Source organism: Brevundimonas sp. GW821-FHT10A07, assembly GCF_059415785.1.
The window spans coordinates 53,965-281,979 of the sequence record NZ_JBWKNX010000001.1 but is presented as its reverse complement, the minus strand read 5'-3'; the positions used below and the strand labels follow the sequence as shown (position 1 = coordinate 281,979).

The following is a 228,015-nucleotide window of genomic DNA, read 5'->3' as shown; positions in this document are numbered from 1 at the left end:
GCCTTCGAGACCAAGGTCGCCGAGAAACACTGGACCACGGTCGAGCGTCGCCAGATCGACAAGCTCTACAACCCGTCCAAGGTCGCCGATCTGGCGACCCTGGCCCCCGGCTTCGACTGGACCGCCTTCCTCGACGGCGCCCAGGTCGGCAACCTCGACACCCTGGTACTGATGGAGAACACGGCCTTCCCGGGCATCGCCCAGGTCTTCGCCGAAACCCCGATCGAGACCCTGAAGGCGTGGGAGGCGACCCAGATCGTCGATCAGGCCAGCCCCTATCTGTCCAAGGCCTTCGTCGACGCCCGCTTCGACTTCCGCGGCAAGACCCTGCGCGGCCAGCCCGAGAACCGTCCCCGCTGGAACCGCGGCGTGGCCCTGGTCGACGGCCAGTTGGGCGAAGTCCTGGCCCAGGAATATGTCCGCCTGCACTTCCCCGCCTCGTCCAAGGCCCAGATGGAGACCCTGGTCGACAATATCCGCGCGGCCATGACCGAACGGCTCAAGACCCTGGACTGGATGAGCGAGGCGACCCGCGAACAGGCCCTCTACAAGATGTCCAAGTTCGGGGTGAAGATCGGCTATCCGGACAAGTGGCGGTCGTATGACGGTCTCGAACTGACCGCCGGCGACCTGTACGGCAATGTCGAACGCTCCAGCGCCTTCGAGTGGGCCTATCAGCGCGGCAAGATCGGCAAGCCCGTCGATCCGCTGGAATGGGGCATGACGCCCCAGACGGTGAACGCCTATTACAACCCGCCGCGCAATGAGATCGTCTTCCCGGCGGCCATCCTGCAGGCGCCCTTCTTCGATCCGAACGCGGACCCGGCCGTCAACTACGGCGGCATCGGCGCCGTCATCGGCCACGAGATCACCCACGGCTTCGACGACCAGGGCCGCAAGTCCGACGGCGACGGCGTGCTGCGCGACTGGTGGACGCCGGAAGACGCCGCCCGGTTCGAGGCGCGCGCCAAGGTTCTGGGCGACATCTACAATAGCCTGGAGCCCCTGCCCGGCGTCCACGTCAACGGCGATCTGACCATGGGCGAGAACATCGCCGACCTGGGCGGCCTGCTGCTGGCGCTCGACGCCTACCACAAGTCGCTGAACGGCCAGCCGGCCCCGGTGATCGACGGCCTGTCGGGCGACCAACGCGTCTTCCTGGGCTGGGCCCAGGTCTGGCGCGAGAAGTCGCGCGAGGCGGCGCTGAAGGAGCAACTGACCACGGATCCGCACTCGCCGGGTTCGGTCCGCGCCGCCACCTCGCCGCGCAACATCGACGCCTGGTACGCGGCCTTCGGCGTCTCGCCGGACCAGAAGGCCTACATCGCCCCCGAGGCCCGCGCTCGCATCTGGTAAGCGGTCGCACAGCCTGAACGGAAAAGGCCCGGAGCATCGCTCCGGGCCTTTCTTTTCAGCCGTTGGGCTTTTTCAGCACAAGGCTGAAGGTCTTACTTCGGCGTGGTCGCTGCACCGGCGACAGCGCCGATCGCGGCGCCCGCCACGGTCGAACCGGTGTTGCCGCCAACGACCTGGCCAGCGACAGCGCCACCCAGGGCGCCGGTGGCGGCGCGTTGTTCCATGGTCTGGCCGCAGGCGGCCAGCAAGGCCACGGCGCCGATGACGGGGGTCAGTTTCAGGATGGTCTTCATGGGTCTGCTCCGGGAGGGGGACGATACGGGACTGACCCAACGAAAAGGCCCGCGTCCGGTTCCGGACGCGGGCCTTTATACTGGGACTACGCTCGGGACGCGGTCCCTCGCGGCTTAAGCGCCTTAGCCGACGATCTGGTCGTTGGTGAAGAACTGGGCGATCTCGATCTTGGCGTTGTCCTGGCTGTCCGAACCGTGGACCGAATTCTCGCCGATCGACAGGGCGAACAGCTTGCGAATCGTGCCTTCGGCGGCCTGTTCGGGGTTGGTGGCGCCCATGATTTCACGATAGGCGGCCACGGCGTTCTCGCCTTCCAGCACCTGGACGACCACCGGCTCGGCGGTCATCTGCTCGACCAGCTCGCCGTAAAACGGACGCTCGGCGTGGACTTCGTAGAACTTCTTGGCCTGGTCGGTCGACAGCTTGACGCGACGCTGGGCCACGATGCGCAGGCCGGCGCCTTCGATCACGGCGTTGATCGCGCCGGTCAGATTGCGGCGGGTCGCGTCGGGCTTGATGATCGAGAAGGTGCGTTCGGTCATGGGAATTGACTTCTTGTTAGGGAGACTAAGGGTCGCGGGCTTATAGCGACGCCCCGCCCCCGCGCCAAGCCCGTCTTATCAGCAGGCGATGGCGCGGACGTGACCGGCGGCGGCGTAGTCCAGAATGGCGCGGTCGCGGGTGATCAAAGTCAAGTCATGAGCCCGCGCTGTGGCGATCAACATCCGATCGGCGGGATCTCGATGAAGAGGCGGCGGAAGATGCGCGACATCCAAGAGAATGTCCGGCGCCAGGTCTTTGATGCGCGCATGAGCCGTATTGACGGCTTCCCAGAACCAGGCGCGGACATCGCGTCGTAAAATCTGGACCAACTCTGGCTTGCTGGCCAGATAGCCCATTTCCCAAGCCGACGCGGCCGAGACAAACAATTCGCCCTGCACAGCCGCCGCACTGATCATTTCGACAGCCGCCGGCCGAAGTGCGACCCCCTCGACGATCCAGATCAGGGCGTGGGTGTCCAGCAATACCCCGTCACTCACGCCTCGTGACTTTCAAGGCCGAGATCAATCTCATCCAACCCCATGTCGGCTTCAACCGTTGTGCCGAAAACCTGTTGGTAGATCGGTTTGTCCAGGTCGATGCTAGGATCGATGACAATGGATCCCTTCATCGCGCCGAACATGCTCATGGGGTTCCAGGACGCCTCGCCGTCGCCTGTCGGGGAGGCCAGCACCGCCACCTCCTTGCCGCGCTTGGTCACCCGAACCCTGCGGATCTCGCCCGAGTTCACGCGATCCAGCAGGTCCAGGCACTTGGCCTTGAACTCCGTGGCCGTTATGACGACCTCGCCGCTTACAAGATCATACGTCATGACTGGTCATATAGAGATGACCGGTCAGAAAGTCCATTGCGCCTCCCATGCTCCAGATCACCGACCTGACCTTCAACGCCTGGGGCCGCAAATTCCTCGTGGACGCCTCCGTCAGCCTGCCGCCGGGCGCCAAGGTCGGCCTGGTGGGCCGCAACGGCATCGGCAAGTCCACCCTGTTCAAGCTGATCCTGGGCGAGTTGAACGCCAACGGCGACGAGATCAGCCTGCCGAAGACCGCCCGCATCGGCTCGGTCGACCAGGAGCACCCAGCCACCCCCGTCAGCGTCATCGACACCATTCTTGAGGCCGACGTCGAACGCCACACCCTGCTGGGCCGGCTGGAGACGGCGCCCCCCGAAGAGATGGGCGAGATCTGGGCCCGCCTGATCGAGATCGACGCCGACGCCGCCCCGGCGCGCGCCGCCGAAATCCTGGTCGGCCTGGGCTTCGACCAGGAGAACCAGGCCCGGCCCATGTCCGAGTTCTCGGGCGGCTGGCGGATGCGCGTCGCCCTGGCCGCCGCCCTGTTCGCCGAGCCGGACATGCTGCTGCTCGACGAACCGACCAACTACCTCGACCTGGAAGGCGCCCTGTGGCTTGAGGCGCGGCTGAAGAAATACCCGCACACGGCCCTGATCATCTCCCACGACCGCGAGATGCTGAACGAGGTCTGCACCCATATCCTGCACCTCGCGAACCACACCCTGACCCTCTACACCGGGAACTACGACGCCTTCGAAAAGGCTCGCGCCGAAAAGGCCCGGCTGCAGCTGTCGGCCAAGGCCAAGCAGGACGCCGAACGCGCCCACCTCCAGGCCTTCGTCGACCGGTTCAAGGCCAAGGCCTCCAAGGCCGCCCAGGCCCAGTCGCGGATGAAGCGGCTGGAGAAGATGCAGCCCGTGGCCACCACCATCGAGGAGCGCGTCGCCCCCTTCACCCTGCCCTCGCCGCCGCGCCCCCTGGCCCCGCCGCTGATCCGGCTGGAGCGGGCCAATGTCGGCTATGACGTCGGCAAGCCGATCCTGCGCAATCTGAACCTGCGGATGGACCTGGACGACCGTATCGGCCTGCTGGGCGTCAACGGCGCGGGCAAGTCCACCTTCGCCAAGATGATCGCCGGCGCCCTGGACGTGTCCGAGGGCGAACTGCACCGCGACCGCAAGATGCGCGTGGGCTGGTTCCACCAGCACCAGATCGAGGCGATGGACCCCACCGACACGCCGCTGGAGATCATCCGCCGCGCCATGCCGGACGCCCCCGAAAGCGCCCGCCGCTCCAAACTGGCCCAGTTCGGCCTGGGCTATGAGAAGCAGGAAACCACGGTCGACAGCCTGTCGGGCGGCGAACGCGCCCGCCTGCTGCTGAACATGGTGGCCATGGATGCGCCCCACGTCCTGATCCTTGACGAACCGACCAACCACCTGGACATCGACAGCCGCCGCGCCCTGCTCGACGCCCTGAACGACTATTCCGGCGCCGTCATCCTGATCACCCACGATCGCTCGCTGATGGAGATGGTGGCCGACCGGCTGTGGCTGGCGGCCGACGGCACGGTCAAGCCGTTCGACGGCGACATGGACGACTACGCCAGGTTCGTTCTGGACCGCGCCAAACAGGCCATCGCCAAGCCCAGCCAGATCAAGAAGGAAGAGGCCGCCGCCGCGCCGGCCGCCCAGAACAACAAGGGCAAGAAGAACGACCGCAAATCCGGCCCCTCCCCCTCGACCCTGCGTCACGCGGTCAAGAAGGCCGAGGAGACCATGGCCCGCCTGACCGCCGAGATCGCCCGCATCGACGACGACATGGCCAACGCCGCCGTCAACAACCCCAAGGCCCTGGAAGGCCTGACCCGCGCCCGCGCGAAGACCCAGGCCGACCTGGACGCCGCCGAGGTCGCCTGGGTCGCGGCGGAAGAGGCGCTCGCCGAGGTGGCGTGATGAAGCCGATCAAGTTCAGTCGGGAGGAAACCGCCGCGATAGCGGCGAAGCTGCGACCCTATTTTCGGGACGAACTGGACGTCGAACTGCGCGACCTTCAGGCCCAGATGCTGATCGACTTTCTCAGCTCCGAGATCGGGCCCTTCTTCTACAACCGCGCCCTCTACGACGCTCAGGCGGTGCTGAAGAAAAAGGCCGACGACATCTCTGAGGCTATCGCCGGGCTGGAACGCAGCGAGTGATCGCGTCCCCTCTCGGTTTAGGACGGGAAAGACACCCTGGCCTTCGTCGCCGATGCGGGGTGAGGCGGCGGGTCGCCGTCGTTCGGAAATATCGGTTCTCGCAGAAGAGTTTACCTCATCCCTCCTAATCACCGGCTTCAGACGAAAGCTTGGCTATTGCTGGTCGCATCAGCCCATTGCCACGGGTCGAGCGACTATCTACGGTCATGCGCCCTTCGGAAGCAGATTTGGTCATGAATAAATCTATCGGTGTGACCAGCGAGCGCCTCGGACGCATCGTCGAAGAAGCTGCGAGCGAGGTCTATATATTCGGCGAGCCCGACTTCTACTTTCGACTCGTCAACAGGGGCGCCCGCGACAATCTCGGCTATAATTCCGAAGAACTCTCACGGCTGACACCTTGGGATCTGAAGCCGAATATCAGTCGTGCCGATTTCCTGAGACTGATCAAACCCCTCCAATCTGGCGAGGTCGACAGACTTGACTTCGACACCCTCCACCAACGCAAGGACGGCAGCACATACAATGTGTCCGTCAAGCTTCAACTCTTTGACGACGGCGATGACGCGGTCTTCTATGCCGCCATCAAGGATACGACGGATTATCGACGTGTTGAGGCCGCGCTGCGAGAAACAGCCACCCGACTTGATGTCATATTGAGCAACACGACCATGGCCGTCTTCCTCATGGATGAACGACAGCACTGTGTATTCATGAACAGGGCGGCGGAGAAACTCACGGGCTATGCTTTCGCGGAAACGACCGGACGCCCCCTCCACGACGTGATTCATCACACCCATCCGGACGGCTCGCCCTTTCCCCTGTCGGAGTGCGCCATCGACCGCGCCTTCCCGGAACGGGCCGGGACGCAGGGCGAGGAGGTTTTTGTCCATAAGGACGGCTCCTTCTACCCTGTCGCCTTCACGGCCAGCCCGATCCACGACAGCGAGGCGAAGGTCATCGGCACCGTCATCGAAGCGCGCGACATCAGTGAGGAGAAACGCAGCGAGGAGGCCCGCCAGCTGCTGATGAACGAGGTCGATCACAGGGCGCGCAATGTTCTCTCGATCGTCCAGTCACTCACGCGGCTGACCCGCGCCGACGACGTCGAAAGCTACAAGGATGCCCTCGCCGGGCGGATCGGCGCCCTCGCGCGCGCGCAGACCTCACTGGCCAGTCGGCGTTGGGAAGGCGGGCGGCTGGAGGATGTGGTCAGGGAAGAGCTGGAAGCCCTTTGCCCCAGGGACACCGTGGACACCCACGGCCCCGAGATCGGTCTTTCGCCCACCAGGTCCAGCCCCTCAGCATGCTGCTCCACGAACTGGCGACCAACGCCAACAAATACGGGGCCTGCAGCAATGGCGGCGGCCGTGTCTCGGTGACCTGGACGCTGAAGGAGGGTCAGGTGACGCTCCAGTGGCGCGAAACCGGCGGTCCCACGGTTGTTCCGCCGACCCGAGAAGGCTTCGGATCCTCCCTGAAGGCCAGAGTGGTGCGTCAGCTGGGCGGCGCCCTGACCCGCCAGTGGGCGACCGACGGGCTGATCGTCGAAGTCGCCTTCCCGCTCGACCCGCTGCAGAAGCCGGCCTGAACACGAGCCTTCTGGTCGGAGAGCGGAGGCGGTCCGACAGCCCCCTCGACGAATACAGGCCTGTGGAACCCTGTCCGCTTTCCGGACCACACCCCGGGTCACCGTTCGACCGAGGCTGTGCGAAAACGCGACGGATCAGCTAGACTCCTGACGCGCAGCGGGAGGTGAGCATGAGCCGCTTCCGGCTTGCTGCGTGCCGGTAGCTTGATAGGTTGACGGCGCAGAGCGCGAGACGGAACGATGAGGCGCAGGTTGGTGATCGTGTCTGGAGCGCCAGGCGCCGGTAAAACGACCCTTGCGGTCCCGCTTGCGGCTTATCTCCACTATCCGCTGTTCTCCAAGGATTTTATCAAGGAGACCTTGGTGGATGTTCTGGGCGACGACGCCGGATCGTTGGACGCTTCCAGGCGATTGGGCGGCGCGGCCATGGAGCTTTTATGGTCGCTGGCGACGAGGACGCCGTTCGCAGTTTTGGAGGCGAATTTCCGTCCTCATAGCGACTATGAATTGGGAAAACTTCGGTCCCTTAAAGCCGACATTGTGGAAATCCATTGTGATTGCGGGCCGGCTGAAACGGCCAGGAGGTTTGCTGCACGGGCTGCGACTTCCACCCATCACGCTGGCGCTCACCCCCTACGCGCTCTGCCGCCGGCTATGTTGGCCGAATATGACCGGCCCATGGGTGTGGGGGCCACCATAGCCGTGGACACAACCAAACCGATCGATATTCCCGCCCTCGCTTTGGACGTATGCGACCGCTGGGCTTTGTAAAGACCGCTTTCCACCCTGAGCGGAAGCTTAACGCTTCCGCTCAGGGAGTTCACAGCCGCTCACCCCGGACAGCGCGTCTCCGTCTGGCTGGCGTCCAGCCGGATCTCCGACACTGACACCGTCATCTTGCCCGACGTCGCCATGTGGAACGGCACCTCGACCTTCGACAGATCCCCGCCGTCGGTGCGGAAACAGGTCAGGGGGATGCGGGCCTCGCGCCACTGGCCCACAGAGGCCGAACGCAGCAGGCCGGTCAGGTCGATGGCTCCGCCGCCCAGCTTGAAGGCCACAGGCGCGCTCGGCGCAGCGTCCACCCGGTAGCGGAAGCCCAGGGCCACGGCCCCATTGGCCTGACGCGTCAGATCGACGGGCGTGCCCCAGATCTCGACGCTGGCCGCTCCCGTTCCCGCAAAGGCGAACTGCTGGCCGCTTTCCTGGGCCAGGTCGTCGACCGGGCGCGAGGCGACGCCGGCGCGCGGGCTGGACGCAGTCTTGGCCGTGCCGGGCCGGGTCTGTCCCCCGGCGTCGTTCAGCAGCAGGCTCCACGGCGAGACGAACCGACCGTCGACGAAATAGCGGTCCAGATTGGTCGCCTGGGCCGAGACCCCGCTCTCCTCCGACAGCATCCCCACCGTCGTCGGCGCGGCGTAGCTGAGGCCATAGCCATAGGCGAACTGGGGATCATAGCCCGGCTGGCCGTGGTTCAGCGGTGTCCCCGTCGCATCCTTGGGCCAGCTGAACGACAGCTTGCCGTGGAAGTCGTTGCGCGGCTTGCCGTCGGCGCCGCCCACCAGAATGTCGGCGACCCCGCCGCCCTCGGTCCCCGGCAGCCAGGCGGCCACGAAGGCGTCCGAGGCGTTGATCTCGGGATTGGTCCACATCGGACGGCCGGACAGGAAGACCGACACGGTCGGAATCCCAGCGGCCTTGAGGCGCTTCAGCGTCTCCAGCGGCGCGCTGGGCACGTAATCCAGATTGTCCACGTCGCCCTGGAACTCGGCATAGGGGGTCTCGCCGAAGACGACGATGGCGACATCAGGCTTGTCGGTGAAGCTGCCGTCCGCGCTCAGGGTCGCGCTCCCGCCCCCGGCCTTGACGGCCTCCTCGATCCCGCCCCAGATCGACTGGCCCTGGGGGAAGTCGGCGTTGGAATTGCCCGTCCCCTGCCAGCTCAGCGTCCAGCCGCCCGAGGCCTGGCCGATATCGTCGGCCGCCGTCCCCGCGACCAGGACCCGCGCATTGGCCTGGACCGGCAGGACGCCGTCGTTCTTCAGCAGGACCAGCGACTTGCGCACCGCCTCGCGCGCCAGGGCCCGGTGCGCCGGCGAGGCCAGTTCCTCGAACCGGCCCTCGACCGGCCGCGTCGGTTCGAACAGGCCGGTCTTGACCTTGGCGACCAGGATGCGGCGCACCGCTTCGTCCACCCGCGCCGCGGGGATCTCGCCCGACTTGGCCTGAGCCAGGGTCGAGGCGTACAGCGGCTTCCAGCTGTCGGGCGCCATCAGCATGTCGATGCCGGCGTTGACGGCCAGGGCGCAGCTCTCATTGGTGCAGCCCGGCAGTTGCCCGTGGGCGTTCCAGTCGGACACCACAAAGCCCTTGAACCCCAGCGGCCCGCGCAGCACGTCGGTCAGCAGGGTCGGATTGCCCGAGTGCTTGTAGCTATTCCAGCCCGAGAAGCTGGCCATGATCGACAGCACGCCCGCGTCGATCGCCTGGACATAGCCGCCCAGGTGGACGTCGATCAGCTCCTGCTCCGTGCCCCGGAAGTCGCCCTGGTCCTCGCCCTCGAAGGTGCCGCCGTCGGCCAGGAAGTGTTTCGCCGATCCTGCGATATGGCCGGGCGCCAGCGGCCGCCCCGGCTGCAGCTCGCCCTGAAGCCCCAGGGTCATCGGCCCCGCGTAGGACCGCTGGACCTCCGGATCCTCGGCGTATCCCTCATAGGACCGGCCCCAGCGGTCGTCGCGCGGCACGGCCAGGGTCGGGCCGAAGGTCCACTCCGCCCCCGTCACCGCAACCTCCAGCGCCGTCGCCGCCCCGATCCGCCGGATCAGGTCCGGATCACGCGCGGCGCCCAGGCCGATATTGTGCGGGAAGATGGTCGCGCCGGGGACGTTGTTATGCCCGTGCACCGCGTCGATGCCGTAGATCAGCGGGATGGTCGTGCCGCCGCGCGCCTCGTTGGCGGCGCGGAAGGCGCGGGCCAAGTCCAGCCACTTCTGCGCCGTCGCCTTGTCGTCGCCCCACGGACCGGAGCTGCCGCCGGCCAGGATCGAGCCCAGCGGATAGGTCTTCAGGTCATCCGGCGTGATCGAGCCGATATCGGCCTGGATCAGTTGCCCGACCTTCTCCTCCAGCGTCATCTTCGCCATCAGCTCGGTGACGAAGGCCTCGGTGCGCGCATCGCTGATCGCGGCCGGGGTCGCGGCCTGGGGCCAGAGGGCGGGATGGGCCCGCGCCGCCTCGGGAACCGCGGCCGTCTGGGCCAGGGCGGGGGCGCCGCCGCTCATGGCCAGGGCCAGAACCATCAGGGACACAGTCGTGCGCATCGGATTTCCTCGCAGGATGAACCAGGAGGCGTGCGTCTGACAGATCGGAAGACAGGCGGACAGGCGCGGCGGAATGGCGACATTCCGACCCTTTATCCTGTACGTCTGCTCCCGAGCGATCGATCCGCCGCCCTTCGACGCGGATTAGGGACGGGACGCCACGAACCGTCAAGCCATTTTTGAGAACGTTCTCAGGATCACCCCGCGCAAGTTGACGCAGGGCGACCGCGGACCGGATTTCACCGCCTGGGCGTCGCCAGCAGACGCCCGTCGCCATAGGCGCCGTCCAACCGCCCCGTCCGCGCCCAATCCAGCACGGCCTGATAATAGCCGGGCGCATAGCCGATGGAGGCGCGCCGCCCGTCCGCCGCCGTCTCGAACCTGACGATGCCGTGGTCGGTGTCGGGGTATTCCAGCAGGGTGATCGGCCGCCCTTGGGCCGCCAGGTCGATCAGCCGCCGCCGCGTAGCCTCAGGCGGGGCGCCGGTATCGTCTTCCGCCTGAATCCACAGCATGGGGGCGTCCAGACGGCTCAGCACCGGCAGCGGGTCATAGTCCCAGGAGGTTCCGACATCGAGCACCGGGGCCATGGCGACGATCTGGTCGTTCGGCGTGTTCAGCAACAGGCCGGTGAACTCGCCCTTGATATCGGCGAACCAGGGCTGGGCCCGATACTTGACTCGAACCGCCTCCAGACCGTCGAAGCCGACCGCCCCGCGCGAGGCGATGAAGGCGCCGGTCACATCGGTGATCTCGCGCGCCTGTTCCAGTACATCGGCGCCCCACCCCTTGGCCTTCAGGTCCAGCATCACCTGGTCGCTGTCCTCCGCCAGCGCGCCATAGGCCAGGCCGAAGCCGACGGTGACGAAGTCCACCCGCGTCAGGCTGGCGGCCAGCGGCGCGATCCAGCCGCCCTGGCTTGCGCCATGCAGGCCGACCCGGCCCGCCCGATCTCCGGCCAGCCGACGGGCCTCGACCACGGCGGCGGCGGCGTCCGCGGCCAGAACATGAAAGTCCTGAGTATAGCGCCCCTCCGATCCGCCAGAGCCGCGCTTGGCGTAGACGAAGACCCCGACGCCCGAGGCCGGGGCGAACCGTTGGAAGGCGTTGAAGTCCAGCGCATTGGCGCCTTCCGATCCGTGAACCTCGACCATGATGGGGACCGGCCCGTCGCCTGGCGGCAGGATCAGCCGCCCCCTCAGCCGCGTGCCACCCTGGCCGACGAAGGTCGTCTCGCGCACGTCCTGCACCTGGCGTCGTCCGGTCCGCCCCTCGAAGACGATCCGTCCCTCTTCGCAGGGTCCGAGCTGCGGCTGCGGGCCTTCGACGCGGGCGGTAAATCCCAGAGTGCTGACCCAATGACCCTGGGCGTCCAGCATCATCCTGGCCGTGGACCCGTCCAGCCGACGCCACCGCAGCCCCTCGTCCGCCAGCGGCGCGACGTCCACCCAACTGCCGTCGTCCAGCCGATAGACCCCAACATGACAGGCCACGGCCGGATCAGGCCGCGCATCGACGTCGGCTCCCGGCGCCTGGGCCAGAGCGGGAACGGCGACGGCGGAAACGATGAGGGTCAGGGCGGCGATGAGCCAGGATTGCGACATGGGCGTTCCGATCAGGGGGTGGGTTCTCGCCCAACGCCATTGCCGCGCGGCCGCCGGCTCGCTAGGCCCGACTTCGCGAACGGCGCCGTAGGTGCGCGAACGGGACGGCATGGGCCACAGGGCGAAGACCATCATCGGAGCGAAGTCCGCACGACGCTGGGCCGTCGATGCCCTCTTGCTCGCCGCTATGGGCCTGTTGCTCGGTTTCCTCGGCCCATTCGACTCGGACAATGCCCCCATCGCGTCCCGCTATGCCTATTGGATGACCTGTATGCTGGGCGGCGGCCTGATCGCCGTCGCCGTGGACGAGCGCCTGGGCCGGCGCTTGCCCGTCCTATGGCGACGGGTTGTCGTCACCTCGGCGCTCGCCACCCCGCTGGTGACCCTGTTCGTCGTCGTGACCCAGCACCTGATGTTCGCAGAGCAGCGCTGGTCGATCTATCTGCCGCTGCTCTGGCAGGTCTGGCCCATCATGCTGGCGGCCATGGCGGTCCGCGCCCTCGTCTGGCGTCGGCTTCCCACGCGGGTCGAGACCCGCACCCTCGTCGTCCCGCCCCTGCCCGAGGCCGAGGCGGTCTTCCGCCGCAGACTGTCGGCCAAACGCCGCAGCGCCCGACTGATCGCCATCGAGGCGCACGACCATTATCTGCGGGTCCATACCGATGCGGGGGCGGAGTTGATCACCCTACGGTTCGCCGATGCGCTGGATGAACTGTCACGCGCGCACGGATGGCGCGTTCACCGCTCATGGTGGGTGGCGGCCGATGCGGTGCAAGAGGTGCGCTGGCGGCGCGGTGTCGGCGAAATCCGCCTCGTCGGCGACCTGACGGCCCCGGTCAGCCGGACCCATGGCCCCGTGCTGAAAGCGGCGGGCTGGCTCTAGCGGCGCCGCCCGCCGGTCGTGCGTGATCGCCCGGTCTGGGCCGGACGATCACGACGTAGAACGAAAACTATTCAGGCAGGTCTTCCGCCAGGATCGCCATTTCGAACATGAACGAGCCTTCCTCGTCCTCGTCCTCGAAGACGATGCCGATGAACTCGTCGCCGACATAGACTTCGGCCGAGTCGTTCTGCTTGGGACGGGCCTTCACGATGATGCCGCCGGTGTTGAAGGTGCGCTTGAGGTGGGCCTCGATGCGCTTCAGGTCGGTGTCTTTCACGGGGGGCCTCATGGTCTTGGGTTGGCGGCGGACCCTAGAGAAGTCGGGCGTTGAGGGAAACCCGTCAGATCACGAAGTCGTACACCACGTCGGCCAACGTATGGTCCATGGTCCGCGCCGGCTCGGCCCCGGTGGGGCAGTTGACCAGCCGCGCCGGCACCCCGGCCACGGTGCAGCCCGACGGCACATCCTTCAGCACCACCGAGCCCGAGGCCACCTTGGCGTAGTCGCCGACGTGGATATTGCCCAGCACCTTGGCCCCGGCGCCCAGCAGCACCCCCTTGCCGATCTTGGGATGGCGGTCGCCGCGCTCGGCGCCCGTGCCGCCCAGGGTGACATTGTGCAGCATCGACACGTCGTCGCCGACCACCGCCGTCTCGCCGATGACGATGCCGGTGCCGTGGTCCAGGAACAGCCCCTTGCCCAGCCGCGCCGCCGGATGGATGTCCAGCTGGAACAGTTCCGAGATCCGGCTCTGGAAGTGGAAGGCCAGGGTCTCGCGTCCCTGTCCCCACAGCCAATGGGCCACGCGCCAGCCCTGCAGCGCCTGGAAGCCTTTGAAATACAGGAAGGGCTGCAACAGGTTGCGGATCGCCGGGTCGCGCTCGGCCACCGCCTGCAGATCGGCTTCCGCCGCCGCGACCATGGCCGGATCGGCGACGAAGGCCGACAGGCAGACCTCGCGCACCGACATGGCGCTCATTTCCGGATCGGCCAGTTTGCGCGCGATCTGGAAGCTGAGGGCGCCGGCCAGGTCGTCGTGCGACAGGATGACCGCGTTCATCTGCGAGCCCAGCTGGGGCTCCTCGCGCGAGGCGGCCTCGGCCGAGGCGCGCAGCTGGCGCCACACGCTGTCGGTTTCCGCAACGACTTCAAGCTTGGCCATGCCGGGCTCCTTCGGCGACATCATACCCGCCCTAGCATGGCCTGCGCCAGCGCCGGAGGCAGGGCTCCATTCTGCGCCATATGATAGGCCTTGTACGCCGTCGCCACCGTCAGACTGTCGCGCACCGTCCCGCGCCCGATCTCGTCGAGCAGATCCAGGAAGGGCACGCGCACGACGGCGATGATCTCCGTCGGGTCCGGCGCGACCGGCGCAGGGCTCAGGCCCCAGGCGATCCAGGTCTTGCCGATCTCGTCGGTGATGGAGTTGGACATCTCGACCGTCAGGGCCGGCGCCCAGTGCGCGGCCTCCAGCCCCGCCTCCTCGGCCAGTTCGCGCCGGACCCCGTCGAACGGATCCTCGTCCAGGGGCGCCCCGCCCTCGGGCATTTCCCAGGAATAGTTGGCCAGGGCGAACCGCTGCTGGCCCACCAGCACCACCGTCCCGTCGTCATGCACCGGCAGCACGCCGGTCCCGAGGTTCTTGAACCGCACGACGGCGTAGTCGGCCGCATGCCCCGTCGGCGCCGTCGCCGGATGCCGGGTCAGGCTCAGCCACGGGCTGTCGAACAGAACCTCGGTTCCGTCGCTGCGCCACGCCGGCGGCTTGACCAGTCCCTCGGCCCATTTCGGTTCGTCGGAATTGCTCATGGCTCACCTATGGCGAAGGCGGGGACGAAAGCCTAGCTAGACCGCATGACCGAGCTGCCCCTGATCCCCCTGAACGCTCCCCTGCCCGCCCCGGTCCCCTCGCAGGACCTGCGCGACCGGCTGGCCACGCGCCGCTCCGCCCCGGCCCAGGCCCTGACCGCTCCCGGCCCGACCGAGGCCGAGCTGGACCAGATCGTGACCCTGGGCGCCCGCACCCCCGATCACGGCAAGCTCTTCCCCTGGCGGTTCGTGGTCCTGGGCCCGCTCAGCCGCGCCCGGATCGCCGAACAACTGGCCGTCCTGGCCGAGACCCGCGACAAGCCGGCCAAGGACCAGGCGGTCCTGGCCAAGCTGACCGCCGCCCCCCTCACCATCCTGGTCGTCTCGACGCCCGTCCCCGCCGCCAAGCCGGTCTGGGAGCAACAGCTGTCGGCCGGCGCCGTCTGCATGAACCTGGAACACGCGGCCGGCGCCTTCGGCTATTCGTCAAGCTGGATCACCGACTGGTACAGCTACGACCCCCAGGCTGTGGCCCTGTTCGGCCTGACCGAGGGCGAAACCGTCGCCGGCTTCATCCACATCGGAACCCTGACCGAACCCGCCCTGGAACGCCCCCGCCCGGACATGGCCGCCAGGGTCACGCGCCTGCCCTAGGCGGAGCAGTGGGGATCTTTAATCCCTTGCGTCTAACATCGGCCGCCTAACTTGGAGACGAGCCGGCTGATGTCCTGTGCGGGTTGCAAAGACGGAACGGGTTTCGACCTGCCGATCACCATGGCGTTCCAGCCGATCGTCGATGTCTCGACCCAGACCGTCTTCGCCTATGAGGCCCTGGTGCGGGGCAAGGACGGCGCCGGCGCCGGCCAGGTCCTGGCCCAGATCTCGGCCGCCAACCGCTACGCCTTCGACCAGTTGTGCCGCACCACCGCCATCGAACTGGCGGCGGAGATCGACATGGCCGCCGAGGGCGCCAATCTGTCGATCAATTTCCTGCCCAATGCGGTCTATGAGCCGCGCGCCTGTATCCGCACCACGCTTGCGGCGGCGATGCGCACCGGCTTCCCGGTGAACCGGATCATCTTCGAGTTCACCGAGAGCGAGGCGATGGACGCCGATCACATCCTGAACATCCTGCGCTCCTATCGCGCCATGGGGTTCAAGACCGCCATCGACGACTTCGGCGCGGGCTATGCGGGCCTGGGCCTGCTGGCCCTGTTCCAGCCGGACATCGTCAAGCTGGACATGGCCCTGATCCGCAACATCGACACCGACCCGGTCAAGCGCACCATCGTGCGCAACACCCTGAACATGCTGCGGGACCTGGGCGTCGAGCCGGTCTGCGAAGGGGTCGAGACCCTGGCCGAACACGACGTCCTGCGCGACCTGGGCGTCAGCCTGATGCAGGGCTATCTGCTGGCCAAGCCGGCGGTCGAGACCCTGACGCCGGTCGCCTGGCCCCGCGCGACCCAGCCCTTCGGGCAAACCGCCTAACCCTCTCCTTTCGTCATCCTCCGGCAAGCCGCGCCTTCGCGGCGCAGACCGGGGGACCCAGCGGCGCGCGAGAGCGCGAACCTGTCGCGGGCACGGCTTCAACCACCTTGCGTCGGACGCATCGCCTTCGGCGCCGCTGGGTCCCCCGGTCTCGCTACACTCGCCGGAGGATGACGAAAGCATGGAAGCGCTTACGCCCCCTCCACTTCCGGCCGGTGCACCAACGACACCAGCACCACGGAAATGATCATCAGCAGGAACCAGGCCCCCAGCTTGCCCAGGGACACCATCTCCCACCCCGCCTCCTGCCCCGGATAGGACCAGGCCCGCGCGAAGGTGCCCAGGTTCTCGGCGAACCAGATGAACAGGGCCACCAGCCCGTATCCCAGCAGCAGCGGCATGGACCGCCTGCGCCGGTCCGCCGTGAAATAGAACCAGCCCCGCCCGAACAGCAGCACGGTCGCCGCGAACAGCGCGATCCGCACGTCCGGCAGCCAGTGATGGGCGAAGAAGTTGACGTAGATCGCCGCCGCCAACACCCAGGTCGCCCACAGCGGCGGATAGGCCCGCACCCGGATATGGAAAATCCGCTGCACCCGCGCGATATAGCTGCCGACCGCCGCATACATGAAGCCCGAGAACAGCGGCACGGCGCCGATGCGCAGCAGACTGTCCTCCGGATAGACCCACGACCCGTGCGCGGTCTTGAACAGCTCCATGATCGTGCCCGCCACATGGAACAGGAAGATCACCCGCGCTTCCTCCCAGCTCTCCAGCCGGAAGGCCAGCATGGCCGCCTGGATCACCACCGCCCCGACGGCCAGAAAATCATATCGCGAGATCGGCGCCGTATCCGGCCACCACAGGAAGGTGCCGACGATCAGCCCCAGCATCAGCCCCCCGAACAGACACGCCCACCCCTGTTTCAGCCCGAACCAGAGGAACTCATAGGCGTAACGGCGCGAGCGGGACGCGTCGGCCCAGGTCTCGGCCCGCGTGAGAAGACGTCGGCCCCAGGCTTCGAGGGGGAGGCGATGGTCCAAGATCTACTTCGCTTGAGCCAGCGAAAGAAACCTAAAGATGCGTCGAGCCTCGTGAGTGTCGCTATCCATATCAATCAAAGGGACTTTCCACCGGAACACTGCATATTCCTCGGCTTTCATCCCGGCCTCAATACGAGCCCAGAAATCCGGACCTGCTATGGAGAAGATTTCGCCAACCAGCTCTACTTGAACGGCACTATCGGAAGCAAAATCCTTCGAGGAAAGGTGAGTCTGATCAGACTGCATACTCGCTACGCGGGCAGAGAATTCATTCATGGAAGATGTCCTCACCCCCGCCCGCGATACGTCGGCACGCCCTGGTCCGGCAGCCACAGCCCCTCGGGCGCCACGCCCGTCTGCCAGAAGACGTCGATCGGAATCCCCCCGCGCGGATACCAATACCCCCCGATCCTCAGCCACTTCGGCGCCAGCAGGTCCGCCAGGCGCCGGCCGATGGCGACGGTGCAGTCCTCGTGGAAGGCGCCGTGGTTGCGGAAACTGGTCAGGTACAGTTTCAGGCTCTTGGACTCGACCAGCCAGTCGCCCGGCGCATAGTCGATGACGATATGGGCGAAGTCCGGTTGGCCCGTCACCGGGCACAGGCTGGTGAACTCGGGCGCCGTGAACCGGGCCAGATACAGTGTATCTGCATGCGGGTTCGGCACCCGCTCAAGCACGGCCGTCTCGGGGCTGGTCGGGGCGGCGGTCTGGGCGCCGAGCTGGCTGAGGTTGTCGGTGTAGTGGGTCATGCCGCGCATTTAGGCGTTTGCGGCGCGTAAGAAAATCCTCCCGGGCGAACCGCCCCATTCCAGACCCCATCCGCGTCCGGCCCCCTCCAGCGCGAAGACGCGGTCCCCCTCCCCCAAACGGGGAAAGACTACGAAGCCGACGACCGAAATCCTCCCCCATTGGGGGAGGGGGACCGCCGCGCCTCTTCGCGCGGTGGTGGAGGGGGCGCGCCGCGCACGAGGCTTGTGGCGTTCAACGCCCCTAGTTCCGCAGATTTTTTCTCAGCCTTTCAACGCCCTGACGTCAAAAAGCCCTGCTCAACCCGCCATGCCTTGAAATCCGGCTATAATCACCCCCATCGGATGGGAGGGCCGAAATTGGACTCATTAGACTCATTGGACTGTGTTTTCACCGTCCAGCTTCGCCGCCGATTTCAGACGATTCATACGATTCAGACTCTGTTTTTTCGTCGGCGAGTCTGAAATCCCGTCGCCCGAATTCTCCTCGATTGCCTTCCCCCGCGACAGCCCGCTAAGCGTAGCGAAACGAAACCCAGGAGACGCCCGTGGCCATTCCCGCTTCGCTTCAAAAAGGCCTGACCCTGCCGATCATCTCGGCGCCCATGTTCCTGGTCTCCGGCCCGGATCTGGTGGTCGAGGCCTGCAACGCCGGGATCATCGGCACCTTCCCGTCGCTGAACCAGCGCACGGCCGAGGGCTATCGCGACTGGATTCACGAGATCAAGGGCCGGCTGAAGCCCGGGGCCGCCGCCTTCGGCGTCAACCACATCGTCCACCCGACCAACCCCCGGCTGATGGCCGACATGACGGTGTCGGTCGAGGAGAAGGTGCCGCTGATCATCACCTCGCTGGGCGCCGTGCGCGACGTGGTGGATGCGGTCCACGGCTACGGCGGCGTGGTCTTCCACGACATCGCCAACATCCGCCATGCGCGCAAGGCGGCCGAGGCGGGCGTCGACGGTCTGATCCTGGTCGCCAACGGCGCCGGCGGCCACGCCGGGATCATCAACCCCTTCGCCCTGGTCAACGAGGTGCGCAGCTTCTTCGACGGAACCATCATCCTGTCCGGCGCGATTTCGACCGGTCAGGACGTGGCGGCGGCCCTGATGCTGGGCGCCGACTTCGCCTATATGGGCACCCGGTTCATCAACACGACCGAGGCCATGGCGGCCGACGCCTACAAGCAGATGATCATCGACAGCGGCTCGACCGACATCGTCCACACCCCGGCCGTCTCGGGCATCCCGGCCAACTTCATGTCCAAGTCGCTGATCGAGAACGGGATCGACCCCAAACACCTGCCCGAGCACAAGCTGGACATGGGCGACGAGGCCAAGGCCTGGAAGACGGTCTGGTCCGCAGGCCAGGGCGCGGGCGCCATCCACGACGTCCTGCCGACCGCCGAACTGGTCGGCCGCCTGCGACAAGAGTTCGCTCAGGCCACGGAACAGTTTTCAGCCAGGACCGCAAACCTGTAAGGCTCCTTCGCGCATCCCGCGCGTTGGAGCCCGCATGATCCGAATCCCCTCGCTCGTTCCCTCCGCCCTGCTGGGTTCCCTGCTGGTCCTGACCGCCGTCGTTCCCGCCCAGGCCCAGACGTCTCCCGGCCGCGGCGTCTGGGGCTTCGAGGTCGAGGCGGGGACGGACAACCGCTCCAAGGCCGCCTCCAAGTCGGGCAACGACGCCTATGTCTCCGCCTACGCCGCCTGGGAAAGCGACGACGGCCGGATCTATGTCTCCCCCGGCTTCCAGACCATCCAGGCGGGCGGCTCGAACATCGAGACCGACTGGATCGTCGGCTACCGGCCCGAGGCCTTCGGCTACGCCTTCGACCTCAACCTCGCCTACAAGCGCCGCCTGGATGTCGATCCCGGCTATGACACCGACGGCCTGGAGCTGAGCGCCGAGGTCAGCCGCGCCGTCGGTCCCGCCCAGGCGGCCCTGCTGGTCCAGTACGCCCCCGACGCCCCCGGCCTGACCCGTTCCTACGTCTGGGTCGAGGCCGAACTGGGCTGGTCCTTCTCGCCCCGCCTCGACGGCTCGGCCGCCATCGGCCGACGCGAACAGGACGGCGGCCCCGACTACACCGGCTGGAACGCGGGCATGACCTACGCCCTGACCGACGCCCTCGCCCTCGACCTGCGCTACTACGACACCGACGCCGCCGCGTTGGACGAGCAGTACGAGGACGCCGTCGTCGCCCGGCTCGCCTACGCCTTCTGACGCCCTGCCCTTGCGCCCCGGGCCAAGGCCGCCCATATGGGGAGGGTCGATCTCTCTGCGTAACGCCGCTGCTCCCTTTGCATCACGCACCGAGGTCCAAACGCCGATCCCATTCAGACCCGACAGGCCGACCAGGGATCCCTCCCTGCGGTCAACGCCAGACGGAGGTCTCCAAATGGCTACCGGCACTGTTAAATGGTACAACCCCACCAAAGGCTACGGCTTTATCGCTCCCGATGACGGCGGCAAGGACGTCTTCGTCCACGCCTCGGCCGTCGAAACCTCGAGCGTCGGCTCGCTGAACGAAGGCCAGAAAATCTCCTACGAGATCGAGCGCGACTCGCGCTCCGGCAAGGAATCCGCTGGTCGCCTTACGGCGGCTGAGTAGGACACGCTTCGGAACACCATCGCCTTCGACGGCGAGGTGACCAAGCTCCTGCCTCTGGGCGGCCGCAAGGTCCGCCTGGACAACGGCCACGTCGTTACGGTCCTGCCCACGCTCGGTTCGCCTCAGGGCGTCTCCGGGCTGGGCGATCCGGTCGTGGTCGAGATCGCCTTCAATCAGCTGAAGGGCTGGCGCCTCGCGCGCCGGCCCTGACGCCTATTCCGTACAGGACGCCCGCATGACCCCGCTCGCCGACATGATCCCCTCGATGACCGACGCCGATCTGGTGACTCTGCGCGCCAACGCCGCCCGTCTGGTCGAACACGGCGCCTCGACCCAGGTCATGGCCGCCAGCGACATCCTGCCGGTCATCGACGCCGAAGTCGCGCGCCGCGCCGCCCTGCCCAAGGCCGCCAAGGCCCCGGTCAAGCGCGCCGCCCCCAAGAAGAAGCTGCCCCCCGTCACCGGCCACCAGACGGCTCTGCCGTCCAGCTGAGGCTGACGATGACACCAGGCTGGCTGGGCGTGCTGCAAGGTTGCTAAAAGGCGTCCATGACGCCTGACGCCCTCCAGTCCTATCTCCACGACCACATCCCGCTCTCCCGCGCGATGCAGGTCAGTGTCGAGGCCATCACACCGAACACCCTGACGCTTCAGGCGCCTCTCGCGCCCAATATCAATCACCGCGACACGGTGTTTGGTGGAAGCGCCTCAGCCCTGGCCATTCTCTCCGCCTGGTCGCTCGTGCACACCCGGCTGACAGCCGAAGGGCTGAAGGCGCGACTGGTGATCCAGTCCAACACCGTCCACTATGACCGAGCCATCGCGGGGACATTCCAGTCCACCGCCACATTGTCCGATCCCGCCGGCTGGCCGCGCTTCGTCGCCCTGTTCAATCGGCGCGGCAAGGCGCGTGTCACAGTCGTTGCGACCTTGACCGAGGATGGTCAGGCCGCAGGACGGTTCGAAGGCAGCTTCGTCGCCCTGAGCATGAGCGACGCCCAGGATCACCCCAGGGCCTGATCCAGATCCGCGATCAGGTCCTCGACGTTCTCGACCCCGACCGACAGCCGGATCAGGCTGTCGGTGACGCCGCCCTTCTCGCGGATATCCTTGGGCACGCTGGCGTGGGTCATGATGGCCGGGTGGTTCACCAGGCTCTCGACCCCGCCCAGCGACTCCGCCAGCGTAAAGACCTGGACCCGTTCCAGCACCCGCTTGGTCCGCTCCAGGTCGCCTTCCAGCACCACCGTCACCATGCCGCCGAATCCCCCGTGCATCTGGCGCGCGGCCAGTTCGTGCTGCGGATGGGCGATCAGGCCGGGATAGATGACCTTGGCCACGCCCGCGCGCGTCTCCAGCCACCGCGCCACGGTCAGGGCGTTCTCGCAGTGCGCCTTCATCCGCAGCGCCAGGGTCTTCAGCCCCCGGTTGGCCAGGAAGGCGTCGAATGGCCCCATGATCCCGCCGACCGAGTTCTGCAGGAACTTGATCCGCGTCGCTAGGTCGGGATCCGCCGTCACCAGCACCCCGCCGATGATGTCCGAATGGCCGTTCAGATATTTGGTCGCCGAGTGCATCACCACATCCGCCCCCAGGCTCAGCGGCTGCTGGCAGAAGGGGGTGGCGAAGGTATTGTCCACGATCAGCAGCAGGCCGTGCGCCTTGGCCACCTTCGACAGGGCGGCGATGTCGGCCAGTTTCATCAGCGGGTTGGTCGGGGTCTCGACCCACAGCATCCTGGTCTTGGGCGTGATGGCCGCCTCGACCGCGGCGATGTCGCTCAGGTCCACATAGGCGAAGTCCAGCCCCATGGTCCGCCGACGCACCCGCTCGAACAGCCGCCACGAGCCGCCGTACAGGTCGTCGCCAGTGACCACGTGGTCGCCCGCGTCCAGCAGCTCCAGCGCCGTCGAGGTCGCCGCCATGCCGGAGCCGAAGCCGAACCCATGCGTCCCGCCCTCCAGGTCCGCGATACAGGCCTCGAACGCCTCCCGCGTCGGATTCTTGCCCCGCGCATACTCGTAACCCTTGTTCACGCCCGGGCTTTCCTGGGCATAGGTCGAGGTGGCGTAGATCGGCGTCATCACCGCCCCGGTCGTCGGGTCGGGATGCTGCCCGGCATGGATGGCGCGGGTCGAGAAACCCTGGCTGTTCTTCGTATCGGCCATGGGATTACCGGTTCAGGCTGAGGTGGTTGATCAGGTCGGTGCGGGTGATCAGACCCACGAAACGCTCGCCGTCCAGCACGATGGCCACCCGGTCGCGGTCGAAGACGGGGATCAGGGCGTCCAGCGGCTCCTTGACCTGAAGCGTGTCCAAGTCGCGCGTCATGGCCGAGGCCACCGGCTTGGCGAACCGCTCCTTGCGGGTGATCTCGTCGGTGTTCATCACGTGGATCAGGTCGCTCTCGTCCAGGATGCCGACCAGGCGGCCGTCCTCAATGATCGGCAATTGAGACACGTCGGCGCCCTTCATCCGCTTGAAGGCCGTGTCCAGGGTGTCGCCCGGGCCGGCGACGACCACGTCGCCCTTCTCGTATTTGCGGTTGATCAGGTCCGACAGGTCGCCGTGCAGCTCGCGCTCGCCCAGACCCTGATCCGCCAGCCAGGCGTCGTTGTAGACCTTGGACAGATACTTGGCCCCGGTGTCGCAGACGAAGGTGACGCAGGTCTTGGCTTCGGTCTGCTCGCGGCACCAGCGCAGGGCCGTGGCGATCAGCGTCCCCGAGGACGACCCCGCCAGAATGCCTTCCTTCAGCAGAAGCTCGCGCGCCGTGGCGATCGCCTCCGCGTCCGGGATCGAATAGGCCTTGTCGATCAGGCTCATGTCCGCTGTATCGGGCACGAAGTTCTGACCGATTCCCTCGACGGTATAGCTGCCGTCCGGCCCCGGCACGCCCTCATTGACGATGCCGGCCAGGGTCGATCCGACCGGATCGGCCAGGACGATCTGGGCCCTGGAGCCCACGCTCTTCAGATAGCGCGCCACGCCGGTGATCGTCCCGCCCGAGCCGATGCCGGCGACGAAGGCGTCCATGTCGCCGCCCGTCTGCTCCCAGATCTCCGGCCCCGTCGTCTTCACATGGGCGTCGGCGTTCGACTGGTTGGCGAACTGGTTGACGTAATAGGCGCCGGGAATGGCCTGGGACAGGCGCTCGGCCATGTCGGTGTAATACTCCGGGTGCCCGTGCGGAACGTCCGACCGCGTCAGGCGAACATCGGCGCCCATGGCCCGCAGATGCTGGATCTTTTCCTTCGACATCTTGTCCGGGATGACCAGCAGCACCTTATAACCCCGCGCCCGGCCGACCAGAGTCAGGGCCAGGCCCGTATTGCCCGCCGTCGCCTCGACGATCGTGCCCCCTTCCTTCAACCAGCCTTCCTTCTCAGCCGCATCCAGCATCTCGACTGCAATCCGATCCTTGATCGAACCGCCGGGGTTCTGGGACTCCAGTTTCAGCAGCAGCCGGCACTTGCCGGTGTCCATCTTCGTCACCTCCACCATCGGCGTCTTGCCGATCAGATCCAGCGGCGACTTCACGGTCGCGCTCAGGGCGGGGGCGGAAAGGGACATCGAAGACTCCGGTTCAGGACGCAGCGAGGCTGAGGCCTCACATTCACATGGTCAACTCACGCAAGATTTGACCCAAGGGCGCGGTTCCGCGCTACGAAAGACGCAATGACCAATTCATCCAAGAGGCCGCCCGCCGGCCTTCCCGACAAAGACACCCTCCTCGCCTTCCTGCGCGAGGCCGGATCGGCCGAGAAAACCGATATCGCGCGCCACTTCGGCCTGAAGGGCGGCGACCGCCGCGCCCTGCGCGAAATGATCCGCGAACTCGAAGAAGAAGGAAAACTGGGCAAGCGCGGCCGCAAGGGCTTTTCCGAAGCCGGCGCCCTGCCCCCCGTCGGCGTCGCCGATGTGATCGAGCGCGACGGCGACGGCGAACTGTATGTCCGCCTGGTCGAGGCCAGCGCCGACGCGCCCCGCGCCATACTGATGCCCGACAAGGGCAAGCCCGGCCCCGCGCCTGGCCTGGGCGACCGCCTGCTGGTCAAGTTCCAGCGCGGCGACGACGGCTGGGAGGCCCGGCTGATCAAGAAGCTGGACGTGGGGACCAACCGCGTCCTGGGCGTCATCCGCAAGTCGGCGCGCGAGACCCGCGTCGAGCCGGTCGACCGCCGCTCCAAGGACGTGCTGCTGGTGCCCCAGGCCCAGTCCGGCGATTTGCGCGACGGCGACCTGGTCCTGGCCGCCATCGAAAAGGGCGAGCAGCGCTTCGGTCCCAAGCGCGGCAAGATCCTGGAACATATCGGCAAGGAGGACGACCCCCGCGCCGCCTCCCTGATCGCCATCTACGCCCATGGCGTCCCAACCGGCTTCTCCGAGGCCGTCGAGCGTGAGGCCGAGGATCAGGCCCTGCCGACGCTGAAGGGCCGCGAGGACCTGCGCGAGGTCCCCTTCATCACCATCGACCCCGCCGATGCGCGTGACCACGACGACGCCGTCTACGCCGCCCGCGACGAGGATCCCAAGAACCCGAACGGCTGGATCGTCTGGGTCGCTATCGCCGACGTCGCCGCCTATGTCCGTCCCGGAACCCATCTGGACCGCGAGGCGCGGGACAAAGGCAACTCGACCTACTTCCCCGACCGCGTCGAGCCGATGCTGCCCGAGGTGCTGTCGAACGGCCTGTGCAGCCTGAAGGAAGGCGAAAACCGCGCCTGCCTGGCGGTACGGATGGTGTTCGACAAGGACGGCCGAAAGACCGGCCACAAGTTCGTGCGCGGCCTGATGCGGTCGCACGCCAAGCTCAGCTACGAACAGGCTCAGTCCGCCATAGACGGCCAGACCGACGACGCCACCGGCCCGATCATGGAGGCCATCCTCTATCCACTGTGGAACGCCTATCACGCCATGCTGAAGGGCCGGCTGAAGCGCAGCCCGCTGCAGATCGAATCGGCCGAACGCCGCATCCGCATGGCGCCCGACGGCGGCATCGCCTCCATCGAGAAGCGCGCGTCGCTGGAGGCGCACCGGCTGATCGAGGAGATGATGATCCAGGCCAACGTCTGCGCCGCCGAGACCCTGGAGCAGAAGAAGACGCCTCTGATCTATCGCGTCCACGACGCGCCCAGCCAAGAGAAGATCTTTAACCTGGCCGACTTCCTCTCGACCATCGGCAAGCCGTGGAACAAGGGCGAGCCGGGCACGACCAAACGGTTCAACAAGCTGTTGGACGAGACGCGCGACGGCGAATACGCCGATGTCGTCAACGAAGTGGTTCTGCGCACCCAGATGCAGGCCATCTATTCGCCGGACAATGTCGGCCACTTCGGCCTGAACCTGGATCGCTACGCCCACTTCACCTCGCCGATCCGGCGCTATTCCGACCTGATCGTCCACCGCGGCCTGATCCGGGCGCTGGGTTTCGGCAAGGACGGGCTGACGGATCGCGAGATCGCCGAACTGCCCGCCATCGCCGAGGGCGTGACCATGACCGAGCGCCGGTCCATGGCGGCCGAGCGCGACGCCATGGATCGCTATATCGCGGCCTTCCTGGAGGACCGCGTCGGGGCCACCTTCACCGGTCGGATCACCGGCGTCACCCGCTTCGGCCTGTTCATCCGGCTGGACGAGACGGGCGCCGACGGCCTGGTCCCCGTCTCGACCCTGGGCAGCGAATATTTCGCCCACGACGACCGCGCCCACGCCCTGGTCGGCGAACGCACCGGCAAGCGGTTCACCCTGGGCCGCAAGGTCGAGGTCAAGCTGATGGAGGCCACCCCCGTCACCGGCGGCCTGGTGTTCGAAATGCTCAGCGAGCCCGAGGCCCGCGATCCCAACGCCCCGGCCCCGCGCTATGGCGTCCGGGGACGCGGCGGCGACGGCCCGCCGATGCGCGGAAAGGGCCGGCCGGGCGGTCCCAAACCTCGCAACGGCTCCAAGCCGGCGGGCGGACTGAAGGGCGTCAGGAAGGGCAAGCGGAGGTGACCCCCTTCGACGCCGCACAGGACCTGACCGACGCCCCGCGCATCGGCGGCGCCCAGCGGCCCAAGGACGCGGCGACCCTGATCCTGACGCGGGGCGGGTCGCGGCCCGAGGTGCTGATGGGAAGACGGGCGCCAGGGCATGTCTTCATGGCGTCGAAGTGGGTGTTTCCCGGCGGACGGATCGACCGGGCGGATTTCACCGCCGCCTCAACGAGTGATCTGACTTCCGATGTCGCGCGGCGGCTGGAGGCCGAGGTTCCCGCCCGCCGCGCTCGCGCCCTGGCGCTGACGGCCGTGCGGGAGACGTTCGAGGAGACCGGCTTGATCCTGGGCCGCCCCGCGCCGCCCGCCAACACAGCCGGGCCTTGGCGCGAGTATCGACAGGCGGGCGCCCTGCCCGACCTGTCGGTCCTGTCCTACATCGCCCGCGCCGTCACGCCGCCCGGCCGCACACGCCGGTTCGACGCCCGTTTCTTCATGGCGCCGTCCGAGGCGCTTATGACGCCGGAACCCACCGCCGGATCGGGCGAACTGGACGAGATCGCCTGGCTGCCGCTGGAAGACGCCCGCGCCCTGGACCTGCCCGCCATCACCCGCTTCGTGCTGGGCGAACTGGCCGAGCGCCTGGCCCAGGACCGCGCCAATCCTGACCGCCCCCTGCCCTTCGTCCGCATGGTGCGTGGCCGCCACGTCGTCGATCACAGGGACTGACCATGCCCAACGCCATCACCCTGCGCCTGACCACAGCCGACCCGGTCCCAGGCGTCGCCTACGGCCTGCAGGACAAGGCCAATGCGCCGGTCGATGCCCGTATCGCTGACGATGGTCCGATCAGTTTCGACGTCCCCGTCACCCTGTCCGACGACGGGCGGCTGACCGGCCCCTTCGTGCGACGCGAAGGACCGTCGCGACGTTTCGTCTATATCGCCATCGGCACGTCGGCCGGACAGCACAGCGAATGGAGCCGGCGCGCCAAGATCGACGTCCACGACATTCCCGCCGACCTTCTGGCCCTGGCGCGCGACGGGCGCGTGCTGGAAGCCATTCTGCCCGGCCGCGCCCGCGACGGCGGCCCGGCTTGCGCCACCGTGCGGCCGCTCCAGCCCTGGCGCGCCGTCTGACCTATTCGGCGACCGGCTTCGTCAGGTCGAACTCGACGCGGAAGTGCCGGTTCGGCCGGCGCAGCTCGTAGGCGAACATCCGGTCGGGATGGACCTCCATCGCCCAGACATTGGTGGTCGAGACCGCCGCATCATTGGCGTTGAACAGGGCGATCGATTCGGCGTCGACCGGGAATTCCTGCCGCTCGGCCGTGCCGAGGTTCGCCGTATCGCCGCCGTACCAGTGCAGCACGTCAGTCGTGCCGTCCTCGTGCCGGTGATCATGCTTCAACCGCAGACCGGCGGCCGTCTTCGTCACCACCCATGTCCGCGACCGATCCTCGCCCACGGCGAAGGGAATACGGACCTCGTCCGCCGAACAGTCGCGGACATGCATGATCAACCGTTGGCTGGCGAAGGCGGCGTCGGCCGCGTCGGTCGTGACGACCCGTCCTTCGAATCTCTGGCCGCAGAGGGCGGTGAGCCGCGCCAGGAAGGCGTCCTGCTCCGGCGTGGAAAAGGCGTTCGCAGCGCCTGCGAAAGGCGCGGAAACAACGGCCAGGGCGGCGATGAAGGATGCGATTTTCATGCGACGACATTATATGTGCGCCGCGCCGCATCAACGTGGCATCGCGCCCGTTGACTTTGGGGCGCGGCTGAGTATGTTCCGCGCCTCTTATTTTAAGCGGCTTTCGCCGTCGCAGAGGTAATTCCGATGGCCAAACCGGCTTCCATCAAGATCCGCCTGAACTCCACGGCCGACACCGGCTTCTTCTACGTCACCAAGAAGAACGCCCGCACCATGACCGAAAAAATGGTCGTCAAGAAGTACGACCCGGTCGTGCGCAAGCACGTCGACTTCAAGGAAGGCAAGATCAAGTAAGGGCTTAAGGCCCGGCGACCCTCCCACGCTCCGAGGGCGCCTTGATCTGAGACTGAAAATGAAACGCCCGGCGGATCATCCGCCGGGCGTTTTCAGTTGCTTGTGGTTCTTCTCGACATCGTCTGACAACGGAGACAAGCGACGTCAGGCCGCCTTGGCGATGACCTTGTTCCGGCCGCCCGCCTTGGCCTCGTACACGCCTTCGTCGGCGCGTTTCAGCAGGGCTTCGGGCGTATCGCCGGCGCCGGTCGTGGCGGCGACCCCGATCGAGATGGTGATGGTCAGCAGTTCCTTGCCGCCCATGACCCGGAAGGGCGCGGAGGCGATGTCCCGGCGAATCCGTTCCGCAACGATCCGCGCGTCTTCCAGACTGGCGCCCGGCATGACCACCACGAATTCTTCGCCGCCCATCCGGCACGGCACGTCCACCGCGCGGACATTGGTGGCCAGTCGCACGGCGAACTCGGCCAGAACCTCGTCGCCGGCGTCATGACCGAAGCCGTCGTTGACGGATTTGAAGTGGTCGATGTCCAGCACCAGCACCGCCACCGTCGCGCCCCCATGCGCGGCCCGCCCGACCAGGGCCTGCAACTGCCCGGTCATGTAGCGACGGTTATGCAGACCGGTCAGGGCGTCGGTGACGGCCATCTCCAGGCTGCTGTCCAGTTTCTGACGCAGGAAATCGGTGTAGCGTTTGCGGCGAATCTGGGTTCGCGCACGCGCCGAAAGCTCCTCGGGATCGATCGGGCGCGGCAGGATGTCGGTGGCGCCCAGTTCCAGCGCCTTGACCATGCGCGGCCGTTCCTTCGGCTCGACAATGGCCAGGATCGGAGCGCGACGCGCATCGCCCGACTTGGCCAGGGCCACGACCCGCAGCCCGTCGAAGCTTTCGGCGGAGACATTGACGATGATCAGGTCCAGCGGCCCCTTGGCGGTCGCCAGGGCGGCCTCCGGATCGGACTCTATGGAGACGCGGTGCTCGCGTCCCAGTTCGGCGGCGATCGTCTGGGCCTGGCTCGCATCGTCGTCGATGATCAGGACCCGGCCGCCCTCGCTGCGCAACCGCGCGGCCCCCTCGCCGTCCACGCCCATGCGCCGGCTGCTTTCCTCGCGCTCGCGCAGTTCGTCCATCACCTGTTTCAGGCGCGTCAGCGACTTGACGCGCGCGAACAGGACCACGTCGTCGATCGGCTTGGTCAGGAAGTCGTCGGCCCCCGCCTCAAGCCCTCGGATTCGATCCTCGCGTCCGTCCAGCGCCGTCACCAGCACCACCGGTATGTGCCGCGTCTCCGCCCGCGCCTTCAGCCGCCGACAGGTCTCGAACCCGTCCATGCCGGGCATCATCACATCCAGCAGGATCATGTCCGGCTGATGCTCCGTCGCCAGATCCAGCGCGGTCGCCCCGTCGTTGCAGGTCAGGACGTCGTAATATTCGATGGTGAGCTTGGCCTCGAGCAGACGGACGTTCACGTCCACGTCGTCGACCACCAGAATCCGCGCGCTCATCCCAGATGCTGCCGGATGGTTTCGAGGAAATGCATGACGGAGATCGGCTTGGAGATATAGGCCTCGCACCCGCCCTGGCGGATGCGTTCCTCGTCGCCCTTCATCGCGAAGGCCGTAACGGCGATCACCGGGATATGGTTCAGCTCCTCGTCGTCCTTCAGCCATTTGGTGACTTCGAGACCGGAGATTTCAGGCAGCTGAATATCCATCAGGATCAGGTCCGGATGATGCGCGCGCGCGAGAGCCAGAGCCTGCAGTCCCTCACGGGTCTGCAGGGTCTCGTAGCCCTGGGAATCGAGCAGATCATGAAAAAGCTTCATGTTCAGCTCGTTATCCTCGACGATGAGGACTTTCTTGGACATCATCACCTGACCTGCGGGGCCCCTCACAACGGGGCGCCTCGTGCGGTGGAATAGTGGGCGCCCAGTCTTAAGTTGGGGTGAAGCCAAGGTTACGGAGACCTTAAGCGTGGCCATGAAGGCCGTCTGCCGCGACTGCCTGTGGACCGGCGCCGACCCCGCCGGACCGCCGGACCGACGCTGCCCGTCGTGCGGCTCCCGTCGCCTCGTCGCCGATCCGGAACTGGACCAGTTGTCCATCGCCCACATGGACTGCGACGCCTTCTACGCCTCGGTGGAGAAGCGCGATCGGCCCGAACTGCGCGACAAGCCGGTCATCGTCGGCGGGGGCAAGCGCGGCGTTGTCTCCACCGCCTGCTATGTCGCGCGCCAGTACGGCGTCGGCAGTGCCATGCCCATGTTCAAGGCGCTGAAGGCCTGTCCAGAGGCCGTGGTGATCAAGCCGAACTTCGCAAAATATGTCTTTGAGTCGGAACGCATCCTCGGCGCCCTGGGCCGGCTGACGCCCCTGATCCAGCCGCTGTCGCTGGACGAGGCCTGGGTGGACCTTTCGGGGACCGAGCGGCTGAACGGCGGCCCGCCCGCCTTCCAGCTGATTCGCTTCCAGAAACAGATCGAGGAAGAAACCGGCCTGACGGTCTCCATCGGCCTGGCCCCCAACCGCTTCCTGGCGAAGATGGCGTCGGAGATGGACAAGCCGCGGGGCTTTTCCGTCGTCGGCGCCGCCAACGCCCAGGCTCTTCTGGCGCCGCGCCCCGTCACCGCCCTGCCCGGCGTCGGCCCGGTGTTCGGCAAGGCGCTGCGCAGCGACGGCTACGCCACCATCGGCGACCTGGCGAAGGCGGACCTCCGTGACCTGGTCAAGCGCTACGGCGAATCGGGCCTGCGCCTGCATGACCTGGCCCACGCCCGCGACGCCAGAGCGGTGAACCCCGAGCGCGACCGCAAGGGCATGAGCGCCGAAACGACCTTCAACGAAGACCTGAGCTCTCAGGAGGCGCTGGAGGCCGAGCTCTGGCCCCTGTGCGAGAAACTGGCGTCCAAGGCCCGGCGCGACGGCGTCGCCAGCCGCGTTCTGGTGCTGAAACTGCGGCGCAGCGATTTCAAGATCATCACCCGCCGCGTCAGCCTGGCCGACCCGATCCAGACCGCCCGCGCCCTGTTCGCCGCCGGCCGCGACCTGCTGAAGCCGGAACTGGGTCCGCCCTACCGGCTGATCGGCATCGGCATGGCCGACATCCAGGACGCCGACGACGCCCCCGCCGGCCTGTTCCAGACCCCCGAGACCCGCGCCCTGAAAACCGAACGCGCCATCGACGCCCTGCGCGAAAAATTCGGCAAGGACGCCGTGGTGGCGGGGCGGGCGCTGAAGCCCTAGGAAGCGGCATGGATCTCGCCAAACGCGCCTACGACCACGGCTTCCGCCTGGACCCCATCGTCCGCAGCCTGCTGGACACCGACTTCTACAAGCTGCTGATGCTGCAGATGATCTGGCGCGAGCATCGCGACACGCCGGTCGTCTTCCAGGTCATAAACCGCACCCGGTCCGTCCGCCTGGCCGACGAGATCGACATCGGCGCCCTGCGCGAACAGCTGGACCACGCCCGCACCCTGGGCTTCACCAACAAGGAACTGGTCTGGCTGGCGGGCAACAGCTTCTATGGCGTGAAGCAGATCTTCTCGCCCGACTTCATCGGCTGGCTGACCGACTATCGCCTGCCCGACTACGACCTGTCGGTTCAGGACGGCCAGTATGTCCTGACCTTCGCGGGCGCCTGGGCCGAGGTGACGCTGTGGGAGATTCCGGCCCTGGCGATCCTGAACGAACTGCGCTGCCGCGTTGGTCTGCGGCGGCTGGGCCGGTTCGAGATGGACGTCCTCTACTCCCGCGCCAAGACCCGGCTCTGGTCGAAGGTCGAACGGTTGCGGGCCTTGCCCGATCTGGCTTTGTCCGACTTCGGCACCCGCCGTCGCCACGGTTTCCTGTGGCAGCGCTGGTGCATCCAGGCGCTCAAGGAAGGGCTGGGCCAGGCCTTCATCGGCACCTCCAATGTGCTTCACGCCATGGAGAACGATCTTGAGGCCATCGGCACGAACGGCCACGAACTGCCGATGGTCCTGGCCGCCCTGGCGCCCGACGACGCGGCCCTGGCCCGGACCCCCTATGCGGTGCTGGACGAGTGGCGGCGCCACTACGGCGGCAATCTGCTGGTCGTCCTGCCCGATGCCTTCGGCACCGAGGCCTTTCTGGACCAGGCGCCCGACTGGGTCGCCGACTGGACTGGCTTCCGTCCCGATTCAGCCCCGCCCATCGCCGCGGGCGAACGGCTGATCGACTGGTGGCGCGCCCACGGCCGCGACCCGAAGGAGAAGCTGCTGATCTTCTCGGACGGCATGGACATCGACGGCATCGAAACCGCCCACGCCCATTTCCACGGCCGCGCCCGCCTCAGCTTCGGCTGGGGCACCAATCTGACCAACGACTTCCGCGACTGTTCGCCGGCGCCCGCCCCGGAGCTGGAGCCCATCTCCCTGGTCTGCAAGGTCGTCGAGGCCGGGGGACGTCCCGCCGTCAAACTGTCGGACAACCCGGAGAAGGCCGTCGGCAATCCGGCCGAGATCGAACGCTATCGCCGCGTCTTCGGCGTGCGCGGCCTGACGGCCCAGCCCGTGGTCGTCTGAAACCCGGCCTTAAGCCCCTTTCGGCCATAAGGGCGGGATGAACGCCTTCATCGACAAGATGCGCCGCCGCGCCGGCCGTTACCTCGACGTCCGTGCCGAGATGATCCAGCCCGCGCGCGGCGTCCTCAGCCTGTCGTTCGACGACATCCCCGCCTCGGCCTGGCTCGAGGCCGGGCCGATCCTGGCCGAGCATGGCGTCAAGGCCACCTATTATGTCTGCGGCGGCCTGTCGGGCGGTCGCAATCTGGACCTGCCGCAGTTCGAGACCGAACACCTCCAGGCCCTGCACGAGGCCGGGCACGAGGTCGGCTGCCATACCTATGAACACGTCTCGACCCTGACCCTATCGCCCGCCGAACTGGACGCCAGCCTGGCCCGCAACGCCGCCTGGGTGTCGGAACGTCTGGACGACTATCAGATGCTCAGCTTCGCCTATCCGTTCGGCGACTGCGCCCTCGGGGCCAAGCCGGTGATCGACCGCCGCTTCCTGTGCGGGCGCGGCGTGCGCGACGGGATCAACGCCGGCCGCGTGGACCGCAATCTGTTGCAGGCTGTCGGGCTGGAGAGCCGCCGCCTGCCCGGCTATGATCTGGAACAGATGGTCGCAGACACGGCGGCGTCTAGGGGCTGGCTGATCGCCTACGGCCATGACGTCAGCGACGCTCCCACCCCCTACGGCTGCCGCCCCGAAGACATCGACCGCCTGATCCGTTTGGCCAAGGCCGCAGATCTGGACATACAGCCGGTCGCGGCGGCGTGGGCGATGGCGGCTACGGGCTAATCGCGACACGGCGGTTAGGACTTCTAGTGCTTGTCGGACGTTACGGCGACTTGCCTGAGGACCAGAACGAAGAAACCGCAAACGGCGATGACGCAAAGCGTTATGAAAGCCACTTGCCCGTCGGGCATCTCCAGAAATCTTGTCAGCGCCGAATGCTCATTCTGCGTTTCCACATTGAACATCCACTGCCGGTCTCTCCCCTGCGGGCCGACGAAAACCTTTTGCCCGTCCAACCTCGCAGCCAGTATCGGTCGCGCAACAGCGTTCAGCACGCCGCCTACGATCACAGGAATGATAAACCAGAGCCATCCTACGAAGCTTCGGAGCGTGGGCGTCTTCATGTCAGCCGCTTAAGCCGTATTGATCAACCAACATTTCCGAACTCTGCCTTCCGCCGATCCGCCCAGGCGATCAGCTCCTTCCTCGGCCAGACCATCAGCCATGACCGCGCGGTGTATTCACCGCTGTCGATCAAGGCCTTGCGCGACGCCGAGGCCGTTCCCGCCCGCTCCGTATGGATCTCGCCCGGCCCCTGGTGAACCATGAAGGCGCCGCCCTTCAGCGGGTTGAGCCGCAGGTGCGCCAGGCGCGGGCTGATCTCGGTCAGGGGCGGATCATAGAACCAGCTGGAGCCGATCATCCCCGCCAGCTCCGGCCGCGTCCGGCAGATTTCCGCCGCCGTGGCCCAGGCTTCGTTCCAGCCGTCCTCGTTGAAGCCGCGCAGCCAGCGGCTCTCGGTATGGACCTCCAGCCAGGGCTCGCGTTTCGCCCCCGCCGCCAGATAGCGGAACAGCGGGCCGAAGCCCCAGCCCTCGCGGACATGTTTGATGATCTGTCCCGGACCGACCGGTGAACTGAGGTCGATCACCTGACTCTTGGCGCCGGGCACGCTGAGCGCCAGGGAAAAGCGCACGTCCTTGGACCAGTGATCGAAGTCGTAATCCCCCTCGGCCTTGCTCAGAAAGGCGGCGAGCTGGTCGATCCAGTAGGGGTAGAGCGTCAGGACCTCGGCCGGCAGGGCCATGGCCTTCACCCGGTCCGGCAGACCCAGGGCCCAGGCCGCGACCAGGCCGCGTCGCACGTCGTCCGACACGCCCGGCCCCAGCAGGCCGTCCACCGCCTTGGCCGGCATTTCGAAATCCCAGTGGGGCGCAGCCTCGGCGGCTCTGACCGCCGCCGGCTCCAGAGCCGCGTCCACGCGCGCCCGGTCCTCGGGCGACAGCCGCGCCAGAACGGCCTGGAAGGCGGAGACGTCGGGAGTCAGGTGCAGATCCATGGGCCACACCATGACACGGCCCGGTTGGCGAAGCTTTAAAGCCACGCGACCGGTGACGCCGCCCTTGCGCCGCGCTAAACCGCCAACCAGATCAAGGAGCCCCCATGAGCATCGAAGCCCGCATCGCCGAACTCGGCATCACCCTGCCGGAACCCGCCAAGGCGGTGGCCAACTATGTGCCCTTTGTCCAGACGGGCGCCGTGGTCCATGTGTCGGGCCAACTGTCGAACGACGCCTCGGGCGGGATCAAGGGCACGGTCGGCGTGGACGTGACGCCGGAACAGGCCAACGCCGCCGCCCGCCTGTGCGGCGTCAACCTGCTGGCTCAGATCAAGGCCGCCTGCGACGGCGACCTGAACCGGGTGGTGCGGATCGTGAAGCTGGGCGGCTTCGTCCAGGCCGGTCCGGATTTCGAGGCCATTCCCGCCGTCATCAACGGCTGCTCGGACCTGATGGTCGAGGTGTTCGGCGACGCCGGCCGCCACGCCCGCTCGGCCGTGGGCGTCTACAAGTTGCCTCTCGGATTCGCCGTCGAGGTCGACGCCATCGTGGAGATCCGTTGACCTTCACCCTCACGGTCCACGAGGGGATCGCCGACATCGGCCGCGAGGCCTGGGACGCCTGCGCGCGTCCCACCGGCGATCCCTTCGTCTCCTACGACTTTCTGCACGCCTGCGAGGCCTCCGACAGCGCGGCCCCGCAGGAAGGCTGGGCGGCGCGCCACCTGGCCCTGCGTGACGAGGACAACGCCGTCCTCGGCGTCATGCCCCTCTATCTGAAGGGCCACAGCCAGGGCGAATACGTCTTCGACCACAGCTGGGCCGACGCCTATGAGCGCGCCGGCGGCCGCTATTATCCCAAGCTTCTGGGGGCCGTGCCTTTCACCCCGGCGACCGGGCCGCGCTTCCTCAATCACCCAGACACTGACGCCGCCACCGTGCGCCAGGCCCTGCTCCAGGGCGCCCTGACCCTGGTCGAGCGGACGGGGGTGTCGTCCCTGCACGTCAACTTCCCGACCGAGGTCGAGTGGACGGACATGGCTCAGTCGGGCCTGCTACCGCGCCAGGACATCCAGTTCATCTGGCGCAACGATGCCTATCGGACCTTCGACGATTTCCTGGCCGCCCTGTCGGCCAACCGGCGCAAGACCATCCGCCGCGAACGCCGCGACGCCCAGGCCGATCTGGACATCCGCGTCCTGACCGGCGCCGAGATCACCGAGGCCCACTGGGACGCCTTCTTCGCCTTCTACCTGGACACGGGCGATCGCAAATGGGGCCGGCCCTATCTGACGCGGGACTTCTTCACCCGGGTCGGTGAGACGATGGCGGACCGCATCGCCCTCGTCATGGCCTTCCGCGATGGAACGCCTATCGCCGGCGCCCTGAACTTCATCGGCCGCGACGCCCTGTACGGCCGCCAGTGGGGCACGCTGGAAGACGTGCCCTTCCTGCATTTCGAGCTCTGCTATTATCAGGCCATCGAGTTCGCCATTGCGCGCGGCCTGTCCCGCGTCGAGGCCGGCGCACAGGGTGAGCACAAGATCGCGCGCGGCTATCTGCCCTCACCGGTCTATTCCGCCCACTTCATCGCCGACCCCGCGCTGCGCGGCCCGGTGGCCGACTATCTTCGGCGCGAAGGTCCAGCCGTTGAGGCGCAAAGGCTGGAGATGACCGAGGAACTGTCGCCCTTCAAAAAGGACGGCTGACGTCCGCCTCTAAGCCGGCTTCTGCGCCCAAAAGTGGTACATGCCGGCGAACAGCTCGGGCCGCCGCGCTTCCAGCCGGTCCCATAGGCCGAGATCCAGCGTATCGGCCGAGCCGAACGCCGCTGCAAACGCCGCCCTCGCCTCCGGCGACGCCTCGAACCCGACCAGTCGAAGCCCGGCTCCCTCGATCAACTCGCCGAGCTGGGGCGGCGTGTAGCGATGCTCCTGCACATGGAAGACCAGGTCGCGACAGCCGCTGAGGCTGTAGAAGTCCGCACTCTCCTTCAGCGCGGCCAAAGGCTCCCCATCCGGCAGAGCCAGAACATGAGCGCGAAACGCCCGGATATCCGCCTCGACCGGCGTCCAGCCCCGCGCCCGGATCAGCTGATGCGCCGCCCTCACCACCGCCCGCGCCCGCTCGCTGTAGAGCCCCAGCCGCACCACGCCACCGGGCCGCAAGACGCCCGCCAGCCGCGCCAGCCCGTCCTCGGGCCGCGCCATATGGTGGAGTACGCCCGTGCTGGTGACGACGTCGAACCGCGCTCGCACCTTGTCCAACGCCAGGATGTCGCCCTGGACGAACTGAACCCGCGTCAGCCCGAGGTCTTCCGCCACCCGCAATCCGTGGGCCAGGCTGGCGCGGCTCAGGTCCATGGCGGTGATCGCTAGCGAAGGGTCCATCCGCGCCATGTCGATGGGCTCGAACCCTGTGCCGCACCCCGCGACCAGCACTGTCTCCGCACGACCGGCGAAGGCCTTGCCATCAAGATTCGGCAGGGCTGCGATCGCGTCGGACAGTCTTCGCGGCGTGGGCGCGGGGGGCGCAGACCAGCGCGGATAGGGGTTCGCCTCGTACTGATCCTTGACCGCTTCGGACACGGCGTCGGCGCCGTCGGGCGTCAAGGCTGGCACGGACTGGGCCAGAGTACGCTCCCGCGCGGGCTCGTCGATGGCGCGGCGGATCAGCTGCGCCTTGAGTTCGCCCTCCCCCAAGGCCGTCGCTTCTGACAGGGTGGGCGACCGGGACAGCATGGCGACCGCGCCATCAGTTGCCTGTACCTGTGCAACATATTCGGATGCGAAGCCGCTGATCCCCAAGGCGGCGACCAGATCTCCAACAGGAGATTCAAATGCGCCAGCCGCCTCGACCACCGCCGTCCGCACGGCGTCGAGACGCATCTCCATGGCGGCGCTGACGTTCACGCACCGCGACAGGAAGGCCAGCCACAAGGGGTCGCGCCCCATGGCCGCCAGCATCGCCGACGTTCCGTCGAACCGCCCCTGTTTCAACAGCAGGGTCTCCGCCGTGACGCGCGCCAGGGTCTGCGGATCTACGGTGGGCGAGCTCAGACAAACGAGCAGATCGCGGTCCAGCGCCGGATCCCAGGCGCTGGGCTTTAGCCCTTCCAGCAGGCGCGCGAACGCCGGCGCGACCCGCACCCGGACCGCCGCACCCCCCTCCGCCATCGCCTGGCTCAGAAGTTGGGCCGCCGTTCCCGGATCGCCGTGCTCAGCCAGGAACAGACCCATGCCCGCAAGTCCGGGCGCAAAATCGGGCGCCGCCTTCAGGCACGCCTTGTAGGCCGCGAAGGCGCCGTGCAGATCCCCATCCGCCAGCCGCCGCTCCGCCTGAACGAGCAATGCCGCCGCCTGATCAACCTGTTCCGTCTGCCCCATCGGTCCAGTATGCCGCCCCAGAACGCCACGCGCATGAAAAAAGGCCCGGGCGTCTCCACCCGGGCCTTCAGTTCATTCTGGATCAGGCCCGATCAGGCCGTCTCTTCTTCCTCCGACTTCGCAGGAACGCCGCCGGCGCTCTTGATGTCGAAGTCGATCTTGCCGTCCTTCAGCTGGACCTTGACGTGCCCGCCGCGCGTCAGACGCCCGAACAGGATGTCGTCGGCCAGCGGCTTCTTGATCGAGTCCTGGATGACCCGCGCCAGCGGACGCGCGCCGTACAGTTCGTCGAAGCCGTTCTTGGCCAGCCAGTCGGCCGCCTCGTCGGTCAGTTCGATGGTGATGTTGCGGTCCGCCAGCTGGGCTTCCAGCTGAAGGATGAACTTGGTCACCACCGAGCGGATCGTGTCGGCCTGCAGCGGCTTGAATGCCACGATGGCGTCCAGACGGTTCCTGAACTCCGGCGCGAACAGGCGCTGGATGGCCTTGTCGTCCTCGCCCTCGACCTTGCCCCGGCCGAAGCCGATGGAGGCGCGGGCGTTGTCGGCGGCCCCGGCGTTGGTGGTCATGATCAGGATGACGTTCCTGAAGTCGACCTTCTTGCCGACCGCATCGGTCAGCATGCCGTTGTCCATCACCTGCAGCAGGATGTTGTAGACATCCGGGTGCGCCTTCTCGATCTCGTCCAGCAGCACCACCGAATGCGGATGCTGATCGACGGCGTCGGTCAGGAGCCCGCCCTGGTCATGGCCGACATAGCCGGGAGGCGCCCCGATCAGGCGACTGACGGTGTGGCGTTCCATATATTCCGACATGTCGAAGCGCTGCATCTCGATGCCGAGGGTCGACGCCAGCTGTTTGGCCACCTCGGTCTTGCCGACGCCGGTCGGACCGCTGAACAGGAAGCTGCCGATCGGCTTGTTCGGGTCCCGCAGACCCGCCCGCGCCAGCTTCATCGCCGCCGAAACCTGTTCGATGGCCTGTTCCTGACCGAAGACGGCCCGCTTCAGATCGACCTCCAGTTCGCGCAGGCTTTCGGTGTCGGATTTGGACACCGACTTGGCCGGGATCCGGGCCATCTTGGCGATGACGGCCTCGATCTCCTTTTGACCGATGACCTTCTTGCGCTTGGATTCGACCACCAGCATCTGCGACGCCCCGGCCTCATCGATCACGTCGATCGCTTTGTCCGGCAGCTTGCGGTCGGTCATGTAGCGGGCCGACAAATCCACCGCGGTGCGGATGGCGCTGTCGGTGTAGCGGACCTTGTGGTGCTGCTCGTAATAGGTCTTCAGACCCTTCAGGATCTTCACCGTGTCCTCGACCGTCGGTTCGTTGACGTCGATCTTCTGGAAGCGACGCACCAGGGCGCGGTCCTTCTCGAAGTGCTGGCGATATTCCTTGTAGGTCGTCGAACCCATGCACCGCAGCGAACCCGAGGCCAGAGCCGGCTTCAGCAGGTTGGAGGCGTCCATGGCCCCGCCCGACGTCGCGCCGGCGCCGATCACCGTGTGGATCTCGTCGATGAAGAGCACGGCGTTGTCGTGGCTTTCCAGCTCCTTGACCACCTGCTTCAGCCGCTCTTCGAAGTCGCCGCGATAGCGAGTGCCGGCCAGCAGGGCGCCCATGTCCAGCGAATAGATGGTGGCGTCCTTCAGGACGTCGGGCACCTCGCCGTTGACGATCTTGCGGGCCAGACCTTCGGCGATGGCGGTCTTGCCGACGCCGGGGTCGCCGACCAGCAACGGGTTGTTCTTGGTGCGGCGGCACAGGATCTGGATCGAGCGTTCGACCTCGGCCTGGCGCCCGATCAACGGATCGACCTTGCCCTGGCGCGACTTCTCGTTGAGGTCGACGCAATAGGCCTGCAGCGCCTCGCCGCCGGATTTGACGGCCGACTGGTCCTCCGCCTCTTCGGGTGAAGAGCCCTTGGCCGGGCGGGTCTCGCTGGCGCCCGCCTTCTTGGCGATGCCGTGAGCGATGAAGTTGACCGCGTCATACCGCGTCATGTCCTGCTCCTGCAGGAAATAGGCGGCGTGGCTCTCGCGCTCGGAGAAGATGGCGACCAGCACGTTTGCGCCGGACACTTCCTCGCGGCCGGACGACTGGACGTGAATCACAGCGCGCTGGATCACGCGCTGGAAACCGGCGGTCGGCTTGGCTTCCTCCCCGTCGGACGTGGCGAGGGCGGCGAGATCATTATCGACATAGAGCGTCAGCGCGGCCTTGAGCGCGGTCAGATCGACATTGCAGGCGCTCATGACCGCGGTCGCGTCGGGATCGTCTATCAGCGCGAGCAGCAGGTGCTCGAGCGTCGCATACTCGTGCCTGCGCGCATTGGCGTAGCCGACTGCGCGATGCAGGGTTTCTTCGAGAGGACGGGAAAATGAAGGCATAGGGAGGCTCCTCTCAGTCCTTTTCCATCGTGCATTGCAGAGGGTGCTGGTGGCGGCGCGCGGTCTCGATGACCTGCGCGACCTTGGTCTCGGCGACCTCGTAGGTGAAGACGCCGCAAACGCCCACGCCATGCTGATGCACATGCAGCATGATGCGGGTGGCTTCTTCCCGGCTCTTTTGGAAGAACCGCTCCAGCACATAGACGACGAATTCCATCGGCGAATAATCGTCGTTCAGGATCAGCACCCGATAGAGCGAGGGCTTCTGAAGCTTCGGCTTTGTTTCGGTGACGGTGGCGGCGCCTGCGCCTCCCCCGTTTTCACCGGGCCTTTGTATGGGCATTCGTGTTCCGTAATCGGGGAGTCGTCTTCTCTATCAGATAGGGAATGATGGCCTGAATTGAAGCGGCGTCCAGTCACAGGTTTCGTGAAGCGCAAACCACGGTCCCAGAACGAAAAAAACCCCGGGGCGAACCCCGGGGCCTTTCGAATCCGTCAGGATCGCCGCGAAATCAGCGGGCGGCCTGGAAGGTCTCGACCGAGGCGGTGACGCGCTCGTTGATCGGCTTGAGGCTGTCCTTGACCGTTGCGGTGACGATCTCGTTCGTCCGGGTCATTTCAGACATGTAGCGTTCCATGGACTTCTTGGCCCAGTTGGTCTGAAGCTCGAAGAACTCCTGCACCGAACGAGCGGTCGACAGTTCCTTGCTGGCGGCGACGCCGTCTTCCCAGGCGGACTTGGCGAAGCCGAGCGCCTGTTGCGACAGGGCTTCGGCGCCCTTCTGGGCGACCGTGGCCGACTCGACCATGGCGTCGAGGTTCTTCTTGCTGTGAGCGTTCAGTTCGCCCAGCGAAGCCACCGACTTCTCGATGCCTTCACGGAAGGCGTTGGCGCCGGCGGCCTGGAACTCGGCGGCCTGGGCCTTCGCCTTGGCGGCGGTTTGTTCGACGGTCTTCTTCACGGTTTCGGCGCTGTCAGCCATGATCGTGTCTCCAGAGGAAGGAAGAGGGGGAAATAGGCACGGCGAAATCGGGGCGTCGGATGAACTGGCCCGCGACCGTTATGCTGCAAGTGCGAAGACGATTCAAGATTTTTGTGCGACGCAACATATGAACGGCGATAACCTGGTTCGACACTTCAAATTCGCGTTGACGGCCGGTTAACCACCATGAAACCCCCAGTTCCTATGCTAGTCCTTTAATCGCGTCGGCCGGGGGGCCTGTCGCACCCTGCTCACCGAGGGTCGTAACCGCCCATGATCGCCTTTCTCCGTCGTGGCCTTTTCGCCGTTCTCGCGCTTTCGCTCGTCCTTGGGGCGAACGTCAGGCCTATCGAGGCCCAGTCGCAGGAAAACAGTCGCTACGCCGCCATCGTCATCGACGCCGCGTCGGGCGAAGTGCTGTTCTCGCGCCACGCCGACAGCCGCCGATATCCGGCGTCCCTGACCAAGATGATGACGCTGTACCTGACGTTCGAAGCCCTGTCTCAGGGCAAGGTCCATGCCGACGACGTCCTCACGGTCTCGCCGCAAGCGGCGGCGCAACCCCCGTCGAAACTCGGGCTGGGCGCAGGCCAGACCATCACCCTGGACGACGCCATGCGGGCCACTGCGGTGCGTTCGGCCAACGACATGGCGGTGGCCATCGCCGAGCACATCGGCGGCTCGGAATCGCGTTTCGCCACCCTGATGACCGCGAAGGCGCAACAGCTGGGCATGACCCAGACGCGCTATTTCACCGCCAACGGCCTGCCCGACGCGCGCCAGACGACCTCGGCCCGCGACCAGGCGATCCTGGCTCGCGCCATCATGCGCGATTTCCCGCAGTATTATAAATACTTCGGGCTGCACGACTGGGCCTACAACGGTCGCAGCTATCGCAACACCAACGGCCTGCTGCCGACCGGAAACGGTTATGACGGCATGAAGACCGGCTACACCAACGCCTCGGGCTATAATCTGGCCGCCTCGGCGGTGCGCGACGGCCGCCGGCTGATCACCGTCGTCCTGGGCGGCCGCTCCAGCGCCAGCCGCAACGCCCACGTCGCCGAACTGATGGACACCGGCTTTGAGGTCGAGCGTCGTCGCAGCCAGGGCGAAAACATCCAGATCGCCCAGGCCTTCTTCGAACAGCGCGGCTTCGGCGTCGGCGGCGAGTCCCTGTCGCCCAGCGCGCCCGTCGCCTATGCCTCCATCGGCAATGACGAAGACGGCATCGGGGCCGAGTCGAGCGCCGTCGCCTACACGGCGGCTCCGGCGCCCGCCGTTCTGCCGACGCGGATCACGCCCTCGCCATCGGAACGCAGCGCCGCCGCCAGTCAGCGCGCCGTAGCCCAGGCCCAGGCTCAAGCCCAGCCGACCGTCCCGACCCGTCGCGCGCCCGCCAATGTCACCGCCGCGCTGAACGGCGCGCCGTCCGGGGCCGCCGTCGCGCCCTCGACCACGCCGCGCCGCGCCGCGCCGCCGCCCGCCCGCGAACCGGCTCGCGCCGCCGCTCGCCCGTCCGGCCGCTGGGCGGTGCAGGTCGGCGCCTTCCGCGACGAGAAGGTCGCGACCGACTGGCTGGCCGAGGTCAATCGCCGTTTCCGCGCCCAGTTCGCCAGCGCCGAGCGTAATGTTCAGACGGCCGGCGACTGGTACCGTTCACGCTTCACAGGCCTGACCGAAGACACGGCCAAGGCCGCGTGCGACGCCCTGTCGGAACGGCGCGTCACCTGCATGGTCATCCGTCCCGACTGAAATGCGACGGGATCGCCGTCTGCGCTGGTCTTTCCGGCGAGGTTCAAATACCCTGAACTGTCTTAGAACGACGTTCATTCTTCTTATCTGAGCGAATCTCGCGGGTCATACCTCCGCGCACGACCCCGTTCAGTTTCCGACCATCGAGGACATGGCCGACACGACCAACAAGCTGGGGCACAAGATCGGCGCGCGTGGCGGGCGCACGCGCCAGGCGATCCTCGACGCGACCCGCGCCCTGCTGAACGAGCGGCACTATGGCGAAATCCGCGTGGCGGACCTCGCCTCGGCCGCCGGGGTGTCCCCGTCCAACTTCTACACCTATTTCAAGACGGTCGAAGAGCCGGTCCTGGCCCTGTGCGAGGCGGCGGCGACGGATTTCCAGGGCCTGGCCGCCCATTTCCAGGCGGATTGGCCGGGCGACAAGGCCTTCGCCATCGGCCGGGCCTTCATACTGGACGTCATGGCCATCTGGCGCGATCACGGTCAGGTGCTGCGGGTCGAACACATGCTGGCCGACAACGGCGAGGCCGCCTTCGTCGAGAGCCGGGTGCGCCGCCTGCGCCGCCTGCACCTGGCGATCGAACGCCGCGTCGCCCAGGCCCATGCCGCAGGCTTGCACCCGAAGGACTACAGCCCGCGCCTGGCCTCGTACCAGATTGCCTCCATCGCCGAATCGACCGCCGCCAGCTTCGACCTGCTGCGCCGCGCCGATACGCCTGAAGCCATTCTCGACACGGCGGCCATCATCATCGTCAAGCTGACGACCGGGCGCTAGAACCCGAGCGGCCCGTACAGCCAGGTCAGCCAGATTCCGACGGCCAGGAAGACGCCGAACGGCAGTTTCTGCGTTGCGCTGACCGAACGGCGCACCACCAGCATGCCGAACACCAGGCTGAGACCGACGGCCGAGGCCCACAGCAGAACACTGGGCAGACCCAACCAGCCGACCCAGGCGCCTGCGCCCGCAAACAGGAAGGGATCGCCTCCGCCCAGGCCGTCGCGCTTGCGGACCGCCTTGTACAGCCAGCCGACCAGCCAAAGACCGCCAAACCCGACCGCCGCCCCGATCAGGTGCGTCAGGACCGAATCCCGGTCGATCAGGGCCGCGGCGATCAGGCCTGTGGCCGCCAACGGCCAGGTCAGGACATCGGGCAACCAGAAATTCTCGGCGTCGATAATGGCGATCAGCAGCAGTTGCCAGCCCAGGACGGCGGTCGCGGCGACCATCAGCCAGGACGCCCCGCTGAAGCCCGCCCAGACGCCGATCCCGGCGGCCCCCAGTTCGATCAGCGGATAGCGCGGCGAGATGGCCGCGTCGCACCGCGCGCACCGGGCGCGCAGCACCAGCCAGCTGAACAGGGGAACCAGTTCCCACGGCCGCAGGGTCTGGTCACAGCCCATGCAGCGCGACCGGGCGACCACGATGTCCTCGTCGCGCGGAAGGCGCACGCTGACCGCCGCCAGGAAGCTGCCGATGATCAGGCCCAGCAGGCCCAGGACGACGGCGGCGACGGCAGGGCTCATCTCAAGGTCCGGTCGGTGGAGAACCGGCCCCGCTTAGCCGCCTCCGAGCGCAACCGCCACATGATAGGTCACGAAGGACGCCAGATAGGCCAGACCGAACATGTAGCCGATCATGATCCAGGTCCATTTCAGCGAATTGGTCTCGCGCTTCACCACGCCCAGGGTCGCCACGCACTGAGGCGCGAAGATGTACCAGGCCAGGAAGGACAGGGCCGTCGCCAACGACCATTGCGACGACAGGGTCGAGGCCAGAAGGCCGGTCGCATTCTCGGCGTCGGCGATGGCGTAGGTCGTGCCCAGGGCCGCCACCGCCACCTCGCGCGCCGCCATGCCGGGAATCAGGGCCACGACCATCTGCCAGTTGAAGCCGATGGGCGCGAAGATCGGCTCCAGCGCACGCCCGATCATGCCGGCGAACGAATAGTCGATGTCCGGCATGGTCGCGTTCTCGGGCGGATAGGGGAAGGTCGCCAGAACCCACAGGATGATCACCAGCGGCAGGATGATCCGGCCGGCGCGGTTGACGAATATCTTGGCGCGAATCCAAAGGTTGAAGACGACGCTCTTGAAATCCGGAACCTTGTAGGTGGGCAGCTCCATCATGAAGGGCTCGACCGCCCCGCGCCAGAAGACCTTGCGGATCACCAGCGACACCAGCAGGGCGCTGACGATGCCCGCAGCGTAGAGGCCGAACATCACCAGGCCTTGCAGATTGACGAAGCCCCAGACGGTCTCGTTGGGAATGAAGGCCGCGATGATCAGCGTATAGACCGGAATCCGCGCCGAACAGGTCATCAGCGGCGCGACCAGTATGGTGGTCAGGCGATCGCGCTTCGAATCGATCACCCGCGCCGCCATGATGCCGGGAATGGCGCAGGCGAAGCTGGACAACAGCGGGATGAAGGCCCGGCCGTGCAGCCCCGCCCCGCCCATGATCTTGTCCATCAGGAAGGCGGCGCGCGCCATATAGCCGAAGTCTTCCAGGGCGATGATGAACAGGAACAGGATCAGGATCTGCGGCAGGAAGACCAGCACGCTGCCGACGCCCGAGATGATCCCGTCGACAATCAGACTTTGCAGCAGGCCGTCGGGAATGAGCGCGGCCACGCCGGCGCCCAGCCATCCGACGATCCCCTCGATCCCGTCCATCAGGGGCGCGGCCCAGCTGAACACGGCCTGGAACATGGCGAACAGGATAATCATCAGTATGACCATGCCGCCCAGCGGATGCAGTAGGACGCTGTCGATACGCCCCGTCAGAGTGTCCGGCCGCTCGGGCGGGCGCACGCAGGCCTTCATGATCCGTTCCGCCTCGCGGGCGGCGGTGCGCAGCTCGGTCGCGTCGGGACTGCGCCACTGGTTCTCGCTGGCGGCGGCGACATCGACCTGGATCTCGACGGCGGCGATCAGATCGTCGATGCCGCGCTTGCGCGTCGCGACCGTGGTGATGATCGGCACGCCCAGTTCGGCGCCCAGTTTTTCCAGATCGATCCGCAGCCCCTGACGCTGGGCGATGTCGTACATGTTCAAGGCCAGGACCATGGGCCGGCCGACGGCCTTCAGCTCCAGGACCAGGCGCAGGATCAGGCGCAGATTGGTGGCGTCGGCCACGCAGACCAGCACATCGGGCGGGACTTCGCCGGCCAGACGGCCCAGGACCGCGTCGCGGGTGACTTCCTCGTCCGGACTGCGGGCGCGCAGCGAATAGGTGCCGGGCAGGTCCAGCACCGACATGGTCCGACCGGAAGCCGCGCGGATCAGCCCCTCCTTCCGCTCCACCGTGACCCCGGCGTAGTTGGCGACCTTCTGGTGGGCGCCGGTCAGGGCGTTGAACAGGGCCGTCTTGCCGCTGTTGGGATTGCCGACCAGGGCGACGCGGGCGGTCTTCAGGGCCATGTCCATCAGGCGGCGTCCAGCCTGATCGTCAGACTGGCGGCCTCGTGGCGGCGCAGGGCCACGCGCATGTCATCCACCTTGATCGCGATGGGATCGCGACCGAACAGGCCTTCGTGCAGCAGTTCGACGTGCGCGCCCTCGACGAAGCCCAGTTCAAGCAGGCGGCGTTCCAGTTCAACCGCCTCGCCCTGGTGGTGACAATGGGCGCCCACCTGGGTGATCACGCCTTGATCGCCGCGGCGGGCCTGGCTCAGCTTTATGGTATCGGTCAAATCTAGACTCGCACGGGCGGACGCCGCCCCCCGGCGACTCCGCGTTTCTTTGACACTGATTATCAGGTGCGCGCCCCATCCGTCCAGCAGGACAGCTTGACCAATTGCCGCGTCCGGAGTTTTCCCTATGTCGCGCGAAAACTGGAGCCCTTGATGAGCCGTCTCACCCCCCTCGCCGTTCCCTTGATTCTGGCGCTTGCCGCCTGCGGCCCGGGCGATCGGCCCAGCAAGACGGGCGACGAGGGCCGACCGGCCGCCAAGCCGGCGCGCGTCGCCACGGATGCCGAAAAGGCCAGTCTTCTGGCCGCCCTGCCCGCACCGTATAACGCCGGAGACTTGGCCAATGGTCGTCGCGTCTTCGCCCGCTGCCGCTCGTGCCACACCATCGGGCAGGACGGGCCGGATCTGGCGGGACCGAACCTGCACGGCGTGTTCGGGCGCAAGGCGGGGGATCGCCCGCGTTTCAACTATTCCAACGTCATGCGCACGGCGGAATTCACCTGGGACGCCGAAAAGCTGGACCACTGGCTGCAGAATCCGAAGACCTTCCTGCCGGGCAACAAGATGAACTATCCCGGTCTGCCCGATGCAACGGACCGCCGCGACGTCATCGCCTTCCTGAAGGTGGAGACGGGCTATAAGCCCCAGAGCCCGGCGGCGCCCGCCTCCTGATCCTTCAGCCCTCTTCGATGGGTTTGGGTCCGCCCTCGCGCATTTCCTGGGCCTCCCACTCCGCGATCTTGCGGGCGGTCCATTCCGGCGACTTGGTGAAGCGCGCCAGCACGCCATAGATCACCGGCACGACGAACAGGGTCAGGACGGTGGCGAAGATGGCGCCGGTGAAGATCACCACGCCGATGGTCTGACGGCTGCCGGCGCCCGCGCCCTGCCACAGCACCAGCGGCAGGGCGCCGAAGGCGGTGGCGATGGAGGTCATGATGATCGGCCGCAGGCGAAGCGACGCCGACTCGATGATCGCCTCGCGGATCGACCGGCCCTGGTCGCGCAGCTGGTTGGCGAATTCGACGATCAGGATGCCGTTCTTGGCCGCCACCCCGATCAGGATGATCAGGCCGATCTGGCTGTAGATGTTCAGGCTGGACCCCGCCATCAGCAGGCCGAACAGGCCGCCCGCCGCCGCCAGCGGCACCGTCAGCATGATGACCGCCGGGGTGATCCAGCTCTCGAACTGGGCCGCCAGCACCAGGAAGACCAGCAACAGCGCCAGGCCGAAGGCCGCCAGCACAGCGCCGCCCGCCTCCTGCTGATCGCGTGCGGCGCCGCCCCACTGGGTGATCACCCCGCCCGTCGGCTGTTTGGCCGCCTCGGCGCTGAGGAACTGGATCGCATCGTCGATGGTCATGCCGGGATTCAGATCGGCCTGAAGCGAGATGGCCCGCTGGCGATCCAGACGACGGCGATCCGGCGTGTCGCCCGAGGTCTTGGTCGTCACCACCGCCGACAGAGGCACCAGCTGGCCCGCGCCGGTCGCGACATAGAGCGCTTCCAGATCCGCCACTTCGCGACGGTTATCGCGGTCGGTCTGCAGGATGACGTCATACTCCTGACCGCCCTTGATATAGGTGGTGGCGGTGCGCGACCCGAACATGGTCTCCAGCGTCCGCCCGATGGACTGGGACGAGACGCCCAGCGCCGCGGCCTTCTGCGGATCGACATCAACCAGCAGACGCGGCGAATTGGGTTCGTAATTCAGGCGCGGACGCGAGAAACCGGGGTTGGCCTGGGCCGCCGCCAGCAGGGGCTGAAGCCAGTTGTAGATCTGCTGATAATCGGTCCCGGTGGCGATCAGTTCGACCGAGTTGGAGTTGCCGCCCCCCCGCTGGAAGGCGCCGGGGGTCGAGGCGTTGACCTGGGCGTCTGTCTGGCCGCGCAGCTTGCCGTTCAGTTCCTGGGCGATCTCGGCGGCGGTGCGGTCGCGCTTGGACCAGTCGGACAGGACCAGGACGCCATTGCCCGTGTTGAAACTGCCGCCGCCGAAGCCGGGCGCCGACACCAGATAGGAATCCGCCTCGCCACTGTTCTTGTATTCGGCCAGCAGGGGTTCCAGCCCCATCATGATCTTGCGGGTATAGTCGAAGCCTGCGCCCTCCGGTCCGGCGACACGCACCGAGACCCGGCCTCGATCTTCATCCGGCACCAGCTCATTGGGCAGGACCAGGAAGATGCCCCCGGCTCCGGCCGCCACCAGGACGATCAGGGCGCCGACGCCGACGACGGCGATCCGCTTGCCCAGCAGCATGTCCAGCGACCGGCCATAGGAGGTCTTCAGTCGGTCCATGCCCCAATCGACCCGGCGCGCGACCCAGCCGCCGCCATGCGCCGGCTTCAGGATCTTGGACGCCAGCATCGGCGACAGGCTCAGCGCCAGGAAGGCCGAGAAGGCCACCGCCGCCGCGATGGCGGCTGCAAGCTCGACGAACAGCCGTCCGACATAGCCCGGCAGGAACAGCAGGGGCGCGAACACCGACAACAGGACGATGGTCGTGGCCACGACGGCGAAGAAGACCTGGCGCGCCCCCCGTTCGGCGGCCACCAGCGGCGGCTCGCCATGGTCCAGACGACGCTGGATGTTCTCGACCACCACGATGGCGTCATCGACGACCAGACCGATGGCCAGAACCAGGGCCAGCAGGGTCAGCAGGTTCAGCGAGAAGCCCAGAGGCGCGAGGACGATGAAGGTCGCCAGCAGACAGATGGGCGCCACGATGGACGGGATCAGGGCGGCGCGCAGGCTGCCCAGGAAGATGAAGTTGACCAGGGCCACCAGGGCCATGGAGATGCCGATGGTGATCCAGACCTCGTCGATGGCGTGTGAGGTGAAGACGGAGTTGTCCGACCCGATCTCCAGCGTCACGCCCGGCGGCAGGCTGGGCCGGATCTCGTCGATCATCTTGTGGACGCCGTCCGAGATGGCCAGGTCGTTCGACTGGGCCTGGCGGGTCACCGCCAGACCGATCTGGTCCATGCTGTTGCCGCGGAAGAGACGACGCGGCTCCTCGGGCGCCTCCTCGACCCGGGCGATGTCGCCCAGGCGGGTCACATAGGTCGGCTGACCCTGGATGATGGCGGAAGAGCCGCTGCCCGCGCCGGTCGCCACGGCGGCCGAGGCGGAGGCGGACCCCCGCGTGCCGATGGGCAGTTGGCGGAAATCGTCAGGCCGGGCGTAGGTGCGGGCCACCCGGACGGTGTAGTCCTTGTCGGTCGATTCCAGCGAGCCGGCGGGCAGTTCGACGTTCTGGCTGGTCAGGGCCGTCTCGACGTCGTTGACCGTCAGACCGCGCGCGGCCATGGCGGCGGAATCCAGCCAGATGCGCATCGAATAGCGTTGCTCGCCATAGATGTTGACCTGGGCCACGCCCGGCACCGTCGCCATCCGATCCACCAGATAGCGATCGGCGTAGTCGGTCAGCTGCAGCCGGTTCATCGTCGTCGAGCGCAGGAAGACGATGATGATGGGCTGGCTGTCGGAATCCGCCTTGGCCACTTCCGGCGGGTCGGCCTGATCCGGCAGGCGGCCCACGACGCGGCTGACCCGGTCGCGCACGTCATTGGCGGCGTCGTCGATATTGCGGTCCAGCGAGAACTCGATGTTCACGTTCGACCGGCCGTCTCGGCTGGTCGAGTTGATGCGTTCGACGCCCTGGATGCCGGCGATCTGCTGCTCGATCGGCTCGGTGATCCGGCTTTCGATCACCTCGGCCGAGGCGCCGGCGTAGCTGGTGTTGACCGAGACGATGGGCGGATCGACGTCCGGCAGTTCGCGCACGGGCAGGAAGAAGAAGGCGGCGGCCCCGATCACGCACAGGACGATGGCGGCGACCGCCGCGAAGACCGGACGCCGGACCGAGACATCGGAAAGCATCATCGGGCGGCGGCCCGCTGGCCTTGGGCGCGGGGAACGCTGACGGGCGCCCCCGGCTGGATCCGGTTCAGGCCCGAACCGACGATCCGGTCCCCGACGTCCACGCCCGAAAGGATCTCGACGAAGCCGTTCTCGACGGCGCCGGCCACGATCTCGACCCGCTGAGCGGTCGAGCCCTCGGCCCCGGCGGCGATGCGATAGACGAAGGCGCCCGCCCCTTCGTACTGGACGGCGGATTCGGGCGCGGCCGGCGCCTGGCGCTGCCCCTGCTGGACCACGACGCGCAGCAGCATGCCGGGTCGGATACGACCGCCGGGATTGGGAAACTCGGCGCGGGCCGTGGCGGCGCGGGTGGTCTCGTTCACGCGCGTGTCGATCAGGGCGATCCGCCCCTGGAACGGCGTTTCGCCATAGGCGTCGGCCGTCGCCGTGATCGGCGCTCCGGCTTTCAGCACATCCAGATACCGCTCAGGCAGAGGGAAGTCGACGCGGATGGTCGATGTGTCGTCCAGGGTCGCGATGACGGCGCCCGGATTGATCAGCGTGCCCGGCGTCACCGTGGTCAGGCCCAGGGTCCCGGCGAAGGGCGCGCGAATGACCCGGTCGCCGCGACGCGCCTGCGCCGCCTGCAACGAGGCGCGCGCCGTCTCCAGCGCCGTCTCAGCCTGTTCAAGCAGCACCTGAGGGGCGACCCCCCGATCCGCCAGGGCCTTGTAGCGGTCATACTCGCGTTGGGCCTGGGCGACGTTGGCGCGGGCCTCGATGATGTCCGCATCCTCTTCACGGGCCTGCAGTTCGACCAGGGGCGCGCCCGCCGACACCGTCTGACCGTCGGTGAACAGGACGCGGGTGATCAGCTCCGTGGTGGACGAGGTGATGTTGACCGATCTCTGTCCCCGCGCCACGCCCAGGACGCGGATCTGATCCGAGAACGACCGCTGGGACACCGTGGCTTCGGACACCTGCTGGCCTCCGCGCCGTCCCCCGCCTGGCGGGCCGCCCGCATCATCATCTGCGAAAGCGACTTTCAGCACAGCGGCAAGCACCATCAGCCCCAGCAGAACCGCTGCGGCGATCAGGAAGAAGTGGCGTTTTATCACGCAACGGTCTTTCAATTCAGAGGACGCGCACGCTTAGCGGCTTCTCTCCGCCATGCGCAACATTACCTATTGGTAACGTCGCCTACGCTGAATTCCGTCGCCGGGATTACGTTCAAAACCTGCGCCAGATCGCCACAACCGGTCCATGGGCGATGGCCGTCTCCCGACCCGCGACCGTCTGGCGCCAACCGGCCTGGACGCTCCAGCCGCCCATGTCGCGCACCACGGACGCCTCGAGCGACAACCAACGTGCGCCGCCGTCCGCCGCGCCGCCGAAAGCCTGGCCCATCACCAGCCACTGGCCCCCGATACGCCCGCCCAGCGTAGCGTCCACACGGGTTTCATCAGGCAGACCGTCGCGCAGCCGGCGGGCGACCTGCAGTTCGACGAAGGACTGATCCATGCCCCACCGGGCTCCGGCCCCGCCGAACGATCGACCCGCTGAAGCCCGCGCCTCCCAGTCGTATTCGCCGACGCCCGGCGAGGCGTAGCCTGCGTTGCGCCCCTCGCCGGCTTGAGCGTATCCGCCATAGAGACTGACGGCGTTGTGATCGTCGCGCCAGACCTGCCAAGTCGCCCCGATCTCGACCGGTCCTCGCCCTTCATAGTCGACGAAGGCGTCTTCCCCCTGCTGCCAATCGGCCTTCAGTTGAAGGGTCAGACGATCTGTCAGCCCGTATTCGGCGAACAGACCCAGCGTCGTGTCGGTGCGGTCGGCCCCCAGCGGCTGCTCTTCGCCTGAGGGATCGAAGCCCGTTTCGGCGCGCATGTCCTCGTATTTGACGATCGCCTGTCCCCGGCCCCTGGGCTGGGTCCAGGCCCCGGCGAAGGCCTCCTCGGCCAGAAGACCTCCGCACAGGCCGACGACGGCCGCCAGGGCGCCGAACGCCCCGCCGGACTTCAGGCGTCGTAGCCGGGCGACTTCCGATCCAGCTGACGCAGGGCGCCCGGCCAGGCCAGGGACGAAACGAAGCTGATGCCCCGCCCCTGTTCCCTGGTTTCGGACTGGGCTTGATCCGGCGCGATCAGCACGTGTTCGCGGCCGCCCGACAGGGCGGCCACCTGCTGTGCGCAGGCCCTCTCGAGGAAGAATATCCCGATCCATGCCTGCGCCGCCGTTTCCCCGACCGCCAAAGTGCCGTGATTTCTCAGCAGCATCAGTGACTTGCCCCCCAGGTCGGCCACCAGACGTTCGCGTTCGTCAAGATTCAGGGCCAGTCCCTCATACCCATGATACGCAACCTGATGCTGCAGTAAACACGCGTTCTGACTGATAGGCAGCAATCCATGCTGCTGGGCGGCCACTCCGACCCCGTTGACCGTATGCAGGTGGATGACGAATTTCGCATCCTCGCGCGCCGCATGGACCGCCGAATGGATGGTGAAGCCGGCCGGATTGATGAAGTCGGTCGTCTCCTGAACGACGTTCCCCTCCAGATCGACCTTCACCAGCGAGGAGGCGGTGATCTCGTCGAAATAATAGCCGTAGGGATTGATCAGGAAATGATGCTCGGGGCCGGGCACGCGGGCCGAGATGTGGGTGAAGATCATGTCGTCCCACCCGTTCAGCGCCACGAGGCGATAAAGGGCGGCCAGATTCACACGCACCTGCCATTCGGCCTCGGACACGCGGGATTTCAATGCGGGATGGGCTCCGTCGGCCATGGTTTCCTCCTGTATGGCAGGGCCTCTGCTGGGCTTTGCTTCAGCGTCTCCCTCCGTCGTCGATCCGTCAAGCGGCTGCAGGCCCAGTCCGCAGGGGGTTAACCGTCACGTTTCAGATTCCGTTAACCGCGTCTTCACGCCGCAGCCCCATGATGATCGCGAGAGTTTGCTGCGTCCGGGAGTCGCCGTGTCCGCTGTCGTCCAACTGAGGACCTCGTCCAGAACGGCCAGAGATCCGTCGCCGCAGGACCTTGTCGATCTAGCCCGCAGCAAGGCTCCAGACGATCGTCACCGCCTGTTGATGGGCGTCATCGCCCTGTGTGAAAGCGCCGCGCCGGCCACGCCCCTGCCGACCGCGCTCGGCGAGATCTTCCTGACCCTGGCCGCCCAGGCCGAGCACGAGATCCGCAGGCAGCTGTCCGAACGCCTGGCTCACGCCGACTGGGCCCCGCCGGCGCTGATCGACATGCTGGCGCTGGACGAAATCGACATCGCCGCCCCGGTCATCGCCGCCAGCCCCCTGCTGAAGGACGCCGCCCTGATCCGCGTCCTGGTCGAGACCACGCTGGAGCACCAGATCGCCGTGGCCCGCCGCCCCAATCTGTCGGGCGGCGTCGTGGACGCCATTCTGGACCGCGCGGATCCCGTCACCATGACCGCCCTGGCCTCCAACCGCAGCGCCGAGATCGGCGAGGCCGCCATGCACCGCCTGGTCGAACACTCCCGCCGTATCGCCGGACTGCGCGCGCCCCTGGCGCGCCATCCCAGGCTCAGCGAGTCCCTGGCGCAGGAACTGTACCAATGGGTCGGCCAGGCCCTGCGCCAGTCGATCGGCGAACGTTTCCAGATCGACGACCGGCTGTTGAACGCCGCCGTGCGGGAAGCGTCCGCAAAGGCGTCACGAATCCCGGTCTGGCGCCCCCTGCCCAACGGCCGCAACGCCGAGGATCGCGAACGCCAGGAAATGGAACGTCGCCTGGTCGACAAGCTGCAGGCGGCCGGCCAACTGCGTCCCGGCATCCTCATCCGCGCCCTGCGCGAGCAGCGATACGGCTTGTTCGAACGAGCTCTGGGCCACCTGGGCGGGTTCAGCCCCGCCCAGGTCCGGGCCGCGATTCACTCATCGACAGCAGAACCCCTTTATCTGGCGTGCACCGCCGTGGGCCTGGACAAGGCGGTTTTCGCCTCCGTCCTGGCCGAACTGCGCAAGCTGACCGACGGCCTGCCCGGCGACGGCGGCTGGTCCGCCACGCCGATGAACAGTCATTCCGCAGCCCGCGCCTTCCGCCAGATGATGGAAAGATTCGCGACAGTTTGACTTCGGCGCCAAGCTGAGGCTCACGTTCGCGCGTGAACCCGACTCCGCCCGTCCCCGCCCTGGCCTTCACCGCCAGCGACCGCCCTGAGGCCCAGGCGGCGCGCCAGGGTCTGATCGCGCGCTACGGCGCCGTTCCGGAAGAAGAGGCCGACGTCATCGTCGCCCTGGGCGGCGACGGGCAGATGCTGGAGACCCTGCACGCCAACCTGCGTCGTCGCACCCCGGTGTACGGCATGAACCGCGGTTCGGTCGGGTTTCTGATGAACGACTATGACGAGGACGATCTGATCGCCCGCGTGGTCGCCGCTGAACGCACTGTGATCCATCCGCTGCAGATGGACGCCTGGACCGAGAGCGGCGAGGTCCACACCGGCCTGGCCATCAACGAGGTCTCCCTGCTTCGCCAGACCCGCCAGAGCGCCAAGCTGAAGATCACGGTCGACGACCGGGTGCGGCTGGAAGAGCTGTCGTGCGACGGCTGCCTGGTGGCGACCCCGGCCGGATCCACCGCCTATAATCTGTCGGCCCACGGCCCGATCATTCCTCTGGACGCCCGTATTCTGGCCCTGACCCCGATCAGCGCCTTCCGTCCCCGTCGCTGGCGCGGCGCCCTGCTGTCCCACGGCGCCAAGGTGCGGTTCGACGTGCTGGAGCCGGACAAGCGGCCGGTCTCCGCCACGGCCGACAATTTCGAAGTTCGGCGCGTGGCGCGGGTTGAGGTGCGTGAACGCCGCGACGTCGCCCTGACCATGCTGTTTGACGCAGGCCGGTCGTTCGACGAGCGGGTGATGGCCGAGCAGTTCGCCAACTGACGATAGCCCCTACACCCCTTCTTAAGGGCGCGCGGATAAGCTTCGCCGAAATTTCTATGGAGTCTCCCATGAGCGACCCGGCGCACGTCATTCGCCCCACGCCCCCCCTTCGCACGAAGGTCGGCGGCGGTTTCGGCATCAACGCCGACGCCATCGCACGGGCGGAGGAAGCGCTGAAGGCCATGTCCGCCCAGTTCGGACAGTGGCTGAACGACGAGATCGTCAAGCTGGACAAGGCCCAGGCCGACGTCCGTGAACAGGGCTTGAACGCAGAGACCGCCGAGGCCCTGTACTTCCGCGCCCATGACCTGAAGGGGCTGGGAACGACGTATGAATACCCGCTGGTGACCCGTATCGCCGGTTCGCTTTGCCGCCTGCTGGACGACGCCGGCGCCCGCCAGAACGCGCCCCTGATCATCATCGACGCCCATATCGACGCCATCCGCGCCGTGGTTCGCGACCAGGTGAAGACCGACGAAAACCCGACCGGCCGCATCCTGGCCGAATCCCTGGAAGCCAAGGTCGCCGAACACAAGGCGCGCTGAGCTTCAGCCCCCTCCAAAATGAAAAGGCCCGCCGTCAGGCGGGCCTTTTCTTTGCTGTACCCCAGGACTCAAGCGGCGGTGGCGGCGATCCTTGCGGGGCGGACGGGCGCCTGGTCCAGCCGCTCCATCAGATAGGCTAGGTCGTCGCGGAGGACGTTCGGCCGCTGGGTCAGGAACCGTTCCAACATGCGCTGGCGGAAGACCTCGCTCGCCGTATCAACCCCCTCGGCCGACAGGGCGCGCCAGGTGTCGACCCCCGCGCGGAAGGCCTGGAACAGCCGTGGCGGCAGGCCGGCCCGGTCATAGATCGCCTTTAGCCCGAGAGGTCCTGCATCATGGATCATCAGCCAGGCCCGGTGATGCGGCGTGTTGGCCAACTCGGCCAGACCATGCTCGAACATCGCCATCTGTCCCCGCGCCAGGCCGCGCAGCAACAGCGAGGCGTTCAAGGCCTTGCGCAGATTCAACTGCGCCATGAAGGCGCCCAGGTCCGCGCTGCTCGCGGCCTGATCCACCAGATCGACCGTGGCGCGCTCGCGTGCGTACTGAGCCAGGCGAATGGCGGTCTCGGGCGCCATCGCATGCCGCGAGACCAGATGTTCGCGCACCGTCTCGCTGGCCAGCTCGATCAGACGCTCGGTGATATGCAGCGGCAGCACCTGGCGATAGGCGACGGATGTCACCACCTCGGCCGAGTCCGGGAAACGATCGACGATCGCCCCCAGGGCGCGTTCCGACAGGTCTGCGTTGTCATTGGCCGCAAGGGCTCTGACCGCCTGTTCACAGCCTTCGTCCGCCAGCGCCTGAGCCACGTCGCGCGACACGCGCGGTCGACCGGCGACGGCGACCTGACGCAAGGCCGCGCCCCCGCGCACGATCTCGATCAGGTCTTCGTCGCTGAAGGCCGGCGAAGCGCCGATGATCGGCAGGGCGATGCTGTCCACGTCCGCCGCCAGCCGGCGGGCAATGTCATTGGGGATCAGGTCTGAAGCCTTCAGCGTCACGGCCATAGCCCGACGCACCAGTTCGGCCGCGTCATTGGCCAGCAGCCGCACGATCTTCTGCGCCGCCTGCCGGTCCCGGTCGTCCAGATCGGCGCGATCCATATTGCGGCACAGCTTGTGCGCCGCCTCCGCGCGTTCATCGTCATCGGCCGCCTTCACCAGGCGCTGGATGTCCATTTCGGTCAGTCGGGCGCGGTGGGCGGTCATGGACGGCTCGTCAGGGAATCGGGCGTGTCCGATATCATGAGACTGCCATGCTTAACGGTCGGTTTACTATGGAGAGACCGGACGGCGGTCAGGTCGATTCCCCGCCGTTCGGCGAAAAGGCGCCGCCGAAGCCGCTTCCGCCCGATCCGTCCTGGCCCAGAAGCAGGGCCAGGATGCCCTGATCCTGCTTCAGCCGATCCATCCGCGCCGCCAGAACCTGATCCCGATCGCTCAATTCCGGCATTGGGAACCGCGTATCCCCCGCCCCGGCCGCCGGCGCGCCGTCGCCCGCCGAGCGTTGCAGATTGGCATGGACCTCGGAAACCGTGGCCGCCCGCCCGTTCTTGTAGAAGATGCTGCGGTTGGCCCGGGCCGCATCAGGGAACAGGGCGACGGCGCTGGCGCCCGGGTTGCGGTCCAGGGCGTTCATCAGACTGGCCGCGCCCGCCGGCCCAAGGAAATGGGCGGCGTACAGATCGCCGGCGCCGGGCTCCTTGCCGGTGCGCCCGCGCAGATAGGCGGCGTTGGACGCCGTCAACTCCGCCGCCATCACCGAGGCGGCGTGCGGATCGAATCTCAGGTCCAGCACCACATTTCGCGCCGATCCCTCCACGCGCCAGCGTCCGTCGGTCCCCCGGTGGATCAGATCGGCGTACTGGCCGTAGCCGTGCTGGGCGCCATGCTGTTTGACCGTCCCCAGCCAGGTCTGTTCAATGAACTGGAACAGGCCTGCCGCCGATGAGGTGGGCGCCTTGGCCGACGGGTTCATGGCGCTCTCGCGCCGCGCCGTCTTGACCAGGAAGTCGTAATCGACTCCCACGGCGGTCGAGGCGCGCTGGATGGCCGCCTCTACCCCGCCGGAAGATGGAATCGCTCTGATGCCCATGACAAGCGGAGGGTCGTCGAACGTGGTTAATCAACCGTTAATCGTTAACGACAGCGTTAACAGCCGAGCCATGATCGACGTTTGTCGAACCGCGTATCTTCGCCGCAAAGCCGCCACAACCTGAGCGCTCACTTTCTGTTACGGGCGCTGCGGGGGCGGTGAACGAGGGAGTGCAGTCATGATGATCCGTGCCGCCGGGGGTCCCGGCGCCGTCAGCCCCATCGACTTCGGGGAACGCAAGAAACCACTGCCGCGCTGGATGTGGGCGGCCATCGGCCTGTCGGTCCTGGCCCATGTCGGCGCCGGCGTGGTGCTCTATAACCAGCGGTTCCAGTTGAAGGCGCCCGACGTCGCTCCGCCGGCGCCGCCGCCGACCATCGTCACCCTGGACCTGCCGCGTCCGAAACCCCTGCCGAAGGTCGAGGCTAAGGCGCCGCCCGCGCCGCAAAATCCGACCCACAAGCCGCCGGTGGTCTTCCCGACGACGGAGCCCTCGCCCTTCGCCGCGCCGGACGTCCCTGTCGTCGACGCGACCCCGGGTCTGGTCGTCAGCACGGCCCCGACCGGCGTCCAAGGCGGCACGGCGACGACGGAAACGCCGATCCGCGCCGTCTCGGTCATCAACAACCCGACCTGGGCCAGCCGTCCGTCGGCGGCGCAGATGGCGCGGGCCTATCCGACGCGCGCGGCCGAGAATGGCCTGTCAGGCTCCGCGAGCCTCTCTTGCGTCGTGCGCATCGACGGCGGCCTGACCGCCTGCCGCGTCGCTGGCGAAACCCCGAACGGCCAGGGCTTCGGTCGGGCGGCCATGAGCCTGACGCGGGACTTCCGCATGAACCCCCGCACGGTCGACGGCCGCGCGGTGGACGGGGCGACGGTCAACTTCACCGTCCGTTTCGCGATGGCGGACTAGAACCGTCGAGGATCGAGGGCGCGGGCCGCAGGCGACGGCGCCCGCCCCTCGATCGCATCGGCCACGACGGCCCCGACCATCGGCGCCAGCAGCCAGCCGTTGCGACGCGGCGCCAGGGCCAGAAACAGACCTGCTCCGTCCGGCGCCGGGCCCGCCATCGGCAACCCGTCCGGCGAGGCCCCGCGCACCCCGGCGCGCCATTCGATGTCCAGCGGTTCGGGCGAGCGCCCCAGCACCCGCCAGGCCGCCTCAAGCAGGCGTTCGCCCACGGCCGGGTCGGGTACGGTGTCGCGGCGTCCCGGCTCCATCGTCGCGCCTATGACCGCTCCGCCGGTCATAGGCGCCACATAGGCCCCCGGCCCGCGCAAGGCGTGGGACGCCAGATCCGCCTTGGCCACCCCGATCTGCCCCCGGATCGGCTGGACGTTCTCGACCAAGGTGCGCGTCGCCTCCGGCGAACCCGGAATCGCGTCGCCGGCTCCTGTCGCCAGCACGACGGCCGAGGCCGCCAGCGTCCGATCGTCCAGTTCGATGGTCCAGCCGTCGGACTGGGCGGTCAGCCGGACCACGCGCCCCTGGATGATCCCGTCGCCGAGCGCGGCGTGCAGGGCCGCCATCGCCTGTTCCGGTTGGATCTGACCGTCCTCGTCCGTGATCACCCGATCACCGTCGCGGCGGGCTTCGAAACCCAGGGCCTTCAGCCGCGCCGCCATGGCGTCCACGTCTCCGCCGCGCCATTCGGCCGGACGCCGCGCGAAGGCCACGCCGGACGCCTGGGCGAAGGCGGGCCACAGATCGCGTCCCGCACGCAGAAGCGCCGCCCGGTCCGGCGAGACATCGTCGATCGCCGCCTCCATGGCCGGCGCCACCATGCCCGCCGCCACCCGCGAGGCGTTGGGTCCGCCGGGGTCGACCACAGTCACCCTATGGCCGCGTCGCGTCAGCTCGAAGGCCGTACTCAGGCCCAGCACGCCGGCGCCGATGATCACTATGGCAGGGGAAGACATCACCACGTCCAGATCGACCCGCGAGGCCCGGAATGCAAGCGGCCCCGCCCGGACCTTTCGTCCTAGCTGCGGCGCTTCGCCCGCATTGGTTCAGACTGCGCCCAGCACGCGGTTCACATGGGCCATCTTGCGGCCGGGACGGGCCTCGGCCTTGCCGTACAGGTGCAGGCGTTCGTCCGACTTGCCGGCCAGGGCGCGCCACTGCTCGACCTCGTCGCCCAGCAGGTTCTTCATCTCGACGCGGGCGTGAGCCGACGTCGGCCCCAGAGGCCATCCGGCCACCGCGCGGATATGTTGTTCGAACTGGTCGCAGACGCAGCCGTCCTGGGTCCAGTGGCCGGTGTTGTGGACGCGCGGCGCGATCTCGTTGACCAGCAGGACGTCGTCGCCGCCCGGAACCGGAATATCGAAAAGCTCGACCCCCAGGACCCCGACATAGTCCAGCCCGTCCAGGATGGCTTCGGCGATGGCGCGGGCGCGGACCTGGGTCTTCTCGTCCACCGTGGCCGGCGCCAGTGTGGTGCGCAGCACCCCGCCCTCGTGCCGGTTCTCGCCCAGCGGATAGACCGCCATATGGCCGTCCCAGTCGCGCGCGGCGATCACCGACAGTTCGCGAACGAAGCTCGCCCTGGCCTCCAGAATGGCCGGGCGGCCGCCCAGGCTTTCCAGCGCGGCGGGGGCCTCCTCCAGAGTGCGGATCCAGACCTGGCCCTTGCCGTCATAGCCTTCGCGGCGAGTCTTCAGCAGGGCGGGCAGACCCAGGGTCGTCAGGCCGAGGACCAGATCGTCCAGCGTGTCGACCACGGCGAACTCGACCGTCGAGGCGCCGACGGCGTTCAGGAAGGTCTTTTCCTCCACCCGGTCCTGCGACACGCGCAGGGCGGTCGGTCCGGGCGCGACCAGGGCGCCGGCCTCGGCCAGCCGTTCGATGGAGGCGGCGGGCACGTTCTCGAACTCGAAGGTCACGACGTCGGCGGCCCGGCCCAGGGCCGTCAGGGCCTCGGGGTCGTCATAGGCGGCGACGATCTGGGCGGTGGAGACCCGACCGGCCGGGCTGTCGGGCTCCGGGTCCAGGATGACGACGTCAAAGCCCAGGCGTGCAGCCGCCTGGCTCAGCATCCGGCCCAGTTGGCCGCCGCCGAGAATGCCGAGGGTCGAACCGGGGGGGAGCGGAAGCGTGGGCACTCAGTCCTCGACGGTTTCGGCGACGGAATCCGTCAGGGCGGCGCGGAAGGCGGCCAGCCGTGCGGCCAGAGCCTCGTTCGACAAGGCCAGGATCTGGGCGGCCAGTATGCCGGCGTTGGCGGCGCCCGCCTCGCCGATGGCCAGGGTCGCGACCGGAACCCCGGCCGGCATCTGCACGATGGACAACAGACTATCCATGCCCTTCAGGGCCTTGGACTGGACCGGCACGCCCAGCACCGGCAGTTCGGTCATCGAGGCGGCCATGCCCGGCAGGTGGGCGGCGCCCCCGGCCCCGGCGATGATGACCTTGAAACCGGCCGCCTTGGCGCCGGTCGAAAACTCGACCAGCCGCTGGGGGGTGCGGTGCGCGCTGACGACCTTGGCCGTCCAGGCGACGCCCAACTGATCCAGTTTGTCGGCGGCCAGCTTCATCGTCGGCCAGTCGGACCGACTGCCCATGATGATCGCCACCGGCGTTGCGGAAGTCGCCATATCTTCAAGGCCCCTCGCGGAAAGGCCGCCCGTTACAGCACGCGGCGGACGCCCGCAACCGATACAGGCCGTGTTTACGGCGGGTTTCGCTACGGCCCCGCCTTCAATCTCGGCCGTTCAGCCTCTAACATCCGCTTATCGCGCGTCCGGTTGAGTCGCGCCGCCGGAGCCAGCCTGCGCCGTGACCGACGTGGCCGAACACGACCTGACCGCCGAGATCGCGCGCCTGCGCGCCGAGCTGGACGCCTGGAAACAGCGCGCCGCTGCGGCCGAGGCGGCGGCCGACCACGACGTCCTGACCCCGGCCCTGAACCGCCGCGGCTTCGTCGCCGCCCTGCAGCGGACCATGGCCTATTGCCAGCGCCACGGCGTGCCGGCGGTGCTGCTTTATCTGGATATGGACGGATTCAAGGGGGTCAACGACCGGCTGGGCCACGCCGCGGGCGACGCCGCCCTGGTGGCGGTGGCGCGGATGCTGCTGGGCCATCTGCGCGAATCGGACGCCGTTGGCCGCCTGGGCGGCGACGAATTCGCTTTGCTGATGCTGAACGCCGGCGTCGATGAAGGCCAGGCCAAGGCGCGCCAGCTGGGCGAGGCGCTGAAGACCGAGGGCTTCGTCTGGAACGGCCAGCAGACCGCGCTGGGCGGCTCGTTCGGCGTCCGCGCCTGGGACGGCCACACCGACCCCGAAATCTGGCTGACCGAGGCGGACGCCGCCATGTGGGTGCGCAAGAAGGGGCGCTGAGGCCCCTTCCCCGCCTTCCCTCTTACAGCGGCAGCCGCAACTGAACGCCGCCCATATGGCTGTCGGCGTGTTCGCCGTACCGGCCGCGATAGGCGATCGTCACCTTGACGGGCCCCAGCGACCCTTCGACCCCGGCCGAGGCCAGGAACTGGCCGCCGAACGGATCCTCGACCTCCCGCTCCAGCACCTGCGCCGGGTTGTTGTAGAGGCCGACGCGCACCGGGTCGGAACTGTCGTCCAGGGCGTCGCGATAACCGCCCTCGGCGAACAGGCCGAACCCGCCCATCTCCGCCTCGGCCCGCAGCGCCACCTCGCCGCTGATCGCCTTCATCTCGCGATCCTCATATTCGTACTGGGCGGCGACGCCCTGCTCCCAATAGCCGTCGACGTCGCTGGTGGCCCAGGTCACGGCGGCGCGGGGCGACAGGGCCACACCCCCCATGTCGAACCACATCCCGCCCTGCAGCCGCGCGCCCGTGCTGAAGGCGCGGGTCTCGGCCGTGTGGACGATGGGCGCCAGGCTGGTGGTGCGCTCGATGTCGTCGATATTGTCGCGCGCCACCCCGACCGCCGCATTGACGAACAGGTCGCCCGAGCGCCAGCCGCCATACAGATCCAGGCCGAAGCTCTCGACGTTGAAGGTCAGGGCCTGGCTTTCGACATCGGTCTTGCGCGCCGTGCCGGCCATGCCGAAGCGCCAGTTCGCCGACGGTCCCGCCTCAAGCGCGATCCGACCGCCCCAGCCGTCGCTGGACGACTCGGTGACCGAATGGCGCGCGTCCGTGTCCACGCTGTCGACCATGGCCGAGGCGGTGACCGCCACGCCGGCCTCCCAGGCTTCACGACCCGACAGGGCCTCGCTGGCTGCATCCAGGGCGTCCTCGCGGTGCCGGAATGTGGTCTCGCCCTGCAGGGCCGCCTGGGACCCGATGTCGCCATAGTAGAGGTAGTCGGTCGCCAGACGGGCGATGATCTGATGCCCGGCTGCGGTGGGATGGACCCCGTCGAAGTAGAAATAGCTGCTTGGGTTCGAACAGACCGTCACCCCGTTGAAACAGGCCTGGGTCACGTTGGTGATGCCGAACTGGCCCGGATCGGCGGCCAGGGTGTCGCCGATCTTGAACAGGTCCATCAGGATGATGTTGCTGCCGGGCCGCGCGGCGGCCGTGGTGTTCAAGCCCGTCAGCAGGGCCGTATTGAAGGTCGTCACCGCATAGTCGGCGAGGGGCGCGGCCGTCGTGCCCCGGAACTGCGGCGTCAGGCTGAGCTTGGGCAGGTTGGTGACCAGTATGGTCCCCGCCCCCGCGCCGGCGACGCTGTTGACCAGGCTGTTGATGTTGGCGGCGGCCGACGTCGCGACCGGAGTGATGGCGCCGACCGGGCTTGCCGATGCGCCGGCGGCGGGCAGTCCCTGGAAGATGTCGTTGGCGCCGCCCAGGACGCTGACCAGGTCATTGGACCCGAAGGTCCCGCCCCGGCTGGTGTAGGCGGCCAGCTGGGTCAACATGCCCGGCGGAGGGCCGGCCGAGGCGTCGGTGCGAGCGCCGCCGAAGGCGTAGTTGATGCTGCCGCTGACGGAGCCGGTGAAATTGACCGCGTTGAAGCCCAGCAGTTCGGTGAAGACCGGACCGGTGGAGAATCGTCCCTGGTAGTAGGGCGGGCTGGGCGGCTGCGTCCCGCCCGACGCCAGATACAGGTTGCCGTTGTCGCTCAGGCTGTCGCCGAACACGACCAGGCGGTTGTAGGTCTGGGCCGAGGCCGAGCCCGCAAAGGCGCAGGCGGCGACGACCAGGGCGGCGACGGCGCCGCCGGTGAGATAGCGTGACATTTATTTCCTCCCACAGCCGTCGTGTATCGCGGCCGTTACTCGGGAGGATGCGCCACTCTGCGGCGAGCGCAAGATGCCGTTACGTCAGCCTTCGGAAGATAACGGGTCGTTCCGTCAATGCAGGGTGCGGAACTTCAGCGTTCCCGGCACCGTCTTCAGCGTTCGGAGGGCCTCGGGATCATAGTCCCGGTCCACGTCGGTGATGACATAGCCGGTGCGCTCATCGGTCTTCAGATGCTGACCCAGGATGTTCAGCCCCGCCGCAGCCAGGGCACGGTTCAACTCGGCCAGGACGCCGGGCTGGTTCTTGTGGATGTGCAGGATCCGGTGCGCGCCCGACACCTCGGCCAGTTGCACGTTCGGCAGGTTGACGCTGAAGGTCGTGTCGCCACGGTTCAGATAGCCCAGCAGACGCTCGGCCGCGAACTCGGCGATGGCTTCCTGCGCCTCCTCGGTCGATCCGCCGATGTGCGGGGTCAGGATCATGTTCTTCATCCCCTGCAGCGGGCTTTCGAACGGGTCCGAATTGGTGCGCGGCTCCTCGGGGAAGACGTCCACGGCGGCGCCGGCGACGCGGCCCGAGCCCATGGCCTGCGACAGGGCGCCGACGTCGACCACATGGCCGCGCGACAGGTTCAGGAACAGTGCGCCTTCCTTCATCCGGGCGAACTGGGCTGCGCCGAAGATGTTGGAATTCTCGCGACGCCCGTCGACGTGCAGGGTCACGACATCGCTCTCGGCCAGCAGGGCGTCCAGCGACCGCATGCGTCGCGCATTGCCCAGGGCCAGCCGCTCCGACAGGTCATAGAACAGCACCCGCATCCCCAGATTCTCGGCCAGGACCGACAACTGGCTGCCGATGGCGCCATAGCCGACGATGCCCAGGGTCTTGCCGCGCAGTTCCTTGGATCCGGTCGCCGACTTGTTCCACTGGCCGACATGCATGGCGGCGGACTTGTCCACCACGTCGCGCATCAGGACGATCATCAGACCGATGGCCAGTTCCACGACCGAGCGGGTGTTCGAATAGGGGGCGTTGAACACCGCCACGCCGTGATCGGAGGCGGCGTCCAGATCGATCTGGTTGGTGCCGATGCAGAAGGCGGCGACGGCCATCAGCCGATCAGCCTCTTCCAGCACCCGACGGCTGACCGTGGTCTTGGAGCGGATGCCCAGCACATGCACGCCCTTGATGGCGGCGATCAGGTCGTCCTCGTCCAGGGCGCCCTTGACCGTCTCCACCGAATAGCCGGCCTCCTCCAGCCGTTCGACGGCGGCGGGGTGGATGTTCTCGAGCAACAGCATCTTCATCCGGCTGCGCGGGAAGGACCAGCGGCCCACCAGGCCTTCGGCGTGCAGCACCTCGTCCAGCGATGCGGCCTCGGCGTCGGCGACCTCCACCACCGGCGCGCGGCGCGCGACCTCGGTGAAGGCGTAGAAGACGTCGGCGGCCCCGGCCAGCTTGACCTCGGCGTCGTTCCAGCCGTCGCCGACCATGACGACCCGACCCGACAGCTTCTGGGCGTGGATGACGGCCGGCTTGCCGTCGGCCTGGGACAGGGGATTCGCGTCATCGACACCCGTCACCCGGTCGTCGGCGTCATAGACGAGGTCGTTACACAGCACCCGGTCCAGCGACACGCCCAGCATCTCGGCCACCGGCGCGATCACCTCGCGGAAGCCGCCGGACAGGATGACCACCTTGCCCTTGTGCTGCTGGAAGAAGTTCAGGTTGCGCCGCACCGAGGCGGTCAGGTGATCCGGCGCCGTCTCGGCCAGGGTCGCGATATGGGCGCGGGTCAGGGGCAGCAGGGCCAGACGGCGGCGCAGCGCCTCGCCGAATGCGATTTCACCGGACATGGCTTTGTCTGTCAGATCTGCGATCTGAGCCCGGACCTGATCCGCCTCGGGCGATCCCGCCAGGGCGATATCGGCCAGGGCTTCCAGGGTCTCGAACCCGACCAGGGTCGAATCGAAGTCGAAGATCAGTGTGGGGCGCGCGCTCATGGGCGGGGTCTTAGCCGCCTTCGCCCTCGCAGCAAAGCCGAGCCTTGCTGATGAACAGGCTCAGTTTCGCTTAAACCTTGCCGTCCGCCGCGAAATTCGTCGCGGCGGACGGCAAGAAATATCAGAAGCGCGCGATACGACGCACGTGGCTGTCGGGGCGACGGCTTTCCAGCACGGCCGCGCCCACAGCGGCGGCGATGGTGGCCACCGCCAGCAAGGCCCCGCCCTCGCGGGCGTGATCGCGGGCATAGGCGCCGGCGTCGTCAGCATAACGGCGAGCCGCCTTGCCGTGTTTCTTCAGCGCCTTCCTGGAGCCTTTACGGGTGGAGCGGAACCATTCGTCCGCCCGCCCCCGCGCATCATGGGCCGCGTCAGCTGCGCGATGGCGCGCCTCGCGGGAGAAGTCTCCGGCCCGCTCGCCCGCGTCTTCGGCCCGATGACGGAAGGCGTCGACGGCGTCATGGAACCGGTCGCGCAGGTCTTCGGTGTCCACCCATCCGCGCGGATCGATACGGGTCTTGAGGCGCTGATAGCGCGTCGGTCCGCTGCGCTGGGTCAGATACAGGACCACGGCGGCGCCTGCCGCAAGGGCGACGAGGCTGCCGGCGGTGACGCCCGGATGTTTGCGGACTTCGGCCAGGGCGCTGAAATTACGGACCATAGGATAGTGAACCTCTTCATCGAGGCCGTCCTCGGTCGGGTCATAGAGCCCGTCGTCATACGGCCGATAGGCGGAACGGCGGTCCCGCATCAAAGATGGAGCGAACCGCGCCAGAAGAGGTTCCGCAATCCCCGGCAAAGCTGAGTAGAAAGACGCGATGACGCGCCCTCCCCCGCCGACCGTGATCTCGCGGATCGGATGGGTGGCGCAATACAGGATGGTGTCGGCGACCACATGGGTCGCATAGACCGGCTGGGGATTATGGACCGCCTGGCCGGTCAGGTTGCGGGCGTGACGGCTGTAGGGGGTATCGATCGCGCCGGGCTTGACCAGGCTGACGGTTACGGGCGCGTGCTCGCGCAACAGTTCGATCCGCAGGGCGTTGGTGAACCCCTTCACCGCATGTTTGGACGCCGCATAGACGCCCTGCACCGGCAGCGGCCGGTCCGACAGGATCGAGCCGACATTGATGATCGCCCCGCCGCCCGGCCGCGTCCGCAGATGCTCCGCCGCCGCCAGAGACCCATTGACCACGCCCCAATAGTTGGTCTCGAACAGGCGGCGCTGATCCTCCAGCCTCGTCTCGCGGATCGACCCGAACATCCCGACCCCGGCGTTGTTGACCCAGGTGTCGAAGCCGCCGAACAGCCGCACGCATTTCTCGACCGCCGCCTTCAACGCCTCGGGATCGGCCACGTCGGCAACGGCCCAGGCCACACGCGCCCCTTGGGCCTGCAACTCCTCGCAGAGGGCCCGCAAGTCCCGTTCGCCCCGCGCGATCAGAAACACCCGGGCGCCGGCCCGCGCCGCCCGCCGCACCGTCGCCAGCCCCACGCCCGAGGTCGCGCCGGTGACGACGATGGACTGCTCGCCCAGGGGCTTCAGCGCAGGTTTCGCGCTCATCGACCGTTCCTCGCTTCCAGACCTCGACAATTTCTCGAGGTTTTTCCGGATTTGTCGAGGCGGATTCTACAGGTGTTTCGAGGCCTGCGCGCGGGTTTGCGGGCCGCCGCGCCGGCGCGCAAATTCGTCCCCGATCATCGTCCCCCTTATCAAGGCGGCTCAGGGCGCCTAAATAGCCGCGATCCCGAAATGACGCCGTTCAAGGACCTTGCCGTGACCGATCACGCGCCTCAATCCGCCGTTTCCGACGATCTGGCCGCCGCCTTCCAGATCGAGGGCTGGCCTGTGCGCGGCCGCCTGGTCCGGCTGGGCGCGACCATCGACAAGATCCTGGCCGCCCACGCCTATCCCGAGCCGGTCGCCGCCTTGCTGGGCGAGGCCTGCGCGCTTGCGGCCCTGATCGGCTCCAGCCTGAAATTCGAGGGCCGGCTGATGGTCCAGGCCCAGGGCGACGGCCCGGTGCGGTATGTCGTCGCCGACTATGGCACCGACGGCACGCTGCGCGGCTACTGCCGCTATGACGAGGCCGAGGTGGCCGAGGCGTCCCAGGGCTTCGCTCGTCCCGGCGCCCAGACCCTGCTGGGCCAGGGCGTCTTCGTCATGACCCTGGATCGCGGCCCCGATTTCGAACGCACCCAGGGGATCACGCCCATAGAGGGCGAAAGCCTGTCGCTGTGCGCCGAACACTATTTCCAGCAGTCCGAACAGGTTCCGACCAAGGTGCGCCTGGCCGTCGGCGAGGTCCTGACCGAGGCGGGCTCGCAGTGGCGCGCCGGCGGGGCGATGATCCAGATCATCGCCGGCGACGAGGCGCGAGGCTCCACCGAAGAGATCTGGGACCGCACCCGCGCCCTGTTCGGCACCCTGGGCGACGACGAGCTGATCGACCCGACCATCTCGCCTGAGACCCTGCTGTTCCGCCTGTTTCACGAAGACGGCGTGCGGCTGGAAGGCGCACGGGCGCTGACGGCCGTCTGTCGTTGCTCCAGGGAGCGCATCGCCTCGGTCCTGGCCTCTTTCGACCCCGCCGAACGCGCCGACATGGTCGAGGACGACGGCAAGATCCGCGTCACCTGCGAATATTGCGCCACCGTCTACGCCCTGGAGCCGGACGAGGTCGTCGCCGAACAGATCTGAATGGAAAAGGGGCGGCCGATCCGGCCGCCCCTTTTATCTAGCCTTCCAGATCCAGCGAATAGCCCGCCGAGCGCACGGTGCGGATCGGGTTCGCGCTGTCATCGCCGATGGACAGGGCCTTGCGCAGCCGGCCGACATGGACGTCCACCGTGCGGGCCTCGACATAGACGTCGGAGCCCCAGACGGCGTCCAGCAGTTGCTCACGGCTGAACACCCGGCCCGGGTGCTGCATGAAATGATCCAGCAGTCGGAATTCGGTCGGGCCCAGATGCACTTCCTGGCCCGAGCGCTTCACCCGGTGCGAGACGCGGTCGATGATGATGTCGCCGTGGTTCAGACGATCGTCGGCCAGGCCCGGCCGGATGCGGCGCAGCACGGCGCGGATGCGGGCGATCAGTTCGACCATCGAGAAGGGTTTGGTCAGATAGTCGTCGGCCCCGGTGTCCAGGCCGCGAACCCGATCGCTTTCCTCGCCCCGCGCCGTCAGCATGATGACCGGCAGGTTGCGCGTCTCGGCCTTGCCCCGAATACGGCGGCAGACCTCGATGCCGGACAGCTTGGGCAGCATCCAGTCCAGCAGGACCAGATCGGGCTGACGCTCATCGATCTGCAGCATGCCCTCTTCACCGTCGGAAGCGACGGCGACGTCGTAACCTTCCTTCTCGAGATTGTACTGAAGCAGGGTCGCCAGCGCGTCCTCGTCTTCCATCACAAGGATATAGGGCTGCACTTCGGGTCTCCGGTCTCGGCTTAGTGCGAGTTGGTCGTCAGGTTGGGGGTCGAGGTCTCGTCTTCCGCTCCCGGCAGGGCGCGCGGTCGCTCGCCCACCATGTCGTCGCCGGTGATCTCGTAGTGAACGGTCTCGGCGATATTGGTCGCGTGGTCGCCGATCCGTTCCAGATTCTTGGCCATGAACAATAGATGGGTGCAGGCGCCGATCGTGCGCGGGTCGCCCATCATGTAGGTCAGCAGTTCGCGGAACAGGGCGTTGTAATGCTCGTCCACCTCGTCGTCCGTCTGCCAGACGGCCACGGCGCGATCGAGCTCGGAAGCGGTGTAGGCGTCCAGAACGTCGCGCAGACGGGTCGAAACCAGGCGGCCCATCCGCTCGATCGAACGCGTCAGGGGCTGCATCGGCTCGGCTTCCGCCAGGATCAGCGCCCGCTTGGCGATGTTCTTGGCCAGGTCGCCGGTGCGTTCCAGGTCTGACGCCATCTTCATGGCGCCCAGGGTCCGACGCAGGTCGCTGGCGACCGGCTGGCGCAGGGCGATCAGACGGATGGCCTTCCGCTCGATATCCCGTTGCAGGGCGTCGAGCTTCAGGTCGCGATCCACGACGGCGCGCGCCAAGGCCACGTCCCGCCGGGCGACGGAATCGATGGCGTCCGAGACCTGGGCCTCGGCCAGGCCGCCCATGCGGGCGACCTCGGCCGTGATCTGGTTCAGCTCGTCGCCGTAAGCCTTGACCGTGTGCTGGTTCATCAGCCGAAGCGTCCTGTAATGTAGTCCAGGGTGCGCCGCTCACGCGGATTCTGGAAGATGTCTTCCGTGTCGCCGGTCTCGACCAGACGACCCATGTGGAAGAAGGCGGTGCGCTGTGAAACCCGTGCAGCCTGGGCCATCGAGTGGGTGACGATGACGATGCAGAACCGCTCACGCAGTTCGTCGATCAGTTCCTCGATCCGCGCGGTGGCGATGGGGTCCAGGGCCGAGCAGGGTTCGTCCATCAGGATGACTTCGGGGTTGACCGCGATGGCGCGGGCGATGACCAGACGCTGCTGCTGACCACCCGACAGCCCCATGGCCGACGACTGCAGGCGGTCGGCGACCTCTTCCCACAGGCCGGCGCGCTTCAGGGCGCTTTCGACCACGCCGTCCATCTCGGACTTGGCGCTGACCAGCCCATGGATCTTGGGGCCGTAGGCGACGTTTTCGTAGATGGATTTCGGGAAGGGGTTCGGGCGCTGGAACACCATGCCGACACGGGCGCGCAACAGGACCGGGTCGATGGACCGATCGTTGATGTCCTCGTCGTCCATCGCGATGCGGCCGGTGACCTTGCAGCCCGCAATCGTGTCGTTCATGCGGTTCATGGTCCGCAGGAAGGTCGACTTGCCGCAGCCCGAAGGGCCGATCAGGGCCGTGACCGTCTTGTCCGGAATATCCAGCGAGACGTCGTAAAGCGCCTGCTTGCCGTCATAGAAGACGGAGACGTCACGCGCCGCGATCTTGATCGGACCGGTCGGCGGAGTGGCGACCACGGTCGGGCCGCTCACAGGCGTGGCGTCTTCAAGGCGGGCTTCCACGGCGGAGGCGGCTTTGGAGGACGTGGCTTCGGGCAAGACTTGGCCGCCCATGCGAACGGACTCGGTCGGATCGGCGGCGCCGGCGCCGGTCTGGTCTTCAGCAGAACGGAAGATACGGAATTTCATTCTCTTACCACCGACGCTCGAAGCGCCGCCTCAGGATGATGGCCGCCGTGTTCATGATGATCATGAAGACCAGAAGAACGATGATCGCAGCAGCGGTGCGTTCGTGGAACGCCCGCTCGGAGGCGTTCTCCCAGATGTAGATCAGCGAAGGCAGGGCGCCGACCGGCTGGTCGATCGCATGCGGCACGCCGGGAACGAAGCTGACCATGCCGATCAGGAGCAGCGGCGCGGTCTCGCCCAAAGCGTGCGCCATGGAGATGATTGCGCCGGTCATCACGCCGGGCATCGCCAGAGGCAGGACGTGGCTGAACACCGTCTGGGTCTTGGAGGCGCCCATGGCCAGGGCGGCCTCGCGAATGGACGGAGGGACGGCCTTCAGCGCCGAGCGGGTGGCGATCACCAGGGTCGGCAGGGCCATCAGGGCCAGGACCAGGCCACCGACGATCGGACTGGCGCGCGGCAGATGCATCCAGTTGATGAACAGGGCCAGACCCAGCAGGCCGTAGACGATCGACGGCACGGCGGCGAGGTTGTTGATATTGACCTCGATGATGTCGGTCAGCTTGTTCTTCGGCGCGAACTCTTCCAGCCAGACGGCGGCGCCGACGCCCAACGGAATGGCGATCAGGGCCGTGACCATCAGCATCAGCGCGGAACCGACCACGGCGCCCAGCACGCCCGCCAGTTCCGGCTGGGTCGAGTCGCCGTTGGTGAACAGGGCGGTGTTGAAGTGCGAACCGACGACGCCTTCGGCCTGCATCCGGTCCAGCCAGGCGAGCTGCTGGTCGGTCAGACGGCGCTGGTCTTCCGGCGTCTCCTTCGAGATTTCACCCTTCAGATACAGGTCCGCCTCGTCCGACAGAGGCACGGCCAAGGGCACGGTCTCGCCGATGACGTCCGACCGCTTGGCGACCAGATCCGCAGCGACGAACTTCAGCTCGGAAGAAAACAGGGCCTTCATCTGGCGAGCGGCGTCGCCCGCCGCATCGTCCTGAATGCCCCAGCGCTTCAGCTGCTGTTCGGCCGCCATCTGTTCGAAGTTCGAGCCTTGCGGATAGGCCCGGTCCACACGCGCAGGGTCCATATAGACCGGCACGGTCACGGTGTGGGTGTAGAAGGCGGTGTGGCCCTGGGCGACGATACGCACCATCAGGATCGCCAGGAAGATCATGGCGGCCGCGATGGCCAGACGGCCGTACCACTTGAACCGAGTCTCTTTCGCGTGACGGCGCTTGAGGCCGGCGCGCAGACGATCCAGCCGCCCTTTTGCGGCCGCGCCGTCGATCTGATCGGGGGTCGCGTCAGTCATATTGTTCCCGATAGGTCTGGACGATCCGGTGAGCGATGATGTTCAGCACCAGAGTGACCATGAACAGGGTCAGGCCCAGACCGAAGGCCGACAGGGTCTTGGCGCTGTTGAACTCCTGGTCGCCGGTCAGCAGGGTCACGATCTGCACCGTGACGGTGGTCACCGTATCCAGCGGATTGAAGGTCAGGTTGGCGGCGAGGCCGGCGGCCATGGTGACGATCATGGTCTCGCCGATGGCGCGCGACACGGCCAGCAACAGGGCGCCGGCGATGCCCGGCAGGGCGGCGGGCAACAGAACCCGCTTGACCGTCTCGGACTTGGTCGCCCCCATGGCGAACGAGCCGTCGCGCAGGGACTGCGGCACCGCGTTCAGAATGTCGTCGGACAGGGACGAGACGAAGGGGATCAACATGATGCCCATCACCGCGCCGGCCGTCAGGGCCATCTGGTTCTGAACCAGAGCGAGATACTGGCCCAGTCCGTCCAGCGGTCCGCCCATCAGGAACAGGCCGATCTCATTGAAGAAGACCCGCAGGATGGGTCCCACCGTCAGGGCGGCGAAGAAGCCGTAGACCACGGTCGGCACGCCGGCGAGAATCTCGAGCAGCGGCTTGATGACGGCCCGTGTGGTTCGGCTGGCGTATTCCGAAAGATAGATGGCGGACAGCAGACCGATCGGCGCCGCCACACACATGGCGATCGACATGATCAACATGGTGCCGACGAACAGGGGCACGGCCCCGAAGGCGCCGGTGGATCCCACCTGGTCGGCCCGGATGGCGATCTGCGGGCTCCATTGGGTGCCGAACAGGAAGTCGAAGACCGGCACCTTCTGGAAGAAGCGGAAGGAGTCGAAGGCCAGCGAGGCGATGATGCCCAGGGTCGTCAGCACGGCGATGGCGGAACAGATGAACAGGGCGCCGTAAATCCAGCCTTCGACCCGGTTGCGCGCGCGGGTCTGGGGCTTGATCTGGGTCAGGGCGAACAGGCCGCCGAGAATAGCGGCCAGGATAGCGGCGACCCCGCCGCCCCATTGCAGGGTGCGTTCGATCCGCACCATGCGGCGAGCTTCGACCGGAAGCTGTTCGGCCAGCGGCCGTTCCCAGATCTGAAGGGCCGGCTCGCCCCGACCGACCCGGTGGGCGTCGGCGAAGAAGGCGTCGCGGCGGAAATGCTCAAGCTCAGCCACCACATCGGGCGTGCCGGCGGCGGTCAACTGACGCTCCAGCGGCGCCGCGAAGACGCTGAGAAGGATAAGAACCAGCAGAGCGGGCGCAGCGACCCAGATCAGCGCGTAGGCGCCGTGCTGCCCCGGACGCGAGTGGGGATGCGCGCCAACGGCGCGACGGCGCGCCAGCTCGCGTCCGCCCAAAAAGGCGGCGGCGCTGAGCGCGGTGAGGATCAGCAAATAAATCCAGATCATTCCGGGTCCGAAGCGGGCAGGCGCGAATCGAATGGCGACCGGGAATCCGGCTTCGACGCGGCGCGACTACTGCCTGCGAATGGTCAGCGGAATAAGACACGTTGATGACAGTTCGGTAACAGCGGCGGCCTCCAGCGCCATCAGGCGGCCGTCCGGACGTCACGACGCTCGACCACCATGGGGAACCAGGCCGTGAACGCAGCCCCGAGCCCGGGGGCGCTCTCCACCACCAGCCCGCCCTGGTGGCGGTTTATGATATGCTTGACGATGGCCAGGCCCAGTCCCGTCCCCTGACGTTCGCCGCTCTTCTGGCCCTCGACCCGATAGAAGCGTTCCGTCAGCCGCGGCAGATGTTCCCGGGCCATGCCCGGTCCGTGATCGCGAACCGTGACAGCCGCATAGAGGACGCCGACCGCCCGATCGGGCGTCACCAGGGGCAGTCGCGTCGCACCGGGCATCCGCGAAGCCCAGGCCTCGTCGAACGACAGATCGGACCGCACCGAAATTTCCACCGTTCCGCCCTTGGCCGAATATTTGACGGCGTTGTCGAGCAGGTTCTGCACCACCTGCAATATCTCGTCCCTGTCGCCGCTGATCGAGGCCCTCGCCTCGCCCTGATCGACCACGACATTGATCTGCTTCTCTTGCGTCAACACGCTGACGGCGTCGACGACGTCGGACGCCGCGCGATCCAGATCGACTCGCCCGGACGGCGGAATATGCTCATTCAGCTCGATCCGGCTGAGCGACAACAGGTCCGCAACCAGCCGTCCCATCCGATCCGCCTGGGCCGACATGATGTCCAGGAAGCGATCGCGGGCCGCGACATCGTCGCGCGCATGTCCCTTGAGCGTCTCGATGAAGCCGCTCAGGGACGCCAGCGGCGTGCGCAGTTCATGGCTGGCGTTGGCCAGAAAATCGACGCGCATCATCTCGGTGCGCCGCGCGTCGGTTTCGTCACGAAGAATGACCAGGGCGAGAGAGCCCTGCCCTTTTCCTTCTCCGTCGCCCAAGGGGCGTGTCCAGGCGCGCCAGCGCCGGTCGCGCTGCCCTCCGGTGGCGTAGTCCGTGGTTCGAGAGACGCCGCCGAACAGGGCCTCGTCCACGGCTTCCAGCACGCCGGGCTCCCGGATCACCTGAACCAGCAAGGCGCCCTGACTCTGGATGCGGAGCAGGTCTCGCGCCGCCTTGTTGGCCATGACGACCCGGCGGCCCGCGATGTCGTCGGGCTCGCCCCCGCTGATGATCAGCACAGGGTCGTCCAGGGCTTCGAACACCCGGTCCAGCAACTCCGCCGTCTTTGGATCCGCCGACCGTTCGATCGGGGCGCCCGATGTTTCAGGCAAGGTCGCGACCGAAGGCGGCTGCACGTTCAGAATCCAGGCCGAAGCCGCGACGACCACCGCTCCACCGATCAGCCAATTCGCGATCTCGGGATGGATGAAGGCGAGCCCCACCATCACAACCAGGGCGATTGCGATGCTGATGCCCACCGTCCAGAAACGGGAGGTCGAGATCGGCGCCACCGGCGAAGGCGAGGATTCATAAGGCATATGCGGCGCCAGACTCGTGTGAGCAGCCTAAGGAATCCAATCCTTGCACGGATTCTGTGACGGCGCGCCGACAGACGACATTGATTTTTCCAAGCGTGGCCGCACCGTTTGTTTAGGAGTTTGGTCCAGCATGGCGCTGAAGGGGACGCCGTGGACCGGATACTTTATTGCATCGTACGTGATCACGACTGGCGGGTGAGCCTGCTGGCAGTCATCGTCTGCCTCGTCGGCATGGGTTCAGCCTCCCGCTTCATGGAGCGCGCCCGCATCACCGATGGAGCACGCCGCCGCCGCCTCGCAATCTCGGCGGGATTGATCGGCTCGATCACGATCTGGACCACCCATTTCATCGCCATGCAGGGCTATGTCGGCGTGGGCGCCCTAACCTACGATGTGGCGATGACCCTGGCCTCCACGCTGGTGATCCTGGCCGCGATAGGCGTGGCCATCTTCACCATCTTGAGCGGCGAAGACCGCTGGCGCCGCGTCATGGGCGCCCTCGTCGCCGTCTCGGGCTTGGCCGCCATGCATTATCTGGGGATGGCGGCGCTTCAGGCGCCCGTGCATCTCAGTTGGCGGCCCGAACTCGTGATCGTGTCCATCATCGGCGGCATGGTGATCGGTGGAACCACCGCCTTCTTCTACAAGCGTGGAGGACTGATGCGATTGGCGACGACGGTCCTCGGCGCCTCTGTGTGCATCCTGTTCCTGCATTTCGTCGGCATGGCCGCCATAACCGTGACGCCGGCCCCAACCTTGAGTTCGCAGTCCGGCCTTTCGCCCGACGCCATGCGAACCCTGGTGTTCCTCATCGCCCTGTCCATCCTCAGTATCGGCAGCGCCCTGGTTTTCATGGCCTATATGGCGCGGGCCAACGCGCTGGGTCATATCCGCGAAGCGGTCGAGGCCATGTCGGACGGACTGGGCTTCTACGACGCCGATGACCGCCTGCTGCTGTGGAATGCGCGCTACGCTGAGGTGAATCCGGAACTTGCGCCCTTCCTCAAGGTCGGAATTACTTTTCGTGAAGTCCTTCAGATCGGCATCAATGAAGGCCGATATGACGAAGCCATTGGCCGCGAGGACGAATGGATCACCGAACGCATCCGTGTGCGCCGCCAGGGCGAATCGACAATAGAGCAGCGGGTGGCCGGCGACCGATGGCTGCAAATTCAGGATCGACGCACCGCCGAGGGCGGTACGGTCACAGTCTGCAACGACATCACGGCCCTGAAGCGCGACGCCCAAGCCCTGAGAGAGGCGAGAGACGCGGCCGAGGCGGCCAATGTCGCCAAGAGCCAGTTCCTTGCGAACATGAGCCACGAGATCCGCACGCCTTTGAATGGCGTGATCGGTCTGTCGCAGGCCCTGTCCAAGACCGACCTCACGGCGGAGCAGCATGAGATGCTGGACCTGATGCAGGCCTCGGGACGCACGCTTCAGACCTTGCTCAGCGACATCCTGGATCTGGCGCGGGTCGAATCAGGCAAGCTTGAACTGACCAACGACGCCTTCGAACTGGAAAGAGCTGTGCGCGAAGCCGCGCAACTCTATGCCGAAAACGCGCGTGAGAAACACCTGGGCTTCCACATTGATATCGACGTGGACGCGGGTCTCTGGATCCGCGGCGACGTGGTGCGGCTGAAGCAGATCCTGACCAATCTGATCTCGAACTCGGTCAAGTTCACCAGCCAGGGCTTCGTCGGCCTGACCGTCCAGCGTGGCCCGGAGAAGGAGGGCGCGCCCACCCTGCGCTTCATGGTCGAGGACACGGGAATTGGCTTCGACGCCGCCACCCGCGAGCGCCTCTTCAGCCGTTTCGAACAGGCCGACGGCGGCATCACCCGCCAATTCGGCGGCTCCGGACTGGGCCTGTCGATCTGCCGTCAGCTGGCCGAAATGATGGGGGGCGACCTGGATTGCGAAAGCGAACCGGGTGGCGGATCCGCCTTCATCCTGACCCTCCCCCTGATCACCTGCGAAGCGCCGGTCCAGTTGGAGGCGAAGGCTTCGCCCGCCATAGATGGCGATCGGCGTCCCGTCCGGGTGCTGGTGGCCGACGACCACCCGACAAACCGTCGCGTCCTGGAACTGATACTGAGCCAGATCTCCTCGGTGATCTCCATGGCGGAGAACGGGGCGGAGGCGCTGGAGGCGTTCCGCGCCGGCGACTTCGATCTGGTGCTGATGGACATGCAGATGCCGGTCATGGACGGGCTGACGGCGACTCAGGAGATTCGCCTGCACGAAGCGACTGCAGGCGGCCGCCGAACCCCCATCGTCATGCTGACAGCCAACGCCATGCCCGAACACGTCGCCGCCGGACGGGCCGCCGGGGCCGATCACCATCTGGCCAAGCCCTTCAACACGACAGAACTGCTTGCAATCGTCGCCGATCCGGACGCTCTGCTCAAAGACGCCGCAAAGGCGGCCTGATCGAAAGCGCCGCCAAGACCGTCCTGCCGTTCCATTTACCGTCAGGGCGGTTGCACATCCGTCATGATGCGTGTAATAGCCCGCGCTCTTGAATTCGAGGGTTCATGACCCCCGCCGCGCGGGCCCAGGGTTGGCGCGGTGTTTCCGTTGTTGTTGAGGCGAGCCAGATGGCCGAGATCATTCTGAACGTGGACGTCCGCGATGGCGTCGGCACCGGCAGCGCACGCGCTGCCCGTCGCGCCGGTTTCGTGCCGGGCGTCCTGTACGGCGGCGACAAGGCCCCCGTCGCCGTGGCGGTGAACGAGAAGGACTTCCGCAAGTCGCTCTACACCGGCAAGCTGCTGGGCCACCTGGTCACGCTGAAGTACGGCGAAGAGACCCAGCCGGTCATCGCCAAGGACATCCAGTTCGACCCGGTGTCGGACCGCCCGATGCACTTCGACCTCATGCGCGTCGATCAGCACGCCCCGATCAAGATCGAGGTTCCGGTTTACTTCAAGAACGCCGATGACGCGCCGTTCGTCCGTCAGGGCGGCTCGCTGGAAGTCGTCCGCCACGCGGTCGAAATCATGGTCAAGGCCGACAGCATTCCGGAAGAACTGGTCGTCGACCTCATCAAGTCGCAGATGGGCGACACCATCCGCTTCTCGGACATCGAACTGCCCAAGGGCGTCGAGCCGACCATCACCGACCGCGATTTCGTGATCGCCACCATCAAGGTCTCATCCGCCGCCATGTCGGCCGCCGCCGATGAAGCCGCCGAGGCCGAAGCCGCTCCGACCGAGAAGACCGAAGGTTAAGCCTTCGTCGCATCGACAAGATCAGGCCCCGCCCGGTTCGCCGCGGCGGGGCTTTTCTTTGGGCGACGCACGCGGCATGAGGACGCCATGATCATCATCGCCGGGCTCGGCAATCCGGGCGCCAAATACGAGAAGAACCGCCACAACATCGGCTTCATGGCCGCCGATGAGATCGCGCGGCGCTGGCGCTTCGGGCCCGAGCGGGCCAAGTTTCAGTCGATCGTCAGCGAGGGCCTGGTCGATACGGCGGACGGACCGGTCAAGGTCCTGCTGATGAAGCCCCAGACCTATATGAACGAGAGCGGGCGGGCCGTCGGCGAGGCCGCACGCTTCTACAAGATCAAGCCGTCCGAAATCATCGTCTTCCACGACGAGATCGACCTGGCCCCCGGCCGGTTCCGCATGAAGACCGGCGGAGGCGCGGCGGGCCAGAACGGCGTCCGCTCGCTGATCAGCCATCTGGGCGCCGACTTCCGCCGTGCGCGCATGGGCATAGGCCATCCCGGCGAGAAGGAGATGGTCATGCCCCATGTCCTGGGCGACTTCCACAAGGCCGAACAGCCCTGGCTGGACGCCCTACTCCAGGCCTGCGCCGACGCCCTTCCCTTCGCCGCCGCCGGCGACGACGAGCGCTATCAGGGCGAGGTCATGCGCCTGGCTCCTGCGCCCAAGTTCAGCCCCCGCCAGGCGGCGCGCGGCGAACTGTAGCCTGTACGTCCTGGCGGAAACGCCGTAGAGGCGAGGCGTGAACCGTTCCGACGCCGATCATTGGTCGACATCGAAGTCGCTCGCCTTCCTGGCGGCGGTGTTCGCCCTCATGCTCGGCGCCCTGCTGCCCTTCGGGGCCCTGGCGGCGGTGCAACACGGACAGCCTCTGGTCATCTGTTCCGCAGAAGGGCCCCAGACCATCCAGTCCGGCGGGATGGACGGCCCGGTCAACAAGCATCTGGGTGCCAAGTGCGCCGCCTGCGTCGTGCCTCTCGCGGCCGCCTTGCCCGCCCCGCCGGCGCCCGAACCTGCGCCGGTCATCCGCACGGTCGAGACGGTCGTCTATTCGCCCGCCCGCGTCAGCCCGCCGCCCCCGGCGCGCGCGCCGCCGCGTCCGCCGTCCACCGCACCACCCCACGCCTGAACCAGACCCAAAGCCCGCGCCGGCCCTTCGCCCGCGCGCCCTTCTCGTTCTGACTTCAGGATCACCATGTCTCTCAAGACCACTGCGGCGCCCTGCGCCCTGCTGCTCGCCGCCCTGGCCGGCCCAGCCTTCGCTCAGCAGCCCGCCACGCCGCCTTCAGAGCCGACCGTGCTGGACAGCGTCATCGTCACCGCCCGCCGCAACGTCGAAGACCCCGCCGTTGTCGCCGAGGCGCGGGCACGCCTGTCGCGCACGCCCGGCGCGGTCGCCGTCGTCTCGGCCGAATCCTACGCTGATCGCTACGCGCCCAATCTGGCCGACGTTCTGCGCGACGCGCCGGGCGTCTATGCCCAGAAGAAGTGGGGCGGCGACATCCGTCTGTCGATCCGCGGCTCGGGCATAGGCAATTCCAGCCACAATCGCGGAACCCTGCTGGCCCAGGACGGCGTCCCCTTCAACGAGGCGGACGGCTTCGGCGACTTCCAACTGATCGACCCGCTGATCGCCCGCTATACCGAGGTCTACAAGGGCGGCAACGCCCTGCGCTTCGGCGGCGCCCTGCTGGGCGGGGCGATCAATCTGGTCACGCCGACCGGACGGACGGCGGCCTCTAACCTGAGCCTGCGTCTGGACGGCGGCTCCTATGGCACGGTGCGCGCTCATGCCGAGGTGGCGGGCGTTCGCGGCGACTGGGACGGCTTCGCCGCCGTCACCGGCCAGAGCGTGGACGGCTGGCGTCAGCAGAGCGAGGGCAAGTCGCTGCACCTGTCCGCCAATATCGGCCGCAGCTTCGGCCAGGACCGCGAGGTGCGCCTGATGGTCTCGGGCGGCGACATCCATCAGGAAATCCCCGGCAGCGTCAGCCTGAACGACGCCCTGACCCAGCCGGAGAAGGCCAACCTGGGCAATGTCAGCCTGAATTATCAGCGCAATATGCAGTCGATCCGCACGACGGTGCAGACGCACTGGCGGCTGGACCAATCCACCGTGTTCGAGGGCGCCTTCTATGGAACCTGGAAGGATCTGGACCACCCGATCTTCCAGGTCATCGACCAGGAAAGCCGCAACTACGGCGCCTTCGGCCGGTTCGACTGGCAGGGCCAGGTCCTTGGCCTGCGCACCGACGCCTTCTACGGCGCCTGGTATCGCCAGGGCGACCTGGACGCCAAACAGTGGGCCAACCTGGCCGGACAGCAGAACGGTCTGCGCGCCCGCAGCTTCCAGAACGGCAAGGGGCTGGACGTCTTCGGCGAGGGGCGGCTGTTCGTCACCGACCGCCTGGCCCTGGTCGCCGGGGGCACCTGGGGCCGCGCAGAACGCGACTATCAAAGCTATGTGGTCCCCGGCGTCGCCGGCACGATCGACCTGAGCGTCGACAAGAGCTTCGACTGGTTCGCGCCCCGCGCCGGCCTGTTGTGGGAAAGCGAGGAAGGCGATCAGGCCTTCGCCAATGTCACCCGCTCGGTCGAACCGCCCAACTTCTCGGCCCTGTCGCCGACCGCCGGCGGCTATCAGCCCCTGGTCCCGCAGGAGGCCGTGACCTGGGAAGTCGGCACGCGCGGTCGCCGCGGCCCGGTGACCTGGGACGTCACCGCCTACCGCGCCGACCTGGACCACGAACTGCTGAACTTCGTGATCGACAACGCGCTGGGCATTCCGGCCTCCACCTTCAACGCCGGGCCCACGGTTCACCAGGGGATCGAAGCGGGGCTGGACTGGCGGATCGCGCCGCAGTGGCGCCTGCGCCAGACCTACGCCTTCTCGGACTTCTACTTCGACGGGGACAAGGTCTATGGAGACAACGACCTGCCGGTCGTGCCGCCGCACCTTTACCGGGCCGAGTTGCGGTATGATCACCCAGCGGGCTGGTTCGTGGCGCCCAGCGTGGAATGGTCGATGGCCGATTTCTGGGTCGACTACGCCAACACCCTGAAGTCACCTGCCTATACGGTGGCCAACCTGAACATGGGCTGGACGGTGCGCCGACGCCTGACCGTCTTCGCCGACGTCCGCAACCTGTTCGACGAAGCCTATGTCTCGAACTTCAGCGCCGTCACCGATGCCCAGCGTCCCGGCGTCTCCACCGCCGTCTTCTTCCCCGGCGAGGGCCGCTCGGCCTATGTCGGCGTAAGGATGAGCTACTGATGGCCGGGAAGGCCGCAACCCAGGCGCCGGACGATCTGTCCGGCGCCTATCGCGCCGTCTGGCGCTGGCATTTCTACGCCGGCGTCTTCGTCATGCCGGTCCTGATGCTGCTGGCCCTGACGGGCGGCCTGTATCTGTTCAAGGACGAGATCGACGCCGCCCTCTATCGCGACATGATCCGCGTGCCGGCGGTGCAGTCCCAGGCGGCCCCGGAAACCTGGCTGGCGTCGGCGTCTCAGGCCGCCGACGGCGGTCGGGTCGCCAATCTGGTCATGCCCGCCCGGCCGGACCAGGCCGTCCGCCTGCGGGTGGATCGCCCCAACGGGGTGCAGAAGACGGTCTTCGTCGATCCGCACACCGGCCGCGCCACCGGCGTGATTCCCGCCGGCGGTTTCATGGAGCTGGTCAAGAAGACCCACAGCCTGACCCTGCTGGGTCGGCCGTTCAACATCCTGGTGGAGATCGTGGCGGGCTGGACCATCATCCTGTTCGCCACGGGCCTCTATCTGTGGTGGCCGCGCGGACGGGCCGTTGCGACCTTCTCGCCCCAGACGAACGACACACGACGACGCCCCTTCTGGCGCGACCTGCACGCCCTGACTGGCGCCTATGTCGGCGGGGTCGTGCTGTTCCTGGCGGTCACCGGCATGCCCTGGTCGGCTTTCTGGGGCGATACGGTCATGGACGTCGTCAAGTCCAGCGGCCTGGGTCGCCCCCCGGCGCCCGTCGCAGGGGCCTGGCAAAGGGCGGAGCATCATGACCAGCCGCTCGGCGCCGGATGGGCCCTGGAGGGCATGGTCATGGCCCACGATCATGCGGGCCATGGCGCCCTGAGCCGGGTGCTGAAGACAGCCGACGAAGCGGGTCTGGCCCGCCCCTACGCCGTCTCCATTCCCGCAACCTCGGGCACGGCCTATACGATCACCACCCAGGCCCGGCGGGTTCAGGACAGCCGCTCTCTGTACATCGACGCCGCCTCGGGCCATGTGCTGGCCGACCTCGGCTACGACCGGTTCGGCGCCGGCGCCAAGGCCATCGAATGGGGCGTCTACACCCACCAGGGCACCCAGTACGGGCAACTGAACCGGATCGTCATGCTGCTGGGCTGTATCGGCGTCTGGCTGCTGGCGATCAGCGGCCTGGTCATGTGGTGGAAGCGCCGTCCGCCGAACCTGTCGCGCCTTCGCCTGGGCGGCCCGCCCGCCCCGCCGGGACCGCGCGTCCGCGCCGCCGTGCTGGGCATCGTCCTGCCCCTCGCCATCCTCTATCCCCTGACGGGCCTGAGCCTGATCTTCGCCGTATTGCTCGATCGAGCCGTGCGGCCGATGATCCGGCGCCGTCCCGCCGTTTCCTGAAAGAACGACGCCATGAAGACCCATCTATCCCTCGCCGCCATCGCCCTCGCACTGGCGGCCTGCAACCCGCCGCAAGAGGCCAAGACGGCGCCGGAGTCGCCCACAGCCACGGCGGCCGTGACCGCCGCCGACGCCTGGTGCCGGCCTTCGCCGAACGGGGCCAAGGCCGGCGGCTGCTACGTCACCCTGACCGCGACCACCGACGACCGACTGACCGGCGGCTCCAGCCCGCGCGCCGGCGAGCTTCAGGTCCACGAGATGAAGACCGAGAACGGCATGATGAAGATGGCGCAGTTGACCGAAGGCCTGCCGCTACCGGCCGGTCAGACGGTCGGCCTGGCGCCCGGCGGCAATCACCTGATGCTGATCGGTCTGACCGCCCCCCTGGTCGCCGGCGAGACCGTGCCCCTGACCCTGAAGTTCGCCTCGGCGCCCGAGGTGACGGTGCAGGCGGTGGTGCGCCAACCCGCAATGGCAGCCATGGCGGGCATGGATCACGGCGCGCACTGACGCCTTTTGAAGCGCGAGCCTGACAAACCGGTTTGAACCGGCTAAAGGCTCGCGCCTCACGAGGAATCCCATGGCCCTTAAAGTCGCGATCGTCGGCCTGCCCAATGTCGGCAAGTCCACCCTGTTCAACGCCCTGACCAAGACGGCGGCGGCCCAGGCGGCCAATTATCCGTTCTGCACCATCGAGCCGAACACCGGCGACGTGGCCGTGCCAGAGCCGCGCCTGAACGCCCTGGCCGAGGTCGCCGGGTCCAAGGAAATCATCCCCGCCCGCATCACCTTCGTCGATGTCGCCGGCCTGGTGCGCGGCGCGTCCAAGGGCGAGGGCCTGGGCAACCAGTTCCTGGCCAATATCCGCGACTGCGACGCCGTGGCCTTCGTGGCCCGTTGCTTCGTCGATGACGACATCACCCATGTCGAGAACCGCATCGATCCGATCGCCGATCTGGAGATCATCGAGACCGAGCTGATGCTGGCCGACATGGAAAGCCTGGAGCGCCGCCGGCCCCAGTTGGAGAAGCGCGCCAAGGGCGGCGACAAGGACTCCGGCCTGACGCTGAAACTGGTCGATCTGGCCCTGACCCAGCTGAACGCCGGCAAGCCCGCCCGCACCGCCGAAGTGTCCAAGGAGGACGCCAAGGCCTGGCACATGCTGCAACTGCTGACCGCCCTGCCCGCCCTCTATGTCTCGAATGTCGAGGAAGGCTCGGCCGACAAGGGCAATGAGCTGTCGGACAAGGTCGCCGCCCGCGCCGCCACGGACAACGCCAATTCGGTCGTCATCTCGGCCCAGATCGAATCCGAGATCGCCGTGCTGGACGACGAGGAGCAGAAGGAGTTCCTCGAGACCCTGGGTCTGGAAGAACCCGGCCTGAACCGCCTGATCCGCGAGGCCTACAAGCTGCTGGGACTTCAGACCTATTTCACGGTCGGCCCCAAGGAAGCCCGCGCCTGGACGATCAACGTCGGCGACACCGCGCCCCAGGCGGCCGGCGTCATCCACACCGACTTCGAGAAGGGCTTCATCCGCGCCGAAACCATCGCCTTCGACGACTTCGTCGCCCTGCGCGGCGAAGCCAAGGCGCGCGAAGCCGGCAAGCTGCGTGCGGAAGGCAAGACCTATGTCGTCAAGGACGGCGACGTGATGAACTTCCTGTTCAACTAGGTTTCGAAGCGGGGGCCTCAGGCCCCTTCTTCATCATGCTTTCCAACGGATTGGCGGGATCCGGCGCGCGCGGCGAGCCGGGGCAGCGCGCCAGTTTCACCGTTTTCATGTCCCTGTCGACGTAGGTCAGGTTCATCACGTCGCCGGTGGCGGCCATATGAACCCGCTCGCGCTTGGCCTGCCCCTGAGCGGCGCAGGCCAGGGTGGCCACATAGCCCGCACCGGTCTCTTCAATCCGAGCGATGTCACAGGCGACGCCAGGGGCTTCGAACCGCATCGGCGTCAGTGTGATGGGCGCCCGCTCGCCCTGCGGATGGGCGCACCAGACGGGGTTGGCGGCCCAGATTCCCACAAAGCTGCGCGGGCCGCGGCCGGCCAGAGAGGACGGGCCCGGCGGCTCCACCTGTTGCATCGCCTCAGGCGTCCTGAGCGGACGCGCCGGCTCGTCCGGAGGATTGACCCCGTTGTCGCCACAGGCGGTCAGCAGGGCGATGGCCGCAACCATCGGGAAGAACGCGTATTTCATCCGCCTACAACACCACGGCCAAGGCTGGGGTTCAAACCCAAGCCTTCATTGCGGTTGATTCTGATAATCGTTCGCAGTAACACCCCTGCCTGTCATCAAGCGGGGCCATTATGCGCAACCTACTCCTCCTCTCCACCGCCGCAGCCGCCTTCGGTTCGGTCCTGATCGCCCAGCCCGCGTGGGCCGAAGCGGCCGACGCGCCGGCGACCGAGGTCGATCCGGTCATCGTGATCGGCACGCGGTCGGAGCGTCTGGCGTCACGCACGCCCGCCACGGTCAGCGTCATCAGCGCCGACCAGATCGAGACCATGCTGGCCACCGACATCAAGGATCTGATTCGGTTCGAACCGGGCGTCAGCGTGCCGACCGCCCCCGCCCGCTTCAACCTGGCGCTGTCAGGCGGCGGTCGCGATAGCAATTCGGGCTTCACCATTCGCGGCATGGGCGGCGACCGCGTGCTGATCATCAACGACGGGGTGCGCCTGCCCAGCGGCTTCAGCTTCGGCGCCCAGGCGGTCGGTCGCGGCGACTATAACGACCTGGACATGGTCAAGTCGGTCGAGATCCTGCGCGGCCCCGCATCGGCCCTGTATGGTTCGGACGGCGTCGCCGGCGCCGTCGCCTTCACCACCAAGGACCCGTCCGATTTCCTGAAGGTCAGCCAGGATTTCGGCGCACGGGCACGGGCGGCCTATAGTTCGGCCGATGAAGGCTGGACCGAGAGTCTTGCCGTCGCCGGCCGCACGGGGTCGGTTTCGGGCCTGCTGGCCTACACCCGCCGCGATCACCAGGAGACGGAGAACCAGGGCGAGGTCGGGGGCGTCGGTTCAGCCCGAACCCAACCCAATCCGCAGGACTTCACCTCCAACGCCATCCTGGCCAAGCTGGTCTGGGACGTGGCGCCCGGCCATGCGCTGCGCCTGACCTATGACCATCTCGATTCCGAAATGGACGGCGACGCCCTGACCGCCCGATCGGCGACGGTCCTGGCCGTCACGGGTCACGACGAAACCCAGCGCGACAGCCTGAAGGGCGAGTGGCGCTTCCAGGACTTCGCCGGCTTCGAGAGCGGTTCGGTCAGCGCCTACTGGCAGGATGCGACCACCCGCCAGTATACCTATGAAGATCGAAGCCCCGCTGTGGACCGGGTCCGCAACACCACCTTCGACAACACCGTCTACGGCCTGGCCGCCCAGGGCGCGCGCGTCTTCGGCGCGGGCGAGGCGGTGGAACACCGTGTCACCGTCGGCGGCGACTGGTCGATGACCACGCAGGAAGGCGTCCGCGACGGAGTCACCCCGCCCGTCGGCGAAACCTTCCCGACCCGCGCCTTCCCCAAGACCGACTACCAGTTGGCAGGTCTGTTCGTTCAGGACGAGATCGAGATGCTGGGCGGTGCGCTCAGCATCATCCCCGCCGTACGCTACGACTGGTACGACCTGTCGCCGGAGGTCGACGCCCTGTTCCCGGCGTCCGCCACGGGCCAGTCGGAAGACCACATCTCGCCCAAGCTGGGCGTCGTCTGGTGGGCCGACCGTCGCTTCGGCCTGTTCGCCAACTACGCCGAGGGCTTCCGCGCCCCGTCGCCGATGCAGGTGAACAACTATTTCGAAAATCCCGTCTACGGCTACACCTCGATCCCCAACCCGGACCTCAAGCCCGAAACCAGCGACAGTATCGAAGGCGGCCTGCGGTTCCGCGACATCGCGGCCTTCGGGGGCGAACTGCGGCTCCAGACCACGGCCTTCAGCACCCATTATGACAACTTCATCGAGCAGGTGGTGGCGTCGGGCACGGGCGTGCCGGGCGTCGATCCGCTGATCTATCAGTACGTCAACCTGACCAATGTCGACATCTGGGGGCTGGAAGCCAGAGGCGACGTCGCCTGGAGCAATGGCCTCAGCCTGATCGTCTCCGCCGCCTTTGCGGACGGCGAGCAGGAAACGGACGGTGAGAAGACCCAGCTGAGCAGCGTCGATCCGATCAAACTGGTCGGCGGCCTGAACTATGCCGCGCCTTCGGGCGTCTGGGGCGGTTCGGCCGTCGTGACCTGGTCGGGCAGGAAGGACGCCGCCACCTATGAACTGTCATGCGGATCGGCCTGCTACACCGGCGACAGCTTCACCCTTCTCGACGTGACCGCCTATTGGAACGTCACCGAGCGCGCCACACTGCGGGCCGGCGCCTTCAACCTTCTCGACGAGAAATACGGCTGGTGGAGCGACGTGCGCGGCCTGTCCGCCGCCTCAACCGTCAAGGACGCCTACACCCAGCCGGGCCGCAACTTCGGCCTGTCCCTGACCCTGCGTCTGTAAGCGACCATGCACATCCCCCACATCAAGAGCCCCCGTCCCATGCGCGCCATCCTGATCGCCGCCGCCCTGCTGACCGCCGCTGCGCCCGCCGCCCAGGCGCTGGAAACCGGAGCCGTCGCTCCGGCTGCGGCTTCCACCCCCGCCAGCGCCTTCGAACGGGATCGCCAGTCGATCCTGGCCCAGGCCGGCCAGTACCGCGTCCATTTCGACATGCGCGAGAACGTCAGCTTCCAGGCCGACTACGACCCGCTGGAGGAGCAGCTGTCGGGCGGCAGCGAGATCGTCCGCGTCGTCTATGACCAGGGCGACCGGATCAGTCTGCAACACATCCTGGTCATGGAGCATGAGGGCCAGGTCATCGTCATCAAGCACTGGCGTCAGGACTGGGTCTATCAGCCTCAAACGGTGCTGACCTACGCCGGGCCGAACCAGTGGGTGCTGACGCCCGTCCCGGCCGATCAGCGCCAGGGCGCCTGGTCCCAGACCGTGTGGCAGACCGACGACTCGCCCCGTTACGGCGGCGTCGGTCGCTGGACCTATGACAACGGCCTGTCGGCCTGGACGTCCAACCCGACCTGGCGGCCGCTGGCGCGGCGCGATGCGGTGCGGAACCCCGTCTATGACCGCTATCTGGCGAGCAACCGCCACATCCTGACGCCGAACGGCTGGGTCCATATCCAGGACAATGTGAAAATGTCGGGCAAGGCGGGCGGCGCGCCGGTCGCCGTGGTCCAGGAGGACGTGATCAACACCTATGACCGGTCGACCGGCTATTCCCCTGCGGCCGGCGACGCCTATTGGGCCAGGACCCAGGGCTTCTGGGCCGCCGTGCGCCAGGCCTGGGATGACGCCATCGTCGCCGGAAACGGCGTCCATCTGCAGCAGGAGGCCCAGACCGGCTCCGTCACCGGCGCGCCGCTGATGGACCTGGCCCAGTCCCTGGCCGACGGCGAAACCATAGAGGCGGACGCGATCGCCCAGGCGCGCGTCCTGATCGCCGAGGCGACATCCGCCCGCTGACCGCTAAGGCCAGCGACGGATGATCGACGGCGGCCCGGGCTCCCCTCCGGGCCGCCGTTTTCGTATTTAGCGCCGCTGATCGGCGCTGGCGTCGCGGATGGCGTTGAATTCCGCGCTGGGTTTCCAGGCCGGCCAGGTCTCGCTGTCGGCCACCGTCAGCCCCAGCCGGTACAGCAGATCCAGGTTCTGGACGGCCGCGGTGAAGTCGTAGTCGGCCCGCCAGTCGTCGGTCAGCTTGTGATAATAGCGCGCCATCTGGGCCTCGTAGTACGGCGTGCCCGCCTCCAGCCCGCCCTCTACGAAGTCACGACCGCTCCACGGCATCAGGGCCGGCACCCCGCCTGCGGCGAAGTTGAAATGGTCGGAGCGGTAGTAGAAACCTTCCTGCGGATAGCCGTCGCCGGTCACCGTGCGGCCCTGCACGGCGGCGAACCGGCCCAGGATGTCTTCCAGCTCCGACTTGCCGACGCCGAACACCGCCACGTCGCGCGTCGCCGGGGTGAAGGGCAGCATGTCGATATTGATGTCCGCCGCCGTCTTCGCCAGCGGATAGACCGGATCGGCGGCATAGGCTTCCGAGCCCAGCAGTCCCTGTTCCTCGGCCGTGACGTGCAGGAAGACCACCGTCCGTTCCGGCGCCGGCCCGGCCTTGAAGGCGCGCGCCATCTCGATCAGGCCCGCCGTGCCCGAGGCGTTGTCCCAGGCGCCGTTGAAGATGGCGTCGCCCTCGGCGTTCGGCTCCTTGGCCTTGCCGACATGGTCCCAGTGCGCGGAATAGACGACATATTCATCGGGCCGCGTCGTCCCGGGGATCCTGGCCAGCAGATTGTTCGAGTGAATGACCTCGGTCGTTTCAGCGATATCGACATCCAGCCGCACGCCCAGGTCCACCACCCCGCCCAGGCCGCCCGTCTTGGCGCGCGCCAGGCCCTCCGTCAGAAGATCTCCGCCAAGGGCGGTCCCCGTCGCCGGGCTGATGGATCCGGTGAATCGCGCATCCTTTGCGCCCTTGACCGTCATCTGCGGCCGGGTCGCGCCGCCGACGGCGCGACGCCAGCGACCGTCATTCTCCTGGAGACTGATTACACCGACGGCGCCGCGCTTCAGCGCCTCCTGAGTCTTGTGCGTGCCCGAGCCGTAGAAGTTCGGATCGACGCCCAGGGCGTCGGGCTGGGCGCGCAGGATCACCACCACCTTGCCCGTCAGGTCGGCGTCGCCATAGTCGTCCCAACCCCGCTCCGGAGCCACGATGCCATAGCCGGCGAAGACCAGCGGCGCACCGTCGATCTTGACGATCGGATCGGCCGGTCCCGCGCGCAGGGTGATGTCCGTTCCCGAAACCAGGGCGTGACGGACGCCGTCGGTGCCGGTCCAGGCGGCCGTCGGCGCACGCTCCGGCGTGAACCGCACCAGATCGACCGGTTGCAGCCAGGACCCGTCCCGTCCGCCCGGCTCCAGCCCCATGGCCTCATACTGGCGCTGGAGATAGGCCAGAGTCAGTTGCTCGCCGATCAGGCCGGGGAAGCGGCCCTCCAACTCGTCGGAGGCCAGGTACTTGATGTGGCCGGACAGACGCTGGGCGCTGAACTGCGGCGTCGCCGCCGAGGCCGTGGCGAAGGCGTCCAGCCGGGCGGGCGGCGGCCTGACGGACGCGCCTGCGCAGGCGGTCAGGACCAGCGCCGCCAGGGCGATGAAGGGGGAACGACGAAGGATCATGCGGGCGGCTCGAACAGACGAATAGACAGGGGGCCAGGATCGCGTCCCGGCCCCCGGTTTTCACAGATATCAGCGACGCTCGGACGCCGTCGTGGCCCGCACGGGGCCGAACTCGGACCCGGTCTTCCATTCTGGCCAGTCCCGGCCGTTCGCCAGGGCGCGACCGACATCATAGAAGACCGTCAGATCCTCGATCATGCCGCTGTAGTCCCAGTCCGGCGACCATTCGTCCGCCGCCTGGTGATAGCGTTTGGCGCCGTATTCAGCGCGCGCAGCCTGGCGTTCGGCGATCGGTTCATCGCGGAAGTCGCCCCGGCTGCCGGCGTAGGCCATGGGCACGCCGCGCTTGGCCAGGGGGAAGTGGTCCGAGCGATAATAGGTGCCGGCCGCGTTCTCGTAGTCCGGGACCAGACTGCGGCCTTGTGACTGGATCGCGACGGCCAACCGCTCATCGAAATCGGACTGGCCGTATCCGGTGACGCCCAGCCCCGTGACACGGCCATAGACGTTCATCGAATCCATGTTGAACCCGCCCACCGTCCTGGGCAGCGGATAGACCGGGTTCACGGCGTAGTATTCCGAACCCAGCAGACCGCTTTCCTCGCCGGTGAAGCTGATCATAACGACAGAGCGTTCGGTGCGAGGGGCGCGTCCGTACATCCGCGCCAGTTCCAGCAGGCCGGCGGTGCCCGAGGCGTTGTCGACGGCGCCGTTGAAGATCCGGTCGCCCGTCGCGTCCGGCTCGCCCATGCCGATATGGTCCCAGTGTGCGGTGTACAGCACCGTCTCGTCCGGATGGGTCGTGCCCGGCAGGCGGGCGATGACATTGTGGCTGGTGACCTGGTTGGTCGCCACGTCGAACTCGGTCGAGAAGGACGCGCCGGTCAGGGCCACGGGCTGGAAGTCGCGGCTGCGTGCCTGGACCTTCAGCGCATCGAAATCCAGCCCCGCGCGGCGGAACAGGTCCACCGCCACATCGCGCTGAATCCAGCCCTCCATCGGCACCCGCTCGGCCGCCGCATTGGGACGCAGGATGTCGAACTGCGGCACGCCCCAGGAGTTGGCGACCGTCGCCCAGCCGTAAGAGGCCGGCGCCGTCTCGTGCACGATCAGCACGCCCGCCGCCCCGTGCTTGGCGGCCTCCTCGTACTTGTAGGTCCAGCGGCCGTAATAGGTCATGGCCTTGCCGCCGAAGGTGTTCAGCGCCGGCTCCTCGAAATCGGCGTCATTGACCAGGACGACCAGGATCTTGCCGCGCAAGTCCTGGTCCTTGAAGTCGTTCCAGTTCCGCTCGGGCGCGGTGATGCCATAGCCGACGAAGACCAGGGGCGCGTCCTTCAGGCTGACATGCTCGGCCGGACGGCGGGTGGAAATGGCCACCTCGCGGCCCTGGGGCATCGGCAGGCTCCAGTCCCCCAGCTTCAGCGAGGCATGGACGTTGGACTGGACGAAACGGTTCAGGATGACGTCCTGGGTCCACTGGCCGTTGGGACCGCCCGGCTCGAAACCGGCGGCCGCATATTGAGCGCTCAGGTACTGGACGACCTTCTCTTCAGCTGGGGTGGCGATGCCGCGTCCCTCATAGGCGTCGCTCGACAGGACGCGGATATCCTCCGAAATCCGCGCGGCGTCGAAGGACGGCGCGGCCTGATCCGCTCCGGCGGTGGCGCAGGCGGAAAGGGTGACGCCGGCCATCAGCACGGCGGCGAAAGAAGAGACGATACGCATGAACACGAGGCCCCACAGCCGGAAATGAAGTCGCCGACCCTAGGGGGCGAAATCCATCATGTCGATTCCGTGTCACGCGCCATTTGTCGCAAACAAAAGCCCGCCGAAGCGGACTTCGGCGGGCTGATGATCAGGTCATTTGAACCTGCGCCTAGTGGGCGACGCCCTTCCAGACGCGGCGATAGCTGGCGTAGGTGAGGCCGGCGAAGATCAGCAGGAAAATGATCACACCGAAACCGGCCTGTTTGCGCTCGACCATCTTCGGTTCGGACGTCCAGGCGATGAAGGCGGCCACATCCTTGGCGTACTGGTCCACCGTCTGGGGCGACCCGTCGTCATAGGTCACCTGGCCGTTCCGAAGCGGCGGCGGCATGGCGATGAAGCCCCCCTCCGGCACATGGTGCTTGTCCCCCGTCCAGAAGGGCGTCAGGTCGCCGGCCATATAGGGGTTGTAATGCTGCCCCTCTCGGATGGTCAGGCCCGCCGGCGCCGCGCGATAGCCCGACAGCAGCGAGTAGATATAGTTGGCGCCGTCGTGGCGGGCCTTGGCCATCACCGACAGATCAGGCGGCGCCGCTCCGCCGTTGCCTGCGGCGGCGGCCGTGGCGTTCGGATATGGGCTGCGGAACTTGTCGGCCGGAGTGGCGTCGCGCTGGATCGGTTCACCGGTCTCGCTGTCGATGTCCGGGACCTGGACCTCCTTGGCCAGGGCCTTGACCACCGGATTGTCGTTCGGGTTCGGATATTTCGGATTCCAGAACGGCCCGTGGCGATCACCCAGATTGCGATAGTGCATCAGGTTCATGCTGTGGCAGGCGGCGCAAACCTCCTGATAGACCTTGTAGCCGCGCTGAAGCTGGCCCTGGTCATAGACGCCGAACGGTCCTTCGAAGCTGAACCCGCCCGAGCGCGGATGAGCGGCCCCGCCAGCAGCCAGGGCCGGGGCCGCGGCCAGCAGGCCGAAAGCTACAGCCGCCGAGGCGATGAGCCTGGACATCGAGGCGTTGGTTTTCACGGTCATCATGGCCCTCACCCCTTCTTCTCGGGCGAGGCCGGCGCAGCGGCCGGCATCGCGTGGGCGCCGGTCAGGACCGGTTCGGAGATGGTCGCCGGGATCGGCAGAGGCGTCTCCTTCAACCCCACGAACGGTAGGATCACCAGGAAGAAGAGGAAGTAATAGGCCGTCAACAGCCGCGTCAGCCACAGATAGGAGTTGATGTTGCCGTCTCCCAAATTGAAGCCCGCGACGGCCGAAAAGACCGGCGCGTCTGGCAGCTGACCACCGCACCAGCCCAGGCCCACGCCGACCGCCAAGAAGATGAAGAAGAAGGCGCGCATGGTCGGGCGATACCGCATCGACCGCACCCTGGACGTGTCCAGCCAGGGCAGGACGAACAGCACGCCGATGGCGCTGAACATGGCCACCACGCCGCCGAACTTGTCCGGGATGGCGCGCAGGATGGCGTAGAAGGGCAGCATGTACCACTCGGGCACGATGTGCGCCGGCGTCTGCAGCGGATTGGCCGGGATATAGTTGTCGGCGTGGCCCAGGGCGTTCGGCTGATAGAAGACGAAGATCGCGAACAGCAGCAGGAACAGGATGATCGCGAACCCGTCCTTCAGCGTGAAATAGGGGTGGAAGGGCAGCATGTCCTTCTTCGTCCGATCCTTGGGGATCAGGATGCCGACCGGATTGTTCTGACCCGCCGAGTGCAGCGCCCACAGGTGCAGGACGACGCAGCCCAATATGGCGAAGGGCAGCAGATAGTGCAGCGAGAAGAAGCGGTTCAGCGTCGCATTGTCGATCGCCGGTCCGCCGCGCAGCCAGATCAGGATCGGCTCGCCGATCACCGGGATGGCCCCGATCAGATTGGTGATCACCTCGGCGCCCCAGAAGGACATCTGGCCCCAGGGCAGGACGTAGCCCAGGAAGGCGGTGGCGATCATCAGGAAGAAGATCACGCAGCCGATGATCCAGATCATCTCGCGCGGCGCCTTGTACGAGCCGTAGTACAGCCCCCGCAGCATGTGCAGATAGACGGCGATGAAGAACATCGACGCGCCGTTGGCGTGCACATAGCGGATCAGCCAGCCGCCGTTGACGTCGCGCATGATCCGCTCGACCGAGGCGAAGGCCAGGTCGACGTGCGGCGTATAGTGCATGGCCAGAACAATGCCGGTGACGATCTGCGTCATCAGGCACAAGGCCAGGATGCCGCCGAAGGTCCACCAGTAGTTCAGGTTTCTGGGTGTCGGCAGCGACATGTAGTCTGCGCCGAAGCGGATGATCGGCAGCCGGGTGTCCAGCCACTTCTCGACGCCCGTCTTAGGGACGTAGGTGGATTCGTGTTCGCTCATTTCCTCCCCCTGGCCCTCACCCGATCTTGACGCGAGTGTCGGACGCAAATTCATAGTCGGGCACCACCAGGTTCAGAGGCGCGGGCCCCTTCCTGATCCGCCCGGACGCATCATAGTGCGAACCGTGGCAGGGGCAGAACCAGCCGCCGTAGTCGCCGGCGCCAAAGGTCGGCACGCAGCCCAGGTGGGTGCAGGATCCGACCACGACCAGATATTTCTCGTGGCCTGGCTTGGTGCGCTCGGCGTCCGTCTGGGGCTGTTTCAGGTCCGATGCGTGATCGTCGGCGATGACGCGCTGCAGTTCGGCCGGAGTGCGATAGCGCACGAAGACCGGCTTGCCCTGCCATTTGATCACGACCTGCTGGCCTTCCTGCACCTTGGTCAGATCGAACTCGATCGAAGCCAGGGCCAGGGTGTCGGCGGCGGGGTTCATCTGGTTGATCAGCGGCCAGGCGATCATCGCCCCGGCGCCGACCGCAGCGGCGCCCGCTGCGATATGGATGAAGTCGCGGCGATTCGGATCGCCCTCGCCTTCCGGAATCACACCCGTCTCGGCCACGTTTCACCTCTCGAAAACCGCCGGGACCGCCTGTATTGGCGCTCCTCTTTTGCGGCACGAACCCTAAAAGCGAGACCCAGTATTCCCCTCGGTCTGTATTTGCGGCCTAAGGCCGCAAGTCGCTGACGTTTCTTGCGAAACGTTCGCAGACAGACCGCGACAAACCCCCAGGCCGCGTATATCTAGGGATTAGAATGCGTCTCGCTCTTTTTCAACCGGACATTCCTCAGAACGTCGGCGCCTGCATCCGGCTGTCGGCCTGTTTCGGGGTGGAACTGCACGTCGTGGAGCCTACGGGCTTTCGTTTCGACGACCGCGCCATGAAGCGAGCGGCGCTCGACTATGGTCCTTTGTCGCACATGACCCGGCACGCCGACTGGGATGCGTTTCAGCGCGACCGCCCCGCCGGCCGGCTGATTCTGTTCACCACCCGCGGCGCGACGCCCCTGTCCGATTTCGTCTTTCACCCCGACGACACGCTTCTGTTTGGCAAGGAAACATCCGGCGCGCCGGACTATGTCCACGCCGCCGTCGACGCCCGCGTGCTGATTCCGCTGCGTCCTGAAGCGCGTTCGCTGAACCTGTCGGTCACCGCAGGCATCGCCCTGTGGGAGGGGCTGCGCCAGACGGGCGGGATCGGCTAGAGTGCTATCGTCCGCTCGATCCCAATGGCGTCCAGAAAGTCGGCGTCATGACTGACCACGATCAGGGCGCCGTCGTAGGCCCGCAGCGCGACTTCCACGGCGGCGACGGAATCGAGGTCCAGGTGATTGGTCGGCTCGTCCAGAATCAGCAGTTGCGGCGGCTTGGCCCCTGTCATGACGCAGGCCAGGGCCGCCCGTAGCCGCTCGCCGCCCGACAGCGCGCCGACTTCGCGATGCGCCGCTACATTCCGGAACAGGAACCGCGCCAGCGCCGCCTGGGCGTCGTTGACCGAGCCCTCAGGATTGAGCCGTCGCCAGGCCTCGACCAAGGTTTCATCCGGTTTCAGGATCGTAGCCTCCTGATCCAGCAGCACCGCCCGACACGGCCGCTCCACTCGCCCGGTCGTCGGTTCCAGCGCCCCATGGATCAGTCGCAGCAGGGTCGTCTTGCCGGCCCCGTTCGGCCCTGTGATCGCGACCCGTTCCGGCCCCGTCAGCCGCAGGCTGACCGGCCCCACCACAGTGCGCCCCTGCGGCGTCTCCCAGGTCGCATCGTCCAGAACCAGCAAGGTCCGCCCTGAAGCCAGCCCGCTCGATGGCATGGGGATCGACAGGGCGCGGGTGCGCTCAACCCGCTCGCGCGCCGACGCCAGGGCCGCCTCCGCCTCCGCGGCTTGCCGCGCCGCCAGCTGCCGGTCGCCGGCGCCGCTGTTCTCGGCCCGCTCCGCCCTCGCGCCGATCAGGATCTTCGGCATGTCGCCCTTGGCGCCCTTGCGCCGTCCGGCTGCGTCGCGCCGCGCCTTCATCTCCGCACGGCGCTGGGCGTCCGCCCCCACCCTGGCGGCCGTCCGTTCGGCGCCCGCCAGATCGCGTTCCGCAGCCGCCCGCTCGGTCGCCTTGCGCTCGGCGAAGAGGTCGTAGTTCCCGCCGTATACGGTCACGCCCAGACCGGAGACCTCGACGATCCGGTCCATGCGCCGCAGCAGATCGCGGTCATGGCTCACCACCACCGCCCCGCCGTCCCAGCGGCCCAGCACCTCGGCGATCAGTCGCCGCGCCCCGACATCCAGATGATTGGTCGGCTCGTCCAGCAGGATCAGGTCCGGCCGCGCCAGCAGCAGGCCGGCGAGCCGCAGCCGGGTCTGTTCGCCGCCGCTCAGACTGATCGTCGCCCGGTCCATGGCCAGGTCCGCCAGCCCGACCTCGGCCAGAATCTCGGCGATCCGCAGTTCTAGCGTCCAGTCCGCGTTCGCGAGATCTTCCGCGTCGCCCTCGCCGGCCAACGCCCGTTCGATCACCGCCAGGGCTTCGCCGACGCCCAGCGTTTGGGCGACCGTCTCGCCCGGCGCAGGATCATGGCGCTGATCCAGCACGCCGATCGTCCCGACGCGCGTCACCGCGCCCTCGGCCGGCGACAGATCGCCCGAGATCAAGCGCAACAGGGTGCTCTTGCCCGCGCCGTTGCGACCGACGACGCCGGTGCGCTCAGGCCCGAACGTCAGGCTCAGATTGTCGAAAAGCGTGACGCCGGCGGGCGTTCTAGCGGCGACCTTGTCGAGGGTCGCGAGCGCGGACGGGAACGCGCTTCGGCTTGGGCTGGTTGGCATGGAGGATCACGAGCAGCATGGCGGACAGGGCGGAACCGGTTGCCAGTGCGATGATCATGATCTTCGAGCCTCCTGCTCAAAACTCGTCAGAGACAAGAGGATGGGTCGTATTTGTGCGATGTGCAAGTCCGCGTCGCCCCTGAAGCGAACACGGCCGCGTGAACCCTCCCTTCCAGGGTGGACCGTCGGTCCAGTGGCGATCTGCTCGCCAGACCGCTAGGACGGCTCCATGGAAAGCCGTTTCCGCATCGAAGACCCCGCCGGCGCCGCCGCCCGCCGCGAAGCCGCCGTCCAGCGTTTGCGCGACGAGACCGGCATAGACGAGGCGATGATCGACGCCCTGGTCGAGACCTTCTACGCCCGCGTCCGTGACGACCGCCTGATCGGCCCGATCTTCGCCGACCGCATCACCGACTGGGCGCCGCACCTGGCGCAGATGAAACTATTCTGGTCGTCCGTCGCCCTGTCGACTGGGGTCTATCAGGGGCGACCTATGCCGAAGCACCTGCCCCTGCCCATCGACGCCCGCCATTTCGATCGCTGGCTGGAGGTTTTCGCCGAGACGGCCCGCGACCTTTGCCCCCCCGTCGCCGCCGACCACTTCACCGAACGCGCCCGCCGCATCGCCGAAAGCCTGGAGCTTGGGATCGCCACCGCCAACGGGGTGATGCTGGCCAAGGGCGAACGGTTCGTCCGGCCGACGCAGGCTTGGGCGCCGGAGTAGGATCAGCGGCGGTCTTCCCGCGTATGGAAGATGCGCATCACGACGACATTCGCCCGCTCGACGCGATAACGAACAATATAGCCTGCCTGTCCAAATGGAACGACCAGTTCCCTCGTCCCAAAACCAGTTTTGGCCGCACGTTGCGGAAACAGCTCCAGGGTCCTCAGAGCCTCATCAAGAGCGTCGGCGGCCCTTAAGGCGGCGTTCGGCGCCACATCCGCGAGGAAGTTGGAAACGCGGATCAGATCGCTGCGCGCAGGCGGCAACAAGCGAACCCGATACTTCACCGCTTCTCGGCCAACCGTCGGGCTAGATTTTCGTGAAAATCGCGAAGAGCGTCCTCGAGCGGCACTGTCACGCCGGTCCGCTCATATTCCGCCCACCTTTCCTCATCTTCCGCGACCCATGCGGCGGGGTGCTCGCTGACCCCCGCGATGCTGATTTCCCCGATCACGCCGTCCATCAGTTGCAAAGCATAGGCCGTCGGTTCCACGCCCGCCGCCTCGGCCGCCGCCTTCAGCCGCCGCGCCTGATCTTCGTTCAGGTGGATGTCGAAACCCTCGGCCATGGCGCGACGATAACTCACCGCGCCCAGCGCCGCAATGTTCCCACATTGTTCTTGCTTCAATCCTGCGATTCATCCCCATATAGCGATGTCGCGCCGGACCCGCCCGGCCCTTCCCGCGTTCCCGGACAGCATGACCGAAAAGCACAACTTCATCCGCGTTCGCGGCGCCCGCGAGCATAATCTCAAGGGCGTGGACCTCGACATCCCCCGCGAACAGCTGGTGGTGATGACCGGCCTGTCAGGCTCGGGCAAGTCGTCCCTGGCGTTCGACACCATCTACGCCGAAGGCCAGCGCCGCTATGTCGAGAGCCTGTCGGCCTATGCGCGCCAGTTCCTGGAGCTGATGGGCAAGCCGGACGTGGATTTGATCGAGGGCCTGTCGCCGGCCATCTCCATCGAGCAGAAGACCACGTCGAAGAACCCGCGCTCGACCGTCGGCACGGTCACCGAGATCCACGACTATATGCGCCTGCTATGGGCGCGGGTCGGCGTCCCCTATTCCCCGGCCACCGGCCTGCCGATCGAGAGCCAGACCATCAGCCAGATGGTCGACAAGCTGACGGCCCTGCCGGACGGCGAACGCATACTGCTGCTGGCCCCCGTCGTTCGGGGCCGCAAGGGCGAGTACAAGAAGGAAATCGCCGAGTGGCAGCGCCAGGGCTTCCAGCGGCTGAAGATCGACGGCCAATTCTATCCGATCGACGAAGCCCCCACCCTGGACAAGAAGTTCAAGCACGACATCGACATCGTCGTGGACCGGATCGTCACCAAGCCTGACCAGGAAGCCCGCTACGCCGACAGTCTCCAGACCGCCCTGGGTCTGGCCGACGGCATCGCCAACGCGGAATGGGCGAGTACGGCCGAGGGCGAGACCGCGCCGCGCAGCCTGCTGTTCTCCGAACGGTTCGCCTGCCCCGTGTCCGGATTCACCATCTCCGAGATCGAGCCGCGGCTGTTCTCGTTCAACAATCCCTTCGGCGCCTGCCCGGTCTGCGACGGCCTGGGCGTCAAGCTGGCCTTCGACGCCGATCTGGTGATCCCGGATCGCGACAAGAGCCTGCACAAGGGCGCCGTCGCCCCATGGGCGCGCGGCCCCTCGCCCCTCTACACCCAGACGCTGCAGTCGCTCAGCCGCCACTACGGCTTCTCGATGGACGTGGCCTGGCGCGAGCTTCCGGCCCAGGCGCACAAGGCGATCCTTTATGGAACCGGCGCCGAGAAGATCAAATTCACCTACGACGACAACGCCCGCAAATACGAGGTGTTCAAGCCGTTCGAGGGCGTGCTGCCGAACCTGGAGCGTCGCTGGCGCGAGACCGACAGCGCCTGGGTGCGCGAGGAACTGGCCCGCTACCAGTCCGAGACCCCGTGCGACGCCTGCCACGGCAAGCGGCTGAAGCCCGAGGCCCTGGCGGTCAAGGTCGGGGGCGAGGATATCGCCGACATCTCCACCCTGTCCATCAAGAAGGCCTACGACTGGGTCCAGGCCCTGCCCGAGGCGCTCAGCGACAAGCAGATGGAGATCGGCCGGCGCATCCTGAAGGAGATCGGCGACCGGCTGCGATTCCTCAACAACGTCGGCCTCGACTATCTGTCGCTGTCTCGATCCTCCGGCACCCTGTCGGGCGGAGAGAGCCAGCGCATCCGTCTGGCGTCGCAGATCGGTTCGGGCCTGACCGGCGTCCTCTATGTGCTGGACGAGCCCTCCATCGGCCTGCACCAGCGCGACAACACCCGCCTGCTGGAAAGCCTGAAGGGGCTGCGCGACCTCGGCAACTCGGTCCTGGTGGTCGAGCATGACGAGGAAGCCATCCTGACCGCCGACTATGTCATCGACATGGGCCCCGCCGCCGGCGTCCACGGCGGCACGGTCTGCGCCGAGGGCACGCCCGCCGAGGTCATGGCCAATCCCAACTCCCTGACCGGTAAATACCTGACCGGCGAGCGCGAGATCGAGATCCCCGTCGACGGCCGCCGTCCCATCGACCGCAAGCGGATGCTGAAGATCAGCGGCGCCAGCGGCAACAATCTGAAGAGCGTGACCGGCGAAATCCCCGTCGGCGTCTTCACCTGCATCACGGGCGTGTCCGGCGGCGGCAAGTCCACCTTCACCATCGAGACCCTGTACAAGGCCGCCGCGCGTCGCCTGAACAATGCGTCGGACGCCCCGGCCCCCTTCGACCGGATCGAGGGGCTGGAGCATTTCGACAAGGTCATCGACATCGATCAGTCACCGATCGGCCGCACCCCGCGCTCGAACCCGGCGACCTACACCGGGGCCTTCGGCCCCATCCGCGACTGGTACGCCGGTCTGCCGGAGTCCAAGGCGCGCGGCTATGGCCCCGGCCGGTTCAGCTTCAACGTCAAGGGCGGCCGCTGCGAGGCCTGCCAGGGCGACGGCGTCATCAAGATCGAGATGCACTTCCTGCCCGACGTCTATGTCACCTGCGACGTCTGCAAGGGCAAACGCTACAACCGCGAGACCCTGGAGATCGTGTTCAAGGGCAAGTCCATCTCGGACGTGCTGGACATGACGGTCGAGGAGGCGGCGACCTTCTTCAAGGCCGTGCCGCCGATCCGCGACAAGATGCTGACGCTGGAGCGCGTGGGCCTGGGCTATGTCAAGGTCGGCCAGCCGGCGACCACCCTGTCCGGCGGCGAGGCCCAGCGGGTCAAGCTGTCCAAGGAACTGTCAAAGCGCGCCACCGGCCGCACCCTCTACATCCTCGACGAGCCGACCACCGGCCTGCATTTCGAGGACACCCGCAAACTGCTGGAAGTGCTTCAGGAACTGGTCGAGGCCGGCAACACCATCGTGGTGATCGAGCACAATCTGGATGTCATCAAGGTCGCCGACTACCTGCTCGACTTCGGCCCCGAAGGCGGCGACGGCGGCGGCGAGATCGTCGCGGTCGGCACGCCGGAACAGGTGGCGGACAACGCCGCCAGCTGGACCGGCAAATACCTCAAGGAGGTGCTGGACCGGCACGAGACCCGCCGCAAGGCGCGGGTCGCGGCGCTTGGGGGGTCGGTGGGTGAACCTGTGAAGAAGAAGCGGGTGAAGGCGTCGGCCTGACGCCTTCACCGCCGGTTTGCGGGTCGGTTCAGCGGTCCCGCAGACCCTGCCACGCCGCCGAGAAGGGCGCATAGAGCACCGCCAGCTGCAGGGCGGACATCAGGGCGTTGACCACGGACCAGACCAGGATGGCGGGCCAGGCGCGGGCCAGGACATCCAGGGTGGACAGGCCTTCCATGCCCGCCAGAACAGAGATGCCGCCGGTCGCCAGATCCGTGCCCGCGCTGATGATCGTGCCAAGAATGCTGACGATCAGGCTCATGATCACGGCGATGATCGTCATGCCCAGCAGGGGCCAGAACTGGCCGTTGGTGGCCTTGAACGACTCGAACAGGGTGAACTTGCGCCGGTCGATCGTCATCGGCACGGCCAGGCAGAGCTTGATCGAAAGCCAGATCACGAGAGCCGCTGCGGCCAAGCCCAGGATCAAGGCGAGCAGATACATGACCGCCTGACCCGAGGCGACCCCGAGGCCGAACACGGTCACGACGATGGCGGAAAGCACCCCGCACAAAAGCCCGACGATCACCCCGATCGCCAGCGTGACCGCGAACACCCGAACCTCGTCCATGCCCAACCGCAGATAGCCCCAGGCGTTCTCGGCGGGCCGCAGCACCGACCGCGCCACGGCGGCGCTGAGCACAGCCCCGATCACCAGGCCCAGGGGCGCCAACCAGACGAGCAGGCCCATATAGGCCTGCCCCAGGGCCATCATCTCCTCAGGCGACGGATTGGACGACTGTTCCAGCGTCTGGGCCGAGGCCATGATCGCGGCCCATTGGCCGGCGCCCAGACCGAAAGTCGCCACATACAGGACCAGATAGGCCAGACCCCAGATCAGGGCTGTCACCGGATGGCGACGCACCACCCGAAATCCTTCGAACGCCGCGTCGGTGGCGGAAAAGCTCATGCTGCACTCCAGATCAGATTGGCGCGATCCTAGACCATCGTGTCGGCCGCGTCGCCCGCCGAGGTGGCGGCGGGCGACGTCGCTGCGGCGAATACGGCGCCGGACGGCCCATCCAGAAGCTGACGGCAGGCGGAGGCGAAGGGCGCGCTGAGCAGGGTCATGACCGCCCCGTAGACAAAGCCGCCGGGCACAAGCATCAGCCCGGCCACCGTCGCCAACACCGGCGGCGATGGAAACAGCTCGCCCAGGGTGGCGGGAGGCGACTGGGCCGTGATGTCCGCGAGAACACCGCTGGCGAACAGGGCGACGATCACGACGAAGGCCAGGACGAAATAGACGACCAGATAGACCAGCCAGGTGCAGACCAGCAGGCCCAGCAACGGCAGGGTGCGCCCGCGGCCCAGGGCCCAGCCCTCGACGAAGGCGAACCGTTTCAGGATCAGGGTGGCGGGCGCGATGAGGGACAGCCGCGCCATGGCGACGACGACCAGCGCGATCAGACCCAGCACCAGAACGAAGCCGCCGATCATCGCCGCCGCCTCATTGGCCTGCCACAGGGTGGCGACCAGGGCCGCGCCCAGCAGCACCAGAATGATCACGGCGATATAGGCCCCGACAAACAGCGCCAGCCCCACGACCACCAGCCGCAGTTCGTCCATCCCGGCGCGCAGGAAGAAGGTTCGGTCGGGCCGGCCGATCATCAACGTCGCCCGCATGGTCGCCGCCCAGATCACAACCGCCAACACGGCCTGTCCGACGTTCAGCAGCATGGACAGGCCCTGAACCGCCATCAGTTTCCCGAACATTTCCGGCGGCGGTTCGGCGCCGTCCGTCAGGGGCAGGTCCGCCAGGGTTCCGAACATCAGAGCCACAGCCAACAGGCTGAAGCCCATCATCAGAAATCCCCAGACGAAGACCGCCATGGGATGGCGCCGGATCACGCGTCCCGGCGTCGCCATGGCCTCGCCGATGGAAAATGTCTCAGTCATGGGGAGCTCCTTGCGGTGTCCAGTACTCGAGTCTGCGATAGGCCGCACCCAGGAAAGCCAGAGCCAGGGGCGCCTCGAACGCGGAGATCACCACCGCCCACACGATCCACGTCGCCACGCCGGATGGCAGGCCCGCCCCCGTCAGAATCAGCGGTCCCAGGATCGGCAGGCCCACGACCACGACCAGTCCGCCCAGCAGAGGCCGGAAACTGCCCTGGGCGATCCCCATGCTGTTCAGGGACACCATGTGTCCGCGCCCCAGGGTGGCCGGGGCGAACAGCGACAGGCGCACGACCATCACCAGCACGCCGTAGAAGGCCAGCAGGGTCACGACCGCCAGCAGGACCAGTTTCCAGATCGGACCCACCGCCGCCCAGTCCCGCAGGCGGATCGCCTCGGCGTTCAGCTCGGCCATGCCGAACACGGCCAGCAGCACCAGGGCCACGACCGACAGTATCATGGCCATGAAGACCGAACACAGCAGGGCGGCGCCCAGCAGGCGCAGTTCAGGCAAACCCAGTTGCAGACCCGCCGCCCCCAGGCCCAGCCGCCGCGCGTCGTTTCGGTCGTCGCTGATCGCCGTGCGCGCCAGGGCGCCGATCAGGATGAGGCCGGCGACCAACGCCGCCGCCGCCCAAACCCAGCCCAGGACGCCGACCATGAAGGGTCGCGCGGCCCACACAAGGGCGCAGACCGCCATGGCGGCCCAGGCCCAACGCCACGCCCTGACCAGGCCGACGACCGACGCCTTCAGCGCCTCGCCCAGCCGCAATCGCCTGTCGTTCGTCACGATCATCGCCCCATATCCCCGCCTCAGACATAGCAGGGGATCATGACATCACGCCAGACGACCGCTAGAAGGCCGCGATGACTGCTTCCCCCTCTCCTTCCCCTATTCACGTCATCGGCGGCGGCCTCGCCGGCTCGGAGGCCGCCTGGCAGATCGCCCAGGCCGGCGTGTCCGTGATCCTGCACGAGATGCGCGGCGTCCCAGGCGTAAAGACCGACGCTCACCAGACCGACGGCCTGGCCGAACTGGTCTGCTCCAACTCCTTCCGGTCGGACGATTGGGAATACAACGCCGTCGGCCTGCTGCACGCCGAGATGCGGGCGCTGGACTCGATCATCATGGCCTGCGGCGACGTCAACCAGGTGCCGGCAGGCGGCGCCCTGGCCGTGGACCGTGACGCCTTCTCCGCCGCCGTGACGGCGAAACTGGCGGCCCACCCGCTGATCACCATCGTCCGCGAGGAGATCGGCGGCCTGCCGCCTGAGGATTGGGACAATGTGATTGTCGCCACCGGCCCTCTGACCTCGCCCGCCCTGGCCGAGGCCATCCTGAAGGCCACGGGCGAGGAAAGCCTCAGCTTCTTCGACGCCATCGCCCCCATCGTCCACGCCGACAGCATCGATTTCGACATCGCCTGGCGTCAGTCGCGCTATGACAAGGAAGGCCCGGGCGGAGACGCCGCCGCCTACGTCAACTGCCCGATGGACAAGCCCCAGTATGAGGCCTTCATCGACGCCCTGCTGAACGGCCCCAAGGCCGAGTTCAAGGACTGGGAGCACGTGCCCTATTTCGACGGCTGCCTGCCGATCGAGGTCATGGCCGAACGCGGCCGCGAGACCCTGCGCCACGGCCCGATGAAGCCCGTAGGCCTGACCAACCCGCGCGACCCGCTGGTCAAGGCCTACGCCATCGTCCAGCTGCGCCAGGACAACGCCCTGGGCACCCTGTTCAACATGGTGGGCTTCCAGACCAAGCTGAAGCACGGCGTCCAGGCCGAGGTCTTCCGCATGATCCCTGGCCTGCAGAACGCCCAGTTCGCGCGTCTGGGCGGCCTGCACCGCAACACCTATCTGAACAGTCCCCAGTTGCTGGACAAGCAGCTGCGGCTGAAGGCCATGCCCCGTCTGCGCTTCGCCGGCCAGGTCACGGGGGTCGAGGGCTATGTCGAGAGCGCGGCCATGGGCCTGCTGACCGGCCGCCTCGCCGCCGCACAAGCGCTGGGCCTCGACCTGTCGGCGCCCCCGCCCGAGACCGCCATGGGCGCCCTGGTCGAACACATCACCGGCGGACACCTGGAAGGCTCGAAATTCCAGCCGATGAACATCAACTACGGCCTGCTGCCGCCGCTTGAGGCGCCCAAGGTCGATGAAGACGGCAAACGCATCCACCCGAAGGAACGCGGCCGGGCCAAGAAGCGGCTGCAGAGCATCCGGGCGATGGAAAGCCTGAAGGCCTGGCGGGACGCGGGCTAAACCCGTCCGCGCACCGTCGCCCAGATCAGTCGCAGGCGCTTGACCGGTTCCGGCTCGTCGGGCGTCGTCAGGGCGGCCGAGGCCACGGCCGGGAACCCCTCGGCCGGCAAGCCCTTCAAGGCGGCGTTGGCCTTGGGCCGCGCGGCCTTCGCCTCGTTGATCCGCCCGACCTGCCCCAGCCCCCGCACCCGCCCGGCCTCGACCACCTTGTCGGCATGACCCGGACCGGCCAGCACCTGGACCGCCGCCTGCATCGGACCGACGTAGAAGGCGTCCAGGTCGTGGGGCTCGCCGTGGACGCGGCCGATATGGGCCTCGATCAGGGCGTCGAGGGGGGCGCGGTCCAGGGCGTGGCGGACGACCAGGTCGGTCAGGGCCTCCAGCACCGGATGGCCCTTGCGGGGGATCCCGGCGAAGACCCCGTCCAGCTGTTCCGCCCACCAAGTGTAGCGCATCTCGGCCAGCAAGGGCTGGGTCACGCGCGCGGGGATCGACATCAGCTCGGCCTCGAAGGCGTAGAGCGTGATCAGATCGGCGCGGGCGCGCGCGTCGGCGACCAGGCGGCTGGACAGCCAGCGGTCCAGATCGGCGGCGCGAACCTGGGCGTCCAGGGTTCCCGCCACCGCCGCCGGATCGGGTTCAGGCGGCACGCGAAACGGCGAAATCGGCCAGGTCTTCCAGGGCCGCGCGCCAGTCCGACGCCGGCAGGGCCGACAGGGCGGCCTTGGCCTGATCGGCATAGTCGCCGGCCAGATCCAGGGTCGCGCCGATGGCGCCGGAACCGACCACCAGTTCGCGGGCGCGGGCGAAGTCCTCGGGCGTGCGTTCGCCCTTGGTCACGGTCCGCTCCCAGAAATCGTCCTCGCGGCCCCGGGTGCGGGCCACGGCCAGCAGCAGCGGCAGGGTGGCCTTGCCCTCGTTGAAGTCGTCGCCGGCGTTCTTGCCCAGGGCCTCGGCGGTCGCGCCATAGTCCAGGGCGTCGTCTGCCAGCTGGAAGGCGATGCCCAGGGCCATGCCGTAGTCGCGCAGAGCCTGGGTCGCGGCCGGATCGGCGCCGGCGCCCACCGCCCCCGCCTCGGCGGCGGCGGCGAACAGTTCGGCGGTCTTGGCCGAGATGATCTGCAGATAGGTGGCCTGATCCAGGTTCAGATCATGGGCGCGGGTCAATTGCAGAACCTCGCCCTCGGAGATCACCCGCGACGCCTGGGCCAGGATCCCCAGGGCCCGCATCGAATCGGTCTCGACCATCAGTTCGAAGGCGCGGGCGAACAGGAAGTCGCCGACCAGAACACTGGTGGGCGCGCCCCAGATCAGGTGGGCCGCGACCTTGCCGCGCCGTAGTTCGGAGGCGTCGACGATGTCGTCGTGCAACAGGGTGGCGGTGTGAATGAACTCGACCGCGGCGGCCAGCTTCTTCGGCGACAGGATGTCGCCCTCGGCGCCAGAGGCGCGGGCGGCGGCGACGGTCAGCAGGGGCCGCAGGCGCTTGCCCCCGGCCGAAACCAGGTGTTCGGCCAGTTTGGGGATGATCGGCACATCCGACTGCATCCGATCGATGATCAATGCATCCACCTCGGCCATGTCGGTTCCGGCCAGCCGGACGAGGGCGTTCACATCCCCCTTCGGACGGGGAGAGGCGGCGAGGACTGCGTCCAAGGGATATTCTTTCACACGTCGCGCGACCTGGGCCGCGTCAGGCAATTCCGACCGCGTCCGCTTGCCGGATCGCGATGCGGCGCACAATGGTGATAGGCCCACGGAGGGTCAAGGAGATTGAGGCTTGGACATGGCTCCCGCCGCCCCGGATGTCGTCGAGAACGCTCTTCTGGACGGGCGTGTCCGCCTGCGTCAGCCCGCACGCGGCTATCGGGCGGGCATGGATGCAGCCTTGTTGGCCGCCGCCGTCGCTCCCCGTTCTGGCGACCGCCTGTTCGAGGCGGGCTGCGGCGCCGGGGCCGTGCTGATGCAGATTGCGGCCCGTCATGCCGGAGTTTCGCTGACCGGGCTGGAGCGCGATTCGGTCGCCGCTGGCCTCGCGCGCGAGAACGCCGACCTGAATCATTCTACTGATCGAATCAGGATTCTCGACGGCGACGTGGCCGACGGGTTCCGTCCCTTGGACCTGCCCCCGTTCGACTGGGCCGTGTCGAACCCGCCCTTCTTCGACGACCCCGGCGCCCTGCGCGCCCCGGCGCCCGGCAAACAGGGCGCCTGGATGGCCGACGACGGCCTGTCCGCCTGGACCGGCCTGCTGCTGAAAGCGGTGCGCGAGGGCGGCCGGATCGTGATCATCCACCGGGCCGACCGTCTGGCGGACCTGCTGACCCTGCTGGGCGAAAAGGCCGGCTCCTTCGCCATCCGCCCGGTCCAGCCCTTCGCCGACGAGCCGGCCAAACGCGTGCTGGTCCAGGCGATCAAGACCGGCAAGGCCCCCCTGCGCCTGCTGCCGCCCCTGGTGCTGCATGATCGCTCGGGGGCCAAACACACGCCCGAGGCCGAGGCGATCCTGAGGGGCGAGGCGGCGCTGGATTGGTAGGGTCTGGCGCCCGCGATTTTCCCCCGCTTGCGGGGGAAGTGTCAGGTCGTGGCGCGTAGCGACACGCCTGACGATGGGGGAAGTCATCTTCTGGACGAGACTTCCCTCTCCGTCGCTGGATCGGCTTCGCCGATCGACGCGACACCTCTCCCGCAAGCGGGAGAGGGTCTATGAAGTTCCCTAAATCAAACCCGCCAGCGGCGACGACGGATCCGCATACATCCGCTTCGGCATCCGCCCCGCCAGATAGGCGTCGCGCCCCGCGATCACGGCATGCTTCATCGCCCGCGCCATGAGGATCGGATCCTTGGCCCCGGCGATGGCGGTGTTCATCAGCACGGCGTCGCAGCCCAGCTCCATCGCCCGGGTCGCGTCAGAGGCCGTGCCCACGCCGGCGTCTACCAGAACCGGCACCTTGGCCTGTTCGACGATCAGCCGCACATTGACCTCGTTCTGGATGCCCAGGCCCGAGCCGATGGGCGCGGCGGCCGGCATGATGGCGGCGGCGCCGGCGTCTTCCAGACGCTTGGCCATGACCACGTCGTCTGTGCAATAGACCATGACGTCGAAGCCGTCCTTGATCAGAAGGTCCAGCGCCCGCAGCGTCTCGATCATGTCGGGATACAGGTGGGCGGTGTTGGACAGCACCTCCAGCTTGACCAGGCTCCAGCCCCCCGCCTCGCGCGCCAGGCGCAGGGTGCGCACCGCGTCCTCGCCGGTGAAACAGCCGGCGGTGTTGGGCAGGAAGGTGAACCGGTCGGGCTTCACATAGTCGACCAGCATCGGCTGGTTCGGATCGGTCAGGTTCACCCGGCGCACGGCCACGGTCACGATCTCGGCCCCCGCCGCCTCGGCGGCGGCGGCGTTCTGGGCGTAGTCGGCGTATTTGCCGGTGCCCACGATCAGGCGCGAGTTGAAGGTGCGGCCGGCGACGGACCAGGTTTCGGGGGCTGTATCGGTCATGGGTGGTGACCTAGTCCTGTCGCGCCCGATGCGAAAGGGCGGATCGTTGTCGTACCCCGCCCGATAAACTAAAGTGATCGGATTACGAGCCGCCGGAGCGACGTGATGAAGTCCGTCGATATCGAAGAGGCCAAAATCCACCTGCTCCGCCTCGTCGAGGAGGCAGCCAAGGGGGAATCCTTCATTATCACTGAAGCCGGAAAGCCGTTGGTAAGGCTGGAGGGGTTGAACGCCAAGCCGGTCGATACCTCACGCCGCCTAGGATTCATGAAGGGCGAAATCCTAGTGCCGGATGACTTCGACACCATGGGACAGGCCGAGATCGAGGCCATGTTCTATGGAGACGCCGTCGATGAAGACGGCGTGAGCCGATGAGCTGCTTATAGCCAAGCACGCCTGACCCGACGCCACTTGCGGTCTGATCACCCGCCGCCGACGAACTGGACCAGCTCGATCCGGTCCCCCTCGGCCAGGGCGGTGACGGCGTGCAGCGACCGGGGCACGATCTCCAGATTGCGCTCGACCGCCACCTTGCGGGGGTCCAGCGCCAGTTCCTGGACCAGCTCCGTCACGGTCGTCGCATAGACCTCGCGTGGATCGCCGTTGACTTGAATACGCAAACCGTCTGCCTCGATGCCTAAATGCGCGGGGTGGAAAAGCTGGGCTTTCACTCCGGCGGTTCTGCACCTGACATAACGCGTTTCGGCACGGAGGGCATCCTTCCATGCTTTTTACGAAGGCCGCTCTGGAACCTACTGCTTCGCGGAAGGTGGGCTCGCGACGGAGGTATGCTTGGCTTTCCAGTTATTCGCGAGCACTTCACCGATCGATGCGGACTTCTCATACCCCATCCATTTCGACACGAAGGCTGTCTCCTTCATATTGTCGGCATAGACGTGTGCCTGCGCTCTTACGGTGACGAGCTTCCGTGCCATATCAACCAGGTGATCGGCAGGCTCGGCCTGAATCTCAGCCTCAAAATTCTTATCGTGAAATGCACAGAACAAGTGACGGGGACCAAGGGGGAGCAACAACTGACCGTTCCGCTTTTTGATGCCGTTGCTGCTGAAGAGCGCACGGTCGCTTGTAAGCAGCGGCGGCAAGCCCGTATCCAAGCTCATTACAGACCAAGACATCGTGCGGATATGTCCGGCGACGGCCATGTTCATAGTCAGGCTATTCAGAAGCTTAACGCCTAAGAGGTGGCCGCCTTCGCCGTCGTCCTGAGAGGCCCATTCTTCGAACGTGGCTGGGTCGTTATCCGTTTTCAGGTTGAGATAGTCTGCCTGTATCTTGGCGTTTGGTGCATCCCACATTTCCAGAGCAACAGCTTTGAGGCTCTTCACACTCTCTGGTGTCCTCATGATCATGCTCAGCAGGAAGTGGCTCCACCAAATCATTTCTGGCTCGGTGAGCTCATGGCCTCCGCTCTCGATCAGGCTGGCAACGATCTTGCCCGCACGGTCATCGAGAGGGCTCATCAGTTTGGTTTCGATAATGGTAGCGTCGGGGCCTAACTCTTCAAAAGTGTAGAGGTCATCCTCATAACCCACGCTCTTAGCGGCTACGCGGTCCCGCACCACCTTGCCGTTATGGACCTTTCGGTACAACACGAGCCGTCCCTGAACATCGCACCAGTTTTTGAGCAAAAACTTCGGCACAAAGTGGTGTCGCTTGGGTGGATTCTGAGGCTTAGATGTAGTCATTCGCCAATCTATTCGTGACTTAAAATCCTACGTGATGAATTATAGGTCTGCTTTAAAATCTCAGCCAACATTTCCGACGACAATTATAGGTGAAGCGAGATTGAAGCCCGCTTCGCATCCCATTTTCAAAAACGAACCCCCGCCTTTTCAAACCCCTGACGCCCACACTCAACAATCGACCTACCACGCCTCAAAACCGTGCCATCATGGCCGGGTCTTTGAAAACTGAATCCTCCTCGCCAGACCCGCCCTCGCTCCAGGCAGGCGCTCCCTGTCGCCCCACCCCGAAGATTGTACGAAAATAGACTCCATTTTTTGCAGTGGGTTGAGTCTATTCTCGCCCCACCGCCGCCCCGACTGCGGCCCTCCAAACCGTCCGCCCTCCCCCTTTTCCCCGCTCTTCACGCCCCCTGCGACGGGAAATCCGTTGACGCCCGCGCGCATGACGTTAGGTCAACCCGTTTCCACGCTGCGCTTTGACCCGCGCCGCGCCTAAGCTACAAGGCCGCCCCTGAACCGTCAGAGGTCGCCCGATTCCGGAGCCTCGATTCGAGAACCGATGTCCGACACGTCCGTCATCTATGTGCTGAACGGCCCCAATCTCAACCTTCTCGGGGTGAGGGAGCCGGAAATCTATGGTCGCGACACACTCGCGGACATCGAACAGCGCTGCATGAAGGCCGCGGGCGACGCCCGGATCGTGTTCCGTCAGACCAACCACGAAGGCGTCCTGGTCGACTGGATCCAGGAGGCGCGTGAGAGCGCGCAGGCCCTGATCATCAACCCGGCGGCCTATGGCCACACGTCGGTCGCCCTGCACGACGCATTGAAGACGTTGTCGATCCCGGTGATCGAGCTTCATCTGTCCAATCCGGCGGCGCGCGAGGCGTTCCGTCATCACTCCTATGTGTCGTCCGCGGCGACCGGCGTCATCGCCGGTTTCGGCGCGGTCGGCTATGAACTGGCCGTCCAGGCGGCTCTCACCAAGGTTCGGGAACGCGCCTGAGGGCCGACCCGTTCGCATTCCAAGACGAAAGACAAAGGCGCACCGCAATGGCCGATGACAAGAAACACGCCGAGATCGACGCCGCCCTGGTTCGCCAGCTGGCCGAGATCCTGAACGAAACCGACCTGACCGAGGTCGAGGTCGAGCGCGGCGAGCTGCGCATCCGCGTGGCGCGCGAGATCACCATGCACGCCGCCCCGGTCCAGTACGCCGCCGCCCCGGCTCCGGCCGCTGCGCCCGCAGCCGCCGCTGCTCCGGTCTCCATGCCGTCGGACCCGGCCACCATCGTCGCCCGCGCCGGCGAAGAGGTGAAGTCGCCGATGGTCGGCACCGCCTATCTGCAGGCCTCGCCGGAAGCCCCGGCCTTCGTCCAGCCCGGCGACAAGGTCAAGAAGGGTCAGACCCTGCTGATCGTCGAAGCCATGAAGACCATGAACCCGATCCAGGCCCCGCGCGACGGCGTCGTGGCCGAGATCCTGGTCGGCGACGCCCAGCCGGTCGAGTTCGGCGAGCCCCTCGTCCTGCTGGAAGCCTAAGGCGCCCTGATGTTCACCAAAGTCCTGATCGCCAACCGCGGCGAGATCGCGCTGCGCATCCACCGGGCGTGCAAGGAGATGGGCATCTCCACCGTCGCCGTGCACTCGGAAGCCGACCGCGGCGCCATGTGGGTGCGGCTGGCCGACGAGAGCGTCTGCATCGGCCCCGCCTCGGCGGCCAAGTCGTATCTGAACATCCCGTCGATCATCGCGGCGGCCGAAATCACCGGCGCCCAGGCGATCCACCCCGGTTACGGCTTCCTGTCCGAGAACGCCCGCTTCGCCGAGATCGTCGAAGCCCACGGCATGACCTTCATCGGCCCCAAGCCCGAACATATCCGGGTCATGGGCGACAAGATCAGCGCCAAACAGACGGTCATGGACGCCGGCATCCCCGTGGTCCCCGGCTCCAAGGGCGAGGTCGAGACCGTCGAGGCGGCGATCGAGGCCTCCAAGTCCATCGGCTTCCCCCTGATCGTCAAGGCGGCGGCGGGCGGCGGCGGACGCGGCATGAAGGTGGCCCTGACGGCGGATGATCTGGTCGAGGCGGTGCAGACCGCCCAGTCGGAAGCCAAGGCCGCCTTCGGCAACGGCGCCGTCTATATGGAGCGCTATCTCCAGAAGCCGCGCCACATCGAGATCCAGGTCATCGCCGACAGCCACGGCAATGTCGTGCACCTGGGCGAACGCGACTGCTCGCTGCAACGTCGTCACCAGAAGGTGCTGGAAGAGGCCCCCTCGCCCGCCCTGTCGGCCGAGGGTCGCAAGCAGATCGGCGAGACGGTCAACAAGGCCATCGCCGCCATCGGCTATCTGGGCGTCGGCACCATCGAATTCCTGTGGGAGGACGGCGAGTTCTTCTTCATCGAGATGAACACCCGCCTGCAAGTCGAGCATCCGGTGACGGAAATGATCACCGGCGTGGACCTGGTCCGCGAACAGGTCCGTATCGCCGCCGGCCTGCCGCTGTCCTTCACCCAGGAGGACATCGAGTTCAAAGGCCACGCCATCGAGGTGCGGATCAACGCCGAGAACCCCGAGACCTTCACCCCGTCGCCGGGCAAGATCACCGACTTCCACGCCCCCGGCGGCCTGGGCGTGCGTCTGGATAGCGCCATCTACGCCGGCTATTCGATCCCGCCCTATTACGACAGCCTGATCGGCAAGCTGATCGTCCACGGCCGCGACCGCGAGGAGGCCATCGCCCGCCTGAAACGCTCGCTGAACGAGATCGTCATCGGCGGCGTCGACACCACCATCCCCCTGTTCCAGAAGCTGTTGCAGGAGCCCGACATCCTGTCCGGCGACTATGACATCCACTGGCTGGAGAAGTGGGCCGCCCGTCAGAAGGGCGACGCCTGACGCCCGCTCGATCAGAGGAACCGGCCCATGCGTATCGCGGTGTTTGCGACCAAGGCCTATGACCGCCGGTTCCTCGACCTGGCCAATGCCGACTTCGGCCACGACCTGAACTGGTTCGAGGCGCGGCTGGACGACACCACCGCCCCGCTGGCCGACGGTTTCGACGCCGTCTGCGTCTTCGTCAACGACCGGCTGGACGCCCCTGCCCTGACCCGCCTGGCGCAAGGCGGGGTGCGCGCCGTGGCCCTGCGCTGCGCCGGCTACAACAATGTCGATCTGCGCGCCGCCGAAAGCCTGGGCCTGACCGTGATCCGCGTGCCGGCCTATTCGCCCGAGGCGGTCGCCGAGTTCACCCTGGGCCTGCTGCTGGCGATGAACCGCAATATCCCCCGCGCCTCGGCCCGGGTGCGCGAGAACAACTTCGCCCTGGACGGCCTGATCGGCCGCAACCTGTCGGGACGGACGGCCGGGGTGGTCGGCACGGGCCGGATCGGCGCCCTGGTCGCCCGGGCGTTGAAGCTGGGCTTCGGCTGCGAGGTGCTGGCCCATGATGTGGTCGAGGACCCGGCCCTGACCCAGATCGGCGTCCGCTACGTCGATCGCGAGACCCTGCTGCGCCAATCCGACATCATCAGCCTGCACTGCCCGCTGACGCCCGATACGCGCCACCTGATCGACGGCCCGACCCTGGCGGCGGCGCGGCCGCGCGTGATGATCGTCAACACCAGCCGGGGCGCCCTGATCGACACCCAGGCCCTGATCGACGCGCTGAAGAACCATCGTGTCGGCGGCGTCGCCCTGGACGTCTATGAGCAGGAAGGCGATCTGTTCTTCGAGGACCTGTCGAACGAGATCATTCAGGACGACGTGTTCCAGCGCCTGCTGACCTTCCCCAATGTCCTGGTCACCGGCCACCAGGCCTTCCTGACCGAAGAAGCGCTGACAGCCATCGCCGTGACCACCCTGTCGGGCCTGGCCGAGATCGAGGCCGGACGCGTCCCCGCCAATCGCGTCACCGCCGACCAGGTCCGCCCCGCCCCATGACCGAGCCGGACTTCAGCGCCCGCGGGCCTTCCGACGGCTTCGGCCCCGAGGCGCTGCTGGCCTGTTATGCCCGTGGCGTGTTTCCGATGGCCGAGGCGCGCGACGACCCGCGCGTCTTCATCATCGAGCCGGACCAGCGCGGCGTCATACCCCTGGACGCCTTCCACATCCCCACCCGCCTGCGCCGCACCGTGCGCGGCGAACCGTTCGAGGTGCGGATCGACACCGCCTTCGAGGCGGTGCTGGACGGCTGTGCGGCGGCCCAGGGGCCCGAGCGCGAGGACACCTGGATCAACGCCCCGATCCGGCGCCTGTACGCCGCCCTGTTCGCTCAGGGCTTTGTCCATTCGGTCGAATGCTGGAAGGACGAGCGGCTGGTCGGCGGCCTGTACGGCGTCTCCCTGGGCGGCGCCTTCTTCGGCGAGAGCATGTTCAGCCGCGAACGCGACGCCTCCAAGGTGGCCCTGGTCCATCTGGTCGCGCGGTTGCGACGGGGCGGCTGGACGCTGCTGGACGCCCAGTTCCTGACCGACCACCTCAGCCAGTTCGGCGCGGTGGAGACGCCCCAGGCGGCCTATCTGCGACGGCTGAAACCCGCGTTGAAGGGGACGGTGGACGAGACCGCCCTGATCGCGCCGATGACGGGGGCCGAGGCGGTGGACTGGGCGCTCCATCGCGCTTGATCCCTGTCCGGACACGATTACAGCCTGTCCGGACAAGCCTGAGCTGGCGTCGCCCCGCAGGCTCGCGGCCTAACAGGGCATGACCCAAGACACCACCGCACCCGCCCCGTCCTCCGCCGCCGTCTGGCGCGAAGTCAAAGAGATCGGCGTCACCCTCGTCGCCGCCCTGATCCTGGCGATGGTGATCCGCATCCTGCTGTTCCAGCCCTTCACCATTCCCTCCTCGTCGATGGAGCCGGGGCTCGTGACCGGCGACTATATCGTCGTGTCCAAATACGCCTATGGCTGGAGCCGGGCGTCCCTGCCGTTCAATCCGCCGCTGCCCGACGGCCGGGTGCTGGGACGCCAGCCGAAGCGGGGCGACGTCGTGGTCTTCCGGCGCCCGCACGACCCGGATCAGGTCTGGATCAAGCGCGTCATCGGCCTGCCCGGCGACACCGTTCAGGTCCGCAAGGGTCAGGTCTTCGTCAACGGGCGCCTGATCGGCCAGACGCCGCTCCAGATGGTCAGCGACCACGACGCCCCCCAGCGGCGTGTACTCGAGGTGCGCGAGGCGCTGGCGAGCGGCAAGACCTATGTCACCTACGACGGCGGCCCGGACCAGCCGGGCGACGACACCCCGGTCTATCACGTGCCTGAGGGTCAGTATTTCATGATGGGCGACAATCGCGACAACTCGCTGGACAGCCGCTGGCCCGCTGATCTGGGCGTCGGCCTGCTGCCGGCCGAAAACATCGTCGGCCGGGCCGAGATCGTCGCGGCCTCATGGAAACCCGGCGCCGGGCTGTTCAAGCCGTGGACCTGGCTGGACCTGCAATGGCGCCGTTTCCTGAAGCCTATCCGCTAGCGGGCGCGGAATTCCTCAAAGCTGACCATCCCGTCATGGTCGCGATCCAGACGCTCGAACGCCGCCCGATCCGGGGTCACGGACTGAGCCAGCGAAGGCGCGGCTACGGCGCCCAGGGCCAATCCGGCGACAGCGGCCGCCAGCAACTGACGCCAGCCCATGCGGATCGACGACCGGGCGGTCGTCGACCGGTCCAGTTCGCTGTCGATGAAGCGGCGAATGGCCTCGCTGGCCGTGCGGCCCTCAATGCGGCACTTGTCCATGAAGGCGGTCTTCGTCGCGTGCGGCAGCCGGATCTCGACCGTCTCGCTCTTCTTGAGGGGTCTTTGGCGGTTCATTCCGGCCTCCTCGCGCTCAGTTCTTACAGCCCACCACCCAGGCGTCGTAATTGGGGTTCTGAAGCCCGCTGACGGCCGGGGACGAGGCGAACATCCAGCCGCGGTAGATCTGGCGCGGTTCGGCCGGCTGGTTGGCGCCCCGCGATTGCAGCGAGACATCGACATAGGCGATGGCGTCTTCGGTCAGTTCGTCAGGCGTCGAGACTTCGCAGGCGCGGACGCTGAAGATCAGGTTGCGGTTGAAGCGGACCGGACGGCCGCCGACTTCGACCTCGAACTTCATGGTCTCGGCTGTGGTCTTGTCGATAGCCTGGATGACGGCGAACTTGCGCCGCTGGCGGCGAGCGGGCGTGGCCGGCTGTTCGATGGCCTTTTCGACCACCGGCTTTTCGGAGGCGGCTTCTTCCTCGGCCTTTTCCGCGACGGCCTCATCCTCGGCGAGGACGACGGAGGGCGGCGGCGTCACCGCCACCGGCGTCCGGGGCGCGGGTGCGGCGGCCGGGGCGGTCTCGGTCGGCGCATTGGCCGGTTGGGCCGGCGTGGTGCGCAGGATGTCGCCGATGGGATCCTGGACCGGACGGGCCTCGCGCGGCGAGTCCTGAAGGACGCTGGCGGTCACCGCCCCGGCGCTGAGCGCCGCGACGACGGCCGCCCCGCCCAGCAGGAGCCGATTCGGTCTCACTCGGGCGTCCAGGCCTGATAGTCGCCGGTCGCGGCGGGGCGTTTGGCCTCGGCGGCCAAAGAGCCTTGCGGACGCCAGGCCATCGGGGTGCCGGTGAAATTCGGCAGGTGATCCTTCTCCCACGCGCGGCGCGGGAGGGGCGCCTCGGTGGGCGGCAGGTCGAAGGTGTAGCGCAGCCAGCCGTGCCAATCGGCCGGCACCTTGGACGCGTCGGCATAGCCTTCGTACACGACCCAGCGGCGCTTGCGGCCGTCGTAGCTCGAGTTGTCCTTGGCCTCGTAATATTTGTTGCCGATCTCGTCGGTCCCGACGAAACGGCCGCGCTTGGCGATCGTGAAGAGGGTGCCGATCGTGGCCCCGTTCCACCAGGCGAAAATCTTGTTCAGCACGTCGTCAAAACCTACGCGAAATTCCCGCAGAAAAAGAGCCTGCGGCCGGAGCGGATCATAGGAACACTCGCCCCCTTCGTCCAGCAGACACGTTCGCAGAAGCGGGAAAAGCAGTTGGCATGAACCGTCTTGCAGAACTCGGGCTTCGCGATCTGACGCGCCGCCCGCCGAAACGCCTCCACGACCACCTTCGTCGGAGCCCTGTCGCCCCCTAACCCAAAGCTGATCCGATCAGGCTCTTCAGGCGATAGGCGGCGACGATCCGGGCGGTCCTGGCCTGGGTGGCGGCAGCGGCGGCGGCCGTGGCTTCGCGCTCGGCGTTCAGCAGGTCGATCTGGGGTTTCAGTCCAACGCGGACTTCATGTCGAACGCTGGCCAGGGCCTGGACCGCGGCCGCGCTTTGTTCGTCGGACGCCTGGGCCACCAGTTCGGCGGTGTGAATGTCCTGCCAGGCGGCGAGAACCTGTTCCTCCAGGCCCATGCGGGCGGCGCGCAGCCGGGCGGAGGCGGCGCGGACATCGGCGCTGGTCTCGGCGATCTTGCCGGACGTCAGGCCGCCGCTGAACAGGGTCCAGCGGCCGCGGATTCCCACGGTCGCGCTGTCGGCGCGATAGTCCGGAAAGAACTGGTCACGAACCGAACCCGCCTCGACGAAGGCGCTGACGGTCGGCAGGCGTTCGCCGCGCGCGGCGCGGGCGGCGGCTTCGGCCGCCTCGAGATCGGCCCGCGCCTGACGCAGGGCGGGGCTGCCGCCCATGGCGATCGCCATCGCATCGTCGAGTGAGCCGGGCAGAGGCGGATTGGGTGGAATCGGTTGCAGATCAACCGGCTCCAGGCCGGTCAGATTGCGGTAACGGGCGCGGGCGGAAACCTGCATTCCCTCCGCGCGGGCCAGGTCGGCGCGGGCCTCGGCGGCGCGCGACGCGGCCTGGGCGACGTCGGTGCTGGGGGTTTCGCCGGTCCGGAAGCGCTCGCGCGCCTGTCGCTCGATTTCCACCGTCTGGCCCGCCAGCTCGCGATACAGCCTCAACACTTCGCTGGCGGCGAGCATATCGCCATAGGCCTGAACCACCGCCAGGACGACCTGCCCCTGAACGGCGTCGCCGCCGGCCTCGGCTGCAGCCATGCCGGCGCGCGCTTGCGCGATCCCCGCCGCCGCGCGTCCCCCGGTGAACAGGGGCTGTTCGAGCGTCAACTGGGCCGCCCGAGGCGTGACGTCCGCCGCGCCCAGACCGAAGAACGCCTTCGGATCAAGCCGGCCCTGACCGACCGTCCCGCTGAGACTCAGCGAAGGCGCTCGCGCTGAGCGCGCCTGCTGCAACCGGCCTTTCGCGGCGCCGGCGCCGGCGTCGGCCTCGGCGATTTCGGGCGCATGGGCGATAGCGGCGGCGATGGCCTCCTCCAGCGTCGTCGCCTGCGCCAGACCGGGTGCGGCCAGGAACAGGACCAAGGCCCAGGGCGCAGCGTGGCGCAGGCTCATCGGAAGGCGTTCCCCGGACGCAGACCCAACGCCTTGAACACCATGGCCGCCGGGCAGAAGCCGGTGAAACCGGACTGGATCATGTTCAGCCCTGCGAAGACGGTCAGGGCGATCCACCAGGGATGGACGGCGTAGGACAAGGCCACGCCCGCCAGCACGACGCATCCGGCGAAGATCACGACAGCACGATCAAGGTTCATCGGTAGGCTCCAGATTTAGAGGGAGGGGGTCACATGCGAAGCTTGCGGATGCCCATGATGTGCATCGCCAGCCGCTCGTAGGAGGGTTCGCTTTCGCCCCTGCGCACCTTGCGCAGGAAATATTTCTCGAAGCCGACCTTGGCCAGGTGGACCCATTTGCCGCTCGCGGCCCAGTTGACGTTGCGCGGCGGGATCTGCGGCTGGGCCACGAAGGCGACGCCGCCGTCCCCGAAGTCCGCCAGACAGACGGCGTTCCAGGTCGCCTCGGCCTCGGGCGTCTCGCCAGCGATCAGGGCGGCCAGATTGGCGGCGACGGCGGTGACCATGCTTTCGATCATGAAACCGGTCTTGGGCACCCCAACGGGAACAGGCGTCGGGCCGGTCGGGGCGATGGCGACACAGACGCCCAGAGCGAAAATCTCCGGGAAGGCGGGATTGCGCTGATGCTTGTCGATCAGGATGAAGCCGCGCGGATTGGTCAGGCCCGGGATGTCGCGGATCGCGGGCACGCCTCGGAACGCCGGCAGCATCATCGAATAGCCGAAGGGCAGCTGATGGGTCTTGGCGACGGCGCCGTCCTCGGCGATCTCCTCGACGTGCATCAGGCCCGGCTCGACCTTGGCGACGCGCGCATTGGTGATCCACTTGATGTGCCGCTCGCGCAGCTTGCTTTCCATCAGGGACTTGGTGTCCCCGACGCCGTCGAGGCCGAGGTGGCCGATATAGGGCTCGGCGGTGACGAAGGTCATCGGCGCCCGATCCCGGATCTTGCGCCGTCGCAGCTCGGTATCCAGGATCAGCGCGAACTCATAGGCCGGGCCGTAGCAGGACGCGCCCTGAACCGCGCCGACGACGATGGGGCCGGGGTTCTCCACATAGGCGTCGAACATGTTGGCGGCGTGCGAGGCGTGCGACGTCTGGCAGACTGACACCGTGTAGCCATCCGGCCCCAGCCCTTCGATTTCATCGAAGGCCAGATCGGGGCCTGTCGCAATTACGAGATAATCGTAATCGACACTGTCGCCGTTGTTTAACTCGACCCGTTTTTCTGCAGCGTGAAGCCGTTTCGCCCCCACCGCCGTGAAGCCGATCTTCTTGCGGGCGAAAATCGGCGGCAGATGAACCTGAATCTCCTCCGGCTCCCGCCAGCGAACAGCGACCCAAGGGTTTGATGGAACGAAAGAATAAGTCTCCGACTCGGCAATCATCATCACCTCGGCGCGCCCCTTGACGGCCGCTCTTATCTCATAGGCGGCGATTGTGCCGCCCAGTCCGGCGCCGATGATCACAATTTTGGGCTTGGCCATGTTTCCCTCCAGAAGGCGTTTCCATCGCCCTTATGTGCTTGACCGAATATAATGATTACATGATATACACAATAATAAAAGTATGACACCGCGTTCGGCGGGTCCATGGAGGTCGAAAATGTTCGGATTTGGAAAGCCCAAGGCCCATCGGGAGATCGGCCCGGCCGATCTGAAAACCATGCTCGCCCAGGATCAGGTTCTGCTGGTCGATGTGCGGGAAGCGGGCGAGTTCGCCGCCGAGCATATCGCGGGCGCCGTGAACCTGCCGCTCTCGTCCTTCGACCCCGCCCGGCTTCCCCAGGCGGACGGAAAGACGGTCGTCCTGCAATGCGCGGGCGGAAAGCGGTCGGGCATGGCGCTGGAGCGCTGCGCCAAGGCCCAGGCTGCGATCGATACGCACCTGGCGGGCGGACTCGGGGCCTGGAAGTCGGCGGGCCTTCCGGTCGAGCGCGGCTGACGTGCGATTGATCGGCGGGGATGGTGGAAGGACGACGGCGATGAAGATGTGGACCCTGATGGCTGCGGCCGCGCTGACGCTGTCGGCGTGCGGCGGCGCGGACGAAAAGCGCGAACCGACCGCCAAGGCGGCGCCCGCCGGCGAACAGCTCGTCCTGGCCTCGAACCTTGTCGCCGACACCAAGACCGTGGGGGGCGAGATCACCACCCGCGACCAGTCGCAAGCCCGGGCGCGCATTTCCGGCGTCCTGGTCGTCCTGTCGGTGCGCGAGGGCGATATGGTGAGCCGCGGTCAGCAGATCGGACGGGTCGTCGACGACCGGATCGGTTTCGAGACCAGGGCCTATGGCGCCCAGGTCGCCGCCGCCGAGGCGGAGGCGACGCGCGCCCGCGCCGACCTGGGACGGATCCAGGACCTTTATGACCACAATGTCTATGCCAAGGCGCGCCTGGATCAGGCCGTCGCGGCGTCCCGCGCCGCAGACGCCCAGGCGGCCGCCGCCCGCGCCGAACGCGGCGCCAGCGCCAGCATGGCCGGCCAGGGGGCGATCCTGGCGCCGGCCGCCGGCCGCGTGTTGAAGGTCGAGGTTACGGCCGGATCCGTGGTCAGCCCCGGAATGTCGGTCGCGACGATCACCGCAGGCCCCCCCGTGCTTCGTCTCGAACTCCCCGAATCCCTCGCCGGCCGGGTCAAGCCCGGCGCCCGCGTCCTGCTGACGGCGGACGATCTGCCGGTCGAAGCGCGCCAGGGACAGGTGACGCAGGTCTATCCCGCCATCGTCGGCGGGCGGATTCAGATTGATGCGGCCGTACCGGGCCTGACCACCGAACTGGTCGGCCGCAGGGTCGCGGCCTCGATCGAGATCGGCCAACGACAGGCCCTGACCGCGCCCCGGCGTTTCATCACGACGCGCTACGGCCTGGACTATGTGGAGGTCATGTCGCCTGACCGGAAATCCAGCGCCGTCCCGGTTCAGACGGCGCCGACGAACGACCCTGAAACGGTCGAAATCCTGAGCGGCGTCAAGGCCGGCGACAGGCTGGTCGCGACGAGGACGCAAGGATGAAACTGGGCCTTTCCGGGCGCCTGACGCGCTTCACCATCACCTCTCCGCTGACGCCGCTGTTCCTGCTGGCGGCCATCGCCGTCGGCCTGCTGGCCCTGTTCTCGATCCCGCGCGAGGAAGAGCCGCAGATCAGCGTGCCCATGGTCGACATCCAGGTGGCGGCGCCCGGCCTGGCGGCCCCCGATGCGGTCGAACTGATCGGGATTCCCCTCGAGACCATCGTCAAGAGCGTGAACGGGGTCGAGCACGTCTACACCCAGGCCGAAGACAACGGGGTGCTGGTGACGGCGCGCTTCCTGGTGGGATCAAACCCCGAGGACGCCGCCATACGGATCGAAGAAAAGCTGCGCGCCAACCGGGACCGGATTCCGGTGGGGGTCCCCGATCCCAAGGTGACGGTGCGCGGCATCGACGACGTGCCGGCCATCGTCCTGACCCTGACCCCGAAACAGGGCGCGGCGGGCCAGTGGACCGATCAGGCCCTCTATGATCTGGCGCACAAGCTGCGCACCGAAATCGCCAAGGTCGATAATGTGGGCCTGACGTTCGTCACCGGCGGTCGGCCCGACGAGATCCGCATCGCTCCTGATCCCGCAAAGCTGAATCAGTATGGCGTGCCGCTGGGCCGTGTGATCGAGGCGGCCTCTCAGGCCAATCGCAGCTTCCCGGTCGGCAATGTCCGTGAAGACGGGCAGTCCGTGGCCGTCACCTCCGGCCGCACCCTGTCCTCGGCCCAGGAGATCGGCCTGCTGACGGTCCGCTCCGTCACCGGCGCGCCGGTCTATCTGCGCGATGTCGCGGACGTGGCCCAGGGGCCGCGAGAAGACCAGGCCCGGGTGTGGCGCTGGGCCCGGCATGACGGTCAGTGGGCCAGCACGCCCGCCGTCAGCATCGCCATCGCCAAGCGCGCCGGCGCCAATGCGGTGGTGGTGTCCGAAGCCGTGCGTCAGCGCGTCGAAAACCTGGAAGGCAAGCTGATCCCCGAGGGCGTCGAGGTCGCCGTCAGCCGCGACTATGGCGAGACGGCGAACGAAAAGGCCAACGAGCTGCTGTTCCACCTGGCCCTGGCCACGGTGTCGATCGTCGTGCTGATCGGCTTCGCCATCGGCTGGCGCGAGGCCGCCGTCACCGCCGTGGTCATTCCCACCACCATCCTGCTGACCCTCTTCGCCTCCTATGTGATGGGCTATACGATCAATCGCGTCAGCCTGTTCGCCCTCATCTTCTCCATCGGCATCCTGGTCGACGACGCCATCGTCATGATCGAGAACATCGCCCGTCACTGGGCGATGCGCGACGGGCGCAGCCGAACCGAGGCGGCCGTCGAGGCGGTGGCCGAGGTCGGCAATCCCACCGTCGTGGCGACCCTGACCGTCGTGGCGGCCCTGCTGCCCATGCTGTTCGTGTCAGGTCTGATGGGTCCCTATATGGCGCCCATCCCGGTCAACGCCTCGGCGGCGATGATCTTCTCCTTCTTCGTCGCGGTGGTGATCGCGCCGTGGCTGATGATCCGGTTTGCGCGAAAGACCCTGGCCCACGGCCAGCACGATCAGGCCCATGAAGAGGGCGGCGGCAAGCTGGGACGGCTGTACGCCCGCGTGGCGCATCGCGTGATCGACAAGCGGTCCTCGGCCCGCAACTTCCTGATCGGCGTCGGCCTCGCCACCCTGGTCGCCTGTTCGATGTTCTACTTCAAGGCGGTCACGGTGAAACTGCTGCCCTTCGACAACAAGTCGGAGATCCAGGTGGTGGTCGACATGCCCGAAGGGACCAGCCTGGAAGCCACCTCCCGCACCCTGGACGAGGCGGCGGCTCAGATTCGCACCCTGCCCGAGGCGGACGCCATGGAAGCCTATGCCGGGGCCTCGGCGCCGTTCAACTTCAACGGTCTGGTGCGGCACTATTTCCTGCGCGACCGGCCAGAGATGGGCGATCTGATGATCTCCCTTCTGCCCAAGGACGAGCGCAGCCGCTCCAGCCACGCCGTCGCGCTGGACCTGCGCGACAAGCTGAAGGCCCTGGCCCTGCCCGCGGGAGCCTCGATCAAGGTGGTCGAGACGCCGCCCGGCCCGCCCGTCCTGGCCACCCTGCTGGCGGAGATTTACGGCCCCGACGCTGAAACCCGGCGCAAGACCGCGCTGGAAGTCGAAAAACTGTTCCGCTCCGTCCCCTATATCGTCGATGTCGACAACAGTTTCGGCCAGGAACGGCCGCGACTGCGGCTGGTCCCCGTTCGGGATCGCCTGGACTATTACGGCCTGTCCGAACGCGAGCTTCAGGATTCCATCGGCGCGATTCTGGCCGGGTCCACGGTCGGCTATGCGCCGCGCGGCGACGGCCGCTCGCCCCTGCCGATCACCGTCGCCCTGCCGCAATCGGCGCGCAGCTGGAGCCGCACCCTGGCCACGACGCCGGTGGCGGTGACGACCGGGCCGACGGGACCGCGCCTGATCGAACTGGGCGAGGTCGTTGACGGTCGCCGCGAAGCGGGCAGTCACGCCGTCTTCCGTCGCGACGGCCGACCGCTCGACATGGTGACCGCCGAACTGGCCGGCGAATACGAGGCCCCCATCTACGGCATGCTGGCGGTCAATCGCGCCATCGAGGCCCATGACTGGGACGCGCTGGGCCTGCAAAAGCCGGCCGTCCGCCTCAATGGCCAGCCGGAGGATGAATCCGTTCCCACCCTGCTGTGGGACGGCGAGTGGGAAATCACCTGGGTCACCTTCCGCGACATGGGCGCCGCCTTCATGGTCGCCCTTCTGGGGATCTATGTGCTGGTCGTGGCCCAGTTCCACAGCTTCAAACTGCCCCTGGTCATCCTGACCCCCATCCCCCTGACCCTGATCGGCATCGTCATCGGCCACATGCTGTTCGGCGCGCCCTTCACCGCGACCTCGATGATCGGCTTCATCGCCCTGGCCGGCATCATCGTGCGCAACTCGATCCTGCTTGTGGACTTCATCCGGCACACGGCCTCGCCCGACAAACCCTTGCGCGACGTCCTGATCGAGGCGGGCGCCATCCGGTTCAAGCCGATCCTGCTGACCGCCCTGGCGGCCATGATCGGGGCGGCGGTGATCCTGACCGATCCGATCTTCCAGGGTCTGGCGATCTCGCTGTTGTTCGGCTTGGCCTCCTCGACCCTGCTGACCGTCCTGGTCATTCCGGCCATCTATGTTGTGCTGCGGGATGACGGAAAACCCGCGACCCGATGACGCCGCACCAAGCCCCCATGGCGGATCTGGCCAGACACGCCCATGCGGCCGCTGCGGAGTTGAAGCTGCTGGCGAATGAGCATCGCCTGTTGCTGCTCTGCCGGCTGACGCAGGAGGAACTGTCGGTGGGGCAGCTTGTGGGGCTGTGCGGCCCGTCCCAGTCCGGCGTCTCTCAGAATCTGAGGCGGCTGCGCGAGGGCGGGCTGGTGAAGACGCGTCGCGACCGCTCAACCATCTATTACAGCCTCGCCGACGACACGGTTCGCCAACTCATCGACATCGTATGCGATCGCTTCGCCGCCCTCGGACACCCGACTAGACGAAAGGACGCCAGTCCCCTCCGCCCGCGCCTTATCGACGGGGGGCCGGGGTGACGCGGGCGAACCGGGCGGCGTCCCCACGGGGCGGCGCTGACGCCTCGGTCGAGGGCGCCGAAGCCCCGACGGAGGGCTGGAGGCGCGCGCCGACCGCCTGTCCGTCGCCGCAGAAGATTTCGTACAACATGCCCATCACCGCCTGGGCGCGTTCGTCGGCGATGGAATAGTAGATCGAACGCGACTGGCGCCGGGTCTTGACCAGGCCGTACTGGCGCAACTCCGCCAGTTGCTGCGACAGAGCCGGCTGCTTGATGCCCAGATCCGCCTCGAGCTGTCCGACGGATCGCTCCTCCGCAGCAATATGGCAGAGGATCAACAGCCGATTTGTATTGGCCAGCTGACGTAGCAGTTCGGCGGCCTGGGGCGCCTTGTCCTTCAGCCGCCCCATGGCCGCGGCCTGGTCGTCGCTCATGCGCGGCGCTCGCGATAATACCAGGGCGCATCACCGTCGCCGTCGGCCAGGGCCGCATCCAGAGTGGTGGCGGCCGGCGCCAGAAGGGGCTCGCCGGGCGACCATCCGGCCGGCGTCGACGCCTGCTCACGGTCGGCGGTCTGCAGCGCCGTCACCAGCCGCAGCAGTTCATCGACCGATCGGCCGATATTCATCGGATACCAGCTGATGGCGCGCACGATCCCGGTCGGATCGATGACGAAGCTCGCCCGCACCGTGGCGCTGTCGCTGGAGCCGGCGTCGACCATGCCGAAGGCGTGACCGATGGCCATGGACGGATCCTCGATGATCGGGAAGGCCACCTTCACGCCGAAGCGGCGATAGATGTCCTTCAGCCAGGCCAGGTGGGAATAGAGGCTGTCCACCGACAGAGCCATCAGGTCACAGCCCAGGGCCTCGAAGGCGTCCGCCCGCCTGGCCAGGGCGATGAACTCGCTGGTGCAGACCGGCGTGAAGTCGGCCGGGTGCGAGAACAGCACCAGCCACCGCCCGCGATAGTCGCTGAGCCGTTTCTCGCCCTGGGTCGTGCGCGCGATGAAGTCCGGAGCCGGATCATTGATACGGAGGGCGCGCAGGGCGCTGGGGCTGTGTGGCGGGGCGGTCTCAGTCGAATCCATGGAGCGGAATCTAGTGACTTTCAGGCCGCTTCGCCATACTGAAATACATACCTGCAAGAACTATGAAGGTGTTTATTCGTCGATCACGGACACGGACGGCTCGAGCTCCGCAACCCACCCGCGACCAGGCGTCATATCCAGGGAGGTATTTCACCCGCGTCAACGGTGTGGACGCCTCTGGCGCCCAGGTGTGGTCGGCGCAGATTCTAGTCGTCGGTCCAGGTTTGATGGCGAAAGCGCGCAGGCCGGGCTCGGTCGTGGCCGGCGCCGACCTGCCAAGGGCGTCAGCGAACAGCCTGGCGATGTAGGGCCAGCCGTTGCCGGTCATGACCCGCTCGACGACGACGCGTGAAGCTGAGGGTGTCCAACACCGCACACAGGGAACGGTCGGCCGATGTGAGGCGCTATGCGCTTGAGATGAGCGGTTCGCCCGCCGCTCCAGGAGCCGCCCATGCCCATGAAAATCTCTCACTTTCCCAACCCGACTTCCGGGGCACGAACGCAGCCAGAGACGATCACATGAACGCCCGGTCGACGTCGGGCCTGGCGCAGGGCGGTCTCGGCGGGCCCGAAGATCAGCTGCTGGAAGACGGACAGGAAGAAGTCTTCTCCCGCGCCGAGATCGAGAGCGGGCGCATCGAACACCATGCCAATACCCAGACCGCCCCTGATCCGGGCGAGATCGAACCTTCGTCCCCTAACTCAGACCAGAGCCTGACCGCGCCGGCGGACGCCCGCGCCAAAGACAAGGCCCGGGGCGCGGCGGCCTGAGCATGGTTCAAGGCCTACGCGACCCCATCCCGGACACGGCGGTTCATCTTTGCGTCGACATGCAGCGGATGTTCGTCGAGGACACGGAGTGGCGCACCCCCTGGGCAGCTCGCGTGCTGCCCGTCATCGAACGGCTGTGCGAAGCGAAGCCGGAACGCAACGTCTTCACCCGCTTCATCCCCGCCGCGCGCCCGGGCGAAGGCAGGGGCACATGGCGCGGCTACTGGGAGAAATGGTCGTCGATGACTCTCGACGCCCTGGGCCCTGAATTGGTGGATCTGGCGACGCCGCTTCAGCGCTTCGTCCCTCCCGGACGCCTGATCGACAAACACGGCTACTCGCCGTGGTTCGGAACCGATCTCGACCCGGTGCTGCGGCGAAGCGGCGTGGACACCCTCGTCGTCACAGGCGCGGAGACGGATGTGTGCGTCCTGGCGGCGGTGTTGGGCGCGGTCGACCTTGGCTACAGGGTCGTGGTCGTCAAGGACGGCCTGTGCAGCTCTTCGGACGCCTCTCACGACCGACTCATCGCCCTCTATCACGAGCGCTACGGCCAGCAGGTCGAAGCGGCGGAATGCGCGGAGGTTCTCGATGCCTGGCGCTGACAGGGACGCCTGGCGGCCGATCAGTCCGCCCGACGAGGACGGCCCCCGCGACGGCGCCCTCCCGGCCTATGTCGCCAATGGGCTGATCGGGCTTCGGGTCAGGGAAATGCCGCTCATGGCAGGCATGACCCTGGTCAACGGGGTGGTCGGGGAAAACCCGGAGCGCCGGGTGGAAGCGGCCGCCCCCGTCCCCTACCCGCTCGCCGCCGATCTCTGCGTCAATGGCGTCTGGATGTCCGATCAGCCTTGGGCGGTCTCGGACCTTCGCCAGGCCTACGATTTCGCCACGGGTGAACTCACCAGCCGGTGCCGTGTCCGGCTCGGCGGAGTGGATGCCGGCATCGAGATCCTGACTCTCGCCAGCCGTACCGCGCCGACCCTGGTGATGCAGGAAATTCATGTGCGGCCGGACGTGCCCTGCCACATGCGTTTGCGCGCCGTTGTGGCGACCACGGACCTGCGCGGACGGGTCGCCCGACGCCGCACCGACACGCCGGGCGAGCCTGAGCCGGCCTGTGACGGGTCTCTGCTGTGGTCGACCGAGGGGGATCTGTCCACATGCGGTGTCGCCCTGGCGACCGAGACCACGCCGGGGGCCTCCCCCGACGTCACCGCCTGGGACGCGACCGGGCCATTGCAGACCACCTACGACCTCGGCACGGTCGGCAAGCGGGGCGCGAGCCTCAGACAGATGGCCGCGCTCATCCCCTCGCTGATCCATGCACGCCCCGACGAAGAGGCGGTCCGCCGGGTTGCGCGGGGCGCCCAGACGGGTTTCGACGTCCTGAGAGCCCGAAACCGAGACGCGTGGCGCGAACTGTGGCGGGGACGCATTGTTGTCGATGGGGCGACTCCGGACCACCAGGCGCTGATCGATGCGGCCTATTTCTATCTGAACAGTTCGGTGCATTCCGCCTCGGTGGCCGCAACTTCGATCTTCGGCCTCGCGACCTGGCACGACTACAATTATTACTTCGGCCACGTGATGTGGGACATCGACGCCTTCTGCGTCCCGCCCGTGATGCTGTCTCAGCCGGATGCGGCGCGGGCGCTGCTGGATTTCCGGAGCCGGGGCCTGAGGGCGGCGAAATCGAATGCGCGGCTCTCGGGGCGGCGGGGCGTGCAGTTTCCCTGGGAGGCCGCGCCTCTGACGGGGCAGGAGGCGGCGCCGGGGGCCGGGTCGGCGGCGGCGCACGAAGACCACGGGTCGCTGCATGTCGCGCGGGCCTTCGCCCTGTTCGCCGACGCGACGGGCGACGAGGCCTTCTTGAGGGACGAAGCCTGGCCTGTGCTGGAAGGCGTGGCCGACTGGATCGTCAGCCGCCTGACGCGCACCGCGCGCGGATATGAACTGAAGCGCGCCACAGGCCCCGCCGAAGTGCCGGATCCGCCCGACAACGACGCTTTCAGCCTGATGTTGTCGCACGACGTGCTGTGTCGCGCCGTCGCCGCCGCCGAAGCGACAGGACGCACGCCCCGGGCCTCATGGGCCGAGGTCAGGGACAACCTCTATCTGCCGGTGCGGTCCGACAAGGTCATCGCCGCGCATGACGCCTTCCGCATCGACGAACCCAAGGGCGCGACTCCCTCGCCGCTGGGGGGCCTCTTTCCAGGCGGGTACCAGACCGACGAAGCGGTGGAACGCCGGACGCTCGACTTCTACCTGGCGCACTGGCGCGATTATGTCGGCGCGCCGATGCTCCCCGCCCTCTATGGCGTCTGGGCCGCCCGGACCGGCGATCGCGCCCTGGCGCTGAAGCTGTTCGAGGAGGGGTACGCGGCCTATGACGCGGGGCGATTCCACCAGTGCCTGGAATACCGGCCCGACCACCCTGACAGCGAGACTGCGGCAGGTCCCTTCTTCGCCAATCTGGGCGGGATGTTGCTGGGGCTGCTGTTCGGCTTCACCGGCCTCGATCCGAAGGGCGATCCCGCCCATTGGCCTGATCGCCCTGTAGTCCTGCCCGAAGGCTGGCGCGCCATCTCCGTCGAACGTCTCTGGTTCGGCGGACGAACGGCCTCCCTGAGGGCGGATCAGGGGGCGGAGCGTGCCGTCATCAAGTTTCACTGAAAAGGAAAGAGACCCATGTCCGTCATCGACAAGGCGCTGGCCGCCATAACGCCCCAGCCTAACGAAGAGAAACGCCAAGAGGCCACTCAGAAGGCCAGAGAGGCGGCGGCGCCGGGAGATTGGCTATCGCTGGCCCTGGATCACCATGACCAGATCCGCGCCGCCTTCGCCGAAGGCCGCAATGTCCGTTCTGCGGCTGACCGCCGCGCCGCCATGGACCGGCTGGCTCTGGTGCTGAACGGCCATTCCCTGGCCGAAGAGATCGTCCTCTATCCGGCTATGGCCCAGAACGGTCACAAGGTGCAGGCGGGCGTCGCCTATTCCGAACAGACGACCGCCAAGATGCAGATGGCGGAGTTGGAGAACATCGCCCCTTCCTCGGACGCCTGGCTCGACAAGTGGGGCCACATCGAGGGCGCGGTGCTGACGCACATGTTCGAGGAGGAGAACGGCTGGTTCATCCACCTCAAGGAAAAGGGCGAACATCAGGACCGCCTGACCGCCCGTTACAAGGAGGAGTTCGAGCGCTACGCCGGCGCACTGTGACCGCGTCGCAGTCTGGGCGTTAAGGGCGTTCCGACGGAAACCCGTCCCTTGAAGGGACGGGTTCAGACGGCGGGGGCGGCGAGCTCACTTCCCCCGTACATCCGCCTCCCGGCGCCGGGCCACGGTCGAACGTATCGACCGGTGACGCGGCAGGACCTGGCCGTCGACGTCGATCATCAGACCGCTTCTCGCCAGCCCGGCTGGTGCAGCCGTCAATGCGGCTTCAGGATCACCTTGGTCCATTCATTCTGGTTTTCCTTGAAGTTCTTGTAGCCCTCCGCCGCCTGTTCCAGGGGCAGGCGGTGGCTGATCAGGTCGGTGGTGTCGATCCCCCCCTCGAGGATCAGCTGAAGCAGCTGCGGCAGGTAGCGCTGGACGTGGGTCTGGCCGGTCTTGAGCGTCAGCCCCTTCTCCATGAAGGCCCCGACGGGGAACTTGTCGGCAAAGCCGCCATAGACGCCTGGCACCGAGACCGTGCCGCCCTTTCGGACCGCCATGATGGTTTCGCGCAGCACGTGGGGGCGGTCCGTGCCCAGCCGCGTCTCCTGCTTGACCGCGTCGATGATATTGTCGGGCGAGAAGCCGTGGCTCTCCATGCCCACCGCATCGATGCAGCTGTCGGGCCCCAGACCCGCAGTCATCTCCAGCAGGGCTTCGCGCACCTTGACCTCGTGATAGTTCAGCACCTCCGCGCCGTTAGCCTTGGCCAGCGCCAGACGGTTGGGATGATGGTCGATGGCGATGACGCGACCTGCGCCCTGCAGGATGGCGCTCTTGACCGCGAACAGCCCCACCGGGCCGCAACCCCAGATCGCCACTGTGTCGCCGGGCTGGATCTGCGCGTTCTCCGCGGCCATCCATCCCGTCGGAAAGATGTCCGACAGGAACAGGACCTTCTCGTCCTCGATGCCGTCCGGGATCTTGATCGGACCATAGTCGGAATAGGGGACGCGCGCATATTCCGCCTGCCCTCCCGCAAAGCCGCCGGTCAGATGGGAATAGCCGAACAGGCCCGCGACCGACTGCCCATAGGCGATCTCGGTAGCGTCCGCCTTGTCGGCCGGGTTGGAGTTGTCGCACGCGGCCGGCATCGACTTCTCGCAGAAGAAGCACTGGCCGCAGGCGATGACGAAGGGCACGACGACGCGGTCGCCCTTCTTCAGGCTGGTGTTGCCCCGGCCGACCTCGACCACCTCGCCCATGAACTCATGGCCCAGGATGTCGCCGTTGGACATGCCGGGGATCATGGAGTCGTACAGGTGCAGGTCCGAACCGCAGATGGCGGTGGCGGTGATCTTGATGATGGCGTCGCGAGGATTGACGATCTGCGGGTCAGGGACGGTGTCGACCTGAACATTGTGTTTGCCGTGCCAGGTGAGGGCGCGCATGGGCGAATCCTTATCGAATGGGGTCGGAAAAATCAGAAGTGGCGAGAGGCGCGGGGCGCGGCGTCAGGCGCCTTGGAGGTCGAGATCTCGCCCGTCTCCATCAGCTGCTTGAAGCGACGAAGCTCGCGTCGGGCCTGGATGCGGGGTTCGCGCTGCATCACCTTGGCGACGACCTTGCCGACGATCCCCGCAGGCGGCTCGTAGCTGATGAAGACCCGCACCTCCGTGCCCCGCCCGAAGGCGTTGTCTCTGAACGCCACCCAGCCTTCGTGGTCGACGTCGGAGCCTTCGCTGGAGGTCCAGGCGATTCGTTCGCCGGGAACGTCCTCGGTGATTTCGCTGGTCAATTCGACGTCCTTGTCGCCTGGGCCGGCGACGATCCAGCGCGAGCGGCCGTCTCCCAGAACCTCGACCGACTTCACGGTCTCCGAGAAGGTCGGCAGGTTCGTGAGATCGCGCCAGTAGGCGTATAATTCATCGCGAGGCCGATTGATCAGGACGGCCCTGAGGCTGGACGCCTCGTATTCGCCCTCGCGTCGATCCTTGTCGACGAATGCGGTCGACCCGACATCGGCGTCGGTCGAAACTTCACTATAAGACATGGGTTTAGCTCCGGTCAGCTGAGTCTGGTCAACCACCCGGCCGGAGCTTCGTTCCCAGTGTCCGCGAAGGAACAGGCGCGGCTGCCGGGGGTCGGAAGCCGGACACAACCCCGGAGTTCCCATGACAGACGCCCTCGCCCAGACCGCCGCCGAAAACGCCCGCCCCCTGGCCGAGCAACATCGCAAGATGGCGGAGCCTGGCTCCGGCGCCTGAGCCGAGGCCAGGCAGGAGATGGGCCGCCGATCCTCACGGGGCGGCGTGACATCCGCAGGCGGTCTTCGTCAGGCCGCTGGCATCCAGGATCCGGATCTTCCCCCGCCCGGTGCGCGCTCCCCCGGCGCCCTCAAGCGCCCGGCACGAGCCGTTGACCGTGGAGCGACGGAGCCCGAGCATGTCGCCGATACGCTCCTGCGACAGCAGGATGTCCTGGCGCGGGGCCGCGCGGTGAATGGACAGCAGAAGGTCGGCGACGCGAGCGGTGGCGAGATGTCGGCCGACGCAGACGAGGCGGCGTTCCAGCCTGGCGCGTCTGCGGTCCTCTGCGTCCAACAGGTGGAGCATCCCTGCCTCGCCCGCCCGATCGAGCCAATCGACCAGAGCAACCCGATAGATTTCCCCGTCGGTGATCCACTGACCGGCGACGGAGCGGCCGGTCCCGGTCGCCACCACGTGACCCGGTCCCAGGATTTCGGCCGACAGGTCCGAGCCCGCCGCCTCGGTGGCCAGGCAGCCGGAAACGATCACCGCCACCTCCCCCGCCCCGAGGTGGAAGTCGCCCGCGCGGCGGGCCTCGACGACGCCCACCGACAGCGCCCAACGACGTCGCTCAGGCGGCAAGGGCGCGAAGGCCTGCCACAGGCGCAGGGTTTCGGTCGTCAGACCCGAAGCGGCCGAGGCCGGCCGTTGACGCGCAGGCGCGCTCGCATCCGCCAAACAGTCGGGCGCAAAAGCGGAGGATTGTTCTTGGGGCATGCTCTTTCCTGCGCCTCCGTTTCGGGGGGCGCATTCACATAGGTGAACGACGCCCCGGGAACCTCTAGTCTCTGACAGCCCGCGACGTCGTGAGGCGGTCGCGGCGATCTGACGCTCAGACAGGCTCGCGCTGAAGCCGCAGGAAGGCGGGGTCGAACTCCGCCAGTTCTGCGAGCCTGTCCCAATCCAGAATTTCGATCCGTCCCTGGCCCCAAGTCAGGATGTTCCTGGCGCGGAGATCGGCCACCAGCCGGTTCACGTGCACCGTGGACAGGCCCAGCACGTCGGCCAGGACGACCTGCGACAACGGTAGTTCGAACCTACAATCGGTGGCGCGACGCACGACCTCAAGCCGCTTGTAGAGTTCGCACACAAGGTGCGCGAGGTGCGCAAGGGCGCCCCGCCGGCCCATGGACGCGATCCACTGGCGGTGGATCGCAGCGTCGATCACGGTGTCGAGCCACAGCAGCCGGGTAAGGTGAGGATGCTCCTCGGTAAGCCGACGCAGAACGGCGTGAGGCGCCGGGGCGATCACGCACTCCGTCAAGGCGACGACGCCATGGTCCATCTGCTTCATCATGAAGCTATGCAGATCGACAAAGTCGCCGCTGACGTTCAGTTCGGTGATCTGCCGTCCGCCATCCGCGAGGGTCGAATAGCGAGCCGTGAAGCCGCTGGTGAGCAGAGTGCTGTGCTCCGGCCGCGCGCCCTCCCGGACGATGTCGGTCCCGGCGGCGACGGGTTGCAGCGGCCCCAGCACCTCACGAAGCGCCGCCGCTTCTTCACGCGTCAGAGCATCCCTGCGGCTCAGCTTTTCGATCAGACCGTACAAAATCACCCCACCGCCGCGTAACGTGTCCGCGGTCCAAACGTTGCGAGGCGGCGGGGCGTTCACATGGCGGATGCGCGTCGCAGAACACGCGCTCGGGGTTGGCCCATGAGGCGCACCAAACCTGCTTCTGCTTCACCCAGTCGGGTGTGGGTGCGGCGCTCCCGAGGCGTGTCCTCGACGGCCAGGGAGGACCGGCCTGGGAGTTGGACATCCTTCCAAGGCTAGTCTTGCACGGCCCCGACGTTCAATCTCGCCAGCATATGGGCCACGGCCTTCGCCGACATCTCTTCGGCGATCAGCCCGGTGACGACAGCCCCGGCGGTGTCCATGCAGAGAATGCGGAACGGACCCGCGCCCCGGATGTCGATCTCGCCGTCTCGCAGCACCTCGCCCATGATCGTCAACGTCATTCGACGGGCGGCGGCCTCGTCCGCCAGTTCCTCGCCGTCGAGGTCCCGGAATGGGCGTCCATTCAACATGTGAAAATGATAATGCGGCATGGACGCCCGGCGGTTCGAGGGGATCAGTCGAGGAGGACGGTGGTCTTGCCCGCGCCTGGTCCTGCGCCCAAGTCGGCGCCAGTGACGGGGTTCGCGTCCGGATCCGACGCGGTTCGCAGCGCGAAGGCGTTCACGGACGACTCGTCTGCGGACTCGAGGACGACCGAAGCCGAACCGTCGCCGCCGTCGACAGCCATCTGGTTCTCCTGATCCTCGACATACTCCCACTGCTCGCCCTCGTTCCAGGGACCGCGTGTATTCCCCTCGCCCTGCGACAGGTCATAGTATTTGTCGCTGAACTCGGGCACGCCGCCGATCTTGCCGGCGGGGAAGTTGGGATCGATGGCGTAGAGCGCCTTTTCGAATGACTTCTGGTGCGCGACCTCGCGGGTCATCAGGAACATCAGCGCATCCTTGACGCCCGGATCGTCGGTGACGTTGATCAGGCGCTCGTAGACGATCTTGGCGCGGGACTCGGCGGCGATGTTCGACCGCAGATCGCAAGCCGGATCGCCGATCGAGTCGATATAGGCCGCCGTCCACGGCACGCCCGCCGAGTTCACCAGCGCCGGCGCGCCGCCGTACAGGATGGAGGTCGTGTGGCTCTCGCCCCGATCGTTCAGGGACATGTACAGATCCGCCTCCTCCAGCGCCGCCTCGGCCATCTTCCCCTTGGCGCCGCGGTTCAGCATGGCGACGATCGAACCGATCACCTCCAGGTGGCTGAGCTCCTCGGTGGCGATGTCGAGCAGCATGTCCTTGCGGCCGGCGTCTTCTTCGGCCAGCGCCTGCGTGAAATAGCGCATCGCCGCCGCCAGCTCGCCCTGCGGACCGCCGAATTGCTCGAGCATGAGCGTCGCCAGGCCGGGGTTCGGCTCGGCGACGCGCACCGTGTACATCAGTCGCTTGTTGTGAATGAACATTGAGAGGGTCCTCCTGGGGGTGATGGACCCGTAACCGGAAGCCGTCATCGCTGTTCCGAAAGTCACACAGCAGACGTTCGAGCCGGGCGTTCGGCGCGGCGCCCACGTCCCGGCGGAACATCGCCAGACCGTTCTTGGCCAAGCCGAGGTCGCCGAGATCATGACGACGGATTGGGACGCATCCCGCCCCAGTTCCAGTCCGAACTCAGGGCTGACGCAAGCCCGCGCGACGGCCGGGCTGCGCTCAGGCGATCACGGCCAGCAGCACCGCCACCCAGTGAACGGCGGCGGCGGCCACCACGTGGCCGTGCCAGATGGCCCGTCGGAACCGGAGCGCCTTGCGCGCATAGAAGCCGACCCCGATCGAATACAGCAGGCCGCCGACCGCCAGCAGGATCAGCGGCGCGATCCCGAGGCTCTCCATCAACGGCTGCACCGCGATCACCATGAGCCAGCCCAGGGCCAGGTAGATCGCGATCCAGAAACCGCGCCCCAGGCCCGGCAGCAGCAACTTGGCCAGGGCGCCGAACAGCGCCGTGGCCCACACCGCCGCCGTCATCCCCCACGCCCAGGCCCCCGTCAGATGTTGGGTGGTGAACGGCGTGTAGGAGCCCGCGATCATGAGGAATATCCCCGCATGGTCGAAGCGCCGCAGCACGGGCTGAAACCGCGCGGGCGCGAAGTTATAGGCCGTCGAAAGCGCGAGCATCGTCAACAACCCGCCTGCGTAGATGGCCGAGGCCGCCAGGCGGCCCACATGGCCGAACCCGATCGCCAGACCCAGCAGCATCCCGCCCCCGACGAGAGCGAGCGCCAGACCCGTCAGGTGCACCACCAGATCGGCCAGCCGCGCCTGGGGGTCGTCATAGTGTTTCAGGCGCGTGGATGGGTCGGTCACGGGCGTATCCGATGCTGGGTCGCCAACGGCTACACCGCCTCCAGGAGGCGCGCCAAGCGCTGCGGCGATTTCAAGCGGCCAGTCCGAGGAATCTGCCGCTTAAACCGTCACCGGCACAGGCCATCCGCCAGGCGACTCGGCCTGTCACGCCAATTGCCGCCGACATCATCGGCCTCAAGGGCGATCACAGCCGGATCAGGTTCTGCGGCAGGCCGGGCGTCTTGACCCGCACCCGGTAAAGCCCGCCCAGGGTCGGTTGTTCGCCGCGCTTGTCGGCGTTCCCCAGCCAGGCCGTGGTCATATAGAGGTCGCGCAGATCCTCGCCGCCGAAGGCCGCCTTGGTGACGGTCTGGACCGGCATGTCGATCTTGCCGATCCGTTCGCCCTCAGGCGAAAACTGCGCCACCCCCCAGCCGTTGAACAGACCGACGTGCAACACGCCGGCGGAATCCATGCTGGGACCGTCGGCATAGCCGTCGTCGGTCACGGCGAAGACCCGCCGGTTCGACAGCGCCCCGTCGTCATGGTCGAAGGCCAGGATGGTCCTGGCCAGGGTGTCGTGGTGATACAGGGTGCGGCCATCCGGGCTGAGGCACGGCCCGTTGGTGACGCCATAGCCATCGTCGTGCCGCGTCAGCTCGCCGTCGGCCCAGCGATACAGGGCGCCGGTCTTGACCACCTCGCTGTCGTCCATTGAGCCGAACCACAACGACCCGTCAGGGGCGACGAAGCCGTCGTTCAGCCGGTTCTGCGGCCGGTCTTGCTCGACCGGTTGGATCAGAGTGAAGACACCCGTATCCGGTTCAAACCGGTGCAGGCCGCCGCGCACCCCGCAAACCAACGATCCGTCCTCGGCCGGCAGGGCGAAACCGATCTGGTCGGGCGTGTCCCAGGACGCCGTGTCGCCGGTCACCGGCGTATAGCGGTGCAAGCCCCGGCCCTTGATATCGACAAACCAAAGGGCCCCGCGCACGGCGTCCCAGGCGGGGCCTTCCGCCAGCTCGGCCCCCAGGTCCCAGACCAGTTCGGCTGCGGCGCTCATTGTCCGCTTCCGAACCAGGCCGCGACGAAGGCGCACGCAGCCGCACCCACCTCGTCCGCGGTTCGGCCGGGTCTGTAGAGGGCCGAGCCGATGCCGAAGCCGTCGGCGCCCGCCGCGCGCCAGGCGCCCATGTTGTCCGGATCGACGCCGCCGACCGCATAGACCGGCTGCCCCTTGGGCAGGACCGCCTTGATCGCCTTGACGGCGCCCGGCCCGGCAAGTTCGGCGGGAAACAACTTCAGCACGTCAGCCCCCGCCTCCAGCGCAGTAAAGGCTTCCGTGGAAGTGAAAAAGCCGGGCATGGTGAACAGGCCCAGCGCACTGGCGCGTTCGATTACGCGCGGGTCAACGTTGGGCGAGATCACCAGTTGCCCGCCCGCATCCGTGACGTCCTGCGCGGCCGAGGGCGTCAGCACCGTGCCCGCTCCCACCACCGCCCGGCCATCCATCGCGTCACGCAGCCTCCGGATGCTCTCCAACGCGCGGGGAGAGTTCAACGGCACCTCCAGGCAGGTGAAGCCGGCCGCGACCAGGACCTCGCCGATCTCGACCGCCTCCTCGGGCGTCAGGCCGCGCAGGATGGCCACGAGGGGCAGCGTCTTCAGGGCCTTTTCGACGGCCTGGGTCATGGGATCGCCTTCCAGATGCGGTGGAGTCCGTGCGCCACAGCCACTTCGCCGGAGGTGCTGCGGATGTCTTTAAAGCCGGCCAGAGCCAGGGCGCGTGCATAGCGTTGGCCCAGGCCCGCCTCGCTCACCACCTGCACCGGCTTGTCGCGATGGGTCGTCTCGGCCGCCAGTTCGGCGCCGATCAACAGGCCGGACAGGAAGTCCGCCGCTCCCTCTGGGCGCAAGGAGCCGGCCAACTGCCGGACGCGAACAGTGAACAGGTGGGCGGTGACGGCCGGGTCGGACAGCGCCAGCCGCACCCCGTCGTCGAAGGCGGCGTCGTCACCGCCCGGCGCTCCCATGTCGCGACCGATCAGTGTGGCGTGGCGCACGGCGGCGAACAGTTCGCCGGTCAGATAGGTGCGAAAGCCCGCGAGGGCGCCGTTCTCGACCCGCACCCATTTGCTGTGGGTGCCGGGGGCGATCATCAGGCCTGTTTCGTCTGGGCCGAACAGCCCCAGCGCCTGCGTCTCCTCGCCGCGCATGACGTCGCCCAGTCCCTGGGGCGTCAGGGCGACGCCGGGAACGATATAGATGTCGCGCGCCGCATCCGGTCGGGCCAGTCGCGCAGCCAGGGTCGCCACATCGGCCGGGCAGAAGGCATAGGGCGTCTCGATCCAGCCTTGGCGCGATCCGGCCATGCCCGCGATCAGCACCGGCGCCAGGTCCAGCCAGTCGCCCGCCACCTCTTCAAGCACCCCGAGGAAGGCGCCGGAGGCCAGGCGGCCGACGCCGCGGGGGTCGATGCGCCGATCCAGCACCGCCCCGTCCGCCCCCAGTCGCATGACGCGCAGATTGCTGGTGCCCCAGTCGACGCCGATCAGTCCGGTCATCTCGATGCGTTCATACAATGAGCGATCACCACCAGATCGAATAGACCAGGATCAGGAAGGCCACGACGCCGACCGCGGCCAGATTGAAGCCCAGCGAGGTCTTGTAGCTGATCTGGTCCAGCTTGATCTTCATGGCGTCTGGCTTGGCCGGGATCAGCAGCGACACGACCACGGCCGCGACCAGGGAGACGACGAAGACGACGCCGACCCGGTTCATGAAGGGGAATATGAACTGGCCGGTCTCCTGCAGCCACCAGAAGATGGCCGACAGCACCACCGAGCCGATGGCGGCGGTCAGGGCGCCGGCTTCAGACGCGCGCTTCCAGAACAGGCCCAGCATGAAGATGACGACGATGCCCGGCGTGAAGAAGCCCGTGAACTCCTGGATGAACTGGAAGGCCTGATCAAACCCGCCCAACAGGGGACGGGCGGTCAGGATGCCGATGACCACGGCGGCGACGGCGGAGATGCGGCCGACCGTGACTAGCTGGTGCTCGGGCACGTCCTTCTTGATCTTGGCGTAGAGGTCCAGGGTGAAGATGGTCGAGATCGAGTTCACCTTGGACGCCAGCGAGGCGATGATGGCGGCGATCAGGGCGGCGAAGACCAGACCCTTCAGGCCGACCGGCAGCAGGTTCATCATCGACGGATAGGCCTGGTCCGGCGCCGACAGGTTCGGGGCCAGGATCAGGGCGGCCATGCCGGGCAGGACCACGATCACCGGCATCAGCAGCTTCAGATAGGCGGCGAAGGCGATGCCTTTCTGGGCTTCCGGCAGCGACTTGGCGGCCAGGGCGCGCTGGATGATGTACTGGTTGAAGCCCCAGTAGCTGATGTTCATGACCCACAGGCCGCCCAGCAGAACGGCGATGCCCGGCAGCTCCTGATAGTGCGGATTGTCCTTCGACAGGATCATGTCGAACTTCTCGGGGAACTGGGTCAGCAGAGTGTGGAAGCCGGCCGCCGCGCCGCCCTCGCCGCCGATGGTCGACAGGGCGATGAAGCCGATGATCAGACCGCCGCAGACCAGCAGGGCGACTTGCACGATGTCGGTCAGGGCCACGGCCTTGAGGCCGCCCCACAGCTGATAGGCCAGGGCGAAGACGCCGATGGCGACGATGGCGTAATCCTGGTTGAAGCCGGTCACGGTGTGGACGGCGATGGCGCCCAGCCACAGGATCGAGGTCACGTTGACGAAAACGTAGAGCAGCAGCCAGAAGACGGCCATGACGTTGCGGATCGTCGGCCCGTACCGCTGCTGCAGGAACTGCGGCATGGTGACGATGTCGTTGCGCAGGAAGATCGGCAGGAAGAACTTGCCGACGATCAGCAGGGTCAGGGCCGCCATCCATTCATAGGAGGCGATGCCCAGGCCGATCACATAGCCGGATCCGCTCATGCCGATGATCTGTTCGGCCGAGATATTGGCCGCGATCAGCGATGCGCCGATGGCCCACCAGGGCAGGCTCTTGGACGCCATGAAATAATCGGTGGAGGTCTTCTGCTCACCGGCCTTGGTCCGCGAGACCCACTGGGCCAGGCCGAAGATGAAGACGGCGTAGATCGCCAGAATGGCCAGATCGATGCCCGCGAGCGTCATGTGCATTTCCCCCAACTATCGTGCCCTTTGGTTCGGGCTTCCGCAAAAGCCTAAGGGAGGCGCGGGCGGGCTGCAACGGCTTTTTATATATGCGTAAACATTTCACGGGCGACAATGTTAGGGTCGGTGTCCTTCGAAGGCTTCACCCGATCAGGGAGCCCCGGTAGCCTATCCATCTTCCGACAGGATTCTCATGACTGGCCAAGCTTCCACCGACGATCGCAAATACCGCGCCCCGGCGCTCGAGAAGGGGCTCGACGTCCTCGAGCTGCTGTCGGCCCAGGGCGAACCCATGACGCCATCGCAGATGTCGGTGACGCTGGGGCGTTCGGTCAGCGAATTGTTCCGGATGATCCAGGTGCTGGAGTTCCGCGGCTATATCGAACAGTCGCCGGACGGCTATCGGCTGACCAACCGCCTCTTCACCCTGGGCATGACCCAGGCCCCGATCAAATCTCTGGTCGACGTCGCCATGCCGGCCATGCGTGACCTGGCGTCCACTACGCGACAATCCTGCCATCTCGTCGTACCCTCCGGTGACCAGATCGTGGTCATCGCCCGGATCGAGAGCCCCGGAGATCTGGGTTATTCGGTCCGGATCGGCTATCGCCGCAGCATTCTGGACGCCACCTCGGGGCTGATGTTCTATTCGCGCGCCAACGAGCGAGCGCGCAAATATCTGCACGACCGTCTCGTCGCCCTGTTCGGAGCGGCGGTGGTGGCCGAGTTCGCCGAACGCGCCGACGCCATGACCCAGGGGGCGCATGTCGAGCGGGCCAGCGATTTCGTCGTCGGCGTGACCGATCTGGTCGCCCCGATCATGGGCTCGGACGGCGTCATCGCCACCCTGATCACGCCCTTCATCGAACAGACGCCCATGGTGTGCAGCAAGGCGGAGGCAGCGACCCTGCTGGTGCGGACGGCCACAGCGATCTCCGGGCAGATGAGCGCCGTCTCCCAAGCCTGAGAGCCAGGACAGTCCACCGTTGACAGGGCCAGTGGCTATTGCCATTTTCGTGGACGACACAGGTTTCATTTGTAAAATCTCACAAGTCGCCGGATAAACGGCGGGCGTCGAGGAGGCGCGCTCTATCATGGCCGCCATCTATCCTGATCTGAAGGACAAGACCGTCATCGTCACCGGAGGCGCGGGGGGGATAGGCGAAGCCATAGTCCGCAGCTTCCACGCCCAGGGCGCCCGGGTCGGCTTCCTGGATATCGACACACAACGCGGACCCAGGCTTCGGGCCGAGTTGGGGGCGGACACATTGTTCATTCCCTGCGACCTGACCGACATTCCGGCCTTGAAGGCTGCGGTCGCGGAAGTGCGCGCAGCGTTCGGGCTGATCGACGTTCTGGTCAACAACGCCGCCCATGACGAACGTCATGCGACCCTGGACGTGACCGAGGAATACTGGGACGGCCGCATGGCCATGAACCTGAAGCACCAGTTCTTCGCCGCCCAGGCCGTGCTGCCGGACATGCAGGCGACGGGCAAGGGCGCCATCGTCAATCTGGGATCCACGTCATGGATCATCGGTCAGGGCGGCATGCCGGCCTATACGGCGTGCAAGTCCGCCGTGATTGGGCTGACCCGTTCGCTGGCCCGCGACTTCGGCCCCTTCGGCGTGCGGGTGAACGCTGTCGCGCCCGGATGGATCATGACCGAGCGCCAGTTGGAGCTGTGGGTCACGCCAGAGACCGAAAAGGAAATCTACGCCAACCAGTGCCTCAAGCGCCGACTCGTGCCGGATGACATCGCCAAGGTGGTCGTCTTCATGTGTTCGGACGAGGCGGGGGCAATCACCAACCAACACTATGTCGTCGACGGCGGCTGGACCTGAATGACCGATACCTCAAAGACCCCTCCCCCCTCCAAGACGCTCCGCAGCCGCGCCTGGTTCGACAATCCGGAAAATCCGGACATGACGGCCCTCTATCTTGAGCGCTATCTGAACTACGGCCTGACGCGCAAAGAGCTGCAGTCCGACAAGCCGATCATCGGCATCGCCCAGACCGGTTCGGACCTGTCGCCGTGCAACCGCCACCACCTGGTGCTGGCCGAGCGCGTGCGTGAAGGCATCCGTGAGGCGGGCGGCATCGCCATGGAGTTCCCAGTTCACCCGATCCAGGAAACCGGCAAGCGCCCGACCGCCGGCCTGGACCGCAACCTGGCCTATCTGGGGCTGGTCGAGAGCCTGTACGGCTATCCGCTGGACGGGGTCGTCCTGACCATCGGCTGCGACAAGACCACGCCCGCCTGCCTGATGGCGGCGGCGACCGTCGACATCCCCGCCATCGCCCTGTCGGTCGGACCCATGCTGAACGGCTGGCACCGGGGCGAGCGTACCGGGTCGGGCACGATCATCTGGAAGGCGCGCCAGATGATGGCGGCCGGCGAGATCGACTATGACGGCTTCATCGAGTTGGTGGCGTCCTCAGCTCCGTCGGTCGGTTACTGCAACACCATGGGCACGGCGACGACGATGAACTCGCTGGCCGAGGCCCTGGGCATGTCGCTGCCCGGCTCGGCCGCCATTCCCGCCCCCTACCGCGAGCGCGCCCAGGTCGCCTATGAGACCGGGCTACGGATCGTCGAGATGGTGCGCGAAGATCTGAAGCCGTCAGACATCCTGACGAAAGAGGCCTTCCACAACGCCATCGTCGTCAACTCGGCCATCGGCGGCTCGACCAACGCCCCGATCCACCTCACCGCCCTGGCCCGCCACGCCCATGTCGACGTGCCGCTGAAGGACTGGCAGACTGAGGGGCTGCACGTTCCGCTGCTGGTCAATTTGCAGCCCGCGGGCGCCTATCTGGGCGAGGATTATTTCCACGCCGGCGGCGTGCCGGCGGTGGTGTCAGAGCTGATGAAACAGGGGCTGATCCGCGAGAACGCCCTGACTGTCACCGGCAAGTCGATCGGCGACAATTGCCGCGACGCCGAGATCGTCCTGCCCGATGTGATCAAGACCTTCGACGCCCCGATGAAGACCGACGCCGGCTTCGTCGTCTTCACCGGCAATCTGTTCAACTCGGCCATCATGAAGCTGAGCGTGATCTCACCCGAGTTCCGCGAACGCTATCTGTCCAACCCCGATGATCTGAACGCCTTCGAGGGCCCTGCCGTCGTGTTCGATGGGCCCGAGGACTATCACCACCGGATCGACGACGAGAGCCTGGGCGTCACCGAACAAACCCTGCTGTTCATGCGCGGCGCCGGCCCCATCGGCTATCCGGGCGCGGCCGAGGTCGTGAACATGCGGCCGCCGTCCTACCTGATCAAGAAGGGCGTCAGCGCCCTGGCCTGTATCGGCGACGGACGCCAGTCGGGCACCTCCGGTTCGCCGTCGATCCTGAACGCCTCGCCGGAAGCGGCGGCGGGCGGGAACATCGCCCTGCTGAAGACCGGCGACCGGGTGCGGATCGATCTGAATACCGGCCGCGCCGACATCCTGATCTCGGACGAGGAACTGGCCGAGCGCCGCAAGGCGTTCGAGGCGGCGGGCGGCTACAAATACCCGGCCTCCCAGACGCCGTGGCAGGAAATGCAGCGCGCGGTGGTCGGTCAGTTGGAGACCGGCGCCGTGCTGGAACCGGCGGTCAAATACCACCGGATCGTCGACAGGTTCGGTCTGCCGCGCGACAGCCACTGAGCACGATCGACATCGCCTGTAAAAATTATTTCATTGACAGAAGTCGGCCTAGCCGGTTTCCTGAACTCAAGGGCCGGCAACAGGCCTGAGGGTTTCAGGGAGGCGTCGCGTTGGATCGCGAAGATCTACTAGTTTCACGCGTGGATCGGCGCGCCCTGATGCAGGGCGCAACGGCGGCGGCCGTGGCGGCGATTCTTCCCTCAACCCCGGCCTTGGCGGCGACGCCTGAGACCCGACGACGCATCAAGCTGGCGTTCGATTGGAAGTTCGCTCTCGGCCACGCGGCGGACATCGACAAGGATTTCGGCTTCGGTCGAGATCAACGCACCTACGCCAAGACAGGCGGCTCCGAGACCTCCCCCATCGCCGAGGCGGCGAAGGCGGACTTCGACGATTCCGCCTGGACCGACGTCCAGATTCCGCACGACTGGGCGATCGACCTGCCCTACGATTCCACGCCTCGCATCCTGGCGCCCGATCAGGACGATCCCCGCGCCGCGCATGGGTTCCACGCCCTGGGCCGCGACCATCCCGAGAACAGCGTCGGGTGGTACCGACGCCCCCTGGACATCCCGGCCGACTGGGCCGGCCGCCGCATCGGACTGGAGTTCGACGGCGCGTTCCGCCAGGTCGTGGTCTTCGTCAACGGGATCATCGTCGACGAGCATGCCGGCGGCTATTCGCCCTTCCGCATCGACATCACCGACGTGGCGCAACCCGGCCGCCCCAACTGGCTGACCGTCCGTGTGGACGCCAGCTTGGGCGAGGGCTGGTTCTATGAAGGCGCGGGTCTTTACCGACATGTCTGGCTGACGGCGGCGAACCCGGTCCATGTGCCCCCCGACGGCGTGTTCATCCGGGCGGAGCCGCAGGGTTCGGGTGCACGGGCGACGGTCGAGGCGGCCGTGCGCAACCAGTCGGACTCGTCCCGCACGGCGACGGTGCGTACCGTCGTCGTGGCGCCGAACGGCCTGGAGAAGGCGCGACGGGAAGTCATGCTGTCGCTGGCGCCCTGGAGGAACGAAAACGCCGACCTGGCCCTGGCCTGGGACGTTGCTCCCCTGTGGTCGCCCGCCGATCCCCAGCTCCATCGGCTGACCACCGAAATCGAGATCGACGGCGTCGTGGTCGACCGGATCGAGACGCCTTTCGGCGTCCGGTCCGCGGTCTTCGACGCCCAACGCGGCTTCCTGCTCAATGGACAACCGCTGAAACTGCTCGGCGCCTGCTGTCATCAGGACCACGCCGGCGTCGGCGCGGCCATCCCGGATCGCCTCCAGAATTGGCGCATCGAACAGTTGAAGGCCATGGGCTGCAACGCCTATCGCGCCTCGCACAATCCGGCCACGCCGGAACTGATGGACGCCTGCGACCGGCTGGGCATGCTGGTCATCGCCGAGACGCGGCGCATGTCCTCCGACGAAGAGTCGATGACAGAGCTGGCCACCCTGGTGCGGCGCGACCGCAACCGCCCCTCGGTCATCGCCTGGTCGATCGGCAATGAAGAACAGGCGATCCAGGGCAATGAGACCGGCGCCGCCATCGCCCGCACCATGAAGCGGCTGGTCAACCGCCTGGACCCGTGGCGCCCCGTCACGGCCGCAAAGGACCAGGACTTCGACACCGGCGTATCGCGCGTCGTCGACGTTCTGGGCTTCAACTATCGCACCCCCCAGATGGAGGGCTATCACGCCCGCTTCCCGGATCAGCCCATCCTCGGCAGCGAGACGGGCAGCACCGTCTCGACCCGGGGCGAATATGTGCTGGACGCCGCCCGCCACATCGTCCCCGCCTATGACCGCGAACATCCCTGGTGGGCCTCGACCGCCGAGGAATGGTGGACCATTGCGGCGGAGCGCCCCTATATCGCCGGCGGCTTCATCTGGACCGGCTTCGACTATCGCGGCGAACCGACGCCCTACAGCCGCTGGCCCAGCGTCGGCTCCTACTTCGGCGCCATGGACTCCTGCGGCTTCCCGAAGGACAATTACTGGTACTACCGCGCCTGGTGGCGGCCCGAACCGCTGCTGCACCTGTTCCCGCACTGGAATTGGGAAGGGCGCGAAGGCGAGGAGATCGAGGTCTGGGTCCATTCCAACCTGGATCGGGTCGAACTGTTCGTGAACGGCCGCTCGGCCGGATCGAAGATGGTCGAGCGCAACCGCCACCTGGCCTGGTCCGTGCCCTATGCGCCTGGGGTGCTGGAAGCGCGCGGGTACAAGAATGGTCACCTAGTCTCGACCCAGCGTCGCGAGACCGCCGGCGCCCCGGCGGCTCTGCGTCTGTCCGTTGATCGTCAACGACTGACGGCCGACGGCGAGGACGTGGCCATGATCGCCGCCAGCGTCGTGGACGCCCGTGGCCGACCCTGTCCGCGCGCCAACGACCTGGTCGCCTTCGAGGTTGCGGGCGACGCCCGGGTCATCGGCGTCGGCAACGGCGATCCCGTCAGCCACGAGCCGGATCGCAGCGACCGCCGACATCTGTTCAACGGACTGGCCCAGGCCATCGTCCAGACGGGCCGCAAAGGCGGCCCCATCACCGTCACCGCGCGGGCCGACGGGCTGCGGCCCGCCGTGCTTCGTCTCGACGCCCGCAACACCAAACTATCGACCTGAAAATCAGGCGAGCACAGGGGGAGTTTCTAATGACCGCCAATCGCAAGACCATCGCCGCCGCCAGCGTATCGCTGGCCGCCCTTCTCGCCGCAGCCCCCGTCTGGGCCCAGGAGGCCCCCGCCACCGACGACGCCGCCCAGGTCGACGAGGTTGTCGTCACCGGCATCCGCGCCTCGCTGCGCGACGCGATCGGCGTCAAGCGCCGCTCTGACCTGGTGGTCGAGGCCATCTCCTCCGAGGACATCGGCCAACTGCCGAACGTGACCATCGCCGAAGAGCTGGTGCGTCTTCCCGGCGTCAACGGCACGCGCGACCGCGGCAACCAAAGCCAGGCCTCGATCCGGGGCCTCGGCCCGCGCCTTGTGCTGGGCCTCGTCAACGGCCGCGAGGTCGCCTCGTCGGAGCCGGACCGCAACGTCCGCTGGGAAATCTATCCGTCGGAGGTCGTCTCGGGCGTCGAGGTCTACAAGTCCCAGTCGGCCGACCTGATTTCCGGCGGCATCGCCGGCACCATCAACATCCGCACCATCCGCCCGCTGGACTATCGCGGCCCCAGCTTCGTCGGCACCGCCGGCGCGGTCTATTACGAGGGCGGCGAGGACCTGCCTGACTATGATCCACTGGGTTCGCGCTTCAGCGCCAGCCTTACCCATCGGCTTACCGATACCCTCGGCGTCAACCTGGGTGTGACCCACCAGGAGCAGAAGAACGGCTATTCGACCTTCGAGGGCTGGGGCTGGAACGACGAAGATACGGGCGGATCGCCCGGCGATATCGACGGCGACGGCGATCTGGACGCGACCTTCTGGGGCGCCCAGACCCAGGTCAAACGCCTGACCGAGACCCGCAACGGCGTAAACGGCGCCCTGCAATGGAAGCCGTCCGACCAGTTCGAACTGAACATGGACGCCCTCTATTCGAAGGTCGAAATCGACGAGGACCAGAACCAGATTTGGTACGGCAGGAACAACACCTACTCGAACTTTGCCGGCGCCTCCAGCTGGGCCTACGGCGATCCGGCCGCCTCCTACACCATCATCGACGGCACAGTGGTCGCCGCCACCCTGCCATTCGCCTCGGTCACCAACGTCATCGCCAAATACGTCGAGGACAAGACGCTGCTGGCCACGGGGCTGAACGGCAAGTGGATGTCGGGCGCCTGGACCCTGACCGGCGACGTCGCCTATTCGAAGGCCGAGCGCGAGAACCTCTGGCGCGCGATCTTCACCGAACACTATCCGGCGCTCGCCGGCGTCGACATGACGCCGGGCCGGACGCCGTCGGCCTTCGCCAGCTATGATACGTCAGACCCCAGCTTCCAGCCGCTGTTTGACTATGTCCCCGGCCAGGCGGACGGCGGCAAGCTGACGGACGAACTGACGTCGGCCCAGTTCGACGTCGCCCACTACGGCGGCGAGACGGGCGTCACCAAGACCTCCTTCGGCGTCCGCGCCTCTGACCGGTCGAAGGCCTACGAGCGACTGCTGTGGACCCAGGCGCCGATCGTCGCCACCCTTCCCTCGTCGCTGCTCAGCAGCTTCACCGTCTCCGACTTCGACACCCCGGGCTTCCTGAACGGCGATTTCGACGCTGTGGCCCAGGCGGCCTACGGCGGCTTCGTCCAGCCCGCAGACGCCGTGGACGAGGCCTCGGGATGGTCCGTCGATGAAACGGTGTTCGAGGCCTATGTGAAGGTCGATTTCGCCGGCGACTTAGCGGGCCTGCCCGTCACTGGCAACGTCGGCATGCGTGCGGTTCAGACCGAGACCACCAGCAACGGCTATGAATCCGTCAACAGCGGAGCCCTGACGCCGATCTCGATCGACAATGACTATTTCGAACTTCTGCCCAGCCTGAACCTGACCCTGGCCCTGGCTGAAGACCAACAGCTGCGGTTTGGCCTGGCCCGGACCCTGGCGCGTCCGCCGCTGGATGAACTGCGCGCCGGCCGCACCCTGTTCAACACCAGCCCTCCGCCCACAGGCTCGGCCGGCAACCCGAACCTGACCCCCTACATCGCCAACCAGGTCGACCTGTCCTACGAGTGGTATTTCGCGCCGGAAGCCCTGTTCGCGGCCGCCGCCTACTACAAGGACGTCGAGACCCACATCGGCTACTTCACCCAGCCGGTGACCATCGACGGCGTGACCTACAATGTCACCGGTCCGTTCAACGGCGACGGCGGCGGCATCAGCGGCATCGAGCTGACCTTCCAGACGCCGTTCCGCTTTATCCCGGCGCTCGAGAACTTCGGCGTCTACGCCAACTTCGCCTATGTCGATTCCGACGTGAAGGAGTTCTCGCCGGCTAATAACCCTCTGGAGTCGACCGGCCTGGCCCGCGAGACGGCGACGGTCGACCTCTGGTACTCCGACGGCAAGTTCGAGAGCCGGCTGGGCTACAAGTACCACAGCCCCTTCACCGTCATCAGCGGCTGGGACGGGTCTGCGCTGCGCACGCTGGACAGCGAATCCACCCTGGACTTCAGCGCCTCCTATCAGGTGACGTCGAACCTGGGCGTGCGCTTCCAGGCCAGCAACCTGACCGATGAAGAGGTCAACACCTACTACGACAACGACGAGAACCGTCTGGCCAGCAACACCCGCTTCGGTCGCCGGTTCAGCCTCGACGCCACCTTCCGCTACTGACCCCGCGTCGCACCTCAAGCCTACGGAATCGCCCATGAAGATCCGCCGCATCCTCCTTCCCGCCTTCGCCGCCCTGATGGCCTTGCCCGCGCAAGCCCAGCAGGCGGGCCAGCCGGCGCCCTTCTATTTCGGCGCCGACCTGTCCTATGTGAACGAGATGGAGGACTGCGGCGCGATCTATCGCAAGGACGGTCAGGCCCGCGATCCCTATGGCCTGTTCGCCGAAATGGGGACCAATCTGGTGCGGGTCCGGATCTGGAACGACGCCGAATGGACCAACTACAGCGACCTGGACGACGTGCGCGAAACCATCCGCCGCGCCCGCGCGGCGGGCATGGAGGTTCTGCTCGACTTCCACTATTCGGACGACTGGGCCGACGGGGACAAGCAGATCGTGCCCAAGGCCTGGCGGTCGATGCGGGACGACACGCCGGCTCTGGCCCAGACCCTTTATGACTACACCTTCCAGACCCTTCGGACGCTCGACGCCGAAGGCCTGATGCCGGACCAGGTTCAGGTCGGCAACGAGACCAATCCCGAAATGATGGGCGAACTCGACTGGAAGACCGCGCGCCCCGGCATCAACTGGGAACGTAACGCCGCCCTGTTCAACGCCGGGATCAAGGCCGTACGCGACGCCGGCGCCCAGTCCAGCATCCAGCCTTTGGTCATGCTGCACATCGCTCAGCCCGAGAACGCCGAACCCTGGTTCGCCGACGCCTGGAAGCACGGAGTCACCGACTTCGACCTGATCGGCGTCAGCTATTATCGCAAATGGTCGACCCAGGGCCTGGACGGACTGGAGCAGACGATCAATCGCCTGCGCCATCGCTATCCGGCGGAGGTGGTTGTGGTCGAGACCGCCTATCCGTTCACCACGGACTCGGCGGACGATTCCCCGAACCTGCTGGGCGAGGACTCCCTCTTGCCCGGCTATCCCGCCACCTACGAGGGCCAGCGCCAGTACATGGTCGATCTGACCCAGCGGGTGAAGTTCGCTGGCGGCGTGGGTGTCGTCTATTGGGAACCGGCCTGGGTCTCCACCGACTGCTCGACCCGCTGGGGTCAGGGCTCTAACTGGGAGAACGCGACCTACTTCGACTGGCGACGCGACGGGGAACCGACCCCTGCGGCGACCTTCGCCCAAGCCGCCTACCAAGAACCGACGACCGTCACTCTGACCATTCGTCGTCCCGAGGGCGCCGCCGGGTCATTGTGGCTCTGGGGCGATTTCCTAGGCGCCAACGACGTCGCCGTGCGGCTCGCCCCCGACGGCTCCGACCCAAGTCTTTACCGTTACACGACGACAGTCAGGCCCGAAACCGACATCCGATTCCAGGTCTTCGACCGCCGCCCCTTCGAACGGGGTCTGCTCGAATCCGGCCAAGTGATAGCCGTTCACGTTGGAAATGACGACTTCGTCGGGGTTTATTCGACTAAGCGCTGACGGTTTGGCGGACACCTTCGACGGCAGGCGCGGGTCGCCGTGACCAGCCGGTGCGAGGCGCTGGTCCCGATCATGAACGCCCTGAAGGTCGATGCCATTGAGGGCGTATAGTTGACCGAACTGGGCCTAGTCGTCACCACCACCGACATCGCCCTAGTTGAGCGACGCTGCATCGCGCTGGCCGCCCATCTGGCGGAACTCGAAACCTGGGCCTGGCCGCAGGTAGGCTCAGGACTATCGCCCCCAACAGATCGGCAGCGGCCCAAGCGGCCCGGAGCAGGTCGAGAACCTCTACGCCGAGGGTGTGTTTCGCGACGCCTTCATCGACTTTGACATCCTGGCTCTCAAAAGCCACGACAGCGACGTCTCCGAAGGCGCGGGCCGCAGCGGCCGGTCCGCCCTGATCGATCTTGTCGCCCGCCGTCCCTGCCCCCAGCGCCCGCGCATCGGAACCAGCCATGAAAACCCTCCTCATCGCCCTGTCCCTGGCCGCCTCTCTGGCCGCCTCGCCCAGCTTCGCCCAGGCCGTCTCAGGCTTCGGCGGCTTCAAGCCCCTGCCGGAGGCGGGCGAACAGCCGGATCCGTCGCGCGTCTATCGCGTCATCTTCGACGTCTCCCAGGGCGGCCCGGACGACAAGCCGCTGAAGGGTCTGGATCGCGTCGCGCGGCTGACGAATATGCTTGCGGCGGGCGGCGTCGACGCCGACCATCGTCAGATCGTCGTCGTCCTGCACGGCGCCGCCACGACTGCGGTCCTGTCCGACGCCGCCTGGGTCGCGCGCGGCAAGGGCGCCGCCAATCCCAACAGCGCCCTGATCCGCGCCCTCCTCGCCGCCGGCGTTCAGGTGCGCCTGTGCGGCCAGGCCATGGCGGGCAACGGCGTCACGGAAGCCGAACTCGAGCCGGGCGTGACCGTCGATCTCGCCGCCCTGATGACGGTGATTCACCATCAACAGGCGGGTTATGCGCTGATCGTCAATTGACGGGGGTCATAGGCTGAACCTTTCAGGCGGATAAAAACTATTAGTTTGTGTAAGTATGTATATAAGTGTTGATCAGGATGTCTGAAGGAGACATCACATGACCGGACTTCCCCGCCTCAACGAACCCGCCCCCGACTTCCACGCCCGCACGACCCACGGGGATCGCTGCCTGGCCGACTATCGCGGCAAATGGCTCATTCTCTTTTCCCACCCCTCCGACTTCACCCCGGTCTGCACGACCGAGTTCATCGGCTTCGCGAAGCACGCGGATGAGTTCGCTGCGATGAACTGCGACCTTCTGGGACTCTCGATCGACAGCATCTTCTCCCACCTGGCCTGGACCCGGAACATCAAGGAGAAGTTCGGCGTCGAAATCCCCTTCCCCATCATCGAGGACCTGAAGATGGAGGTGGCCCAGGCCTATGGGATGATCCATCCGGGCGCAGCCGACACCTCAGCCGTTCGCGCGACCTTCCTGATCGATCCGGAAGGCAAGCTTCGCGCTATGGTCTATTACCCCATGAGCAACGGCCGCAGCATCGACGAGTTCGTCCGACTGCTGACCGCCATCCAGACGTCGGACGCCAATGGCGTGGCGACCCCGGAAGACTGGCGCCCGGGCCAGCCGGCCATCGTGCCCCCGCCCAAGACCGCCGCGGCGGCCGAGGCCCGCGCCTCCGAAGGCTACGACTACACCGACTGGTACTTCTCGACGCGCGAGCTCCCCGACGCCCCGAAAGCCGCCTAATCGGACGCCGGCCGGACCGCGACAGCGGTCCGGCCCTCCCTTTCCCGGACGCGAAAGGAGCTCACATGGGCGGCCTAAGACGAATCCAAGAGGCGGAATCTACCGACCTTCAGGCCGCTTCGCCATGCCGAACTACATACTTGCGCCAAGTATGAATATATCTATATATGAACACCCAACGGAGACGCCCCCATGTCCTCGCACCCCCAAGACCCCATCCGTGAACAGGCCGCTGAAATCGTGCGCGCCGCCCTGGCGGACGCCACGCAACGTCCTGTTGTGAAGTCCTTTTTTGACGAAGCGACCTTTACGGTCAGCCATGTGGTGCGCGACCCCGGCTCCAAGGTCTGCGCCATCATCGACAGCGTGCTCGACTACGATCCGGCCTCCGGCCGAACCTCGAACGCCTCCGCCGACGCCGTGATTGACTACGTGAAGTCCGAAGATCTCCAGGTGCAGTGGCTGCTGGAGACCCACGCCCACGCCGACCACCTGTCGGCCGCACCCTATCTGCAGGAAAAACTGGGCGGCCGGCTCGCCATCGGCCACGAGATTCTCACTGTGCAGGCCGTATTCGGCAAGATCTTCAACGAGGGAACCGAATTCCGCCGCGACGGCAGCCAATTCGACCAGTTGTTCAATGACGGCGACCGGTTCCGCATCGGCGGGCTGCAGGCCATGGCGCTGCATGTGCCGGGCCACACGCCCGCCTGCCTGGCCTATGTGATCGGCGATGCGGTCTTTCCCGGCGACACCATGTTCATGCCGGACTATGGCACGGCGCGCTGCGACTTCCCCGGCGGCGACGCCCGGACCCTGTATCGCTCGATCCATCGCCTGACCGCCCTGCCGGATGAGGCGCGGGTCTATCTATGCCACGATTACAAGGCGCCGCCCGGCCGCGATGAATTCGCCTGGGAGACCACCATCGGCGCCCAGCGCACCGGCAATATCCACATTCGCGACGGCGTCTCCGAGGACGCGTTCGTGGCCATGCGCACCCAACGCGACGCCACCCTGCCCATGCCCCGGCTGATCCTGCCGTCGGTTCAGGTCAATATGAATGGCGGACGCCCGCCGGAGCCCGAGGCCAACGGGGTTCGCTACCTCAAGGTCCCGCTGAACGCGCTGTGAACCTTCAGCGCGCCGGCCGGCCTGAGCCGCAAGACCTGAACCCGATCCGCAAGCAGGAAGACCGAGCGATGGATATCCGCCCGCTGGACGACGCCCTTTCGGCCTCCCCCCAGATCGCCTTGCAGGACCTGGCCGCCGTCGCGGCCCAGGGCTTTCGATCCGTGATCTCGAACCGGCCCGACGGCGAAGACCCCGATCAGCCCAGCGCAGCCGAATTCCGCCAGGCCGCCGAGGCCGTCGGCCTGGCGTTCGCCCATGTGCCCGTGGTTGGAGGCGCCATATCCGACGCCGATGTGGCGGCCTTCCGCCGGACCCTCGACGCCCTGCCCCGGCCTGTGTTCGGCTTTTGCCGCACCGGTACGCGCACCACCACCCTGTGGGCGCTCGCCCGCGCGGCCGACGAAGCCGACCGCCTGATCCAACGCGCCCAGGCGGCCGGTTACGACCTGTCGGCGCTTCGTCCACGCCTGGAAGGCGCGCGCTGACCCCATGGATCTTTCCCCTCTTCAATACGGCCTCGGCGCCGGCGCGGGTTCGCTGGTCGGTTTCAGCCTGGGTCTGGTCGGCGGGGGCGGGTCCATCCTGGCCGTGCCGCTGATCGTCTATCTGGTCGGGGTCAAGGATCCCCACCTCGCCATCGGCACCAGCGCCTTCGCCGTGGCCGCCAACGCCTTCGCCAACCTGCTGAACCACGCCCGACACGGCACTGTGAAATGGAAGATCGCCGGCCTGTTCGCCCTGGCTGGCGTCCTCGGCGCCGTCCTGGGCTCGACCCTGGGCAAGGCGGTGGACGGCCAGAAGCTGCTGGCCCTTTTCGCCGTCCTGATGCTGATAGTCGGGGCGCTGATGCTGAGGGGCCGCTCGGCCGCCGGCGACCCCGATGTGGTTCTGACGCCGGGCAATGCGCCGAAGCTGATCGGAACCGGCGTCCTGACCGGGGTGATGTCCGGCTTCTTCGGCATCGGCGGCGGGTTTCTGATCGTGCCCAGCCTGATGGTCTCGACCCGTATGCCCATCTATTACGCCGTCGGCTCCTCGCTGGTCGGCGTGACGGCCTTTGGCCTGACCACGGCCTTCAACTATGCGCTGGACGGCTGGGTGGACTGGCCCCTGGCGGCGATCTTCATCGGCGGCGGCGTCCTGGGCGGCCTGTTGGGCGCGCGCCTGGCCAAGAGTCTGTCAGGACAAAAGGGCGTCCTGAACACCGTGTTCGCAATCCTGATCTTCGTCGTCGCCGTATACATGCTGTACCGGAGCATCGACGCGCTCGGCCTGGTTTCATAGGATCGGATCATGGAGTTCGACGCTCTCATTCTGGCCCGAATGCAGTTCGCATTCACGGTCGCCTTCCACATCGTCTTCCCGGCCTTCTCGATCGGCCTGGCCAGTTATCTGGCCGTGCTGGAAGGGCTCTGGTTGAAGACCGGCCGTGACCTGTATCTGAACCTGTTCAACTACTGGCTGAAGATCTTCGCCGTCGCCTTCGGCATGGGCGTCGTCTCGGGCCTGGTGATGTCCTATCAGTTCGGCACCAACTGGTCGGTCTTCTCCGACAAGGCCGGTCCCGTCATCGGCCCCCTGATGGCCTATGAGGTGCTCAGCGCCTTCTTCCTGGAGGCCGGATTCCTGGGCGTCATGTTGTTCGGCCTGAAGCGGGTGGGCAAGAAGCTGCACTTCCTGGCCACCCTGATGGTCGCGATCGGCACCTTCGCCTCGGCCTTCTGGATCCTGTCGGTCAACAGCTGGATGCAGACGCCCCAGGGCTACGCAATCAACGACGTGGGCCAGTTCGTGCCAGCCGACTGGTTCAAGATCGTCTTCAATCCCTCCTTCCCCTATCGCCTGGCCCATATGCTGCTGGCGGCCTATCTGACCACCGGCCTGGTGGTCGGCGCCGTCGGAGCCTGGCACCTGCTGAAAGAGCGGACCAACAAGGGCGCGCGCAAGATGTTCGCCATGGCCACGGGCATGATCCTGGTCGCCGCCCCGGTCCAGATCTTCATCGGCGACATGCACGGGCTGAACACGCTGGAGCACCAGCCCGCCAAGGTCATGGCGATGGAAGGCCATTTCGAAAGCCACCCGGACGGCGCCCCCCTGATCCTGTTCGGTCTGCCTGACCGCGAGGCCGCCACCGTCCACGGCGCAGTCGAGATTCCCAAGCTGTCGTCCCTGATCCTGAAGCACGACCCGAACGCGCCCCTGGCCGGCCTGGACACCATCGATCGCGCCGACTGGCCGCCGGTGGAGATCGTCTTCTGGTCCTTCCGCGTCATGGTGGGTCTGGGCATGGCCATGCTGCTGCTGGGCCTGTGGGGCCTTTATGCTCGCCTGCGCAGACGTCTCTACGACGCGCCCTGGCTCCACCGGTTCGCCCTGGTCATGGGGCCGATGGGCTTCGTCGCGGTCCTGGCCGGCTGGATCACCACAGAGGTGGGGCGTCAGCCCTGGACGGTCTATGGCCTGTTGCGCACGGCCGACAGCGCCGCGCCGCTGGACGCCCCTGCGGTCGCCAGTTCCCTGGCCGCCTTCGCCATCGTCTATTTCGCCGTCTTCGGAGCGGGGGTCTTCTATATCCTGCGCCTGATGAGCCACGCGCCGCATCGCGGCGAAAGCGGTTTGCCCGAAACACCGATCCGTACAGCCGGCATCACGCCGGCTCCAGCCATCGACCCCGACCGGCCGATCCCTACCGGCGAGGAGACCGATCGTGAACATTGATCTGACCCTGGTCTGGGCCGGTCTGCTGGCCTTCGCCGTCTTCGCCTATATCGTCATGGACGGGTTCGACCTGGGCGTGGGCATCCTGTTCCCGACGCTCAAGCCGGGCGATCAGCGCGACAAGGCGATGAACTCCATCGCCCCGGTGTGGGACGGCAACGAGACCTGGCTGATCCTGGGCGGCGGCGGTCTGTTCGCCGCCTTCCCCCTGGCCTACGCCGTGCTGATGCCGGCGGTCTACACGCCGATCATCGCCATGCTGCTGGGTCTGGTGTTTCGCGGCGTGGCCTTCGAATACCGCTGGCGCACGGTGCGGGCCAAGCCGGTCTGGGACCTCGCCTTCTTCGGCGGCTCCCTTCTGGCCGCCTTCTCCCAGGGCGTGACCCTGGGTGCCATCCTCCAGGGGGTCGAGGTCTCAGGACGGGCCTATGGCGGCGGCTGGTGGGACTGGCTCAGCCCCTTCAGTCTGCTGACCGGCGCCGCTGTCGTCGTCGGCTACGCCCTGCTGGGCGCCACCTGGCTGAACATGAAGACGGAAGGCGCGCTCCAGTCCCACGCCCGTTCCCAGGCCTGGAAGCTGGGTCCGGCGACCCTGCTGATGATCGGCGCGGTCAGCCTGGCCACGCCCTTCCTCGACGGCGAATACGCGCGTCGCTGGTTCGACTGGCCTGGAGTCCTGCTGACGGCCCAAGTGCCGTTGCTGGTCGTGATTCTGGCGGCCGCATTCTTCTGGACCATGCGCCAGAAGCGCGAGGTCTGGCCCTTCCTGCTGTCCCTGGGCCTGTTCGCCGTCACCTTTGCGGGCCTGGGCGTCAGCATCTTCCCCTATGCGGTGCCCGACGAGATCACCCTGTGGCAGGCCGCCGCCCCGGCCTCCAGCCAGATGTTCATGCTGGTCGGCGCCCTGATCCTGATCCCGATCATCCTGGCCTACACCGCCTATGCCTACTGGGTGTTCCGCGGCAAGGTCGGCGACGACGGTTACCACTGATGCGCCGTGGTCCGACAAGCGGGCTCCGGCAGGGCCTGTGGTTCGTCGCCCTCTGGGTGCTGGGCGTGGGCGTCCTGGGCGTGATCGCCTATCTGCTGCGCGGCGTCCTGAAGCTGGCCGGCGGATGAGCCCGCAGGCGCCGAACCGCTGGCCATGGCCGCCGCTCATTATGATCGGGGCCGTCCTTGTCGCGTTCCTCGCGGCGCGCCTATGGACGCCGCCGCCCCTGTTTCCCGGCGCCTTTGCAGCCGGCGGCCTCCTGGTCGCCCTCGCCCTTGGCCTGGACCTCTGGGCCATGCTGGAGATGCGGCGGAGGCGCGCCAACATCCTGCCGCACCGGGCGGCGACCGCCCTGGTCTCGACCGGTCCTTTCGCCTGGAGCCGCAATCCGATCTATCTCGCCAACGCACTGCTGCTGCTCGGCCTCGGCGGCCTGTTCGACAACGCCTGGTTCTTCGTGGCCGCCCCCGTCGCCGCCTTCGCCACCGACCGCCTCGCCATCCGGCGCGAGGAACCACACCTGGCGGCCCTCTTCGGCGCGGACTGGGTCCATTACTCCGGGCGGACGCGCCGCTGGGTCGGTCGACACAAGTAACGCCACATGGCCCGGCTCTGCCCACCGATAGATGCAAAGCCTAGATGGAGCCCTACTGTGATGGGGCTACGGGCCGTTGGCCTTTATCTGGGGCGCTAGAGTCGCCTCACCCATGTCCCCCCCCCCTCACTCCCACTCGATCATCGAAGATTAAGTCTGTTCATTTGATATCCCGCGCGGCTTTTTTCGCGCATGTGCGAGGCTGAACGTTCAGGTCGCCGTGGCGGCGGCAGGCCCCCATGGACGCCAGGGGGCGCCGCCCTCGCGGACGTCAGTGTCATAAAACTGGGACCGAAATGTCGGATTCGACGCGCCCGTTCGTCTACAGAGATGGGCGTATTCGCAGGCTGGCCATGAATGGGTTGAAGCAAATTTTGCGTAAAGCGCGCAGAGCGGTCATCCGACGCGGCGTCATGGCGCAGGACGCCGACGATCTTGTCCAGGAAGCCTTCTTGCGGGTCGAGGCGTTCGGGCGCCGCGAGGGGGCGCCCGTCACCGAAGGTCGCGTCGTAGTCGCCGCGGTGAACTTGTCGATTGACGCGGCGCGGCGCCGGCGGGCCGCACCCTTCATCGACCTCGACGACGCGCCGCTGATCGCTGATGAAACGCCGGCTCCCGACGAGATTCTCCGCGCGCGGTCCAAGCTTCGTCACGCGGCCAAGGGATTGGAACGCTTGCCCGAACGTACACGCAGACTTCTGTTGGCCCGCCGGATAGAGGGACTCAGCTACGCCCAGATCGCGGAGAAGGAAGGCATGAGCGTCGCCGCGGTGGAAAAGCACGTCGCGCGCGCGACCGTCGAGCTGACGAAGTGGATGGATCAATGGTGACACCGAGTGCATCGCGCCGCGACCGCGTTCGGGCGGAGGCCGCCGTCTGGTTGACACGCATCCAGCGCGAGACCGGCGTGGAGGAAAGCCGCCAGGCCCTACAGGACTGGCTGGCGCTGGATCCCGAGCACCGGCTTGCCTTCCAGCAGGTCACCGAAACCTGGGAGTTCCTGCCCGGCGCGGCGGCGTTGATGTCGCCACAGCACTCAGCGCCTGCGCGCTCGAGCCGAGGCTCCGCCCCTCGCCGCTCGGCGGTCCGACCCGCGCTGGTCGGACTGGGGCTGGCGGCCTGCGTGCTGGCGGCGGTCGGGATCATGGTGATCAAGGGCGGGTCGGTCTATGTCACCGAAGAGGGGCAGCATCGCGCCATGACCCTGGCGGACGGCTCTCGCCTGACACTCAACACCGACAGCCGCGCCAAGGTGATCTATTCGGCGACCGAGCGCCGGGTCCGCCTGGATCGCGGGGAAGCGGCGTTCGACGTCGCTCACGATCCGGCCCACCCGTTCGTCGTCGTGGCCGGGACGACGGAAATCCGTGCTCTGGGCACGGCCTTCGTGGTGCGGCGGCAGGGCGATCGAGTTTCGGTGACCCTTGTGCGCGGCAAGGTGCAAATTTCTGGCGCTGGCGCGGACGCACGTGGCGCCAAGCGGGTGTTGGCGACCCTGACCCCGGGCCAACGACTGCAGGTGGCGCCGCAGGCTCAGCCCCAGCTCGACACGCCTTCGATCGAGATGGTGACGGCCTGGGAACAAGGTGAAGTGATCTTCGAAAGCGCCACCCTGGCTGAGGCCGCCAACGAGATGAATCGCTATGGGCCCATCAAGGTCACGGTCGACGCCGATGTCTCGGGCCTGCGGATTTCCGGCGTCTTCGCCACCAACCAGGCCGCCGAGTTCGCCGCCGCCGCGGCCCAGCTCCACGGGCTCAGGGCCGTGCCTCGGGAGGATGGTCTGGACCTGCAGCGATAGGTCCGGCCGCCGCCTCCCCCCGACGCCGACGTCATGAAACCTTTATGTCGGATCGCCGCAAACACTTCGTTTCCCTTGTGAGGGTCGCGCAGGCCCTCTTCAGTTTTCAGGGGATCCAGATGCCTTTCAAACACGCCGCTTTCGCCAGCGCGGCCGTCTCGGTGATGATGGTGGCCGGAGCGGCCCAGGCCCAGGCCCAGTACGCCTTCGACCTGCCCGCCCAGTCTCTCGAGCGTTCGCTGACCGCCGTCGGCCGTCAGACCCAGGTCAATGTCGTCTTCCGCCCCGAGCAGGTCAGCGGCAAAACCGTCGGGGCCCTCAAGGGTCGCTTCACCGCCGATGCCGCACTGCGCCGTCTGCTGGCCGGGTCTGGGCTGGACGTCCGAACGACGCCGGGCGGCTCTTACCTGCTCGTCGAGGCTCCCACCCAACTCGTGCAGACCGAGAGCGCGGTGGTCGATGACGTCGTGGTCCTGGGCCGCGGCCGCACGCGCCAGATGCAGACGCTCTCGAAGGCCGAACTGGACAAGTTGGCCCCGGGCACTTCACCTCTTGCGGCGCTGAACAAGCTCCCGGGCGTCAACTTCACATCGTCCGACCCGTTCGGCGCCTATGAGTGGGCCCAACAGGTGACCATCCGCTCGTTCACCACCGACCAGATGGGCTACACCCTGGACGGCCTGCCGCTTGGCAACATGCAGTATCGCAACAACAACGGCCTGAGCATCGGCCGCGCGCTGCTGACCGAGAACAACGGCGCCACCTCGCTGTCCCAGGGCGGCGGCGCCCTGGGAACGGCCTCGACCAACAATATCGGCGGCACGATCGATTTTACCTCCATCGACCCGACCGGCGAGTTCGGCGTCGATATGGCCGGCACCTACGGTAGCGGCGGCACCTGGCGTGGGTTCACGCGGCTCAACACCGGCAGACTACCTGGAGGCGGCAGCCTCTACGCCGCCTATGCGCGCCAGGACACCAAGAAGTGGAAGGCCGCTGGCGAGCAAAACATCGAGCAGATCAATGTGAAGTTCGTCCAGCCGCTGGGCGAAGCCGTGCGCTCGACCACCTTCCTCGACTACGCCGACCGCCGCGAGGACGACTATGCGGACTTGTCCTTTGCCCTGGTCAACCGGCTGGGCTGGAACGTCGATACCATCAGCGACAACTTCCCCCTGGCCGAAGCCCTGGCCACCGCCCTGCAGACCGGCGGCGCCGTTCCCGCGCCGTATCTCAACGCCGACGACGTCTACTACAACGGCGGCGGTGTGCGGCAGGACACCCTGGTCTATGAACGGCTCGACTACGACCTGACGCCGTCGCTGTCGGGATCGACGACCGCCTACTACCACCGCGATCACGGCATCGGCACCTATGCGAGTCCCTACGACGCGACACCCGAGGCGTATGGCGGCTCGCCGGTCTCGGTTTCAGCGTTGCGGTACGATATCGACCGCGCCGGCCTGATCAGTCGCCTGAGCTACACCTTGGGCGACCACAAGCTGGATGCCGGCGTCTGGTACGAGGACAACGACTTTCACCAGGCGGCCTATCTCTATGGCCTGACCAAGGGCGTTGCTCCGACCAATTTCCAGCGCTTCTACGACAATCCCTTCCGCACGCGCTGGGACTATCAGTTCACCACCAAGACCTATCAGTTCCACCTCGGCGACACCTGGTCGGTCACCGACAATCTGAAGGTCAACGCCGGCTTCAAGGCGCTGAACGTCACCAACGAAGCCGAGACGATCACCAGCAACACGCCGATCAACGGCGTGATCAAGGCCAGGGACTACTTCCTGCCCTCGGCCGGGATCCTCTACCGCCTGGACGAGCGCAATGAGATGTTCGCCAGCTTCACGCGCAATATGGCCGCTTTCGTGGCCTCCGCATCCAGCGGCCCCTTCTCGACCACCCAGGCCGGCTTCGACTACATCCGCAAGGATCTGAAGCCCGAGAAGACCCGCACCCTGGAGGCCGGCTATCGCTATTCCAGGGATGGGCTGCTGGCCTCCGTGACCGCCTATGACGTCGCCTTCGAGAACCGCCTGCTGGCCACCTCGATCAGCGCCACGATCGTCGGCAACCAGAACGTCCTGCAGAATGTCGGCGGCGTGACCTCGCGTGGCGTGGAGACGGCGATCAGCTGGCGCTTCGCGCCGGCTTGGTCGCTGTTCGGCAGCTTCGCCTACAACGACGCCAAGTACGACGACGACGTCACGCCGCTCGGCGGCGCGACGATCGCGACGAAGGGCAAACGCGTCGTGGCCGCTCCGAAGACCGTCGGCGGCGCCGAATTGGCCTATGACAACGGTACGGTCTGGTCGAAGGTCACGGCCCACTATCAAGGCGAGCGCTTCTACACCTACCTGAACGACTCGCCGGTCAAGAGTTCGACCGTGTTCGATCTGGCGGCCGGCTACCGCGTCCCGCAGACGAGTGTGGAAGTGCTGCTGAACGTCACCAACGTGTTTGACAAGCGCTACTATTCCTCAGTCGGCACCAGCGGTTTCGTCAACGCCGACCCCACGGGCTCGTACACGACGCTGCAGCAAGGCGCCCCGCGCCAGGTGTTCGCCACCGTGCGGGTCAGTTTCTAGTCCGTATCCCTGACCAAGCCGCCGCCGAGGACGCTCCTCGGCGGCGGCGCTTTTCGCGCAAGGCCATGATCGAGACCGCCATGAACCGCCGAAGCCTGATTTGTGGAGCGCTCGTTTCCGCCGGCGCCGCCACCGCCGCCTCCGCCTCCGCCTCCGCCTCCGCCTCCGCCTCCGCCTCCGCCCAGCTCAAGACAGTGGATTTCAAATTCGTGTTCCTCAGCGACACGCACATCCAGCCCGAGGACGGCGCGGTCGAGGGCGTGCATCGCTGCTTTGCCCAGGTGGCGGCCAGCGACGCCGATTTCGTGGTCCATGGCGGCGACCACGTGTTCGACGCCATGGAAGTCGGGCGCGCGCGCGCCGACGCCCAGATGGCGCTCTATCGCCAGTCCGAACGTCTGCTGGATAAGCCGGTTCGTCACGTCCTGGGCAACCACGACTGTTTCGGGCTGTTCGAGAAGAGCGGAGTGGACCCGTCCGAGCCCGGCTACGGCAAGCGCTACTTCATCGACCAGTTCGGGCCGACCTATTACGGCTTCAGCCACAAGGGCGTGCGGTTCCTTGTCCTGGACTCGATCGGTTTCAAGGGCCGCAACTACGAGGGCCGCATCGACGCCGAGCAGTTGGCATGGCTGCGCGGCGAGTTCGCGATCCTCTCGCCCTCGGATCCGGTGGTGGTCCTGACTCACATCCCGTTGGTGACCGCGCTGGAGTGCTACGAGCCCGAAGACTGGGCGGCCTCGCCCTATGACTGGACTCGGGTGATGAACGGCCGTGAGGTGATGCGACTGTTCCAGAACCACAATGTGCTGGGGGTGTTGCAGGGGCATGGTCACGTACACGAGACCGTCGAGGTCGCCGGGGTGCGCTACATCTCCAGCGGCGCGGTCGCCGGGGCCGACTGGCGCGGTAGCTTCCTGGGCACGCCGGAGGGCTATCTGGAGGTCACCATCGCCAACGGTCGTCTTGATACACGGTTCAGAACCTATGGTTTCACGCCGCCGCGCCGCCACGATGTACCGCTTTGACGCGAAGGCCGCCGCTACGGGGGCCATCTCCTCGCGACGGGTGAATGGCGCAACAGCTGCGTAATCGGGCGGTCCTGCGAAGGGGCAAGCTCCCATAGAGTTCTCGGCTCAATCCGAGGCGAGATCACCGCCCTGAGCTTCAAGGCCGCCGTGTCAGGGCCCCAAGCATCGAAATCACTCAGTACGTCGTGCGTCCGCCGGACGTGTCGAACGTCGAGGCGGTGGTGAAGCTGCATTCTTCGGAGGCCATGAAACAGACCATGGCGGCGCTTTCCTCGACCTCGCCCAGGCGCCCCATCGGGATCTTGGAGCGCATGTATTCGACCTGGCTGGGCGGAAGCTGTTGCAGGATCGGGCTTTCGAAAGTGGCGGGGGTCAGGCTGTTGGCGATGACGCCCTTGTCGGCCAGTTCCTTGCCCAGCGACTTGGTGAAACCGATCACGCCGGCCTTTGAGGCGGAATAGGCGCTGGCGTTCGGATTGCCTTCCTTGCCTGCAACGGAGGCCACGTTGACGATGCGGCCATAGCCGTTGGCCAGCATGAAGGGCACGATGGCGCGCGAACAGTAGAAGACGCCGTTCAGATTGATGTCGACGACGCGCCTCCAGCTGTCGATCGGGAACTCATGCACCGGAACCGTGGCGCCGGTGATCCCGGCCGAGGCGACCAGGATGTCGATCCGGCCCAGCGCCTTGTTGGCTTGTTCGGCCGCCGCAGCGACGGCGTCCGCGTCCGACACGTCCAGCGCCGCGACGTGGATCGCGCCGACCTCGTCCGCCGCCGCCGCCAGCGCATCGGCGTTGAGGTCCCACAGCACCACCTTGCCGCCCTCGGCGACGATGCGGGCGGCCGACGCCTTGCCCAGGCCCGAGGCGCCGCCGGTGACCACGGCCGTGCGGCCCGCGAAACGCCCCTGAAAGATCATGGCGCCACCGTAAAGGAGGTTTTGAGTTCCGCGCGGGAATCGCCGCCGATCCAGACGTCGAAGTCCGACGGGTCCAAGACCCAGTCCCGCTCGCCCGCGTTCCAGTAGCGCAGCTCTGCCTGGGTCAGAGTGAAACGCACCTGCCGGCTTTCGCCCGGCTGAAGCGTCACCCGCTCGAAACCCTTCAACTCCCTCACCGGACGAGCAGCCCGGCCGGAGCGTTGGTGGATATAGAGTTGCACGACCTCGTCGCCGGCGCGGGCGCCGGTATTGGTCACCGTCGCCGTGACGACGACCGGTTCGCCGAGCCGCACGGCCGCACGGTCCACCGCGATATCCGTGAAGGCGAAGTCGGTGTAGCTGAGCCCATAGCCGAATGGGTAGAGCGGCGTCGAAGGCTGGTCCCAGTAGCGTGCACCTTGATCGGCCGGCGCCTTAGTCGCGTTATGGCTGTAATAGATCGGGATCTGCCCCACGCTGCGGGGCCAGGTCATCGGCAGTTTGCCGCCAGGATTAATGTCGCCGAACAGGGCCTTGGCGACGGCCGTCCCGCCCTCGGAACCCGGATGCCAAGCCTCCAGGATTCCCGGCACCTGCTCCGCAAGCGGCGCGATGTCGAGCGGACGGCCATTCAGCAGCACAGCAACCATCGGCTTGTTAAGCGCCTTGACGGCATCGACCAGGCGAAGCTGATCTCCCGGCAGGGACAGCGAAGTACGCGACGCCCCCTCTCCGCTCATCTGCTCGATTTCGCCCAGCGCCAGGACGACGAGATCGGCGCCTCGCGCCGCCTCGACGGCTCGCTCGAACTCTACCTCCGCCTGAGCTTCGGTCCAGGCCGGCGGCGCGGGTCGAAACATTTCGAACATGGACGGCGTGCCGCGGCGAAGCTGGACGCCCGGCGCCGTCGTGACCTGGGCGCTTTCGCCAAGTCTTCTACGTATGCCTTCGGCGACAGTTACCGTCTCCTCGAGTTTCGGCACGAACACCCACGAGCCGAGCGTATCCTGGGCTGAATCCGCCAGAGGACCGATGACTGCAACTCGTCGATATGCTGCCGCCGAAAGCGGCAGGGCGCCACCGGCGTTCTGCAGCAACACCAGCGAACGCTCCGCCGCAGCGAGGGCGGCCTGGCGGTGTTCCGGCGCGCTCAAGACGGCTTCGGTCGCCCCCTCATCCACATAAGGATTTTCGAACAGACCCATGCGAATCTTGGCGACTAAGACGCGGCGAACCGCGTCGTCCAAGACCGCCTCCTTCAAACGTCCCGAACGGACAGCTTGCGGAAGAGTGGCGTTGGCGGCCTCTGCGGTCGCCATCTCGAGGTCGTTTCCGGCTGATAGCCCCCTGACTGCGGCGTCCGCCTCATCAATTGCGAAGCCTTGCGGGACGAGGCTTTTGACCCCGTTTGCGTCGCTGACGACAAAGCCTTCGAACCCTAGCTGTTTGCGCAAGACATCCGTCAGCAGCCAGTGATTGGCGGCGGCCGGGATGTCGTTAAGCTCCATATAGGCGCTCATGATATTGCCGGCGCCCGCTTCGATGGCGGCTGCGAACGGCGGCAGATAGACATTGTAGAACTGGCTGTCCGAGACGAATGCGCTGTCGTAATCCCGACCGCCTTCGGATGCGCCATAGACGGCGAAATGCTTCGGTCCCGCGATGACGTGGCCCGGAGCCCCGATATGTTCGCCTTGGAACCCCTTCACGGCCGCGCGAGCGAGGGCGGCGCCGAGATAGGGATCCTCGCCCGGCCCTTCGACGATGCGGCCCCATCGCGGGTCGCGGGTGATGTCGAGCATCGGAGCGAATGTCCAATGAATGCCGCTGGCCCGCGCCTCGGCCGCCGCGATGGCCTGCCCCTGCTCGACGCATGCGGGGTCCCAGGACGCCGCCATGCCAATCGGCACAGGGAAGATCGTCCGCAATCCGTGAATGACATCGAAGCCGAACAATAGGGGGATGCCGAGTCGACTTTCTTCGACCGCCACCTTCTGCAGGCGATTGATCAGGGCGGGATCGGTGACGAACAGCAACGCCCCCGTGGCGCCGGACCGCACACCCGGCTCGAATGGGGTCGGATCGCCGAACAGGAAGAGCTGACTGACCTGACCGGCCTTTTCTTCCAATGTCATGCGCGCGATCAGTGCATTCGCTCGAGCGAGCACGTCCGCCGGAACGGCCTGGGCCTGCACTGCAGCGGGCGAAACCTGAGAGGCCCACGACAGGTCGGGGGCGGCGATCGAAGCGACCAGAAGCGCGGTTATGGACGCGGTAAGCAGCCGGGATTTCATGAGTGCGTTCTCGTTTTCGCTTTGCGGAGAAAAGGACCGGCGCATCACTGGACGCGCCGGTCAGTCGCTCAGAAAGACGCCTTGCGACGTCGGCTCGGACGAACGCTCAGAGAAAGAGTGTCTGGGTCGTCTGATTTGGTGGGTCCGGGGCGACGACGGCCCCGGACGAGACGAAGGGAGATCAGAAGGCCTTGCGCACCCCGATCGAGAAGACACGGCCCAGCGTGGCCCCGTTCGCATAACCGGTCGCGCTGTTGAAGTAGGGCGGATCCTCGTCGAAGACGTTGTCGACGTTCAGGGTCAGGGCCGTGTTTTGCATCCAGCCTTCGCCAGGCAACTCATAGCGCGCGAACAGATTGACCAGGGTGTAAGCATCGACCTCGGACTGCCCAACCACGCCGGTCACGTCATAGCCCGCTCGATGGTTGACGATCGCGTCGACCGTGACCGGACCGGAACGCCATCCCAGCGTGCCAACCAGAGAATACCGACTGGTCGAGTTGTCCAACTCATTGACGGTCGGCGCGCCTGGGACAGCTTGACTGTCACGATTGAGCGTATAGGTGCCCGCCAGTCCTGCGCTGACCGTGCCGAGCGGCAGCGTCCAGTCATAGCCGATGTCGAAGTCGATCCCATCAACCTTGAGTGAGCCGAGATTGTTGCGGCGGGCATCGATCAGCGCATAGGGCGTCGCGCCGCCGCCCGTGTAGAGGCTGGTGATGCTCGGCGCATTCTCCACCCGCTGTCCCGCCGTGGCCGCCTCGGCCTGGGCCTGGGTCGGATTCAACGTGAAGAAGGACGCATAGGACGGATTGGCGAAATAGGAGGCGCCATTGAAGAAGGGGGCAAGGCCGATAGCGTCGGTGAACTCCACATTGAAGTAGGTCAGATTGACCCTGAGCCCATCCAGGGCGCCGACAGGGTTCCAATCTGCGCCGAACGACCAGGTGGTGGCTTCTTCCGGTTTGAGGTTCGGATTGCCGCCGGCCAGGAGAATGGTCGGCCGGAACAGGTCCGACGCCGGGCTGCCGCCGGCGCGGAACGGACTGACGCCCAGAACCTGAGCCCGCGTGTCCACCGATGAGCCGAGGTCCGATAGACTGGGCGCGTGGAAGGACGTGCCCCAGTTCCCGCGAATGCGCAGTTCGGAAACCGGTCGCCAGTTGAAACCGACCTTAGGATTGATGGTGTCTCCGACGTCGCTGTAGACATCCATGCGCATCGAGGCGTTGACGTCGATCGATCCGATCCCGCTGTCCTGCCCTTTGAGCGGCACGAAGATCTCGCCGAACAGGGAAGTGACGTCACGGTTTGAGCTGCTGGAGGCGCCGATGGGGTTTCCGATCGTGCCCTGGCCCTGCGTCTGGTCGAGTTTCTCCTCATAATATTCGGCGCCGAGCGCCAGGCGAGCCTGCCCTGCCGCCGTCGAGAAGATGTTGCCGTCCGCGACGGCCCTGACCGAACGGATTTCCTGCGTGGCGTCGCCGTACAGCTCGTAGTTCAGGATGCTGTCCAGAACCGTCGAATTGGTCGTGCCGACATCATAGGGGTTCAACGCCGTCGCCGCCGTCGTGCCGGCCAGGGCCGCCGCCTGGGCCGTCGTGTTGATCTGGCGCGTGTGCACCGTGTTGGTGCTGCGACCATAGTTCCCGGTCGCACGAATCTGCCAACCGCCATCGAACTTGTAGGTCAGGGTCGGTGTGACGCCCATCGAACTGAAGTTGCTCGGGTTTTCCAGCGCATCGCCTGTGACGGCGGAATAGTTGAAGGCGACCGTCTGCGAGGTTTCGGCGCCGATCGGCCGGAAATAGGGGTTGGCGGAGGTGATCGTTCCCGTGCCGCGAACGCCGGTGCCGTCCGTCGGCGACTGACCTTTCCGCACGGTGTCGCGTTCCGAATAATAGCCCGTGACGTCGAAGCTGAGGTCTTCGGTCAGTTGCTGGCTCAGGGCTGTATAGACACTCTGACGCTCTTCCTCAGGATAGAAGTCGATCGCCTTGTTCTCGTCGCAGCGATTGACGCCCACGGTACGGGTATCCATCCGATAGGTGACGCCGCCTGTCGTGATGTTTCCGGGCGCGCAGCTCTGAGACCGGAAGTCTGAACCGCCGGCCGCCAGATGATCCTGGGCGAACCAGTCACGATCTGCGCCTGCGATGGCGTCATGCTGGGCATAGGCGTAGGCGATCAAGGCCGAGCCACTGCCCCAGTCCTTCCCGGCCATCGCGCTGAAGTCGGTCGTCGTATAGTCGTCGCCCATGCCGTATTTGGCGGTCAGTTCGACGCCGTCGTAACGTTTGCGGGTGATGAAGTTGATCACGCCGCCGATGGCGTCGGACCCGTAGATGGACGAGCCGCCGTCAGGGATCACCTCGACGCGCTCCAGCACGGACGGAGGAATGGCGGAAGGATCAGGCGACGTCTGCAGAATCCCGGCGCCGACCATGCGGTTGCCGTTCAAAAGGATCAGGGTCGTGGACCCGCCCGACGCGCCGAGGCTGCGGATATTCGGACGAGTGATGGGCTCGGCTATCGTCGAGGATCCCTGCGGCACGCCGCCGAAGGCGTTGGTCACCTGCGGGACACGCGCCAAAAGGTCGGCCGAGGAGGTGACGCCCGTGGAAACGATATCCTCGCTGGTGACGCCGACCACATTCGTTCCCGTAGGCGCGACGCCCCGCAACAGCGTGCCTGTGACGACGATCTCATCCAGTTCGGCGGCGTTGTCGTCCGTCTGAATCGCGTCGGGCGCTGAAACGGAGGCGTCTTGGGCAAGCGCATGCCCGGCGCCGCCGAAACTCGCGGCGACGAAGGCGACGCTGCACAGCAGCCGCGCGACTTCCTTGGTGGCTTTCATCTTGTCTCTCCCTGACCCGACCGTCTTCTGTGGACCGGTCTGGGCGTGTTGTTATGCAATTGGCGCGAGCGACGAGCCGCGTCGGTGCGCCCAAATCGGCGCCAGTATAAGAAATGTCCTCCCGCGAGAGCTGCCCTCTCGTCCCATTTTGTGATCAAACGTTCCGCTATTTAGGGAAAAACGTCAAGAGGTCGCATTTCCCCCCTGAACCTTTCCAATTGTGACCGATTGACGGGACGGGTTTTCACCTATTGGTATATCGTCATTCCAACAATAAAACGCGCCGAATGGCGACGCTGCTGGGAGGCATGCACATGAGACGGTCCCTTCGATCGCTGGCGCTCTGTGGAGCGACCGGTCTGATGCTGGCTGCATGCGCCCACGCCGACGCCGAACGGCCTCGTCTCGCCATGCTCCAGGCGTCGCCAAACGCGCCATCGGATCTGAAGATCGAATCCGCACCGTCTCTGCTCGGCGCAGATGTACTCCGGCCACGCTTCCAGTGGCTGGCGCCGCAAGCCACGAGGACACACCAAACCCATTACCGACTTCAGGTGGCGACCTCTGAAGCCAGCCTATCGAACGGCGATCTGGTCTGGGACAGCGGCGACGTGGCGTCCGGCGACCAAACCCAGATCGTCTATGAAGGCCCTGCGCTAGCATCACGTGGGCGCTACGTTTGGCGGGTTCAGACCCGCGACGCCGAAGGCCGACCCTCCGATTGGAGCTCGCCCGCCGTTTGGGAAATGGGATTGCTGCAGCCCGACGATTGGCAGGCGCACTGGATTTCCACCGATTCCTCCGTCGAGCACGTCTGGTCTGACGCGACGACGGAGTGGCGCTTTACGCCGACTGGAGGCGACATCGACTTCCTGTTCCGGGCCAGCCCTGTCGGCAAGACCTTTGGGGAAGCCTATGTCTGGCGGCTTGGAATCTCCGAAGGTCAACCGATCTTGACGGCGCTTTCGCGGACCTATGACGCCCAGTCCCAACCCCTGGTGAAGGAAACGGTGCTGAAGGCCGTGCCTCTGCCCTTTACACTGACGCAATGGACCGCGGGCCAGCATACGCTGACGGTAGAGGCCAAGGGGACGCGCATCGTCACGCGCCTTGATGACGTCGTCATCGACACGCTCGAGAACACCGATCACCGCCAGGGAACGGCCGGAATTTTTCAGGCCGGCCCCGCCACGTTCGGGCAATCGGCGCCTGCACCCGACGCCATCGTCCTGCATGAACTCACCGTCACCCCGGCGAACGGCTCCGTCACGCGCGCAGCCTTCTCGGGCAATGACAACCCGCTCAGCGGCGGCACGATCGAGGCCGACGGCCTCCACATCGCCAACGCGAGGGGCGTCGATATCGTCTTCCCTCAGACTGAGCCGGCCGCCCTGCTGCGTCGCCTGTTCATCATAGAGGGGGACGTCGTCGACGCCCGCCTCTATGTCGCCGCCGGCGGCTTTCCTCGCATCGACATCAACGGCAAGACGATCAACGAAGCCGTCGGCGACGGTTTCACGGCCTATGATCGTCGCGTCCTTTATCGGACGCTGGATGTAACCGATCATATCCGTCGCGGAGACAACGTCATTGGTCTGGAGCTAGGTCGCGGCTGGTACGACCTGGTCGAACCCAACGAATGGTATTGGCACGAGGCGCCGTGGCGCAATCGCCCCACCGCGCGACTTCAGCTGGAAGTCACCCTGGCCGATGGCAGCCGACAGATCGTCACGACCGACGACCAATGGCGGACCCACCCGGGGCCGACCCGGCATGACTCCATCTATGCGGGCGAACGTTATGACGCCCGCCTGCTGCCCCGTGGGTGGTCGCAGCCCGGATTTGACGACCGTGATTGGACGACCGCTCGTCTCGTCCATGGTCCGGCAGGCCGCCTGGACGCTGCAGAACAACAGCCGATCGCGGTGGTCGGCACGCGCCGCGCCGTCAGCCTGAAGCAGGTCCGTCCAGGCGTGTGGATCTACGATTTCGGCAGCATCTTCGCCGGCCGCCTTCATCTTAAGGTCAATGGACCATCCGGCCAGACCATCTCCATGATCCAGCACGAGAAGCTCCGTCCCGACGGAACGGTCCTGTCCGCGAGCGGACTGGTGGATACGCAGCTTCAGACCGATCAGTACACCCTGGCCGGCGACGGTCCGGAAGACTGGACGCCGCGTTTCGGTTATCGCGGCTTCCGTTATGTGGAAGTCCGGGGCTTCCCAGGCACGCCGACGCTGGACAGCCTGACCGGCGAAGTCATGCACTCCGACGTAGCCTCGATAGGAAGCTTCGAAAGCTCGAACCCCCTGTTGAACCAGATTCAGGCGGCGGCCCGCGCCACCATCCTGAACAATATGCACGGCTTCCAGACCGATACGCCGACGTTCGAGAAGAATGGATGGACGGGCGACGCCCAGGCGTCAGCTCTGGCCTCTGCCTTGAACTTCGACGTCAGCCGCGTCTGGACCAAGTGGATGGGTGATTTCCGAGACGCCCAGGCGCCCAGTGGCGAAATCCCCGAGATCGTGCCGTCGACGCCCCAGTACGGTTACGAGGGCACGCCGGGGTGGAACATGGTCAACGGCCCCACACCCTCTTGGGACGCCGCCACCTTCATACTGCCCGACGACCTGTATCAGCTGACGGGTGACATGCGCCTCCTGGCCGAGATGTACGACACCCAGAAGAGACTGGTGGACTACACCGCGTCCTGGTTCACGCCGGACGATTTCCATTACCGCCAACTGGCCAACACCTTCCTCGGCGAATACGCCAATCCTCGCCCACCGATCACGCCTGAAATGATCGCCGCCTTCATGGCCGGAAATCGCGCCGGAGGCCCGCCGCCTCAGCCGGGGCCCGGCGACGTCGATAGTGTCGCGACCGCCTATCTCTTCCACATGACCCAGTTGCTGGCCAAGAACGCGGCCTTGCTGGGCAAACAGGCGGATGCTCGAGCCTATGCCGCCCGTGCAGATGCGATCCGCGCAGCCTACAATCGCACCTACTGGGACGCTGGCCGCGAGGTTTATCGCGTTCCGGCGAAGTCGGGCGATGCGCCAGCCTTCGTACAATATCAGAACATCCTGCCTGTAGCATTCGGCCTCGTTCCTGACGGCCTGGCGAACGCCGTGCTTCAAAAGGTCAATGACGACATCGTGGCCCACGACTACCACCTGTCCAGCATGGGTGTTTTCTCGGGCCGCTATGCGTTGACGCTGCTCAGTGATGCGGGCCACGTCGATACCGTCTACCGCGTCGCAACTCAGACCACTGAACCCAGCTGGGGGTTCTGGTTGGCCAACGATATTCATACCATGCTCGAGGGCTGGTCTCTGGATAGTCGATCCTACGACCATCACTACTGGGGCTTGGTCTCCAGTTGGTTTTATCAAAGCCTTGCCGGCATCCGGCCTGGCGCGCCGGGCTACCGGACCATCGTGATACGTCCGGAGGCGCCGCAGGGTCTCGACCACGTCTCCGCCCATCTCGACACGGTCAGGGGACGCATTTCGTCGGAGTGGCGCCGGGTCGGTGATCGTCTGATATTGGACGTGGGCATCCCCGCAGGAGCTTCGGCTGAAATCTGGTGCCCGGGCGAAGTCGCTCAGATCCCGAAGAACGCCCAACTCGTCCGCCAAGAAGACAAGCGCTGGGTCTATTCCGTAAACGGCGGCAACCATCGATTTGACTGTGCTGCACCGGCAAGCGGGCCGAGTCGTCTCTAAGCCCCGCCGATCCCGGTCGGCGGGGCCTTCTTCAGCTGACGCTTCGAGCAACCTTCGCCTTTCGGAAGAAGGCGAAGGTTCAGAGGGCCAGCATATCCCGGCTGATCCCCGCCACGGACTTCGCCCCCGTCAACGTCATGGCCACCCGCATCTCCTTCTCGAACAGGTCCAGCAGGTTGGCGACGCCGGCCTCGCCGCCCGCCGCCAGCGCATAGACGAAGGCTCGTCCCAGCATCACGGCGTCGGCCCCAAGGGCGATGGCGCGGACGACGTCCAGGCCGTTGCGAACGCCGGAATCGATCAGGATGCGGATATCGCCTTTCACCGCTTCGGCGATCGCAGGCAAGGCCCGCGCCGATGACAGGACGCCGTCCAGTTGGCGGCCGCCGTGGTTCGACACCACAATGCCGTCAGCGCCGAAGCTGACGGCGTCGCGGGCGTCCTGAGCATCCAGCACGCCCTTGATGATCATCGGCCCGTCCCAGAAGTCGCGGATCCACTGGAGATCCTTCCAGGAGATCGAAGGATCGAAATTCTGGCCCAGCCAGCCGATGTAATCCGCCAGACCCGTAGGCTTGCCCAGATAGGCCGAGACATTGCCCAGATCGTGCGGCGTGCCGCGCACCCCGACGTCCCAGGCCCAAGCGGGATGGGTCATGGCCTGGATCATGCGGCGTATCTCGGCGTGGGGGCCGCTCATGCCCGAATGGGCGTCGCGGTAGCGGGCGCCGGGGGTCGGCATATCGACGGTGAAGACCAGGGTCTTCACCCCCGCAGCCCTGGCCCGCTCCAGCGCATTCTTCATGAAGCCTCGGTCGCGCAGGACATAGAGCTGGAACCACATCGGCCGGTCGATGGCCGGCGCCACCTCCTCAATGGGGCAGACCGAAACAGTGGACAGGGTGAAGGGCACGCCGAGCGAGGCCGCCGCCTTGGCCGCCTGCACCTCGCCGCGCCGGGCGTACATGCCGGTCAGGCCGACTGGCGCCAGGATGATCGGCAGCCGCAGGGTCTCGTCGAACAGCCGTGTTTCCAGGCTGAGGCTGGTCATGTCCTGTAGAACGCGCTGGCGCAGAGCGATGGCCTGCCAGTCCTCGACGTTGCGGCGCAGCGTCTGTTCGGCGTAGGCGCCGCCGTCGATATAATGAAACAGGAAGGGCGGCAGCTTGCGCCGCGCCGCCTCGCGATAGTCGCCGGGCGAGGAAATGATCACCGTGACGCCCTACTGGAAGTTGGCGAAGGCGCCGCCGTCGACCAGCAGGGCCGCGCCGGACATATAGGCCGCCATGTCCGAGGCCAGGAAGGCGACGACCGAGGCGATGTCCTCGGGCTTGCCCAGGCGTCCCAGGGGAATGCGGCTTTCCATATATTCGCGCTTCCTAGGATCGGCGAGATCGTCCTTGTTGATGTCGGTGGCGATGGTGCCGGGCAGAACCGAGTTGCAGCGAATGCCGTGACGCCCCAGGGCGACGGCGCAGGACTGCATCAGGCTGTGAACCCCCGCCTTGGTCGGGGTGTAGTGGGTCTGCATCTCGCCGCCGACCAGGGCCGAGATCGAGCTGATGGCGACGATGGCGCCGCCCTCCCCCTGTTTCACCATCTGGTTCGCCGCCGCCTGGGTCATGAAATAGGCCCCGTGGAGATTGACCTCCATCGTGCGCTGCAGCGTCTCGACCGGCATGTCGAGGAAGGCGTGGAAGGGGCAGATGCCGGCGTTGGAGACGAAGACATCCACGCGCCCGAACGCCTTGACGGCCGTGTTCACGAAGGTCGTCGCGCTGTCCGGCAGGGCCACGTCCGCATCGACCACGATGGCTTGGCGGCCCAGGGCTTCGATTTCCGCGACCACCTCGGCGGCGACCGCGTCGTCGCGGAAGGTGTTGAGGGCGACATTTGCGCCCTGGCGCGCGGCCTCTACCGCCGTCGCCCGTCCGATACCCCGCGATGCGCCCGTGATCAGGACGACCTTGTTCTCAAGCAGCATGTGGGCTCCGGCGTTCTACGATGTTCAGGGTTTAGGCTGCCAGCCGAGGTCGGCGCTGATGGCGTTGGCGGCGGCGGTGACTGTCTTGGTCAGCTCGGCCATGCGGGCGTCCGACATATACTGCGCGGCCGAAGAGACACTGAGCGCGGCGACGATATGGCCGTCGACCGAGCGTATCGGCGCGGCGACGCAGCGGATCTGGTCCTCGTTCTCTTCCAGGTCGAAAGCATAGCCCTTCTGGGCATAGGCGTGCATCCGCTCCAGCCAGACGGCGCGGGCCGACGAATCATAGGGCGCGCCCTCAGGCGCATAAAAGTCGATCCATTCCGGCTCGGACTTGTCGAGAATCAGGGCCTTGCCCAGACCGGTCGAGGCGATCGGGTGCCGCTCTCCCAGGCGGGAGCCGATATTGATCCGGCGCCGGCCGGCGACCTTGTCGAGATAAAGGGCATGACGGCCATCGAGGACGCCTAGATGGACCGTATCATCGGTTTGGGCGGACAGTTGCTCCAGCCATGGACGGGCGACGCGGGGCAGATGCATCTGCTGGCTGGCGGCGTGGCCCAGTTCCAGCAGTTTCGGGCCCAGGCTATAGCCTTCGCGGGGGCGGAACGAGAGCAGGCGACGATCGACCAGGGCGGAAGCCAGGCGGTGCGTGGTGCTGCGGGTCAGGTCCAGTTTTTCTGACAACTCAGCCAGAGGCAGAGAGCCGTCCATCAGGGCGTCGATCACGTCCAGGCCGCGCAGCAGCGTCTGACTGCCGGACGCTTTGGTCCCGACCTCATCTTCCCCATCGACCTGCACGGTCTTGATTGACGTCACTCGTCCCATTTCGTAATCCTCATTCTCAGAATGTAGCAAAACACGCAAGCTCGTCCGCGGAACGGGATCGAGTTTGACGCGCCGCACGGAGGAAAGCCAGTGAAATCCCGCATGATGGGAGCAAATCACCAGACGTCGGTGATGCCTCAATGAGCCGCCTTCCAAAGATCAAGCACGTTCGCGCCTTCGTCGTGAAGAATGACGGCGCAGGCGGCGGCGCCGACTATCATGACCAGGGCGATGGCCACTGGATCGACGACCATATCGCCACGCCAATGGCGAAATATCCCGAATACCGTCAGAGCCGCCGCAGCTTCGGCATCAATGTGCTGGGCACCTTGGTCGTTGAGATCGAGGCCGAGAACGGCGTCGTCGGCTTCGCGGTGACGACCGGGGGCGAGCCCGCCGCCTATATCGTCGAGAAGCACCTGGCTCGTTTCCTGGAAGGTCGAGACCCGACCGAGGTCGAGAAGATTTGGGATCAGATGTATTTCTCGACCCAGTACTATGGCCGCAAAGGGCTGGTCGTGAACGCCATCTCGGGCGTCGATCTGGCCCTGTGGGATTTGCTGGGCCGCCTGCGTCAGGAGCCGGTCTTCGCCATGCTGGGCGGCGCCGTGCGTGACGAGCTGACCTTCTACGCCACCGGCGCGCGTCCGGACAAAGCCAAGGAACTGGGTTTCATCGGCGGCAAGATGCCGCTGCACCACGGCCCGGCCGAGGGCGAGGAAGGCCTGCACAAGAACCTGGCCGAGCTTGAGGCCATGCGGAACGCCTGCGGCGACGACTTCTGGCTGATGTTCGACTGCTGGATGGCGCTGGACCTGAACTACGCCACCCGCCTGGCCCACGAGGCGCACAAACTGGGTCTGAAGTGGATCGAGGAAGCGCTCAGCCCCGACGACTACTGGGGTTATCAGACGCTAAAAAAGAACGCGCCCAAGGGGATGCTGGTCACGACTGGCGAGCACGAGGCCACCCGCTGGGGCTTCCGCATGCTGCTGGAAATGGAATGCTGCGACATCATCCAGCCGGACGTCGGCTGGTGCGGCGGCGTGACCGAACTGATCAAGATTTCCGCCATGGCCGACGCCAAGGGCGTGCTGATGATCCCGCACGGGTCCTCGGTCTACAGCTACCACTTCGTGGTCACGCGCCATAACAGCCCATTCGCCGAGTTCCTGATGATGGCGCCCGGAGCCGACAAGGTCGTGCCCATGTTCCATCCCCAGCTGATCGGCGAGCCGACGCCGGTGAACGGCCGCCTGAAAGTGCCCGACACGCCAGGTTTCGGCGTCGAGCTGAACCGCGACATCGCCCTTCATCGCCCCTACGTGCGCTAAGACGAAAGCCCCTTATGAAACTGCTGCGTTATGGTCCCAAGGGCGACGAGAAACCCGGCACGCTGGACGCCGAGGGCCGCATTCGTGATCTGTCGGGCGTCGTCGCCGACATCACCCCGGAACAGCTGTACGGACCGGCGCTCGCGGCCTTGAAAGCCATCGATCCGACCAGTCTTCCCCTCGTCGAGGGCCAGCCCCGCTATGGCGTGCCCGTCAAGGGCAGCCGCAAGTTCATCGCCATCGGCCTGAACTTCGCCGACCACGCCGCCGAATCCAACCTGCCCATCCCGGCCGAACCCGTTGTCTTCACCAAGGCCATCACCTGCCTGAACGGACCGAACGACGACGTGATCATTCCGCGCGGTTCGGAAAAGACCGACTGGGAGGTCGAACTGGGCATCGTGATCGGCAAGCCCGCCACCTACGTCACCCAGGATGAGGCGCTGGATCACGTCGCCGGCTATGTGCTGATCAACGACGTGTCGGAGCGCGCCTTCCAGACCGAGCGGGGCGGCACCTGGGACAAGGGCAAGGGGTGCGACACCTTCGGTCCCGTCGGCCCCTGGATCGTCACCACCGACGAGGTGGGCGATGTTCAGGACCTGGACATGTGGCTGGACCTGAACGGCCAACGCATGCAGACCGGCAACACCAAAACCATGATCTTCGGCGTCGCCGAGATCGTCTCCTATCTTTCGGAGTTCATGACGCTGGAGCCGGGCGACCTGATCACCACCGGTACCCCTCCGGGCGTCGGCCTGGGCCAGAAACCGCCGCTCTACTTGAAACCGGGCGATACGGTTCGCCTGGGCATCCAGAAGCTCGGTGAACAGGGCCAGACCTTCGTGGAGTGGAAGCGATGAGCGCCTATCAGGGGCGTTTCGCGGGCCGCACGGCCGTGGTCACCGGCGGCGCCTCGGGCCTGGGCAAGGCGTCGGCCGCCCGCATCGTCGCCGAGGGCGGCAAGGTGGTGCTGTGGGACCTCAACGCCGATGCGCTGGCGGCGGCGGCGGACGAGGTCGGCGCGATCCACGTCGCGGCGCTGGACGTGTCGGACGCGGACGCCGTCGCTGCGGCGGCCGAAGACGCCAACAAGGCGCTGGGCCGGATCGACATCCTGGTCGCCTCGGCCGGGATCACCGGCGCCACGGTTCCGGTGCATGAGTTCCCGATCGACAGCTGGAAGCGCGTCGTCGACATCAATCTGAACGGCGTCTTCTACTGCTCGCGCGCCATCGTGCCTTTCATGCTGGCCAACGGCTATGGCCGCATCGTCAACGTGGCCTCGGTCGCGGGCAAGGAAGGCAATCCGAACGCCAGCGCCTATTCCGCCTCAAAGGCCGGCGTGATCGGTTTCACCAAGTCGCTGGGCAAGGAACTGGCCGACAAGGGCGTCATCGCCAACAGCCTGACCCCCGCCACTTTCGAAAGCCCGATCCTGCAACAGCTTCCGCCCAGCCAGGTCGAATACATGCGCTCCAAGATCCCGATGGGCCGCCTGGGCGAGGTCGAGGAAAGCGCCGCCATGGTCTGTTTCATGGCCTCCGAAGAATGCAGCTTCACCACCGCCTCGACGTTCGACACGTCCGGCGGACGCACGACGTACTAGGGCGCGCGGATGGCTTCGGATCTTCGCATCGTCGACAGCCACGTCCACCTGTGGGACCTGTCGCGTGCGCGCTATGGCTGGATTCAGGACGATCCCCTGCCGAACAATCCGGCGGGGGACATGTCGCCCATCGCGCACAAGGACTACCTGCTGGACGACTATCTGGCCGATACGGCGGGCTGGTGCGTGGACAAAATCGTCCACGTCGAGGCCGGCCAGCCTAGGGGCCGGCAACTGGTCGAGACCGACTGGCTCCAGTCCCTCGCCGATGACCGAGGCTGGCCGCACGCCATCGTCGCCGGCGCCGACCTGCTCGATCCCGACCTCGACGCCCTGCTGGAGGCCCATGCCGCGCGTCCGAACGTGCGCGGCGTGCGCCAGATCGTCTGCTGGCACGAGGATCCGCTGAGGACCTATACCGACCGCGACCTGCTGCGTGATCCGCAATGGGTCGCGGGCTTCGCCAAACTGGCCCGCCACGGCCTGTCGTTCGACCTGCAGCTCTATCCGTCGCAGATGGCGACCGCCGCCATCATCGCCGCGCGCCACCCCGACATCCCGATGATCGTCAACCACGCCGGCCTGCCGACGGATCGCAACGACGTCGGCATGGAGCGCTGGCGGATCGGTCTGCGTCTGCTGGCCGCCCAGCCCCAGGTCTCGATCAAGATCTCGGGCCTGGGCATCACCGACCGCGCCTGGACGCCCGAAACCATCCGTCCGATCGTGCTGGAGTGCATCGACATCTTCGGGACCGAGCGGGCCATGTTCGCCTCGGACTTCCCGGTCGAGAGCGTCCACGGAAGCTTCGAAGCCTTCTATTCCGCCTTCGACGCGATCACGGCCGACTTCTCGGCCGACGAGCGCGACCACCTGTTCGCCGCCAACGCCGAGGCGATCTACCGCATCTAGCCCCACTCCGCCGAAGCCGCAGCAAGACGGCTAGGCCCCCGAGGAAATCCAGGAGAGTATCCCATGGTCATCGAGACCGACGCCGCCCACACGCCCGGAGGCCTTGCCAAACCCGTCGGCGACCTGAAGGGTCCGCTGGCCTTCGCCATCGCCTGCTTCCTGATCTGGGGCCTGGCCTATGGCTTGCTGGACGTGCTGAACAAGCATTTCCAGGAGACGCTGAGCATCAGCCAGGCCGACAGCGCCTGGCTGCAGATCGCCTATTTCGGGGCCTATCTTCTGCTGTCGATCCCGGCGGGCATGTTGCTGCACGCGCGCGGCTACAAGTTCGGCATCGTGTCGGGCCTAGCGGTCACCGCCATCGGCGCCCTGCTGTTCATCCCGGCGGCGGGCGCGGGCGCCTTCCTGCCCTTCGTCGGCTCGATGTTCGTTCTCGCCGCCGGCCTGTGCATCCTTGAAACCAGCGCCGACACCTACGTCAACGTCCTGGGCGATCCGGCCAAGGCCTCGCAGCGGCTGAACCTGGCCCAGTCGTTCAACGCCCTGGGCGTCTTCTTCGGCCCGCTGATCGGCGGCGCGGTCTTCTTCAGCCCGACGACGACCCAGGCTCTGGGCGGCGCGACGCGCTCGATTCAGATTGTCTACGGCCTGATCGCCGTCGGCGTGGTCCTTTTCGCCATCGCCGTCTGGCGCGCCCGCCTGCCGGAGACCGGCCTGTCGGACCACGGCGGCGCGGCGGAAGGCGACACCCCCGCCCTGCCCCTTTCGAAGCAGCCGCACTTCATCGCCGGCGTGATCACCCAGGCCCTCTATATCGGCGCCCAGGTCGGCATCGGCGCCTATTTCATCAATCTGGTGACCCACAACTGGCAGGGTCTGACGTCGCAGCAAGGCGCCTTCATGCTGTCGCTCGCGGCCATCGGCTATCTGGTCGGTCGCTTCTTCGCCACCGCCCTGCTGCTGAAGATCAAGCCCCGCGTCCTGCTGACCACCTACGGCTTGATCAATGTGGTCCTGACCCTGATCGTCGCAGCCGGCATCGACAAGGTCTCGCCCATCGCCCTGCTGGCCGTCTTCTTCTTCATGTCCACCATGTTCGCCACCATCTTCGCCCTGGGCACGACCGGCCTCGGCGCCGGCACCAAGAAGGCGTCTTCCCTGATGGTCATGGCCATCGGCGGCGGCGTCCTGCTGCCCTGGCCCATGGGCAAGATCGCCGATCTCTATGGCGCCAACGTCGCCTTCCTGCTGCCCGCCGTCTGCTTCGCGGTGGTGGCTTGGTACGGTTGGAAGGGCGCAACGCTTGGGGTCCGTTCACGCGCTTGATCGTCTGCTCTGCTCTGACCTTGGCTCCTGTCGCCACTAAGACACCCTTCATGGCCCTGAGCCAGAAGGATCCGACTGCACTGAGCGCCACTATTACGGACGGCGGTCGGAACAAACTAACAGGCAGTCAAAGTGGGAATCCATTGACAACGCAGAAGTCTCTGTCTGCCAAAAGACGGATCTCCAACAAGGCTTAGCCAACACCGCCATCCGCCTCACCCGTACATCTGCCACCGCACGGCTACAGGATCGCCCTGTCCAAACCCAACTGCTAACGTCGGCCCTTCATCAACGAGCGCCCTCGCCAGAGGCCCTATTCGCATGCCGCCCCCTCACTCCCACTCTATTATTCATGCGACTGGAAGGCGCTGATTTATCAGCGCCTTTTCTTCGACCGCTAGAACATGCCGTCAGCCATACGGCCACTGGGATGAGCCTGATGAAAACAAAGAAGAATTTGACCCCAATAAAATTTGAGTGATGACGCTGTCTATCGGCAGGCGCACCACAATGCTGGTTCCGCAAAGCCCAGCCATCCCGAAGTCGATCCCGCTCAAGATACCGACGCTTCCATACCGACAATCTGGCAATCCTACGGAGATGATACCGTCATCTCAGTCATCAGCCAACGTCGTCAATGCGCCAGGATCAGACATCATCGCCTTACCTGAAACGCGACATTGCAACTTCGTTCGAAACTCCTGAAGGTCTCAGTTTCACCTCCTGTCAACGTCAAGGCCTGACCGTTGCGGTGGAGATGCCAGTGCTGGTTGGAACCGTCTCTCAGCGGCAATGTCACGTTCAACATCCCCTAGGATCGCGTGTTGGAGATCCGGTCTCGTAGCTATCCTGTCTTTTTCGACTTCTTCGCGCCGTAGCGCAGGCCATCCAGCAAAAGCATGACCATCCGCTCGGTGTGCGCGGCCCCATCATTGCCTGAAGCCACGGCAAGGTTGCCGATTCCGCGCAGCAGATCATAGGGCGCAATGTCGTCACGTATCTCACCGTTGAGGGCGGCAGCATCCAGCAGTATCGACAACGCTGGCTCGAACCTGCTCCGGAAGTAGTCTGGCAGGGTTGCGAATGCTGGATCGCCTGAGTGAAGCGCAGCCGCGAGACCCTGCTTTGTCCCGAGGAAGCGCGTGTATCGCATCAACCAACCCGCCAGCGCCTCGGCGGGCCCGTGTTCTGCTGCAAGCGACTCCGCCGCGTTGGCACACGCATCGACCTCACGACGGAACACTGCCGCCACCAAATCGGCACGAGTTGGAAAACGTCGGTAGAGTGTCCCGAGCCCGACACCGGCTTGTGTCGCGATCTCCCGGATAGGGGCATCGACCCCCGAACGGGCAAACACGATCTTGGCCGCTTCTAAAACCGCTTCCTCATTCCTGCGAGCATCGGCGCGCATGCGCGGCGGGGGTGTCCCGGTATCGCCCACCGTCAATGACCCGATCTCAAAACTATTCCGGGACTTGGCCGACACCATTTCTCGCTTTCCCCCTTGATAAACGGATCAATGATCCGCATTAAAGCGTAGCGGAACATCGATCCGCTTGATAGTTCGAAGGTACGCGCCTCATGTCAACTTCGGTCGCCCCAGCCGGCCCATCCGCTGTCGTCTCCATCGCGCCCATCGTCTTGACGTCACCGGGCAGAGGCGTCGACCTGCACCTTCGGGTGTCCGCCCCGATCGCGGGCGACGCGCTGCCCGTCATCATCTTTTCACACGGCAACGGTCAGTCGCTTCACGCATACGGCCCCCTCGCTGACTATTGGGCGGCGCACGGCTTTGTCGTGATCCAACCGACGCACCTCGACTCGCGAACGCTCGGGCTCGCGCCAGAGGATCCTCGCCGCCAGCAGCTCTGGCGCTTCCGGGAAGAAGATCTGGCGGTCGTTCTTGACGGGCTCGATCGCATCGAAAGCGAGGCGCCGATGATCCGGGGACGGCTCGACCGCTCGCGCATGGCGGTTGCCGGTCATTCCTGGGGTGGGCAGACCGCCGGCGCCTTGCTCGGCGTCACCCACCCTGATCCTGACGACGGCTCGCTGGTCGACAAGCGGGATGCCCGCATAAAGGCAGGCGTGTTGCTCGCGGCGCCCGGCAGCGGCAATGACCTTACCGAGCAGGCATCTCGTATTTTTCCGTTCATGCACCCTGACTTCTCGACCATGACACCGCCGACCCTGATCGTCGTGGGCGATCAAGACACGGGCAGGCTTTCGACACGCGGGGCCGACTGGTGGCGCGACGCCTACGATCTAAGCCCGTCCCCCAAGGCGCTGTTCACGGCCTTTGGTGGCGAACATGCGCTTGGCGGAATCCCCGGATACGAGGCACGTGAGACGACCGACGAACGACCCCAGCGAGTCTCCGCCATCCAGCGCCTTTCAACTGCCTTCCTCCGAAGCGCGCTCTACCCCGGCGATCTCGCCTGGGTCGGGGCGGTTGCAGCGCTGGAAGCCGATGCGGCGCCCGAAGGCAACGTCGAGACAAAGTAAGCCGCCCCCATTCCGGCTCGCTCATACTGACGCGCCCCACTGCATTAATCGTCACGCTGCCCCACCACTCCAGGAGCTATTAAATGAACACGATCCTCATCACCGGCAGTTCGTCCGGCTTCGGACTTGAGACGGCCCGCTATTTCCTCGATCGCGACTGGACCGTCATCGCCACGATGCGCACGCCCCGTGAGGACGTCCTACCCGTATCCGAACGTCTACGGGTCGTGGCTCTCGATGTGACCGACGCTGCCAGCATCGCCCGCGCTGTGGAGGAAGCCGGCCCGATCGACGCCCTTGTCAACAATGCGGGCGCCGGCCTGATGGGCGCGCTGGAGGGCGTGTCGATCGACGCGACGCGCCAGCTTTTCGAACTGAACACGTTCGGCGTTATGGCGATGACGCAAGCCGTACTCCCCGGCTTTCGCGAGCAAAGGTCGGGGGTCATCGTCAACGTATCGTCCGCCGTGACGCTCAAGCCTTTGCCTATGCTGTCCGCCTACACGGCCAGCAAGGCCGCCGTGGAGGCGTTCAGCGAAGACCTCACGCTAGAGGTGGAGCCGTTCGGAATCCGCGTGCGGTTGGTCATTCCCGGACGCGCTCCGGAGACCGCATTCAGTGCGACCGCTCGTGCCAGCTCGCAGAACGGCATACCCGAAGCCTATGCCGCCTGGGCCAAGGAAATGTTCTCCGCAGCGCCCCAGCAGCCCGCCGAAGTCACCACGGCGACCGATGTTGCGGAGTCGGTCTGGCGAGCAGTGACCGATGCATCTTCGCCATTTCGCATCCCGGCCGGCGCAGACGCAGTGAAACTGGCCGCACAGGTCTCATAGCGCCTGAGCTCAGCTGGAGCTTGCCCGTCGCGCGGTTCGTCCGAAGCATCCGCTGCCGACGATCAGAAAAAATCGAGAAGCCGAAGGTGGCGGATAGTACTGCACCATACAGAGCGCCAGCACCGTTAGGATCGCGACCAACAGCCCAGCCTCGTTGATGGCGCGGACCAGAGCCAGCTTCTCGGCAAGGGGGAAAAGCGCCGCGGTCTTGGCTGCGTCGATGGGTTGCCCCATCCGGCTCGAAAAAAGTGAGACCGGGATTCCGACGGGCTGAGCTGTCTCTACATCTCCCGCCTGATCTACCGCTTGCAGTCGCTACACAATCTGTCGACCCAGTATAGGGGCTCGGCCGTAGATCATCGTGTCGATCAAGGCGAGGTCTACGGTGCCACCGAGGTTGCACATCAGGTTGAACAGGCCGCTGGCCCCCGGAACCTCCTTTGGTGGCAAGTCGTCCAAGGCCAGTCGGGTCACCACCCGCGATGAAACCTGTCGATGTTTGTCAGATACAAGCCCGGCACTCCGACGTGACAGTCCCGGAAGAACGAGGGTCGGCGCCAGACGGCACTTGAGTCCGAGCGCAAGTGGTCGGCCGCGTCCCGCCTGACTGCAAGCCGTCATCGCCCAAAGGAAATTTCTGTTGCCGCGTTTCCCAACCACGCAGCACTGACAGCAAGATGTCCGGGTTCAACCAGCAATCCCGTTTGACCAGGAGAACCCACCCTATCGAGGTAAGCCGAGATGAAGACCGTCCTGAAACTTTCCTGCGTCGCGGCTGCCGCTGCGCTGCCGCTGCTGGCGGGAACCGCCATGGCCCAGAACGCGCCCAGCCTGAGACTGTTCAGTCGGAACGGTTTCACCGGGACGTCCCTGCGGCTGGATCGCAGCGTCGGCAATCTGTCCAGCCGCGAGTTCAACGACAAGGCCGCCAGCATGATCGCCGAAGGGCGCTGGGAAGTCTGTCTGGACGCCAACTATGCCGGGACCTGCCGCGTGATCCAGGGCCGCATCAGCGACATGGGCGACTGGGCCGGCAAGGTCAGCTCGGCCCGCTACCTCGGACCGTCGGACTGGGGCAGCAGCGGAATGGAAGACGGGACCACCGGCACGGCGGGACAGGCCGCCGCCTCGGCCAACACACCCGCGACGCCGCCTGCCGCTGTGACGCCCCGCTATCGCACGGACTATGAGCCGCACGTGATCGGCAATATCTACGATACCGATTTCGGGACGATGACCCTGGACCGCTGGGACCGCGATGGCGCGGCCGGACACTATGTCGGAGCCACACCAGAGGCCAGCGGCAGCTTTGACGGCATTCGCGAGATCGGAAATGACAGCCCGGAAGGCATCGACAGGATCCTGGGCTACTGGTACCAGCCCGCCGCTGCACAGGCCTGTTCGACGCAGAAAAACGGCACCTATTACTGGGGCCAGATCCAGTTCAATTTCTCAAGGGACCGGAACGAATTCATCGGCTTCTGGGGCCACTGCGAGGGCACAACGCTTGACCGCTGGAACGGCACATTCGTTCGACGTGACCCGCAGATCGCCGCGGCCGTGGACGCCGATCTGCGCAACGCCGGCACCGCAGGCGCAGCCGCGACCACCACACGGGCTGGCGACGCAACCGCTCCAGGCACCGGCGCCCGGCCGCCCGCCGCCGGCCAACCCCTGCCGGGCGTGGTGGACCGGACGGTTCGCGCCGCCAGCGACGAGGTCGAACGCCGGACCCAGGACCGGATTCGCGAAGGCATTGGACGGCTGTTTTGAGCCGGGCGGGACAGGTCAAGGTCATGACCAGCCCCTCCATACCCCTGGTCGGTCTGGCGCTGTTCGCGCTGGCCCTGACGGGCTGTAGCCGGTCAGACGGCGAGGCCGCAAACGGCGACGGGACCGACCCCGTCGCCGCCGCGCCCGCAGGCTCGGCGGCCGCCGCCGGCCATGCCTCTGCCGACGCGGAAACCGTCCCCGGGGATGCCCCGTCCGCCCCCCTCCCCCCGCTTGAGCGCGAGATCAAGGTCACCGCGTTCGAGCCGGAGGTGATCGGCAACGTCTATGCGTCCGACTTTCAGGACGTCATTCTGGATCGCTGGGACGCGGACGGCGCCGCCGGACGTTATGCCGTCGGCCAGGGCCGGTTTGAAGGCGCCCGGCTGGCCGGCAGCGACGGACCGGACGGCATCGACCGGATCGAGGGCTACTGGCATCAGGCGATGTCCGACCAGCGCTGCGACACGGCCCGCGACGGCAGCCACTACTGGGGCCGGTTTCAGATGAACGTGCCGCGCGACCGCAGCGGGTTCATCGGCTTCTGGTCCTACTGTGACGGCACCCCGCTCGACCGCTGGAACGGCAACCTGATCCGGCGCGATCCCGAAATCGCCGCCACGGTCACACGGCTGCTCGCCGACCGATAGGCCCCGGCCGCCCATCCTTTCCGACACGAAGGTCCCCCCATGACACCTCTGTTTCGCATCGCTCGTCCGCCCCTGACCGCCCTCATGGTTCCGGTTGCAGTCCTCGCCCTCTCGGTCGGCGGGTGTGGCCCGTCGGCCCCGGAGGCGACCTTGAACGCGGAGGCCGGCGGAGCGTCCGGCATGGCCGACACCGTCACTTCGGCCGGGGCCGGTCAGGGAGAGACCCCGGGCGACGCGCGGGCGGCGAACGGAACCGGGTCGATCACCGACAGCTTCGCCATCACCAACCCGGACATCGCCGCCAGCCTGCCCGATTTCGTCAGAATGCCGCCCGGGGCGCGGGTGATCGTCAACTTCCCCTTCTCCAACGGGATCCGAAAGGGCGGTTCGATCATGGCCAATACGCCGATGCCCCGGGGGGAGGTCATCGCCTTTCACCGTCAGGCGATGACCCGCGACGGTCTGGTGTTGAAGCCCGACGAAACCGGTCGCGAAGGCGAAACCATCCTGACGGCGGAAAGCCCGGACGAGAAGACCCAGTACACGGTCAGTGTCTTCCTTTCGCAGGAGAACGGCACCCTCTTCCGGGTTGGCTACTATGAGCCGGTCGCCTGAGATGACCGTTTTCAGAGCCCTCGTCGCCACCCTGATCTCGAGCCTGGTCCTGACCGCCGTCCCGGTCGCGGCGCGGCAGACCCTCCCCGGCCATGACGCGGCAGCCGGCGAGGACCGTCATGCCCTGACCCCCGCAGGGCCGCTCCAGGGCAATTGGCGGATCGTGCGGGCCGGAGATCCGGCCGATGCCGCCATCATGCGGATCCAGATCATCCACGACGGCAGCCGTCTGGACGGCAGCTATGTGCTGTATCAACCCTTCTGCAGCATCGATCGTCCCTTGCCGGTCTCCGGCACCGAGGACTGCGAGTTCATCGATCTGGGCGGACAGATCACGGCGGGCCAGTCACGGGGACGCTGGGCCAGCGTAATCCTTCGCCCCGGCGCGGACGGTCTGGATCACCGCATCAGTTTCCGGAACCGCCCCGCCCGCGGCCCGCTGAGAGGTCGCTACCACGCGCCTGGGGACCGGTCGGGTGTCCCCGTCGTTCTGGAGCGCGCGCCGGAATAGCCCCGCCCATACCGGGTCGGTCATGTCCGCTTCGGCCCCGCAATTCCGTTCTGATCGATGGGGGCTTCCACCGATCAAACGAAACAGGGCTCAAGACCATGGCATTGATACGCAGAACCTTTCTGGCCGGCGCGGGCGGACTCGCCGTCGGCGCGACCACAACCAGCCTCGCCTTCGCGCAGGACGGCGGCCGGATCACCATCGAGATCCGGGATGCGCGTCGTCTGGCCCGGCTGTCGGGCGAGCGCCTCCGGCGCGGACTGATGCGAAACATGGTGCTGCGACTGGACGGCTCACGGGCCGAGCCGGTGCAGATGCTGGCGGCGCGCTTCGAAAGGGGCGAGCTTCGCGACGTTTTCGTCTCGGACCGGTTCGATCTGCGGGCCGGCTCGGTCGCCTTCCCCGGAGACATGTTCTTTCCCGGCGACATGTTCTTTCCGGGCGATATGTTCTTTCCCGGCGACATGTTCTTCCCCGGTGACATGTTCGCCCCGGGTGGCGAGCGAACCCTGTCCGGCCGCGAGGACGTGCTCCGGAACCTGGCGCGATCCATCCTCGGCCGGGACGGAGAGATCAATGGCCTAGTCTTCATGGTGGTGGCCCGCAATGACAAGGCGCTGAGCCGGGGCAGCGCGCTTCGGACCCGGCCGGGCGGGGACGACCGGCGCTGACGGCGCGCGACGCTTGTCCTTCCTGATCCTCGGGGGCGGGGTCGCCGGCCTGTCGGCGGCCCTGTCCCTGCGAGCGATCGGCCGGGAGCCCGTTCTGGTGGACCCGCGCGAGGCGGGACACCCGCCCGCGCGGTCCGTCCATGTGCACCGGATCGGTCCTGGAAGCCTGGCCCGGCTGGCCACCGTCTGCCCGGATCTGCACGGCCGGCTGGCACAGACCGGCGCGGGCATGGGCCGCATCGGCCGCGTCGCCGGCGATCGCCTGGTGTGGGGGGATGAGGCCATGATCGTCACCCTGGCCATGCTGGAGGCGGCCCTGGGCGACGCCGTCGAGGCCCTGGGCGTGCCCATTCTGCGCGGCCGGCCGGTCCCCGGCGTCGAGCCGGTCTCTGACGGCTGGAGCATCCGAATTCCGGGGCAGCGGCGAGTGGTTGAGGGCGTCATCGACGCCAGCGGCGGGCAGCGCGCCGGTGTCGATCTGTTCGGGGACCATCTACCCGATCTCGACCTCGACGACGTCGGCGAACCCCAGGCCTATGCCAGTTGGGCCGGCCAGACCGTCGGCGGGCGGCCGTGGCTGGTCGCCTGCCGCGATCCGCAGCGCGGTCTCGACGGTCTGGTTCAGGTCCTCCCCGGCGGCATGACAACCCTTACCCTGAGGCACCGGGCGGGGTGCGCGCCACCGGACCGTGATGCGGTCCTGGCGGGGCTCGGTGATGCGGGTGGGTCCGGCCTGCGGGCCCTGCTGGCCGATATCGCGTTCGAGCCCCGGCCGGTCCGTCATCTGGCACCGGGGGCCCGCCGCGTGGCGCTGGAGCGGGCGCGTTCCGAAGCCATGCCGCCGCTGGCGCTGATCGGGGATGCGCTGATGCAGATGCCGCCCAGGTTCGGCGGGGGTGTGGCCCGGGCCATTCACGACGCCGTATCCCTGGCGGACGGGATTGCCGGCGGGCAGCCGGTGGCCACCATCGGTCGCGACCTGGCGGTTCAGGCCCGCGCCGTCTGGAGCGGCGCGGGCCTGGCGATGATGGCCGGCTGATCAGCCCTGGGCCAGGTCCGGCGGTTCGGTGCCCTCGGGCGGGGTCGATGCAAGACAGGCCTTCAGCGGCTCGACCGAGTCCTGGCGCAGATCGGCGCTCGTCGCGAACCGGTTGGACATCTGGTATTCGTCCAGAAGGGCCTGAAATTGCGGCACCGTCAGGCCCGCCGCCGCGGCACGGCGCTGGGCCTCGTTGAACCAGGCCCTTTTCTGATCCTCGGTCGCCGCCGGGAGCTCGGCGGCCATCTCCGGCAGGCCGACGGCCAGGACGGTCGCGCCCTGGACAAGCCCCCAGCAGCGGGTCGCCTCGACCACGGCGGCCGGTGCCGATGGGCCTGACGCCGATGCGCCCCCGGCCGCCGGGGCCGCCCCGTTGTCGCTCGCGGACGAACCGCTGTTGTCACAGGCCGCGAGGGCCAGAACGGCGGCCGTCAGGGCCCCCGCCGCAAGGATGGATCTGCTCATATCGAGTCTCTTTCTCGGTTGGGAATCAGGGATTGCACGGGGTCGCGGCTCAGCTGTTCTGGCTGAGCATGCAGGCCATGGCCTTGGCCATCTCGGGGTCCGAAGCGATCTGGGCCTCCATCTCGCGCCGGACCTCGGGCGGCAGCTGACCCAGGAATTCGTTCAGAAGCCGTCGGGTCTCCGCTTCGCTGAGATTGCAGCTCAGACCAGGGATCGGGGCGGACGAGGCCCCGCCACCGCTGCCGCCACCCCCACCGCGGCCACCGCCGCCGCCGCCAGCGACCTCGCGACGGGGCTCCCGGCTCAGCTCGGCCCGTTGCGAGGCTGACAGGGTCGACCAGAGCTTCTCGCCCATGAACTCGATCGCCCGCGGTGCAATCATGGTTCGCCGGGACGCCGCCAGCATCGGCATCGCCACCACGCTCTGGAAGGTGCCCGACACCGGACCGACCAGCTGGGCGGTGCAACGCCCCTCCTGATGCTCCAGACGGGCCTGATAGCTGACCCTCAAAAACCCGGGCGTGGCCTGCTCGATCGTGATGGTCCCACGCCCGGCGACCGAGCTCGGCAGATCCAGGCCCCGCTGTTCCAGCGTCGCATTGCTGAGTGTGGCCGTTGCCGTCGCGGGATAGGTGCCCGGGCCGGTGATCGGCCGGTCGGCATCCAGCCCGAACTCGATGCTGGCGGACGGGACGAGCCCTTCCAGGCCCGCCAGATTGCTGGCGGTCTCCCCGGTGGCGGCGGCCATGGCTGCGGCGCCGATTCCGGCCAGCTGGGCGTTTCGACCGGCACACACCTGTGTCGGCGAGCCCGCCGCCGGTCTGCCGCCGACGGTATCCGATCCGCCCCCGAGCCCCACCGCCATCTGGATGCGGGCACATTCCATATAGCCGGCCATCAGGTCACCCTGCGAGGGCGGCAGGAACGACAGGTTGATCGAGAAATCATCCGTATCCAGCGCCGCCGCATACATCGCCATGGGGCCAAAGCTCATCTGCCCCGGCACGTCCGGCGTGATCACCTGGGGCACACAGGGGTCGCGCTGATTGTCGACCGCGGTCGCCTGCAGCTGCTGACGCGCTTCATGCGCCCCCGGGCCGACCGTCAATTTGACCTCGACGGGTTTCGTCGATGCCTCGCCACCGGGATGCAGATTGGTCAGGGCGATGGTCATCCGGTCATCGGCAAACGCCTCATCCGGTTTGAGAATGACTTCCCAGACCTTCACGGCCTTGCCGCTGCGGGAATCCTCAACGATCAGGCCCGGTCGCAGCAGGTCTGTGCCCTGTTCCAGCAAGGCCACCTCGCTCCTTGTTCCGGACTCGATGGTCAGGGACTGGCTCCAGGACTGGTCCGCCGTCAGGTGAAGGCCGTCCAGCGCGTCGGCCGGGGCCGCGCCGCCGTCGGCGACGACGGTGAACACCGGCGGCAGATCATCATCGCTCTTCGGCCCGCTCCAGTGAACCGACAGGCAGTTGGCCGCTGCGGGATCGAGGGTGAACGACAGCTCCACCACCGGATGACCCAGCGAAAGCTCGACGGGAAGACAGCCGGGCGCGGCATTGGCCTTGACCATCGCCCCCTGCCAGACATACCGCGCGAATACGCCCCGCCCGCGCTGGTCCTCGGGAATGATGTCACCGCCGGTGACATTGTAATAATTCATCTTCGCCAGCAGGAGCGCCAGGCCGCGCTCGTCACCGTCGGTCGACTTCAGCGCGGCATCCAGCCATTGCCGGGCTGCACTGTCAGACCCGAGATCAGACGGTTTCGTCTGGAACAGGGGGGGCAGGAACCGCCAGTCCCGCACGGCCCCGGCTATGCTCCAGAAGCTGCCGTCCATCCGGCCGGAAAAGAGCGGCTGATCGATCCGCCGCAATCCCCCGAGGCGCTGGACCAGGCCGACGACCGTGGCCAGACTCTCATCGCTGTCCAGCGACGTGACACCGGACTCGGCGAGAATTCTGCCGATGCTCCCATAGTCCCAGACACGGCCGTCCCGATCATTCGCACCGCCGAGAGCATAGGCGCCCAACCCGAGGCCGAGGCCGTTGATCGCCTTCACGCCGGGCGGCGTAACCGCCTCGTTGACTACCGCATCTCCGACCTGGACGACATCGCGGCAATAGACGTGGGCCTGGCGCAGTCCCAGGCCCACGGCGATGGACAGCTCCGGATAGTGTTCAGGCCAGGTCCCGCTCGACGCCTGGTCAAACCAGCCGGGCGGGACCGTCAAATAATCGCTGAGACCGGGGACGCCGCAGCTGCCGGCCAGGGCGAAGCTGGCCCCCTGGGCCCGCAGCATCACCCCGACCGTAGACGTGCGGCCCTCAACGGCGGGGCTGAATGCGTCCGGCGGCAGGGCCAGATAGCCCGGTGTGGTGGTTGAAGCGGGCCATTCTTCGAGAACGAAGTCCGTTGCGGCTTCGATCCGCCGGGTCTCGGCCGCATTTCCCGGAACGCGGCCGACATAGAGGCTGGACTGGGTCGGATCTGTCCACGTCGCATAAGGCTGCTGTTCGCCGACCCAGACCCGCATGATCGGCTTTTCGCTCTGGGCCAGAGCCGGCCCGGCGAGGGCCACGGCGAGCGCCAGCGCCGAGGCAAATCCCAGGCCGCGTCGATTTCGAATGGTCATGATGTCGGTCCCCGCTTTGGCGTCACCAGGGAAACGGGATCGCCGGCCGGAACCGGACACAACCACTGGCCTTTCGCCGGGTTTGCGGTAGGCTAACGGTGTTCAGTTTGGCGTGAGGGAGTGGGAATCATGAGTGCGATTCCGATCAAATCCTGTTTTGACGAGGTCGACCCGCAGGTCCACCACGCCGCAAGCCGTCTCGCTCCCGAGCTCTGGGGTGAGCTTCGAAAAGTCGCGCGACGCGAACGGTTCCGGGTCCAGGCGGGCGAGACCCTGCGCACTACAGCCCTGATCAGCGAGGCATGGCTGCGTCTACGCCGCTCGGAAGGGTTTCTGAACGACAGTCATTTCCTGCACGCAGCCGCCCTGGCCATGCGCCATGTCCTGGTCGACCACGCCCGCGCCCGGCTGGCGGTCAAGCGCGGCGCCGGCAAGGTTGATCCCCTGACCGAGGATATCGAGCCCTTCTGGGAAAGCGATGACCGACTGGTGGATCTGGACGAGGCCCTGGGACGTCTGGCGCGACTCAACCCCCGCCTGGCCAAGGTCGTCGAGTTCCGGTTCTTCGCCGGCTACAGCGACGAACAGACGGCGCAGATCATGGGCCTAACGGATCGCACTGTCCGGCGCGACTGGGTCAAGGCCAAGGCCTGGCTGTTCCGGGAGCTCAGCGAGATCACCGCTGAACCCGATCAACCCGCATCGTCCGGCGTCAGGGCGCGGTCCGACCCAACCCATATCGCGCCCTGATCTGATCGATCGCCTTGATCTGGGACACCGCGCCCGGACCAAGGGCCGCGAGGGTGACCTGGGCCGCATCCAGAAGACGTCCGCCTTCCGCCTTCCGCCCCTGGGCGGCGCGGACGCGGGCCAGGGAAATCCGCACAATCGCGGTGGCCGGATGGTCCGGTCCCAGCGCGGCCTCGACCTCTGATACAGCGCCTTCACTCAAACGGGCCGCCTCGCCGACCCGACCAGTCGCGAGTGAGGCCTCACTGAGTCCCGCGACGGCCGAGGCATAGTGCAAGCTGGCGACGCCGGCATGGACCCGCGCCATCTCTGTCGCCTCGCGCAGGATGGGCAGCGCCTCGGCGTGCCGGTCCAGCTGCATCAGGGTCTTGCCATAGTTGCTCAGCAGGGCGGCGGTCGCCGCGGACGGCCCATAGAGCTTGCGCCGGACCTCGACAGCGCGCCGGAACAGCGGTTCTGCCCGCGCCGGCCGACCGGACAACACTTCCAGCGCCGCGAGATTGTTCAGCGTGTTCAGGGCATCCGGGCCGTTCTCCAGCCCGTTGGTCGACCAGACCGCCAGAGCGGCCTGGAACGACGGAACCGCCTCCTCGACGCGTCCGGCCGCGGTCAGCATCACCCCCAGATCATTGTGATAGACCCCGGTGTCGCGATGGTTGGGGCCACTGATGGCGATCCGGGCGGGCAGGTTGGCGCGAAGCACGCGAATCGCGCCCTCGGCGTCGCCGGCGTCACGCAGCAGTCTGGCCTCGGTCAGGCGACTGTCCACCAGCTCGGAGCGCCAGCGTCGCGGGTCGGTGTTCCAGAACGACTGGGCCCGCAACATCAGGGCCCGGGCCTCCTCGGGTTCGGCCTGACGCTCCTTGATCTGGGCCAGGTCATAGGCGGCCCCCGCCACAATGGCGGGATCGACGCCGCGCACCGTCATGAGCCGCTCGAGCAGCGGTTTGGCCGCCTCATAGTCATTCATGTAGAAATAGAGCTCGCCCAGCATGCGGGCGACCGGCCCGCCCCGTTGCGGATCGGCCTGGAACTGGTCCAGCACCTGGGCGGCGGCGGCATCCAGAATCCGCGAGGCGTCGGCGTCGGGCCCCCCGGTCTCGGCCCCCGTGCGCAGCATGAAATAGAGATAGTTCTGAACGGCCTGCAGCCGCGACTGCTCCAGCAGGGCGGCGTCCCGCTCCCGCTGGGCGACCGCCGCCTGGTCCAGAGCGATCGCCAGTCCGCCCGACAGGCTCAACACCACGGCGGCGGCGGCGCTCACAGGAAGCCAGCGCCGCCTCAGGAACCGGCGGGCGACATAGCCCCGCTCATCCCGCCGGACGGTGACGGCGGATCCTTCCAGCGCCCGGCGCAGATCGTCCGCGAAGGCCTCAACGGTACCGTACCGCGCCGTCGGCGACTTGCTGAGCGCCCGGTCCAGCACGGCATCAAGATCCCGGACAAGACCGCTGGGCCGGACGCCGGCCGGCAGGGCTGCGATCAGCCGGTCCGGGCTCTTGTCCACGATCCGCCGGATGGCGGCGGGAAACGGCAGGGTCCCGACATCGATCGGCGGACGGCCGGCGATCAGGTCGAACAGGGTCGCGGCCAGGCCATAGACATCGCTCATGACGGTCGCCATTTGACCTTCGACCACCTCGGGCGCCGAGTATTCGATCGACACCGGCGAGGGGTCCGCCCGCGACGCGCCGTCATCCAGTTTCTGGGCCACTCCGAAATCAATCAGCCGGGTTCGCCCCCCCTCGGCCACCAGAATATTCGAAGGCTTGATGTCGCGGTGAACCGTCAGTTTCGCATGGGCATGGGAGACAGCCTCGCAGACGTCCAGCATCAGGCGGGTTCTGTCCGCCGGACCGAGGTCTTCCCGCACGCACCAGCTGTCGATGGCCGGTCCGTCGACGAATTCCTGGACCATGAAGGGCTGGCCGTCCGACCCCAGTCCCCCGTCCAGAATCCGGGCGATGCCGGGATGTTCCAGACCCGCCACGATCTGGCGCTCAGCCATGAACCGGTCCCGGTCGGCCCCTGCGATGCCCAGCATCAGCTTGAGGGCCGCCGTCTGCTGGTACTCGCCGTCGTCGCGCTCGACCCGATAGACCTCTCCCATGCCGCCTTGGCCGAGAGAGCCGACGATCTTCCAGACCCCGAACCGCATGCCGGGCTGAAGTGTGACCGGATCCAGCCGAGGCTCAGGCTCGAGAAAGGCCGTCGCCTGTTCCGCCGCGTCCAGTAGGGACACCAGCTCCTTCAGCAGGGTCGGATCGGCACGATACCGCGTCGTCAGCCAGGCACGGCGTTGCGCGACCGGCACGTCGAGCGCCTCGTCCAGCGCCGATTCTATCCCCTGCCAGTCCACGGCCGCCCCCTACCCTGTTCAGCCTGCCACGCTGTGGCGAACGCCGGTTTCCGTCAACCGTTTCTGCGGCTGTAGATCAGGGTCACGACACTGCCCTCGCCTTCACCGGATGGCGCGATGCTGATCTGGACGCCGTCGCCGACGTCTTCCGCCGCGGTGCCGCTGAGGATCACGGCGCCATTGACGTTGGCGTCACTCCGCTCGGTCAGGTCCGAAGCGTCCAGCCGGGCGCGATAGAAGCCGGCCACCCGCTCCGGGTCATCCCTTGTGCTGAACGAGACCATCCCGCCGGTCTGGACACTGCCGCCGCTGTCGCTGCCGCTGATGCCATCCATCGAACTCAGGATGACCGCCCCGGGATAGATCGGCGCAAACGCCGGCAAATTGCGGGGCGCGGCCATTGCGGGACCGGTCCGGACGGTCACGCTTTCACCGGTTTCGCGATCCCGGATGGTGCGTTCAGACCGCCCGGAATCACAGCCATAAAGCCCCATCGCGACAACAGCCAAAGCGGCCACCCAATGCGTTCGCATGTCTTCCTCCACCTGCTCGATATGGCGAAGAACGGAATTCACCCGCGCATGCGGACATCAGCCATGACGGCCCCCGGTGGAGCGGCCTGCGCGGCCATCTCTCCAAAGGCCTCTACGCCAATGATGCCTGCAGAGTATGGTACAGCAGGCAGGCTTGGCTAGCAGATCGTCCGCCTGCCGCCGTCGACAGCCATTGGCGTGCAGCCGAAACGCGGACATTCCCAAGGACAGGGATGAGTCGAGGCCGTGTAAAAACTCGAAGCAGCCAGTTTTTCAGCAATTATATTGCTCTTATTTGCAAATAAAGAAGCAAAATCAGAAGATCTGCCGAATATTATTGTGTATTCGCAGAATTTTGCGGCCATTTCTCGCGGAGAAGAATTTTTACGCAGCCTCAGTCAGAAGCGGATCTCAGGGATGCACGAAAGCTCGAGCCCCGCTGCCACCTCTACCACCGTAGGGCTACGGGTTCGCAATACCCCAACCCGACCGTTAAAGTCCCCTGTCATCAACGAAATCCCCTCGCCAGAGGCCGAACTCGCACGCCCGTCGCCCCTCACTCCCACTCCATTGTTTCATAGACCAGAAGACGATGATTTATCAGAGCTCTTTCTTTGATTTCATGAGCACGCCGTCGGCGCAACCGTCATTGAAACCGGGCTCATGAAAACAAAGGGAAAATTGGCCGCGATAAAATTCGGGTGATGTCGCCTTCTATCGGTAGCGATCCATGAGCCTCGCCCGGCCTGCCCGTTCCCACAGCCTGGTCACACGTCTGCTGATCGCACAGGTGGCCCCTCTGGCGCTCTTCGCGGTCGTCGTTCTGGCGGTCGGCGCCTGGACGGCCCAGCGGGTGGTGGCGAACAATGCCGACCGCCTGCTGGCCGGCGCGCTTCAGACCATCCGCGAGACGGTGTCGGTAGCGGAGGGTCGCATCACCGTGGATGTCGCGCCCTGGGCCCTGGTTCTGCTGGACGGTCCCGAGCGTGACGCCGTCTTCTACAGCGTCCGCGAAGGTGATCGCCTCGTCACCGGCTATGCCGAACTGCCCAATCTCCCCGAGGCCCGAACGGAGGAGCCGGTCTTCGCGGACCTGTCCGTCCGGGGGGTTTCGGTGCGTATGGCGCAACAGACCCTGATCATCCCCGGCCGCGACGCCCCCATCCGCGTCTCGGTGGCCCAGAGCCTGGATTCCCGTCGCGCCAGCCTGAGAGAGCTCTACCGCAGCATGCTGCTTCTCCCCGGCCTGCTGGTGGTGCTTGCTGCGCTTCTGATCTGGCCGGCCCTGCAATGGGGCCTGAACTCGCTGAAGCGTCTGATCGACGATCTGACGCACCGCCCCAACCCCTCTGCCGACTTCGCCCCTGCCAATGTCGATCTAGCGCCGCGCGAATTGTGGCCCGTTCTGAACGCCTTCAACCATCTGCTGGCGCGGCTCGAGGCTTCCACTTCCGGCATTCAGCGGTTCGCGGCCGACGCCTCGCATCAACTGGGCACGCCGCTGTCGGTCCTCTCCGCCAATCTTGACCTTCTGGCCGGCTCCTCCCGCCCCTGGACGGCTCAGGAACGGCGGTTGATCGCAGACTCTCGCGACGCCGTCGGCGGCATGACGCGGCTGGTCGGTCAGTTGCTGTCGACAGCCCGGGCCGACGGGGCCCGGATAGACACCGCCGCCGACCTCGGCCGCGCGGCGCGCCGCGCCTGTCAAGCCGCTCGGGACCGCCGCGCCTTTGCCGACGGCGCCCTGCGCCTTCGGCTTCCGGCCGAGCCGGTCATTGTCCTCGGCGCCGAAGACCTCATCACCGCACAGATCCTCAACCTGATCGACAACGCCTTCCACCACGGCGCGCCGCCGGTGGCCGTTCATGTCCGCATGACGGGCCGACAGGCCGCTGTCTGCGTCTGGGATCACGGACCCGGCGTGGATGAAGCCGTCCTTCCCCACCTCACCGACCGCTTCTTCCGCGCCGGCTCATCCCAGACGCCCGGCTCCGGCCTCGGCCTGGCGATCGTTCACACCCTCTCCGAGGCCCAGGGCGCAAAGTTCAAGCTGTGCAATCGCGGGGGGATGCGAACCGGACTGATCGGGAGGATCGCTTTTCAGCTTGAGAAACTGGATGAAGCTATCGGCCACGACGCTTCAGCATGATTGACTTGGTCGGCGGGGCCTTAAGTCTATTATTTCAGGCCGCTGCACCTGCCCCCTCACGCCGGTGGGCTCAAACAGATCAGCTGCAGCCCGAGCGTCCAACCGGCAGAAGCGGCGCGATCACGCCCACGTTCCAGTGCCAGGCGATATGGCCGACCGCCCGACGTCGGCACACCACCGTCTCGTGCAGGGCGAAACCGTTGGGCGGGTCGATCCGGGGCTCGGGGGCATTTTCAAACGCCATGTAGGCGCGCGCCGGGCCATAGGGCGGCCAGTCCGGCTCACCGCGCGTCTGTGGCCGACCGGCCTTCACGAAGGACGTCCAGTAGCCCAGCATCGCCTCGGACAGGCGCTGCTCGACCGCCGTCTTCGGCATGGCGGGCCACCATCCCGGTATCGCCGCCGTCGTGCCGAACGCATAGGGAATCTCTGCCCCGTGGAAGGCGTGGAAGCCCCGGTCGTCGGCGGCGGGATAGCCGTGGTCGAACAGATACAGATAGGCGCCCTGCCCCACGGCCGCCTGCGCCTTGGTCAGGCGCTCGGCGGACCAGCCGTACATGGCGTCCCGCGTCGTCGCCAACAGGCTCTCGCGGATGTCGCTGGCCGGATAGCGGTCCAGAAAGGCGTCCGCCAGATCGCCGTAACGCGCGCGGATCTCCCGCATATAGGTCTGCGCGTCCGCCGGCGCGGGCGGCAGAAGGATGGGCAGCGAGCGGACTTCACCGTCGTTGTATCCGGCCAGAACCGGCACGGGCGCCTGTTCGCCCCGGTCGAACGTATCGACGAGCTGACGCGGCAGGACCTGGCCGTCGATGGTGGCCAGCGGGAAATAGCCCGTGCGCGGCGTGTCGGCGATGATCGTCTCGGCGCTCAACGCCCGCAGCGCGCCAAGGTCGGTCGCGCCCAGCTTTCCGGCCCACGACAGGCCGATGGTCTCCGCGTCCGGCCAGTCCCGGAACGTGCCGTTCCGCAGTTCCGGCATGGCGATCATATAGCCGCTCTGCGCGATCGCCCCGTCGAACAGCCCGCGCGCCTGCGGCGCCGCCATCAGCAGGATGACGCTCAGCGCGCCGGCGGACTGGCCCGCGATCGTCACCTTGCCGGGGTCGCCGCCGAAGGCGCCGATGTTGTCGTGAACCCAACGCAGGGCCTGGATCTGGTCGGTCAGGCCGTAGTTGCCGGAGATATTCCGTGTCGATTCCGCGCTCAGCGCCGGATGGGCCAGCCAGCCCAGCGCGCCGAGACGATAGTTGATCGACACCACCACCACGCCCTGCTCGGCCAGCCGGGCTCCGTCCGTCACCGCGTCGCGGCCGGCGCCGCTGACCAGCGACCCGCCGTGGATCCAGACCATGACCGGGGCGTTGCGCGCATCCCTTGGCGCCCAGATATTGAGGAACAGGCAGTCCTCGCTCATCGCCGCATGGTCTTGGAAGGGCGACGGCGGCTGCATGCAGGCCGCGCCGAAACGCGTGGCCTCGCGCACGCCCCGCCATGCCGGCAGAGGCTCCGCAGGCCGCCAGCGCCGTTCGCCGACCGGGGGCTTCGCATAGGGCACGCCCCGGAACACGGCGACCCCGCCTTGGTCTTTCCCGCGAAGATCGCCCGCCGCCGCATGGACCACCGGCCCCTCGGTCAGCGCCCCGGCCTGCGCCAGCACTGGCGACGGCGCGACCAGCCCCAGGGCGACCACCGCCGTCGCCAGCAGCCGCCCGATCATTGGCCTTCGCCCTGATAGCCGGCCTTGGCCAGCTCCAGCCGGCTCTGCTGCAGGGCGTCGGCGGGGGTGAAGGCGGTCGTCGCATCCATGATCTCGTCCCAGCGCGCCACCACCGTTTCGGCCGCATCCGCGCAGGGCGCGATATGGACGCCCGTCGTCATCGTCACGTGCGCCGCCTCGAAGCCGCCGGCCCCGGCGCACAGGATGGTGCGCGTCGGCGCGTCCTCACGCACCAGGGCCAGCATGGCCGGGCTGACGAAGTCGGGGTTCAGCAGGCGCAGCATGTCGGCGGGCAGGATGCCCTCCATCATCTGCGTCGCCGCCGTGGGCGCCAGGCAGTTGACCTTGATGTCGTAACGCGCGCCCTCCAGGGCCAGGGTCTGCATCAGGCCGACCAGCGCCATCTTGGCCGCGCCGTAGTTCGACTGGCCGAAGTTGCCGAACAGGCCCGAGGACGAGGTGGTCATGACGATGCGGCCGTAGTTCTGCTCGCGCATCGTGTCCCACACGGCCTTGGTGCAGTTGACCGCGCCCATCAGGTGCACGTCGACCACCAGGCGGAAGTCCGCCAGGTCCATCTTGGCGAAGCTCTTGTCACGCAGGACGCCGGCGTTGTTGACCAGGATGTCGATGCGGCCCCACCGCTGCTTCGCCTCCGCGACCATCTGTTCGACGAAGGCCAGATCCGTCACCGAACCCACGGCCGCCATCGCCTCGCCGCCCTCGGCGACGATCTCGGCTGCGACCGTGTCGGCCGCCTCGCCCATGTCGTTGACGACCACGCGTGCGCCCCGCCGCGCCAGCAACAATGCGTGCGACCGGCCCAAGCCGCCCCCTGCCCCGGTCACGATCGCAACACGGCCATCCAGTCTGATCACGGTCTTGTCCTCATCTTAGAATAGGGGTCGACTTGTCGGCTGGACGTCAGTCCGCCGCAGCGGCCTTGTCGATCTTGCGCTGGTCCAGGTCGGCGATGATCCGCGCGTGCCGCGTCCGCGTCAGGTGGTAGCCGATCAGGAACAGTGGTGAGAGCGCCGCGAAGGCGGCCGGCAGGGGCCCGGAGATCAGCGCCAGCTTGTCCAGCACCTCTTGCGGAATGACCAGCCCAGGCCCCCGCGCGCCCAGGTCGGTGGGGAATTGGATCGCATCCAGCGCCAGGCCGGCGATCAGCCCGCCCAGCCCCGACGCCGCCTTGTAGGCCAGCGTCAGACCCGAGAAGAACAGACCCTCGCGACGCACGCCGAACAGCCATTCATGCTCGTCGGCGGTGTCGGCCAGCATCGACTGAAAACCGATCCCGCCCACCATGATCGCCGTGCCGACCAGCAGGCCGTTGACGAACAGGATCGGCGCCGCGGCGGCGGGAGTCAGCGTGACCGGCCCGTAGAGCTGTAGCAGCGGCGGCCAGATCAGGAACAGGGCGATGGCCAGGAAGGCCGCGATGGAGAGGGTGCGCTTCTCGATATAGCGCAGGGCGAAGGCGCTGATCGGCGCGCCCAGCAACGGCCCCAGGGTGGTGCTGAGCAGGATCATCTGGATGGCGGTGGAATCCAGTTTCCAGAAATAGCGGCTAGCGTGAAGCGCCAGCGAGACATGGGCCGAATAGGCCAGGAAATAGGTCAGCACCGTCGCAAACAGGATCAGGAACGAGCGGTTGCGCGCCAGTTCGATCATCTCGCGGCCGAAGCCGGTCAGGAAATTACCTTCGCCCTTTTCCGGGCCGTGCAGCCGGGGCTGGGCCGAGCTGACCGCGCGAACGGCGATCATGCCAGCCAGGAACATGGCGGCCGCGCAACTCCAGGCGAAGGGCACATAGTTCGCACGGTCCAGCAATCCGTCGGTCCCGCTCATGAAGACGCCCAGGCCCAGCACAACCCCGATCAGAATGCCTGCGTTCTGGAACGACAGGCGGTAGGACACGATGCTGGCCCGCTCGCGATAATCGTCGGTCACTTCCGCGCCCACCGCCGTGTAGGGCAGCACGAAGCAGGACAGGGACACGCGCAGCACGATCAGACAGACGGTGGCGTAGACGAACTGCGGCAGGCCGCTCAGGGACTCCGGCATCGAGAACAGCAGACCGAACGCCGCCGCGAACGGCAGCAGGCCGAACACCATGAAGGGGATGCGCCGCCCGAACCGCGACCTCAGCCGGTCGCTGGCCAGGCCGATGGCCGGGTCCGCCACCGCATCGACCAGCAGGGCGATCAGCTTGGCCGTGCCCGCCATCGTCCCGGACATGCCGCAGACCGCCGTCAGATAGAACAGCAGGAAGAAGCCGAAGCCCGCCGCGACGATGCCGTCCGCCAGCGCGCCCGACCCGTAGGCGGCCTTGAACCGGCGGGTCAGAGGCGCGCTGCGCAAGGCCGCGGCGTTCTTTTCGTCGATGACGCTCTGTCGCATGACCGGCTCCCTGTTGTTGTTTCGATTACCGACCGGCCGACGACCGGCCGTTCACCCGGCCGATCCCGGATCGACCGGGGCCGGATTGCTCTGCAGGGCTCCGTAGATCCCTTGCTGATAGACCGGCAGCGCGCGACGTCCCGCCGCCCCCCGGCCCGTGGCGATGGTCGATCCCGAATTGGCCGACACCGGCACCTGGTGCTGGATCAGATAGATCAGGATCAGGTCGTTGGCCGGATCGGCCTGCCACCAGGTGCCGAACACGCCGGGCCAGGTCATCGAGCCCGGCGCGCCGCACGAATAGGGATTGTCGGTCAGGTCCTCGGCGATGGACACGCCCAGACCGAAACCGGACTTGGTCCACAGATCCATTCCCGCGAAGGGCACCTGACGCTGGGCGTCCGTGAGCCGGTTGGTCCGCATCAGCCGGACCGTCTCCGGCCGCAGCAGGCGCACCCCGTCCAGTTCGCCCTCGTTGAGCAACATGCGCGCGAACCTGTGGTAGTCGCCGGCCGACGAGATCAGCCCGCCGCCGCCCGGCGTGTAGTCGGGCGGTTCGTCATACAGCTCCAGCTTGACCTTGCGCAGCCGATCGCCCGATTCCTCGTAGGCGTACAGGCTGGCCAGACGGTCGCGCTTGGCCGGCGGCATCCAGAAGTCGGTGTCCGACATGCCCAGCGGCGTGAAGATCCGATCCTGCAGCACCTGTCGGAAGGACTTGCCCTCCACCCGGCCGATCAGAAAGCCCAGCACGTCCGAAGAGTGGCCGTAGTGGAAGCGTTCGCCCGGCTGGTACGCCAGCGGCAGGCTTCCCAGCGCCGCCAGCCATTCATCGGCCGTCTTACGGTTCATCCCCGGATCGCCCAGAGCCGCCTCATAGGCCTGTTTGAGGGGCCCGACGGAGAAGGGCGCATAGGCGACGCCCGAACGGTGGGTCAGCAGGTCTTCCACAGTGATGGCCCGCCGGGCCGGCGTGGCGTCGTCCAGCGGCCCCGTCGCGTCGCGCAGGACCTGAAGCTCGGCCATCTCGGGAATCCACCGCGTGATCGGGTCTTCAAGCGCGATCCGCCCCTCCTCCATCAGCATGAGGGCCGCCACCGAGGTGATCGGCTTGCTCATGGAGGCGATGCGGAACAGCGTGTCGGGCCGCATCGGGGCCTTGGTCTCGATATCGCGCCAGCCGACGGCGTCGGCATGGACGACCCGCTCGCCGCGAGACGCCAGCGTCACCACGCCCGCCAACTCGCCGCGATCGACGAAGCCCTGAAGGGCCGGTCGGATCGCGGCGAGCCGCGTCGGATCAAAGCCCAGGGCGGCGGGCGAGGCGTCATCGGGCATCAGTTACGCTTTTCTACGGACTGCGAAGACACGATCAGAAGGACTTGCGCAGGTTCAGCGCCACGAACCGTCCGATCGGATTATAGGCCCCGCCCACCCCGTCGGTGGCGGGGAAGAAGGGCGGGTCCTTGTCGAACAGGTCGTTGACCTGCAGGGCCAGGGCCGTGCCACGGGTCCAGCCGGCCTCCGGCAGGGTCCAGGTCACGCGCAAGTCCACCGTCGTATAGGCGTCCGCCTTGTAGGAACCGACGCCGGTCGGGGTGGCGAAGTTGTTGCGGATTCCGTCGCGATAGTTGACGAAGCCGGCGACGCTGACCGGGCCGGAAACCACGCCCAGGCTGGCCCTGGCGGTGAAGCGCGGCACGCCCAGATCCAGGCTGTCCGTCACCGGCGCGGCCGGCGACAACTGGGTGTCAAAGCCCAGAACATAGTTGCCGGCCAGGCCTGCATAGACGTCGCCGAAAGCCTGGGGCCAGCGGTAGTTGACGTCGAAGTCGACGCCGTCCGTCTTGCGGACCCCGAAATTGTTCAGGCGCAGGTCCAGCAGGTTGCCGATCGCCGGCAGCGGCGTCGGCAGATTGACCGGCACGGCGATCCCCAGCAGGCCGCCCAGCGTCTCGGCCGTCGGATTGCGGTAGACCACCGAGGCGAAGGTCGGGTCGGTGAAGACCAGGGCCGTGGACGGCGTCCCGATCACATTGGTGTACTCGATATTGTAGTAGGTCAGGCTGGCCCGCAGGTTCGGCAGGAAGACCGGCCGCCAGTCGGCGCCGAACGACCAGGTCTCGGCCTCCTCGGGCTGCAGATCGCGATTGCCGCCCAGCAGATAGACGGTGTTGACCTGCGCCGCGCCGCGCGTCGGATCATTGGCCAGGGCGGCTGCGGTGGCGGCGTCATAGTAGTAGGCGCCGACAGTGGCCCCGACCTGACGCATGCCCGGCGCCCGGAACGACTGGCCATAAGAGCCGCGCAGGGTCAGGTCCTCGAGGGGCTCCCAATTCACGCCGACCTTCGGATTGCTCGTGGATCCGAAGTCGCTGTAGTCATCGTAACGCCCCGACAGCGACAGCGACAGGCTGCGCACCAGCGGCATGGCGTTCGCCGCACCGACGATCGGCACGAAGACCTCGCCATAGAAGGAGTTGATGTCGCGGCTCAGGTCTTCGGGCACAGGGGTCGCGCCGACGAAGCCGGTCTGCTCGAACGTCTCGCGCCGCGTCTCCGCGCCCAGGGCGATCTTCAGTTGCCCGGCGGGGAGATCCAGCAGCGGTCCGCTCAGCTTGATCGCGCCCAGGTTGGTGCGCTGGTTGATCGTGACCGAGGTGGAGGAGTTCAGGATGGCCGCGACCACGCCCGGCGCGGTGCCCGTCCCGAACGGATCGAGGGCGGTGGCGGTCGTCGTTCCCGCCGCCGCCGCCGCCAGGGCGCCGGCGTTGATGGTGGGCAGAAAGGCGACGTTCTCGGCCCAGTCGAAGGTGCCGTAGACGCTCAGTTCGAACTCATGCGGCAGTTGCACGTCCGCGCCGACGGACGAGTTGCCCACCCGCCGTTCGTCGGTGTTGGTGAAGTGGTCGTCGCCGATCAGGTTGTCGGGACGGAACAGCACCAGCTCCGTCGTGGCGCCCGTCCCCGGCGGGGCCCGGAAGAAGGGGTTGGCGCTGGTGAGCGCCACCGACTGCACCGGCGGAGAGACCTGAATCTCGTCCAGGCGATCCGTGTAGAGCACCTCGCCCCACAGCGTGACCCGGTCGGTCACGTCCTGCCGGCCCGACACGAACAGGCTGTGGATTCGCGACGCGGGCAGAAGGTCGGCCGACGCGCCGTTGTCGCAGAAGTTCCGGGTGTTCGCCGCCAGGTCGGGCGCCGCGTAATAGACTGAATAGAAGGTGGTGTTCACCAGGACGTTGGGCGCGGGACAGTTGACGCCGCGCGTGTCGATGCCGCCGAACGGACGAAAGTCCTGTAGCCGGTAATCGCGGTCGCCGCCGGTGATATTGTCGGTCCTGGTGAACTGGTAGGCCGCCAGAATCGAGCCGCCGTCCCAGGTCTTGCCGGCCAGGGCGCCGACATGGCCGGTGTAATAGTCGTCGGCCATGCCGTAGGCCGCCGACATCTCGACGCCGGAGACGTTCCGGCGGGTGATGAAGTTCACCACCCCGGCGACGGCGTCGGACCCGTAGATCGAGGACGCGCCGTCGGCCACGACCTCGACCCGCTCGATCGCCAGATTGGGGATCAGGGGGAAGTCGGGATTGGTCTCGTTGGCGGCGGCGGCGACCAGCCGGTGGCCGTTCATCAGCGGAAGCGTGGCGTTGGCCGGCAAGCCGCGCAGACCCGGTGCAAACGACCCCACCCCGCCCAGGCTCGGCGACGGCGCGGTGTTGAAGCTGTTCAGTTGCGGCACGCTGGCCAGCAGGTCCGGCGTATTGGCCGCGCCCAGGGTCTCGATGTCCTCGCGGGACATGCTGATCAGGTTGGAGCCAACCGGAGGCACGCCGCGAATACTGGTGCCTGTGACGACGATTTCGTCCAGATTGGCGACAGCCTTGTCCTGCGCCGTCTCGGCGGTCGCGGATTGCGCTTCGGCTGTCTGGGCGAGGCTGGGCCCCGCAGCCAGCAGCAGGACGGCAAGCGACGCGCCAGAGGCGACACGCAGCCTGACGGATTGACGGAATCCTCGCATATGTTTCCTCCCCGATGGCGGCTTTGCCGCTCTGCATTGCAGCGCCCTGCAAGAGGACGCCTCCCTAGTTCATTTACTTAGCACTAAGTTAGCCAAATCCGTCAAGTTCATTGTCTTGCGGCTAAACAAACCGCCCCTGCGTCCTTGACCCGGGCAGGCGCCGGCCTCATCGTCCGCAGCCTTGCGGGGTCTTTGCACGACCCTTTGTAGAGATCAGGAGGTCCAGACCGAATGGCAGCTTCGCCGGAAAGAATGGGTCGTCGCACCCGCGCCGAACAGCGCGCCGCGACCGAGAAGCTGATCCTGGACACCGCTGAAGATCTGTTTTCCCAGCGCGGTTATTTTGGCGTGACCATCAAGGACGTGGCCGACGCCATGGGCATCCATCCGGCGCTGATCCACTATTATCATGCCGGCAAGCAGGCGATCTTCGACGCCGTGTTCGAGCGCCGCGTCGGTTATGCGGTCACGGTCCGCACCGCCGGGCTGGACGCCTACGAGGCCCAGGCCGGCGATTCGCCGACGGTCGAAGGCGTACTGCGGGCCTATTATGACGGCGCGTTCGACGTCTACATCAACGGCGACGAGGGCTGGCGCGCGTTCGGACGGATTTTCGCCCAGGTTAACAACGCCCCCGGCTACGGCGCCGAGAAAATGGACTTCTATTTCGACCCCCTGGTGCTGCGCCTGATCCACCTGCTGCAAAAGGCCCTGCCCGACGCCGATCCGCGCGACCTGTTCTGGAGTTTCCAGTTCACCTCGGGCGCCTACACCCTGATCCTGTCGCGCACGGGGCGGATCGACCGTCTGTCTGACGACCTGTGCCGCTCGGACGACTTCGAGGCCGTGCGCGAACGGTTCGTCACCTTCATGGCCGCCGGCTTCGACGCCCTGTACAGGACCCGTCAGGCGCGGGGCGCCGCGGCCGCCGAGTAGGCGCGGCCTTTCCGCCTTTCTAGTCCAGAGGAGCCCCTTCCGTCGGCGTCAGCCGCGCCTGGCGCAGCGCCGCACGCCGCACCTTGCCGGCTTCGTCGCGCAGCGGCTCGTCGGTGAATTCGATCCGCTTGGGCAGTTTGAACCGCGCCATCCGGCCGGCCACGAAGTCGAGCAGTTCCGCTTCATCCAGGCTCGCGCCCTCGACGGGCTGGACGATGGCGTGAACCACGGCGCCCCATTCCTCGCTGGGCAGGCCGATCACCGCGCTGCCACGCACCGCCGGATGCGCCTCCAGCGCCGCCTCGACCTCCGCCGGATAGATGTTGGCGCCGCCCGAGATGATCAGATCATTGCGCCGGTCCGACAGGAACAGGTAGCCGTCGGCGTCCATACTGCCCAGGTCGCCCATCGTCTCCCACTCGCCGATCCGGACCGACTGGCTTCCCAGATAGCGATAGGTCGAACCCGGTCCGGCTTCGGGCCGGAAATAGACCTCGCCCACCTCCCCCATCGGCAATTCCCGGCCGGCTGCGTCGAGAATCTTCATCTCATAGCCCGGGCGCACCTGGCCGACCGACCCGCGATGGTCCAGCCAGTCGACGCCCGAGATGATGGTCGAGCCGATCCCCTCGGTCGTGCCGTAGTATTCCCAGACTCGCTCGGCCCCCAGCCAGCCGATCCACGCCTCTTTCAGCCAAGGCGCGCATGGGGCGGCCATGTGCAGCATCATCCGCAGGCTGGGCAGGCCGTATTGCGATAGGACGTCGGGACCCAGACGCCAGATCCGGTGCATCATCGTCGGCACCATCGTGACCCAGGTCACGCCGTGCTCCTCGATCAGCTGCAGGGCGCGAAGGGCGTCGAACTTCTGCATCTCGACGATGGTGGCGCCGACGAACATCCCCATGGTGACGCAGTGGAACGGCGCATTGTGATAGAGAGGGCCGGGATTCAGAATGACGTCGCCGGGCCTTTGCAGCAGGAAGCCCTCCCGCGGATTCCACTGGGCCGTCATGGCGTCCACGATCACCTTCGGCCGGCCCGTCGACCCCCCGCTGGTCATCGCCTTCCAGTGTGGCGAGACGATTTCCGGCAGCGGATCGGCCGAGTGCAGGTCCAGTCCCTGCGGCGTCTCCGACAAGGCCGCGAGGCCCGGAACGGGCGCCTCGCCGATGAACAGCCGGGGCCGGACCAGATCCAGGATCGCCTCCATCTCCGGCCGCGCCATCTTGGCGGAGACGATGTTGGGGATGGCGCCCAGCTTCCACAGGCCGAACACGGTCTCGTAGAAGGCCAGTCCGTTGGGCAGGGCCACGGTCACGAAGTCGCCGAAACCGACGCCCTGCGCCGCCATCAGCCGGGCGCGCCGGTTCGAGCGCGCATCCAGTTCGGGGTAGCTGACCTTGTCATCTCCCACCACGACGGCCGTCCGGCCAGGATCACGGGCCGCGTGATAGGCCAGGATGGAACTCAGCGAAACTTGATGATTCGACACGGCGAGAACGACTCCGTCTGCTCCAGCGCCGCTGACTTCGACGGCGCCTACCAGAACAGCAGGCCATCCATTAACTTAGCGATAAATAAATGAAAAGGGGCCGACTTGAAATCGACGGCCCGTTCACGCGTGCGACGCCAAGCAAGCTTGCCAGGTGTGGGTCGCCCTCACGGCGGCGATCGTCCCAAGGTGCCGTCGGACCGCGCACGCGGCAGTTTCGAGGGCAGGAGAGCGAACAAAGCTTCGCGGCGGGCGGCAATGCGGGTCGGCGCCGCTGGTCAGCAGCGCTCGAAGATCGCGGCGATGCCCTGGCCGCCGCCGATGCACAGGGTCACCATCGCGTACCGGCCGCCGGTGCGCTGAAGCTCGTACACAGCCTTGACGCTGTTGATTGCGCCAGTGGCGCCGACGGGGTGCCCGATCGAGATGCCGCTGCCGTTCGGATTGACCTTGTCAGAGTCCAGACCCAGTTCGCGCGAGACTGCGCAGGCCTGGGCGGCGAAGGCTTCATTGGATTCGATCAGATCCATGTCGGCGATCCTCAGGCCGGCGCGCGTCAGGGCCTGCCTCACGGCAGCGATCGGCCCCAGGCCCATAACGGCCGGATCGACGCCCGCATGGCCCCAGGACACGATCCTCGCCATCGGCTTAAGCGCCAGACGCTTCACCGTCGCTTCGCCGGCCAGCACCAGGGCGGCCGCGCCGTCGTTGATCCCCGACGCATTGCCCGCCGTGACCGCCCCCCCGGTCTTGAACACGGGCTTCAGTCGCTCGAAGTCGGCGCGGGAGGCATCATGACGGATATGCTCGTCGCGGTCGAAAATGATAGGTTTGCCCTTCTGCTTCACCTGGATCGGTAGGATCTGATCGACGAAACGCCCTTCCCTATCTGCGGCCGAGGCGCGGCGGTGGCTTTCATGGGCGATGTCGTCCTGGACCGCGCGATCGATGCCGTAACGTTCGGCCACGTTCTCGGCGGTCATGCCCATGTGATAGCGGTTGAACGGATCTGTCAGGGCGCCGGTGAGGCCGTCCACCAGGGCGGCGTGGCCCATCTTGGCGCCGAAGCGGGCGGCCGGGACCAGGTAGGGCGCGCGGCTCATCGACTCGGCTCCGCCCGCCAGGGCCGTGTCCGCTTCGCTCAACCTCAGCACCTGTGCGGCGGACACCACCGCCTGCAGGCCCGAACCGCACAGTCGATTGACCCCCAATGCGGGTGTCTCGACCGCACAGCCGGACTCTAGCGCCGCCCACCGCGCCAGATAGGCGTCTCGCGGTTCCGTCTGGATCACCTGCCCAAAGACCGCATGGCCGATCGCCGCCGCCTCCAGGCCGGAACGGCGAATCGCCTCCGTCGACACTTGCGCAGCCAGTTCGGTCGGCGGCGTATCCTTCAGCGCGCCGCCGAATGCCCCGACGGCCGTCCGCACGCCGGAAAGAACGAAAACTTCGTCCATAGAGATCTTCCTCAAGCCTGAAGCCGCCCTTTCAATCAGGGCGCGATGATGATTCGGGCGCGTTTGCGCCTGCCCGCTCGCAGCGGGTTTTCAGTTCGCGACCACGCCAGGCGCCGCGGGGGCGACGCCGGACTGGACGCGGGCGGGATGACTGACCTCGTGGCTGTACTGAGCCGCGCCCGATTGGGGAACGACTTCGCCCGCACGGTCGCGGATCAGCGTCCACTGCGCCTCGATACGGTCGGCGGCGTCGGGGACGTCCCCCACCCAGACGCCCTGGGTCATGGTGATGTGGGCCTGTTCGAAGGTGCCTGCCCCAGCCAGGAGGATGGCGCGGGTCGGGGCGTTCTCGCTGGCCAGGGCCACCACGCCGGGGCTGACCAGATCGGTCGACAGGCCGCGCAGGTCGTCTTCCGAATACAGGCCCTCGGTCATCCGGGTGGCGGCGCTCGGCGCCAGGCAGTTGACGTGAATTCCCGACTTCTGACCTTCCAGCGCCAGGGTCTGCATCAAACCGACCAGGGCCATCTTGGCCGCCCCGTAGTTCGACTGGCCGAAGTTGCCGTAGAGGCCGGATGAGGAGGTGGTGAAGATCACCCGGCCGTAACCCCTCTCGCGCATGTACGGCCACGCCGCCTTGGTCAGGTTGACCGAGCCCATCAGGTGCACGTCCAGCACCAGGGCGAAGTCATCGAGATCCATCTTGGCGAAGGTCCGGTCGCGCAGGATGCCGGCGTTGTTGACCAGAATATCCACGCTGCCCCAGCGCTCGACCACCGCTTCCACCATGGCGAAGACGCCGGGGCGGTCGGTGACGCTGCAGCACCACGGCATAACCTCGCCGCCTTCGGACCGGATTTCGGCGGCGACCGCTTCGCAGGCCTCTGACGACAGATCGTTGACCACGACCTTCGCACCATGACGCGCCAACGCCATCGCATGGCTGCGGCCCAGGCCCCCGCCCGCACCGGTGACGATCGCGATCCGTCCGCTGAGATCAATAGCCATGATGGTCTCCCTGTCTTCGCCGTGTTGGCCGGCGTTTCAGCGCCTGCACTCTCATCATCCTGGCCAAAAGGTCAATATTCACCAGCCGGCTAGTGAATGTTGACGTGATGAGAAATCGGTGAGACGGTGCTCCCACGGCGCCGACAGAGCGCCTGAGGAAACACCGAGGAGGAAATCATGGGGCGCAAGCTCTGGCTGACCACATCCGCCGCCGTCCTGCTGTGGGCCGGAGCCGCCCAGGCTCAGGACGCCACGACGCAACAGACGGACGACCAGCAAAAAGCGACTGAGGTAGGGGAAGTCGTCGTCACGGCCGAACGCCGCACGACGAACCTTCAGGAAACTGCGGTTGCCGCCACCGTGCTATCCGGCGACAGCCTCGATGACCGCGGAGTCTTCTCCCTCGAGCAGTTGCAGTTCGTGGCGCCGTCCACGACGGTGCAGAATTTCGGCCAGGGGAACTATTTCAACGTCCGAGGCATCGGAAAATCCGAGCCCACCACCGCCATCGGCGTGGGCGTGACCACCTATCGGGACGGGGTGCCCGTCTTCCCCGGATATTTCCAGACGGAGCCGTATTACGACATCGGCAGCGTCGAACTGCTGCGGGGGCCCCAAGGCACCTTCGCGGGCACGAACGCTACGGGTGGCGCGGTCTTCATCACGTCTCGCAACCCCGATTTCACGGGGCTGAACGGCTATGTGATGGGCCAAGTCGGCAACTACGACAACCTCAAGGTCCAGGGGGCGATAAACCTCCCCCTCACCGACACCCTCGCGGCCCGTTTCGCGATGAACACGGAGAAGCGCAGCAGCTTCCACGACATCACCGGCCCCTACCGCGGTCATCCAGGCGACGTGGACATGAACAGCGCGCGCGCCAGTTTCCTGTGGACGCCTACGCCGGCGCTGCGGGTGCTGCTGAAGGGCGACTACAACAAGCTGGATTTCGGCGGCTATCCGGCCGATCCCGTCCTTTCCACCAACGATCCGTTCGAGATCACGGCGAACGGCCCGCACTCCGGCGTCGACGAGACGGCGCGTGTATCGCTGAACGTCAGCTATGTGTTCGACAACGGTATAACCCTGCGTTCGATTACCGGTTACCAGGACGGGATCAGCGAGTTCTCGACCGACCTCGACGGCACCAGCGCGCTGAACAACACCTTCTATGACCGCGTCGAGGAAGAGGTCTGGTCACAGGAGATCAACCTCGTCTCGCCCGACAACCAACGCCTGACGTGGCTGCTGGGCGCCTTCTGGCAGCAGGACAAGGTCACCTTCCCCGTCACAACCTTCCCGCAAGGCGCCTATCACGTCGGCTTCCCCGAAGGCGTGCTCGACTATTACATCTTCGGCGAGACGCCGAAGGAGACCAAGGCTGTCTTCGGCCAAGTCAGCTATGACGTCTCCGACCGGCTGCAAATCCAGTTGGGCGCCCGCTGGTCCGAGAGCACCTCGCGCAACGAGAATGTGTATACAACCTATCCGGCGCTTGGCCTGCAGTTGCTCCAGAACGACGAGGTCACGGCCGAAAAGACCACCGGCAAGCTGAGCATCAACTACAAGGTCGATGACAACAATTTCGTCTACGGGTTCGTGGCGAACGGCTTCAAGATGGGCGGGCTGAACGCGCCGAACTTCTATGCTCCGGCAAGCTCGTTCGGACCGGAAGACGTGGTCGACTACGAACTGGGCTGGAAATCGACCCTGTTCGGCGGTCAGGTCCGCACCCAGCTGGGCGCCTATTACATGACTTATGAGGGCTTCCAGGTCGTCGTCGGCGATCCAGCTGTTCCGCTGTTCAGTTCGATCGTCAATGTCGCGGACGAAACCGTCCTGATGGGGCTGGAGGCCTCGGCCCAGGTGCGTCTGAAGGCCTGGACGATGGACGTCGGCGCCGCGGTCTCAAACTCCGAGCTCGGCGAATTCTACGCCGCCGATCCCCGCGTCGCGCGCAGCGGCACGTGCGACGCAACCACCGGACCGGCGACCGCCAACTGTCTGAATCTCGACGGAAACACCCAGGGGTATGCGCCCGAGCTGACCTTCAACATCGGGGTCCAGTACGACTTCGCCCTGCCCAACGGCGCGACCCTGTCGCCCCGCATAGACTACGCCCACATCGGCGAAGCCTGGACGAGCATCTTCAACAATGAGGCTCTGGGCGACCGTCTGGAAGCCCGCAATCTGGTCAACCTGCTGCTCAGCTACAAGACCGGCGACTGGACGCTGGCGGCCTATGCGCTGAACGCGACGGACCAGACCTACATCGCCGCAGTCAACTCGCGTCTCCGCTATGCCGGCGCTCCCCGCCAGTTCGGCGTCAATCTGACGAAGACCTTCTGACCCTTCCGGGGCGGCGGTCGACCGGCCGCCGCCCTGTTCGCTCACCGGCTTGCCGGCCCCTGTAACCGTCTGGACTATCGCTCAAGGATGATCGGCTCCTCCCCCGGCCTCATGCAGGACTACCCCCTGACCGTGGACCGCTTTCTGGAACACGGCGCGAAATGGCACGGCGCCGCCCTGGTGGCGACGGCCGGCGCAGAGGCCGACCAGAGCATCGGCTACGCGGCGCTGCGGGACCGGGCCAATCGCCTGTCCGGCGCCCTGATCGATCTCGGGTTGAAGCCGGGCGACCGTATCGCCACCCTGGCCTGGAACACCCAGCACCACGTCGAGGTCTGGTACGCCTCAATGGGCGTCGGCCTGGTCTGCCACACCCTGAACCCGCGACTGACCGTCGCCCACCTGGCCGCCATGGTCGCCAAGGCCGACGACCGGGTCCTCGCCGTCGGAGCCGGCCTGCGTGACACGGCCGAGGCCCTGCTGGACGCCTGCCCTTCGCTCGAGCGCCTGATCCTGCTGGATGGAGACACGCCGGAAGCCGGACGGCCTGAGGTAATCGACCTGGAAGGCCTGCTGGAAGCGGGCGGTCGCGCTGTGCGGTGGGGACAGTTCGACGAGACGGCCCTGGCAGGGCTATGTTTCACCTCCGGCACCACCGGCGCGCCCAAGGGCGTGGGCTATACTCACCGCTCCAACTACCTGCACACCCTTCGCGCGCTGCAGGCGGATTCTATCGCCCTGACCGCCCGCGACAGCGTCCTGGTGGCCGTGCCGATGTTCCACGCCAACGCCTGGGGCCTGCCGTTCGCAGCGCCGGCCGTCGGCGCCCGGCTGGTCCTGCCTGGTCGATCGACTGACGGGGCCAATCTGGCGAGATTGATCTCCAGGCATGAGGTGACCGTGGCCGTGGGCGTGCCGACCGTCTGGCTGGGCCTGCTGGACCACCTGGACGCTACGGGCGGAGAGACTCCCAGCCTCGAACGCGTCATCATCGGCGGATCGAGCTGTCCCGACAGCCTGCTGCAGCGGATGGAGCAAAGGCTGGGCGCCACGGTGCAGACCAGTTGGGGCATGACGGAGCTCTCGCCGCTCGGCGCCATCTCGCCGCGCAGCGACAAGCCCGGCGCGGCGCGCGGTTCGGGTCGTCCGCCCCTCGGCCTGGACCTTCTGCTCACCGACGCCGACGGGGCTCCCTTGCCCGATCAGCGCAACATGGTCGGCCGTCTGAAGGTGAAGGGCCAGAGCGTCGTGAACGCCTATTTCGGCGCCGGCGCTTCGGCTGTCGATGAGGACGGCTGGTTCGACACGGGCGATCTGGCCCAGCTGGATGACGACGGCAACCTGACCCTGGCCGGTCGCTCCAAGGATCTGATCAAGTCGGGCGGCGAGTGGATCAATCCCGTCGAGATCGAGGAAATCGTCGGCGCCCTTCCCGCCGTCGGGCTGGTGGCGGTGATCGGCCGCGCCGATCCCAAATGGGGAGAGCGCCCTTTGATGGTGATCGAACCCGCCTCCGGACAACAGATCGAGGACGAAAATCTGAGGGCGGCTCTTAAGGGCCAGGTGGCCGATTGGTGGATTCCAGAACGGATCGTTCGGGTACAGGCCATGCCCCTGGCCGCTACGGGCAAGATCAACAAGGCACTGCTTCGCGCCACCTATGGAGACGCCTAGGATGACGGCCGTCTCCATCATCGAGTCGGCGCCCCGTCCTCAGGGAGCGCCTCAACGCCCCGAGGCCCAGATCATGACGACCCCGCCCCGCAAACCGCGCCGCAAGGCCGAACAACGCGCCGAGAGCCTGGAGCAGCTGCTCGATGCCGCCGAAGAGCTGTTCTCGAGGCACGGATTCTACGGGGTGACGATCAAGGACATCGCCGACAAGGTCGGCGTCCACAAGTCTCTGATCCACTACTACTTCACCGACAAGCAGGACGTGTTCGACAAGGTCATGGCGCGACGCGCGCCGGTGACCAGCGGACGCCGGATGGAGGCCCTGGACTCCTATGAGACGGCCGCCGCCGGCAAGCCGACGGTCGAGGGCGCGCTGCGCGCCTTCCTTGACACCGACCTGGACACCTACTCCACCGGCGGCGACGGCTGGCGGCATTTCGGCGCCCTGAGCGCCCAGATCAACAACACCCCGGCCTGGGGCGCCGAGGTGATGGACCGCCTTTACGACCCTGTTGTCCTGCGTCTCATCGAACTGCTCAAGCAGGCCATGCCCGATGCGCTCGATGAAGACATCTTCTGGGGCTACCACTTCGTCACCGGCGCTCTGACGCTCAGCCTGGCGCGCACCGGCCGGATCGATCACCTGTCCGGCGGCAAATGCCGATCCGACGACTTCGAGGCGATCAAGGCCCGGATGGCGGCCTTCATGGCCCACGGCTTCATCGGGGTCTGCCGCGACCGCGCCGAGGAACGGCGAAAGCAGGCCCGCGAATGAGCCCCGGCGGCCTCCCGTTCGCATCGATGCCCGAAGCTCTCGGTTTCGATTCCGGGCGTCTCGCCCAGCTCGACCGCTACATGGCGGGCATGGTCGAGACGGGGATGGTCGCGGGCACCTCCACCCTGCTGATGCGCCACGGCCAGGTCGCCGCCTTCACCACCTTCGGCAAGGGGCGGCTGGACGACGAGGCGCCGCTGGGCCGGGACGCCGTCTTCCGCATTTACTCCATGACCAAGCCCGTGACCGGTGTGGCCATGATGATCCTGTTCCAGGAGGGGCGCTGGACGCTGGACGACCTCGTCACGGATCACCTGCCCGAACTGAAAGGCCAGAAGGTCTTCGCCGGCGTCGCCGACGACGGAACCCTGCAGACCGAGGCGGCCATCCGCCCGCCGACGATGCGCGAACTGATGAGCCACACCGCCGGGTTCGGCTATGGCCTGTTCGACGTGCACCCGCTCGAGCGCGCCTATCGCGAGGCGGGCGTGATGACCGCCGACAGCCACGAGGACCTGCTGGCCCGCGCCGCCCGGATCCCGCTGATGTTCCAGCCGGGCACAGAGTGGTTCTACTCCATCGCCACCGACCTTCAGGCCCTGGTGGTGAAGCGGCTGTCGGGCATGAGCTTTGGCGACTTTCTGCGCACCCGCATCTTCGAGCCCCTCGGCATGATCGACACCGGCTTTCACGTGCCGGCGGATCAGGTTCACCGGCTGGCGGAAATGTACCGCGACGACGGGACCGGCAGCCTGAAAGTCGCCGCCGAGGCCTTCGACATGCCCATCAACGACTACACTCGCCCGCCCCGTTTCGAGAGCGGCGGCGGCGGCCTGGTGTCGACGGCCGTCGACTACGCCCGCTTCTGCCAGATGATCCTGAACCGCGGAGAACTGGACGGGGTTCGCATCCTGAATTCCGAGACCGTCGATCTGATGGCGACCAACGTCGTCCCCGAGGCGGTGCTCAAGACGACCAATCCCCTTCGCCTGCTGCCCTTCAATCCGGCGTTCGGCTTTGGCCTGGACTTCGCCATCGCGATCGATCCCCAGGCGCTCGGCATGGCCGAAGGCCGCGGCACGCTGAGCTGGGGCGGGGGCGGCGGGACCTGGTTCTGGATCGACCCGACCAATGATCTGATCTTCGTCGGCATGATCCAGCGCATGGCCGATCCCGTCAGCAACGAATTCCGCGCCCAGGCGCGGGCCCTGACCTACGCCGCCCTGACCCATCCCGAGAAATAGACGAGCCAGAAGCTCGCTTCACCGAGGAAACGACATGAGTGCAACGCCGATCGAATCCGAAGGCCCGCCCGCCGCAATCACACCATCGGTCGGCCGGCGCGCCTGGGTCGCGCTGGGGGTGCTGTGGTTCATCTATGTTCTGAACTTCCTGGACCGGCAGCTGCTCTCCATCCTGGCAAAACCGATCCAGGATTCACTGCACATCACCGATGGACAATTGGGCCTGCTCGGCGGCCTGTATTTCGCGTTCTTCTACTGTTTCATCGCCATCCCCGTCGGATGGCTGGCCGACCGCACGAACCGCGTGGCGGTGGTCTCCATCGCCTGCGGACTCTGGAGCGCGGCGACCATGGCCTGCGGTCTGTCGCGCACCTTCGGCCAACTGGCCGTTTCGCGTATGGCGGTCGGTTTCGGCGAGGCGGGCGGCGTGCCGCCGTCCTACGCCATCATCACCGACTACTTCCCTTTGGGACGCCGCGGCATGGCGCTGGGTCTGTTTAATCTAGGACCGCCCGTAGGCGCGGCCCTAGGCATCGCCTTCGGGGCGTCGATCGCCGCCGCATTCAGCTGGCGTGACGCCTTCATCGCCATCGGCGTCCTCGGCCTGATCGTCGCCGCCCTGACGCCGGTTCTTGTCAAGGAGCCGAAGCGCGGCGGACTAGACCAGGCGGCGGGTGCGGCGCCGCTCACCCGGGCGCCCTTCTGGGGCACGGTGCGCATGTATTTCTCAACCCCTACGCTGGTTCTGGCGGCGCTGGGCAGCGGCGCCACCCAGGTGATCACCTACGGTCTCGGCAACTTCTCGGTTCTGTTCCTGATGCGTGAAAAGGGCATGACGCTGAACGACGTCGCCCTGTGGTACGCCCTGCTGGTGGCCGTGTGCATGGGAGGGGGCATCTTCGCGTCGGGGTGGTTGATCGACCGGTTCACGCGGCGATCCAAGAAGGCCTATGCGCTTTTGCCGGCCATCTCGCTGACGCTCGCCATCCCCTTCTATATCGCCTTCGTCTGGGCTCCCTCCTGGCCGCTGGCGCTGGCTCTGCTCTGTGGACCGACCTTCCTCAACTATTTCTACCTGTCGTCCTCGGTCGCCCTCGTCCAGGAAGAGGTGAAGCCGAACCAGAGGGTCATGTCGGGCGCGCTTCTACTGTTGGTCATGAACTTCATCGGGATGGGCCTGGGTCCGACCTATGTCGGCGCCGCCAGCGACTATTTCCACGCCGCCCATCCGGACAACTCGCTTCAGATCGCCCTCTACACCCTGACGCCATTCTATGTCGTGGCGATCAGTCTGTTTCTTTGGCTGGCCAAACTTCTGGGCCGCGACACGTCAAGAGAAGGAGCCGTCTGATGTTCCGCCAACTCGTTTCAACATGTGCGGCCCTCGCCTCCATCGCCGCCGGCTCTCCGGCCACCGCGCAAACGCGTCCCGTCGTGACAGCACCGGCGGGCGCCGTGCGCGGCATGACAGAAGCCGACATCGCCAGTTTCAAGGGCATTCCGTATGCATCGCCCCCCGTCGGGGCGATGCGCTGGCGACCGCCCTCTCCAGCTCCCGCCTGGAGCGGCGTTCGCGACGCCAGCCGATACGGCTCCGCCTGCATCCAGCCGACGCCCCGCGTCCAATCAATCTATTCCGCTGATCTCGGCCCGACCAGCGAAGACTGCCTGACCCTGAACATCTGGACGCCGTCTACGATGGGCAAGGCGCCGGTCATAGTCTGGATCCACGGCGGGGCGCTGGTGACCGGCTCCAGCAAAGAAGCTCTGTATGACGGCGCCCGTCTGGCCCGCGAAGGCGTCGTGGTGGTGTCGATCAACTACCGTCTCGGCATCCTGGGCTGGCTGGCGCATCCGGAATTGAGCGCGGAGAGCCCCGCAAGCATATCCGGCAACTACGGCCTCATGGACCAGATCGCTGCGCTCGAATGGGTGAAGCGGAACATCGCGAGCTTCGGCGGCGATCCGGACAATGTCGCCATCGCCGGCGAGTCGGCCGGCGGCCTGAGCGTCCTCTATCTGATGGCGTCGCCGCTTTCGCGGGGTCTGTTCGGCCGGGCCATCGCCCAAAGCGCCTACATGATCTCCACGCCGGAACTGAAACAGCCGCGGCACGGGGCGCCGGCGGCGGAGGCGGCCGGCGCCGCCCTCGCCCGGACCCTTCAAGCGCCCAGCCTGCGCGCCCTGCGGGGGATGGACGCCCAGGATATTACCGACCGTGCCGCACTCGGCGGCTTCGCCACCTTCGGCGTCGTCGATGGCATGATCCTGCCGCGTCAGATCGTCGATGTGTTCGACCGGAACGAGCAGGCCAAGGTCCCTGTCCTGGCGGGCTTCAACAGCGGCGAGATCCGATCCCTGCGCATGCTGGCTCCCGTCGTTCCCGGCGCCGCCATCGACTATGAGCGCACGATCCGCGACCGGTACGGCGATCTAGCGGAAGAGTTCCTGCGTCTCTATCCCTCGTCCGACATGGAGGAGAGCATCCTCGCCGCCAGTCGCGACGCCCTCTACGGCTGGACATCCGAACGGCTCGTCCGCTCACAGACGGCGGCCGGCCAACCGTCCTTCCTCTACCTGTTCGACCACGGCTATCCCGCTGCGGACGCGGCGGGGCTCAGAGCGTTTCACGCCAGCGAACTGCCGTATATGTTCGGCGCACTGAAGCGCACGCCGCCGCGCTGGCCCGAAATACCGGACAATCCGGAAGAGGCGCGTCTCAGCGACGCAATGGTCGCCTACTGGGCCAGCTTCGTGCGCGGCGAAGCGCCCCATGCCAACGGAGCGCCCGCCTGGCCGCCCTACGGGTACGACGCGGCCTTCCTGCGGTTAGACGACGTGCCGACGGCGGAAACAAACCTGTTCCCCGGCATGTTCGAACTTCACGAAGCCGCCGTAGAAAGCCGCCGTAACGCTGGCGACCAGCCGTGGAACTGGAACACCGGCCTGGCTTCCCCTAGCCTCCCTCCATCCCTCCAATAGCCAATCATAAGGGCCATACGGAGCGGATGACAGGTTTCGGTCCTCAGAACCGGTTGGTTGGGACCATCGGAGATACGATGATCATCGCGCAGCAGCTTCCGACCGGTAAGGCGTAGCCTCTCATTGAGGCCGGCCAAGTGGCGTTCAACAGCGTACACTCGACCCTTCTTGCAGCCGCCAGCGCGCTTCTCCTAGCGCTAGCCTTCGGTGCTTCTTCTGCTGAAGCCTCGCCCAGTCACCTGACCAGCTTCCTCACAGCCACCGCCCGGGAGCCGGCGTAAACTGACGATGCTGATCCCGCCAACGGCGCCGGTGATCGCCTGAGCGGGCAAATCGCGGCGTCCATTCCTAGCCCAGATCTCAGCAGCAGCCCTTTTCAACGAAATCGATCAGTTTGCAGCGAAGCGCCCTGTCTGAAAGCGGCCTTTTACGCGTGGCGGCCATCTATGCCGGAAACAGACAATTGGATTGGCCGAACAAGTCAGGATCGAGCCTTAAGAACGCTCGAAAAATCGCGCCTCGCTGCGACCCACCACCGTAGGGCTACGGGATCGCCCAGTCTGAACTCGACCGCTAAAATCGCTCTGTCATCAACGAGAACGCTTCGTCAGAGGCCGTTCCCGCATGCCTGCTATCCTCACTCCCACTCGATCGTCCCTGGCGGCTTCGACGTCACGTCATAGACGACGCGGTTCACCCCGCGGACCTCGTTGATGATCCGTGTCGCGGTCTTGGCCAGGACGTCCCAGGGGAACTGGTAGAAGTCGGCGGTCATGCCGTCGGTGGAGGAGACGGCGCGCAGGGCCAGGACCTTTTCATAGGTGCGGGCGTCGCCCATGACGCCGACGGTCTTGACCGGCAGCAGGACGGCGAAAGCCTGCCAGATGCTGTCGTACAGCCCGGCCTTGCGGATCTCGTCCAGATAGATGGCGTCGGCCTGTTGCAGGGTCTCGACGGCCTCGGGCGTGATCTCGCCGGGGATGCGGATGGCCAGGCCCGGTCCCGGGAAGGGGTGGCGGCCCACGAAAGCGTCGCTCAGGCCCAGTTCACGGCCCAGGGCGCGGACCTCGTCCTTGAACAGTTCGCGCAGGGGTTCGACGAGTTTGAGCTTCATATAGTCGGGCAGGCCGCCGACATTGTGGTGGCTCTTGATGACGTGGGCCTTGCCGCTGGACGAGGAGACGCTCTCGATCACGTCGGGATAGAGGGTGCCCTGGGCCAGGAACTCGGCGCCCTCGATCTTGGCGGACTCGCGGTCGAACACCTCGATGAACAGGCGGCCGATGGTCTTGCGCTTGGTCTCCGGGTCGGAGATCCCGGCCAGCTCGCCCAGGAACTCCTTGGACGCGTCCACATGGATCAGCGGGATATTGTAGTGCTCGCGGAACAGGGTGGTGACCTGGGTCGCCTCGTCCTTGCGCAGCAGGCCGGTGTCGACGAAGACGCAGGTCAGTTGGTCGCCGATGGCCTCGTGGATCAGCACGGCCGCGACGGAACTGTCGACGCCGCCGGACAGGCCGCAGATCACCTTGGCGTCGCCGACCTGTTCGCGGATCTGGGCGATCTTCTCGTCGCGATAGGCGGCCATGGTCCAGTCGCCCTTCAGCCCGGCGATGCCATGGGTGAAGTTCTTCAACATCTGGTGGCCGCGCGGGGTGTGCATCACCTCGGGGTGGAACTGCACGCCGTAGAAGCGGCGGGTCTCGTCGGCGATCACCGCATAGGGCGAACCGGCCGAAGAGGCGACGACGTCGAAGCCCTCGGGGATGGCGACGATCTTGTCGCCATGGCTCATCCAGACCGTCTCCTCTTCGCCGACCGAGGCCAGGTCGGCCAGCAGGGGCGAGGCTTTCTCGACGGTGATCTCGGCGCGGCCGAACTCGCGGGTGTGGCCGCCCTCGACCTTGCCGCCCAGCTGTTCGCACATGGTCATCTCGCCGTAGCAGATGCCCAGCACCGGCACCCCGGCCTCGAACACGGCCTGCGGCGCGCGAGGGCTGCCTTCCTCGTGCACGCTCTCGGGACCGCCCGACAGGATGATGGCGGCGGGGTTCATCCCCGCCAGAGCGGCCTCGGCCTTCTGAAACGGATGGATCTCGCAATAAACGCTGGCCTCGCGCAGGCGGCGGGCGATCAGCTGGGTCACCTGGCTGCCGAAGTCGACGATGAGGACCTTCTGGTGGTCGTGCGGCGTGGTCATGGCGTGATCGAATCCGGGGCGGGAGGTTGCGCGGGGTCTTGGCCTTGTGCGGCCGGGATTTCAAGGGCGGCGAGGCCCTCGGCCTCCAGCACGGCGATCAGACGGTCCAGGGCGGCGGCCAGGTTCTCGTCCACATGGTGCAGGGTGGACGTCCAGTCCTCGAGCGCCTTCAGTTCGGTCCGGCCGTCCGACACGCCGCGTAGGGCGACCAGGGGCACGCCAGACGTCTGGGCCGACCGGACCAGGGCCCAGGTCTCCATGTCGACCATCTCGGCCTCGATGGCGTCATAGGCGGCGCCGGAGACGACGTTGGCGCCGGTGGACAAGGTGGCGGTCGGCACGCCGGGGATCGGGCACGGCAGGGCCAGGATCGCAGGATGCTCCAGCAACGGGGTCACGCCCTTGGGGAAGCCCAAAGGGCTGGCGTCCATGTCGCGATAGGCGACGGAGGAGGCCTGATAGACGCAGGCGTGGTCCAGCACCCGGGACCCGCACGACCCCAGCGAGACGATCAGGTCCGGCAGGCCGCCCGCCGCTTCCAGCCGCGCCAGGGCGGCGGTCAGGACGACGGCGGCCTCCACCGGACCGACGCCGGTCATCAGGGGCTGGATGCGGGCGCGCAGATGGTCGCCGTATTCGGCAGGCGCAGCCATGACGTAGAGGACCGAAACCTCGCCGTGCCGCGCCAGCCCAGCCTTCATCAGGCGGCGCGCTGATAGACGGCGGCGAAGAAGCCGTCGGTGTCTGCGGTCGCCGGCGACAGTCGCAGACGCGCGCCGGACGCCAGTTCGGCGAACCTGGCCCGCGCGGCCTCGGTCAGTTGCGGCGCTGACAGCATGTCGGCGACGGGGACCGGTCGGAAGTCGGGATTCGCCGCCTCGAAGGCGTCGGCGCTGGCCTCGTTCTCGCGGGCCAGCATCGAACAGGTGACATAGACCAGACGCCCGCCGGGCTTCACCAGCTTGGTCGCCTGGCTCAGGATGCGGACCTGAAGCGCGTGCAGCTTCTCGACCTCCTCCGTCGTCAGACGCCAGGCGTCCTCGGGCCGGCGCCGCCAGGTGCCGGATCCCGAACAGGGGGCGTCGACGAAGACCAGATCGGCCTGGCCGTTGACGGCTTCCAGCCCGCCGCCGTTCTGGCCGATCAGCACCAGCTCGGCCTCGACGCCCGCGCGTTGCAGGCGAGGGCGGATGTTCTCGAGCCGCTTGTTGACGACGTCGGAGGCGATCAACTTGCCCTGCCCGCCCATCGCCTGGGCCAGACCCAGGGTCTTGCCGCCGCCGCCGGCGCAATAGTCCACCACGGTCGCGCCGGGTTGCGCGCCGGCCAGCCAGCAGACGATCTGGCTGCCTTCGTCCTGGATCTCGAACTTGCCGGCCTTGAACCCATCCAGCGCCTGGATATTGGGCGGCGGCTCCGACGGCACGCGCAGGCCCAGAACCGACCACGGCGTGCGGGCGACCGCCAGACCGGCGTCACGCAACTCGACCTCGACGGCATCCACCGTGGCGGCCGCGTCGTTCACACGCAGGTCGATGGGCGCGCGCGGCGCCATCAGGGCATGGGCCTCTTCCGCCCAGCGCTCCCCGAAGGTCGCCTTGAAATCCTCGACCACGAACTCGGGCAGACCGGCCGCGACCCAGCCCGGCAGTTCCCCCTGCCCCGCCGTGATCCGGCTGCGCTCCTGTTTCGACAGCGGACGCGGACCGTAGCCGTCGCCCGAGTGCAGCGCCTCGATCTCTTCCACCGACAGGCCGTCAATGGCGTGCAGCGATCCGATCACCAGGGCCCGACCGTCTTCGCGCCCGCCCATGATCCACGACAGTCGGCCGCGCGCCCGCAGCACCTTGTAGACATGATCGGCGATGGCGCGCCGGTCCTTGGACCCGGCATAGCGGTTGGCGGTCCCCCAGGCTTTCAGGACGGTTTCCGCCGGTTGGTTGCCCTGGGCGATGGAGTCCAGGACAGAGGCGGCGGCGGCGAGACGGGCGGCTGGGGTCAATGCGGACTTTCAGATCAAAGGAACAGGGAGGTCAGGACCATGACCAGTCCCGCGAGCGAGACCAGCCAGACCAGCGACCGGATATAGGGAATACCGAGGGCGTAGAGCGGCACATAGACGACGCGCGCCCAGAAATAGAGAGCCGAACCCCACACGGTCAGGGCGCTGGAAGCCTCGATCACATGGGCGATCAGCACCGCGCCGATGAACAGCGGCAGGGTTTCATACAGATTGGCCTGGGCCCGCTCGAGACGGCCGGTCAGCGGCTTCTTCGCCGCCGGCGTCTCGTCGCGCGGCCCCGCATTCCACTTCGAACCGAACTCGACCGTCCGCGCCCCGGCCGGCAGGAAGACCTGCACCAGCGCCAGGATCAGCGTCAGGGCCAGATAGGTCAGTTCGGTCGTCATGGCCTTATCCCTGTCTGTAGTTCGGCGCCTCGCGCGTGATCATCACGTCGTGGACGTGGCTCTCCCGCAGGCCCGCGCCGGTGATGCGCACGAAGCGCGCACGCTCCTGGAAGTCGGCGATCGTGCCGGCGCCCACATAGCCCATGGAGGCGCGCAAGCCCCCGACCAGTTGGTGCAGAACCGGGGTGATCGGCCCCTTGTACGGCGTCTGACCCTCGATGCCCTCGGGCACCAGTTTCTCGGACGAGACTTCCTTCTGGAAGTAACGGTCGGCCGAGCCGCGCGCCATGGCGCCGACCGAACCCATGCCGCGGTACGACTTGTAGGACCGGCCCTGGTACAGGAAGACCTCGCCGGGGCTTTCGTCGGTGCCGGCGAACATCGAGCCCATCATGGCTACATTGGCGCCGGCTGCGATGGCCTTGGCCAGGTCGCCCGAATATTTGATCCCGCCGTCGGCGATGACCGAGGCGCCCGTGCCCCTGGCGGCCCGCGCTGAGTCCATCACGGCCGTCAGCTGCGGCACGCCCACGCCCGCCACGATCCGGGTGGTGCAAATGGAGCCGGGACCGATGCCGACCTTGACCGCATCCGCGCCGGCGTCGATCAGGGCCCGCGTCGCATCATAGGTGGCGACGTTTCCGGCGATGACCTGCAGACGGTTCGACTCGCGCTTGATCCGCTCGACCACCTGGGCGACCGAGGCCGAGTGGCCGTGGGCGGTGTCGATCACCACCACGTCCACGCCGGCGTCGGCCAGGGCCATGGCCCGCTCATAGCCCGCATCGCCGACGGTCGAGGCCGCCCCGACCAGCAGACGACCCTGGTCGTCCTTGGCCGCATGGGGGAAGGCCTGGGCCTTCTCGATGTCCTTCATGGTGATCAGGCCGACGGCCCGATAGTCTTC

Annotated in this window: 210 protein-coding genes (2 of these 210 cut by a window edge); 105 read left to right on the top strand and 105 right to left on the bottom strand. The window is 66.7% G+C overall.

All coding sequences use genetic code 11. From position 1 onward, the window contains the following. On the top strand, positions 1-1,356 hold the 3' portion of the coding sequence (locus tag AC07NC_RS01335; RefSeq protein WP_494568358.1) for a M13 family metallopeptidase. The gene continues 696 nt to the left of window position 1, outside the view; 1,356 of the gene's 2,052 nt are visible here — the last part of the coding sequence; its start codon lies off the left edge, out of view; it ends in the stop codon at positions 1,354-1,356. Positions 1,357-1,448: 92 nt separating this feature from the next. Here AC07NC_RS01335 and AC07NC_RS01330 read toward each other — a convergent pair whose 3' ends face one another. The 4 genes from AC07NC_RS01330 to AC07NC_RS01315 form a co-directional block, all read right to left on the bottom strand. Continuing rightward, positions 1,449-1,649: a YMGG-like glycine zipper-containing protein gene (locus AC07NC_RS01330; protein WP_054766136.1), complete on the bottom strand. Its 201-nt coding sequence runs from the start codon at positions 1,647-1,649 to the stop codon at positions 1,449-1,451. Positions 1,650-1,772: 123 nt separating this feature from the next. Then, positions 1,773-2,192 carry a nucleoside-diphosphate kinase gene (gene ndk / locus AC07NC_RS01325; RefSeq protein WP_494568357.1) on the bottom strand — a complete coding sequence of 140 codons (420 nt, stop codon included), beginning with the start codon at positions 2,190-2,192 and terminating at the stop codon, positions 1,773-1,775. Positions 2,193-2,270: 78 nt separating this feature from the next. Then, entirely contained in the window at positions 2,271-2,690 is a 420-nt protein-coding gene (locus tag AC07NC_RS01320) for a type II toxin-antitoxin system VapC family toxin (RefSeq protein WP_494568356.1), read from the bottom strand. Beyond that, the gene (locus AC07NC_RS01315) at positions 2,687-3,022 is read right to left on the bottom strand and encodes a type II toxin-antitoxin system Phd/YefM family antitoxin (protein ID WP_494568355.1); all 336 of its coding nucleotides are present in this window, start codon (positions 3,020-3,022) and stop codon (positions 2,687-2,689) included. Before AC07NC_RS01315 ends, AC07NC_RS01320 begins: the two co-directional genes overlap by 4 nt. Positions 3,023-3,069: 47 nt before the next feature. Here AC07NC_RS01315 and AC07NC_RS01310 point away from each other — a divergent pair, with 47 nt between their 5' ends. The 5 genes from AC07NC_RS01310 (at position 3,070) to AC07NC_RS01290 (ending at position 7,563) form a co-directional block, all read left to right on the top strand. After that, positions 3,070-4,959: an ABC-F family ATP-binding cassette domain-containing protein gene (locus tag AC07NC_RS01310; protein ID WP_035307887.1), complete on the top strand. Its 1,890-nt coding sequence runs from the start codon at positions 3,070-3,072 to the stop codon at positions 4,957-4,959. Then, entirely contained in the window at positions 4,959-5,201 is a 243-nt protein-coding gene (locus AC07NC_RS01305; protein WP_494568354.1) for a DUF2164 domain-containing protein, read from the top strand. Before AC07NC_RS01310 ends, AC07NC_RS01305 begins: the two co-directional genes overlap by 1 nt. Positions 5,202-5,434: 233 nt before the next feature. Further along, positions 5,435-6,583, top strand: coding sequence for a PAS domain S-box protein (locus AC07NC_RS01300; protein ID WP_494568353.1), 1,149 nt, complete (start codon positions 5,435-5,437; stop codon positions 6,581-6,583). Further along, positions 6,580-6,792: a hypothetical protein gene (locus AC07NC_RS01295; RefSeq protein WP_494568352.1), complete on the top strand. Its 213-nt coding sequence runs from the start codon at positions 6,580-6,582 to the stop codon at positions 6,790-6,792. Before AC07NC_RS01300 ends, AC07NC_RS01295 begins: the two co-directional genes overlap by 4 nt. Before the next feature lie 255 nt (positions 6,793-7,047). Next, entirely contained in the window at positions 7,048-7,563 is a 516-nt protein-coding gene (locus AC07NC_RS01290) for a P-loop nucleotide/nucleoside kinase family protein (RefSeq protein WP_494568381.1), read from the top strand. A 59-nt stretch (positions 7,564-7,622) separates the two neighbouring features. Here the strand turns inward: AC07NC_RS01290 and AC07NC_RS01285 are convergent, their stop codons facing one another. After that, positions 7,623-10,112, bottom strand: coding sequence for a glycoside hydrolase family 3 protein (locus AC07NC_RS01285; protein WP_494568351.1), 2,490 nt, complete (start codon positions 10,110-10,112; stop codon positions 7,623-7,625). A 239-nt stretch (positions 10,113-10,351) separates the two neighbouring features. Then, complete coding sequence (locus AC07NC_RS01280; protein ID WP_494568350.1) at positions 10,352-11,716, bottom strand: alpha/beta hydrolase family protein; 1,365 nt, start codon at positions 11,714-11,716, stop codon at positions 10,352-10,354. Between the two features lie 91 nt (positions 11,717-11,807). On the opposite strand from AC07NC_RS01280, the gene AC07NC_RS01275 reads away from it, so the two are divergent. Then, positions 11,808-12,599 (top strand): LytTR family DNA-binding domain-containing protein, encoded by a 792-nt coding sequence (locus tag AC07NC_RS01275; RefSeq protein WP_494568349.1) that lies wholly within the window; start codon positions 11,808-11,810, stop codon positions 12,597-12,599. Positions 12,600-12,666: 67 nt separating this feature from the next. On the opposite strand, the gene AC07NC_RS01270 is transcribed toward AC07NC_RS01275, so the two are convergent. From AC07NC_RS01270 to AC07NC_RS01260, 3 genes are read right to left on the bottom strand one after another with little or no spacing between them, the layout of a single operon-like run. Next, a complete protein-coding gene (locus tag AC07NC_RS01270) occupies positions 12,667-12,888 on the bottom strand; it encodes a DUF3126 family protein (RefSeq protein ID WP_040349403.1) in 222 nt (73 codons plus the stop codon). A gap of 52 nt (positions 12,889-12,940) precedes the next feature. Then, positions 12,941-13,762 carry a serine O-acetyltransferase gene (cysE, locus tag AC07NC_RS01265; protein ID WP_494568348.1) on the bottom strand — a complete coding sequence of 274 codons (822 nt, stop codon included), beginning with the start codon at positions 13,760-13,762 and terminating at the stop codon, positions 12,941-12,943. Between the two features lie 20 nt (positions 13,763-13,782). After that, a complete protein-coding gene (locus AC07NC_RS01260; protein WP_494568347.1) occupies positions 13,783-14,409 on the bottom strand; it encodes an NUDIX domain-containing protein in 627 nt (208 codons plus the stop codon). A 45-nt stretch (positions 14,410-14,454) separates the two neighbouring features. Here AC07NC_RS01260 and AC07NC_RS01255 point away from each other — a divergent pair, with 45 nt between their 5' ends. Beyond that, entirely contained in the window at positions 14,455-15,063 is a 609-nt protein-coding gene (locus AC07NC_RS01255; protein WP_494568346.1) for a nitroreductase family protein, read from the top strand. Positions 15,064-15,132: 69 nt separating this feature from the next. Next, on the top strand, positions 15,133-15,900 hold the full coding sequence (locus AC07NC_RS01250; RefSeq protein ID WP_494568345.1) for an EAL domain-containing protein: 768 nt from the start codon (positions 15,133-15,135) through the stop codon (positions 15,898-15,900). 191 nt (positions 15,901-16,091) lie between these two features. On the opposite strand, the gene AC07NC_RS01245 is transcribed toward AC07NC_RS01250, so the two are convergent. Genes AC07NC_RS01245 through queF form a run of 3 tightly spaced genes read right to left on the bottom strand, consistent with a single transcriptional unit; the run spans position 16,092 to position 17,692 of the window. Next, positions 16,092-16,943, bottom strand: a complete 852-nt coding sequence (locus AC07NC_RS01245) for a DUF817 domain-containing protein (RefSeq protein ID WP_494568344.1) — start codon at positions 16,941-16,943, stop codon at positions 16,092-16,094. Between the two features lie 3 nt (positions 16,944-16,946). Beyond that, entirely contained in the window at positions 16,947-17,219 is a 273-nt protein-coding gene (locus AC07NC_RS01240; RefSeq protein ID WP_494568343.1) for a hypothetical protein, read from the bottom strand. An 11-nt stretch (positions 17,220-17,230) separates the two neighbouring features. Continuing rightward, the gene (queF, locus tag AC07NC_RS01235) at positions 17,231-17,692 is read right to left on the bottom strand and encodes a preQ(1) synthase (RefSeq protein ID WP_040349994.1); all 462 of its coding nucleotides are present in this window, start codon (positions 17,690-17,692) and stop codon (positions 17,231-17,233) included. Positions 17,693-18,237: 545 nt separating this feature from the next. On the opposite strand from queF, the gene AC07NC_RS01230 reads away from it, so the two are divergent. From AC07NC_RS01230 to AC07NC_RS01205, 6 genes are all read left to right on the top strand, one after another. Further along, entirely contained in the window at positions 18,238-19,170 is a 933-nt protein-coding gene (locus tag AC07NC_RS01230; protein WP_035309673.1) for an NAD(P)H-dependent flavin oxidoreductase, read from the top strand. Between the two features lie 34 nt (positions 19,171-19,204). After that, positions 19,205-19,915, top strand: a complete 711-nt coding sequence (locus AC07NC_RS01225) for a TorF family putative porin (protein WP_494568342.1) — start codon at positions 19,205-19,207, stop codon at positions 19,913-19,915. A gap of 175 nt (positions 19,916-20,090) precedes the next feature. Further along, the gene (locus AC07NC_RS01220; protein ID WP_008260450.1) at positions 20,091-20,303 is read left to right on the top strand and encodes a cold-shock protein; all 213 of its coding nucleotides are present in this window, start codon (positions 20,091-20,093) and stop codon (positions 20,301-20,303) included. Positions 20,304-20,339: 36 nt separating this feature from the next. Beyond that, positions 20,340-20,513 carry a hypothetical protein gene (locus tag AC07NC_RS01215; protein ID WP_155988153.1) on the top strand — a complete coding sequence of 58 codons (174 nt, stop codon included), beginning with the start codon at positions 20,340-20,342 and terminating at the stop codon, positions 20,511-20,513. Between the two features lie 25 nt (positions 20,514-20,538). Then, entirely contained in the window at positions 20,539-20,796 is a 258-nt protein-coding gene (locus AC07NC_RS01210; protein ID WP_008260096.1) for a hypothetical protein, read from the top strand. 56 nt (positions 20,797-20,852) lie between these two features. After that, positions 20,853-21,323: a thioesterase domain-containing protein gene (locus AC07NC_RS01205; protein WP_494568341.1), complete on the top strand. Its 471-nt coding sequence runs from the start codon at positions 20,853-20,855 to the stop codon at positions 21,321-21,323. Here AC07NC_RS01205 and AC07NC_RS01200 read toward each other — a convergent pair. Further along, complete coding sequence (locus AC07NC_RS01200) at positions 21,308-22,471, bottom strand: cystathionine gamma-synthase (RefSeq protein WP_494568340.1); 1,164 nt, start codon at positions 22,469-22,471, stop codon at positions 21,308-21,310. The genes AC07NC_RS01205 and AC07NC_RS01200 overlap by 16 nt on opposite strands. A 4-nt stretch (positions 22,472-22,475) precedes the next feature. Continuing rightward, positions 22,476-23,876 carry a pyridoxal-phosphate dependent enzyme gene (locus AC07NC_RS01195; RefSeq protein ID WP_494568339.1) on the bottom strand — a complete coding sequence of 467 codons (1,401 nt, stop codon included), beginning with the start codon at positions 23,874-23,876 and terminating at the stop codon, positions 22,476-22,478. A gap of 105 nt (positions 23,877-23,981) precedes the next feature. Between AC07NC_RS01195 and rnr the strand changes: the two genes are divergently transcribed. From rnr to AC07NC_RS01180, 3 genes are read left to right on the top strand one after another with little or no spacing between them, the layout of a single operon-like run. Next, on the top strand, positions 23,982-26,297 hold the full coding sequence (gene rnr / locus AC07NC_RS01190; RefSeq protein ID WP_494568338.1) for a ribonuclease R: 2,316 nt from the start codon (positions 23,982-23,984) through the stop codon (positions 26,295-26,297). Next, positions 26,294-27,007, top strand: a complete 714-nt coding sequence (locus AC07NC_RS01185; protein ID WP_494568337.1) for an NUDIX hydrolase — start codon at positions 26,294-26,296, stop codon at positions 27,005-27,007. The genes rnr and AC07NC_RS01185 overlap by 4 nt, the downstream gene beginning before the upstream one ends. A gap of 2 nt (positions 27,008-27,009) precedes the next feature. Then, complete coding sequence (locus AC07NC_RS01180) at positions 27,010-27,417, top strand: DUF5990 family protein (protein WP_494568336.1); 408 nt, start codon at positions 27,010-27,012, stop codon at positions 27,415-27,417. A gap of 1 nt (position 27,418) precedes the next feature. Here AC07NC_RS01180 and AC07NC_RS01175 read toward each other — a convergent pair whose 3' ends face one another. Further along, the gene (locus AC07NC_RS01175; RefSeq protein WP_494568335.1) at positions 27,419-27,985 is read right to left on the bottom strand and encodes a hypothetical protein; all 567 of its coding nucleotides are present in this window, start codon (positions 27,983-27,985) and stop codon (positions 27,419-27,421) included. A gap of 126 nt (positions 27,986-28,111) precedes the next feature. Between AC07NC_RS01175 and rpmG the strand changes: the two genes are divergently transcribed. Next, positions 28,112-28,279, top strand: a complete 168-nt coding sequence (gene rpmG / locus AC07NC_RS01170) for a 50S ribosomal protein L33 (RefSeq protein WP_008262536.1) — start codon at positions 28,112-28,114, stop codon at positions 28,277-28,279. Positions 28,280-28,423: 144 nt separating this feature from the next. Here the strand turns inward: rpmG and AC07NC_RS01165 are convergent, their stop codons facing one another. Together AC07NC_RS01165 and AC07NC_RS01160 are read right to left on the bottom strand one after the other, a co-directional pair. Beyond that, the gene (locus AC07NC_RS01165; protein ID WP_035309686.1) at positions 28,424-29,785 is read right to left on the bottom strand and encodes a PleD family two-component system response regulator; all 1,362 of its coding nucleotides are present in this window, start codon (positions 29,783-29,785) and stop codon (positions 28,424-28,426) included. Further along, positions 29,782-30,147 carry a response regulator gene (locus tag AC07NC_RS01160; RefSeq protein WP_164952723.1) on the bottom strand — a complete coding sequence of 122 codons (366 nt, stop codon included), beginning with the start codon at positions 30,145-30,147 and terminating at the stop codon, positions 29,782-29,784. Before AC07NC_RS01160 ends, AC07NC_RS01165 begins: the two co-directional genes overlap by 4 nt. A gap of 112 nt (positions 30,148-30,259) precedes the next feature. Here AC07NC_RS01160 and AC07NC_RS01155 point away from each other — a divergent pair, with 112 nt between their 5' ends. From AC07NC_RS01155 to AC07NC_RS01145, 3 genes are read left to right on the top strand one after another with little or no spacing between them, the layout of a single operon-like run. Beyond that, positions 30,260-31,522 carry a DNA polymerase IV gene (locus AC07NC_RS01155; protein WP_494568380.1) on the top strand — a complete coding sequence of 421 codons (1,263 nt, stop codon included), beginning with the start codon at positions 30,260-30,262 and terminating at the stop codon, positions 31,520-31,522. Between the two features lie 8 nt (positions 31,523-31,530). Further along, complete coding sequence (locus AC07NC_RS01150; protein ID WP_494568334.1) at positions 31,531-32,826, top strand: nicotinate phosphoribosyltransferase; 1,296 nt, start codon at positions 31,531-31,533, stop codon at positions 32,824-32,826. Positions 32,827-32,863: 37 nt separating this feature from the next. Then, positions 32,864-33,607, top strand: coding sequence for a polysaccharide deacetylase family protein (locus tag AC07NC_RS01145; protein WP_494568333.1), 744 nt, complete (start codon positions 32,864-32,866; stop codon positions 33,605-33,607). 23 nt (positions 33,608-33,630) lie between these two features. Here the strand turns inward: AC07NC_RS01145 and AC07NC_RS01140 are convergent, their stop codons facing one another. Beyond that, the gene (locus AC07NC_RS01140; protein WP_494568332.1) at positions 33,631-33,948 is read right to left on the bottom strand and encodes a hypothetical protein; all 318 of its coding nucleotides are present in this window, start codon (positions 33,946-33,948) and stop codon (positions 33,631-33,633) included. Between the two features lie 23 nt (positions 33,949-33,971). Next, positions 33,972-34,883, bottom strand: coding sequence for a hypothetical protein (locus AC07NC_RS01135; RefSeq protein WP_494568331.1), 912 nt, complete (start codon positions 34,881-34,883; stop codon positions 33,972-33,974). A gap of 104 nt (positions 34,884-34,987) precedes the next feature. Here AC07NC_RS01135 and AC07NC_RS01130 point away from each other — a divergent pair, with 104 nt between their 5' ends. Both AC07NC_RS01130 and AC07NC_RS01125 read left to right on the top strand, forming a co-directional pair. Continuing rightward, positions 34,988-35,446: a RidA family protein gene (locus AC07NC_RS01130; protein WP_494568330.1), complete on the top strand. Its 459-nt coding sequence runs from the start codon at positions 34,988-34,990 to the stop codon at positions 35,444-35,446. Beyond that, positions 35,443-36,591: a GNAT family N-acetyltransferase gene (locus AC07NC_RS01125; RefSeq protein ID WP_494568329.1), complete on the top strand. Its 1,149-nt coding sequence runs from the start codon at positions 35,443-35,445 to the stop codon at positions 36,589-36,591. The genes AC07NC_RS01130 and AC07NC_RS01125 overlap by 4 nt, the downstream gene beginning before the upstream one ends. Before the next feature lie 9 nt (positions 36,592-36,600). Here the strand turns inward: AC07NC_RS01125 and AC07NC_RS01120 are convergent, their stop codons facing one another. The 4 genes from AC07NC_RS01120 to AC07NC_RS01105 all read right to left on the bottom strand — a co-directional run bounded on the left by AC07NC_RS01120 (position 36,601) and on the right by AC07NC_RS01105 (position 41,647). Further along, positions 36,601-38,268, bottom strand: a complete 1,668-nt coding sequence (locus AC07NC_RS01120) for a class I SAM-dependent methyltransferase (protein WP_494568328.1) — start codon at positions 38,266-38,268, stop codon at positions 36,601-36,603. Between the two features lie 92 nt (positions 38,269-38,360). After that, on the bottom strand, positions 38,361-40,664 hold the full coding sequence (gene clpA / locus AC07NC_RS01115; protein ID WP_494568327.1) for an ATP-dependent Clp protease ATP-binding subunit ClpA: 2,304 nt from the start codon (positions 40,662-40,664) through the stop codon (positions 38,361-38,363). Positions 40,665-40,677: 13 nt separating this feature from the next. Beyond that, the gene (gene clpS / locus AC07NC_RS01110) at positions 40,678-41,007 is read right to left on the bottom strand and encodes an ATP-dependent Clp protease adapter ClpS (protein WP_035309618.1); all 330 of its coding nucleotides are present in this window, start codon (positions 41,005-41,007) and stop codon (positions 40,678-40,680) included. A gap of 169 nt (positions 41,008-41,176) precedes the next feature. Then, the gene (locus AC07NC_RS01105; protein WP_008261352.1) at positions 41,177-41,647 is read right to left on the bottom strand and encodes a phasin family protein; all 471 of its coding nucleotides are present in this window, start codon (positions 41,645-41,647) and stop codon (positions 41,177-41,179) included. Between the two features lie 273 nt (positions 41,648-41,920). Between AC07NC_RS01105 and AC07NC_RS01100 the strand changes: the two genes are divergently transcribed. Both AC07NC_RS01100 and AC07NC_RS01095 read left to right on the top strand, forming a co-directional pair. Further along, entirely contained in the window at positions 41,921-43,402 is a 1,482-nt protein-coding gene (locus AC07NC_RS01100; RefSeq protein ID WP_494568326.1) for a serine hydrolase, read from the top strand. A gap of 151 nt (positions 43,403-43,553) precedes the next feature. Next, positions 43,554-44,180 carry a TetR/AcrR family transcriptional regulator gene (locus AC07NC_RS01095; RefSeq protein WP_035310838.1) on the top strand — a complete coding sequence of 209 codons (627 nt, stop codon included), beginning with the start codon at positions 43,554-43,556 and terminating at the stop codon, positions 44,178-44,180. On the opposite strand, the gene AC07NC_RS01090 is transcribed toward AC07NC_RS01095, so the two are convergent. The 3 genes from AC07NC_RS01090 to AC07NC_RS01080 are packed head-to-tail and all read right to left on the bottom strand — an operon-like array spanning position 44,177 to position 47,097. Next, a complete protein-coding gene (locus AC07NC_RS01090; protein ID WP_494568325.1) occupies positions 44,177-44,929 on the bottom strand; it encodes a prepilin peptidase in 753 nt (250 codons plus the stop codon). The genes AC07NC_RS01095 and AC07NC_RS01090 overlap by 4 nt on opposite strands. Positions 44,930-44,962: 33 nt before the next feature. Beyond that, positions 44,963-46,831 carry a ferrous iron transporter B gene (feoB, locus tag AC07NC_RS01085; RefSeq protein WP_494568324.1) on the bottom strand — a complete coding sequence of 623 codons (1,869 nt, stop codon included), beginning with the start codon at positions 46,829-46,831 and terminating at the stop codon, positions 44,963-44,965. Further along, positions 46,831-47,097 carry a FeoA family protein gene (locus tag AC07NC_RS01080; RefSeq protein WP_008258842.1) on the bottom strand — a complete coding sequence of 89 codons (267 nt, stop codon included), beginning with the start codon at positions 47,095-47,097 and terminating at the stop codon, positions 46,831-46,833. The genes feoB and AC07NC_RS01080 overlap by 1 nt, the downstream gene beginning before the upstream one ends. A 153-nt stretch (positions 47,098-47,250) precedes the next feature. Between AC07NC_RS01080 and AC07NC_RS01075 the strand changes: the two genes are divergently transcribed. Further along, on the top strand, positions 47,251-47,769 hold the full coding sequence (locus tag AC07NC_RS01075) for a c-type cytochrome (protein WP_035310842.1): 519 nt from the start codon (positions 47,251-47,253) through the stop codon (positions 47,767-47,769). 4 nt (positions 47,770-47,773) lie between these two features. Here AC07NC_RS01075 and AC07NC_RS01070 read toward each other — a convergent pair whose 3' ends face one another. From AC07NC_RS01070 to AC07NC_RS01055, 4 genes are all read right to left on the bottom strand, one after another. Then, a complete protein-coding gene (locus AC07NC_RS01070) occupies positions 47,774-50,980 on the bottom strand; it encodes an efflux RND transporter permease subunit (RefSeq protein ID WP_494568379.1) in 3,207 nt (1,068 codons plus the stop codon). Continuing rightward, positions 50,980-52,080, bottom strand: a complete 1,101-nt coding sequence (locus tag AC07NC_RS01065; protein WP_008260424.1) for an efflux RND transporter periplasmic adaptor subunit — start codon at positions 52,078-52,080, stop codon at positions 50,980-50,982. Before AC07NC_RS01065 ends, AC07NC_RS01070 begins: the two co-directional genes overlap by 1 nt. A 112-nt stretch (positions 52,081-52,192) precedes the next feature. Then, positions 52,193-52,849: a hypothetical protein gene (locus tag AC07NC_RS01060; RefSeq protein ID WP_008261419.1), complete on the bottom strand. Its 657-nt coding sequence runs from the start codon at positions 52,847-52,849 to the stop codon at positions 52,193-52,195. A gap of 131 nt (positions 52,850-52,980) precedes the next feature. After that, positions 52,981-53,745: a class II aldolase/adducin family protein gene (locus AC07NC_RS01055; protein ID WP_494568323.1), complete on the bottom strand. Its 765-nt coding sequence runs from the start codon at positions 53,743-53,745 to the stop codon at positions 52,981-52,983. Between the two features lie 187 nt (positions 53,746-53,932). Here AC07NC_RS01055 and AC07NC_RS01050 point away from each other — a divergent pair, with 187 nt between their 5' ends. The 3 genes from AC07NC_RS01050 to AC07NC_RS01040 all read left to right on the top strand — a co-directional run bounded on the left by AC07NC_RS01050 (position 53,933) and on the right by AC07NC_RS01040 (position 56,420). Further along, complete coding sequence (locus AC07NC_RS01050; protein WP_494568322.1) at positions 53,933-55,063, top strand: DUF2336 domain-containing protein; 1,131 nt, start codon at positions 53,933-53,935, stop codon at positions 55,061-55,063. A gap of 32 nt (positions 55,064-55,095) precedes the next feature. After that, the gene (locus AC07NC_RS01045) at positions 55,096-55,875 is read left to right on the top strand and encodes an NAD kinase (protein ID WP_154725186.1); all 780 of its coding nucleotides are present in this window, start codon (positions 55,096-55,098) and stop codon (positions 55,873-55,875) included. 68 nt (positions 55,876-55,943) lie between these two features. Then, positions 55,944-56,420 (top strand): hypothetical protein, encoded by a 477-nt coding sequence (locus AC07NC_RS01040; RefSeq protein ID WP_008264077.1) that lies wholly within the window; start codon positions 55,944-55,946, stop codon positions 56,418-56,420. A gap of 68 nt (positions 56,421-56,488) precedes the next feature. Here the strand turns inward: AC07NC_RS01040 and spbR are convergent, their stop codons facing one another. After that, on the bottom strand, positions 56,489-57,631 hold the full coding sequence (gene spbR / locus AC07NC_RS01035) for a SpbR family protein (protein WP_183195740.1): 1,143 nt from the start codon (positions 57,629-57,631) through the stop codon (positions 56,489-56,491). An 88-nt stretch (positions 57,632-57,719) separates the two neighbouring features. Next, complete coding sequence (locus AC07NC_RS01030) at positions 57,720-58,517, bottom strand: transglycosylase SLT domain-containing protein (protein WP_494568321.1); 798 nt, start codon at positions 58,515-58,517, stop codon at positions 57,720-57,722. A 178-nt stretch (positions 58,518-58,695) separates the two neighbouring features. Between AC07NC_RS01030 and AC07NC_RS01025 the strand changes: the two genes are divergently transcribed. Next, entirely contained in the window at positions 58,696-59,430 is a 735-nt protein-coding gene (locus tag AC07NC_RS01025) for a TonB family protein (protein WP_040349396.1), read from the top strand. Here the strand turns inward: AC07NC_RS01025 and AC07NC_RS01020 are convergent. The 3 genes from AC07NC_RS01020 to purE form a co-directional block, all read right to left on the bottom strand. After that, the gene (locus tag AC07NC_RS01020; RefSeq protein ID WP_494568320.1) at positions 59,427-60,437 is read right to left on the bottom strand and encodes an NAD(P)/FAD-dependent oxidoreductase; all 1,011 of its coding nucleotides are present in this window, start codon (positions 60,435-60,437) and stop codon (positions 59,427-59,429) included. The genes AC07NC_RS01025 and AC07NC_RS01020 overlap by 4 nt on opposite strands. Before the next feature lie 90 nt (positions 60,438-60,527). Next, the gene (locus AC07NC_RS01015) at positions 60,528-61,622 is read right to left on the bottom strand and encodes a 5-(carboxyamino)imidazole ribonucleotide synthase (RefSeq protein ID WP_494568319.1); all 1,095 of its coding nucleotides are present in this window, start codon (positions 61,620-61,622) and stop codon (positions 60,528-60,530) included. Beyond that, on the bottom strand, positions 61,623-62,114 hold the full coding sequence (gene purE, locus AC07NC_RS01010; RefSeq protein WP_494568318.1) for a 5-(carboxyamino)imidazole ribonucleotide mutase: 492 nt from the start codon (positions 62,112-62,114) through the stop codon (positions 61,623-61,625). 181 nt (positions 62,115-62,295) lie between these two features. Here purE and AC07NC_RS01005 point away from each other — a divergent pair, with 181 nt between their 5' ends. After that, the gene (locus AC07NC_RS01005) at positions 62,296-62,859 is read left to right on the top strand and encodes a GGDEF domain-containing protein (RefSeq protein WP_494568317.1); all 564 of its coding nucleotides are present in this window, start codon (positions 62,296-62,298) and stop codon (positions 62,857-62,859) included. 22 nt (positions 62,860-62,881) lie between these two features. On the opposite strand, the gene AC07NC_RS01000 is transcribed toward AC07NC_RS01005, so the two are convergent. From AC07NC_RS01000 to AC07NC_RS00990, 3 genes are all read right to left on the bottom strand, one after another. Next, on the bottom strand, positions 62,882-64,687 hold the full coding sequence (locus AC07NC_RS01000) for an autotransporter domain-containing protein (RefSeq protein ID WP_494568316.1): 1,806 nt from the start codon (positions 64,685-64,687) through the stop codon (positions 62,882-62,884). A gap of 114 nt (positions 64,688-64,801) precedes the next feature. Further along, complete coding sequence (gene serA / locus AC07NC_RS00995; protein WP_494568315.1) at positions 64,802-66,694, bottom strand: phosphoglycerate dehydrogenase; 1,893 nt, start codon at positions 66,692-66,694, stop codon at positions 64,802-64,804. 121 nt (positions 66,695-66,815) lie between these two features. Next, positions 66,816-68,258 carry an SDR family oxidoreductase gene (locus AC07NC_RS00990; protein WP_494568314.1) on the bottom strand — a complete coding sequence of 481 codons (1,443 nt, stop codon included), beginning with the start codon at positions 68,256-68,258 and terminating at the stop codon, positions 66,816-66,818. A 213-nt stretch (positions 68,259-68,471) separates the two neighbouring features. Here AC07NC_RS00990 and AC07NC_RS00985 point away from each other — a divergent pair, with 213 nt between their 5' ends. Further along, positions 68,472-69,395 carry an Hsp33 family molecular chaperone gene (locus AC07NC_RS00985; protein ID WP_040349988.1) on the top strand — a complete coding sequence of 308 codons (924 nt, stop codon included), beginning with the start codon at positions 68,472-68,474 and terminating at the stop codon, positions 69,393-69,395. A gap of 37 nt (positions 69,396-69,432) precedes the next feature. Here the strand turns inward: AC07NC_RS00985 and phoB are convergent, their stop codons facing one another. The 6 genes from phoB to AC07NC_RS00955 all read right to left on the bottom strand — a co-directional run bounded on the left by phoB (position 69,433) and on the right by AC07NC_RS00955 (position 76,112). Further along, positions 69,433-70,125 carry a phosphate regulon transcriptional regulator PhoB gene (phoB, locus tag AC07NC_RS00980; protein ID WP_035307610.1) on the bottom strand — a complete coding sequence of 231 codons (693 nt, stop codon included), beginning with the start codon at positions 70,123-70,125 and terminating at the stop codon, positions 69,433-69,435. Positions 70,126-70,145: 20 nt separating this feature from the next. Beyond that, on the bottom strand, positions 70,146-70,877 hold the full coding sequence (gene phoU / locus AC07NC_RS00975) for a phosphate signaling complex protein PhoU (protein ID WP_008262987.1): 732 nt from the start codon (positions 70,875-70,877) through the stop codon (positions 70,146-70,148). Next, the gene (pstB, locus tag AC07NC_RS00970) at positions 70,877-71,827 is read right to left on the bottom strand and encodes a phosphate ABC transporter ATP-binding protein PstB (RefSeq protein WP_183195750.1); all 951 of its coding nucleotides are present in this window, start codon (positions 71,825-71,827) and stop codon (positions 70,877-70,879) included. Before pstB ends, phoU begins: the two co-directional genes overlap by 1 nt. Before the next feature lie 4 nt (positions 71,828-71,831). Continuing rightward, positions 71,832-73,136 (bottom strand): phosphate ABC transporter permease PstA, encoded by a 1,305-nt coding sequence (pstA, locus tag AC07NC_RS00965; RefSeq protein WP_292148194.1) that lies wholly within the window; start codon positions 73,134-73,136, stop codon positions 71,832-71,834. After that, a complete protein-coding gene (gene pstC / locus AC07NC_RS00960) occupies positions 73,129-74,559 on the bottom strand; it encodes a phosphate ABC transporter permease subunit PstC (RefSeq protein ID WP_494568313.1) in 1,431 nt (476 codons plus the stop codon). The genes pstA and pstC overlap by 8 nt, the downstream gene beginning before the upstream one ends. Positions 74,560-74,699: 140 nt before the next feature. Beyond that, complete coding sequence (locus AC07NC_RS00955; protein ID WP_008262189.1) at positions 74,700-76,112, bottom strand: sensor histidine kinase; 1,413 nt, start codon at positions 76,110-76,112, stop codon at positions 74,700-74,702. A 150-nt stretch (positions 76,113-76,262) separates the two neighbouring features. Here AC07NC_RS00955 and AC07NC_RS00950 point away from each other — a divergent pair, with 150 nt between their 5' ends. The 8 genes from AC07NC_RS00950 to ychF all read left to right on the top strand — a co-directional run bounded on the left by AC07NC_RS00950 (position 76,263) and on the right by ychF (position 85,655). Next, the gene (locus AC07NC_RS00950) at positions 76,263-78,548 is read left to right on the top strand and encodes an ATP-binding protein (protein ID WP_494568312.1); all 2,286 of its coding nucleotides are present in this window, start codon (positions 76,263-76,265) and stop codon (positions 78,546-78,548) included. A gap of 167 nt (positions 78,549-78,715) precedes the next feature. After that, entirely contained in the window at positions 78,716-79,348 is a 633-nt protein-coding gene (locus tag AC07NC_RS00945) for a 50S ribosomal protein L25/general stress protein Ctc (protein ID WP_035307605.1), read from the top strand. A gap of 87 nt (positions 79,349-79,435) precedes the next feature. Continuing rightward, on the top strand, positions 79,436-80,056 hold the full coding sequence (pth, locus tag AC07NC_RS00940) for an aminoacyl-tRNA hydrolase (RefSeq protein WP_287929657.1): 621 nt from the start codon (positions 79,436-79,438) through the stop codon (positions 80,054-80,056). A gap of 37 nt (positions 80,057-80,093) precedes the next feature. After that, positions 80,094-80,480 (top strand): hypothetical protein, encoded by a 387-nt coding sequence (locus AC07NC_RS00935; protein WP_494568311.1) that lies wholly within the window; start codon positions 80,094-80,096, stop codon positions 80,478-80,480. A 66-nt stretch (positions 80,481-80,546) separates the two neighbouring features. Continuing rightward, positions 80,547-82,625: a TonB-dependent receptor family protein gene (locus AC07NC_RS00930; RefSeq protein ID WP_494568310.1), complete on the top strand. Its 2,079-nt coding sequence runs from the start codon at positions 80,547-80,549 to the stop codon at positions 82,623-82,625. After that, positions 82,625-83,980, top strand: coding sequence for a PepSY-associated TM helix domain-containing protein (locus AC07NC_RS00925; protein ID WP_494568309.1), 1,356 nt, complete (start codon positions 82,625-82,627; stop codon positions 83,978-83,980). The genes AC07NC_RS00930 and AC07NC_RS00925 overlap by 1 nt, the downstream gene beginning before the upstream one ends. A 12-nt stretch (positions 83,981-83,992) precedes the next feature. Then, on the top strand, positions 83,993-84,490 hold the full coding sequence (locus AC07NC_RS00920; RefSeq protein WP_494568308.1) for a copper chaperone PCu(A)C: 498 nt from the start codon (positions 83,993-83,995) through the stop codon (positions 84,488-84,490). Positions 84,491-84,560: 70 nt separating this feature from the next. Beyond that, the gene (ychF, locus tag AC07NC_RS00915; protein ID WP_494568307.1) at positions 84,561-85,655 is read left to right on the top strand and encodes a redox-regulated ATPase YchF; all 1,095 of its coding nucleotides are present in this window, start codon (positions 84,561-84,563) and stop codon (positions 85,653-85,655) included. On the opposite strand, the gene AC07NC_RS00910 is transcribed toward ychF, so the two are convergent. Continuing rightward, positions 85,648-86,181 (bottom strand): hypothetical protein, encoded by a 534-nt coding sequence (locus AC07NC_RS00910; protein WP_494568306.1) that lies wholly within the window; start codon positions 86,179-86,181, stop codon positions 85,648-85,650. The two genes, ychF and AC07NC_RS00910, sit on opposite strands and share 8 nt — an antisense overlap. Before the next feature lie 110 nt (positions 86,182-86,291). Here AC07NC_RS00910 and AC07NC_RS00905 point away from each other — a divergent pair, with 110 nt between their 5' ends. Both AC07NC_RS00905 and AC07NC_RS00900 read left to right on the top strand, forming a co-directional pair. Further along, on the top strand, positions 86,292-88,496 hold the full coding sequence (locus AC07NC_RS00905) for a TonB-dependent hemoglobin/transferrin/lactoferrin family receptor (RefSeq protein WP_494568305.1): 2,205 nt from the start codon (positions 86,292-86,294) through the stop codon (positions 88,494-88,496). Positions 88,497-88,502: 6 nt separating this feature from the next. Next, positions 88,503-89,516, top strand: a complete 1,014-nt coding sequence (locus tag AC07NC_RS00900) for a DUF6607 family protein (protein WP_494568304.1) — start codon at positions 88,503-88,505, stop codon at positions 89,514-89,516. Between the two features lie 66 nt (positions 89,517-89,582). On the opposite strand, the gene AC07NC_RS00895 is transcribed toward AC07NC_RS00900, so the two are convergent. From AC07NC_RS00895 to petA, 5 genes are all read right to left on the bottom strand, one after another. Further along, positions 89,583-91,232, bottom strand: a complete 1,650-nt coding sequence (locus AC07NC_RS00895; protein WP_494568303.1) for a M28 family peptidase — start codon at positions 91,230-91,232, stop codon at positions 89,583-89,585. Positions 91,233-91,301: 69 nt separating this feature from the next. Further along, on the bottom strand, positions 91,302-92,960 hold the full coding sequence (locus AC07NC_RS00890; RefSeq protein ID WP_494568302.1) for a M28 family metallopeptidase: 1,659 nt from the start codon (positions 92,958-92,960) through the stop codon (positions 91,302-91,304). A 151-nt stretch (positions 92,961-93,111) separates the two neighbouring features. Then, complete coding sequence (locus AC07NC_RS00885) at positions 93,112-93,984, bottom strand: cytochrome c1 (RefSeq protein WP_008261999.1); 873 nt, start codon at positions 93,982-93,984, stop codon at positions 93,112-93,114. Between the two features lie 5 nt (positions 93,985-93,989). Further along, the gene (locus AC07NC_RS00880; RefSeq protein WP_494568301.1) at positions 93,990-95,318 is read right to left on the bottom strand and encodes a cytochrome b; all 1,329 of its coding nucleotides are present in this window, start codon (positions 95,316-95,318) and stop codon (positions 93,990-93,992) included. Between the two features lie 16 nt (positions 95,319-95,334). After that, positions 95,335-95,877, bottom strand: a complete 543-nt coding sequence (gene petA / locus AC07NC_RS00875) for a ubiquinol-cytochrome c reductase iron-sulfur subunit (protein WP_008260246.1) — start codon at positions 95,875-95,877, stop codon at positions 95,335-95,337. 194 nt (positions 95,878-96,071) lie between these two features. Between petA and AC07NC_RS00870 the strand changes: the two genes are divergently transcribed. Beyond that, entirely contained in the window at positions 96,072-96,521 is a 450-nt protein-coding gene (locus AC07NC_RS00870) for a tRNA (cytidine(34)-2'-O)-methyltransferase (protein WP_494568300.1), read from the top strand. On the opposite strand, the gene AC07NC_RS00865 is transcribed toward AC07NC_RS00870, so the two are convergent. Continuing rightward, positions 96,518-98,128, bottom strand: a complete 1,611-nt coding sequence (locus AC07NC_RS00865) for an ABC-F family ATP-binding cassette domain-containing protein (protein WP_494568299.1) — start codon at positions 98,126-98,128, stop codon at positions 96,518-96,520. The genes AC07NC_RS00870 and AC07NC_RS00865 overlap by 4 nt on opposite strands. 229 nt (positions 98,129-98,357) lie before the next feature. Between AC07NC_RS00865 and AC07NC_RS00860 the strand changes: the two genes are divergently transcribed. Next, complete coding sequence (locus AC07NC_RS00860) at positions 98,358-98,852, top strand: group III truncated hemoglobin (protein ID WP_494568298.1); 495 nt, start codon at positions 98,358-98,360, stop codon at positions 98,850-98,852. Between the two features lie 2 nt (positions 98,853-98,854). On the opposite strand, the gene AC07NC_RS00855 is transcribed toward AC07NC_RS00860, so the two are convergent. Next, positions 98,855-99,139 (bottom strand): type II toxin-antitoxin system RelE/ParE family toxin, encoded by a 285-nt coding sequence (locus tag AC07NC_RS00855; protein ID WP_494568297.1) that lies wholly within the window; start codon positions 99,137-99,139, stop codon positions 98,855-98,857. Further along, positions 99,136-99,480, bottom strand: coding sequence for a hypothetical protein (locus AC07NC_RS00850; RefSeq protein ID WP_494568296.1), 345 nt, complete (start codon positions 99,478-99,480; stop codon positions 99,136-99,138). Before AC07NC_RS00850 ends, AC07NC_RS00855 begins: the two co-directional genes overlap by 4 nt. Before the next feature lie 70 nt (positions 99,481-99,550). Here AC07NC_RS00850 and uvrA point away from each other — a divergent pair, with 70 nt between their 5' ends. Beyond that, complete coding sequence (uvrA, locus tag AC07NC_RS00845; protein WP_494568295.1) at positions 99,551-102,496, top strand: excinuclease ABC subunit UvrA; 2,946 nt, start codon at positions 99,551-99,553, stop codon at positions 102,494-102,496. 28 nt (positions 102,497-102,524) lie between these two features. Here uvrA and AC07NC_RS00840 read toward each other — a convergent pair whose 3' ends face one another. From AC07NC_RS00840 to AC07NC_RS00830, 3 genes are read right to left on the bottom strand one after another with little or no spacing between them, the layout of a single operon-like run. Then, positions 102,525-103,406, bottom strand: a complete 882-nt coding sequence (locus tag AC07NC_RS00840; RefSeq protein ID WP_494568294.1) for a hypothetical protein — start codon at positions 103,404-103,406, stop codon at positions 102,525-102,527. 29 nt (positions 103,407-103,435) lie between these two features. Next, a complete protein-coding gene (locus AC07NC_RS00835) occupies positions 103,436-104,395 on the bottom strand; it encodes a hypothetical protein (protein ID WP_494568293.1) in 960 nt (319 codons plus the stop codon). Further along, a complete protein-coding gene (locus AC07NC_RS00830) occupies positions 104,388-105,191 on the bottom strand; it encodes a hypothetical protein (RefSeq protein ID WP_494568292.1) in 804 nt (267 codons plus the stop codon). Before AC07NC_RS00830 ends, AC07NC_RS00835 begins: the two co-directional genes overlap by 8 nt. Positions 105,192-105,262: 71 nt before the next feature. Here AC07NC_RS00830 and trmFO point away from each other — a divergent pair, with 71 nt between their 5' ends. Then, positions 105,263-106,657, top strand: coding sequence for a methylenetetrahydrofolate--tRNA-(uracil(54)-C(5))-methyltransferase (FADH(2)-oxidizing) TrmFO (gene trmFO / locus AC07NC_RS00825; RefSeq protein ID WP_494568291.1), 1,395 nt, complete (start codon positions 105,263-105,265; stop codon positions 106,655-106,657). Here trmFO and AC07NC_RS00820 read toward each other — a convergent pair. Both AC07NC_RS00820 and AC07NC_RS00815 read right to left on the bottom strand, forming a co-directional pair. Further along, positions 106,654-107,307: a squalene/phytoene synthase family protein gene (locus AC07NC_RS00820; RefSeq protein ID WP_494568290.1), complete on the bottom strand. Its 654-nt coding sequence runs from the start codon at positions 107,305-107,307 to the stop codon at positions 106,654-106,656. The two genes, trmFO and AC07NC_RS00820, sit on opposite strands and share 4 nt — an antisense overlap. Beyond that, positions 107,297-108,313 (bottom strand): polyprenyl synthetase family protein, encoded by a 1,017-nt coding sequence (locus tag AC07NC_RS00815; protein ID WP_494568289.1) that lies wholly within the window; start codon positions 108,311-108,313, stop codon positions 107,297-107,299. The genes AC07NC_RS00820 and AC07NC_RS00815 overlap by 11 nt, the downstream gene beginning before the upstream one ends. A 130-nt stretch (positions 108,314-108,443) precedes the next feature. On the opposite strand from AC07NC_RS00815, the gene AC07NC_RS00810 reads away from it, so the two are divergent. Next, the gene (locus AC07NC_RS00810; protein ID WP_494568288.1) at positions 108,444-109,193 is read left to right on the top strand and encodes a tRNA1(Val) (adenine(37)-N6)-methyltransferase; all 750 of its coding nucleotides are present in this window, start codon (positions 108,444-108,446) and stop codon (positions 109,191-109,193) included. Positions 109,194-109,373: 180 nt separating this feature from the next. Here the strand turns inward: AC07NC_RS00810 and AC07NC_RS00805 are convergent, their stop codons facing one another. After that, positions 109,374-110,156: a HisA/HisF-related TIM barrel protein gene (locus AC07NC_RS00805; protein ID WP_494568287.1), complete on the bottom strand. Its 783-nt coding sequence runs from the start codon at positions 110,154-110,156 to the stop codon at positions 109,374-109,376. Positions 110,157-110,261: 105 nt separating this feature from the next. Here AC07NC_RS00805 and AC07NC_RS00800 point away from each other — a divergent pair, with 105 nt between their 5' ends. Continuing rightward, positions 110,262-110,531 (top strand): type II toxin-antitoxin system Phd/YefM family antitoxin, encoded by a 270-nt coding sequence (locus AC07NC_RS00800; protein ID WP_494568286.1) that lies wholly within the window; start codon positions 110,262-110,264, stop codon positions 110,529-110,531. Positions 110,532-110,578: 47 nt separating this feature from the next. On the opposite strand, the gene thiS is transcribed toward AC07NC_RS00800, so the two are convergent. Then, the gene (gene thiS / locus AC07NC_RS00795; protein ID WP_492099100.1) at positions 110,579-110,776 is read right to left on the bottom strand and encodes a sulfur carrier protein ThiS; all 198 of its coding nucleotides are present in this window, start codon (positions 110,774-110,776) and stop codon (positions 110,579-110,581) included. 132 nt (positions 110,777-110,908) lie between these two features. Beyond that, positions 110,909-111,862 (bottom strand): DUF4238 domain-containing protein, encoded by a 954-nt coding sequence (locus AC07NC_RS00790; protein WP_494568285.1) that lies wholly within the window; start codon positions 111,860-111,862, stop codon positions 110,909-110,911. A 559-nt stretch (positions 111,863-112,421) separates the two neighbouring features. On the opposite strand from AC07NC_RS00790, the gene aroQ reads away from it, so the two are divergent. The 6 genes from aroQ to lepB all read left to right on the top strand — a co-directional run bounded on the left by aroQ (position 112,422) and on the right by lepB (position 117,340). Beyond that, a complete protein-coding gene (gene aroQ / locus AC07NC_RS00785) occupies positions 112,422-112,868 on the top strand; it encodes a type II 3-dehydroquinate dehydratase (protein ID WP_008260693.1) in 447 nt (148 codons plus the stop codon). 47 nt (positions 112,869-112,915) lie between these two features. Continuing rightward, entirely contained in the window at positions 112,916-113,404 is a 489-nt protein-coding gene (accB, locus tag AC07NC_RS00780) for an acetyl-CoA carboxylase biotin carboxyl carrier protein (protein WP_494568284.1), read from the top strand. 9 nt (positions 113,405-113,413) lie between these two features. Then, a complete protein-coding gene (gene accC, locus AC07NC_RS00775) occupies positions 113,414-114,766 on the top strand; it encodes an acetyl-CoA carboxylase biotin carboxylase subunit (RefSeq protein ID WP_035305084.1) in 1,353 nt (450 codons plus the stop codon). 27 nt (positions 114,767-114,793) lie between these two features. Further along, positions 114,794-115,810 (top strand): 2-hydroxyacid dehydrogenase, encoded by a 1,017-nt coding sequence (locus AC07NC_RS00770; protein WP_494568283.1) that lies wholly within the window; start codon positions 114,794-114,796, stop codon positions 115,808-115,810. Continuing rightward, entirely contained in the window at positions 115,807-116,493 is a 687-nt protein-coding gene (gene aat, locus AC07NC_RS00765) for a leucyl/phenylalanyl-tRNA--protein transferase (RefSeq protein WP_494568282.1), read from the top strand. The genes AC07NC_RS00770 and aat overlap by 4 nt, the downstream gene beginning before the upstream one ends. Positions 116,494-116,572: 79 nt before the next feature. Next, positions 116,573-117,340, top strand: coding sequence for a signal peptidase I (gene lepB / locus AC07NC_RS00760; RefSeq protein WP_494568281.1), 768 nt, complete (start codon positions 116,573-116,575; stop codon positions 117,338-117,340). On the opposite strand, the gene AC07NC_RS00755 is transcribed toward lepB, so the two are convergent. The 6 genes from AC07NC_RS00755 to AC07NC_RS00730 form a co-directional block, all read right to left on the bottom strand. Further along, the gene (locus AC07NC_RS00755) at positions 117,337-117,678 is read right to left on the bottom strand and encodes a hypothetical protein (protein ID WP_494568280.1); all 342 of its coding nucleotides are present in this window, start codon (positions 117,676-117,678) and stop codon (positions 117,337-117,339) included. The two genes, lepB and AC07NC_RS00755, sit on opposite strands and share 4 nt — an antisense overlap. A gap of 16 nt (positions 117,679-117,694) precedes the next feature. Next, complete coding sequence (locus AC07NC_RS00750) at positions 117,695-118,360, bottom strand: DUF2155 domain-containing protein (protein WP_426025119.1); 666 nt, start codon at positions 118,358-118,360, stop codon at positions 117,695-117,697. Then, on the bottom strand, positions 118,357-118,749 hold the full coding sequence (locus AC07NC_RS00745; protein ID WP_035305092.1) for an NADH:ubiquinone oxidoreductase subunit NDUFA12: 393 nt from the start codon (positions 118,747-118,749) through the stop codon (positions 118,357-118,359). The genes AC07NC_RS00750 and AC07NC_RS00745 overlap by 4 nt, the downstream gene beginning before the upstream one ends. A gap of 211 nt (positions 118,750-118,960) precedes the next feature. Beyond that, entirely contained in the window at positions 118,961-120,229 is a 1,269-nt protein-coding gene (locus tag AC07NC_RS00740) for a TolC family protein (RefSeq protein WP_494568279.1), read from the bottom strand. Next, complete coding sequence (locus AC07NC_RS00735; RefSeq protein WP_008259227.1) at positions 120,226-120,429, bottom strand: YgaP family membrane protein; 204 nt, start codon at positions 120,427-120,429, stop codon at positions 120,226-120,228. The genes AC07NC_RS00740 and AC07NC_RS00735 overlap by 4 nt, the downstream gene beginning before the upstream one ends. A gap of 29 nt (positions 120,430-120,458) precedes the next feature. Continuing rightward, the gene (locus tag AC07NC_RS00730) at positions 120,459-121,736 is read right to left on the bottom strand and encodes an NAD(P)/FAD-dependent oxidoreductase (RefSeq protein WP_426025118.1); all 1,278 of its coding nucleotides are present in this window, start codon (positions 121,734-121,736) and stop codon (positions 120,459-120,461) included. 118 nt (positions 121,737-121,854) lie between these two features. Between AC07NC_RS00730 and AC07NC_RS00725 the strand changes: the two genes are divergently transcribed. The 4 genes from AC07NC_RS00725 to AC07NC_RS00710 are packed head-to-tail and all read left to right on the top strand — an operon-like array spanning position 121,855 to position 126,851. Further along, positions 121,855-122,193 carry a rhodanese-like domain-containing protein gene (locus tag AC07NC_RS00725; protein ID WP_008261203.1) on the top strand — a complete coding sequence of 113 codons (339 nt, stop codon included), beginning with the start codon at positions 121,855-121,857 and terminating at the stop codon, positions 122,191-122,193. 40 nt (positions 122,194-122,233) lie between these two features. Further along, on the top strand, positions 122,234-123,259 hold the full coding sequence (locus tag AC07NC_RS00720; protein ID WP_494568278.1) for an efflux RND transporter periplasmic adaptor subunit: 1,026 nt from the start codon (positions 122,234-122,236) through the stop codon (positions 123,257-123,259). Beyond that, a complete protein-coding gene (locus tag AC07NC_RS00715; protein ID WP_494568277.1) occupies positions 123,256-126,477 on the top strand; it encodes an efflux RND transporter permease subunit in 3,222 nt (1,073 codons plus the stop codon). Before AC07NC_RS00720 ends, AC07NC_RS00715 begins: the two co-directional genes overlap by 4 nt. 17 nt (positions 126,478-126,494) lie before the next feature. Then, on the top strand, positions 126,495-126,851 hold the full coding sequence (locus tag AC07NC_RS00710; RefSeq protein WP_494568276.1) for an ArsR/SmtB family transcription factor: 357 nt from the start codon (positions 126,495-126,497) through the stop codon (positions 126,849-126,851). On the opposite strand, the gene AC07NC_RS00705 is transcribed toward AC07NC_RS00710, so the two are convergent. Then, positions 126,829-127,266 carry an ArsR/SmtB family transcription factor gene (locus AC07NC_RS00705; RefSeq protein WP_494568275.1) on the bottom strand — a complete coding sequence of 146 codons (438 nt, stop codon included), beginning with the start codon at positions 127,264-127,266 and terminating at the stop codon, positions 126,829-126,831. The two genes, AC07NC_RS00710 and AC07NC_RS00705, sit on opposite strands and share 23 nt — an antisense overlap. Then, positions 127,263-127,922, bottom strand: coding sequence for a peroxiredoxin (locus tag AC07NC_RS00700; RefSeq protein WP_494568274.1), 660 nt, complete (start codon positions 127,920-127,922; stop codon positions 127,263-127,265). The genes AC07NC_RS00705 and AC07NC_RS00700 overlap by 4 nt, the downstream gene beginning before the upstream one ends. 417 nt (positions 127,923-128,339) lie before the next feature. Here AC07NC_RS00700 and AC07NC_RS00695 point away from each other — a divergent pair, with 417 nt between their 5' ends. The 4 genes from AC07NC_RS00695 to AC07NC_RS00680 are packed head-to-tail and all read left to right on the top strand — an operon-like array spanning position 128,340 to position 131,915. Then, positions 128,340-128,693 carry a hypothetical protein gene (locus AC07NC_RS00695; RefSeq protein ID WP_494568273.1) on the top strand — a complete coding sequence of 118 codons (354 nt, stop codon included), beginning with the start codon at positions 128,340-128,342 and terminating at the stop codon, positions 128,691-128,693. 2 nt (positions 128,694-128,695) lie between these two features. Further along, on the top strand, positions 128,696-129,298 hold the full coding sequence (locus AC07NC_RS00690; protein WP_154725216.1) for a cysteine hydrolase family protein: 603 nt from the start codon (positions 128,696-128,698) through the stop codon (positions 129,296-129,298). Beyond that, entirely contained in the window at positions 129,285-131,369 is a 2,085-nt protein-coding gene (locus AC07NC_RS00685; protein WP_494568272.1) for a glycoside hydrolase family 65 protein, read from the top strand. Before AC07NC_RS00690 ends, AC07NC_RS00685 begins: the two co-directional genes overlap by 14 nt. A gap of 15 nt (positions 131,370-131,384) precedes the next feature. Further along, positions 131,385-131,915, top strand: a complete 531-nt coding sequence (locus AC07NC_RS00680) for a hemerythrin domain-containing protein (protein ID WP_494568271.1) — start codon at positions 131,385-131,387, stop codon at positions 131,913-131,915. A 212-nt stretch (positions 131,916-132,127) separates the two neighbouring features. On the opposite strand, the gene AC07NC_RS00675 is transcribed toward AC07NC_RS00680, so the two are convergent. From AC07NC_RS00675 to AC07NC_RS00625, 11 genes are all read right to left on the bottom strand, one after another. Further along, positions 132,128-133,303 carry a zinc-dependent alcohol dehydrogenase gene (locus tag AC07NC_RS00675; RefSeq protein ID WP_035305121.1) on the bottom strand — a complete coding sequence of 392 codons (1,176 nt, stop codon included), beginning with the start codon at positions 133,301-133,303 and terminating at the stop codon, positions 132,128-132,130. 32 nt (positions 133,304-133,335) lie between these two features. Next, positions 133,336-133,905 carry an SRPBCC family protein gene (locus AC07NC_RS00670; protein WP_008263669.1) on the bottom strand — a complete coding sequence of 190 codons (570 nt, stop codon included), beginning with the start codon at positions 133,903-133,905 and terminating at the stop codon, positions 133,336-133,338. Between the two features lie 247 nt (positions 133,906-134,152). Next, entirely contained in the window at positions 134,153-134,878 is a 726-nt protein-coding gene (locus tag AC07NC_RS00665; RefSeq protein WP_155988041.1) for a Crp/Fnr family transcriptional regulator, read from the bottom strand. Positions 134,879-134,993: 115 nt separating this feature from the next. After that, a complete protein-coding gene (locus tag AC07NC_RS00660) occupies positions 134,994-135,716 on the bottom strand; it encodes a Crp/Fnr family transcriptional regulator (protein WP_494568270.1) in 723 nt (240 codons plus the stop codon). 215 nt (positions 135,717-135,931) lie between these two features. After that, positions 135,932-136,210 (bottom strand): DUF6894 family protein, encoded by a 279-nt coding sequence (locus AC07NC_RS00655; protein ID WP_494568269.1) that lies wholly within the window; start codon positions 136,208-136,210, stop codon positions 135,932-135,934. A 23-nt stretch (positions 136,211-136,233) separates the two neighbouring features. Then, the gene (locus AC07NC_RS00650; RefSeq protein WP_008258843.1) at positions 136,234-137,133 is read right to left on the bottom strand and encodes a manganese catalase family protein; all 900 of its coding nucleotides are present in this window, start codon (positions 137,131-137,133) and stop codon (positions 136,234-136,236) included. 244 nt (positions 137,134-137,377) lie between these two features. Next, positions 137,378-138,031: a PAQR family membrane homeostasis protein TrhA gene (trhA, locus tag AC07NC_RS00645; protein WP_494568268.1), complete on the bottom strand. Its 654-nt coding sequence runs from the start codon at positions 138,029-138,031 to the stop codon at positions 137,378-137,380. Between the two features lie 184 nt (positions 138,032-138,215). Further along, positions 138,216-139,073 (bottom strand): SMP-30/gluconolactonase/LRE family protein, encoded by an 858-nt coding sequence (locus AC07NC_RS00640; protein WP_494568267.1) that lies wholly within the window; start codon positions 139,071-139,073, stop codon positions 138,216-138,218. Continuing rightward, positions 139,070-139,702, bottom strand: a complete 633-nt coding sequence (locus AC07NC_RS00635; RefSeq protein WP_494568266.1) for a 2-dehydro-3-deoxy-6-phosphogalactonate aldolase — start codon at positions 139,700-139,702, stop codon at positions 139,070-139,072. The genes AC07NC_RS00640 and AC07NC_RS00635 overlap by 4 nt, the downstream gene beginning before the upstream one ends. After that, on the bottom strand, positions 139,699-140,574 hold the full coding sequence (locus AC07NC_RS00630) for a 2-dehydro-3-deoxygalactonokinase (RefSeq protein WP_052004635.1): 876 nt from the start codon (positions 140,572-140,574) through the stop codon (positions 139,699-139,701). Before AC07NC_RS00630 ends, AC07NC_RS00635 begins: the two co-directional genes overlap by 4 nt. Before the next feature lie 25 nt (positions 140,575-140,599). Further along, positions 140,600-142,174, bottom strand: a complete 1,575-nt coding sequence (locus AC07NC_RS00625) for a sodium/sugar symporter (protein WP_040349981.1) — start codon at positions 142,172-142,174, stop codon at positions 140,600-140,602. Between the two features lie 193 nt (positions 142,175-142,367). On the opposite strand from AC07NC_RS00625, the gene AC07NC_RS00620 reads away from it, so the two are divergent. The 19 genes from AC07NC_RS00620 to AC07NC_RS00530 all read left to right on the top strand — a co-directional run bounded on the left by AC07NC_RS00620 (position 142,368) and on the right by AC07NC_RS00530 (position 165,144). Further along, positions 142,368-143,141 (top strand): IclR family transcriptional regulator, encoded by a 774-nt coding sequence (locus tag AC07NC_RS00620; protein ID WP_035305131.1) that lies wholly within the window; start codon positions 142,368-142,370, stop codon positions 143,139-143,141. 127 nt (positions 143,142-143,268) lie between these two features. Then, positions 143,269-144,018 carry an SDR family NAD(P)-dependent oxidoreductase gene (locus tag AC07NC_RS00615; protein ID WP_494568265.1) on the top strand — a complete coding sequence of 250 codons (750 nt, stop codon included), beginning with the start codon at positions 143,269-143,271 and terminating at the stop codon, positions 144,016-144,018. Then, a complete protein-coding gene (locus tag AC07NC_RS00610) occupies positions 144,019-145,830 on the top strand; it encodes an IlvD/Edd family dehydratase (protein ID WP_494568264.1) in 1,812 nt (603 codons plus the stop codon). Positions 145,831-145,988: 158 nt separating this feature from the next. After that, positions 145,989-148,448, top strand: a complete 2,460-nt coding sequence (galA, locus tag AC07NC_RS00605) for a beta-galactosidase GalA (protein ID WP_494568378.1) — start codon at positions 145,989-145,991, stop codon at positions 148,446-148,448. Between the two features lie 29 nt (positions 148,449-148,477). After that, entirely contained in the window at positions 148,478-151,096 is a 2,619-nt protein-coding gene (locus AC07NC_RS00600; RefSeq protein WP_494568263.1) for a TonB-dependent receptor, read from the top strand. A gap of 34 nt (positions 151,097-151,130) precedes the next feature. Further along, positions 151,131-152,543, top strand: a complete 1,413-nt coding sequence (locus AC07NC_RS00595; RefSeq protein ID WP_494568262.1) for a glycoside hydrolase family 53 protein — start codon at positions 151,131-151,133, stop codon at positions 152,541-152,543. Between the two features lie 458 nt (positions 152,544-153,001). Next, positions 153,002-153,526: a DsrE family protein gene (locus AC07NC_RS00590; RefSeq protein WP_494568261.1), complete on the top strand. Its 525-nt coding sequence runs from the start codon at positions 153,002-153,004 to the stop codon at positions 153,524-153,526. Between the two features lie 97 nt (positions 153,527-153,623). Next, entirely contained in the window at positions 153,624-154,274 is a 651-nt protein-coding gene (locus tag AC07NC_RS00585; RefSeq protein ID WP_008258834.1) for a peroxiredoxin, read from the top strand. Positions 154,275-154,466: 192 nt separating this feature from the next. Next, positions 154,467-155,408, top strand: a complete 942-nt coding sequence (locus AC07NC_RS00580; protein ID WP_426025106.1) for an MBL fold metallo-hydrolase — start codon at positions 154,467-154,469, stop codon at positions 155,406-155,408. Then, a complete protein-coding gene (locus AC07NC_RS00575; RefSeq protein ID WP_008258850.1) occupies positions 155,405-155,893 on the top strand; it encodes a protein tyrosine phosphatase family protein in 489 nt (162 codons plus the stop codon). The genes AC07NC_RS00580 and AC07NC_RS00575 overlap by 4 nt, the downstream gene beginning before the upstream one ends. A 4-nt stretch (positions 155,894-155,897) precedes the next feature. Next, positions 155,898-156,692 (top strand): sulfite exporter TauE/SafE family protein, encoded by a 795-nt coding sequence (locus AC07NC_RS00570; protein ID WP_008263346.1) that lies wholly within the window; start codon positions 155,898-155,900, stop codon positions 156,690-156,692. Positions 156,693-156,701: 9 nt separating this feature from the next. Beyond that, positions 156,702-158,129 carry a cytochrome ubiquinol oxidase subunit I gene (locus AC07NC_RS00565; protein ID WP_494568260.1) on the top strand — a complete coding sequence of 476 codons (1,428 nt, stop codon included), beginning with the start codon at positions 156,702-156,704 and terminating at the stop codon, positions 158,127-158,129. Further along, complete coding sequence (gene cydB, locus AC07NC_RS00560) at positions 158,119-159,120, top strand: cytochrome d ubiquinol oxidase subunit II (protein WP_494568259.1); 1,002 nt, start codon at positions 158,119-158,121, stop codon at positions 159,118-159,120. The genes AC07NC_RS00565 and cydB overlap by 11 nt, the downstream gene beginning before the upstream one ends. Beyond that, positions 159,120-159,248, top strand: coding sequence for a hypothetical protein (locus tag AC07NC_RS00555; RefSeq protein ID WP_426025101.1), 129 nt, complete (start codon positions 159,120-159,122; stop codon positions 159,246-159,248). The genes cydB and AC07NC_RS00555 overlap by 1 nt, the downstream gene beginning before the upstream one ends. 41 nt (positions 159,249-159,289) lie before the next feature. Continuing rightward, positions 159,290-159,715: a methyltransferase family protein gene (locus AC07NC_RS00550; RefSeq protein WP_494568258.1), complete on the top strand. Its 426-nt coding sequence runs from the start codon at positions 159,290-159,292 to the stop codon at positions 159,713-159,715. A gap of 296 nt (positions 159,716-160,011) precedes the next feature. Next, positions 160,012-160,545, top strand: a complete 534-nt coding sequence (locus AC07NC_RS00545) for an RNA polymerase sigma factor (RefSeq protein ID WP_231492412.1) — start codon at positions 160,012-160,014, stop codon at positions 160,543-160,545. Then, positions 160,542-161,516, top strand: coding sequence for a FecR family protein (locus AC07NC_RS00540; RefSeq protein WP_494568257.1), 975 nt, complete (start codon positions 160,542-160,544; stop codon positions 161,514-161,516). Before AC07NC_RS00545 ends, AC07NC_RS00540 begins: the two co-directional genes overlap by 4 nt. A 119-nt stretch (positions 161,517-161,635) precedes the next feature. Further along, positions 161,636-164,116, top strand: coding sequence for a TonB-dependent receptor (locus AC07NC_RS00535; protein WP_494568256.1), 2,481 nt, complete (start codon positions 161,636-161,638; stop codon positions 164,114-164,116). Between the two features lie 65 nt (positions 164,117-164,181). Continuing rightward, positions 164,182-165,144, top strand: coding sequence for a metallophosphoesterase family protein (locus tag AC07NC_RS00530; protein ID WP_494568255.1), 963 nt, complete (start codon positions 164,182-164,184; stop codon positions 165,142-165,144). Between the two features lie 178 nt (positions 165,145-165,322). Here AC07NC_RS00530 and AC07NC_RS00525 read toward each other — a convergent pair whose 3' ends face one another. From AC07NC_RS00525 to AC07NC_RS00515, 3 genes are all read right to left on the bottom strand, one after another. Further along, positions 165,323-166,069, bottom strand: a complete 747-nt coding sequence (locus AC07NC_RS00525; protein WP_494568254.1) for an SDR family NAD(P)-dependent oxidoreductase — start codon at positions 166,067-166,069, stop codon at positions 165,323-165,325. Then, complete coding sequence (gene bglX / locus AC07NC_RS00520) at positions 166,066-168,363, bottom strand: beta-glucosidase BglX (protein WP_494568253.1); 2,298 nt, start codon at positions 168,361-168,363, stop codon at positions 166,066-166,068. Before bglX ends, AC07NC_RS00525 begins: the two co-directional genes overlap by 4 nt. Positions 168,364-168,544: 181 nt before the next feature. Further along, the gene (locus AC07NC_RS00515; protein ID WP_494568252.1) at positions 168,545-171,220 is read right to left on the bottom strand and encodes a TonB-dependent receptor domain-containing protein; all 2,676 of its coding nucleotides are present in this window, start codon (positions 171,218-171,220) and stop codon (positions 168,545-168,547) included. Between the two features lie 287 nt (positions 171,221-171,507). Here AC07NC_RS00515 and AC07NC_RS00510 point away from each other — a divergent pair, with 287 nt between their 5' ends. After that, a complete protein-coding gene (locus tag AC07NC_RS00510) occupies positions 171,508-174,951 on the top strand; it encodes a family 78 glycoside hydrolase catalytic domain (RefSeq protein ID WP_494568251.1) in 3,444 nt (1,147 codons plus the stop codon). 79 nt (positions 174,952-175,030) lie between these two features. On the opposite strand, the gene lldD is transcribed toward AC07NC_RS00510, so the two are convergent. Genes lldD through AC07NC_RS00495 form a run of 3 tightly spaced genes read right to left on the bottom strand, consistent with a single transcriptional unit; the run spans position 175,031 to position 177,766 of the window. Continuing rightward, positions 175,031-176,164 (bottom strand): FMN-dependent L-lactate dehydrogenase LldD, encoded by a 1,134-nt coding sequence (lldD, locus tag AC07NC_RS00505; RefSeq protein ID WP_494568250.1) that lies wholly within the window; start codon positions 176,162-176,164, stop codon positions 175,031-175,033. A 9-nt stretch (positions 176,165-176,173) separates the two neighbouring features. Continuing rightward, on the bottom strand, positions 176,174-176,935 hold the full coding sequence (gene lra1, locus AC07NC_RS00500; RefSeq protein WP_426026750.1) for an L-rhamnose 1-dehydrogenase Lra1: 762 nt from the start codon (positions 176,933-176,935) through the stop codon (positions 176,174-176,176). Between the two features lie 24 nt (positions 176,936-176,959). Continuing rightward, positions 176,960-177,766 (bottom strand): IclR family transcriptional regulator, encoded by an 807-nt coding sequence (locus AC07NC_RS00495; RefSeq protein WP_366559052.1) that lies wholly within the window; start codon positions 177,764-177,766, stop codon positions 176,960-176,962. Between the two features lie 140 nt (positions 177,767-177,906). Between AC07NC_RS00495 and rhmD the strand changes: the two genes are divergently transcribed. The 5 genes from rhmD (at position 177,907) to AC07NC_RS00470 (ending at position 182,947) form a co-directional block, all read left to right on the top strand. Next, positions 177,907-179,100 (top strand): L-rhamnonate dehydratase, encoded by a 1,194-nt coding sequence (gene rhmD, locus AC07NC_RS00490; RefSeq protein ID WP_447941572.1) that lies wholly within the window; start codon positions 177,907-177,909, stop codon positions 179,098-179,100. Between the two features lie 14 nt (positions 179,101-179,114). Then, positions 179,115-179,963 carry a fumarylacetoacetate hydrolase family protein gene (locus tag AC07NC_RS00485; protein WP_008261529.1) on the top strand — a complete coding sequence of 283 codons (849 nt, stop codon included), beginning with the start codon at positions 179,115-179,117 and terminating at the stop codon, positions 179,961-179,963. Then, on the top strand, positions 179,960-180,709 hold the full coding sequence (locus AC07NC_RS00480; RefSeq protein WP_494568249.1) for an SDR family NAD(P)-dependent oxidoreductase: 750 nt from the start codon (positions 179,960-179,962) through the stop codon (positions 180,707-180,709). The genes AC07NC_RS00485 and AC07NC_RS00480 overlap by 4 nt, the downstream gene beginning before the upstream one ends. A 9-nt stretch (positions 180,710-180,718) precedes the next feature. Then, entirely contained in the window at positions 180,719-181,621 is a 903-nt protein-coding gene (locus tag AC07NC_RS00475) for an amidohydrolase family protein (RefSeq protein ID WP_494568248.1), read from the top strand. Positions 181,622-181,684: 63 nt separating this feature from the next. Then, positions 181,685-182,947: a sugar MFS transporter gene (locus AC07NC_RS00470; RefSeq protein WP_426025418.1), complete on the top strand. Its 1,263-nt coding sequence runs from the start codon at positions 181,685-181,687 to the stop codon at positions 182,945-182,947. 844 nt (positions 182,948-183,791) lie between these two features. Here the strand turns inward: AC07NC_RS00470 and AC07NC_RS00465 are convergent. Next, positions 183,792-184,436, bottom strand: coding sequence for a TetR/AcrR family transcriptional regulator (locus AC07NC_RS00465; protein ID WP_494568247.1), 645 nt, complete (start codon positions 184,434-184,436; stop codon positions 183,792-183,794). 191 nt (positions 184,437-184,627) lie between these two features. On the opposite strand from AC07NC_RS00465, the gene AC07NC_RS00460 reads away from it, so the two are divergent. Together AC07NC_RS00460 and AC07NC_RS00455 are read left to right on the top strand one after the other, a co-directional pair. Continuing rightward, a complete protein-coding gene (locus AC07NC_RS00460) occupies positions 184,628-185,452 on the top strand; it encodes an alpha/beta hydrolase family protein (protein WP_494568246.1) in 825 nt (274 codons plus the stop codon). Positions 185,453-185,535: 83 nt separating this feature from the next. After that, on the top strand, positions 185,536-186,285 hold the full coding sequence (locus AC07NC_RS00455; protein WP_494568245.1) for an SDR family oxidoreductase: 750 nt from the start codon (positions 185,536-185,538) through the stop codon (positions 186,283-186,285). Between the two features lie 9 nt (positions 186,286-186,294). Here AC07NC_RS00455 and AC07NC_RS00450 read toward each other — a convergent pair whose 3' ends face one another. Then, positions 186,295-186,519 (bottom strand): hypothetical protein, encoded by a 225-nt coding sequence (locus AC07NC_RS00450; RefSeq protein ID WP_494568244.1) that lies wholly within the window; start codon positions 186,517-186,519, stop codon positions 186,295-186,297. Between the two features lie 507 nt (positions 186,520-187,026). Here AC07NC_RS00450 and AC07NC_RS00445 point away from each other — a divergent pair. The 6 genes from AC07NC_RS00445 to AC07NC_RS00420 all read left to right on the top strand — a co-directional run bounded on the left by AC07NC_RS00445 (position 187,027) and on the right by AC07NC_RS00420 (position 191,541). Further along, positions 187,027-188,058 carry a beta/gamma crystallin-related protein gene (locus AC07NC_RS00445; RefSeq protein ID WP_494568243.1) on the top strand — a complete coding sequence of 344 codons (1,032 nt, stop codon included), beginning with the start codon at positions 187,027-187,029 and terminating at the stop codon, positions 188,056-188,058. A 23-nt stretch (positions 188,059-188,081) separates the two neighbouring features. Next, positions 188,082-188,705: a hypothetical protein gene (locus AC07NC_RS00440; protein WP_494568242.1), complete on the top strand. Its 624-nt coding sequence runs from the start codon at positions 188,082-188,084 to the stop codon at positions 188,703-188,705. 39 nt (positions 188,706-188,744) lie between these two features. Then, the gene (locus AC07NC_RS00435; RefSeq protein WP_494568241.1) at positions 188,745-189,320 is read left to right on the top strand and encodes a hypothetical protein; all 576 of its coding nucleotides are present in this window, start codon (positions 188,745-188,747) and stop codon (positions 189,318-189,320) included. A gap of 1 nt (position 189,321) precedes the next feature. Further along, positions 189,322-189,831, top strand: a complete 510-nt coding sequence (locus tag AC07NC_RS00430) for a hypothetical protein (protein WP_494568240.1) — start codon at positions 189,322-189,324, stop codon at positions 189,829-189,831. Between the two features lie 104 nt (positions 189,832-189,935). Continuing rightward, positions 189,936-190,502 (top strand): hypothetical protein, encoded by a 567-nt coding sequence (locus AC07NC_RS00425; protein WP_494568239.1) that lies wholly within the window; start codon positions 189,936-189,938, stop codon positions 190,500-190,502. 13 nt (positions 190,503-190,515) lie between these two features. Continuing rightward, on the top strand, positions 190,516-191,541 hold the full coding sequence (locus AC07NC_RS00420; RefSeq protein WP_494568238.1) for an FAD-dependent oxidoreductase: 1,026 nt from the start codon (positions 190,516-190,518) through the stop codon (positions 191,539-191,541). On the opposite strand, the gene AC07NC_RS00415 is transcribed toward AC07NC_RS00420, so the two are convergent. Then, positions 191,542-192,006, bottom strand: a complete 465-nt coding sequence (locus tag AC07NC_RS00415) for a hypothetical protein (protein ID WP_494568237.1) — start codon at positions 192,004-192,006, stop codon at positions 191,542-191,544. It abuts the gene before it with no gap. 49 nt (positions 192,007-192,055) lie between these two features. After that, on the bottom strand, positions 192,056-194,644 hold the full coding sequence (locus AC07NC_RS00410; RefSeq protein WP_494568236.1) for a hypothetical protein: 2,589 nt from the start codon (positions 194,642-194,644) through the stop codon (positions 192,056-192,058). Between the two features lie 129 nt (positions 194,645-194,773). Between AC07NC_RS00410 and AC07NC_RS00405 the strand changes: the two genes are divergently transcribed. Continuing rightward, entirely contained in the window at positions 194,774-195,394 is a 621-nt protein-coding gene (locus tag AC07NC_RS00405) for an ECF-type sigma factor (protein WP_494568235.1), read from the top strand. Here the strand turns inward: AC07NC_RS00405 and AC07NC_RS00400 are convergent. Both AC07NC_RS00400 and AC07NC_RS00395 read right to left on the bottom strand, forming a co-directional pair. Continuing rightward, positions 195,357-197,753 (bottom strand): serine/threonine protein kinase, encoded by a 2,397-nt coding sequence (locus AC07NC_RS00400; protein ID WP_494568234.1) that lies wholly within the window; start codon positions 197,751-197,753, stop codon positions 195,357-195,359. The two genes, AC07NC_RS00405 and AC07NC_RS00400, sit on opposite strands and share 38 nt — an antisense overlap. Positions 197,754-197,806: 53 nt before the next feature. After that, positions 197,807-198,328, bottom strand: a complete 522-nt coding sequence (locus AC07NC_RS00395) for a hypothetical protein (RefSeq protein ID WP_494568233.1) — start codon at positions 198,326-198,328, stop codon at positions 197,807-197,809. A gap of 688 nt (positions 198,329-199,016) precedes the next feature. Here AC07NC_RS00395 and AC07NC_RS00390 point away from each other — a divergent pair. Then, the gene (locus AC07NC_RS00390) at positions 199,017-200,435 is read left to right on the top strand and encodes a sensor histidine kinase (RefSeq protein ID WP_494568232.1); all 1,419 of its coding nucleotides are present in this window, start codon (positions 199,017-199,019) and stop codon (positions 200,433-200,435) included. Between the two features lie 79 nt (positions 200,436-200,514). Here AC07NC_RS00390 and AC07NC_RS00385 read toward each other — a convergent pair whose 3' ends face one another. From AC07NC_RS00385 to AC07NC_RS00365, 5 genes are read right to left on the bottom strand one after another with little or no spacing between them, the layout of a single operon-like run. After that, positions 200,515-202,155: a carboxylesterase/lipase family protein gene (locus AC07NC_RS00385; RefSeq protein ID WP_494568231.1), complete on the bottom strand. Its 1,641-nt coding sequence runs from the start codon at positions 202,153-202,155 to the stop codon at positions 200,515-200,517. After that, the gene (locus AC07NC_RS00380; RefSeq protein ID WP_494568377.1) at positions 202,152-203,030 is read right to left on the bottom strand and encodes an SDR family NAD(P)-dependent oxidoreductase; all 879 of its coding nucleotides are present in this window, start codon (positions 203,028-203,030) and stop codon (positions 202,152-202,154) included. The genes AC07NC_RS00385 and AC07NC_RS00380 overlap by 4 nt, the downstream gene beginning before the upstream one ends. Positions 203,031-203,079: 49 nt before the next feature. Continuing rightward, positions 203,080-204,558 carry an MFS transporter gene (locus tag AC07NC_RS00375; protein ID WP_494568230.1) on the bottom strand — a complete coding sequence of 493 codons (1,479 nt, stop codon included), beginning with the start codon at positions 204,556-204,558 and terminating at the stop codon, positions 203,080-203,082. Between the two features lie 51 nt (positions 204,559-204,609). After that, positions 204,610-205,896, bottom strand: coding sequence for a serine hydrolase domain-containing protein (locus AC07NC_RS00370; protein WP_494568229.1), 1,287 nt, complete (start codon positions 205,894-205,896; stop codon positions 204,610-204,612). A 34-nt stretch (positions 205,897-205,930) separates the two neighbouring features. After that, positions 205,931-208,579 carry a TonB-dependent receptor plug domain-containing protein gene (locus AC07NC_RS00365; protein ID WP_494568228.1) on the bottom strand — a complete coding sequence of 883 codons (2,649 nt, stop codon included), beginning with the start codon at positions 208,577-208,579 and terminating at the stop codon, positions 205,931-205,933. Between the two features lie 231 nt (positions 208,580-208,810). Here AC07NC_RS00365 and AC07NC_RS00360 point away from each other — a divergent pair, with 231 nt between their 5' ends. Further along, the gene (locus tag AC07NC_RS00360; protein WP_494568227.1) at positions 208,811-209,515 is read left to right on the top strand and encodes a TetR/AcrR family transcriptional regulator; all 705 of its coding nucleotides are present in this window, start codon (positions 208,811-208,813) and stop codon (positions 209,513-209,515) included. A 19-nt stretch (positions 209,516-209,534) separates the two neighbouring features. Here the strand turns inward: AC07NC_RS00360 and AC07NC_RS00355 are convergent, their stop codons facing one another. From AC07NC_RS00355 to AC07NC_RS00345, 3 genes are all read right to left on the bottom strand, one after another. After that, positions 209,535-211,010: an AMP-binding protein gene (locus tag AC07NC_RS00355; RefSeq protein ID WP_494568226.1), complete on the bottom strand. Its 1,476-nt coding sequence runs from the start codon at positions 211,008-211,010 to the stop codon at positions 209,535-209,537. A 278-nt stretch (positions 211,011-211,288) separates the two neighbouring features. Next, positions 211,289-212,467, bottom strand: coding sequence for a beta-ketothiolase BktB (gene bktB / locus AC07NC_RS00350; RefSeq protein ID WP_494568225.1), 1,179 nt, complete (start codon positions 212,465-212,467; stop codon positions 211,289-211,291). 90 nt (positions 212,468-212,557) lie between these two features. Then, the gene (locus tag AC07NC_RS00345) at positions 212,558-213,475 is read right to left on the bottom strand and encodes an SDR family NAD(P)-dependent oxidoreductase (protein WP_494568224.1); all 918 of its coding nucleotides are present in this window, start codon (positions 213,473-213,475) and stop codon (positions 212,558-212,560) included. 177 nt (positions 213,476-213,652) lie between these two features. On the opposite strand from AC07NC_RS00345, the gene AC07NC_RS00340 reads away from it, so the two are divergent. The 6 genes from AC07NC_RS00340 (at position 213,653) to AC07NC_RS00315 (ending at position 222,499) form a co-directional block, all read left to right on the top strand. Then, positions 213,653-215,824, top strand: coding sequence for a TonB-dependent receptor (locus tag AC07NC_RS00340; protein WP_494568223.1), 2,172 nt, complete (start codon positions 213,653-213,655; stop codon positions 215,822-215,824). Positions 215,825-215,911: 87 nt separating this feature from the next. Further along, positions 215,912-217,498: an AMP-binding protein gene (locus tag AC07NC_RS00335; RefSeq protein WP_494568222.1), complete on the top strand. Its 1,587-nt coding sequence runs from the start codon at positions 215,912-215,914 to the stop codon at positions 217,496-217,498. Between the two features lie 73 nt (positions 217,499-217,571). Continuing rightward, entirely contained in the window at positions 217,572-218,273 is a 702-nt protein-coding gene (locus AC07NC_RS00330; RefSeq protein WP_292148599.1) for a TetR/AcrR family transcriptional regulator, read from the top strand. Between the two features lie 26 nt (positions 218,274-218,299). Continuing rightward, the gene (locus AC07NC_RS00325; RefSeq protein ID WP_494568221.1) at positions 218,300-219,517 is read left to right on the top strand and encodes a serine hydrolase domain-containing protein; all 1,218 of its coding nucleotides are present in this window, start codon (positions 218,300-218,302) and stop codon (positions 219,515-219,517) included. A 34-nt stretch (positions 219,518-219,551) separates the two neighbouring features. After that, on the top strand, positions 219,552-220,868 hold the full coding sequence (locus tag AC07NC_RS00320) for a spinster family MFS transporter (protein ID WP_494568220.1): 1,317 nt from the start codon (positions 219,552-219,554) through the stop codon (positions 220,866-220,868). Further along, on the top strand, positions 220,868-222,499 hold the full coding sequence (locus tag AC07NC_RS00315) for a carboxylesterase/lipase family protein (RefSeq protein ID WP_494568219.1): 1,632 nt from the start codon (positions 220,868-220,870) through the stop codon (positions 222,497-222,499). The genes AC07NC_RS00320 and AC07NC_RS00315 overlap by 1 nt, the downstream gene beginning before the upstream one ends. Before the next feature lie 637 nt (positions 222,500-223,136). On the opposite strand, the gene guaA is transcribed toward AC07NC_RS00315, so the two are convergent. The 5 genes in view from guaA to guaB are tightly spaced (at most 14 nt apart) and all read right to left on the bottom strand, a layout consistent with a single transcriptional unit that may run on beyond the window. After that, entirely contained in the window at positions 223,137-224,699 is a 1,563-nt protein-coding gene (guaA, locus tag AC07NC_RS00310) for a glutamine-hydrolyzing GMP synthase (protein ID WP_494568218.1), read from the bottom strand. Then, a complete protein-coding gene (locus tag AC07NC_RS00305) occupies positions 224,696-225,400 on the bottom strand; it encodes a 5'-methylthioadenosine/S-adenosylhomocysteine nucleosidase (RefSeq protein WP_494568217.1) in 705 nt (234 codons plus the stop codon). The genes guaA and AC07NC_RS00305 overlap by 4 nt, the downstream gene beginning before the upstream one ends. Then, on the bottom strand, positions 225,400-226,701 hold the full coding sequence (locus tag AC07NC_RS00300) for an RsmB/NOP family class I SAM-dependent RNA methyltransferase (protein ID WP_494568216.1): 1,302 nt from the start codon (positions 226,699-226,701) through the stop codon (positions 225,400-225,402). Before AC07NC_RS00300 ends, AC07NC_RS00305 begins: the two co-directional genes overlap by 1 nt. 14 nt (positions 226,702-226,715) lie before the next feature. Next, positions 226,716-227,108, bottom strand: a complete 393-nt coding sequence (locus tag AC07NC_RS00295; RefSeq protein ID WP_372706049.1) for an MAPEG family protein — start codon at positions 227,106-227,108, stop codon at positions 226,716-226,718. Positions 227,109-227,112: 4 nt separating this feature from the next. Then, positions 227,113-228,015: the 3' portion of an IMP dehydrogenase gene (gene guaB, locus AC07NC_RS00290; RefSeq protein ID WP_008259075.1), read on the bottom strand. It continues 555 nt past the right edge of the window; 903 of the gene's 1,458 nt are visible here — the last part of the coding sequence; its start codon lies off the right edge, out of view; the stop codon is at positions 227,113-227,115.

Excerpts from the sequence above, each read along its gene's own strand:
- AC07NC_RS00315 (WP_494568219.1), top strand. The coding sequence starts at position 220,868 with ATGTTCCGCCAACTCGTTTCAACATGTGCGGCCCTCGCCTCCATCGCC.
- AC07NC_RS00590 (WP_494568261.1), top strand. The coding sequence starts at position 153,002 with ATGAAAACCCTCCTCATCGCCCTGTCCCTGGCCGCCTCTCTGGCCGCC.
- bktB (WP_494568225.1), bottom strand. The coding sequence starts at position 212,467 with ATGGACGAAGTTTTCGTTCTTTCCGGCGTGCGGACGGCCGTCGGGGCA.
- AC07NC_RS00650 (WP_008258843.1), bottom strand. The coding sequence starts at position 137,133 with ATGTTCATTCACAACAAGCGACTGATGTACACGGTGCGCGTCGCCGAG.
- AC07NC_RS00810 (WP_494568288.1), top strand. The coding sequence starts at position 108,444 with ATGGCTCCCGCCGCCCCGGATGTCGTCGAGAACGCTCTTCTGGACGGG.
- spbR (WP_183195740.1), bottom strand. The coding sequence starts at position 57,631 with ATGACCGCCCACCGCGCCCGACTGACCGAAATGGACATCCAGCGCCTG.
- AC07NC_RS00895 (WP_494568303.1), bottom strand. The coding sequence starts at position 91,232 with ATGATCCTTCGTCGTTCCCCCTTCATCGCCCTGGCGGCGCTGGTCCTG.
- AC07NC_RS00530 (WP_494568255.1), top strand. The coding sequence starts at position 164,182 with ATGATCGAGACCGCCATGAACCGCCGAAGCCTGATTTGTGGAGCGCTC.
- AC07NC_RS00295 (WP_372706049.1), bottom strand. The coding sequence starts at position 227,108 with ATGACGACCGAACTGACCTATCTGGCCCTGACGCTGATCCTGGCGCTG.
- AC07NC_RS01105 (WP_008261352.1), bottom strand. The coding sequence starts at position 41,647 with ATGGCTGACAGCGCCGAAACCGTGAAGAAGACCGTCGAACAAACCGCC.
- lra1 (WP_426026750.1), bottom strand. The coding sequence starts at position 176,935 with ATGCTGCTTGAGAACAAGGTCGTCCTGATCACGGGCGCATCGCGGGGT.
- AC07NC_RS00375 (WP_494568230.1), bottom strand. The coding sequence starts at position 204,558 with ATGCGACAGAGCGTCATCGACGAAAAGAACGCCGCGGCCTTGCGCAGC.
- AC07NC_RS01135 (WP_494568331.1), bottom strand. The coding sequence starts at position 34,883 with ATGGATCTGCACCTGACTCCCGACGTCTCCGCCTTCCAGGCCGTTCTG.
- AC07NC_RS00740 (WP_494568279.1), bottom strand. The coding sequence starts at position 120,229 with ATGAGCCTGCGCCACGCTGCGCCCTGGGCCTTGGTCCTGTTCCTGGCC.
- AC07NC_RS01300 (WP_494568353.1), top strand. The coding sequence starts at position 5,435 with ATGAATAAATCTATCGGTGTGACCAGCGAGCGCCTCGGACGCATCGTC.
- AC07NC_RS00925 (WP_494568309.1), top strand. The coding sequence starts at position 82,625 with ATGGCCGGGAAGGCCGCAACCCAGGCGCCGGACGATCTGTCCGGCGCC.
- AC07NC_RS00585 (WP_008258834.1), top strand. The coding sequence starts at position 153,624 with ATGACCGGACTTCCCCGCCTCAACGAACCCGCCCCCGACTTCCACGCC.
- AC07NC_RS00515 (WP_494568252.1), bottom strand. The coding sequence starts at position 171,220 with ATGAAAGCCACCAAGGAAGTCGCGCGGCTGCTGTGCAGCGTCGCCTTC.
- aat (WP_494568282.1), top strand. The coding sequence starts at position 115,807 with ATGACCGAGCCGGACTTCAGCGCCCGCGGGCCTTCCGACGGCTTCGGC.
- AC07NC_RS00685 (WP_494568272.1), top strand. The coding sequence starts at position 129,285 with ATGCCTGGCGCTGACAGGGACGCCTGGCGGCCGATCAGTCCGCCCGAC.
- AC07NC_RS00715 (WP_494568277.1), top strand. The coding sequence starts at position 123,256 with ATGAAACTGGGCCTTTCCGGGCGCCTGACGCGCTTCACCATCACCTCT.
- AC07NC_RS00770 (WP_494568283.1), top strand. The coding sequence starts at position 114,794 with ATGCGTATCGCGGTGTTTGCGACCAAGGCCTATGACCGCCGGTTCCTC.
- AC07NC_RS00465 (WP_494568247.1), bottom strand. The coding sequence starts at position 184,436 with ATGGTGTCGGCCAAGTCCCGGAATAGTTTTGAGATCGGGTCATTGACG.
- AC07NC_RS00860 (WP_494568298.1), top strand. The coding sequence starts at position 98,358 with ATGGAAAGCCGTTTCCGCATCGAAGACCCCGCCGGCGCCGCCGCCCGC.
- purE (WP_494568318.1), bottom strand. The coding sequence starts at position 62,114 with ATGGCGACTTCCGCAACGCCGGTGGCGATCATCATGGGCAGTCGGTCC.
- AC07NC_RS01155 (WP_494568380.1), top strand. The coding sequence starts at position 30,260 with ATGAAGGCCGTCTGCCGCGACTGCCTGTGGACCGGCGCCGACCCCGCC.
- AC07NC_RS00670 (WP_008263669.1), bottom strand. The coding sequence starts at position 133,905 with ATGTCTTATAGTGAAGTTTCGACCGACGCCGATGTCGGGTCGACCGCA.
- AC07NC_RS01075 (WP_035310842.1), top strand. The coding sequence starts at position 47,251 with ATGAGCCGTCTCACCCCCCTCGCCGTTCCCTTGATTCTGGCGCTTGCC.
- AC07NC_RS01195 (WP_494568339.1), bottom strand. The coding sequence starts at position 23,876 with ATGTCCCTTTCCGCCCCCGCCCTGAGCGCGACCGTGAAGTCGCCGCTG.
- AC07NC_RS01330 (WP_054766136.1), bottom strand. The coding sequence starts at position 1,649 with ATGAAGACCATCCTGAAACTGACCCCCGTCATCGGCGCCGTGGCCTTG.
- AC07NC_RS00910 (WP_494568306.1), bottom strand. The coding sequence starts at position 86,181 with ATGAAATACGCGTTCTTCCCGATGGTTGCGGCCATCGCCCTGCTGACC.
- AC07NC_RS00625 (WP_040349981.1), bottom strand. The coding sequence starts at position 142,174 with ATGACGCTCGCGGGCATCGATCTGGCCATTCTGGCGATCTACGCCGTC.
- AC07NC_RS01070 (WP_494568379.1), bottom strand. The coding sequence starts at position 50,980 with ATGCTTTCCGATGTCTCGGTCCGGCGTCCGGTCTTCGCGGCGGTCGCC.
- AC07NC_RS01165 (WP_035309686.1), bottom strand. The coding sequence starts at position 29,785 with ATGAGCGCGCGGATTCTGGTGGTCGACGACGTGGACGTGAACGTCCGT.
- AC07NC_RS00700 (WP_494568274.1), bottom strand. The coding sequence starts at position 127,922 with ATGGATTCGACTGAGACCGCCCCGCCACACAGCCCCAGCGCCCTGCGC.
- galA (WP_494568378.1), top strand. The coding sequence starts at position 145,989 with ATGCAGGGCGCAACGGCGGCGGCCGTGGCGGCGATTCTTCCCTCAACC.
- AC07NC_RS00475 (WP_494568248.1), top strand. The coding sequence starts at position 180,719 with ATGGCTTCGGATCTTCGCATCGTCGACAGCCACGTCCACCTGTGGGAC.
- AC07NC_RS00865 (WP_494568299.1), bottom strand. The coding sequence starts at position 98,128 with ATGCCAACCAGCCCAAGCCGAAGCGCGTTCCCGTCCGCGCTCGCGACC.
- AC07NC_RS01130 (WP_494568330.1), top strand. The coding sequence starts at position 34,988 with ATGAGCATCGAAGCCCGCATCGCCGAACTCGGCATCACCCTGCCGGAA.
- AC07NC_RS00595 (WP_494568262.1), top strand. The coding sequence starts at position 151,131 with ATGAAGATCCGCCGCATCCTCCTTCCCGCCTTCGCCGCCCTGATGGCC.
- AC07NC_RS00570 (WP_008263346.1), top strand. The coding sequence starts at position 155,898 with ATGGATCTTTCCCCTCTTCAATACGGCCTCGGCGCCGGCGCGGGTTCG.
- AC07NC_RS00680 (WP_494568271.1), top strand. The coding sequence starts at position 131,385 with ATGTCCGTCATCGACAAGGCGCTGGCCGCCATAACGCCCCAGCCTAAC.
- AC07NC_RS00710 (WP_494568276.1), top strand. The coding sequence starts at position 126,495 with ATGGCGGATCTGGCCAGACACGCCCATGCGGCCGCTGCGGAGTTGAAG.
- AC07NC_RS00365 (WP_494568228.1), bottom strand. The coding sequence starts at position 208,579 with ATGCGAGGATTCCGTCAATCCGTCAGGCTGCGTGTCGCCTCTGGCGCG.
- cysE (WP_494568348.1), bottom strand. The coding sequence starts at position 13,762 with ATGGCCAAGCTTGAAGTCGTTGCGGAAACCGACAGCGTGTGGCGCCAG.
- AC07NC_RS00695 (WP_494568273.1), top strand. The coding sequence starts at position 128,340 with ATGAGCGGTTCGCCCGCCGCTCCAGGAGCCGCCCATGCCCATGAAAAT.
- AC07NC_RS00955 (WP_008262189.1), bottom strand. The coding sequence starts at position 76,112 with ATGCCTTATGAATCCTCGCCTTCGCCGGTGGCGCCGATCTCGACCTCC.
- AC07NC_RS00675 (WP_035305121.1), bottom strand. The coding sequence starts at position 133,303 with ATGCGCGCCCTCACCTGGCACGGCAAACACAATGTTCAGGTCGACACC.
- AC07NC_RS00830 (WP_494568292.1), bottom strand. The coding sequence starts at position 105,191 with ATGATCGTGACGAACGACAGGCGATTGCGGCTGGGCGAGGCGCTGAAG.
- AC07NC_RS01210 (WP_008260096.1), top strand. The coding sequence starts at position 20,539 with ATGACCCCGCTCGCCGACATGATCCCCTCGATGACCGACGCCGATCTG.
- AC07NC_RS01040 (WP_008264077.1), top strand. The coding sequence starts at position 55,944 with ATGAGCGACCCGGCGCACGTCATTCGCCCCACGCCCCCCCTTCGCACG.
- AC07NC_RS00545 (WP_231492412.1), top strand. The coding sequence starts at position 160,012 with ATGTCGGATTCGACGCGCCCGTTCGTCTACAGAGATGGGCGTATTCGC.
- AC07NC_RS01225 (WP_494568342.1), top strand. The coding sequence starts at position 19,205 with ATGATCCGAATCCCCTCGCTCGTTCCCTCCGCCCTGCTGGGTTCCCTG.
- AC07NC_RS00920 (WP_494568308.1), top strand. The coding sequence starts at position 83,993 with ATGAAGACCCATCTATCCCTCGCCGCCATCGCCCTCGCACTGGCGGCC.
- AC07NC_RS01090 (WP_494568325.1), bottom strand. The coding sequence starts at position 44,929 with ATGAGCCCTGCCGTCGCCGCCGTCGTCCTGGGCCTGCTGGGCCTGATC.
- AC07NC_RS00510 (WP_494568251.1), top strand. The coding sequence starts at position 171,508 with ATGGCGACGCTGCTGGGAGGCATGCACATGAGACGGTCCCTTCGATCG.
- AC07NC_RS00320 (WP_494568220.1), top strand. The coding sequence starts at position 219,552 with ATGAGTGCAACGCCGATCGAATCCGAAGGCCCGCCCGCCGCAATCACA.
- AC07NC_RS00330 (WP_292148599.1), top strand. The coding sequence starts at position 217,572 with ATGACGACCCCGCCCCGCAAACCGCGCCGCAAGGCCGAACAACGCGCC.
- AC07NC_RS00790 (WP_494568285.1), bottom strand. The coding sequence starts at position 111,862 with ATGACTACATCTAAGCCTCAGAATCCACCCAAGCGACACCACTTTGTG.
- AC07NC_RS00580 (WP_426025106.1), top strand. The coding sequence starts at position 154,467 with ATGTCCTCGCACCCCCAAGACCCCATCCGTGAACAGGCCGCTGAAATC.
- AC07NC_RS00870 (WP_494568300.1), top strand. The coding sequence starts at position 96,072 with ATGCGTCTCGCTCTTTTTCAACCGGACATTCCTCAGAACGTCGGCGCC.
- AC07NC_RS00360 (WP_494568227.1), top strand. The coding sequence starts at position 208,811 with ATGGCAGCTTCGCCGGAAAGAATGGGTCGTCGCACCCGCGCCGAACAG.
- AC07NC_RS01250 (WP_494568345.1), top strand. The coding sequence starts at position 15,133 with ATGTCCTGTGCGGGTTGCAAAGACGGAACGGGTTTCGACCTGCCGATC.
- AC07NC_RS00550 (WP_494568258.1), top strand. The coding sequence starts at position 159,290 with ATGATCGGGGCCGTCCTTGTCGCGTTCCTCGCGGCGCGCCTATGGACG.
- queF (WP_040349994.1), bottom strand. The coding sequence starts at position 17,692 with ATGACCCACTACACCGACAACCTCAGCCAGCTCGGCGCCCAGACCGCC.
- AC07NC_RS01000 (WP_494568316.1), bottom strand. The coding sequence starts at position 64,687 with ATGTCACGCTATCTCACCGGCGGCGCCGTCGCCGCCCTGGTCGTCGCC.
- AC07NC_RS00720 (WP_494568278.1), top strand. The coding sequence starts at position 122,234 with ATGAAGATGTGGACCCTGATGGCTGCGGCCGCGCTGACGCTGTCGGCG.
- AC07NC_RS00900 (WP_494568304.1), top strand. The coding sequence starts at position 88,503 with ATGCACATCCCCCACATCAAGAGCCCCCGTCCCATGCGCGCCATCCTG.
- AC07NC_RS01025 (WP_040349396.1), top strand. The coding sequence starts at position 58,696 with ATGATGATCCGTGCCGCCGGGGGTCCCGGCGCCGTCAGCCCCATCGAC.
- AC07NC_RS01100 (WP_494568326.1), top strand. The coding sequence starts at position 41,921 with ATGATCGCCTTTCTCCGTCGTGGCCTTTTCGCCGTTCTCGCGCTTTCG.
- AC07NC_RS00480 (WP_494568249.1), top strand. The coding sequence starts at position 179,960 with ATGAGCGCCTATCAGGGGCGTTTCGCGGGCCGCACGGCCGTGGTCACC.
- AC07NC_RS00385 (WP_494568231.1), bottom strand. The coding sequence starts at position 202,155 with ATGATCGGGCGGCTGCTGGCGACGGCGGTGGTCGCCCTGGGGCTGGTC.
- AC07NC_RS00470 (WP_426025418.1), top strand. The coding sequence starts at position 181,685 with ATGGTCATCGAGACCGACGCCGCCCACACGCCCGGAGGCCTTGCCAAA.
- AC07NC_RS01220 (WP_008260450.1), top strand. The coding sequence starts at position 20,091 with ATGGCTACCGGCACTGTTAAATGGTACAACCCCACCAAAGGCTACGGC.
- AC07NC_RS00690 (WP_154725216.1), top strand. The coding sequence starts at position 128,696 with ATGGTTCAAGGCCTACGCGACCCCATCCCGGACACGGCGGTTCATCTT.
- ndk (WP_494568357.1), bottom strand. The coding sequence starts at position 2,192 with ATGACCGAACGCACCTTCTCGATCATCAAGCCCGACGCGACCCGCCGC.
- AC07NC_RS01280 (WP_494568350.1), bottom strand. The coding sequence starts at position 11,716 with ATGTCGCAATCCTGGCTCATCGCCGCCCTGACCCTCATCGTTTCCGCC.
- AC07NC_RS00305 (WP_494568217.1), bottom strand. The coding sequence starts at position 225,400 with ATGAAGGCTGGGCTGGCGCGGCACGGCGAGGTTTCGGTCCTCTACGTC.
- AC07NC_RS00495 (WP_366559052.1), bottom strand. The coding sequence starts at position 177,766 with ATGGGACGAGTGACGTCAATCAAGACCGTGCAGGTCGATGGGGAAGAT.
- AC07NC_RS00410 (WP_494568236.1), bottom strand. The coding sequence starts at position 194,644 with ATGACCATTCGAAATCGACGCGGCCTGGGATTTGCCTCGGCGCTGGCG.
- ychF (WP_494568307.1), top strand. The coding sequence starts at position 84,561 with ATGGCCCTTAAAGTCGCGATCGTCGGCCTGCCCAATGTCGGCAAGTCC.
- AC07NC_RS00805 (WP_494568287.1), bottom strand. The coding sequence starts at position 110,156 with ATGACCGATACAGCCCCCGAAACCTGGTCCGTCGCCGGCCGCACCTTC.
- AC07NC_RS00415 (WP_494568237.1), bottom strand. The coding sequence starts at position 192,006 with ATGAGCAGATCCATCCTTGCGGCGGGGGCCCTGACGGCCGCCGTTCTG.
- AC07NC_RS00340 (WP_494568223.1), top strand. The coding sequence starts at position 213,653 with ATGGGGCGCAAGCTCTGGCTGACCACATCCGCCGCCGTCCTGCTGTGG.
- AC07NC_RS00620 (WP_035305131.1), top strand. The coding sequence starts at position 142,368 with ATGACTGGCCAAGCTTCCACCGACGATCGCAAATACCGCGCCCCGGCG.
- AC07NC_RS01205 (WP_494568341.1), top strand. The coding sequence starts at position 20,853 with ATGACGCCTGACGCCCTCCAGTCCTATCTCCACGACCACATCCCGCTC.
- AC07NC_RS00445 (WP_494568243.1), top strand. The coding sequence starts at position 187,027 with ATGAAGACCGTCCTGAAACTTTCCTGCGTCGCGGCTGCCGCTGCGCTG.
- clpA (WP_494568327.1), bottom strand. The coding sequence starts at position 40,664 with ATGCCTTCATTTTCCCGTCCTCTCGAAGAAACCCTGCATCGCGCAGTC.
- AC07NC_RS01030 (WP_494568321.1), bottom strand. The coding sequence starts at position 58,517 with ATGGGCATCAGAGCGATTCCATCTTCCGGCGGGGTAGAGGCGGCCATC.
- AC07NC_RS01260 (WP_494568347.1), bottom strand. The coding sequence starts at position 14,409 with ATGAGCAATTCCGACGAACCGAAATGGGCCGAGGGACTGGTCAAGCCG.
- AC07NC_RS01150 (WP_494568334.1), top strand. The coding sequence starts at position 31,531 with ATGGATCTCGCCAAACGCGCCTACGACCACGGCTTCCGCCTGGACCCC.
- AC07NC_RS00800 (WP_494568286.1), top strand. The coding sequence starts at position 110,262 with ATGAAGTCCGTCGATATCGAAGAGGCCAAAATCCACCTGCTCCGCCTC.
- AC07NC_RS01310 (WP_035307887.1), top strand. The coding sequence starts at position 3,070 with ATGCTCCAGATCACCGACCTGACCTTCAACGCCTGGGGCCGCAAATTC.
- AC07NC_RS01200 (WP_494568340.1), bottom strand. The coding sequence starts at position 22,471 with ATGGCCGATACGAAGAACAGCCAGGGTTTCTCGACCCGCGCCATCCAT.
- AC07NC_RS01120 (WP_494568328.1), bottom strand. The coding sequence starts at position 38,268 with ATGGGGCAGACGGAACAGGTTGATCAGGCGGCGGCATTGCTCGTTCAG.
- pstB (WP_183195750.1), bottom strand. The coding sequence starts at position 71,827 with ATGAAATTCCGTATCTTCCGTTCTGCTGAAGACCAGACCGGCGCCGGC.
- AC07NC_RS00755 (WP_494568280.1), bottom strand. The coding sequence starts at position 117,678 with ATGAACCGCCAAAGACCCCTCAAGAAGAGCGAGACGGTCGAGATCCGG.
- AC07NC_RS00335 (WP_494568222.1), top strand. The coding sequence starts at position 215,912 with ATGATCGGCTCCTCCCCCGGCCTCATGCAGGACTACCCCCTGACCGTG.
- AC07NC_RS01020 (WP_494568320.1), bottom strand. The coding sequence starts at position 60,437 with ATGTCTTCCCCTGCCATAGTGATCATCGGCGCCGGCGTGCTGGGCCTG.
- AC07NC_RS00600 (WP_494568263.1), top strand. The coding sequence starts at position 148,478 with ATGACCGCCAATCGCAAGACCATCGCCGCCGCCAGCGTATCGCTGGCC.
- accB (WP_494568284.1), top strand. The coding sequence starts at position 112,916 with ATGGCCGATGACAAGAAACACGCCGAGATCGACGCCGCCCTGGTTCGC.
- lepB (WP_494568281.1), top strand. The coding sequence starts at position 116,573 with ATGACCCAAGACACCACCGCACCCGCCCCGTCCTCCGCCGCCGTCTGG.
- phoU (WP_008262987.1), bottom strand. The coding sequence starts at position 70,877 with ATGAACCAGCACACGGTCAAGGCTTACGGCGACGAGCTGAACCAGATC.
- AC07NC_RS00655 (WP_494568269.1), bottom strand. The coding sequence starts at position 136,210 with ATGCCGCATTATCATTTTCACATGTTGAATGGACGCCCATTCCGGGAC.
- AC07NC_RS00905 (WP_494568305.1), top strand. The coding sequence starts at position 86,292 with ATGCGCAACCTACTCCTCCTCTCCACCGCCGCAGCCGCCTTCGGTTCG.
- AC07NC_RS00435 (WP_494568241.1), top strand. The coding sequence starts at position 188,745 with ATGACACCTCTGTTTCGCATCGCTCGTCCGCCCCTGACCGCCCTCATG.
- AC07NC_RS00835 (WP_494568293.1), bottom strand. The coding sequence starts at position 104,395 with ATGACTGAGACATTTTCCATCGGCGAGGCCATGGCGACGCCGGGACGC.
- AC07NC_RS00725 (WP_008261203.1), top strand. The coding sequence starts at position 121,855 with ATGTTCGGATTTGGAAAGCCCAAGGCCCATCGGGAGATCGGCCCGGCC.
- AC07NC_RS00890 (WP_494568302.1), bottom strand. The coding sequence starts at position 92,960 with ATGCGTATCGTCTCTTCTTTCGCCGCCGTGCTGATGGCCGGCGTCACC.
- AC07NC_RS00640 (WP_494568267.1), bottom strand. The coding sequence starts at position 139,073 with ATGAGCGCCGCAGCCGAACTGGTCTGGGACCTGGGGGCCGAGCTGGCG.
- AC07NC_RS01285 (WP_494568351.1), bottom strand. The coding sequence starts at position 10,112 with ATGCGCACGACTGTGTCCCTGATGGTTCTGGCCCTGGCCATGAGCGGC.
- AC07NC_RS00630 (WP_052004635.1), bottom strand. The coding sequence starts at position 140,574 with ATGACCGGACTGATCGGCGTCGACTGGGGCACCAGCAATCTGCGCGTC.
- clpS (WP_035309618.1), bottom strand. The coding sequence starts at position 41,007 with ATGCCCATACAAAGGCCCGGTGAAAACGGGGGAGGCGCAGGCGCCGCC.
- rpmG (WP_008262536.1), top strand. The coding sequence starts at position 28,112 with ATGGCCAAACCGGCTTCCATCAAGATCCGCCTGAACTCCACGGCCGAC.
- AC07NC_RS00370 (WP_494568229.1), bottom strand. The coding sequence starts at position 205,896 with ATGCCCGATGACGCCTCGCCCGCCGCCCTGGGCTTTGATCCGACGCGG.
- AC07NC_RS01240 (WP_494568343.1), bottom strand. The coding sequence starts at position 17,219 with ATGAATGAATTCTCTGCCCGCGTAGCGAGTATGCAGTCTGATCAGACT.
- aroQ (WP_008260693.1), top strand. The coding sequence starts at position 112,422 with ATGTCCGACACGTCCGTCATCTATGTGCTGAACGGCCCCAATCTCAAC.
- AC07NC_RS00535 (WP_494568256.1), top strand. The coding sequence starts at position 161,636 with ATGCCTTTCAAACACGCCGCTTTCGCCAGCGCGGCCGTCTCGGTGATG.
- AC07NC_RS00610 (WP_494568264.1), top strand. The coding sequence starts at position 144,019 with ATGACCGATACCTCAAAGACCCCTCCCCCCTCCAAGACGCTCCGCAGC.
- AC07NC_RS01060 (WP_008261419.1), bottom strand. The coding sequence starts at position 52,849 with ATGCGCGCCGAAACGGGCTTCGATCCCTCAGGCGAAGAGCAGCCGCTG.
- serA (WP_494568315.1), bottom strand. The coding sequence starts at position 66,694 with ATGAGCGCGCGCCCCACACTGATCTTCGACTTCGATTCGACCCTGGTC.
- AC07NC_RS01160 (WP_164952723.1), bottom strand. The coding sequence starts at position 30,147 with ATGTCCAAGAAAGTCCTCATCGTCGAGGATAACGAGCTGAACATGAAG.
- pstC (WP_494568313.1), bottom strand. The coding sequence starts at position 74,559 with ATGATCTGGATTTATTTGCTGATCCTCACCGCGCTCAGCGCCGCCGCC.
- AC07NC_RS00705 (WP_494568275.1), bottom strand. The coding sequence starts at position 127,266 with ATGAGCGACGACCAGGCCGCGGCCATGGGGCGGCTGAAGGACAAGGCG.
- AC07NC_RS00440 (WP_494568242.1), top strand. The coding sequence starts at position 188,082 with ATGACCAGCCCCTCCATACCCCTGGTCGGTCTGGCGCTGTTCGCGCTG.
- AC07NC_RS00990 (WP_494568314.1), bottom strand. The coding sequence starts at position 68,258 with ATGAGCGCGAAACCTGCGCTGAAGCCCCTGGGCGAGCAGTCCATCGTC.
- AC07NC_RS00635 (WP_494568266.1), bottom strand. The coding sequence starts at position 139,702 with ATGACCCAGGCCGTCGAAAAGGCCCTGAAGACGCTGCCCCTCGTGGCC.
- AC07NC_RS00555 (WP_426025101.1), top strand. The coding sequence starts at position 159,120 with ATGCGCCGTGGTCCGACAAGCGGGCTCCGGCAGGGCCTGTGGTTCGTC.
- AC07NC_RS00430 (WP_494568240.1), top strand. The coding sequence starts at position 189,322 with ATGACCGTTTTCAGAGCCCTCGTCGCCACCCTGATCTCGAGCCTGGTC.
- guaA (WP_494568218.1), bottom strand. The coding sequence starts at position 224,699 with ATGACCACGCCGCACGACCACCAGAAGGTCCTCATCGTCGACTTCGGC.
- AC07NC_RS00345 (WP_494568224.1), bottom strand. The coding sequence starts at position 213,475 with ATGGCTATTGATCTCAGCGGACGGATCGCGATCGTCACCGGTGCGGGC.
- AC07NC_RS00485 (WP_008261529.1), top strand. The coding sequence starts at position 179,115 with ATGAAACTGCTGCGTTATGGTCCCAAGGGCGACGAGAAACCCGGCACG.
- AC07NC_RS00730 (WP_426025118.1), bottom strand. The coding sequence starts at position 121,736 with ATGGCCAAGCCCAAAATTGTGATCATCGGCGCCGGACTGGGCGGCACA.
- AC07NC_RS00455 (WP_494568245.1), top strand. The coding sequence starts at position 185,536 with ATGAACACGATCCTCATCACCGGCAGTTCGTCCGGCTTCGGACTTGAG.
- AC07NC_RS01180 (WP_494568336.1), top strand. The coding sequence starts at position 27,010 with ATGCCCAACGCCATCACCCTGCGCCTGACCACAGCCGACCCGGTCCCA.
- AC07NC_RS01140 (WP_494568332.1), bottom strand. The coding sequence starts at position 33,948 with ATGAAGACGCCCACGCTCCGAAGCTTCGTAGGATGGCTCTGGTTTATC.
- AC07NC_RS01255 (WP_494568346.1), top strand. The coding sequence starts at position 14,455 with ATGACCGAGCTGCCCCTGATCCCCCTGAACGCTCCCCTGCCCGCCCCG.
- AC07NC_RS01095 (WP_035310838.1), top strand. The coding sequence starts at position 43,554 with ATGGCCGACACGACCAACAAGCTGGGGCACAAGATCGGCGCGCGTGGC.
- AC07NC_RS01145 (WP_494568333.1), top strand. The coding sequence starts at position 32,864 with ATGAACGCCTTCATCGACAAGATGCGCCGCCGCGCCGGCCGTTACCTC.
- feoB (WP_494568324.1), bottom strand. The coding sequence starts at position 46,831 with ATGGACATGGCCCTGAAGACCGCCCGCGTCGCCCTGGTCGGCAATCCC.
- AC07NC_RS00615 (WP_494568265.1), top strand. The coding sequence starts at position 143,269 with ATGGCCGCCATCTATCCTGATCTGAAGGACAAGACCGTCATCGTCACC.
- uvrA (WP_494568295.1), top strand. The coding sequence starts at position 99,551 with ATGACCGAAAAGCACAACTTCATCCGCGTTCGCGGCGCCCGCGAGCAT.
- accC (WP_035305084.1), top strand. The coding sequence starts at position 113,414 with ATGTTCACCAAAGTCCTGATCGCCAACCGCGGCGAGATCGCGCTGCGC.
- AC07NC_RS00390 (WP_494568232.1), top strand. The coding sequence starts at position 199,017 with ATGAGCCTCGCCCGGCCTGCCCGTTCCCACAGCCTGGTCACACGTCTG.
- AC07NC_RS00930 (WP_494568310.1), top strand. The coding sequence starts at position 80,547 with ATGTCTCTCAAGACCACTGCGGCGCCCTGCGCCCTGCTGCTCGCCGCC.
- bglX (WP_494568253.1), bottom strand. The coding sequence starts at position 168,363 with ATGAAATCCCGGCTGCTTACCGCGTCCATAACCGCGCTTCTGGTCGCT.
- AC07NC_RS00565 (WP_494568260.1), top strand. The coding sequence starts at position 156,702 with ATGGAGTTCGACGCTCTCATTCTGGCCCGAATGCAGTTCGCATTCACG.
- AC07NC_RS01305 (WP_494568354.1), top strand. The coding sequence starts at position 4,959 with ATGAAGCCGATCAAGTTCAGTCGGGAGGAAACCGCCGCGATAGCGGCG.
- AC07NC_RS00665 (WP_155988041.1), bottom strand. The coding sequence starts at position 134,878 with ATGCCCCAAGAACAATCCTCCGCTTTTGCGCCCGACTGTTTGGCGGAT.
- AC07NC_RS01270 (WP_040349403.1), bottom strand. The coding sequence starts at position 12,888 with ATGAGGCCCCCCGTGAAAGACACCGACCTGAAGCGCATCGAGGCCCAC.
- AC07NC_RS01175 (WP_494568335.1), bottom strand. The coding sequence starts at position 27,985 with ATGAAAATCGCATCCTTCATCGCCGCCCTGGCCGTTGTTTCCGCGCCT.
- AC07NC_RS00525 (WP_494568254.1), bottom strand. The coding sequence starts at position 166,069 with ATGATCTTTCAGGGGCGTTTCGCGGGCCGCACGGCCGTGGTCACCGGC.
- pth (WP_287929657.1), top strand. The coding sequence starts at position 79,436 with ATGATCATCATCGCCGGGCTCGGCAATCCGGGCGCCAAATACGAGAAG.
- rnr (WP_494568338.1), top strand. The coding sequence starts at position 23,982 with ATGACCAATTCATCCAAGAGGCCGCCCGCCGGCCTTCCCGACAAAGAC.
- AC07NC_RS00735 (WP_008259227.1), bottom strand. The coding sequence starts at position 120,429 with ATGAACCTTGATCGTGCTGTCGTGATCTTCGCCGGATGCGTCGTGCTG.
- AC07NC_RS00885 (WP_008261999.1), bottom strand. The coding sequence starts at position 93,984 with ATGATGACCGTGAAAACCAACGCCTCGATGTCCAGGCTCATCGCCTCG.
- rhmD (WP_447941572.1), top strand. The coding sequence starts at position 177,907 with ATGAGCCGCCTTCCAAAGATCAAGCACGTTCGCGCCTTCGTCGTGAAG.
- AC07NC_RS00840 (WP_494568294.1), bottom strand. The coding sequence starts at position 103,406 with ATGAGCTTTTCCGCCACCGACGCGGCGTTCGAAGGATTTCGGGTGGTG.
- trmFO (WP_494568291.1), top strand. The coding sequence starts at position 105,263 with ATGACTGCTTCCCCCTCTCCTTCCCCTATTCACGTCATCGGCGGCGGC.
- AC07NC_RS00450 (WP_494568244.1), bottom strand. The coding sequence starts at position 186,519 with ATGGGGCAACCCATCGACGCAGCCAAGACCGCGGCGCTTTTCCCCCTT.
- AC07NC_RS00945 (WP_035307605.1), top strand. The coding sequence starts at position 78,716 with ATGGCCGAGATCATTCTGAACGTGGACGTCCGCGATGGCGTCGGCACC.
- AC07NC_RS00880 (WP_494568301.1), bottom strand. The coding sequence starts at position 95,318 with ATGAGCGAACACGAATCCACCTACGTCCCTAAGACGGGCGTCGAGAAG.
- AC07NC_RS01315 (WP_494568355.1), bottom strand. The coding sequence starts at position 3,022 with ATGACGTATGATCTTGTAAGCGGCGAGGTCGTCATAACGGCCACGGAG.
- AC07NC_RS01055 (WP_494568323.1), bottom strand. The coding sequence starts at position 53,745 with ATGGCCGACGGAGCCCATCCCGCATTGAAATCCCGCGTGTCCGAGGCC.
- pstA (WP_292148194.1), bottom strand. The coding sequence starts at position 73,136 with ATGACTGACGCGACCCCCGATCAGATCGACGGCGCGGCCGCAAAAGGG.
- AC07NC_RS00325 (WP_494568221.1), top strand. The coding sequence starts at position 218,300 with ATGCCCGAAGCTCTCGGTTTCGATTCCGGGCGTCTCGCCCAGCTCGAC.
- AC07NC_RS00405 (WP_494568235.1), top strand. The coding sequence starts at position 194,774 with ATGAGTGCGATTCCGATCAAATCCTGTTTTGACGAGGTCGACCCGCAG.